Here is a 230,686-nt window from a genome sequence, read left to right as displayed (position 1 = left end):
TGGGCACCACATAGAAGCCTGGTTCCTGCGGCTCTACGGAGTTGGCTACTGGCGGAGTTGGCTGGCCCGACGGGGAGAAGGCCGATTGGCGCGGTGTTGCCGAGGGGCCGTATACCGTTGAAGGGGCTGGTTGAACCGCTCGGCTGGCTGAGGGCGTTGCAGCTTTTTTGTTCCCATAGATGGCGGTCAGTATCGAAGGGATCAATTGGGCGTTGCAGGGGCAATCGCTGCGGCTGTCCAGCGTGCCCGCCATACGCCTGCCTTGGCTGACTATATGCGAAATGCCACCGACGATCCGGTAGGTTCCACCGTCCTTGCCACAAGAGACCCGATCCCCTTCGCGGGCATGAAGCACGCCAAACAGAGTGATTGTTTTATCACCATCGAGCACTTCCCCACCGCAGGTGGTTTTGTCACCTTGGCCAATGAAATAACCATCACCCATTGATACTGCTCCGTTTCACCCAGTCGAGTCCGGCAAGCGGTTGCTCGGTGAAGGGGGATTTGTCCAGTGCGCGGAGAAACTCAGGGGAGACGTCGTTGGCGTACAACGGAGGTGATGCTGCATTCATTTTTATTGTCCAGATCCATGGTTTTTTTGCTGCGCTCCTCTTGTCACGCCAGTCAGCAAGACCGATCGAAAGATGACCAAGCGTGAGAGGATGTGACGAACACGCAGCAGCCTGAAGATCTGAGTGGCGAACGTAAATAGGACCCTTCCCCCATTCACGTAGGAAAACGGGTCAATTTAGTCATCCTCATGCGATTGCGACTAATCGATGTAATACCCGCGCTCGTAGGGCTTTGCCCGTCGCCGCCCCGCGCTGGCGGCTGGTCAGAGGCGGTCCTGGCGCAGCCACTCGATGAACAGCGCAAACAGTTCGGACTGGGAGTTGATCGCCAACTTCAGGTACAGGTTCTTGCGGTGCATGCGCACGGTTTCTGCGGCGATTCGCAGTTCGTTGGCCGTCGACTTGACCGAGTGGCCGCGCAGCACCATGTGGGCCACTTCACGCTCACGTTCGGTCAGCACCTCACACCCAAAATGCTCGAAGGCGTGTTGGATACTGGGTTTGAGATCGACCGGCGCGGGCGCTCGCACCGCATCCTGCTGTGCTATCTGTGGGTTGCACTGGGCGAACTGGCGGATGAACTGGCGAACCATGGGTTCGACCGCGCGGAGCAGGTCCAGTTGTCCGGCACTCAAGGCCTGGCCACCAAAGCCCTGGAACAGACTCAGGGACACCTTGCTCCGGTTGCCGACATCGACAATGAAATAGCTGTCTTCCGAACAGCCGCCCTTGAGGTAGTAGGTCTTGTAGTAGTCGCTGTCAAAAAAGTCGTCAGGGGCGATTTCTTCCAGGTGGTAGAAGCCTTCCGCCAGGCCCTGCTCCACCGCCAGGCAAAACGGATCGAGCAGGTAGCCGCCGGAAAAGTAGCGCTCGATCACCGACTCCCGGTACTGCTCGGGAATGCCTTGCAGGTACAGGGATTGGGGCGGCTGGTCCTGGCGTTCCAGGCTGATCATCACCGATTCCACCGCCACCAGTTGCCCCAGTGCCTGCGCCAGGCAGCGCAACGCATCCGCCGTGTCGATCCGGGCAAAGGCGTGCGCAAGCGCGGCGTGCCATTGATGCAGGGCACGCCAGGGTAAGGCGATCAGTGTGTGGTCCTGGGCTTTGCTCATGCCGCGCAGTCTAGCCGGTGAGCCAGGACTGCGCATAGGCAGGCGGCTGCTCATCGCCCGGTGTACAGGTCCAGGGCCTGGAGTTCGGCGGCAACCTCCAGGATGCACACGCGCAGGGTCTCGACGATTTCATCGACCTGGGCGTGGCTGATGATCAGCGGCGGCGACATCACGTTCAGGTGCATGATCGGGCGCACCAGCAACCCCTTGGCCTGGGCCCGCAGATGAATCCGCTCGCCAATGTTGACCTCGTCGGCAAACAGCGCCTTGCTGGCCTTGTCGGCCACGAACTCGACACAGGCCATGAGTTTCTCGCAGCGCACATCCCCCACCAGCGGTAAATCCCGCAGGGTGCCCAGGCGTTGTTCCAGGTAGCTGCCCACGTCCTGCACGTGGGCCAGCAGGTTCTCGCGCTCGATGATCTCGATGTTCTTCAGCGCCGCGGTGCAGCACACCGGGTGGCCGCTGTAGGTGAAGCCGTGAGTGAAGCAGCGGCCCTGGCCGGGCTCGGCGATCACGTCCCAGATCCGCGTCGAGAAAATGCACGCCCCCAGCGGCAGGTAGGCCGAGGTCAGGCCCTTGGCGGTGGTGATGATGTCCGGCTGCACGCCGAACAGGTCGCTGGAGGCGAACCACTTGCCCAGGCGGCCGAACGAGGTCACCACTTCATCGGCGACAAACAGGATGTCGTGGGCCTGGCACACCTGCCACATGCGCTGCAGATAACCTTCGGGGGGAATGATCACCCCGCCGGACCCCATGATCGGCTCGGCGAAAAACGCCGCGACCCGGTCGGCACCGATGCTGTGGATCTTGTCTTCGAACTCCTGGATCAGGAACTCGAGGAACTGCGCCTCGTCCATGCCATCGGGGGCGCGGTACGGGTTGGGGTTGGAGACGTGGTGAATCAGCTCGTGGGCGTAATCGAACTCTGGCACCCGGTCGGCGGCCTTGTTGCCGATCGACATCGTCAGGCAGGTCGAGCCGTGATAGGCGTTGTAGCGGGCAATGATGTGTTTTTTCTGCGGTTTGCCACGGCAGTTCTGGTAGTACTGGATCAGTCGGTAGGCGGTGTCGACCGCGGTCGAGCCACCGGTGGTGAGGAACACGTGGTCGAGGTCGCCGGGCGCCAGGCTGGCGAGTTTTTCGCAGAGCTGGATCGACACCGCGTTGGCCATGTCGCAGAACGGATTGGCGTAGGCCAGTTGCCGTACCTGATCGGCAATCGCCAGGGCCATTTCCTCGCGACCCAGGCCGATGTTGGTGCACCACATGCCGCCCACTGCATCGAGAAAGCGCTGGCCTTCGCTGTCGTAAATATAGGCGCCGTCACCGGCGACGATGTTCAGCGCACCGTTTTGCCGGTGCTCATCGAACACGTGGTAACCGTGCATGTGGTGGGCCTTGTCGGCCTTGACCAGTTGGGCGTTATCGAACTGGTTGAAGAACTCGGCGTTGGGCGTGGTCATGGCAAAGGTCTCGAAGGTAATGATCAATCAGCTGGGATAAGTTGGCGCGGACTCAGAGCCCGGTCTTGACCGTGCTCCAGACCCGGGTGATGGCCCGCATGTCCTTGGGCTCGTGGGTTTTCTGCGCAAACAGCCGCTCACGGGTGGCGGCGTCGGGGTAGATCGCCTGGTTGTCACGCACCTCGGGCTTCAGCAACGCGGTGGCGGCCTGGTTGCTGTTGGCGTAGTGGATGTAGTTGCTGACGTCGGCCATCACCTGGGGTTGCAACAGGTACTGGAGGAACCTGTGGGCGTTGGCCACGTGGGGCGCGTCACCGGGGATGTACATGTTGTCGAACCAGATCAGCGAGCCTTCCTTGGGCACGAAGTACGCCAGGTTGATCTTCAGCCTGGCCTCCTCTGCGCGGGCCTGGGCGGTGGCGTAGTCGCCGGACCAGGTCATGGCCATACAGACATCGCCATTGGGCAGGCTGGTGAGGTAGTTCACCGAGTCGAATTTCTTGATGTAGGGCCGCACCGACAGCAGCAGGTCCTGGGCGGCCTTGAGGTCGGCCGGCGCAGCGCTGTGGGGGTCGCGACCCAGGTAGGTCAAGGCCAGGGGAATGACTTCGGTGGGGGCATCGATCAGGGTCACGCCGCAGTCAGCGAAACGCGAAACGATCTTGGGATCGAAGATCATCGCCAGCGAACCGATGGGGGCATCGGGCATGCGGGCCTTGATCATGTCGACGTTGTAGGTCACGCCATTGCTGCCCCAGGTGTAGGGCGCCGAATAGACGACGCCGGCGTCGTAGCCCTGCAAGTCGTGCAGCACCTTGGAGTCCAGGTTGTTCCAGCCCGGCAGTTGCTGCTTGTCCAGGGGTTGGAACACCTTGGCCTTGATCAGCGGCGGCACCAGGGAGGCATTGAGCACCACCAGGTCATACCCGGAGTGGCCGGTGAGCAACTTGGCCTGCACGGTCTCGTAGGCATCGAAGGTGTCGTAGATCACCTTGATCCCCGTGGCCTGCTCAAAGTCGGCCAGGGTCTTTTCACCGATGTAGTCCGCCCAGTTGTACAACCGCAGCGTGTGGGCGTCGTTCACCTCGGCGGCATGCACCGCCCAGGACAAGGGAGCAAGCAACAGACTGGAAAACACCTGTAGTGCCTTGCGCATTGCACATTCCACCTTATAAGCAGGCTCGGCTCTGGATGAGCGGGCGTGCCTACTATTGGCAGATTGACGCAACGGCACCATACCCCGAATGGGGGTACCCGAACGCAAGCCCGTAGCAGCTGTCGAGCCCGCGAGGCTGCGTTAACGGCCGCAGGACCTTCATCCAACTTGGCAATACCACCGCCGGGGGGCGCTGCGCAACCCAACGCAGCCTTCGGCAGCGGCTACAGGGTTACGGGGACATCCATCAGACCGCCAGCACGCTGCAGGAAGCCTGGTACAGCAGGTGCTCGGTGGTGCTGCCGATGAGTTTTTCCAGGCCCCGCGACTGGTTGCGGCCCAGCACCAGCACATCCACCTGGTGCTGATGGGCGAATTCGGCCAGCACCTGGACCGGGTCACCCTTGATGAAGTGGCGGCGCTCCGGCGCTACGCCAAAATGCTCGGCGGTATTGAGGAAGGCGTTTTCCAGGTCCTGGCGCAATTGCCGGGTCAAGTCGCTCAACGCCAGCCCGGCGCCATCCAGGTCACCCAGAAAATCGGCGGTTATGTCGCAGGCTGTGATCAGGTGCAGTTCGGCGTCGCATTGCAACGCCAGGCGTTCGGCCTGCTTGAGGATCCGCTCGTTGAGCTTCTGGTTCTGTGGCTGGTCATTGGCGCTGTCGATGGCCGCAACGATCTTGCGCGGCAAGCCCCGGGCCTGGTCGCCCACCAGGTAGGTCGGTACCGGGCAGTAGCGCAGCAGGTGCCAGTCCATCGGAGTGAAGAAAGTGCGCTTGAGCAGCGGTTCCTGCTGCACTTGCTTGATCAGCAGGTCCGGTTGCAGCTCGCTGACGTGCTCCAGGATGTCGCTCTTGACGTCTTCGGACCACGTGGTATAGGCCGTGACCTCAACCCCGCTGGCTCGCAGTTGATCGGCCTGCGCCTGGAGCCAGACGTCCTGTTCCTGCAGATAGCTGGCCCGCGCGCTGGCCCAGTCATCGCCCTCCAGCAGGGTCAGGATGCCCAGGGACTTGATCAGCCCGACGATGTGCAGGCTCGCGCCACTGGCCCCCGCCAGGGCTCCAGCCTGGTGAATGGCCGGCGACTGGCGCAGGGCCGGGTTGATGATCAGCAGCAGGCGTTGGTACTGGCTCATGGTCGGGTACTCGGGTGAAGTTATGTTCAGTATTGACCCAAGACTGCACCCGCGGGGGTTTAGCGTATTGATTCCAATCAAGACTGGCTGCTGGCCTTTGGTTTGGCGCGCTATCGCGGGCAGTTCAGCCAATACCTTCAGGCATCGGCCGCAGCCGGCTGGCGCAGCGGATACAACTGCTCGTCAAACTGCTCCAGGCGCGGGAACGCCAGGGGCTGTTCATCGGCCAGGTGCTGCAAGCGCTGGTCGTACTGCACCAGGAAGGCCTGACGCGCTTCATCGCTGATGTACGGCACGTGCCAGGCGACGAAGGGTTCCAGGACCTCAAAACCGACGTAGGCCAGGGTCCCGCGCAGGATCGGCCGCAGCATGTCCTGCAGCGGGCCGTGGATCGCGTCTTCGCCAAACATGTGCTCACGCCCGCCCAGGGTCACGCTGACCAGAGCCTTCTTGCCACTCAGCCCACCCTGGTCGTAGAAGCGCTTGCCGCCGTAACAGATGCCGGACACCAGCACCCGGTCGATCCAGCCCTTGAGCATGGCCGGGGCGGAGAACCAGAAAATCGGGAAGTTGAGGATCAGCAAGTCGGCCCACAGCAGCTTGTCCAGCTCGCCCTGGATGTCCGCGGCCAACGATTGGCGCTTGACCCCCAGGCGTTGCTCAAGGGCGTAGACCAGGTAGTCGGGGTTTTCCCGCGAGGAAAAGTCCTGGCTGCTGGCCACCGGGTTCCAGTTCATCGCGTACAGGTCGCTGACCTGCACCTCGTGGCCCTGGGCCTTGAGGGTGGTGACGGCCTGGTCACGCAGGGCGGCGGTGAAGGCGTTCGGCTCGGGGTGAGCGTGGACGATCAATACGTTCATGAGGCTTCCTTAGACGTCTGCAAGCGTCGGTGTTGAAGGGTGTGCGGCGCGCGTGGCCAGTAACCGGTCGAGCCAGTCGGGGTCCATTTGCGGTTCGGAGGAAAATAGCAGCCCGGTGTAGTCCTGGTGCGGCGGGGTGAAGATGGCATCGCGTGAACCGTGGTCCACCACCCTGCCCCTTTGCATCACCAATACCTCGTCGGCAATCGCCCGCACCGTGGCCACGTCGTGGGTGATGAACAGGTAGGACACGTCCAGTTGCTGTTGAATGCGGTTGAGCAGTTTCAGTACGCCTTCGGCCACCAACTGGTCGAGGGCCGAGGTCACTTCGTCGCAAATGATCAGTTGGGGATCGGCCGCCAGGGCCCGGGCGATGCAGATCCGTTGCTTCTGGCCGCCGGACAGCTCCCGGGGCTGGCGCTCCATGAAGGTCGTCGGATCGAGTTCGATCATCTCCAGCAACTCGGCGACCCGGGCCCGCAGCGCCTTGCCCTTGAGGCCCAGGTAGAAGGTCAGCGGCCGGCCGATGATGTCGACGATGCGCTGGCGCGGGTTGAGTGCGGTGTCGGGGATCTGGTAGATCATCTGGATCCTGCGCAACTGTTCCTTGCTGCGTTGACGAAAATCCGCCGGCAGCGGCTGGCCGTCGTACAGCACCTGGCCGGCTGTCGGTGGCAGCAGCCCGGTGATCAAGCGCGCGGTGGAGCTTTTGCCACTGCCGGACTCGCCGATCACCGCCAGGGTCTGGCCGCGATACAGGCTCAGGGATACGTCGTGCAGTACCGGCTGCTGACCATAGCTGGCGCAGCTGTTGCGCAATTCCAGCAAGGGCTGTTCCTGCTGCGGCAACGGCTTGGGTTCGGTGCGGAAACTGCGCACCGCCCACAATGACTTGGTGTAGTCCTGCTGCGGGGCGTCGAGCATCTGCCGGGTCTGGGCCTCTTCCACCAGCTTGCCGTGGCGCAGCACCATGATCCGATCGGCCATCTGCGCCACCACCGCCAGGTCGTGGCTGATGTAGATCGCCGCACTGCCGTACGTTGCCACGGCATCGCGGATCGCCGCCAGCACCTCGATCTGGGTGGTGACGTCCAGGGCCGTGGTCGGTTCATCAAAGATGATCAGGTCCGGGTGGCAAGCCATGGCCATGGCGGTCATGACCCGCTGCAGCTGGCCGCCGGAGACCTGGTGTGGGTAACGCTGGCCGATCTGCTCGGGGTTGGGCAGGCGCAGCACCCGATACAGCTCGACGGCTTCGGCCATGGCTTGCGCCCGGCTGATGCCGGCGTTCTGCACGGCGGTTTCCACGTGCTGGTCAATCAAGCGATGGGCCGGGTTGAACGACGCCGCGGCGCTCTGCGCGACATAGGCGATGCGCAGCCCCCGCAGCTTGCGCAGGGTCTCGGGCTTGGCCGTCAGCAGGTCGATGCCATCGAACTGCAGCGATCCACCGGTGATTCGGCAGCCATCGCGGGTGTAGCCCATGGCGGCCAGGCCGAGCGTCGACTTGCCGGCCCCCGACTCGCCGATCAGGCCCAGCACCTCACCCCGTTGCAGGGTCAGGTCGATGCCCTTGATCAACGGATGCCAGGCGTCCTCGTAGTGACCTTCGATGTGCAGGTTGCGGATTTCCAGCAGCGGTTTGGCAGTCTTCATCTTCAGCATTCCTTGAGACCGCTGGATCTGTGCAGCATCCAGTCGACGACGAAGTTGACGCTGACCGTGATCAACGCCACGGCCAGGGCGGGCAGCAACGGGCTGATGTCACCGAAGGTGATCAGCACCGCGTTGTCGCGCACCATGCTGCCCCAGTCGGCCGTGGGCGGTTGAATGCCCAGGCCGAGGAACGACAGCGCGCTGATGAACAGGAACACAAAGCAGAACCTCAGGCCGAACTCGGCAATCAGCGGTGCCGCGGCATTGGGCAGTACCTCGCGGGTCACCAGCCACCACAGGCCTTCGCCCCGCAACCGCGCGGCCTCGACGAAGTCCTGGACCACCACGTTCATCGCCACCGCCCGGGACAGGCGGAACACCCGGGTCGCGTCCAGCAGCGCGATCACCAGCACCAGCGAGGTGGCCGTGGTGCCCACTACGCTGAGGATCAGCAAGGCGAAGATCAGTTGCGGGATGGCCATCAGGATGTCCACCACCCGCGACAGGCCCTGGTCGACCCAGCCGCCCTTGATCGCCGCCACCAACCCGCTCAAGCCGCCGAGCAGAAACGCCAGCAGCGTGGTCAGGAAGGCAATCCCCAGGGTATTGCGGGCGCCGTAGACCAGGCGGCTGAACATGTCGCGGCCCAGGTTATCGGTGCCCAGCAGGAACTCACCGCCCCAGGGCGCGAACCCCTCACCCACCACCTGGGTTTCGCCGAACGGCGCCAACAGCGGAGCGAACAGCGCCACCTGGATGTACAGCACGATCACCAGCAGGCCGAACTGGGCGCTCAGCGGCGCACGGAGCAAGTGTTTAAGCAGGCTCATGGTCTACCCCTTCGGATGCATCAGGCGTGGGTTACTGGCAATCGACAGCACGTCGGCGCTGGTATTGAGCAGGATGTAGGTGGCCGCGAAGATCAGGCTGCAGGCCTGCACCACCGGGATGTCGCGCTTGGCCACCGAGTCCACCAGCAACTGGCCAAGCCCCGGATAGACAAACACCACCTCGACCACGACCACCCCCACCACTAGGTAGGCCAGGTTCAGCGCCACCACGTTGACGATCGGCGCCAGGGCGTTGGGCAAAGCGTGGCGAAAGATGATCCGCGACGGGCTGATGCCCTTGAGCCGGGCCATTTCGATGTAGGGGCTGGCCAGCAGGTTGATCAGCGAGGCGCGGGTCATGCGCATCATCTGCGCGATCACCACCAGGCTCAGGGTCGCCACCGGCAGCACCGAGCGCTCGAGGATGGTGCCCAGCGAGGCGTCCGGGGCCAGGTTGGAAATGCTCGGGAACCAGTTGAGTTTGACCGCGAACAGCAGGATCAGCAGGTAGGCCACGAAGAACTCGGGGAACGACACCGCACTCAAGGCCGAGGTGTTGAGCAAACGGTCGAACCAGCTGTTGCGATACAACGCCGCGAGCATGCCCAGGAGCAAGGCCAGCGGCACCGAGACCAGCGCCGCCAGCAGCGCCAGGCTGAAAGTGTTGCCCAGGCGGCTGCCAACCAGGTCGGCGATTGGTCGCTGGTTGGCCAGCGACACCCCCAGGTCCCCCTGCAGCAACTGCCAGATCCAGTGGCCAAAACGGCTCAACGGCGGCATGTCCAGGCCCAGTTGGGCACGAAATGCGGCGACGGTTTCCGGGGTCGCCGACTGGCCGAGCATGGCCTGGGCAATGTCACCCGGGAGCATGCCGACGGCGAGGAAAATAATCACCGAGACGGCAAACAATGACAGCAGACCTAACGCCAGGCGCTGCCCTAACAAGCGAAAAATACTTCTCATCGTGCGGTTCCTTTTTCTACTGTGGGAGCGAGCTTGCTCGCGATGGCGGCAGTGCATTCAAAATCAATGCTGCCTGAGCAATTGCTATCGCGAGCAAGCTCGCGCCCACAGGGATGTTCATCGCTTCGACAATTTCTTACGCCTGCCACCAGCGTTCGATCACCCGCAGCCCGTCCAGCTCGCCATACGGCGCGGTCTGGCCGCCGTGGTTGACACGCTTGGAACGGGCCGCCACGGAGCTGGCGAACAACGGCACGATCGCCCCGCCGTCGTCACGGCACAGCGCCTGCATTTCGTTGTACATCTCGCGGCGCAGCGGCTCGTTCATCTCGCCCCGGGCGGCGTTGAGCAACTGGTTGAAGCGCGGGTTGTCCCAGTGGGTTTCGTTCCAGGCCGCGCCCTTGGCGTAACCGATGCTGAACATGCGGTCGGCGGTCAGGCTGCTGTACCAGAACGAGGTGGTGAAGGGTTGCTTCATCCAGACGTTGGAGAAAAAACCGTCGGCGGGCTCGCGCACCACGTCGATGTCGATCCCGGCGGCACGGGCCTGCTCCTTGAACAGCACCGAAGCGTCCACGGCCCCGGTGTAGGCCGCGTCGGACGCTTGCAGGCGCACCTTGAGCGAATCCATGCCGGCCTTTTTCAGGTGGAACCGCGCCTTGTCCGGATCGTAGGTGCGTTGTTCCAGCGCGCTGTTGATGAACCGACTGCCGGGCTGGATCGGGTGGTCGTTGCCCACCAGGCCATAGCCGTAGAGCACCGAGGCCAGTAGGGTTTCACGGTTGATCGCGTGCTTCATCGCCAGGCGCACGTCGTTGTTCTGGAACACCGGGCTGTCGGTGAGCATGGGGAAGGTGTAGTGCTGGGCGCCCTTGGTTTCCTCGATCACCAGGTTGGGGTTGCGCTTGAGCAGTGCCACGGTTTTCAGGTCGACCTTGTTGATCACATCCACCTGGCCCGTCACCAGGGCATTGACCCGCGCGGCGCCATCGGCAATGCCAATCAGCTCGGCACTGGCGAAGTGCGCCCGGCCGGGTTTCCAGTAGTCGGGGCTGCGCTCCAGGGTCATGCGCACGCCCGGCTCGAAGTCCTTGAGCCGATAGCCGCCGGTGCCGACCGCGGACTGCCAGTCCGGCACCCCATCCTTGCTGGGCATGATCACCAGGTGGTAATCGGCAACCACATAGGCGAAGTCGGCGTTGCCCGAGTGCAGTTCGAACACCACGCTGTCCGGGCCCTGGGCACTGACCTTGGCGACATCGCCGAGCACGGTCTTGGCCGCCGACGTCGACTTCTCGCCCAGGTGGTGCTGGATCGAGGCCACCACATCGTCGCTGCTCAGGCGCTTGCCATTGTGGAAGGTCACGCCCTGGCGCAGCTTGAAGGTCCAGACCCGCGCGTCCGGGCTTGACTCCCAGCTCTGCGCCAGTTCCGGAATGGCGGTGCCGTCGACCGCGATTTCACTTAGGGTGTTGTACACCGCCGAGAACCCGACGAAGGTGAAGGTGTCGCTCCAGGAGCCGGGGTCGCGCGAGTCGGTGGTGCTGCCACCGGCCAGGCCCAGGCGCAGCACGCCGCCGGGCTTGGGGGTCGGGTCCTCGGCAAATGCGCCAAACGGCAAGCCCATGGAGAAAGCACCGGCCACGGCGGCCGCCGTCGCGCTGTATTTGAGGAAGTCCCGACGCGGGAAACTGTGCGCAGGGTTCGCTTGAGTAATCTTGTTGTTGTTATCGCTCATTGCAGGGCCTCTGATCAAAAAGCTGCGTTGTTAATCGATTACCGCTCCCACTCCACGCAAGACACCGGGCCATGGCCCGGTGCAAACACCCTGTGTGGCGTCAACTGTCACACCTGGATCGCCTTCACTTCGACGAATTCATGGAGCCCCTCTTCCCCCCACTCCCGGCCATTGCCGGATTGTTTGTAGCCGCCGAACGGCGCCTGATAGTTGAAGGCCGCGCCATTGATAAAACACTGGCCGGCGCGCACTTGCCGGCCCAGGTGCAATGCCCGCTCGGCGCTGCCGGCCCAGACGGCGCTGGACAGGCCGAACGGCGAGTCGTTGGCGAGCTGCAACGCGTGCGCTTCATCGGTGTAGGGGATCAGGCACAGCACCGGGCCGAAGATCTCTTCCTGGGCGATGCGCATGCGGTTGTCGACATCGGCGAACAGGGTCGGCGTGACGTAGTAGCCGCGTTCGAACGCCGGCACGCGGTCACCGCCGCACACCAACCGCGCCCCCTCCTGCTGGCCGACGCGGATGTAGTCCTGCACGGTGCGCCGTTGCGCCGCCGAGCACATCGGCCCGAGAAAACTCTGTGGATCCAGTGGATCCCCCATGGCCAGGCCAAGGGTGTGCTCGCGTGCCAGTTCCACCGCCTCGGCGTAACGACGGGCGGGCAAGAGCATGCGCGTCAGGGCGGTGCAGGTTTGGCCGGAGTTGATCATCACGTCCTCTACGCCGTATTGCACGGCAGCGGCCAGATCGGCGTCCTCGGCAATCAGCAGCGGCGACTTGCCGCCCAGTTCCAGGCACACCCGCTTGACCGACGGTGCAGCGGCCTGGGCCACACGCACCCCGGCGCCGGTGGAACCGGTGAACGACACCATGTCGACGTCCGGGTGTTTGGCCAGGGCTTCGCCGACTTTCGAACCTGGCCCGCTGACCAGGTTGAACACCCCCGCCGGCAAGCCAATGGCGTCGATCATCTGCGCCAGCAGGAACGCGTGCAGTGGGGTTTCCTGGCTCGGCTTGACCACCACGGTGCACCCGGCGGCCAGGGCCGGCGCCAGTTTGCCCAGCAGTTGATGCAGCGGGTAATTCCACGGATTGATAAAGGCGCAGACACCCACCGCTTCACGGATCACCAGGGAATTGCCGACCTCGCGGACCTGGTCCATCAGGCCCGCCAGCTCCGCATACTGTTCCAGGCCAATGATCGGCCCGTCCACTTGCACCGAGCGGCACCATTGCACCGGCATCCCCAACTCGCGGGTGATCACCGCCGCCATCTCGTCCGCCCGCAGCCGCAGTTGCTCGGCCAGCGCGCGGATGTAGCCGGCACGCACACTGGAGGCGGTACGCGACCAGGGGCCAAACGCCCGCCGCGCCGCAGCCACGGCCCGCTCGACGTCACGTTCATCGCCCAGTGGCACGCGGCCGGCGACGTCCTCGGTGGCTGGGTTGATCACCTCGGCCACGCCCTGCCCCGACGGGGTCAGCCAGCGGCCATCGATGTACAGCGAACGGTGATCAAGCATGGGCCTGGACCTCCATCAGTTCATGGGCACAACGGGCGATACGCTGGCAGGCCTCGCGCAGTGGTTCGGTGTCGACCACCAGGCCCAGGCGGATATGCCCGGCCGCACTGGGACCAAAAGCTTCGCCGGCCAGGACCGAGACGCCGTGACGTTCCAGCAGGCGGTCGGCAAACGCCTGGGCGCTGAGCCCGGTGGCGCGGATGTCGAGCATCACGAACATCCCGCCATCGGGTTTCAAGGCCCGCACCCCGGGGCAATCGGCCAACGCTGCGCAGACCAGGTCGCGGCGCTGACGATAGGCCTCGCGCATCGCCGCCAGTTCCGGCATGTGGGTGTCGAGGGCGACCACGGCGGCGTCCTGGACGAAATCCGGCAGGCCGTAGAGCATGCACAGCGCAAGGTTTTCCAGGTGCGCAGCCAGCGCCGGTGGTGCTACCACCCAGCCGATGCGCCAGCCGGTCATGGCGTGGGATTTCGACAGGCTGTTGAGGGTCGCGGTGCGCTCTGCCATGCCCGGCAAACTGGCCGGGCTCAGGTGTTCGCCGTCAAACAGCAGCTCGCTGTAGACCTCGTCGGAGATCAGCCACAGGTCGTGGCCGATGCACAGTTCGGCCAGGGCTTGCCAGGTGCTTCTCGGCAGGCTGGCCCCCGACGGGTTGTGCGGGCTGTTGAGCGCCAGGGCCCGGGTGCGTGGGGTGATGCGCGCGGCGACGTCTTCGGGCATCACCCGAAAGCCGTTCTCGGAACGCACCGGCACCGGGATCACCACGGCGCCGCAGGCACCGAATACCGCTTCATAGGTGACGTACATGGGTTCGGCGACCAGCACTTCGTCGCCCGGGTTGAGCACGCACTGGGCCACGCTGAACAGCGCACATTGGGCGCCGGCCAGGACGATCACCTGTTCGCTGGTGACCGCCTGGCCGCTGCGCGCCTGGTGCCGCCGGGCGATGGCCTCACGCAGGGTGCGTTTGCCGCGCACGTCGGCGTAGTGGGTGTTGCCCGCCAGCAGGCTGTCGATGGCGGCCTGGACGATGGGCGCCGGGGTGTCGAAATCCGGGTCGCCCACCGACAGCAGCAGAATGTCTGCGCCCTGCTCGCGCAAGGCCAGAGCACGGTAGTGAATATCCCAGGCGGCGGCGCCGTCACCGGCGATACGTTGGGTCAGATCGGAAAAACGCATGGTCCTGCCTCCGTCAAACAAATCATTAAATCAATGAGCGCAGGCATGCTTGAGCTCGATCAGGGTGACGCCGTTGCGTTTGAAGCCGTGGCGCAAATCGGTCTGCAGCTCGGCCAGGCTCTGCGGTTGGCTGACAGTGCAGCCGAACGCGCGACCGAGGGCGGCAAAGTCCGGATTGCGCGGCAGCACACCGATCGGCTCGATGTCCAGGCTCAACATGTCGTCGCGGATCTGGCCCAGGGCGTCGTTGTTCCACAACAGCACCACCAGCGGGCTGTCCAGTTCCTCGACGGCGGTCGCCAGTTCCTGGGCGGTGTAGAGGAACCCACCGTCGCCCACCAGTACCAGGCCCGGGCGCTGCGGTGCGCCGAACTTGGCGCCGATCCCGGCGGGCAAGCCATACCCCAGGGTGCCGTAGCCCGTGGGGTGCAACCAACTGCGCGGGGCCAGGCTGTCGAATGCGTAGTTGCCGGTGTAGGCCAGTTGGGTCATGTCGGTGCTGATAAAGGCGTTGTCCGGCAGTTCAGCGCCAATGCGCTGCAAAATGGCCTGGTGGATCGACTGCAACGGGCCGTGACCGGCCTGCACCGCTTCGCGCAAGGCGGCGACGGCGGCAATCGCCGCGCTGGCGTCGCGGGGGCTGGTCGGCAGGCGTTCGAGCAAGCCGTCCAGGGTTTGCCGGGCATCGCCGTGCAGGGCCACGGCACAGGGGTAGAAGTCGTTGAACTTGCGCGGGTCAATGTCGACTCGCAGCAGCTCGGCATTCAGGGGCAAGCGCTCGCGCCAGAAGTCGGTGTCGGCCATTTCCGTGCCCACCGCCAGCACCACGTCGGCCTCGGCAATCAGGTGCCAGCCCGGCTCCACGCACAACGACGAACCGGCATTGAGTGCGGCCTGCGGCGGCAACAGGCCCTTGCCGGCGACGCTGGTGAACAGGGGCGCGGCCAGACGGGTGCTGAGTTGCTGCAGTTGCGCGCTCGCCTCCAGGGCGCCGCCCCCGGCGATGATCATCGGCCGTTTGGCGCCGTTCAATTTGCGCACTGCCTGGTCCAGGGCGCAGGCAGCCGCGGCGCCACGTCCCGGGCGCAGCACCACGTCCTGGCTCCAGTCACGGGATACCGGCGCCGACAATACGTCCAGCGGCACCGAAATATGCACCGGGCGCGGACGTTCGCTGTCGAACACCGCGTAGGCCCGGGCGATCAATTGCGGCAGGTCGTCAGTGCTCAAGGCCACCGCCGAGAACGCAGTGATCGGCGCGGTCATGGCGCGCTGATCCTGGGTTTCGTGCAGGCAGCCCCAGCCCTTGCCGAGGCTGGCGGTGTGGTTGACGCTGGAGATCACCAGCATCGGGATCGAGTCGGCATAGGCCTGGCCGATACCGGTGGCGGCATTGGTCACCCCGGGGCCGGTGATGATGAAGCAGACTCCCGGCTTGCCGCTGACCCGTGCGTAGCCGTCGGCCATGAAGCTGGCGCCTTGTTCATGCCGGGTCAAGACGTGGCGGATGCCGCTGCCGGGCAAGCCGCGGTACAGCTCCAGGGTGTGTACCCCGGGAATGCCGAACACAGTGTCGACGCCGTAGTTGGCCAGCAGGCGAACCAGGGCCTGGCCGCCGGTCAAGGGTGTGGTGTGCATGTGTTTATCCTCACGCATGGCCGAGGCGAATCAACGCATCGACCGCGGTCGTGCCGTGGGCACCGACCAACAATGGGTTTACATCGAGTTCCAGCAACTGCCCGGCGTTTTCGCAGGCGTAGTCGGCCACTGCGCGGATCGCCGCCACCAGTGCCTCGAGGTCCGCCGGCGGCCGGCCACGAAAACCCTGGAGCAAGGCGGCACTGCGCAAACTCAACAAGGCATTGCGAATCGCCCCTTCAGTGGTCGGCAGCAGCAGGCTCCGACTGTCCTTGAGCAACTCCACCAGGATCCCGCCGGCACCGATCACCAGCGCCAGGCCAAAGTCGTTTTCGCGCTTGATGCCGACAATCAGCTCCGCCAACGGCGTGCTGGCCATGGGTTCCAACAGCACCTGGTCGAAGGCCACGCCAGGGGCGTAGGCACCAATGCGGGTCGCCATGTTGCTCAGGGCGGCAGTCAAGGCGGCGGCGTCCTTGAGGTTGAGCGCCACGGCCCCGGCTTCGGTCTTGTGGGGTAACTCGGCGCTGAGCGCCTTGAGCACCAAGGGGTAACCCAGGCGTTGGGCATCCTCCAGTGCCTGCGATACGGTGCTGCGCACGCCATTCGGTACCGGCAAGCCAAAGGCCCGCAGCGCCTGCTTGGCATCCCATTCATTGAGCAGCCGCCCCGCCCCCGCCAGCGACTGCGGACACAGCGGCACCAACGCCGACTCACCCAGGGCCAGCAATGCCTGGCGATTCGCCTGATAACCGGCGATCCGGCCCCAGGCGGCCAGGCCGTCTTCCACCCCCTGCAAGGCAGCGACGCCCTGGGCATGCAAGCGCTCGCGGGCATGGGCCGGCAGCAGCTCCGGGAAGGCCGAGGTGACGAAGCCGGTCTTGCCGTGGTGCACCAGCGCCTGGCAGTACAGCTCCAGCAACAGGTCGCACTCCTTGCGCTCGCCAGTGAACTGGGCGGGGTAATCGAGCACCAGCATGGCCGCGTCGGCTTCGGTGCGCAGGGCACTGTCGAGCATCCGGTTGAGGGCCTCGCCATCGCCCCAGATGGCGGTGGTGAAGTCCAGCGGATTGACCAGGTTGGCGTAGCTGGGCAAGACCTGCGCCAGCTCGGTGGTTTGCCCCGCGTCGAGTGCGGGCAAGCGCAGCTCGTTACGTTCGGCGTAGTCGGCAATCAGCCCGGCATCGCCACCGGAACAGGCCAGCGCAATCAGGCGGTTGCCGCTGGGCAACCGGCCGCAGGCTGCCGCTTTCAGGGTCTCGACGAAGCTCACCGGGCCACTGACCCGAATCACCCCAAGGCGCGCAAACAGCGCGTCGTACAAGGCATCGGAGCCGGACAGCGAACTGGTGTGACTGAGCGCCAGCTCGGCGCCGATCTGTGACACCCCGGTTTTCAGGACGACCACCGGGATGCCCTGCTCCAGCGCCTTGTGCGCGGCGCGGGCAAAGGCCGGGACGTTGTTCAGGCCTTCCAGGTGCAGGCCGATGGCGGTCACGCGCGGTTCGTCGAGCAACACGTCCATCAATTCCGCCACGCCCAGTTGCGCCTGGTTGCCCACCGACGCCATGTAGGCCACCGGCAGCGAGCGGTCGCTCATCGACAGGTTGTAGGCGAAGTTGCCACTTTGGGTCAGCACGGCCACGCCCCGCTCCACCGCCTTGCCGCCATGGGCCACCGGCCACAACGCACAGCTGTGCAGGTAGTCGAGCAAGCCGTAGCAGTTGGGGCCGAGCAAGGCCATGTCGCCGGCGGCCTCGAGCAGTTGCTGTTGCAGGGCCTGGCCTTCGGCGCCGGTCTCGGCGAACCCGGAGGCGTAGCAGATCGCCCCGCCCGCGCCCTTGGCGGCCAGATCGCGAACGCAGGTCAGGGTCAGCTCACGGTTGGTGGCGATGAACACCGCGTCCGGACCACAGGGCAGATCGCTGACCTGGCGGACGCACGGCACGCCTTCCAGTTCGTCGTGTTGCGGGTTGACCAGCCACATCGGGCCGGCATAACCACCTTCGGCGCAGCGCTTGAGGGCGCGGGCCATGCTGCGCCCGCCGACAAACGCGACGTGGCGTGGGGCGAGCAGGCGCTTGAGGTTGTCTCGAATTGTCAGGGACATGGGGGTTCTCCGGGACCGATCAGCGCAGCAGCGGCCGCAGCAGCTCGCGGGAAATGATGTGCCGCTGGATTTCCGAGGTGCCTTCCCAGACCCGCTCGATCCGCGCGTTGCGCCAGATGCGCTCGACCACACATTCATCCATCAGGCCCATGCCACCGAAGATCTGTACCGCTTCGTCGGCGACCTTGCCCAGGGTTTCGCTGGCGAACAGCTTGGCCATGCCGGCTTCGCCATCGGTCATGCTGCCCTGGTCCATCTTCCAGGCGGTGTGCAGGGTCAACAACTCGGCCGCGCGGATCTGCGTGGCCATGTCCGCCAACTTGAACGAGATGCCTTGGTAGGTGCCGATCGGCTGGCCAAACTGCTTGCGGTCCGCGGCCCATTGCAGGGAGACGTCCAGCGCCCGTTGCGCCTGGCCGACACAGTTGGCGGCCACCATCACCCGCCCGGCGGTCAGCCAGGCGTTGGCCACGTCCCAGCCCTTGCCGACTTCACCCAGTACCTTGGAGGCCGGCACACGGCAGTCGTCGAAGAACATTTCGAAGGTGTGATAGCCGCGGTTGCTGACGCATTTCGGGCCGCGGCGGATGGTCATGCCCGGGGTATTGCGGTCCACCAGGAACGAGGTCACGGCGTTACGCGTACGACCGTTGTGTTCGTAGGTGTCGGTCACGGCAAAGACAATGGCGAAGTCGGCGTGCCCGGCGTGGCTGATGAAGTGCTTGCTGCCGTTGAGCACAAAGTCGTCGCCGTCCCGTACCGCGCGGGTCTTGATCGAGTTGGCATCGGAGCCGGCACCCGGTTCGGTGAGGGCGAAGCAGTCGATTTTTTCGCCCTGGATGCACGGCAACAGGTAGTCGTTGATCTGCTGGCCGGTGCACGCCATGAGGATCTTCGAAGGCCGTGCGACGAACACGTGCAGCGCCCAGGAGACCTTGGACAGTTCGCGCTCGATCAGCGCCTGGGACAGGTAGTCCAGGCCGCCACCGCCCACCTCCTCCGGCATGTTGAACGCATAAAAGCCGGCAGCGATCGCCTTGCCGCGGATCTGCGCCGCCAGCTCGGGCGAGACTTCGTCGGCGCGGTCCACCGCCTCTTCATAGGGCAGCAGCTCCTTGGTGACAAAGCTGCGTACGGCGTCCACCAACATTTCTTGTTCTTGGGTCAGTTGGAAATTCATGCGGCTACCTGTTGTTCGTGTGCTGATTGAGGTGGGGCGTTAGCGGCCGATAAAACGCGCCGGGCGTTTTTCGGCGACGGCGCGCAGGGCTTCGCTGGCGTCTTCGCTGCGCCCGCACAGCAGGCCAGCGGCCAGCTCGGCCTGGAGTTGTTGCGCCAGGCTACGGTCGGCGCCTTCGCGCATGAGCCGCTTGGCCTGAGCGAAGGCAAAGGTCGGTCCATTGGCCAGGCGCGTCGCCAGTTGCGCCGTGACGCTGTGCAGTTGCTCGTCGGCGCAGACTTCGCCCACCAGCCCGGCGGCTAGGGCCCGTTCGCTGCCCCACAGCTCGTCGAGGAACAACAGGCGCTTGGCCTGCTCACTGCCAATCAGGCGCGGCAAGTGCCAGCTGGCACCGGCATCGGGCGAGTACGCCATGCTGGTGTAGCCGGCCTTGAAGCGCGCCGATTGCCCGGCGATGCGCAGGTCGCAGCACAGGGTCAGGTCCATCCCGGCACCCACGGCGGTGCCGTTGATCGCAGCAATGGTGGGTTTTTCCAGGCTGTACAGGCGGTTCATCAGGGCGTGGGCGGTTTCGGTCCAGCCGTAGCTTTCCAGCGCGCCGCGGGCCTCGGCGGCGGCCCACTCATCGAGGTCGGCGCCGGCGCAGAAACTGCGGCCACTGCCGGTCAACACCACCACCCGCACCTGCGGGTCGGCGTTGTAGCCATCGAGCAAGGCATGCAGGTATTTCAAGGTCGGGATGTCCAGCGCATTGCGCTGGGCGGTGCGATTGAGGGTGATCCAGGCAACGCCGGCTGCAACCTGGCTGAGCACGGCAGAATCAGTAGTCATGGGAATCCTCGAATTATTGTGGTTGGCCTGAGGTACTGCGACTTGAGGCCATACTAAACGAGTGTTCAGTAAGGCGGCAATCGCTGGGAAAATCCGCTGTAACAGAGGAGAACACAGTTATCTAGTTGTATTTGAAGGGTTTATTTGTGAGTGACGCTTAGCGGCAGAGCGCGCCGTTACAACTTTGCACAACTGATGACAGCATCTGTGGGAGCGAGCCAGTTCGCGACGACCTCAAGTGCGACGCGTACATCCAGGCAGTGCGCGTCATCGTTGGCGACCATCGCGAGCAAGCTCGCTCCTACAGGGGGTGTAGGTCGCAACCGAGATTGTTAGTGGTGATCCGGACCTGTGGGAGCTGGCCTGCCAGCGATGGTCGCAAGGACGGCGCGGTGCATCAGGCTGTGCGCGTCATCATTGGCGACCATCACGAGCAGGCGCCCAGGAGGGGTGGGTTATGTGGTGGGCAGTTGTGGGGTCAGTACGCCCTGGCGTTTGCGGTGGATCAGGAAGTAGGCGCCATAGCACAGGGTAATGAAGCCGAAGCCCCAGTACAGCGATGGGCGTTGGGTTGGGTCCAGGGCCAGGAATACGAACAACGAGCAGCACAGGGCGATGCACACCAGCGGCAACACCGGGAACCACGGGGCGCGGTATTTCAGGTCTTCGAGTTTGCCGCCATCACGCAGGTAGGCCTTGCGGAATTTGTATTGGGCCAGGGCGATGACGATCCAGGTCACGGTGCCGGACATCCCGCTCACGGCCATCAGCACCATGAACAGCGTATCGGCGGCGACGAAGCTGGTCATCAGGGACACCAGGGCAAAACACAGGGTGATGCTCAGGGCGCGCAATGGCACGCCGCGCTTGCTCAGGGGCGACAGGCTTTTCGGCGCCATGCCGGTCTTGGACATGGCCCAGAGGATCCGGGTCGAGGCGTAGAGGCCGGAGTTGCCCACCGAGAGGATCGCGGTGAGGATCACGAAGTTCATCAGGTCCGCGGCATAGGGAATGCCGACCATGTCGAACACCTGCACGAACGGGCTTTCCATCAGGCCGGCCTGCTGCCACGGGACGATCGCGGACAGCACAATGATCGCCAGCACGTAGAAGATCAGCACGCGGAACACCACGTTGCGCACGGCCCGTGGAATGCTCTTTTCCGGCTGGTCGGTTTCACCCGCCGCCACCCCCATGATTTCGCAGCCCTGGAAGGCGTAGACCACGGTCATCATCACCGCAAACACCGCTGACAGGCCGTTGGGAAACACGGCGTCGCCGATCAGGTTGCTCATCCCCGGCGCCGGAGCACCGCTGCTCAGCGGGATCGCGCCGAAGATCACCAGCACGCCGACCACGATAAACCCCAGGATCGCCGCCACCTTGATCCCCGAGAACCAGTACTCGGCTTCGCCGAAGGCGCGGGTGGCCAGGGCGTTGAGGCCGAACAGCACCACCACGAACAGCGCCGACCAGTACCAGATCGGGACGTCCGGGAACCAGCGCACCATCAGCATACCGGCGGCGGTGAACTCCAGGCCCACGGTGGTGGCCCAGCTCATCCAGTACACCCAGCCGATCATGAAGCCGGTGGCCGGGCCGATGAACTGAGTGGCGTGGGTCTGGAACGAGCCGGACACCGGCATCTGCACCGACAACTCACCCAGGCAGACCATCACCAGGTACATCAGGAAACCGGCCACCAGGTACGCCAGAATCGCGCCCACCGGACCGCCCTGGTTAATGGTCACGCCGGAGCCCATGAACAGCCCGGTGCCGATCACCCCGCCCAAAGACAGCATGAAGATGTGCCGGCTTTTCAGGGCGCGGGTCAGGTGGATGCCTGTACGTTCAGTGGTTTGCGTCATGTCAGCACCCCAGGCGAGTGAGGTGGACGGGATCAGCTTTACGGCCATTCATTATTATTATCTCCAATAAGCTTCGAAGACCGCGCGGTGGCGGTTGCCTCGATTATTGGAAGACCATGTAAGTTCGCGTTGACGGTAAAGATCGAAGTTGTAGAAAGTCGTAACAGATTTGTACGTCAGCTCTGCAACAGGCCTTTGAGGGTGTGCAGGGCCTCGTGGAACTGGGCGTCGACCTGGGGCGCGAGGTCACACAGGGCCGATTCGGCGTTGCCCAGCGCCGCGTCTTCCAGTGCCCGCAACGCCTGGGCCAGGGCGCGGAACCCCAGGGAGTCACTGCTGCCGGCCAGGCGATGGGCCAGGTGCGCGACCTCGGTGCAGTCGCAGGCGTCGATGGCCTCCGCCAGGGCCCCACGGTGCTGGATGATCGAGGTGCGCAGCACACTCAGCAGGCCCAGGACTTTCTGTTCGCCGAGCAGCGTGCGATGGGTATGCAACAGCGGCCAGTCCATGGCCCCGTCCTGCGCCGCGGGTTCGGCCAGCGGCATCTGCCCCGCCAGGGCTGCACGCAGCTCGGCCAGTTTCAGAGGCTTGGCGAGGATGCCGTCCATCCCGGCATCCAGATAGCCGCGCACGAGCGCCGGTTGCACGCTGGCGGTCAGGGCAAAAATTCGCGTGGCGCGGTTCGGCCCGGCACCGCTACGAATCTGCCTGCACAGCTCGACGCCGCTGATCCCCGGCAAATGCACGTCCAGCAGGATCAGGTCAAACCCCTGGCCGGCGCACTGGGCCAAACCCTGCGGGCCCTCCTCGGCGAGCCACACCTGATGCCCGTCCCGTTGCAGCAGGCCGCTGACCACCTCACGGTTGAGCGCCACGTCTTCGACCACCAGGATCTTCAGGGGCGGACCGCTGGCCTGCTCGATGGGACCCTCGAGCAGTTCGCCCGCCGGCGCCAGCGTCAGCTCGAACCAGAAGCAACTGCCCCGCCCCGGCTGGCTGTCGACGCCGATACTGCCGCCCATTTTCTGCACCAGGTGTTTGCAGATGGCCAGGCCCAGTCCGGTCCCGCCAAAACGTTGCGCCACCTCCTCACTGGCCTGGGTGAAGCGCTCGAAGATTTTTTCCTGCATGGCCGGGGCAATCCCGATGCCGTTGTCAGTGACGCTGACCCGCACTCGTTGCCCGTCGTACCCAGGCAGCGGCGCCAGCAGTAACACCTGCACACTGACCTCGCCGCCCTCGGTGAACTTGATGGCGTTGGCCAGCAGGTTGCTCAGCACCTGGCGCAGGAACTGTTCGGCCCCCAACTGGCGTGGCGCGAGCTGCGGGTCGACCAGGCACTGCAGGCGCGTGCGATTGCCCAGCGCTCGTGGCTCCAGCAGGGTCAGCACCTCATCCAGCAGTTGACGCAGGGAAAAATTGACCGGCTCCGGGTGGGTTTCGCCCTCTTCCAGGCGCGCGAAGTACAGCACCTCGTTGAGAATGGTCAGCAACCCTTCTCCGGCCTTGTGCAGGGCATCCAGGCGTTTGCCATCGAGTTCGTCCAGACGCGGGCTGCGCAGCAGTTGCGCCATGCCGAGGATGCCATTGAGCGGTGTGCGCAACTCGTGACTCATGGTGGCCAGGAACCGCGACTTGGCGAGGTTGGCCGCCTCGGCTTCGTCCTTGGCACGCATCAGGCTGGCGGTGCGCCGCTCGACCATGCGCAGCAGGTCATCGCGATTGTCCTGCAGGGCCAGGCGGTCGGATTCGCGGCGGTCGATGTCACTGAGAATCGCCCGGCGCATGTCGTCCAGGGCGTGGGCCACGGTGTCGATTTCATCCGGCACGCCACTGCGGCTCTTGTCCAGGTGCAAGGGTTCCTGCCATTCGCCGGCGGCGATGCGTCGGGCGAAGCCAGCCATCACTTGCAGGTGGCGGGTCACCAGACGGTAGAACAGTCCGGACAGCGCCACTGCCAGGCCGCAGAGAAACACACTCATCCACAGCAGGCTGGTCAAACCGGTGGCGTACAGCCGCTGGTACACGGCCCCCAGGTCAGTGCTGACCTCCAGTTGCCCCAGGTGGCGTTTTTCCCCGGAAGGCGGCTGGTAATCCAGTTCGAAGCGCTCGATGCGCAACGGCCCGACCGGCTGCGGATTGCCCTGCAGCAACTCGAAGTCCGGGCTGCTCAGGCGTACCCGGGCCACGTCGGAGAAATCCACCAGGCCCCGCAGTTGCACGTTCAACTGTTCCTGGTTGAGGTCCCACAGGCTGCGTTCCAGACTGGCCAGATATCCGGCCCGAATCAGCTCCATGCGCGAGTCGATGTCACGCATCTCGCGGCGGTATTCGAAGTACAGCTGCACGGTGCTGGCGAGCACGGTAAAACACAGGCTGAACAACAGGATGAACAGCAGCAGGCGCCGCAACAATCCACCGGGTCGGGCGCGGATCATCGGGCGTCCGCCGGCAGGCTGATCATGTCGCGGTAGGTGACGGTGCTTTCGTTGAGCCAGCGTTGGATGTCGCCGGCCTCGACCATGCGCTGCAACTGGGCATCGATCTGCGGCATCTGGCTGGCCAGTGTCGAGCGCCGCGACACCGCGATCCGCAGGTAGTCGACGCTCAAGGGCTTGGGCAAGGCGACGATGTCCTCGGCGCCTTTCAGGTGTTCGACGTACAGCTCGCCGGTGCGCCGCTCCTGGGTGATGAAGTCGATGCGCCCGCGAATCAGTTTGCCGAAGTTCTGCCCGCTGTCGGAGACCCATTCGATATTGTTGCTGCGGGCCACCAAACGGTCGAAATCCACCCCATAGCTTTCCCCGAACAGCAGGCCGCCGCGGTACCGGGCCAGGTCTTCGAGGCGTTCGAAGCGCACCGGGTGCTGGCGGTTGATGAACACCGCCACGTCCTCGCGCAGCACCGGCACACCGGAGAACAACAGGCTTTGCTCGCGTTGCGCGGTGCTGTAGGCCAGCACCACGTCGACCCGGCCTTCGGCGGCGTCCAGCAGGCAGCGTTTCCAATTGCCCAGCACCACGGTCTCGACCTCGTAGCCCAGCGCGCCGAACAGGTGCCTGACCACGCTCGGGGCCAGGCCACGCACCTGCTTGCCGTCACTCCAGGAGATCGGCGGGTACACCGGGTAATCGCAGTAGCGGACTTTCTCGGCGGCCATCGCCGTGCCGCCCAGAAGCAGCAGTACCAGCCCGAGGGCGCGCACCATCGCCTCAGGCCGCGACGCTGGCGGTAAACAGGTAGCCGGCGCCGTGAATGGTGATGATCAACTGCGGCTCGGCCGGGTCATCGTGCAACTTGCGCCGCAAGCGCCCCACCAGCACGTCGATCGAGCGGTCGTTGGGCACCCACTCGCGGTTGCGGATCTGGTCCATCAACTGGTCGCGGCTCAGGGTGTGGCCGCTGTTGCGCAGGAACACGCTGAGCAACTGGTATTCGCCGTGGGTCAGCAGGGTTTCGTTGCCGGCGTCATCGATCAGGCGCCGGCGATCGGTGTCCAGGGCCCAGGCGGCGAATTGCTTGACCGGTTTGGCCGCGGCGAGTGGTTGGGGGGCTTGGGCATGGCGCACCCGACGGATCAGGTTTTTCGCCCGGGACACCAGTTCCCGTGGATTCAGCGGCTTGATCACATAGTCATCGGCGCCGCACTCCAGGCCGACGATCCGGTCGATCTCATCGTTGCGCCCGGTGATCAAGATGATCCCCACCTCCGAGCGCACCCGCAGTTCACGGGTCAGGGTCAGGCCATCCTTGCCCGGCAGGCGGATGTCGAGCATCACCAGGTCGACCGCCTGGCCGGCGAGGAAGGTGTCCGCGGCCTCCGCCGTTTCGGCGCAGTGGACCTCGTACCCTTCCCTGGACAGGTAGGCATGCAGCAGTTCGCGAATCAGCGGATCGTCATCGACGATCAGTACCCGAGGAGTCATCGCTTAAAGTCCTGCGTGCGCCCGAAGGCGTATTTCTTATTAGAGTGGTTGTGCGTCTTGGCGGCTGATCCTAGCTGCTGCTGAACGATCGATCAACAGCTCCCGGTCGGCAGGCAGAAACGTTGGCGACCGCCGGCCTGGAGCCCATCGACCCAGGCTTCACAAATCTGCATGCCCTGCTCCGGGCTGAAGGTCCCGGGGTTGAGTCCGGATTCCAGCCACAGGCCATCGAGCAAGGCGCTCAGGCCAATGGCCGCGAGGTCGGCGTCGAAGTGTTCCCAGCCCTCCTCCTCGGCCAGTTCGGCCAGCACCTTGCGCAAGATACCGCGGTACTCGCCATAGGAGTGTTCGTGGGCCAGGTTGATCGCCTCGGCGGTTTTCACCGCGCCCCAGAACGCCAGCCAGGCATCGATCAGTTGCGGGTCCAGCAGTTCGGCGGAAAACGAGCCACGAAAGAACGCCGACAAGCGCTCCCGCGCAGACGGTGCGGCCTGCTCCATGGCCTCGCGCAGCAGGCTCATGACCCGCCCGGTGATCGCCATGTAGGCCTCGGCCACCAGTTCGTCCTTGCCCGAATAGTGATGGCTGATCAGCCCCACCGAGACTCCCGCCTCAGCGCAGATCTTGCGAATCGACGCGCCCTGGAAGCCATGGCGCTTGAGGCACACCAGGGTCGCTTCGATCAGATTGGCCTTGCGCAGCTCCGGCTCCATGCGAGAAAAACGGGCTTCCTGACTCATCGGCGACTCTCTCCTTGGATCGATCATGGGGGCCTCTGCACCGGCCCAGCGTTGAACGACTGTACAGCAAGAGTGCGGCCCGTCTCCAGCCTCAACCGCGTTCAGTCGCGATAGCCCGGGGCAATGCGCTCGAGCAGGCGCACCATCGCCGCCCAGGCCAGTTGCATGGCATCCGGGTCGCTCAACTGACCGTCTTCAAGCGGCCGGGCGGGGTCATTGAACTGGCGCTCGGTGTGTGCGCAGACCTCGTGGGGCGGCAGCACCAATTCGCCACAGGCCTGGGCCGCCAATTGAATCTCGCAGGCCTTTTCCAGGTAGTACATGCGCAAGAACGCCTGGGCCACGGTTTTGCCCACGGTCAACAGGCCATGGTTGCGCAACATCAACACCGGCTTGTCCGCCAGGTCGTGCACCAGCCGCTGCTGCTCGCTCAGGTCCAGCGCCACGCCTTCGTAGTCGTGGTAGGCGACCCGGCCGTAGAACTCCATGGATATCTGATTGACCGGCAACAGCCCGCACTGCAAGGCGGCCACCGCACAACCGGCGCGGGTGTGGGTGTGCAGCACGCACTGGGCGTCGTCGCGGGCACCGTGGATGGCGCTGTGGATGACAAAGCCCGCCGGGTTGACCGGGTACGGCGACGGCTCCACGGCCTGCCCGTGGAGGTCGATTTTCACCAGGTTGGAGGCGCTGATTTCATCGAACATCAGCCCGTAGGGGTTGATCAGGAAGTGGTGCTCGGGCCCGGGCAGGCGCACCGAGATATGGGTGAAGATCAGGTCGGTCATGCGAAAGTGCGCGATCAATCGATAGCAGGCCGCCAACTCTTCACGCAGGCGCTGCTCGGTGGCGCTGCGCGCGGCAGTCGCACCCGGTGGGCTGACAAATGGCTTCATGGGCGAGGTTCTCCAGGCAGATGGCTGGGCAGACAGTAAGGCTGGACGGGGCAAGCGTCCAGCCAGTGGGCTTACTTGCTGGCCCAGGCGTTGAAACGCTCTTCCAGTTCCTCGCCGTGGTCGACCCAGAAGCCGACGTCCATCGACAGCGCCCCCTTGAGGTTCTGCGGCGCGGTCGGCACCCAGCGTGCGAGCGAAGCATCCAGGCGTGCGGCGGCCTCGGTATTGGTCGGGCCATAGGGAATCTGCTGCACGTACTTGACCTGGGCATCGGGCTGATTGGCGAAGGCGATAAAACGCTTGGCCTGATCGACATGCCGGGAGCCCTTGATGATCGCCCAGTAGTCCATGCCGTACAGGCTGCCCGGCCACACCAGGCCCAGGTGACTGCCACCCTGGGCCGCGGCGGCAATCCGGCCGCTGTAGGTGGAGGTCATGACCACGTCGCCGGCGGCCAGCCATTGCGCCGGTTGTGCGCCGGCCTCCCACCACTGGATATGGGGCTTGAGTTCGGTGAGCTTGGCGAAGGCGCGGTTGACTCCCGCAGGTGTGCCCAGGACCTGGTAGACATCCTCGACCTTGACCCCGTCGGCCAACAAGGCGAACTCCAGGTTGTACACCGCCCGCTTGCGCAGGCCGCGCTTGCCGGGGATTTTCTGCACGTCCCAGAAATCCGCCCATGAGGCCGGGGCCTGGGCCAGCTTGTCGGTGTCATAGGCAATCGCCACGCTCCACACCAGCGCGGCGGACCCGCACGCCTGCGCGGCCTCGGGAATCAACTGCGCAGCGTGCCCCAGTTGCGTCCAGTCCAGGCGCTCGTACATGCCCTCTTCGCAGCCGCGCATCAGGTCCGGGCCTTCGATCTGCACCACGTCCCAATCGACGTTGCCGGTGTCGACCATCACCTTGATCCGGGCCATTTCGCCGTTGTATTCACTCTGGATCAGTTGGCTCCGGTCCTGCGCACTGAAGGGTTGGAAAAACGCCACGTCCTGGGCTTTCTGTCCGGCGCCGCCGTAGCCGACCACCACCATGTCCGGTGCCGCCTGAGCGCTGCCCAGGCCCATGGCCAGGGACAACAGCAAGGGATAACGAGGGAGCGTGAGTCTATTGGATTTCATCTAGGAGTCCTCGTGCAGGTGCCACCCGGACCAAGGCCGGCGTGACCCATTTTTATTGTTGTGAGGTTCGCCCCAGGAGCGGGCGCCAAACGAAAGTACTGCAAGCCTTAGTAAAAAAACAAGTTGATTTTTTACTGCCGGTAAATTTCTATAGGGCAATAATAACAACGCCGAAGCACGGCCTTTCGGCTTCAGCCTGCCTGGAGTAAGCGCACCATGCCGACCTCGTCCCCCGCCTTTGCCCACCTGTTCGAGCCTTTGCCGATCCGTGGCAAGCGCCTGAAAAACCGCATCATGTCCAGCGGCCACGACACCTCGATGCCGACCGACAACCTGGTCAACGCGCAACTGATCGCCTATCACCGGGCACGGGCCGAAGGTGGGGTCGGGCTGATCGTGCTGCAGGTGGCCGGGGTCCACGACAGTGCGCGGTACACCTCCCATGTGCTGATGGCCACGGACGATGCCTGCATCGAGGGCTACCGCGCACTGGCGCAGACCTGCCACGAGCATGGGACCCTGGTGCTGTCGCAGATTTTCCACCCGGGGCGGGAAATCATGGAGTCCAGCGACGGCCTGCTGGCCGTGGCCTACAGCGCCTCGGCGGTGCCCAACGAGCGCTTTCGGGTGATGCCACGGGCCCTGGACCAGGCCATGATCGATGAGATCGTCGCCGGTTATGCGGCGGCCGCGCGCCGCCTGCATCAGGCCGGGATCGACGGCGTCGAGGTGGTCGCCAGCCATGGTTACCTGCCCGCGCAGTTCATCAACCCCCGGGTCAACCGGCGCACCGATCACTACAACGGCGACCTCGAACAGCGCCTGCGCTTCCTGCGGGAAGTGATCGCCGCGGTGCGCGCCAGCACCGATGAACAGTTCATCATCGGCCTGCGCATTTCGGCGGACGAGCGTGATCCCGAAGGCTTGAGCGAAGACGAATCCCTGGCCAGCGTGCAAGCGCTGCAAGGGCAGCTGGACTACGTACACATCGTCGCCGGCACCTCGGCCTCCCTGGGTGGCGCGGTACACATTGTGCCGCCGATGGCCATCGAAGCGGCCTACCTGGCCAAGGAAGCCGGGACCTTCAAGGCGGGCCTGAAGATTCCACTGTTCGTCACCGGCCGGATCAACCAGCCCCAGGAGGCCGAGCTGATCCTGGCCCGGGGTCAGGCCGATGTCTGCGGCATGACCCGTGCGCTGATCTGCGACCCGCAAATGCCCAACAAGACCGACACCGGGCGCGCCGAAGACGTGCGTGCGTGCATCGCCTGCAATCAGGCGTGCATCGGCCACTTCCACAAGGGCTTGCCGATTTCCTGCATCCAGCACCCGGAAACCGGCCGCGAACTGATCTACAGCCAACACCCGCCCGCGACCCGGCGCAAGCGCATCATGATTGCCGGCGGTGGTCCGGCCGGGATGAAGGCCGCAGCGGTGGCCGCCCAACGCGGGCATGAGGTGACGCTGTATGAAGCCAGCGCGCAACTCGGCGGCCAGGTGCTATTGGCCCAACTGCTGCCGCGCCGCGCCGAGTTCGGCGGAGCCAGCACCAACCTGCAGCGCGAGATGCAGCTGGCCGGGGTCCGCGTGGTGCGCAACACCCGGGTCGACCGGGCACTGGTGGAGCAGGAACAGCCCGACCTGGTGATCATCGCCACCGGCGCCGAACCCTATTGGCCGACCTTCGAACGTGGCGGTGATCTGCCGGTGGTCGACGCCTGGCAAGTGCTCAAGGATGAGGTGGCAATCGGGCGTTCGGTGGTGGTGGTCGACTGGCGCTGCGACTGGATCGGCCCGGGCATCGCCGAGCGCCTGGTACGGGCCGGGCATCAGGTCCAACTGGCGGTCAACGGCACCCATTGCGGGGAAAACCTGCCGCTGTATGTGCGTGACCAACTGGCCGGCGAACTGCACAAGCTTGGCATCCCGATCACCCCGTATGCCCGGCTCTATGGCTGCGACGACAACACGGTGTACCTGCAACACACCGCCAGTGGCGAGCCCATGCTGCTGGAGAATATCGACACCCTGGTGTTGTGCCAGGGCCACCAACCCGTGGACACCCTCGGGGCCGAACTGCAAGGGCTAGTGGAGTTTCGCCGGATCGGTGACTGCCTGGCACCGCGCACCGCCGAAGAAGCGATCTACGAAGGCCTGAAAGTCGCCTGGGAGCTTTAAGCCTGTTTATACTCCGGGACTTTAGGTTTTGGCTTGAACGCAAATCCGCGATTTTAACTGTAGGAGCGAGCTTGCTCGCGATGACGGTAGCAGGATCAACATTGGCGTTGATTGAGCTGCCGCCATCGCGAGCAGGCTCGCTTCTACAGCGACCGCGCTCAAGCCCCTCCCGGTCTGGAATTCACCATGAGCAACAGCAACACGCCTGCGCCCGACATCGCCAGCGCTGCGCCGCATTTCCTCGGCACGCGGATTCGCGGCCTGCGCAAACGCCGGGGCATGACCCTGGCGCAGTTGGCACAGTTGAGTGAATTGACCGCCGGCTACATCAGCCAACTGGAACGCAACCTCGCCTACCCGTCGATCCCGGCGCTGTTCAACATCGCCCGCAGCCTGGGCGTGACCATCCAGTGGTTCTTCGCCAGCGAAGTCCCCACCGCCCCCGAAGACCAGGGCGTGGTGGTACGCAAGAACAGCCGCCTGAGCGTGCACTACGAAGACGGCATCGTCGACCACCTGCTCACCCCCCAGCCCAACCGCCAACTGGAAATGCTCCACTCGCGTTTCCCACCCGGCACCTACAGCCAGCAAAGTTACAGCCACGACGGCGAAGAAGCCGGCTACCTGCTGTGCGGCAGCTTCGAGTTATGGGTCGGCGATCGGCATTTCCTGCTCAGCGAAGGCGACAGCTTCAGCTTCTCCAGCCAAGAGCCGCACCGCTACGGCAACCCCGGCGAGGTGGATGCGGTGGTGATCTGGGTGATTACGCCGCCGACGTTTTAACGCCGCCCTCGCCCACTCGTTGCTGTCGCCCCGGCGCGTTTGAGGGTGTCGCTCGGCAGTTCCTTGAACAACGCCCGGTAGCTGCTGGAAAAACGCCCCAGGTGCCAGAATGACCAGTGCATCGCCACTTCGGCCACGGTGGTTTGGCCGGGGTGGCTGCCGAGCAGTTCGCGGCGGGCGCTGTTGAGGCGGCGCAGGCGCAACCATTGGGTCGGGGCCATGCCGGTGTAGGTCTTGAAGGCGTGTTGCAGCTGGCGCAGGGACACCCCGGCGACCTGGGACAGTTCCAGCAGGTTGAGCTGTTCTTCCGGGGTATCGGCCGCCCACTCGCCCACCCGCGTCATGATCACCCGCTCCCCTGCCCGACGCTGCAATGCGCCCTGGTCGAGGCAGACGCAGGCGTGGTCGAGAATGAACAGGCAGTCGTCCAGCAGTTGCTGGGTCAGGGCATCCCGGCTCGGTGGGTCGATGGCCTGGGACAGCCGGGTCAGGGTGCCGCTGAGCCAGCGGCTGAACAGCGCGTTCTGCTGCGAATTCAGTGGCGCCATGAACAGGCCTTCCAAGCGTTCGATGCCAACGCCTTGGCGCTGCAGGAACTGCGGGCCAAAGACCACCGCCACTTCCTGGTAGTTCTCCGGGGTGATCCAGATGTTGCGGCTTTCGCCGTTGAGCACATAAAGCGCGTTGTCGCTGCGGTCGAAACAGAACGCCAAGGCCCCCGGTGGCGCGCTGAAGTTCTGCTCGACCCGGGTGTTCATGCACTCTTCGTAAATCTCGACCCCCTGCAAGTCCAGATAGCGCACCAGGCCGGCGAAGTGACCAGGCGACATCTGCTGGTAGTGCTGCACCCACCCAGGGGTCGCGCGTATCTGGTCGGCGACGTCTGCGGTGTTGAAAGCCTGCACATGCAAGGGACTTGGCGCTGTCATGGGGAGATCCGCGCGCACTCTTTTGGTGCGCTTTAGGGCTGGTGAAAGTGGATAGATGGAACCGTAACGCTGGCCCAAGATAGTCGCCAACGCGCTACAGGGGAAGTCTCTGTGTACAGCAAGCCTGACTCTGGCGCGGATAAAACCAATAACGAGGTCTTTATGAACGCCCCTTTCGATCAGCTCTCCACCTGGCTGAAAGATCACAAGATTACCGAAGTCGAATGCGTGGTCACTGACCTGACCGGTATCGCTCGCGGCAAGATAGCGCCCACCAACAAGTTCCTGCATGAGCGAGGCATGCGCCTGCCGGAAAGTGTGCTGTTGCAAACGGTAACCGGGGACTTTGTCGACGACGACATCTACTACGACCTGCTGGACCCGGCCGACATCGACATGGTGTGCAAGCCGGTGTCCGACGCGGTCTACGTGATTCCATGGGCGATCGAACCCACTGCGATCGTGATCCACGACACCTTTGACAAGTTCGGCAACCCGATCGAGCTGTCGCCGCGCAACGTGCTCAAGAAAGTCCTGCAGCTGTACACCGACCAAGGCTGGAAGCCGATCGTGGCCCCGGAAATGGAGTTCTACCTGACCCAGCGCTGCGAAGACCCGGACTTGCCACTCAAGGCACCGCTGGGCCGCTCGGGCCGTGCCGAAAGCGGTCGCCAGTCGTTCTCCATCGATGCCGCCAACGAATTTGATCCGCTGTTCGAAGACGTCTACGACTGGTGCGAAGCCCAGGGCCTGGACCTCGACACGCTGATCCACGAAGACGGCCCGGCGCAGATGGAAATCAACTTCCGGCATGGCGACGCGCTGGACCTGGCCGACCAGATCACCGTGTTCAAGCGCACCCTGCGCGAAGCGGCGCTCAAGCACAACGTCACCGCCACCTTCATGGCCAAGCCGATCGGCGATGAGCCCGGCAGCGCCATGCACCTGCACCAGAGCGTGGTCGAGATCGCCACCGGCAAGCCGATCTTTGCCAACGAAGACGGCGGTATGAGCGAACTGTTCCTGCACCATATCGGTGGCCTGCAGAAGTACATTCCCAAGCTGCTGCCGATGTTCGCCCCCAACGTCAACTCGTTCCGCCGCTTCCTGCCGGACACCTCGGCGCCGGTCAACGTCGAATGGGGCGTGGAAAACCGCACCGTCGGCCTGCGGGTGCCGACCTCCAGCCCAGAGGCGATGCGCGTGGAAAACCGCCTGCCCGGCGCCGACGCCAACCCCTACCTGGCGATCGCGGCCAGCCTGTTGTGCGGCTACCTGGGCATGGTCGAACGCGTCGAGCCGAGCGCCGCCGTCGAGGGGCGGGCCTACGAACGACGCAACCTGCGCCTGCCGATCACCATCGAAGACGCCCTGGCACACATGGAGAACTGCCCGACCATTGAACGCTACCTGGGCAGCAAGTTCGTGCGCGGCTACGTCGCGGTGAAACGCGCCGAACATGAAAACTTCAAGCGCGTGATCAGCTCCTGGGAGCGCGAGTTCCTGCTGCTGAGCGTCTGATACCGAAGGTGGGGCGAGCCTGCTCGCTCCTACAAAAGGTCCTACACATCGAAAACAATGATTCTAAGAGGTGTCGAATGCGTCTATTGAAATCCGTGGTTCCCGCTGCCCTGGCGCTGTTGTGCAGTGCCGTTGCCCACGCACAGCCCAGTGTCAGCGTGTACAACTGGACCGACTACATCGGCGAAACCACCCTCGCCGACTTCACCGCCACGACCGGGGTCAAGGTTATCTATGACGTGTTCGACTCCAATGAAACCCTGGAAGGCAAACTGCTCGCCGGTCGTACCGGCTACGACGTCGTGGTGCCGTCCAACCACTTCCTGGCGCGCCAGGTCAAGGCCGGGGCCTTCCTCAAGCTCGACCGCGAGCAGTTGCCCAACTGGAAGAACCTGGACCCGAAACTCTTGACCCTGCTGGAACAGAACGACCCCGGCAACGCGCACTCGGTGCCCGACCTGTGGGGCACCAACGGCATCGGCTACAACGTCGACAAGATCAAGCAGGTGCTGGGGGTTGACCATATCGACTCATGGGCGGTGATGTTCGAACCCGAGAACCTGAAAAAACTCAGTCAGTGCGGCGTGTCGATGATGGATTCGGCCGATGAGGTGTACCCGGCCATCCTCAACTACATGGGCCTGGACCCGCGCAGCGAAAAAGTCGAAGACTACAAAAAGGCCGAAGCCAAGCTGCTGACCCTTCGGCCCTACATCACCTACTTCCACTCCTCCAAGTACGTCTCGGACCTGGCCAACGGTGATATCTGCATCGCCTTCGGTTACTCCGGCGATGTGTTCCAGGCCGCCAACCGGGCCAAGGAAGCGAACAACGGCGTGAACATCGCCTACACCATTCCCAAGGAAGGCAGCAACCTGTGGTTCGACCTGCTGGCGGTACCGGCCGACGCCGGCAACCCCGAGCAAGCCTACGCGTTCATCAACTACCTGCTGGACCCCGAGGTCATTGCCAAGGTCAGCGCCACCGTCGGCTACGCCAACCCGAACCCGCCCGCCAAGCCATTCATGGACGCCGAACTGGTGAACAACCCTGAGGTCTACCCGCCCCAGGCGGTGCTCGACAAACTGTACATTTCCACCACCCCGACGCCAGAAATCATGCGCCTGATGACTCGCTCGTGGAGCAAAGTGAAGTCCAACAAATGAACCAGGCCACTCAATTCAACCCGGACACCGAGCACGCCCGCTCCTACTACGCCGCCAGCGCCAAGGGCATGCGCCAGCGCCCGGCGCTGGCCGCGGACCTGGAGGCGGACGTCTGTGTGATCGGCGGCGGTTTTACCGGGGTCAACACCGCCATCGAACTGGCCCAGCGCGGGCTCTCGGTGGTCCTGCTGGAAGCTCGGCGGATCGGCTGGGGCGCCAGCGGGCGCAACGGCGGGCAACTGATCCGCGGCGTCGGCCATGACGTCTCGGGATTTACCCGCTACGTCGGCGAGGACGGCGTGCGTTACCTGGAGCGCGCGGGGATCGAATCGGTGCAGGTGGTGGCCGAGCGCATCCGCCAGCACGGCATCGACTGCGATCTGCGGTGGGGCTTTTGCGAGCTGGCCAACACCGCCGCGCAGTTTGCCGCGTTCAAGGCCGAGCAACAGAGCCTCCAGGACCAGGCTTATGCCCACGAGACCCGGCTCGTGGCGCCGCAGGACATCGACCAGGTGGTCAATTCCAAGGTCTACGCCGGGGGGCTGGTGGACATGGGCTCGGGGCATCTGCACCCGCTGAACCTGGTGCTCGGCGAGGCACAAGTGGCCGAGTCCCTGGGGGTGCGGATCTTCGAGCACAGCCCGGTGCTGGAGATCCTTCACGGCAGCACGGTCAAGGTGCGCTGTGCCAGCGGCTCGGTGCGTGCCGGCACGCTGGTGCTGGCCTGCAACGCCCACCTGGAGGAGCTGGAGCCCAAGCTCAGCGGCAAAGTGCTGCCCGCCGGCAGTTACATCATCGCCACCGAACCGCTGTCGCAGCAGGCGGCGGATCGGTTGATCCCGCAAAACCTGGCGCTGTGTGACCAGAAAGTCGGCCTGGACTACTACCGGATGTCGGCGGACCGGCGCTTGCTGTTTGGCGGTGCCTGCCATTACTCCGGGCGGGACCCGGCGGACATCAGTGCCTACATGCGCCCACAGATGCTCAAGGTGTTCCCGCAGTTGGCCGATCTGCGCATCGACTTTCAATGGGGCGGACGCATCGGGATATCCGCCAACCGTTTCCCGCAGATCGGCCGCCTGCCGGCGCACCCGAACGTGTATTACGCCCAGGGCTATTCCGGCCACGGCCTGAACGTCACCCATTGGTGCGCACGCCTGCTGGGTGAAGCGATCCATGCCGGACACAGCCAGGGCTTCGACGTGTTCAGCGCGGTGCCACACCTGACCTTCCCCGGTGGCCGCGTATTGCGCACCCCGCTGCTGGCACTGGGCATGGCCTGGTATCGGATGAAAGAGATGCTCGGCTGATGGGCTGGGCAATGAACCTTTTGTCCTGCCAGCAAAACTTGTAGGAGCGAGCGCCCGCTTGCGGCTTGCTCGCGAAAAACCCGAGAGCACCGCGTTGAATCAGGAGAAACGCGTCATCATTGACGTCCATCGCGAGCAAGGCTCGCTCCTACAGTGTGGTTTGTTTGAGGACCCTGCCCCATGCCCGGCATCGAACTGTTGCGCGCTCAGCGCGATGAACTGGACTGCATCGAGAACCTGATGCAGTTCTACCTCTATGACTTCAGTGAGTGGCTGCCGCTTGCGTTTGCCGAGCGCGGCCTGTTCAACGTGCAACTGCCGCCCGACTATTGGCGCAAGCCTGCCACCCAGCCATTCCTGATCCGGGTGGACGGGGCATTGGCCGGTTTTGTCACGGTGGACGATACGGCGCACCTGGCGGGCGTGCAGTTCAACATCAGCTATTTGTTCGTCAGCCGTCGCTATCGCGGCCAGGGCGTTGGCCGCCACGTGGTGGGTGCCCTGTTGCGCCAGCTTCCCGGCTGCTGGCAGGTTTTCCACCTGGACGCCAACCTGGTGGCCAAGGCGTTCTGGGCCAGGGTCATCCCGGCGCTGGGCGCAAGCGAATTGAGCCAACACCGGTTGCCGGTGGACGGTTACCCCTGCACCTTGTTCACGTTCCGGGTCCACTGACGGCTTGGGCTTCAGGCACGACCGCTGACCGACCACCAGCGTGGTAGCAACTGCTGGACCTTGGGTTCGGCGAATCGATCATCGATCAACATCACCAGCCCTTGATCCTGCTGGGTGCGAATCACCCGGCCGGCGGCCTGCACGACTTTCTGCACGCCGGGAAACAGGTAGGTGTAGTCATAGCCGTCGCCGAAAATCGCCGCCATGCGTTGCTTCAACTGCTCGTTGACCGGGTTCAGCTGTGCCAGGCCCAGGGTGGCGATGAAAGCACCTATCAGCCGCGCCCCGGGCAAGTCGATGCCTTCGCCAAACGCCCCGCCCAGTACGGCAAAACCGATGCCCTGGCTATCCGCGGTGAACTGCTCGAGAAATCCCTGGCGACTGCGTTCGTCCATGCCCCGGGACTGCGACCATTGCTGGATGTGCGGGTGATTGTGGGCAAACAGTTGGGCCACCTGTTGCAGGTAATCGAAGCTGCTGAAAAACGCCAGGTAGTTGCCGGGGCGCTCACTGAACTGGCGCGCCATCAATTCGACGATGGGGGCCAGGGAAGCCTGGCGATGGACAAACCGCGTGGAGATCTGGCTAACGATCTGCACCTTGAGCTGGTCGGCATGAAACGGCGACTCGACGTCGATCCACACCGTCTCCGGCATCAGCCCCAGCAGGTCGCGGTAATAGCGCTGCGGGCTGAGGGTCGCGGAAAACATCACCACGCTGCGCGCCGCAGTCAATCTGGGCCGGATAAAGCCGGCCGGCACCACGTTGCGCAGGCACAACTGCGCCAGGCTGCGCTGGCCACTGGACTGGCGCTTGCTGATGTCGAACACGAACTGCTGATCGAACAGCTCCGCCACCCGGCAGAACTGCAGCGCATCGAAATAGAAACGCTGCACCTCGGCGTCCAGCCCTTGCGGGTGGTCGTTAAGGTAGTCGCCGATGGCCGCGGAGCACAGCGCCAGCGCCTGCAACAGTTTGTCCGGCGCCTTGGCATACGCCTGGTAGGGGCTGGTCTGCTCCTTGTGCAGCGCATTCCATTCTCGGTTGACCCGCTGCAGGCTTTTCTTCAGGACCTCGGGGGCGATTTTGCGCATAGCGTTGAAGCTGAACTGATCCAGGCTGGCGCTGTACATCTGCCGCCCGCGCTCCACCAGGTTGTGGGCCTCGTCCACCAGCACCGCCAGTTGCCACTGGTTGGCCTGGGCCAGGCCGAACAGCAGCGCGCTGAGATCAAAGTAGTAGTTGTAGTCGGCGACCACCAGGTCGGCCCAGCGCGCCATCTCCTGGCTCAGGTAGTAGGGGCATACCTGATGTTGCAGCGCGACCTGGCGCAAGGCTGCCTGATCGAGCAGGGTCACCTGGCTGGCCGCCTGGCGCGCCGCCGGCAAGCGGTCATAAAATCCCTGGGCCAACGGGCAGGACTCACCGTGGCAGGCTTTGTCCAGGTGCTCGCAGGCCTTGTCCCGGGCGACCATTTCCAGCACCCGCAAGGGCAGTCCCGGGGCGCTGTCGACCAGCACCTGCGCGGCATCCAGCGCCAGTTTGCGCCCTGGGGTCTTGGCCGTGAGAAACAGCACCTTGTCCAGTTGCTGGGGTGCCAGGGCCTTGAGCATCGGGAACAAGGTGCCGAGGGTCTTGCCGATCCCGGTGGTGGCCTGGGCCATCAGGCAGCGCCCGGTGCTGACCGCCTTGAACACCGATTCCGCCAGGTGACGCTGGCCTGGGCGAAAGTCCGGGTGGGGAAAACGCAGGGCCTGTGCGGCCTGGTTGCGTGCCTCGCGATGGGCCAATTCCTGCTCGGCCCAGGCCAGGAACAACCCGCACTGCTGGTTGAAGAAGATCTCCAGCTCCAGCGCGCTGCAGGCGTGCACCAGGCTGGTCTCCTGCTCGCTGACAATGTCGAAATACACCAACGCCAGATTGATCTCGGCCAGGTGCAACTGCTGGCACAGCAACCAGCCGTAGATTTTCGCCTGGGCCCAATGCAGTTGCCGGTGGTTGGCCGGCATACGCGCCAGGTCACCGCGGTAGGTCTTGATTTCTTCCAGGCGGTTCTGCGCCGGGTCATAACCGTCTGCCCTGCCCCGGACGCTCAACTGTCGGTACTGGCCTTGCACGGCCACTTCGCTCTGGTAGCCCGGACTGCGCCGCGCAGCCACGGTGCGATGCCCGACGATGCCCTCCAGGGCTGTGGGGGATGGGGTAAAGCGCAGGTCGAGGTCGCCGCTCTTGGCGGTGAACTCACACAGGGCACGCACCGCGATGCTGTAGCTCACTCGGCAGGTAACGCCCACTGCACGTAGCACACGGCGATGGGCATCTGATGGGCGTGGCAGAATTCGAGCCAGCGCAACTGGTTATCCTGCAGGCGATCGCCAGGGCCCTTGACCTCGATCATCCGGTAGGTCTTTTGCTCTGGCCAGAACTGGATCAGGTCGGGCATGCCGGCGCGGTTGGCTTTTATGTCCTGCAACAGGCGATTGAACCAGTGCCTGAGGTGTTCCGGTGGCAGGCAGAGCAATGCCTGCTCCAGTAGCGCCTCGGTCACCGTCCCCCAGAACACGAAGGGCGATTGCACACCCGCCTTGGCGTGGTAGCGCTGGCGAATGGTCGCGGCATAACGGCCATCGTCCAGTTCGGCCAGGCAGGCCTGGAACAGTTCGGCGCGGCGGGCATGGAAATCCTCGCTCAGCAGGTCCACCGGCCCGCGCTGGAACGGGTGGAAGAACGCCCCGGGCAGCGGTGCAAAGATGGCCGGCCAGCAGAGCAAGCCGAACAATGAGTTGATCAGGCTGTTTTCAACGTAATGCACCGGTGCCGCCGGGTCATCCAGGTGGGCCTGGACATGAAACTCCACCGACAACGCCGGGTCGACGCGCAGCAGGTTGAGGTCCAGGCGTTCGACTTCACGCGGCTTGAGCCGGGGCGCCGGCGGCCCGCCGAGTTTGCGCCGCAAGCGCGGCAGCATTCGCAGCACCTGCTGCTGCTCGCCGGCACTTTGCGGTGCGAGCTCGGCCTGGGTCGCCAATTCCAGGGCCAGGGCATACTCGGCGCAGCGCTCCAGTACCCGGATCAGGCGCACCCTGGCGCCGGGGTAGTGGCATTGGCGATAGATGCCCAGCGCTGCCGGCCAGTCCGCCAGGCGCTCGCAGTGTTGCCCGAGCAGGAACAGCAGTTTGTCGCGGCGTCTGTGCAGCCAGGGGTTGGGACTGTCCAGGGCGTGAATCCGGGCCACCACCTGGCGCACATCTTCACCGCCTTCGAAGGCTTGCTGGCAGCCATGCAGGTAGAGAAATGCCTCGACGTCCTCACGGCAGCGCAAGCCCCGGGACTCGGCGCAGAACTCGACCTTCTCGTAGGTGTAGATGCCCAGGTCCGCGAGCACGAACTCCGACCAGTCCTGGTACAGGTTGCCGAAGAACATCAGGCGCAGGCGATCGCACAGCGCCATGATGGTCAGGCTCAGGAGCCGATCGTCCAGGGCCGGGTACCACTGCCGGAGGGGCTTGGGGTCGGGAAATGACTCACGCAAGGCGTCGAGCCAGGCGGATTTTTTCGCTTTGGGTTGGTCGATGGCCGCGCCGAAACAGGCGAGGATCTCCCCCTTGAGCAGCACCTCGAACAACTGGTCCAGGGTCAATGGCGCCTGATCGTCGATCCAGCCCAGCGCCAGCAACGGCTGCACCGCCAGCGCCGTCGCGCCGATTTCCGGGTACTGCAACTTGCCCAGGCGAAAGTGTTCGCCCTTGCGCATCACCATGCGCACCAGCAGCGCCTGGGAAGCCCGCGGCAATTGGCCGAAACGCTCGATGAACGCCTGCTCCCGGGGGCTCAGCACATCGGCATAACGCTGCTGCAGCCAGGCGAGTACCTGCTGAAAGTTATTCAGGTAGTAGAACGGATCTTCGAGCGGATTGACGGTCACAGATAGAAAGGGCCATGGTGAACGGATACTGGTTATGCATACAGATAGCAGTTCAGCCGCGCCGCTGGCAAATGGAAAAGGATAAATGGCCGGGTTTTGTCCGTCCCTTCTCCCTTGAAATGGCGTTTTTTCCAGCTTTTTCAGGGCCTAAGCGAACTTTCCCGAGATAAACGGGACCAAGGGCCGAGTGATATCGTGCCGATGATCGTCCATCAGGCCGATCGAGTGATTCTGGAATGAGAGGTTTTAGTATGAACATCCGTACGCTGTGCACGCCCCTGGCCATGGTCGCCCTGCTGGCGCTGGCAGGCTGCTCGACACAAACGGTGGTGACCCTGCAGAACGGCACCCAATACCTGACCGAAGACATGCCGGACACCACCCGTGACGACGGCTTTGTCGAGTTCAAGGATATTTCCGGCGCGACGGTCAAGGTCAAGGCGGATGATGTCGCCACCATCCGCAAGGAAAAGTAACGACCTACAAGCGTGCGCCGGACCAGCCCGAGGCACGCAATGCCGGCAACAGCAGCTCGGGCTTGAGCCCATCCACTCGGCGGCCATCGTCGCTCTCCATGTCCTCGCCTGCCAGCAACGCATTGATGATCGCCTCCTCCACCGCTTCGGCTGCGGCGCTGAACAGGGCCGAGAGGTAGTCGTTGTTGAGCATGGCCAGTGGCGTGCTCAAGGGCAGGTCCTTGCGCCCGTAGTCCGCGGGCGGCAGATCCTGGTTGCCGGTGGCAAAGGCCAGGAAAATGTCACCGCTGGAATCTTCGGTGCCGCCGCCGGTGCGGGCGATACCGATCGAGGCGCGCTGGGCCAGGCGCTGGCACTGGTGCGGCAGCAGGGGCGCATCGGTTGCGAGGATCACCACGATCGAGCCCATGCCGGGCGTGCCCTGGTGTTCGAAGGGCGATGGGCTTGGCGCTAACTGCCGACCGACCGGGTAGCCGTCGATCCGCAGTTCACGGCGTTTGCCATGGTTGGCCTGGACCAGTGCGCCGACGGTATAGCCACCCTGCCCGGCCGATACTTGCCGCGACGCGGTACCGATACCGCCCTTGAACTCATGGCAGATCATCCCGGTGCCCCCGCCGACCGCGCCCTCCGCCACCGGGCCGGCGCTGGCATTGGCGGCCGCTTCTGCCAGGTGATGGGCCCGCACATGCTGGCCCCAGATGTCGTTGAGCACACCATCGTACGTCTCCATCACCACCGGCATGCACCAGTAGGCCGCGGGGTCCGCCAGGTTGTCACGCTCCAGCGCCACCAGGGCATCGCGCACCACTCCGACGCTGTGGGTGTTAGTGATGGCAATCGGGGTTGCCAGCAGCCCGGCTTCACGAATCCACTCCAGCCCCGTGGCATCGCCATTGCCGTTGAGCACATGGCAACCGGCGAAACACGGCTGCTGCCGCGCATGGCCGGCCCGCGGCTGGATCAGCGTGACACCGGTCCTGACCTGCTTACCATTGACCTGCTCGCGCAGCGTACTGTGCCCGACCCGAACCCCAGGGACATCGGTAATGGCATTCAACGGCCCCGGCACACCCAAGCCCAGGGTGATGCCCAATTCACGTGCACGCATGTCCTCTCCTCAGCAATATTGATGCACCGATTCGCACCGGCGAAGGACCGCTACTCTAGAGAACCCCGGCCCGCGCGCCCATTACCCGGTTGGGGTATAGCCTGTAATACCGCAGGGGTCGCTGCGCAACCCAACGCAGGCTTCGCCAGCGGCTACAGGAACCGGGTCGCCTGTAGCCGCTGCCGAGCCCGCGAGGCTGCGTTAACGGCCGCAGGACGTTCATTCGATGGGGTAATACCGCGGCTACAGCCAGCAGGCTGTCCCATAACGGGTAATCGTGAACTCTGTGCACCAGCCCCGCGCGGATCGGGTTTTGAACCACGTACCGCGCCATGTGTTTTACATCTTCATCCTTGCGCACTGCGCGGTCGTAGTAGCCCTTTTGCCACAACCGGCCTTTAAGCCCCAGGGTGCGATTGATCACCAGGCTGAGGCGCAATGCCCTACCGGATGTTGCCGGTCAACTGCCGGTACGGATCTTGTTCCACAACCGGGTACGGATCCGGTCGATGTTCAGGGGCATGGCTTGCAGGGCGAACAATTTGCCCATCATCTCCTCGCTTGGGTAGACCTTGGTGTCGTTCTTGATGGCTGGGTCGATCAGGCCGTCGGCCTGCTGGTTGCCGTTGGCGTAATGCACATGGTTGCTGATGCTGGCCATGACGTCGGGGCGCAGCAGGTAGTTCATGAAGGCGTAGCCTTGTTTTTCGTCGGGGGCGTCGACGGGCATGGCCACCATGTCGAACCAGATCGCTGCGCCTTCCTTGGGAATGGCGTAGCCGATGTCCACGCCGTTATTGGCTTCCCTGGCCCGGCTTTCGGCCTGCAGGATGTCACCGGAGAACCCCACCGCGACGCAGATGTCGCCGTTGGCCAGGTCACTGGTGTACTTGGATGAATGGAAATAGCTGACGTAGGGCCGTACTTTCATCAGCAGGGCTTCGGCCTGCTTGTAGTCCGCCGGGTCCTTGCTGTGGTGGGGCAAGCCCAGGTAATTCAAGGCCGCCGGCAGCAGTTCAGGGCCGTTGTCGAGGATCGCCACACCGCACTTCTGCAGCTTTTCCATGTATTCGGGCTTGAAGATCAGGTCCCAGGAGTCCACGGGGGCATTGTCCCCCAGCACCGCCTTGACCTTGGCGATGTTGTAGCCGATCCCGGTACTGCCCCATAGGTAGGGAAAGCCGTGCTCGTTGCCCGGGTCGTTGTCTTGCAGGGCCTTGAGCAACACCGGATTGAGGTTCTGCCAGTTCGGCAACTGGCTCTTGTCGAGTTTCTTCAGCGCCCCGCCGGCGATCTGGCGCGCCATGAAGTGGTTGGAGGGGAATACCACGTCATACCCCGATTTGCCGGTCATCAGCTTACCGTCGAGGGTTTCGTTGCTGTCGTAGACGTCGTAGCTGAAACCGATACCGGTTTCTTTCTGAAAGTTTTTCGTGGTGTCCGGCGCGATGTAGTCCGACCAGTTGTAGATCTTCACGGTCTCGGCCGCCTGGCTGAGGGACGCAGCCAGCATCAGTGGGGCCAGCATCATGGGGGCACGGGGTAAGCGGATCATGATTCGATTCCTGTTTGGCGTTTTTATTGGCAGGTCTTCGGTTGATCAGAGGATCAAAAAATCAATACGTAGGTCTTGCGCACCGTTTCCTCGATGTCCCAGATTCCGGTGCTGTTGGCGGGCAGCATCAGGGCATCGCCGGCTTCTATCTGCAGGGGCTCGCCGTTATCCGGCGTAAAGGTGCAGCGGCCCCGGACGAAGTGGCAGAACTCTTGCGCGACGATCTGCCGCCGCCAGCGACCCGGGGTGCACTCCCAGATTCCGGTTTCGACGCCGTCGCTGCGCTCCACGCTGGTGGTCGAGGTGACGGCCACTGGAGTGCCGAGCGGTACGGCGACCGAGGCGGATGCCTGCAGCGGCACCTGATGGGTGTTCTTGAACTGGGTAATGCTCATGTCGATACCTGTGGGTGAGTGAAGCGCGTCTAGTGCATCAAGCCTTCCATGAACCCCGCCACCTGCGTGGCGAGCTTGCGGCGCCAGGGCGCGCTGTGCAGGTCGGCCAGGGTGCGGTCTTCATGGATAAAGCTGCGGATGATCGCGTTGTAGCCCAACCAGCGCAGCGGCTCCGGCTCCCAGGCGCGCAGCGTGTCGAGTCCGCCCTGGGGGATGACCCAGGGCTGGCGCACCAACTCGCTGTCGCGTTGCAGGATCAGGTCGGCCAGGGTTCGGCCACCAAGGTTGCTGGCGCCGACCCCTTCGCCGCCATAACCGCCCGACAGGGCAATGCCGCTGCGTACGTCGCACAGCATGTGCGGCTTGAAGTTGCGGGACATGCCCAGGTTGCCGCCCCAGGAATGGGTGATCTGCACGTTCTTGAGCTGCGGGAACAACTCACCGAACAGGTAGCGCCGTAGCTCCACCTCACTGCGGGTCAAGTCGAAGTTGTGCCGCAGCTGCCCGGCGAACTGGTAACCGCCGCGGGCACCGAACACCAGGCGATTATCAGCGGTACGCTGGCCATAGGTGACCTGGCGGCTGCTTTCGCTGAAGGCCTGGCCCCGGGTCAGGCCGATTTCGTCCCAGGTCGCTGCGGACAACGGCTCGGTGGCGACCAGCAGGCTCTGCACCGGCAATTGATAACGGCCCAGCGGGGCCAGTGTCACGGCATACCCCTCCACCGCTGGCACCACCCAGCGCGCACGCACGCTGGCCTTGGCGGTCCGCACGCTGCCCGACTGCCAGGCCGTCACCGGGCTGTTTTCGTAGAGCTTGACCCCCATGCGCTCCACGGTTCGCGCCAGGCCACGCACCAGCTTGGCTGGGTGGATCGTCGCGCAGTGCGGCGCAAAGATGCCGCCATAGGGCCTGGCGACCCGGATCTGCTGGTTGAGCTGTTCAGGGCTCAACCAACGATAGTCGGACTCATTCAGGCCCTGGGCATAGAGCCCGTCCAGGAACTGACGCAGGCTGTGCGCCTGTTCGGGATAACGAGCGGCGCAATACAGCACCCCGCCCTTGCGGTAATCACAGTCGATGCCCTCCCGTTCGATGACGATCTCCACCTCATCGGGAATACTGTGCAGCAAGTCGAAGGAGGCCCGCCGCTGTTCGGCGGACAAGCCGGCCAGCAAGCGGTCTTCGCCCAGCAGGTTACCCATCAGCCAGCCGCCATTGCGGCCCGAAGCGCCAAAGCCGGCGGTTTGCGCCTCGACGATGGCGATGTTCAGCTCCGGAGCCTGGCGCTTGAGGTAATAGGCGGTCCAGAGGCCGGTGTACCCGGCGCCGACGATGACCACGTCGACATCCAGGTCGTGCTCAAGGGCAGGCCGCGGCAGCAGCGGCTCCTCGAGTTGGTCCATCCACAAACTGATCGTGCGCCACGCTGGCATGCAAGTCTCCGCCCTTCAAGTTTCGATGGCGTCGATCCTAGTGGGTTGGCTCAGGGCTTGTCTTGCGTGCGTGCACGCAAAGAAATCTGTTTGACGTAGGCCTTGGGCGACAGTCCGGTGTGCTGGCGAAAACAACTGTAGAACGCCGACAACGAATTGAACCCGGCGGCGAAAGCCAGTTCGTCGATGCGCACCGCAGGCGTGGCCTTGTCCAGCGCTGCCAGCAGATGGCGCAACCGCGCCTGGTTGACGTAGCGGTAGAAGCTTTGCCCCAGGACCTGGTTAAGCAGGTAGGAAATCTGGTTGCGGCTGTACCCGCACTCTTCGGCGACCCGCTGCAGGTCCAGTTGCGGGTCGAGGTAGGCTTGCTGGCGCTCGAAGTACTGCTGCAGGTCCTGGGCCATGAAACTCAACTGACGGGGTGACAGCCCCAGCCGACTGGCCGCCGGGCGCGGCCCTCCAGGCGTTTCGCTGCTGCGCTGTTCGTGGACCAGGGAGGCGTACTCGTTGACGCGCCAGATCAGCCCGTCACGCACGGTAATTGCCTCGCTGGAGCGAAACGACACCAGCCCTTCACTGCCGCGCAAGGTCATGCGGTACTGGATGAACGCGGTGTCGCCATCCAGGCGGATGCGGTCCGAATGCTCCAGCGCCTCCTCTGGATCCCGAGGCATGCTGCTGCGCACGTACTCGCGCAGCTCACTCAAGCCCAGCACCCGGTTCTGGAAAAAGTCGTGGTACTGGATGTCCGGGTGGTACAGCGCCATGACGCCGTCCAGGTCGCGGTGTTTCCAGCACAGGTGATAACGCAACACCGTCTCGCCGGTAGCCTGGGTCAACAACGGGCCATCTTCTGGGTCAGGCATAAGGCACTCAACGGCATAAAGTGAGGAGCTTGTCGAACTTGCCCGCGAGCTTCAATGGGCGCAGGGCAAGGGCAGAACGTGATCCACCGCAAAAAAATCGCATTCAATCGCCAAATGGCCTGAAAAGCCGCGCAACTTCGGGTTGAGCGAGTGCTATTTTTATTCACTCAACCGATGGAGCCACAGAAGGCTCTCTCTCCTGCCATGAGCTAATGGAAGCGCTCGATCACCCAGGTGGGCAACAGATGAACAAAGCTGCGCTCAGCAAAGTCACATTTCCCAACGCCTGCCAGTTGATGCGCTGGCATTTTCATCCGGTGGGCTTCGAGGCCAACATGGATGCCCCCGGCAGCATGATCGCCCGGCTGTTCGACCGCGTCAGCGGCGAGACACTGCTGGCCATTGCCGGTATTCCCTGCGCCACCGTGATGAGCGCTGCCGATGTGGAGCGCATCATCGAAGCCGTGGAGGACGAACTCGAAGCCTTCATCCCCTCCCAGGCGCTCAAGCGTTACGCCTGAGCCCCCAACCCTGACGACGTTGAAACCCGTGGGCGAACCTGCTCGCGATGACCCTGAGATCGCCCCAGGGTGTCAGGTCGATCGCATTATCGCTGACGACTTTCGCGAGCAGACGGAGCGCCGCCCGACTCGCTCCCACCAATACCACCAGCAGTGCGTTGATCGGCGAAGAACGGCTTGGTGGCGGCGATCCGGTCGGAGGCCCGCGGCATGTTCACCAGCGGTCCTTCCTGGGCATCGACGTACCAATGGCAATGACTGACCGCACGGGTAATCCCGACATACGCCAGGCGCAGGATTTCGTCTTTTTGCGCGCTGTCGTAGGGTTCGACATCACCGTCCTTGCCCAGTCCCGCCATCCGATAGACCTGGTTCTTGTAGGGCGAACTGGTCAGGTGCTGACAGTCCCCCAACAAAAACACCGCGTCCGCCTGGAGCCCCTTGGCACTGTGATAGGTCAACTGCTTGAGACGTCGGGCCTCGTACGGCAAGCTAGAATCCACATTAACTACAGATGAAATATGGCGCTCTATCAATAGTTTATCGCTGCTTTTTCGATACAGCATCAAGATTGAGTCACCCTTCTGGTAGTGCTCTGTCAAGCGCTTGCCCAGCGCGGCCTCATCCCGATCATGGATCTGCACCGGCAGCAAGGCTGCCGCCGGCCCGCACGCCTTGGCCTTCTTGCCCGGGATCGCCGGGGCCGCGCGCACGATATGCTCGGCCGCATCAATGATGTACTGGTGGCTTCGGTAGTTGTCGCTGAGCATCACCCGGGTGGTGGTGGGTGACGGAAACTGCTGGTTGAACTCCATGAAATACTTGGGTGAACTGCCACGCCAGCCGTAGATCGATTGCCAGTCATCGCCCACGCACAACAGTGAAGAGCGCTGGGCCCCACGGCCGACATGCATGGCCGGCCCGCGGCGGCGGATTTCGCTGAGGGTCGCCCGCAGCCAGGAGACGATCTGCGGCGAAACGTCCTGGAATTCGTCGATCATCAGGTGTGACATCGGTCGCAGCAGTTCGTCGCTGAGCAGCCTGAGGTTTTCCGGCGAGTGTTCGCTGAACAAGGCGAACATGCGGTTGTAGGTCATCACGGGCGGCTTCTGGTCCAACAGATGGTCCTCGAAGGTGCGCCAGAACAGGCTCAGTGCCTCGAAGAAAAACCGGTCCGGATCATCCTTGGCAAAGGACATCTGGCCCACCGCGGCGGGCACGTCCAGGCCGAGGTTCTCGATAAAGCTGGCGGCGCCGACAAAACAGTCGAGCAACGGCGCACTGGCCAACTCGCCCTTGACCTTGTAGTCGAACCCGGGACCGGCACTGGCATCCCCCGCCAACGTGGCCAAAACCCGCTTTGACGAGTCATAACTATCTAACCAAATCAAAGGCTTGTGGCAGAAAGCTTGAAACAGGGTGCGTTTTACCGCCCATTCTGCGCGCACCGTGAGCTTGGCATTGGGGCGGCTCACCTGGGGGTTTTCCCGGGGGTCGAAGCCCAGCACCACCCAGGCGTCCAGGCTCGGGATATAGCCGTGGCAGTGGAAGGTCGCGCCATTGATCTCGAACGTCTGCCGGCTGGGCTCGATACCCTTGATCGGCCAGGCGCCGGCCCGCAACCACAGGTCCTCGACGACATCGCACAGTTCTTCGTCGCGCTTGGCTGCCAGTTCTGTCACGGCCATGCGCTTTTGCACGTCCGGGTGGTCGCGTTCCAGCGCCTTGAGCTGCAAAGCGTGCCGCGACAGCGGGGTGATCAGCTCGCGAAAGCGCAGGTTGTCGGTAAACAACCGGTGAAAACAGGCGTTGAGTTGCTGGCGCTGAGTGTCATTGATCCGCAGGTCAAAGGGGTTGCTGTCGACCTGCGAGTCATCCAGCAGTGTCCGCTCGCTGAGGTTTTCAAAGGCTTGCAGGCGCTCGAAGCCCGGCAGGCTGCGGACCATCGGCAATATCCGTGAATGGAAGGTGCGCACCAGGTCGCGCGCCTCTTTCTGGGCCAGCGTCCGGCCCCACAGGGCATACAGGGCGATCAGCTTGTTGATGAAGTCCTTGCGCGACTCCCGGGTAAAGGTCACCACGGTCAGGGAATCCAGCTCGAAGCCCAGGTACTGGGTCAGCAACACGATGCGCAGCGCCAGGGTCGTCGACTTGCCAGCACCCGCCCCGGCAATCACCGAGGTGGATGGCGTATCGCTGAAAATCATCTTCCACTGCGCGGCGCTGGGTTGTGCATCGGCTGGCAGCAGGCGCGCGACATCGGCCTTCACGCGCTTCTTGAGCTCGGCACTCAAGGGCAGCCGCCAGTCGTCGAACAAGTGCTCGTCGACCTTGGGTGCCGGGTGCTCAGTGCTGCGGCTGTCGCGAATCAGCAGGACCTGGCGCCCTTCTTCCAACCCCTCAGCCCGACCTTCCTGGTAGCCGTAATCGACCCCGGCGGTGTGTCCGCTACGAAAGCCGTCGGCCTGGCCGTGCAACCAGGACGCCCGATGCTGGGCCCGCAGGCGGGTCAGGCCATGACCAAAAAAGCGTGCGGCCAGGCGCTTGAACAAGGGCATATCGGCCAGGGGCAAAAGCTCGGGGGGAAGATCGGGGGTGTGTTGCGGCACGCTGACTCCAGGGTGTGAGGCTGTTGCGGGCTATGGTGTCTGCATTTGCCGATGAGTTCTAGTCAAATGCTTATCCATCATTGGTTTAAGTGATGAAGTGAAGGTGCTGCGCAAGCAAGCGGCCCTCATAAATATCGAACTGATAGATAGGTTTGAAGGAGTTTTTACGCTTTTTATCGATTTATACCTGGTGGAAGATGCCCGCCATCAACCACCGGTTCTCGTTGTATGACGAACCTTTCAGGAGACGATCATGCTTGAACTCAGACCCTTCACCTCCCTGGGCGGCGCAAACCACGGCTGGCTCGACGCCCACCATCACTTCTCGTTTGCCGAGTACTACGATCCCACGCGTATGAACTGGGGCAACCTGCGTGTGTGGAACGACGATGTGATCGCGCCGGGCACCGGCTTCCCCAGACACCCGCACCGGGACATGGAAATCATTACCTACGTTCGCGAAGGCGCCATCAGCCACGAAGACAACCTGGGCAACAAGGGCCGTACCGAAGCCGGCGACATCCAGGTGATGAGTGCCGGGACCGGGATCACCCACAGCGAGTACAACCTGGAGTCGACGGCGACCCGGATCTTCCAGATCTGGATCATCCCCAACGAGGCCGGTTCGGCTCCGTCCTGGGGCGCCAAGCCTTTTCCCAAGGGCCAGCGCGAAGGCTTCGTGACCCTGGCCAGCGGCAAGGCCGGCGATGACCAGAGCCTGCGTATCCGCGCCGATGCACGCTTGGTGGCGGCCAACCTGAAAGCCGGGGAAAGCGCCGAATACGTGCTGGATAGCGGCCGCCGGGCGTACCTGGTACCGGCCACGGGGGTCATTGAAGTCAATGGCTTGCGCGCCCAGGCGCGGGACGGTGTGGCGGTTGCCGATGAGCGGGTGCTCCGGGTCACTGCAATCGAGGACAGCGAGATTGTCGTAGTGGACCTGGCCTGATAGGTCCGGTGGCGGCAAACGAAAAAGGGCTGACCGTTGTGGTCCGCCCTTTTTTTTCGACGCTCGATACCCTTGTAGCAGCTGGCGTAGCCTGCGTTCGAGCGCGCAGCGCTCGCCAATCCGAGCACCTCGGGGTCCGCGTTTGCGACGGCTGCTACAGAGGTATTACGCCACCTGCTCCGCCCTAAGGATGTCGAGCATGAAGCGTTCCGCCGGCAACGGATGGCCGAGCAGGTAGCCTTGCAGCGAATCACACCCCAACTGGGTCAGGAAGTCCTGCTGCATGTCGGTTTCCACGCCCTCGGCAACGATCCGCAGCCCCAATGCCTGGCCCAGGGCGACGATGGCCGAGACGATGGCGGCGTCATCGCTGTCACGCTCCAGGTCACGCACGAAGCCGCGATCGATTTTCAGCTCGTTGGCGGGCAGGCGCTTGAGGTACATCAGGCTTGAATACCCGGTGCCAAAATCATCGATGGACAGGTCGACGCCCATTTGCGAAAGCTGCTGGAGCACCGTCATGCTCGCGTCGGCGTCGCTCATGGCCGTGGTCTCGGTGATTTCCAGGGTCAGGCTGTTGGCAGGCAGGCCATGGGTGGCCAGGGCCTTGGCGACGCTGTGGACCAACTCGGTGTGACAGAACTGCAACGCCGAGAGGTTCACCGCAATGCGCCAGTGGGTGTAGCCCTGCAGGTGCCACAGGCGCATCTGCCGGCAGGCTTCATTGAGTACCCAATCGCCAATCGGGATGATCAAGCCGGTTTTCTCCGCCAGTTCGATGAACTTGTCCGGCAGCAGCATGCCCTGGGTCGGGTGTTCCCAGCGTAGCAGTGCCTCGGCACCCACCGGCTGGCCGTTGCTGGCGTCGAATTTGGGCTGGTAATGCAGGCGGAACTGATTCTGTTCGAGCGCACTGCGCAGGTCCTGCAGCAACTGCAACTGGCGCCGCGCATTGTTGTTCATCGACACGTCGAAGAAGCGGTAGCCGTTCTTGCCGGTGCCCTTGGCGTGGTACATCGCCGCGTCGGCGTTCATCAACAGCTCTTGGGCAGTGTGGCCGTTGCCGGGGTAGACCGCGATGCCGACGCTGGCCGAGATCTGCAGGTCGTGCTCGCCGACCCGGAATACCTGGGACACCAGGCCCACCTGGCGTGCTGCCAGGCGCAACGCATCGTCCGGCTCCTGCAACTGCACCAGCAACACAAACTCATCACCGCCGATCCGCGCCAGGGTGTCCTGGCTGCGCAAGTCCTCACGCAGGCGCAGGCTGACCTCGCGCAGCAACTGATCCCCCATGTGGTGCCCAAAGGCATCGTTGACCGGTTTAAAACCGTCCAGGTCGATGAACATCAGGGCAAAGCAGCCGCCCTGCTCCTGCACCACGAGCATGGCCTGGTCGATGCGGTCGGCCAGCAACACCCGGTTGGGCAGCCCGGTCAGGGTGTCATGCAGCGCCAGTTGGGTCAGTTCGCGGTTGGCCAGGGTCAAGGAATTGGCCAGCGCCGAGGTGCGCGCTTCAAGGCGGGCATCGAGAATCGAGGTCAGCAAGGCAATGCTCAGTACCGCCAAGGTGGTCACCAGCACCAGGCTGTCCAGGCCCTTGCCGCTCAAGCCATCAACGGCCGCACCGCAGAAACTGCCGTCGACAAAGCCTGCCGCGGCCATCCCGGTGTAATGCATGCCGACAATCGCCAGGCCCATGATCACCGCCGCCCCGCCCCGGGCGAGGCGCACATAGGGGGTGTTCTGGCGCAGGCGGAAGGCGATCCACAGCGCCGCGGCCGAGGCCCCCACCGCGATCATCAGGGAGGCGCCGAACAGGCTCGGGTCATAGTCGATACCTGGGGTCATGCGCATGGCTGCCATGCCGGTGTAATGCATGGCGCTGATGCCCGCCCCCATGATCAGGGCACCAAATCCCAACTGCCAGGCCGGCAACTGAGGCTGGCTGACCAGCCACAGGGCAAAACCGCAGGAGAGAATGGCGATCAGCAGCGACAAGGCGGTGATGCCGAAGTCATAGCCCAGGTCGATGGGCAAACTGAAGGCGAGCATGCCGATAAAGTGCATGGACCAGACCCCGACGCCCATGGCCAGGGCGCCGCCGACAGTCCACAGGTGGGCTGCCCGGCCCTTCGCCGTGGCGATACGCCCGGTCATGTCCAAGGCGGTGTAGGACGCCAAGATGGCTACACAGAGCGAAATCAGGACCAGCGCAGGGGAATAGTTACCGATGAGCATCAGACTTCTCGACTATGCCCTGGCTCAAGCGTCTGTACACCCTGGGCGAAAGTTGCCGATTGTACTGATTCCCAGGGCGAAAGCACCTGCAAAGTAATCAAAAGGCCACTAGCGCGACAGAAAGACTGTAACCAGCACGATAAAGCCCTTACAGGGCCAAGGTCATTGGCGTTCGGCGGGCATCAACTGCCCGTCCCAACCACCGCCCAACGCTGCGATCAACTGCACGCTGGCGATCAGACGGCTCTGCTGCAAGGTCAGCACGCTGCGCTCATTGCTCAAGGCCGTGGCCTGCACCACCACCACATCGAGGTAGGCGATCAAACCGGCCTTGTACTGGTTCTGGATCAGGCGCAACGACTCACGGGCCGCATCCAGCGCCTGCTGGCGCACCACGGCTTCGTCGCCCAGGACCCTGAGCTGGACCAGGTAGTTTTCCACCTCGCGAAACCCGTCGAGCACGGTCTGCCGGTACTTGGCCACCGTCTGGTCATACACTGCCTCGTTGCGATCGACTTCTGCCGAACGCTGGCCGCCGTCGAACAGGGGCAGGTTGAGCTGCGGCCCCACCGACCAGAAACGGTTGGGTACGCTGATCAGGTCGGTCGAGGTGCTGCTGCTGTAACCACCGGACAGGCTCAGGGTCAGGTCCGGGTAGTAGGCGGCCTTGGCCACGCCGATATTGGCGTTGGCGGCAATCACCGAGCGCTCGGCCGAGGCGATATCCGGACGGCGCTCGAGCAATTGCGAAGGCAGGCTCAGCGGCACCTCGGGCAAGGCCGGGATGTCCTGGGTTTCGGCCAGGGTGAATTCGGCGGGCGCCTGGCCCATCAGCACCGCGATGGCGTTCTCGAACTGCGCGCGCTGCCAGATCAGGTCGATCATGTCGGCCTGGGTGCTTCTGAGCTGGGTCTGGGCCTGGGCCACCGCGTCCTTGCCGGACACCCCGGCGCGGTACTGGTTTTCGGTCATCTTCAGCGAGCGCTGGTAGTTGTCCACCGTGGCCTGCAGCAGACGCCGCTGCTGGTCGATGACCCGCAGTTGCAGGTAGTTCTGCACCAGTTCCGACTGCTGGCTCAGGCGCATGGCCGCCAGGTCCGCAAAGCTCGCCTCGGCGCTGGCCTCGTTGGCCTCCAGGCTGCGGCGCAGCTTGCCCCAGATGTCGGCTTCCCAGCTCACCCCCAACTGGGTGTTGTAGGTGTCGCGGATACCGCTGCTGGAACTGCTCAAGGATGAACTGCTACTGCCGGTGCCCTGGCTGGAGCGGGTTTTTCCGGCACTCAGGTCAACCGTGGGGTAGAACGCGCCACGCGCGCTGGCGACCAGGGCCCGGGCCTGACGGTACTGGGCCTCGGCCTGGGCGACGGTCTGGTTGGAAAGGTTGAGTTTTTCCAGCAGGCCATTGAGCTGTCGATCGCCATACAACTCCCACCAGGCGCCACGGGCCAGGGAGTCGCTCGGATTGGCCTGGCGCCAGCCCTGGGCCTGCTTGTACTGCGGCGGCTGCGCGACGCTGGGGCGCTGATAGTCCGGGCCGACGGCGCAGGCACTGAGCAACAGGACGCTGAGGGATAGGCTCAGCAACCGCGAGCCACGGGCCGTCACCAGGCGCTGGGGCGACAGGCAGTCGCGGTTGAGTGGGTAACGGTCAGTCATAGCGCAGTTTCCAGAGCAGCATCGGTACGAACCCCACGCCAGCGGTTGACCCGGTGGCGCAAACGGTCGAGATAGAGGTAGACCACCGGGGTGGTGTAGAGCGTCAGCACCTGGCTGAAGATCAGCCCGCCAATGATGGTCAGGCCCAGCGGCTGGCGCATTTCCGCGCCTTCGGCACTGCCGAGCAGCAAGGGCAAGGCGCCGAGGATGGCCGCCAGGGTGGTCATCAGGATCGGCCGTAAGCGCAACAGGCAGGCGCTGCGGATCGACTCCAGCGGCGCCAGGCCCTGGTGGCGTTCGAGTTGCAGCGCCAGGTCGATCATCAGGATGGCGTTTTTCTTCACCACGCCAATCAGCAAAAACAGCCCCAACAGCGAAATCAGGCTGAATTCGCCCCCCAGCACATAGATCGACAGCAAGGCGCCGACTCCGGCGGACGGTAGCGTGGAGAGAATGGTCAGCGGGTGCACGTAACTTTCATACAGCACCCCAAGCACCAGGTAGACCGCCAGCAAGGCGCCGAGGATCATCCACGGCTGGCTCTTCTGGGTCGCGGCAAAGGCGTCGGCGGTACCGGCCATCTTGGCGATCACTTCCTCCGGCAGGCCGAGTCTGGCGATGGCCCGCTCGATGGCGGCCCCCCCCTGCTCCACCGTCACCCCTTCGGCCATGTCAAAGGCAATGCTTTCGGAAGCAAACTGCCCTTCGTGGCTGACGCGGTCGTTTTCCAGGCTGTTTTCGTAGTGGGCAATGGCCGACAGCGGAATCCGCGCGCCGGTCGAGGTGATCACCTGCACCTGGTTGAGGGTGATCGGGTCCTGGGCATATTTGGGATTGACCTCCATCACCACCTGGTACTGGTTGAGGCTGTCGTAGATGGTGGAAATCTGTCGCTGGCTGTAGGCGTTGTTGAGCACTGAGGTGACCATGGCCATGTCGATGCCCAGGCGCTTGGCCTGGTCCCGGTCGACCACCAGCGTCACTTGCGCCGCACCACTGCCCTCGCGGGCGTCGATGGCCGTGAGTTCCGGCAGGGCCTTGAGCGCCGTCACCACTTTCGGGTACCACTCACGCAGCGCCGACAGGTCACCGCTTTGCAGGATGTAGCTGTATTGCGACGACTGCTGCTCGCGGCCACCGCCAAACTGCAGGTCCTGGTCGGCCATCAGCATCAGTTGCGCGCCGGGCACCTTGGGCATTTCCTTGCGCAGGCGCTCGATGACTTTCTGCGCCGAGAGATTACGCTCCTTGATCGGCTTGAGGCGCACCAGCATGAAGGCGTTGTTGGTCCCGTTGTTGCCACCGATGAACCCGGCGACGCTTTCCACCGCCGGGTCCTTGAGCACCGCACGGCGGAAGATCTCCATTTTCGGCTGCATCACGCTGAACGACAGACCGTCGTCACCGCGCACAAAACCGATCAACTGGCCAGTGTCCTGCTGCGGCAGGAAGGTCTTGGGCACCACCACGTACAGCGCCACGTTGACGCCGATGGTGATGAACAGGCTGAACAGGGTCAGGCGCGGATGGCGCAGCACCCAGTCCAGGCTGCTGGCGTAGTGCTTGACCATCCAGTCGTTGGCCTTGCGGCTGCCGCGCTGCAGGCGGTTTTCCTGGCCTGGGGTGTGGGGTTTCAACCAGCGGGCGCAGAGCATCGGGGTCAGGGTCAGGGACACCACCAGCGAGACCACGATCGAGGCCGCCAGGGTGATGGAGAACTCGCGGAACAGGCTCTCGATGATCCCGCCCATGAACAGGATCGAGAGGAACACCGCCACCAGCGAGACGTTCATCGACAACAGGGTGAAGCCGACTTCCTTGGCCCCCAGGTACGCCGCCTTCATCGGGGCGATGCCATCGTCGATGTGCCGGGAAATGTTCTCCAGCACCACGATGGCGTCGTCCACCACCAGGCCCGTGGCCAGGATCAGCGCCATCAGCGACAGGTTGTTCAGGGAGAAACCATAGAGGTACATCACCGCAAAGGTGCCCACCAGCGACACCGGGACCGCCAGGGTCGGGATCAACGAGGCGCGGAAGTTGCCCAGGAACAGGAACACCACCAGGACCACCAGGGCCACGGCAATCAGCAGGGTCATCTCTGCTTCGTGCAAGGTGGCCTTGATCACCGGCGAACGGTCCATCGCCAGGTTCAGCTTGACGCTGGCCGGCAGCACCGCCTGCAAGGCCGGCAACTGCGCCTTGATCTCGTTGACCGTCTCGATGATGTTGGCGCCGGCCTGGCGGTTGATCACCAGCAGCACCGCCGAGTCGTCGTTGAAGAAGCCGCTGTTGTAGCGGTCCTCGACGCCGTCGCTGACCTTGGCCACGTCACTGAGGCGCAACGCCGAGCCGTTCTGGTAGCGGATGATCAGCGGTTCGTAGTCCTTGGCCTTCTCCAACTGGTCGTTGGCCTGCACCTGCCACATGCGCTGATCGTCCTCGATCGAGCCTTTGGGCCGGCGCACGTTGGCGTTGGCAATGGTGTTGCGCACGTCATCCAGGGCCACGCCGTACTGGTTGAGCAACTGCGGCTCGAGCTCGATGCGCACCGCCGGCAAGGAACTGCCACCGATCTGCACTTCGCCCACGCCCGGCACCTGGGACAGGCTTTGCGAAAGGATGGTCGAGGCCAGGTCATACAGCTGGCCTTTTTCCAGCACGTCCGAGGTCAGCGACAGCACCATGATCGGCGCCTGGGACGGGTTGACCTTCTTGTAGGTGGGCATGCTGCGCATGCCGCTGGGCAGCAGGTTGCGCGAGGCGTTGATCGCCGCCTGCACTTCCCGCGCCGCGCCATTGATGTCGCGGTCCAGGTCAAATTGCAGGATCACCCGGGTCGAGCCCTGGCTGGAGCGGCTGCTCATGGTGTTGACCCCGGCGATGGCGCCGAAGGAGCGCTCCAGCGGGGTGGCCACGGTGGAGGCCATGACCTCGGGGCTGGCACCCGGCAGGCTCGCCTGGACCACGATCACCGGAAAATCCATTTGCGGAAGCGGCGACACGGGCAACAGGCCGAAGCTGACGCCACCCAGGAGCATGATCGCCAGGCTCAAGAGCATGGTGGCGACCGGGCGCTTGATGAAAGGTCCGGACAGGTTCATGGCTGTTCTACCGGCTCCAGGCGCTCAGGCGCGGGCCGCCAGCGCCGCCCAAGGCGGTCGAAGTACAGGTAGATCACCGGCGTGGTGAACAGCGTCAGGACCTGGCTGACCAACAGTCCGCCGACCATCACCAGGCCCAGGGGCTGGCGCAGTTCCGCGCCGGAACCGGTGGCCAGCATCAGCGGCACCGCACCAAACAGCGCGGCCAGGGTGGTCATCAGGATGGGCCGGAAACGCAGCAACGCCGCCTGATAGATCGCCGTCGCCGGGTCCATGCCCTGGTTGCGCTCGGCCTCCAGAGCGAAGTCGATCATCATGATCGCGTTTTTCTTGACGATGCCGATCAGCAGGATGATGCCGATGATCGCGATCATCCCCAGGTCATTGCCACTCAAGAGCAACGCCAGCAACGCCCCGACCGCCGCCGAGGGCAAGGTCGACAGGATGGTGATCGGGTGGATGTAACTCTCGTAGAGCACGCCGAGCACGATGTACATAGTCACCACCGCCGCCAGGATCAGCAGCAAAGTGCTCGACAGCGAGGCCTGGAACGCCTGGGCCGCGCCCTGGAACTGGCTCTGCACGCCCAGTGGCATGCCGATGTCCTTCTGCACCTGTTCGATCAGTTCCACCGCTTGCCCCAGCGCCACGCCGGGCGCCAGGTTGAACGACATCATCACCGCCGGGAACTGGCCGATATGGGCGATCGACAGTTGCGCCTGGCGCTCCTCGATGCGCGCCAGGCTGGACAGCCGGACTTGGCCGCCGTCAGTGGTCTTGACGTGGATCTGCTCCAGCGCCTGCGGACCGATCTTCTCGCCGTCCTTGGCCTGCAGCACCACGCGGTACTGGCTGGCCTGGGTGTAGATGGTCGAGATCTGCCGTTGGCCGAAGGCGTCGTACAGGGCATCGGTGATGTTGGCCACCGACACGCCGATGCGCGACGCCGCGTCGCGGTCGATCACCAGGTAGACCTGCAGGCCCTTGTCCTGCAGGTCGCTGGCGACGTCGGTCAGCTCCGGGTGTTGGCCCAGGGCCTCCACCAGGCGCCCGCTCCACAGGCTGAGCAACTCGGCATCCGGTGACGACATGCTGAACTGGTATTGGGTGCGACTGACCCGGTCTTCGATGGTCAGGTCCTGCACCGGCTGCATGAACAGGCGAATACCCACCAACTTGTCCAGTTCTGGCTGCAAGCGGGTGATCACCTGGGCGGCGCTGAGGTCACGCTCCTTGTGGGGCTTGAGGTTGATCAGCAGGCGGCCGCTGTTGAGGGTGGCGTTGTCGCCGTCCACACCGATGTAGGACGACAGGCTTTGCACCGCCGGGTCTTGCAGGATGATCTTGGCCAGTTCCTGTTGGCGCTGGCTCATGGCCGCAAAGGAAATCGACTGCGGCGCCTCGGAAATCCCCTGGATCACCCCAGTGTCCTGCACCGGGAAGAAGCCCTTGGGCACGATCATGTAGAGGAACACGGTGAGGGCCAGGGTGCCGATGGCCACCATCAGGGTCAGCGGTTGGTGCTTGAGCACCCACTGCAATTTGCGCCCGTAGGCGGCAATCATCCAGTCGATCCACGCGCCGCTGGCACGATAGAAACGGCTCTGCGCTTCAGGCTTTGGCTCAGGCTTGAGCAAGCGAGCGCACATCATCGGCGTCAAGGTCAGGGACACCACCAGGGAAATCAGGATCGCCACCGCCAGGGTGATGGCGAACTCGCGGAACAGTCGCCCGACCACATCGGCCATGAACAGCAGCGGAATCAGTACCGCAATCAGCGACAAGGTCAGGGAGATCAGGGTGAAGCCGATCTGTTTTGCGCCCTTGAGCGCCGCCTGCAGCGGGCTGTCGCCCTCCTCGATGTAGCGTGAGATGTTTTCCAGCATGACGATGGCATCGTCCACCACAAAACCGGTGGCGATGGTCAAGGCCATCAGGGTCAGGTTGTTGACCGAGAAACCCGCCAGGTACATCACCCCGAAGGTGCCGATCAACGACAGGGGCACGGCAATCGACGGGATGAGGGTGGCGCTGACGCGGCGCAGGAACAGGAAGGTCACCATCACCACCAGCGCGATGGCGATCAGCAATTCGTGCTGCACGTCGGTGACCGAGGCGCGGATGGTCTGGGTGCGGTCGGTCAGCACCGTGACATCCAGCCCGGCTGGCAGGTTGTCGGTGATGCTTGGCAGCAGCGCCTTGATCCGGTCAACCACCTCGATCACGTTGGCCCCCGGCTGACGCTGGATGTTCAGCAGCACCGCCTGGTTTTCGTTGGCCCAGGCCGCGAGGCGTTCGTTCTCGGCGCCGTCGACGATCTGTGCGACATCCTTGAGCCGCAACGGCGCACCGTTGTTGTAGGCGAGGATCAGCTCGGCGTAGTCCTTGGGCGAAGTCAACTGATCGTTGGCGTCGAGCATCGACACCCGGGTCGGGCCGTCGAAGTTGCCCTTGGGCTGGTTGACGTTGGAGGCGGCAATCAGAGTGCGCACATCCGACAGGTTCAGGCCGCTGGCCGCCAGGGCCTCGGGGTTGACCTTGATCCGCACCGCCTGGCGTTGCCCGCCGGCGATGCTGACCATGCCGACCCCGCTGATCTGGGCGATTTTCTGCGCCATGCGCGTATCGACCAGGTCATTGAGCTTGGGCAGCAGCATGGTTTTGGAGGTGATCGCCAGGGTCAGCACCGGGGTGTCCGCGGGGTTGACCTTGTTGTACACCGGCGGCGCCGGCAGGTCGCTGGGCAGCAGGTTGCTGGCGGCGTTGATCGCGGCCTGCACCTGTTGCTCGGCGACGTCCATGTTGATATCGAGGTTGAAACGCAGGGTCAGCACCGAGGCGCCGCCGGAACTGGTCGAGGCCATCTGGGTCAGGCCGGGCATCTGCCCGAACTGCCGCTCCAGGGGCGCGGTGACCGCACTGGTCATCACGTCCGGGCTGGCGCCCGGGTACAGGGTCATGACCCGGATGGTCGGATAATCCACTTGCGGCAGGGCCGAGACCGGCAGCAGGCGATAGGCGATCAGGCCGGCCAGGACGATGGCCAGCATGCTCAGGGTGGTCGCGACCGGACGCAGGATGAACAGGCGGGAGATGTTCATGCGCCGCCCTTATGCGCCTTGCCATTGGCCTGGGGTGCGGGCGCGGTATCGCTCGCCTGGCTATGGAGGTTGTCGGCCGGCGTGGCCGGGACCTGGTTGCTGTCGTTGACCACTTCCACCTCACTGCCCTCTTTCAGGCGATCGGTGCCTTCGAGCACCACCCGGTCACCCGGCTTGAGGCCTTCCTTGATCACGGTGTTGTCACCGTCGGTGGCGCCGATTGTCAGTGGGCGAATGGTGACTTTTTTGTCGCCATCCAGGGCGTAGACAAAGGTGCCATTGGTGCCGAACTGAATGGCCACCGAAGGTGCCAGGATCACCCCCTTGAGGGTGTCGGCGAGCAAGCGCACGTTGACGAACTGATTGGGGAACAGCACCTGGTCGCGGTTGTCGTAGCGCGCCTTGAACTTCAAGGTGCCGGTGGTGGTGTCGATCTGGTTGTCCAGGCTCTGCAGCACCCCGGTGGCTTGCAGTTGGGTGTCGCCACGGTCCCAGGCTTCGACCGGCAGCTTGGCCCCGGAGCGATAGCGAGCCAGCACGACGTCGAGGCTGCTCTCCGGCAAGGTGAAGGCCACGCTGATCGGTTGGGTCTGGGTGATGATCGCCAGGGCCGTGGTGTCGTTGGCCGCCACCAGGTTGCCGACATCCAGCTGGCGCAGGCCGACACGCCCGGTGATTGGCGCGCGGATCCGGGTGAATTCAAGGTTGAGCTTGGCGTCGTTGACCGCCGCCTGATTGGTCTTGACCGTACCCTGGTACTGGCCCACCAGCGCCGCGGCGGTGTCGAGGGTCTGCTTGGCAATGCTGTCCTCGGCGTACAGGCCGCGGTAGCGCTCCAGGTCCACCAGGGCGTTTTTCAATTGGGCCTGGTTCTGCAGCAAGGTCCCTTCGGCCTGGAGCAAGGCGTTCTGGTACGGACGCGGGTCGATTTCAGCGAGCAGGTCGCCGGCCTTGACCATCTGTCCTTCTTCGAAGGCGATCTTCACCAGTTCACCGCCAACCCGGCTGCGCACATTGATGGTGTTGAGCGCGGTAACGGTGCCCAGGGCCTTGTAGTACAACGGGAAATCGCCCAGTACTGCCGGCGCCACCCGCACCGGAACTGCCCCCGCTGCGCCGCCGAAACCCGGGCGCATGCCACCTGCCTTGCCGGTATGGCCGGCCGCCGCCTTGGACGCCGGGGCATCCTTGCTGGCAGAACTGGTGGGCCAGAACGTCCAGCACAGGCCGCCAACGAGCAACAGGACCAGCAGGCCGAACAACCAGCGACGAGATTTACGGGAAGCAGAGGATTGCATGGAGTGATCAACCATTGGGCGCGTGGGCATCTTTACGGGAGGCTGAAAGATAAGCACTAGAGGCCTTTTAGCAAAGCGCCTTTACCGGCAATTTACCTTCAGCTGACTTTTGCGAGTGTTTGCTAAATTACTGAAGCACAAATGAAAACGGCCTGGACAGGGCCAGACCGTGACTAATTGTAAAGCCTGTTACTTGAGAACGGCCAACGCTGCTGTGTAGTCAGGCTCTTCGGCGATTTCTTTCACCAGTTCGCTGTGCAGCACGTTGTCGTTTTCGTCCAGCACTACCACGGCGCGAGCAGTCAGGCCCTTGAGTGGACCGTCGGCAATCGCTACGCCGTAGTTTTCGATGAACTCGGCACCCCGCAGGGTGGACAGGTTCTGTACGTTTTCCAGGCCTTCGGCGCCGCAGAAACGGGCCTGGGCGAACGGCAGGTCAGCCGAGATGCACAGCACCACGGTGTTGGCCACGTCATTGGCCTGGGCGTTGAAGGTGCGCACGGAGGTCGCGCAGGTCGGGGTGTCGACGCTTGGGAAGATGTTCAGCACTTTACGTTTGCCGGCGAAGTCCGCCAGGGTCACGTCCGACAGATTGCCGGCAACCAGGGAAAAGGCTGGCGCCTTGGAACCGGCTTGTGGCAGCTGACCGTTGACCTGGACCGGGTTGCCTTTAAGAGTGACTTGAGCCATGAACAGTATCCTTATCAATGCAATGGTTATGAACAATCGTCTGGTATTGCGAGGAGCCAGAGTTAACCACGAATGCCGCAATCAGCCTATCCCGGCGTAGTGATGGAAGGCCCCCGCCGACTCGCCCCCCTCCCGGCCCTTACTTGGCCTTGAGCTTGATATACGACTGGCCCAGGTCGTGGGCCCAGCCATCGACGACGTTTTTCACGTCGTTGGCAATCATCACTTGCGAGTCGTTTTCCAGCGGTCTGCCGGTGCCCTTGCGGACCACCTGGGCGATGACCTTGTTGTTGCCACCATCTAGGCTTTCAGGCCTTCGGTCTGGCTGCTGACGGCGGTGATCGCCGCACGCACCACCACGACACCCGGGCCTGGGGCGTTGGCCAAAGGCAGGTTTTTACCCAGCTCACGCTTGAGCGCCTGGTCGTAATAATGGGTAATGCCGGACAGCGTGCTTTGCGGGATTTTCATCGTCGGCTTGGGCTGCGGATAGAACTGGGTAGGTTCGACATAGACACTGGAGTACTGGTTGATATCAAGCGTGGGATCGACCCAGCGCAGCACGTCGACGCCCGACGGCGACTTGGCCTCCTTGAGTTGGCTGTAGTCCTTGAGAAACCCGGAATAGTCTTCGGGCTTGGTGATCGTGCTGGAACAACCCATTACCCCAAGGGAGGCCATGCACAGCGTACTCATCATGAGGGCAAGCTTCATTCGGTAACTCCTGTCAAAAGGGCGACAACGGTACTGTCAAACGGATTAACAGGTATAGCCAAAAGTTAAGACGATTGCTGTGACAGGCTCTGAAAATTCACAAGCATCGGTAGGATGCGAGTCGGGCGGCGTTCCGTCTGCTCGCGATAGGCTCAGGCATCCCCCGCCTGGCGTCGACGAAACAAAGGCCTTGGCTCGATCGCCGAGCGGCCATACGTCACGCTCATGCCCGCCAGCCCCTTGAGGGCGTCTTCGGCGCATTTGTCTTGACGCTGTGTCGCCGCTCCGTAGCAGTTGCAGTTGCAGTTGGGTGGGGTTCTTGTGTGAAGAGGACTATGGGACAACAGCTCAGTGCGTTACAGATCCAGCTAAAAACTAAAAAACCATATCAGCTTGCGGCAGATCACCGCAGGCACGGGAAAAATCTGCTCCGCATTAATGCAGTTTTTCTGAGCCTGTTTTGTTTCTTCACGGTTTCCTACAGTTCGCCCCATGCCAGACCGGGTGGCCTGGCAAGACTTTGCAACCGTGGAAGCATTGACCATGAGCACAGCTACAATCGGACAGGCCTACAACTACAAGGTCGTCCGCCAATTCGTCGTGGCAACAGTGGTATGGGGCGTTATCGGGATGGCGATGGGCGTGTGGATCGCCTCGCAACTGGTGTGGCCGGAGGCGAACCTCGATTTGCCCTGGACCACCTTCGGGCGCTTGCGGCCGTTGCACACCAGCCTGGTGATTTTCGGCTTTGCCGGCAGCGCGCAGTTCGCCGCCAGCTATTACGCGGTGCAACGCACCTGCCAGGTGCGGCTGTACAGCGACAAGCTCGCCGCCTTCACCTTCTGGGGCTGGCAATCGGTGATCGTCAGCATGCTGGTGAGCCTGCCGCTGGGCTACACCACCACCAAGGAATACGCCGAGATCGAGTTCACCGGCGCGGTGTGGATGACCGTGGTCTGGGTGGCCTACGCCATCGTGTTCTTCACCACCGTGGTGCAGCGCAAGACCAAGCACATCTACGTCGACAACTGGTTTTTCGGTGCCTTTATCGTGGTAATCGCCATGCTGCACGTGGTCAACCACCTGTCGATTCCGGTGGACTGGTTCAAGTCCTACCCGGTGTACTCCGGCGCGACCGATGCCATGGTCCAGTGGTGGTATGGGCACAACGCCGTGGGCTTCTTCCTGACCACCGGTTTCCTGGGGATGATGTATTACTTCGTGCCGAAACAGGTCGGCCGTCCGGTGTACTCCTATCGCCTATCGATTGTGCACTTCTGGGCCTTGATCACCCTGTACATCTGGGCCGGCCCCCACCACTTGCACTACACCGCGCTGCCGGACTGGGCGCAGTCGCTGGGCATGGCGATGTCGCTGATCCTGCTGGCGCCAAGCTGGGGCGGCATGATCAACGGCATGATGACCCTCTCTGGCGCCTGGCATAAGTTGCGCACCGACCCGATCCTGCGCTTCCTGGTGTTGTCGCTGGCGCTCTACGGCATGTCGACCTTCGAAGGGCCGATGATGGCGATCAAAACCGTCAACGCCCTGTCCCACTACACCGACTGGACCATCGGCCACGTCCACGCCGGGGCCTTGGGTTGGGTAGCGATGATCACCTTCGGCGCCACCTATCACATGATCCCGAAAATCTTCGGACGTTTACAGATGCACAGCATCGGCCTGATCAACGCGCACTTCTGGCTGGCGACCATCGGTACCGTGCTGTACATCGCCTCGATGTGGGTCAACGGCATCACCCAGGGCCTGATGTGGCGCGCCATCAACGACGACGGCACCCTCACCTACTCCTTCGTCGAGGCGCTGCAGGCCAGTCACCCGGGCTTCATCGTGCGGTTTATCGGTGGGGTGTTTTTCTTGAGCGGCATGCTGCTGATGGCCTACAACACCTGGCGCACCGTGCGGGTGGCCGATGTGCGGATGGCCGAACGTGAAGCGCAGATTGCCTGAGGCAAGGAGTCTGTGATGTTCGAGACAGTCATGAACGGGCTGGGCGTGGCGTTCCTGTGGTTCGCCATCGAGTATTGCCTGCGCCACCAGACCGCCAAGAGCCTGGATGACGCCAGCCTGATCCCCTTTGCCGATGACCCGGAGGTGGCGCGCCGGGTGGAGCTGGCCACCGGCAAGACCGTCAACGCGGTCGCACCGCCGCAGGCGCAACCGGGTTGGGGCAATCTGGACGTTTGATCGCCGGGGGATCAACCGCGATCGCGGGGGATCAGGCTCTGCAACTGCTGGGCCAGGAAGTTCGCGTCAAAGGCGAAGGTATCGGGGTCTTTCAGGCCGTTGGTCTTGCGCCACTGCCAGCCGCTCGCGGGCGGCTGGCACACCAGCGACACGCTGCCGTAGCGGGCCGCGGTCAAGCCCATCACTGCCAGGGAGATCAGTCCTGTCGCGCCCATCACCTCGGGCACGAACTCCACCGGTTTGCCGGCAATCAGGATGCTCAGTTTCTCGGTGTTGAAGGTCGAGCTTTCCACTGGCACGCTCGCGCCAAACGCCACATAGGCCTCACGGCTGACCTCCAGCAGGTTCGGCGCCTTGACTGGCGCCAGCCACTGCTCGATCTGGTCGAACAACTCAGCGATGCGCGTGGCCCACACGGCCGACTGGTTTTCAAACAGCTGCTTCTTGTGCGCTTCGCTTTCTGCATAGTGGCGAAGCATCTCACCCAGTTGCTGTACGTCGTCCATTGCGCTGTTCCTTGGATAAACCGGTGTTACGGACATTGAGCATGGCAGATGTGCGCCCCTCACGTACGACTAACCGCCGGACGAGCGATTGCAGCGCCGGCCAATCGCGGGCACTGTAGGCCCGCACATCAGCCATCAACGGGAGCATCGCATGCGCACCATCGGCCTTATCGGCGGCATGAGCTGGGAGTCCAGCGCTGAATATTATCGTCTGATCAACCAGCAGGTGCGTGACCGCCTGGGGCCACTGCGCTCGGCGCGCCTGCTGATGTACAGCGTCGATTTCGGGCCGGTCGAACAGGCCCAGCATGCCGGGCGCTGGGACGATGCGGCGCAGATCCTGGTGGACGCCGCCCGCCGCCTGCAAGCCGGCGGTGCCGAGTGCGTGGTGCTATGTACCAACACCATGCACAAGGTGGCCGGGCAGATCCAGGACGCAATCACCGTGCCCTTCCTGCACATTGCCGACCCGGCCGGGCAAGCGGCAGAGGCTGCCGGCCACCTGACCGTCGGCCTGCTGGGTACCGCCTTCACCATGGAGCAGGACTTTCTCAAGGACCGGCTCACAGCCCGCGGGTTGCAGGTGCTGGTACCGGAGGCGACGGAGCGCCAGGCAGTGCACCGAATCATCTACGACGAACTGTGCGTGGGGGTGATTGCCGAGGAGTCGCGCGCCACCTACCAGCGGGTGATCCAGGCCCTGGCCGAGCGTGGGGCCCAGGCGATCATCCTTGGCTGCACGGAAATCAGCCTGTTGATCAAACCCGAGCACAGCGCCCTGCCCTTGCTCGATACCACTGAGTTGCACGCCCGCGCGGCGGTGGCCTTCGCCCTCGGCGACTGACTCAGGCCGCCGTGGGGCCGTGGCGCAAGCGTGCCATGGCCAGGGCATCCACCAGCGCGCCATCGCGCACCGCATACTGGCGCAGCAGCCCTTCGGTCTCGAAGCCGAATTTGCGGTACAAGGCGATCGCTGCCGGGTTATCGGCATACACCGACAGTTCCACGCGCTGCACATTCATCCAGTTGTCCGCCAGATCCAGCACCGTCGCCAGCAAGCGGCTGCCCAGGCCCTGGCCTTGCCAGGCGAGCGCCACGCCCATGCCGATGTGGGCGCAGTGGCTGCGGCGAATCCGCGAAATCTGTTCCAGGCCGATGTTGCCGATCACCTGCCCCTGGTGCAGGGCCACCAGTTGCACCACCCGTTCATTGTCGGGGGCCAGGCGTTTGCGCCAGACGTCAGTCGATTGAAACGGCATCTGCAGAACCTGGCGGGCCACCGCCGGGTCGTTGTACAGCGCGGTAATGCCCTCGATGTGGGCTTCGCTGAAACGCTCGATGGCAATGATGGAGTCGATGCTCGACATAGTGATTCTTCCTTGAGAACGATGGGCCACCGAGTGTAAACCGCTCACCCCCCATGACGATACCATTGCCCCTGATACCCCTGTGGGAGCCTGGCAGCCCGTCGCCTGGGGTCTATGGGCAGGGGTTTTTTACTGCCAATTGGCTGTTGGCCCCACCCTTTTACCGGCCTATCCTGCACCAACGTTACCCCTCCCTGAACAGGGTCTGTGGGGCTTGATAGAGGAGCGTGTGCGATGCCCATCGAAAGGATCAAGACCTTCCAGCTGAAGGCCGACGGCGGCTCGGATGCGCTGGGCCAGCATTTACAGCAGATCGTCGATACCTTGCGCCAGCTTCCGGGATGCGACAGCTATATGCTCGACCGCTGCCCGGAAGATGACAATCGCAGCACCGTCAGCACCCACTGGCAATCGGAAGCCGCCCTGCAGGCACATTTCTGCTGCCCAGAAATGCAAGGTTGCATCAACGTGCTCGACAGCCAACTGGCCAGCAGCGTCGACTGCAACAACGTGCCGATAGTTGAAACCTAAACATCGCCCCTATAAAGCGGATTAATCCTTAGTATCAACGCACCACCTCCCACAACCCACCCGATTAAAGTCACGATAGTCTTGGAGGTACCAGCAGGCGAAACAACAAAACAAAGGACAGACCCATGAGCAAGAACAAGGAACGTTCCTTCATTGCACGGATTGATTGCAATGGCATCGCCATGACCTTCTTCGAAAAGGTCTTGAGTGAAAACTTTCTTCAGTTGAACCATGACTACGAAACACTACGGGGCAACACGGTTACCACCCTTGAATCCTATGACCCTATCAGCGAGCAGATACTTCCGATCGCTGTGGCAGCAGGAGAAGTTCCGACGGCTCTTCTGGTGCACTTCAGGTGTTATGACGACTATTACAACCTGCAAATCGTCAGCGCGCCCTACGCCTATAGATACATCAGTAAAAACAGTGATGGCGCTCTGGGAGCCTTTCCAGCCGCCGGTGGCGACACAACGTCGTTCAACTTGCTGGATGGAGGCCTCAACATTATTACCCTCGACGACCTGAAAACCGACAATCCCACGATTTATCTACGTGCCCGAGGAGCCGGAATTATCAGGAAGTTTCGGTGGAAATCACCGGTCGACCGTTTTTGCTTTCACGACAGCTTGGGCGATAGCACCACATTCAATCTGAATATCATCGAACGCAACCCCGCTTAGGGTGATAGGTCCACACAGCGGGTAAACAACCACTGTCGAGTCAAGTTCAAGCGCAGGAATCACGTCACGCGCCAATCAACACCTAGGTATCGCACCCAACAAAAAAAAGCCCCGTATCTCGCGATACGGGGCTTTTTCATTCAACGCTCAATCAGGCAGTCGCAGGTACTACCGCTTGACCGCTCAACGCCAGGTCCAGCAGTTCGCGGTTGGCCACCGCGTACATAGCGTAGTCCGTACCGCTGGCGGCACGGATTTCCACCAGCATGGCACGCCAGCGTTCAATCATGCCTTCGTGTTGCTCCATCCACAGGGTCAGGCGTGTTTCCACGTCCAGGCTGCCGTCGCCCTGTTGCAGGACGGAGATGGTGATCGCCCGCTGTTGCCAGTCGACGTCATCACGGAAGGCTTCACGGGCCAGTGCTTGCCAGTTGTTTTCCACCGGCAGTGCGCTGATCTGTTGCAGGTACCAGGTGATGTCCAGCGCGCTGCCCACGGCGAAGTAGGCCTTGGCCACGTCCGCTGCGTTCTGCCCGGTGACGTCCGAGGCTTCGATGATCGGCAGCAAGGTGTACAGGTGGGTAGTGCCTGCAACCATGCGCGCCAGCAACTCCGGCACGCCAGCATCGACGTACGCGGTGTAGCGGGTCTGCCAGCCTTCGCGGGTCGGGCCTTCCAGCAACTCGTCGAGTTTGAGGCCCAGGGCTGCCAGGTGCGGACCGAAATGCGCCACGTCACGCGCCGCGTTCTGCTCGTTGCGACGGGTACGCAGGAACCAGCGAGTGGCACGACGGCCCAGACGCATCAGTTCGTCCATCAGCTCCAGTTGCACGTCGGCGCTGACCTGGTAGTCCAGGGCTTCAATCTGGCGGAACCAGTGCGGGAGGTGGAAAATGTCGCGCACGATCACATAGGCGCCGGCCACGTTCGCCGGGCTCATGCCAGTCGACTCTTTGAGTCGCTGCACGAAGGTGATGCCCATGTGGTTGACCAAGTCGTTGGCGATCTGGGTGCTGACAATTTCACGCTTCAGACGGTGACGACGCATGGCATCGGAGAACTTGCTCACCAGGGTCGGCGGGAAAGCGGTTTCCATGTCGCGGGTCAGATAGTCGTCATCCGGCACCAGGGAGCCCAGCAGCTGCTCCTTGAGGTCGATCTTGCTGTAGGAGATCAGCACCGACAGCTCGGCACGGGTCAGGCCATGGCCTGCCGCAACGCGCTCGTTGATGGCCTCTTCCGACGGCAGGAACTCGATGGCGCGATCCAGCTTGCCACGGCCTTCCAGGTCGTTCATCAGGCGCTTGTACTCGGCAATCCGCGGCAAGGCGCGACGGGCTGCCAGGGACAGGGCCTGGGTTTGCTTGTAGTTGTTGCCCAACACCAGGCCACCGACTTCGTCGGTCATGCTCGCCAGCAACTGGTTGCGTTGCTTGTCGGTCATGTCGCCTGCCTGCACCACTTCGTTGAGCAGGATCTTGATGTTCACTTCGTGGTCGGAGCAGTCCACGCCACCGGCGTTGTCGATGAAGTCGGTGTTGGAGCCACCGCCATTGAGGCCGAACTCGACGCGACCCAGTTGGGTCATGCCCAGGTTGCCGCCCTCGCCCACGACCTTGCAGCGCAGTTCGTTACCGTTGACCCGCAGTGCATCGTTGGCCTTGTCGCCGACATCGGCGTGGCTTTCGCTGCTGGCCTTGACGTAAGTCCCGATACCACCGTTCCACAGCAGGTCCACCGGTGCCTTGAGCAAGGCATTGAGCAGTTCGGTGGGGGTCAGCTTGTCGGCTTGAATGTCGAAGCGCTCTTTCATCTGCGGGGAAATCGCGATGCTTTTTGCGCTACGGGAGAAGATCCCGCCGCCTTCGGACATGATGCTGGTGTCGTAGTCCGACCAGGCCGAACGCGGCAGGTCGAACAGGCGCTGACGTTCAGCGAAGCTGTTGGCAGGCTCTGGATTCGGGTCGATGAAGATGTGCAGGTGGTTGAATGCAGCCACCAGTTGCAGGGTCTCGGACATCAACAGGCCGTTACCGAACACGTCACCGGCCATGTCGCCGACACCGACCACGGTGATGCTGTCTTTCTGCACATTGATGCCGCGTTCGCGGAAGTGACGTTGTACGCCAACCCACGCGCCCTTGGCGGTAATGCCCATTTTCTTGTGGTCGTAACCGGCAGAACCGCCGGAAGCGAACGCGTCACCCAGCCAGAAGCCGTAGTCGATGGCGATACCGTTGGCGATGTCGGAGAAGGTTGCAGTGCCCTTGTCCGCCGCCACCACCAGGTACGGGTCATCGTCGTCATGGCGCACGACGTTGGCCGGCGGCACCAGGGCGCCGTCTTTCAGGTTGTCGGTGATGTCCAGCAAGCCCGAAATGAAGATGCGGTAGCAGGCGATGCCCTCGGCCGCAATCTCGTCACGGCTGCCACCCAGTGGCAGGCGACGCGGCAGGAAGCCGCCCTTGGCGCCCACCGGCACGATGACCGAGTTCTTCACTTGTTGGGCTTTTACCAGGCCCAGGACTTCGGTGCGGAAGTCTTCTTCACGGTCCGACCAGCGCAGACCACCACGCGCCACAGTACCGAAGCGCAGGTGCACGCCTTCGACGCGCGGCGAGTAAACGAAGATTTCGAACTTCGGTACCGGCTTGGGCAGTTCTGGAATCTGGTGCGGGTTGAACTTGAAGCTGAAGTACGACTTGTTATGGCCGTGGGCGTCAGTCTGGTAGAAGTTGGTGCGCAGGGTGGCCTTGATCAGGTCCAGGTAGCGACGCAGGATGCGGTCTTCGTTGAGCACCTGGACGTCGTCCAGGGCGCTGAGGATCGCGTGTTCCAGGCGTTGCTGCTTGTCTTCCAGATCGTCGCCGGTCAGCTTGCGCGCCAGGTAGAAACGGGTCTTGAACAACCGGGTCAGCTCGCGAGCGATGTCGGTGTGGTTGTTCAGGGTGCTGGCGATGTAACCCAGGTCGAAGCCCAGGCGGATCTGCTTCATGTAGCGGGCGTAGGCACGCAGCAGCGCCACGTCGCGCCATGGCAGGCCGGCAGTCAGCACCAGGCGGTTGAATGCGTCGTTCTCGGCATCGCCACGCACGATGTGGACAAAGGCGTCCTGCAGCGTGTCGTTGAGCTGCTGGATGTCCAGCTCCAGGCCTTCGGCGGCCGTGAACGCGAAATCGTGAATCCAGAACTCGCGGCCACTGTTGTGGCGCAGGCGGTACGGGAACTCACCCAGCACGCGCAGGCCGAGGTTTTCCAGGATCGGCAGGACGTCGGACAACGCCAGCGGGGTATCGGCGTGGTACAGCTTGCAGTGCAGCATGCGCTGGCCGGAAACCTGGCCCAGCGGCTGGTAGAAGCTCATCACCAGCGGATTTTTTTCGTTCAGGCTCAGCAGGTGCTGCATGTCGACCACTGCCGAGTGAGCGGCAAAACGCTCGCGGTAACCGGCCGGGAAGCCTTTCGGGAAGTCGGCCAGCACGTTGGTGCCGTGGGCTTCGCCGAAGCTTTCAACGGTCAGGGCGGCGTAGTCGTCCTGCCAGCTGCGGCAGGCCTGCACCACTTCTTTTTCCAGCAGCAACGGGTCGATGTCCAGGCGGTTCTTCGGGTCGACCCGCAGAATCAGTTGCACACGAGCCAGCACGGACTCGGAGAAGAAGGTCCAGAACTCGCAATCGGAGGCCTTGAGGCGATCCATCAGCACTTGCTGGATCTTCTGCCGCACTTCCGTGGAGTAGATGTCGCGTGGCACGTAGGCCAGGCAGTAGCAGAAGCGGCCGTAGGGGTCTTTGCGCAGGAACACGCGGATCTTGTTGCGTTCCTGGATTTGCACGATCGACATCACGGTGCTGAACAGCTCGTCCACCGGGGTCTGGAACAGGTCGTCGCGAGGCAGTACTTCCAGCACCTGGGCCAGTTCCTTGCCCAGGTGGGCCTTGGCCTGGAAGCCGGAGCGCTGCTCGATGATCTCCACCTTGCGGCGGATGTAAGGAATCACCCGCACGCTTTCGCCATACACCGAGGAGGTGTACAGGCCCATGAAGCGGCATTCCTTGATGACGTTGCCATCGGCGTCGATCTGGCGGATCGACACGTAGTCAGGGTATGCAGGACGGTGCACCCGGCTTGGGTGGGCCGCCTTGGCGAACGACAGCGGGGTCGCTTCGCGCAGGTAGTTCACGGCGTAGTCTTCGATGCGCAGGTCTTCGGCGGTGAGGCCGGCGCGCAGCAGTTTGGTCAGGCCGAGGAAGGAGTCCTGGTCATATTCGATGTGACCGCCTTCCTGGTCTTCGCGAACCACGAACTCTTCGTAGCCCAGGAAGGTGAAGTGGTTGCCCACCAGCCATTCGAGGAAGCTCTTGATCTCGCCCTTCTCGTCAGCGGCGATGATGAACTGGCTGGTGTCGACGCCGTCGATCAGCTCCTGGACCTTGTCTTTCATCGGCTCGAAATCGGCGACCGCTACGCGGACCTCACCGAGCACCTGCTCCAGTTCCTTGCTCAGCACATTGAGTTCGGCCGCGTTGGCGCAACGGTCGATCTCCAGGTACATCAGCGATTCTTGCTCGATGCCTTCGCCCTGGGTGCCTTTGGGCAGGATTTCCAGCAACTCGCCCTTGGCCCCGCGACGCACGCTCAGCACGGTGGTCTGCAGGGTATGGATGCTGTAGCCGCGACGGTTCAGTTCGGTACGCACCGAGTCCACCAGGAACGGCAGGTCGTGGTGCAGCACTTCGACCGCGGTGTGGGTCGACTGCCAGCCATGGCGTTCGTAGTCGGGGTTGTAGACGCGCACTTGCGGCTGCGCGTGATCAAAGCGCTCAAGCAGGCGCCAGGCGGAAAGTGTGCAGCCGGTGAGGTCGGACAACCGGCGCTGGGTCAGTTCATCAAGAGAAATAATGCCGAAGAATTGTTCAGCGAACAGCGCCACTTGTGGCAGTGCCTGTTCACTGATGTGCTGCGCCAGTGCCGCTTGCAGTTGGTGCTGGAAGTCGGCTTTGCTGGCTGCGGTGAAGAACGCCATCTGTGGTACTCCGCTTGGGCTTGTTATTGATGGAAGCGTCGCGTGCAAAACCCCTGTTCGGGGCAACCCGTCACCCGGCTCCTGATTCTCGGGCAGAGGAAACAGGGCGACAGGTGGGTGAAGCTGGACGAGACACTCAGGTCACATTCACCTTCCAAGAATGGGCATCTGCAAAAACGACTGCCGGGCATCCCGGCAATGTCTTTACAGGTGTCCATCCGTTGCGCAGCTTAACGAGTGCGGCAAGGCCCGTGCTTGCGATGCTGCGACATATTCGGTCATCGGTACGCAGCCCCGCGGCGGGGCCTCGAACAACACTAGCAGGCGTGGGAGAAAATGGCGGTTTTATCCCTGGATTCCCGGGGCTTGCGTATTGGAAATGACTGAATCCGGGGATTTGTTCACGACATATTTCCTGACATTTGAGTCAGGGAGCCCATCAGTCCTCCACCTCATATACCGCCTGAAACCGGCTGACCGTCGCGCAGTCATAGCAGGTGGTTTCCAGGATCACCTTGTTCATCCAGACATCGATGTTGCCGGAGTCGCACTCGCGGCAGAAAAGCTGTGCAGACGAATGCCCTGATTCGTAGCCGGTCTGGCTCGCGAAAAATCGTGGCAGCACTTGTTCACGCCAGTACACGCCGGGGGACTTGGCAAACCCTGCACCGCTGTCCTTGAAGACCACGTCATACAGCAGGCGATGCAGTGCTGACTTGGCAATGCGTGAGTCGCGGTAGGAAGGCCGCCGCCAGCCTCCGGCCAGGGCATGTTGTGCAGTGCTGAGCATGTAGCCGGGAATGGTATTGGAGGCGTGGGTGCGGCCCTTGGAGTTGCCGGTGGCAAAAAAATGCGCCGCGTTTTTGACCGCCAGTTTGGCGAAGTAGTAAATCTCGCTCACGGAAAAGTCCTGCAGGAGTTGACCGACTACCGCTTCACCACGATTGGCAGCGGAAAATACCAGGTCAACTTCCTCCGCCAGGACCCGGACATAACTTAACGACTCTTCCCGGGCCAGACTGAACATCAGGGCGTACAACTCACTTTTCCATGCAGCCGGTATAAAACCGGACAGCTCCTGGTACAGCGCTCCATACAGTTCGTCGCAGGGGCAACGCACGCCCGCTTCAAGGGCCACATTGGGTAACCAGCGCACCGCGCAGAACCGCCGGATCCGGTAGCCGGCGCCAGGATCGAATGCCTGGATATCCGAGTCGGCATCTACCCGCAGGACGCCTGCCTGGTAGAGGTTTTTCAACAACTCTTCAGCGGCCGCTGCGCTGGGTGCCACGCTCTCATTGCGGTTCGCCCCCTCCAGCGGCGCGATGCTGTCGTTGCCCGGCTTGAGCCCTTCGAGTAACGCCAGCAGGGTCAGCTTCTGCACGAAGCCCAGGCTGGCATAGGCCACCGGCGGCCCGCCCAGCGCATAACGACTGCATAACTCCTCGCGATCACGCTCGGCCTGGGCGGCGATCTCCTGCTGCCGGACCTTGTAGCACGCTGTACAGGTGCAATGGCTGTGACGCCGGTACTGGCCGACCGGCACAAAACGGTGGTCACAACTGACACACTTGAAGGCTGGCCTGAGGGCCGCCGGAGTGCCCTTGGCGTACCTCTTCGCCCACATCGGCAGGTCGCAGTAGGGGCACTTCAATGCTTTGTCGAGTAGCGGTGGCAATACCGTCAGCAAACTTCTGACCGTCACCGGAATTTTGTACTCGGCAATCAGGTCGCTGGTTTTTTCTCCCGCCAGATAACGCTGATAAAGCTGCTCTATGTCCTCTTCGGACAGATGCTTTACTTCACCCAGCAACTCGAAATACGGTTTCATTCAAGCCCTTCCCTCTTCAACCAACTTACCCTGCACTCCCTTGCACCCAGGGCCGAAAAGTACGGGACAAAGAGCGCTACTAACAAGTAATAATTCGCTAACTTGGCGTTATTCCTACGCCCTCTCCTGGCCCTACAACAGCAGCGGAAAGTTCGTGAGTGCAAGTGCTGGTTAACTTAAGGAAAATACCTACATCTATCAGGGGGGGCGAGCCCATAAACGCTCCACCCCCATCGTTCCCGGCGCAAAACAACCGAAGCAAAAAACCGCCGGGGCTGGCAAAATCCCCCTTTGCCTGCCAACACCGCGCCCTGCGCCAGGACTGCTCCCATGCAACTGACCACCGCCCACCTGATCGCCAACCCGTGCGACGACGAAGAAGACAACCTGGCCATGCTGTGCTGCCACAGCAGTCAGGGCGACATGTTCCTGATGACCCGCTACCCAGACGAGGACGAGCTGGAAATCACTCTCGATGGCGAGCCCTCGACCCTCGACGGCGTGAAAGTCACCCTCAGCCCTACCCGCCTGTTGATCGAGATCGCCGCCAGCGACGCCGACGCGCTCAATGGCGACGACTACCTGGAGATCCTCCACAGCACCGCCCATGCAGACTTGGCCGAGGTAGAACAAACCCTACTGAATATCCTCAAGGGCACCGGCACTTACGTCAGTGAGCTTGCCTGATCGATTGTCGTTGCGCCCTGGCCGTCATACGCAAACGCGCTAGGACTCGCCTGTTTTCACGCCAGCAAAACAGTCCCGATCAACGAGCCGCACACTCGCGGTTCATTGATCGGAACGGACTCAAGGTATCCCGCCCAGCCGAACACTCTTTCAGCCAACAAAGCGCACCAGAAAACCACCGAAATCGAAGGGCGGTTCCTGTGGCATCAATAAATTTGAGGTGATAATTCGATTATCTGACAGGTAGGTAGCACTGTTGAGACGATTAATCCCACCTGGACTCAGGAATTCGGTCCAACCTTTTCCAGCACCAAAACTGTTATCCAGCTTGCCGTTTGCCAGATAGCGTCCAATCCACTGCCTGTTCGTCTCATCAATCCTGCCCGAGCCGTTAGTACCCACAACCACTATCTTCCCATCCGCCTGGAAAGTGCAGCGTCCAAACTCAAGTTGAAATGGACTCATGTCGACAACCAGTGGTTTACCGTCATTAAAGATAAGATTGTATGAGCCGCTCGCATTGAGATTGATCATCAGCCCTTCAGACCTATTCGTCAGCTCCCCTCCTCTGGCCCCCACAGCTAATATCGTGCCATCTGCTTTAAGGCTCAGACGGGTGAGCACAAACGATCCGTTGGAATCACCGAGTGTCACGACACCATCGCCCCGACTGCCAAAGCGCGTATCAACCGTACCGTTCTCTTGGTAGCGAATGACATAGGCTTGCTCGTGGTCCTGGTCGGCACTCATAAAATAGCCGCAGACGACTACCTTATTGTCCGACTGCACCACCACGCCACGGCCATAGTTGAAGCGTTCAGTCACATCGGGAATGTCCACTAGCAGAAAACCGTTTCGATTAAAGGTCTTATCGATATTCCCTTGGTCATCGAGACGCAGCACAACCCCCTTCAAGTCATCAAGACCGAACAGGATGGTAGCGCTAATCAACGTTTTCTCCTTGCGCCCGGCTTGCGGTTGAACGGCAGAAAACACATTCAAGGACAGCTGCCCTGGCAAGTGCTTATCTGGTTCATCTTGATCGTCGTCGCGTACCAAGTGCGCCTTTTTACCTTCAGAATCCTCAACAAGGTCTGCGATCCTGATGATCACTTTGCCGCCATCACCAAATGCCGTGTCGAACGAACCATCTTCGTTTTGCCGTACGACGGCCAAACTCTCCGGAACGAAGAAATCCTCATCGCTGTGCCTGCCAGTAATGAGCCACCCCTTACTGTCTAACAAGTGAATAGCGCTCGGAAAAAAATAGTCCGTTGTACCGAGCGATAGTTCGACCACACCCTGCTGTCCAAACGACTGATCAAGGGCCCCCGACTCGTGTAGCCGCGCAATGTAAATCGGCGCCGTTTCTGCCCCCCCGAACACCAGCAGCGACTTGCCTTCCGGTAATGCCTGAACAAGTAAAGGCCTGGCTCCTTGCAGGCCGGGAATAGGCAAGGTCAGCACCCCCTGATCACCAAAAGAAGGATCAAGCGCCTCGGACTGAACATTGATCGACTGTGTACTCATGGCAGAGCTCCGTTCCTAGAGTGAAGGACTCCCTTGCAAGAGGGGCAGCACCAGTTGAGCACAGAGGCACGGTGCTTTTGACCTGTTAGAAATAACAGTTCTACTGTCTTTGAAGACCCGATTACTCTCTGGCGAGGCCAAACCGGGTCTGGCCTCGAGCACGCGTCAGTGCTGGCGAGTTCGACGGACATGCGCGGTACTCGCACCGCCGGGCACCTTGACATCACCGCAGCGCACAGGCATTGTCTGACAACCTGACCTACGAGCCACACTCCTCATGCTTCAGCTACAGCGCCCCGACTCTCTGGTTGAACGAGTGGTCAATGCCATCCGCGAAGAAATCGAATCCGGCCGGCTGACCGCCGAATCGCGCCTGCCCACCGAACAGCAATTGACCGAACAGTTGAATGTCAGCCGCTCGGTGGTACGTGAGGCCGTGGCCCAGCTCAAGGCCGATGGCATCCTGATCAGCCGCCGGGGCTTGGGCTCGTACATTTCCCAGAACCCCAACGGCACGGTGTTCCGCTTCCCCAGCCAGAAAGGCCGCAAGCCAGACCTGGTGCAACTGTTCGAAATGCGCCTGTGGACCGAAACCCAGGCCGCGTCCATCGCCGCCCAGCGCCGCGACGAAGCAGACCTGCTGCGCATGCGCAGTGCCTTGCAGGAAATGCACGACAAGCGCAGCGAATTTGCCGCAGCGGCCCTGGCCGACGTCGAGTTCCACCGGGCGATTGCCGATGCCAGCAAGAATGACTATTTCGTGGCTTTCCACGATTTCCTGCGCGGCCAACTGGCCGAAGCCCGGCGCAGGGCGTGGGAAAACTCCGCCGCGCACTCGGTGGGCGGCTCGGCGGACGCCGGACGTGAGCACCAGGCGCTGTACGAAGCCATCGCCGCTGGCGACCGTTACCAGGCGGCCGCCTGTGCCGAAGCCCACCTGCGCGCAGCTGCCAAACGCCTGAAGATCGACCTGCCCAGCATCGACTGATTACCGACAACAGCGAGGACGCCACGACCAGGCGTCTTTTTTACCGATTACTTTGTCTGACAACCTGATAAGCAGACCATCTGCCAGCACTCCAAGGTGACACCTGCATGATTTATGACTATTGCATCATCGGCGGCGGCATCGTCGGCCTCGCCACTGCCATGGCGCTGCTCGAACGCCAGCCCGGCGCTACCTTGCTGATCCTGGAAAAGGAAGCGGTGCTGGCGCAACACCAGACCGGGCACAACAGTGGCGTGATCCACGCCGGCATCTACTACGCCCCCGGCAGCCTCAAGGCTGACCTGTGCAAGCGTGGCGCCGAAGCGACCAAGGCGTTCTGCACCGAGCACCGGATCAAGTTCGACGTCTGCGGCAAGTTGCTGGTGGCCTCGACGCCACTGGAAGTCAGCCGCATGCATGCGCTGTATGAGCGTTCGAAACAGAACGGTCTGAAAGTCGAGCAACTGGATGCCGCCGAACTGCGCCGCCGCGAGCCCAACATCGTTGGCCTGGGCGGGCTGTTTCTCGATGCCACCGGGATTGTCGACTACCGCCAGGTGTGCCAGGCCATGGCCCGGGTGATCGAGGCCGCGGGCGGCGAGATCCGCCTGCAGACCAGCGTCACCGCGATTAGCGAAAGCGCCGACAGCGTCACCGTCAGCAGCCTCGACCAGGTCTGGCAGGCCTGCCAACTGGTGGCGTGCGCCGGCTTGCAATCCGACCGCCTGGCGAAGCTGGCCGGGGTCAAGATCGACCATCAGATCATTCCGTTCCGTGGCGAGTACTACCGCCTGCCGGCATCCCGGAACGAGATCGTCAATCACCTGATCTACCCGATTCCCGACCCGGAGCTGCCGTTCCTGGGCGTTCACCTGACACGGATGATCGATGGCAGCGTCACGGTCGGTCCCAACGCCGTACTGGGCCTGGGCCGGGAGAACTACCGCAAGTTCTCGATCAACTGGCGCGACGTCGCCGAGTACGCGGGCTTTCCCGGCTTCTGGAAAACCATCTGGAACAACCTCGGCTCCGGCACCACGGAGATGAAGAACTCGCTGTTCAAGCGTGGCTACCTGGAACAGTGCCGCAAGTACTGCCCGTCGCTGGAAGTCGACGACCTGCTGCCCTATGAAGCCGGGATCCGCGCCCAGGCGGTCATGCGCGACGGCACCCTGGTGCACGACTTCCTGTTCGCCGAGACGCCACGCATGGTGCACGTGTGCAACGCCCCATCGCCGGCCGCGACCTCGGCCATTCCCATCGGCCAGATGATCGCCGAGAAAATCCTCAAGAACCGCTGAACCCCGCTGCACGGGTGCCCTCACCCACTAAAAAATAACTACAAAGACCAAAGGAAATCACCGATGTCGGTACATCAAGCGGCCCCGACCGCCCCGGAAACCCCGCTCCAAAAGCAAAAACGCCTGCGCAAGGTGGCTGCCGCGACGATCTTCGGCTCGATGCTGGAGTGGTACGACTTCTACCTGTACGCCACCATGGCGGCGATCGTCTTCTCGAAAATTTTCTTTGACCCGAGCAACCCCGCGGTCGCCTCGCTGCTGGCCTTCTCGACTTTTGCCATTGGTTTCATCGCCCGCCCGTTTGGCGGCATTCTGTTCGGCTACCTGGGCGACCGTTTCGGCCGCAAGCAAGTGCTGGTTATCACCTTCTGCATGATGGGCGTGTGCACCACCCTGATCGGGCTGATCCCCAGCTATGCCTCGATTGGCATCTGGGCACCGATCATCCTGGTGCTGGTGCGGATCATCCAGGGCCTGGGCGCGGGTGCCGAACTGTCTGGCGCCGCCGTCACGTCCTACGAACACGCCAGCGAAGGCAAGCGCGGCAGCCAGGGCGCCTGGCCGGCCCTGGGCCTGAATTTGGGCTTGCTGCTGTCGTCGCTGACCGTCTACGTGCTGACCATGAATGGCAACGAGTTCCTGCTGTCCGGCGGCTGGCGTATCCCGTTTATCTGCAGCATCGTCCTGGTGGGTGTTGGCCTGTGGGTACGTCGCAGCATTCCGGAAACCCCGCAGTTCAAGGAACTCGACGCAACTGTTGCCAAAGAACAGGTTTCGCCGCTCAAGCTGCTGTTCAAGAATGACCTGAAGGGCCTGGTGGTGGTGCTGTTCGTGGCGATTGGCTACAACGCCCTGAGCTACATTTTCAAAACCTTTTCCCTGGCCTACCTGACCCAATTCAAGGGGGTGGAAGCCCACGTCACCTCGTTGTCGGTGACCATTGCCAGCTTGGTGGCGATCGTTGCCGTGCCGTGCTTCGGCTGGCTCTGCGACACGTGGAGCAGCAAAAAAGTGCTGATGCTCGGCGGTGTGCTCTCGGCGCTGTTCGCCTATCCGTTCCTGACCCTGCTCAACACGGGCGAGCCGCTGATGATCTACCTGGCCATCGCCATCGGCACCGGGATCCTCGCCCCCATGATGTTCGCCCCCCAGGGCTCGTTCCTCAGCCGTCAGTTCCCGACCCAGACGCGCTCTTCGGGGTTTGGTACCGGTCGTGAAATCGGCACGGCGATCGCCGGTGGCCTGGCGCCTTTGGGCGGACTGGCGTTGGTGGCGAACTCGGCGACCCACTCCACTGACGGCGTGGCGGTGATTTTGCTGATTTCCGGAGTGCTGGTGGTGGTGTTTGCGCTGTTTGACCAGGGGCGTAAGCATTCCAGCTTCAAGAACTGAAGACGGGGTGGGGGCATATGCATGAGGGGCGTATCCGTATAAGCCCCCAAAACCACTGTAGGAGCGAGCTTGCTCGCGATGGTCGCGCCCATCTTGATTCAGTGCAGCGTCCTTGCGTTCTTCGCGAGCACGCTCGCTCCCACAGGGTTATGGAACATTGAGTCATCGCACCTGCGGGGCAAGAGCCCTTGGTGACTCATACCCACCCACTTATTTGCAGATTTTTCCCCGGTGCCGTTAGTCGCCAGGGGCCCGGATAGATTAAAGTAGCAGCCCCCGCCCGGGCGCTTCTGATGCTGTGTACCCCGGGCCTCTTCCAGGAACACTCGATGATGGAACACCGTGAAGCGCTGCTGGCGCTGCGAACCTTTCTTTCCACGCAGATTCTCGGCCAGGAAAAGCTCATCGAGCGTTTGCTCATCGCCCTGCTCGCTGACGGCCATATGCTGGTCGAGGGCGCACCAGGCCTGGCCAAGACCAAGGCCATCAAAGAGCTTGCCGAAGGGATCGAGGCTCAGTTCCATCGTATCCAGTTCACCCCCGACCTGTTGCCCGCCGACATCACCGGCACCGAGATCTACCGCCCGGAAACCGGCAGCTTCGTGTTCCAGCAAGGGCCGATCTTCCACAACCTGGTACTGGCCGACGAAATCAACCGGGCCCCAGCCAAAGTGCAGTCGGCACTGCTGGAAGCCATGGCCGAACGCCAGGTCAGTGTCGGACGCAGCACTTACGAGCTGTCACCGCTGTTCCTGGTGATGGCCACGCAGAACCCGATCGAGCAGGAAGGCACCTACCCGCTGCCCGAAGCCCAGCTCGACCGCTTCCTGATGCACGTCAAAATCGGCTTCCCGGACGCCGCCGTCGAACGGCGAATCCTGCAACAGGCACGGGGTGAAGCGCTCAATGGCGAAACCAAGCCCGAACGCCGGGTCAGCCAGCAGGCGATTTTTGCCGCGCGCAAGGAAATCCTTGGGTTGTACATGGCCGACGCCGTGGAGGAGTACCTGGTGCAACTGGTCATGGCCACCCGCACACCGGGCAAATTCGACCCGGAAATGGCCGAATGGATCGCCTACGGCGCCAGCCCGCGGGGCTCGATCGCCCTCGACCGCTGCGCCCGGGCGCACGCCTGGCTGGCCGGTCGCGACTTCGTCAGCCCCGAGGACATCCAGGCGGTGCTGTTCGACGTATTGCGCCACCGCATCATTCTGTCCTTCGAAGCCGAGGCCGCCGGTATCGACCAGGACCGCGTGGTCCAGCGGATTCTCGACGTTGTAGCCGTCGCTTGACCCCGATGAGCCCCCCCGCAGCGCCCGAGCCGGGCATTCGTGTCAGCCTCTCGGAACTGATCGAAATGCGCCATCGCGTGCGCGAAGTCCAGCTGTTTTCCACGCCGAGCCAGCGCAGCCCGCTGATCGGCCTGCACCACTCCAAGCTGCGCGGGCGTGGCGTGGACTTCGACCAGGTGCGGGTCTACCAGGCCGGCGACGACGTGCGCACCATCGACTGGCGCGTCACCGCGCGCACCCAGGAACCCCACACCAAGCTGTTTCACGAAGAGCGCGAGCGGCCGATCTTCATCATGGTCGAGCAAAGCCGGCGCTTGTTTTTCGGTTCCGGCCTGATGTTCAAGTCGGTCCTCGCCGCCCAGGCCGCGAGCCTGATCGGCTGGGCCGCGCTCGGCCACAACGACCGGGTGGGCGGGCTGGTGTACGGTGACAACGAGCACTACGAGATCAAACCCCGGCGCAGCAAACAGAGCCTGCTGCAGTTACTCAACCGCCTGGTGCGGGTCAACCAGAGCCTGAGCACTGAAGGTGAGCCGGCCAGCGACGACCTCGGCATGGCCCTGCGCCGCGCCCGGGAAGTGCTGCGCCCCGGCAGCCTGGTGATCGTGATCTGTGACGAACGCGCCCTGACCGAGGGCGCCGAACAACAACTGAGCCTGCTCTCCCGCCATTGCGATCTGTTGCTGCTGCCGCTGTCCGATCCCCTGGACCACGCCCTGCCCGCCGCCGGCCTGTTGCGTTTTGCCGAGCACGGCGCGCAACTGGAGCTCGACACCCTGAACCTCGACCTGCGCCAGAGCTATCGCGCCCAGGCCGAAGCGCGTATCGCCCGTTGGGAGTTGCTGGCGCAAAAACTGCGGGTGCTGCTGATGCCCCTGAGCACCCAGAGCGAAATGGTCGAGCAATTGCGCGAATACCTGAACCCGCAACGCCCGGGAAAAAGCCAATGAGCAGTCTCGAGCAGTTGCAGCCATTGATGACCCCACCGCCGATCCCGTTCTGGCCGCCGGCCCCGGGCTGGTGGCTATTGCTCCTGCTGTTGCCGGCACTCGGATTTGGCCTGTGGCAGTTGCGCCGGTTCCTGCCGGTCAAGCGCAACCTGGTGCGCGCCGAACAGCCTCTGGACCCTCTGCGGATCGCGGCGCTGGCCGAGTTGGCCCAGATGCCCAAGCCCTACGACGGCGCACCGGCGGGGGCCTGGCTGCAACAACTCAACGGCTTGCTCAAGCGCCTGTGCCGCAACGACTACCCCTACAGCCAGAGCCACACCCTCAACGGCCGCAAATGGCTGGCGTTCCTCGATAACCGTTGCCCGGCGGCCGGCCTCACCCGCTGGATGATCCTGGTCGAAGGCGCCTACAAGCCGGAATGCAAACTCGATGACAAGGCCATCGCCGGCCTGACGCAGGCCATCGACACCTGGATCCGCAAACATGTTTGAGTTCGCCTGGCCGTGGATGTTCGCCTTGCTGCCGCTGCCGTGGCTGATGCGCGTCCTGCTGCCAGTGGCTGACAGCGGCGAACCGGTGCTCAAAGTCAGCTTCCTCAGCGACCTCGAAGGCCTGGCGCGCCGCCGCGCCCGCGCCAACCTGCCGGCCTGGCGCCAGCAGGCTCCGTTCATTGTCCTGTGGTTACTGCTGCTGGTGGCCGCTGCTCGCCCACAATGGCTGGGTGAGCCCTTGCCGATCGCCGCCAGCGGCCGCGACCTGCTGGTGGCTGTCGACGTGTCCGGCTCGATGGACTTTCCCGATATGCAGTGGCAAGGCGAAGACGTCAGCCGCCTGGCGCTGGTCCAGCACCTGCTGGGGGACTTTCTTGAACAGCGCGACGGTGATCGGGTCGGCCTGATCCTGTTCGGCAGTCAGGCCTACCTGCAGGCCCCGCTGACGTTCGACCGACGCACCGTGCGGGTCTGGCTCGACGAGGCGCGGATCGGTATCGCCGGCAAGAACACCGCCATTGGCGATGCCATCGGCCTGGCCCTCAAGCGCCTGCGCCAGCGTCCGGCGCAAAGCCGGGTGCTGATCCTGGTCACCGACGGCGCCAACAATGGTGGGGAAATCGATCCCCTGACGGCGGCCCGCCTGGCAGCCGAGGAAGGCGTGAAGATCTACCCCATCGGTATCGGTGCCGACCCGGAACAAACCGGGACCCTGGGCCTGCTCGGCCTCAACCCGAGCCTGGACCTTGACGAGCCGGCGCTCCAGGCGATTGCCAAGGCCACCGGCGGGCGCTATTTCCGCGCCCGCGACGGTGCCGAGCTGGAAGCAATCAAACAAACCCTCGATGAACTCGAACCGGTGATCCAGCAACCCACCCAGGCCCGCCCCGCCCAGGCGTTGTACAGCTGGCCATTGGCGGCGGCATTGCTGATGAGCATGCTGCTGGCGATTCGCGAGCGCTGGCCGCACAACCCGCTGCAACGCCTGTTCAGCTCGTCGCACTTTCTGCAACAACACCCGGACTGGCGCCAACGGCTCAAACGCCTGCGTCTGCGGAGGCGTCGATGATCGACCTCTGGCCCCATTGGTTCCGCCCCTGGTGGTGGTTGCTCCTGCCGCTGCTGGGCTGGTTGCTGTGGCAACTCTGGCACCGGCAAAAACGCGCCGGGCGCTGGCAGATGATCCTGCCGCCGGCCTTTCACGCCGCACTGCTCAAGGGCGGCAATGGTCGTGAAAGCAAGACGCCGTGGATCGTCCTCGGCCTGGGGTGGCTGCTGGCCGTGCTGGCGCTGCTCGGTCCGAGCTGGGACCGGGTCGAACAGTCTGCGCAAAAACCCGCCGACCCGCTGGTGGTCCTGCTCGAACTGACCCCGCAAATGCTCGCCACCGACGTGACGCCGACGCGCCTGGAACAAGCGCGGCGCAAACTGCTCGACCTGCTGCAGAGCCGCAGCGATGCGCAAACGGCGATCGTCGTGTATTCCGGCAGCGCCCACACCCTGGTGCCGCTGTCGGACGACCTGACCACCAGCCGCAACCTGCTCGAAGCCCTCAAGCCCTCGATCATGCCGCAAGTCGGCCAGCGCGCCGACCTCGCCGTGACCAAGGCCTTGACCTTGCTGGAGCGCGGCGCCCTGGGCCAGGGTCGCATCCTGCTGATCGGCTCCTCCCTCAGCGAACAGGAGCGCCAGGGTATTGCCCAGGCCCTGCGCGGGCAGGCACCGCAGTGGTTGATGCTCGGCATCGGCACGCCCCAGGGGGCGCCCGTCACCGCCGAAGATGGCAGCTTCCTCAAGGACGCCCAGGGCGCGATCCTGGTGCCGCGCCTGGACAGCCCCAGCCTGAAAGCCTTTGCCAATGAACTGGGCGGCCGGTACCGCCAGGCGCGGGTGGATGACAATGACCTGCGCGGCCTGGGCCTGTTTGACGCCCCCCATCGTTTGCGCGACGACGGCCAGACCTTGCGCCTCGACACCTGGGCCGACCAGGGCTACTGGCTGTTGCTGCCGCTGTTGCTGCTGGCCGCTTGTGCCGGGCGCAGGGGCTGGCTACTGTGCCTGCCCCTGCTGTTCATGCTGCCGCAGCCGAGCCAGGCCTTCGAGTTCAACGACCTGTGGTTGCGCCCTGATCAACAGGGCCTGCACCTGCTTCGGCAGAAGCAACCGCTGGCCGCCGCCGAACATTTCCAGGACCCGCAATGGCAAGGGGTGGCGCTGTACGAGGCCGGCCAGTACGCCGCGGCCGCCGAACGATTCGCCCAGGGCAGCGATGCCCGTGCCCACTACAATCGCGGCAATGCCCTGGCCAAGGGCGGTGAGCTGGAGGCTGCGCTGGATGCCTACGAGCAAGCCCTGGAGCTGCAACCGGAACTGCGCCCGGCACAAACCAACAAGGCCCTGGTGGAGGCCCTGCTCAAGCAGAACGCCACGCCGCCCGCCACCGAGCCCGAACCGCCCACCGAGCAAACCCCGCCATCCAGCGCGCACACTTCACCACCGGGTGCGTCGACACCGCCGTCCAACAGCGAAGAGCAGCCCGCCGAGACGCCAAACGAGCCAGGCGAGCCCGTGGTGGAGAATCCCCCCGTGCCGCCCCTCCCCCCCGAGCACCCGCCCCAACCAGGCAATAATGAAGTGCCGGGCAGTGAGTTGGGGGACGAACGAACCACCACCCCGCCGCTGAGCAGCGCCGACACCGACTTCAATGGCGAGCACCGCGAAGCACTGGAGCAATGGCTGCGTAAAATCCCCGATGAGCCGGGAGAACTGCTAAGACGCAAGTTCTGGTACGAACAGCAACAACATCAAGATCAGGGAACAACTCGATGACTCGCTGCACCGCACTCTTACTCGGCCTGCTGTTCTGCACCCTGCAAACCCAGGCGGCGGGCCTGGTCGCCAGTGTCGACCGCAACCAGTTGAGCTCCGGGGAAACGGTGGAGCTGACCCTGGAGTCCAGCGACGTCACACTCTTCGGCAAACCCGACCTCAGTGCCCTGCAAGCGCAGTTCGAAGTGCGCGGCACCCGCCAGGTCAACCAGTTGACCAGCCTCAACGGCGAAAACCACGCCACCACCCGCTGGATCATCACCCTGCTGCCCAAAACCAACGGCACCGTGGTGATTGCGCCGCTGCAACTGGGGGAGTTCACCAGTGAGCCGATTGAACTGAATGTGGTGCAAAGCCAGACCCAGGACACCCCGAGTAAGCTGGCACCGGTGTTCGTGGAGGCCAGCCTGGATCAGGACAGCGTCTACGTGCAGGCCCAGGCCATCCTGACCCTGCGCATCTACCACTCGGTGTCGCTGTACGACGACAGCAACATCACGCCACTGCAAATTCCCGATGCGCGCGTCGAACCACTGGGCGAGTCGCGCACCTACGAAAAAGTCATCAATGACCTGCGCCATGGTGTGATCGAGCAACGTTATGGGATCTACCCCCAGCACAGCGGTGTCTTGAGCATCCCGCCGCAGATCTTCAGCGCTACCCTGGTGGACGCCCAGCCGAGCCAGGACCCAGCCGCCCAGGGGCCGAAATCCGGCAAGCTGCTGCGCGTCAGCTCCGCCCAGACCTCCCTCACCGTCAAGGCCAAGCCTGCCGAGTATCCGGCGGACACCCCGTGGCTACCGGCCCGCAGCCTGAGCCTGGGGGAAAGCTGGAGCCCGGAACCGGACCGCAGCCAGGTCGGCGACTCGCTGACCCGCAGCCTGACCCTCAAGGCTGAAGGCCTGGCCAGCTCCCAACTGCCACCCTTGCCGGCAACCGACGTCAGCGGCTTGCGGCGTTACCCCGACCAACCCCAGTTGAGCACTCAGCACAACGAGCGGGGGCTGATCGGCAGCCGCGAGGACCGCGAAGCCCTGGTCCCGACGCGCAGCGGCACCATCGAATTGCCGGCCGTGGAGGTGGTGTGGTGGAACACCGACGAAGATCGCCTGGAACGCAGCAGCCTGCCGGCCCGTACCCTGCAGATCCTGAACAATCCGAGCCTGATGGTCGACACCCCGGCCGGCAACGCGCCGGCCCAGCCCACACTCGACAGCGAAGCGCTGTGGTACTGGAAGCTCGCTACGCTGATCCTGTCCTGCACCACGTTGCTGGGCTTCGGCCTGTGGTGGCGCGCGCGTTGGCAACCGGCGATCCTGCGGGCCGCCCAGACCGGGCCGAGCCCGCGCACCCTGCTTGACGACCTCAAGCGCGCCAGCCAGGCCAACGACCCCCAAGCCACCCGCCAGGCGTTGGACGCCTGGGCGCGCCAGCAACCGGAAACCCTGGCCGACATGGCGGCGCGTTTCGTGCCGCTGTCCGACGCCCTCGACGGCCTCAACGGCGCGCTCTACAGCGAAACCGGGCAACACTGGCAAGGCGAAGACCTGTGGCGCGCGATCCGCGCCATCCCCACCGCCGAACGGGTCCAGGACCCCGTGGGCGACAGTGGCTTGCCGCCGCTTTACCCCAAATAAAATCGTCCCCTGTGGCGAGGAAAAAACGTCCTCGCCATCAGTTCTTTTGTCCATACGCAACATTTAAGCGACACGTCCTACAGCAGATAAAGATCTGACTGACTGCGCTCCCTGGGTGACACCCCGCAGAGTCCTGTGCTTTTAAAAACGCACAAGGATCTGTGGATGTTCGACGCTGCCAACCAAGTGGTTTTCCGTCTCGACATTGAAGGGTTTTCCTACACTCTCGACGTGCTGGAGTTTCACGCCAAAGAAGCGCTGAACCGGCCTTACACGGTCGAGCTTAAACTGGTCAGCGAATACGCGAGACTCGATCTCGAGTCGTTGCTGCACCGCCCAGCCTTTCTGACCTTCGGCCCCGACGAGACTGGCATTCACGGCCTGATCTATCGCATCGCCCAAGGCGACTCTGGCAACCATCTGAACCACTATCAGATAACCCTTGCGCCGCGCCTGGCCTACCTCGCCCACCGTTATAACTAACGTATTTTTCAGCACCTTAGCGTGCCGCAGATCATCGCCAAGGTGCTGACTGAACAGGGGATGCAGTCCGACGTCTGGCGCTTTCAATTGAGCGCGGACTACCCGCCACGCCTCTATTGCGTGCAATACCAGGAAACCGACCTGACGTTCATCCAGCGCCTGTGCGAAGAGGAAGGGTTGCACTTCCACTTCCAGCACAAGGCCACCGCTCATGTGCTGGTAGTGGGCGATGATCAGACCGTGTTCCCGAAACCGTCCCGACCGACGGCCTATGTACAAGACAGCGGCCTGGTTGCAGAACAACCGATCATCGACCGTTTCAACCTGCGCCTGGAAACCCGCACGACCCACGTCAGCCGTCGGGATTACGACTTCGAAAAGCCACGCCTGCAACTCGACAGCGCGATCAGGCACGCAGCACTACCGCACCTTGAGGACTACGCCTTCCCAGGGCGATTCACCCAACGCAAGCACGGCAATTACCTGGCCAACCGCGCTCTGGAGCGCCACCGCGCCGACTACCGACAAGCCCGCGGACGCAGCGATCAAAACGCCCTGCGCAGCGGGCATTTCCTCGACATGGTCGAGCATCCACAGCAAGACTGGAATGGCCTGTGGCTACTGACCGAGGTCGAGCATGTTGGCAAACAACCCCAGGTGCTGCGCGAGTTGATCACGGACCTTAGCCAGGAGGATGGTTTCAGTCAGGGCTATCGCAACCACTTCGTCGCCACGCCATGGGACGTGTTCTTTCGCCCGCCCCTTGAGCACCCCAAGCCACGGATGACAGGCCATCAGCATGCGGTGATCACCGGCCCGCCCGGCGAAGAGATCTACTGCGACGAGTACGGCCGGGTGACAGTTCAACTGGCGTGGGACCGTGATGGCCAACACAACGAACACTCCAGTTGCTGGCTACGGGTCGCCAGCGGCTGGGCCCATGACCGTTATGGCAGTGTGCTGATCCCGCGGGTCGGCATGGAAGTGCTGGTGGGGTTTACCGATGGCGACCCTGACAAACCCTTCGTCCTTGGCTGCCTGCCTAACGCAGAGACCCCCGTGCCACTGAACCTGCCTGCCGAGTACACCGCCAGCATATTTCGCAGCCAGAGCAGCCCCGGTGGTGATGGCTACAACGAGTTGCGCATCGAGGACAGAAAAGGCGCCGAGGAAATCGCCGTGCGTGCCCAGCGCGACTTCGTACAACTGGTACTCAACGACGAACGCATTCAAGTCGACAACCAGCGCACCGTGGTGGTCGGCGGCACTGCCAGCCACGAGCTGCGCGGTGAAGAACATCACTTCACCCATGGCAACCGCCTGACCGAGCTCAAACAGGGCGATCACCTGCTGGTCCACGGAGACCAACACATTCGCCTCACCAGTCAGCAACTCAGTGCCACGCAGCACATCCATCTCAGCGCCGGGCAACACGTCGTCATCGATGGCGGAGCCAACCTGACACTCCAGGCTGGCGGTCACTGGCTGACGCTCGGACCGGAAGGCATTTTCAGCAGCGTACCGATTCTGCAGGGCGGCGCCCTGGCCGTAGGCCTGCCGGCAGAGCCGTTGATACCCGGCGCGCAGCCCTTGCTGAAAGTGACATTCGACGCAGCACAACAACGCCATGCGCTGGTTTCAACACGCAGCTCACGTTGCCTGATTTGCGAGGTAGCCCAAACATGATGCTCTCGACGTTGCTGCCTGAAGACCTGCCATGGGCCGATCACCGGTCATTCCTGTTACTGGATGGCGCGACACGGCCCGATCTACCGGCACTTGTCGCGAGACTGGCCCCCGCAGCCAGCAAGCTCGCGCTGTACGACTACCCGCCTTTTTATGCGCTGCGCGATGTTTCCCCGCTGCTGGTGACAGTCCAACAACCTGACGAACCGATTTTTCAGTTTTATCTGGAGCACGCGCACGAAGAATGGGGCGTGCTGTTGTTCAGCCAGGAGCCGGCACATTCCGTCGCACAGCACTTGCGCAAACTGCTGATCGTGGAACCTGCCGAGGAGCACAAGACCCTGCTGCGCCTGGCAGATGCCGGGGTTGCACACGCCCTGTTCGGCAGCGGCGACCAGCGCTTGTTCGGCCCCCTTTCTTGCGTGGTGACGGCCGATCACCTCGGTGCGAACTGGCATCGTCATGCACCTCGACTGCCCCAACCAGCGGAGCTCCCCACCCCCTTTCGCCTGAGCCCCGAACAGAATGCCGCGCTGAATCAGGTCGATCGACGTCGCGCGCTGCTCGAACTCGACACACACTTGCTCCGTTTTTTCCCCCGCTATCTGGTCGGTGAAACCGTGGCCGAGCGCTGGCCAAGGCTTGAACAGCTGGCGGCCGAGGCCAGCACCTTGGGGTTGAGCAGCCAATCCGAGCGTTACTATTACGCCAACGTCATGGCCTGGCTGAACGGGTCGACGCTGGACCAGCATCCGCACATCGCCCAATTGCTCCATGCGCCCTCGCTGCAATCGCCCGGCGAGCGCGTTGCGCTGGCCGCTCACCTGGCCCACCGCTGGGCCACTGAAAGGGAACGCTCATGACCGCACCTGCCAACCTCGCTGCCGCAGTAGCGTCCAAAAGCGCCATCGGCTCCTTCGGAACCTGCCCCTTGCGGCAAACCCACGTGCAACTGCTGCCCTTGCGCTACGGCCTGGTCGAAAAGCTGCTCGACCCCAGCGCCGAACTGAAACTGCCCTACACCCTCCAAACCCGTCCGCTGGGCATCCGCAGCCTGCGCGATGGCTGGCTGTACGTGATCGACAGCGTCACCCGTCACCTGCATGAATACCAGATACTCGACGGACAGGTCAGTGCCTTGCTGCACAAGGGTGCCAAGGTCGACTGCGATCAGCGCACGCCCATCGAGGAGTGTCCCGCGCTGATTTTTTCACGGCACAGCACCCTGCATGTGGCATTCGCCGAGGTGCAGTGGACCGCAGTCAAATGCCATCAGGTGCTCGATAGCCGCGAGGAGCGCGACCACTTCATGCAGGTCGTCGACCTCGGCCCGGTGAATTGTGAAAACGGTGGCACCCACCTGCTCACCGTCGAGCAAGGCAAACGCTGGTTGGCGGAAATCGCTACGGTGCCGGCCCAGCAGGCCCAAGCCGCCAAGGACCGCACCGAGCTGGAAGCCGAACTCGCCGCCAACCCACTGCCGCCGGGCGTTCTATTACCGGCAGTGCAGGTCAGCGACGCCCCCGAACACGAACGTGAACCCTATCTGTGGGAACAGCCTCGGCGCTTTCGCGAGGCACATATCGGCGACTTTCTGGGACGGGTTCGCGGGCCTTATCAGGACGACACGCTGTTCCTGCTGGTGCAGGACGACCTCGGCGTGCTGCGCGACCTGGCCGAGTATCAGGACACGGTGGTCGGCTGGGTCGACGACTGGAGCAATACCGACCACAACGCACGCGATTACTTGCTGGCCTGCTACATCGAATCCCTGAGCCTGCTCAGCCCGACGGATATCGATAACCTGGCCGATGCCAGCGACGACCCGAAGGTCAAGGCCCTGCTTGGCGATCTGCAACAGGTGCCCGAGCCGACTCGGGCACACACCCGCAAAGCCTTGCTGGACTACCTGAACAAGGGCGGCAAGGTCGAGCCGGTAGACGTGTCGGCTCCCCCGGAGCTGGTGCAGTTGCGCAAGGAGGCTCATGCCGAAGCTTTCGAGATGGCCAGGTACCAAGGCGCCACCCCCGACTTCACGGCCCATGGTCGCGCCAGTGACGATGCCGACCGTCGTTACTACACTCGCGAACATTTCAAGCTCGCCCCCGCCGACTTCGTCGAACGCCACCTCAAAACCCTGATCAAGCTCGGCAAGGAGCAAAACAAACGCATCACGGACGTGGTCGAGGGCTCCGACTTCACCGGCAAGCGCGGGATCAACGATCTCATCGACCGCACCACCATGGACAGCGCGCTGTTTCGGCTGCGTGCCGACCTCGGTCGCTGGAACCGCTTGCTCGATCGCATCACCGCCGACCGCACACAACTGGTGTGTGCCGGCCACTACCATCGCTCGGCCTGGTACTACGACGCGCAGAATCTGCAGCAACTGGGCGAGGTCCTCGCGGCCGAATACGCCTGCCTCAAAGACATCTGCCGCAGCGACCAGACCAGCAAAACCCTGCTCGGCTACCTGGAACAACACCCGGAGCTGACGCGACCGCTGTTCTATACCTTGCCGCTGCGCATTCGGCCTGAACTGCTGGTGCAATACAGCGTGTTGTCCAACGCCGGCATCGGCCTGTTTAACAACCTGCCCTACTGGCTGCAAGCCCTGCAGAAAATCGAACAACCCCACCTGCCCGCCCTCGACGACTTACCCGACCACACCCGTGCCGTCGCGGATGCGGTGCAACACAGCTACAGCCCCGCGTTGAACCTGGGACTGAGTCGGGCGCTGGAAGGTTTCGATCTGGCTGGAGGAAAAATCCCCGACCTCGACGAACTCTTTCGCCACCTGCCCAAGGCACTGCCGGCGCGGATCCTCGATGCGGCGAAAACCACCGGGGTGACCTTCACCCTTGCCACCGCGCAAGAACACGCGGCGCTGCAAACCAACATCAAGGACGTACTCAGCGAGCGCGAGTACCTCAAGAGCCTGACCGACGAACGCAAACGGTTCATCCACAACAAAAACTGGGCCGGCCACAAGACGCCGCGGGCGGTCGAGTTGCAGAACGAGATCGTTCGGGTGCGTGCGGTGTTGACTCAGTTCGAAGGCAGACTGGCGGATGCACTGAGCCCGATTGCCGAACTGCCGGATCAGTCGGTACGCACCTACGGCGCCACACCGGCTCGAGCGGGAGTGACCGTGGTGTTTCCGCCGGCGCAGCAGCAAGAGGTGCGGCGTTTGCTGGGGAATATTCGGTTGGGGGTTCAGGAGGTGCCGAATGCCAACCTGATCAAGAGCGAAGGGGTCGGGTTGTTGGTGTTTTTGGTGCAGGCGGTGAATTTGGTTTCGATCTTCAAAGAGACGATCAAACAGTCAGGAAACAAACGAACTATTGGGCCATTGTTGTGTGCGGCGGTGGCCACCGGATCTACCGGCTTCGCAGCGGCGCAGAGTCTCTCGGACACAGCCCTTAAAGCACGTAGCGCCGATCTCGTCGCCGCTTTTCAGCATCACGCCTTGCAGAATGTGCATGTGCAGATGGGAAAGTTACATGTGGGACTGGGCTTCTTTACCTACGGCTTTGGTCTAGCATCTTCATTGTCCAGCCTCAATACCCAACATCAGAATTGGCAGCAGGCCACGCGCAGCGGAAACCGAGCGGCCCAGAGCAGTGCGGCCCTTGCGACAGTCGGTGCCAGCGGCATGGTTGCTGTAGGCACTCATGGCCTTAGTCATACTGTACACGCAACTTTTAAAGTACTGATCGCACGAGGGGGCGCGGCTCGAACAGCCGCCTGGACCGCTGCCGGCACACGCCTATCAACAGTGTTTTTCCGGCTCAACCTGGCCGGCGCCTTATTTACCGTGATGGAGTTCGGCGGTGCCTGGCTTTTTAACCGCTACAACATCAGCGCCCACGACAAGTGGCTGAGAACCACGCCCTGGAGCCTGGACAGCGATGAGCGCTGCGACCATACCCTGGATGATTACCAGCACTATCTAGCCCGTTTGCTGCACGCCCCTTATGCGCAACTCGGTCCGAACGAGCATGACTCGTGGCTGAAAAACCTGTTGCGCAAGGCCCAGCCCAAAGACATTCACCTGGTGCTGCCAAGGCTCAATCTCAATGACTTCCAGCCCCCCTTAAGCGGTAAGCCGGTTCACCGCCTGGGAATCGGTGCCCACCGTATTTCCGTTCCCCTTCACCGTCGTGGTGCCCCGCAAGAGCGCAAGACTGTCATCAGCGATGAGGTCGTGAACAGCCTGCGCATCGCGCAAGCAGAGCCCGACCGGTTGGTGCTGTGCCTTGAGTATCCGCTGGACCTTGACGCCGAATTTACCCCGGCGTCTGAAACGCTGGAACTGGTGGTCTGCATACAGACCTTGAGCGCCACAGGGGAATGGACTTCCCGCACCCGCGTCATTCACCTGAACCCCCGTGCTGAGGGGCATTTCCCGGCGCTGGCCCCTCAAACCGTCACCGAGTATCCACCGATGTTGCTGGTGGAAACCCATCTGCTGGAGTTGGCCGACCATGCCCAACAACCTTGATGGCCCCATGCCTGCACCGAGCCTGGAGCAATCCCGCAAAGCCGGGGATGTAGAACCCTTTCCAAGCGGGAAGATCACCTATCTCGCACCGCTGCCATTGCCGACACCGCTGCCCCCCCATGGCCCACATATCGGGGAGTTGAATGGGGTGTACATGGACATCGGGCTGGGATCGCCGCAGGTGTTCTCATGGCAAGTCATATTAGGAGGCCCTTTAACGATGGCCTGTATGTTTACTTTTCTATTCCCATTGTTCAGCTTTCTTTTCGGTCTCGTTCTAGGGTACGAGTGGCTTTATTCATGGGAGTTCGCAGTGGATGTTTTTTTTGCTGCTTCCGAACTCGGACTGTTAACTACTTTTCTCACCCTACTCATCGGCCTCTGCGTCTGGCGCCACAACCACAACAAACGCGCCGAAATCATCCCCACCCGCTTCAACCGTCAGCGTCGCGAAGTCTGCTTCATGCCCGAGGACGCCAGCGAACCGGTCTTCGTCCCCTGGGAATCCCTGTCCGCCTGGGTCATCGAAGCCCAGGGCGCCACCCAGTACGGGATCCGTCGCCAATACGGCATGGGCATCGGTTTCCAGCACGGCGAAACCCTGACCAGCGTCGAATTCCCCTGCGCCGGCCTGCCCTTGGCCATCAGCCACTGGGAAGCGATCCGTGGCTACATGGAGTACGAAGTCAACGACCTCAACGCGATCCAGGACCTGCAAGACCTGCAAGGCCCCGACGACCCACCCCACGAAGGCCTGCACACCTTCCACAACGCGCGGGCGCGCATGCACCAGCAAATCCGCGACGGCGAACGCAGTCGGGTATCCGGGTTCTTCTGGTACCTGTACCACGTCATGACCCTCTGGACCCTGCCCAACCACCTCACCGAATGGGAAATCCGCCGCATCAAAACCATCGGTCAACACGCCTTGCCCGAGGTGATGCGCCAATGGTCGGAGCCGCTGCCGAAGGAGCAATGGACCAAACCCAGTGAAGAGCTGTTGCACTTGAGCCGACAGGTGCGCGAGTTGCACAAACGCCAGCCGCGCCGGCCGATCACCGAGATATTTGCCGAAGTGCATCGGAGTCATAGCAAGGGCAAACAGCGCACATGACCTACTCCGCCTGAACCAGCAGCACGGTTCACACCGTCATCATCGCGGGCAGCCGTGCTCCTGCGGATCGGTGCAGACCTCGAGGCAAACACAGAGGGCGATTGAAGAAGGCACGCTTGGTTTTTTGCCAGTAAACTCTTTTCCCTTTCGTCGCCACCCTTTTTCCTGCGACCACTACCTTCTTTTCCGCGGAGTTTACCTTGCGTCTGTTTCACACCTCCGACTGGCACCTTGGGCAAAACCTGCACGGCCAGGAACGCGACTACGAACACGGTTGTTTCCTCGACTGGCTGCTGCGTCAACTGGGGCAGGAAAAGCCCGACGTGCTGCTGATCGCCGGCGATATCTTCGACACGGTCAACCCGCCGGTCAAAGCCCAGGAGCGCCTGTACGACTTCATCGTCAGTGCCCACGAACAACAGCCTGCGCTGAGTATCGTGATGATCGCCGGCAACCACGATTCCGGTTCGCGGATCGAACTGCCCGCGCCGCTGATGCGCCGCCTGCGCACTCACGCCCTCGGCCGGGTGCTGTGGCTCGATGACGGGCAACTGGACGCCGAACGTTTGCTGATCCCCCTGCCCGACGCCTCGGGCGAGATCGCCGGCTGGTGCCTGGCGCTGCCATTCCTGCGGCCGGCCGAAGTCACCGGCGCCCACCTGGGCGACGACTACCTGCGCGGCATCGGCCAGGTGCATGAGTGGCTGATCGAAGCTGCCAACGCCAAGCGCCAGCCGGGCCAGGCGCTGATCGCCATCAGCCATGCACACATGGCCGGCGGCTCGGTGTCCGAGGACTCCGAGCGCAGCCTGATCATCGGCAATGCCGAAGCCCTGCCCGCCAGCCTGTTTGGCCCCAGCATCAGCTACGTCGCCCTCGGCCACCTGCACAAACCGCAGAAGGTCAACGGCGAGGAGCGCATTCGCTACTGCGGCTCGCCCATCCCCTTGTCGTTCTCCGAGATTGGCTATAAACATCAGATCCTCGACGTGCGCCTCGACGGCTCGACTCTGGTCAGCGTCGAGCCGCGCCTGATCCCGCGGGCGGTCAACCTGCAACGCATGGGCCCCGCACCGCTGGCCGAAATCCTCGGCCAACTGGCAGCACTGCCCGACATCGACCTGCTGGCCGACGTCCAGCGCCAGCCCTGGCTGGAGGTACGGGTACGCCTCGACGAACCGCAACCGGACCTGCGCCAACAGGTGGAGACCGCTTTGCAAGGCAAAGCCGTGCGCCTGGTGCGGATCGCCGCCGAATACGCCGGCAGTGGTGCCCGGGGTGGCAGCGATGAGGGCGATGCCTTGATCGAACTGGACCAACTCACTCCCCAGGAGCTGTTCAGCCGCGCCTGGCTGGATAACTACGGCAGCGCCGTCGACGAACAGACCCTCAGCGATTTTGCGCAACTGCTGCAAGACGTCCAGCAGGAGAGCGAACAGCCATGAAGATCCTCGCCATCCGCCTGAAGAACCTGGCCTCGCTGGCCGGTCCGTTCGAGATCGACTTCAGCGCCGAACCGCTGGCCAGCGCCGGCCTGTTTGCAATCACCGGGCCCACCGGGGCCGGCAAAAGCACCTTGCTCGATGCCCTGTGCCTGGCCCTGTTTGGCGCGGTACCGCGCCTGAGCAACACCGGGCGTGACGCCAAGGTGCCGGACGCTGACGGCGAAATCGCCACCGGCGATCCACGCACCCTGCTGCGCCGAGGCACCGGCGAGGGCTACGCCGAGGTCGATTTCCTCGGCATTGATGGCCGGCGCTACCGCGCGCGCTGGGAAGCCAACCGCGCCCGGGAAAAAGCCAACGGCAAGCTGCAGGCCAGCCGCCAGAGCCTGCGCGACCTGGACACCGACCAACTGCTGGCCAGCCAGAAAGGCGAGTACAAGACCCAGCTCGAAGCCGTGCTGGGCCTGAACTTCGAACAGTTCACCCGGGCAGTGATGCTTGCCCAGAGCGAATTCAGTGCCTTCCTCAAGGCCGACGACAACGATCGCAGCGAACTGCTGGAAAAGCTCACTGACACCGCGCTCTACACGCGCCTGGGCAAGCGCGCCTTCGACAAGAGCAAGGAAACCCGCGAGCTGCACAAGCAGCTGCAGGACCAGGCCAGCGGCGTCACCCCGCTGGAACCCGAGGCGCGCGCCGAACTCGACCAGCGTTTCAATCAGGCCCAGCAGCAGCTCAAGACCCAGCAAGCCCAGCTCAAGCAGTTGGAGCTGCAGCACACCTGGCTCAAGGAACTGCAGCAGATCCAGGAGCAGCAACAGGCAGGCGCCGAGCAACTGCAACAGGCCCAGCACGCCTGGGATGCCCAGGCGGATGCACGCCTGAACCTCAAGCGCCTGGAGCACCTGGCACCGCAACGCCACCAGTTTGCCCGCCAGGCCGAACTCGATGCCCAGTTGAGTCCCCTGGCCGCATCGATCCAGCAGCACAGCGCCCAACAGGCCGAACAACAAACCCGTCAGGCACACCTGGAACTGAGCCTGGAATCGGCCAAGGCGGCACTGACCCAGGCCCAACACCAACACACCAGCAATGCCCCGCTGCTGCGCCAGGCGTTCGAAGAACAGGGCAACCTGGCGCGACTGACCCAGGCCATCAGCGCATCGGCAGAGCTCAAGCAGACTGCCGAACAGGCGAGCCTGCAAGGCCAGCAAGCCATCACCCAGATGCTGGAGCAACAACAGCGCGTGGCCGAACGCCTGGTCAACATCGCCAGCCAGTTGGAGCAGAGCCTGCAATGGGCGCCGGTCAGCGACGCCTGGAACCTGCACCGCGAGCGCTTGCAACAGCTGATGCTGGTGGGCAATCGCCTGAAACAAGGTGAGGCGGAACTGCAGGGGCTGCAACAACTGGCCAGTACCCACGCCACTCACCTGGACGAGCAGCGCCAACAATTGCAGGTGCTGTACAGCGAAGCCGACGTGGAACCCCAAGCGGTCGCCGAACAGATCCAGATTCTGGGCAGCCTGCTGCAAGACAACCGCAAGCAACTGCGGGCGGTGGAAGAGCTGACGCGGCTGTGGGCCAGCCAGCAGGAGCTGGACAACCGCGGGCAGGCCCTGCAACAACGCCTGCACAGCGCCCAGGGCGAGCGTGAACGCCTGACCCGCGAAGGGGTGCAGGCCAAGGCCGAACTGACGGTGGCCGAGCAGACACTGAAGGTCACCCAAGCGCTGCTGGAGCGCCAACGCCTGGCCCGCAGTGCCAGTGTCGAGGAATTGCGCGGGCAGTTGCAGGACGATCAGCCCTGCCCGGTCTGCGGCAGTGTCGAGCACCCGTATCACCAGCCCGAGGCGTTGCTGCAAAGCCTGGGTCGACACGATGAAAGCGAACAGGCCAGTGCCCAGAGCGCTGTCGACCTGCTCAAGGAAACCCTCACCGAACTGCGCGCCGACGTCGGCGGCGTGATCGCCCAGCAAAAAGAACTGCTGCAACAGCAGGAACAACTGTTCGCCCAGCAGCAGAGCCTGGCCCCAATCCTTGCGGCCCATCCGCTGGCAGCCCCGTTGTTGGCACAGGACCCTGGCCGCCGCGAAGCCTGGCTAACCCAGCAAACTACTCAGTTGAACCAGAACCTCAGCCAGGACGAACAGCGCCAGAGCGCCCTGCTCACCCTGCAACAGGAAGCGGCGCGCCTGACGCAGCAACTGCAGGCCGCCGAACAGGCCAGCCAGCAGGCAGCGCAGCAGCTGACCCTGCAGCAGCGCGAACTGGGCAACGACCGCCAACGCCTGGACGAAGAGCTCGCCGCGTTCGCTACCCTGCTCCCGGCGTCCATCCTGGAAGGCCTGCGCCATGAACCCGCGGCGACCTTCCTCCAGCTCGACCAACAGGTGGCCCAGCGCCTCGAGCACCTGGCGCAGCAGCGTGAAGAGCTGGACGAACAGCAGCAACGCCAGCAACGCCTGGAAATGGAGCAGGACCGCCAACTGACCCGGGTGCAACAGACCGAGGCCGCGCAACAGCAGCACGCCCTGCTCAGCGCACAGCTGCACGGCGTTCAACAGCAACTCAGCGCATTGCTGGGTGAACACCCCAGTGCCGAAGCCTGGCAAACACAATTGGAGCAGGCGCTCGAGCTGTCGCGCCAGGCACACGCCACGGCCAGCGAGCACCTGCAGGACGTGCATAGCCAGCTCATCCAGCTGGCGGCCGAACTCAAGGCGCAGCAACAGCGCCAACAGGCGCTGGACAGTGAGCGGCACGCATTGCAAAGCAAGATCGCCGACTGGCGTGCCCTGCACCCCGAGCTGGACGACGCTGGACTTGCGCAGTTGCTGGGCTACAGCGACGAACAGGTCAGCCAACTGCGCCAACAGTTGCAGCGCAGCGAAACCGCGATCGAGCAAGCCAAGGTCCTGTTGCAGGAGCGCGAACAGCGCCTGCACGAGCATCAGGCCCAGCACAAGGCTGACCTGGACGGCGAACAACTGGCCGCGGCCCTGGGCGATCTGCAGGCGCAAGCTGCCATCAGCGAACAACAGTGTGCCGAACTGCGTGCACAACAGGCCGAGGATCAACGGCGCCAGGACGCCAACCAGGCGCTGGCACAACGCATCAACCAGGCGTACCTGGAGTGGCAGCGCTGGGCCCGGCTCAATGCCTTGATCGGCTCGGCCACCGGCGACACCTTCCGCAAGATCGCCCAGGCCTACAACCTCGACCTGCTGGTGCATCACGCCAACGTGCAATTGCGCCAACTGGTGCGGCGCTATCGCCTCAAGCGCGGCGGCAGCATGCTCGGCCTGCTGGTGATGGACACCGAGATGGGCGACGAACTGCGCTCAGTGCATTCATTGTCCGGCGGGGAAACCTTCCTGGTGTCGCTGGCGTTGGCCCTGGGCCTGGCCTCGATGGCGTCGAGCACCTTGAAAATCGAATCGCTGTTCATCGACGAAGGTTTCGGCAGTCTCGACCCGGAGTCGCTGCAACTGGCGATGGACGCGCTCGACGGCCTGCAGGCCCAGGGACGCAAGGTGGGGGTGATTTCCCATGTACAGGAAATGCACGAGCGGATTCCAGTGCAGATTCAGGTGCGTCGCCAAGGCAATGGGCTGAGTACCCTGGAGGTGAAATGAACACGCTGTATTCCTTCCGCCGCTGCCCCTACGCCATACGGGCACGCATGGCGCTGCGCTATAGCGCGGTGCCATTGACCCTCGTGGAAGTCAGCCTCAAGGCCAAGCCGGCGCAGATGCTTGCGCTCTCAAGCAAAGGCACGGTGCCGGTGCTGAGTGTCGATGGCCGGGTGATCGACGAAAGCCTGGAGATCATGGCCTGGGCGTTGGCGCAGAACGATCCCGAGGACTGGTTACTCAAGGACAACCCCGCCGCTCAATCACTGACCGCGGCGCTGATCGAAGAAAACGACCAGGTGTTCAAGGTCAGCCTCAATCGCTACAAGTACGCCGAGCGCTACCCGGAGCATTCCCGGGAGCACTACCGCGCCGAGGGCGAAGTGTTTCTGCGTAAACTCGATGGCTTGCTGCAACAGCAGCGCTACTTAGTGGCCGATCACCCTAGCCTGGCCGACATCGCCCTGATGCCCTTCATCCGCCAATTCGCCCACGTCGACCGCGACGGGTTCGCGCAACTGCCCTATCGGCCGTTGCAGGCGTGGCTTGCGGGGATGATCGAGTCGGCGTTGTTCACGGCGATCATGGCCAAGCCGTAACAGTTCGTCTGCTCGCGATGGCGGTGGGTCAGGCACCGGCGATGTTGGCGGTACTGGCCTCATCGCGGGCAAGCCCGCTCCCACAGGGGAAATCCGTACAGTCGTAAAAACAGGCCGGCCGCTAGGCCGCCTCGCCAGCCCTTACCACTCAACAGGCCGAGCGTTAGCTCGCCTGCAGCTCTTGATCTTGATCCACCCGCCCCATCGGCAGGAGGTGCAGCGCAGCAAACCGGAGGGCGATGCCCCCGGATGGATACCGTAGCGAAGGAACCCCGAGCCTTGGCGAGGGGCCGAACGTCAGGGCGGAACCCTAAGCCGCCGTTACCGCAGCAACGGATATGCCCACAAAACCAAGATCAAAAGATCGCAGCCTTCGGAGGCTCACACAGGGTGTCTGACAGATCAATGCTGGACTTTGTGATCCAGCGCCGCATAGAAGTTGGCGCTCTGTTGCAGGTATTTCTGGGTGTAGGTCTGGGTGCCGGTTCTTTTGCCGTTGATCTCGATGTTTGCATGGGCTGGCAGCACCACGCTGGCGGAGATGGCGGAAGCGGCGATGACGGAGAAGAGATTGAAGTTCATGGCGGTAACCCTCGTGTGCAGTTGGCTTGCTTGCCTGTGTAGGCCGTGAAGCAAACTTACGCCCGAGGGTTGGCGGGCTTGAAATCTTTTGTATCAGTAGCCGATATCACTGCGATTAATACAAAGGTGCAGGCCCCGCCAGGCGGGGCCTCAGACTTACGGACGGGTCAGGAACTTGATATCGCTGGGGGCATCGAACGCCAGCGCCTGCACGGTTTTACCCAGCAGGCCGCTCTGCGCATCGCGCTCGATGACGACGATCTGGTTACTTTTCTGGTTGGCCACCAACACAAACCGGCCACTTGGGTCGAGGCTGAACTCGCGGGGATGATCACCCTCCACCGAACGCCGTTGCAGTTCCTTAAGCTCGCCCGTGCTCGGATCGATGGCAAACACCAGCAGTTCGTTGGCTGTACCGCGGTTGCTGACATAGAGGAACTTGCCATCGGCAGAGGCATGCAAGGCCGCCGCGGCTTTTTTCGCCGCCGGCTGCCCTGCCGCCAGGTCCACCCGTTGGCGTTGGGTCAGCGTGCCGTCCTGGTGGTCGAACACCGCGACTTGCGCACTCATCTCCATGCTCAGGTAGGCATGCTTGCCATCGGCGGCGAACAGCAGGTGCCGTGGCCCGCTGCCTGGCGGCAACTGCACCGAGGCGGGCGTGGCGGCCGTCAGCGGCTGCTCCGGGTTGGCCTTGGGGTCGTAGCGGTAGACAAACACCTGGTCGGCCCCCAGGTCATTGGAGAACACGAATCGGCCATCCGGTGAAGACACCGTCGAATGCACGTGGGCCGACCGTTGGCGCTCAGGGTTGACCCGGCTCGCCGGATGGCTGCTCAGTTGCACCGGTGGCGACAACTGGCCCTGGCGACTGACCGGCAACACCGCCAGGCTGCCGCCCGGGTCGGCCGCCACCGAGTAGTTGCTGACGAACAGGTACTGGCCATCGGCGCTGAGGCTCGAATGAGTCGGCTCGTTGCCCAGGCTTTGCACCTGGTTGATCAGGCTCAGTTGCCGGGTGCTGGGCTCGATGGCCAGGCTGCTGACCCGCCCGACGACGTCGGCTTGTCCCGGGCCATTTTCGTTGACCACGAACAGTTGCCGCTGATCGCCGGACAAGGTCAGCCAGGAAGGGTTGGCGCTCTGGAACACTTGCAGCGGCGTGGCGTCGAGCTGACCGCTGCGGCTGTCGAACCGCAGGCGGTAGATACCCTGGCTCTGGCCCTGGGTGTAGGTGCCGACCAACAGCTCATGAGGCTCGGCGGGCGCGGCTTGCACCCCCATCGCGGCGAAGCTGCCGGCCATCAGGATCGGCCAGAGGTTACGCATCACCATGGTCTTCGCCTTCATCGTTGCTGCCACTGAATGCGCTCATGCACACCAGGCGGTGCTCGCCGGTGTCGCCGCGCAGGGTCCAGCTCTGCAGGTCGGCATCGAACACGGCCGCCTGCACCTGGGCCAGGCTGAACACCCAACGCTTGGCCGCGCGGCCATCCATGCACTCGATGTGCAACTGATCCTCCTCGTCCAGCGAGAAGTCGAAGGCGTGCAGGCCATCGATTTCCAGCATGTCGCAGGTTTCGAGAACGGTGAGCAAGGTATCGGTTGCAGCAGTCATGGCGATCAATCATCAAGTTGAAAGGCGCAATGATAGCGGCCATGAGCCCTGCAGCGCAGCGAACAGGCAAAAAAAACCGCAACCCTGGGGCTGCGGCTTTTTCACTTCAGGTCCAGATCAGTGGGCAAACAGCGAATTGCCCTTCTGCCCGGCCAGTTTTTCCGGCTTGATCAGGAACCGCGCCAGGGCTGGCAACAGCCACAGGGCACCGAACATGTTCCACAACAGCATGAAGGTCAGCATCAGGCCCATGTCGGCCTGGAACTTGATCGCCGAGAAGATCCAGGTGCACACGCCGATGGCCAGGCACAGGCCGGTGAACAGCACCGCCTTGCCGGTGGATTTCAGCGTCTGGTAGTAGGCCTCTTGCAACGGCAGGCCGGCACGCAGGAAGGTTTCCAGGCGGCTGTAGATGTAGATGCCGTAGTCCACGCCAATCCCCACCCCGAGCGCCACCACCGGCAAGGTCGCGACCTTCACACCGATGCCCATGAAGGCCATCAGGGCGTTACCCAGCACCGAGGTCAGCACCAGTGGCAGGACGATGCACAGGGTCGCCGCCCAGGACCGGAAGGTGATCATGCACATGGTGGCCACGCAGATGTACACCAGGATCAGGATGGTCAGCTCCGACTCCTTGATCACCTCGTTGGTGGCCGCCTCGATCCCGGCGTTACCGGCGGCGAGGATGAACTCCAGGCCGTCCTTGTTGTTTTCCTTGGCAAACTCCTGCACCGCATGCACCGCACGGTCGAGGGTTTCGGCCTTGTGGTCGTTGAGGAACACCAGGACCGGGGCCAGGGAGCAGCTGTTGTTGTACAGGCCGTCGGCACGGGCGATGGAGTTGTTCAGCACGTCCGGGTTGCGCGACAGGGTTTCCCATTTCAGGTTGCCCTCGTTCATGCCCTTGATCATCTGCTTGGACACGGTCACCAGGGAAATCGCCGACTGCACGCCCTCGGTGTTCTGCATCTTCCACATCAGCTCATCGATCGGCGCCATGGCCTCGTAGCGCGAGCAGCCTTCGGACTGGGTCTTGACCATCACCACCAGCACGTCGGAGCTGGTGGAATAGTTGTTGATGATGAAGTTGTTGTCCTTGTTGTAGCGCGAGTCCGGACGCAGCTCCGGCGCACCCTGGTCGAGGTCGCCGATTTTCAGGTTCTTGCTGTACCACAGGCCGCCACCGAAGGCGACCAGGGCGATCAGGATCGACACCGGCGCGACTTTGGAACTGGCGAAGTTCGACAGCAGGCGCCAGAACGGGTGTTCGCGGGTCGCGTCTTTCTTGCTTTTGGCGATGGCACGCTTGCTGATGCCGACATAGGAAATGGCCACTGGCAACAGGATCAGGTTGGTGAACACGATCACCGCCACGCCGATGGAGGCGCCGATGGCCAGCTCGCGAATCACCCCGATGTCGATGATCAACAAGGTAATGAAGCCCACCGCGTCCGCGAGGATCGCGATCATGCCTGGCAGGAACAGTTGGCGGAAGGTGCGCCGGGCTGCCGTCAGTGCGTTGTCGGCCTCGCTGGACTGCAGGGCGATACCGTTGATTTTCTGCACGCCGTGGGAAATACCGATGGCGAAGATCAGGAACGGCACCAGCATAGAGTACGGATCCAGGCCGAACCCGAACGCATGCATCAGGCCCAGTTGCCAGATGACCGCCACCAGGGTGGTAATCAGCACGGCGATGGTGCTGCGCACGCAGTTGGTGAACCACAACAGCAGGACCAGGGTAATGACGAAGGCCACGCCGAAGAACAGCACCACCATGATCAGGCCATCGATCAGGTCGCCGACTTTCTTGGCAAAACCGACGATGTGGATCTTGATGTTGGGGTTCTGTTGCTCGAACTTGTTGCGGATCTTGTCTTCAAGCTCGTGGGAGAACTTCTGGTAGTCCAGGGCCAGCAGCTTGCCCTGGTCTTGCGGGTCCGGGTAGGACTCCAGCAGCGGAATGTCGACGATGCTCGACTTGAAGTCGTTGGACACCAGGCGCCCGACCTGCCCGGACTTGAGCACGTTGTTGCGCAGCAGTTCGAGGCTGTCCGCCGAGCCATTGTAGCTCTGCGGGATCACTTCGCCGCCGGCGAAGCCCTCTTCAGTCACTTCGGTCCAGCGGACGCTGGGACTCCACAGCGACTTCAGGCCCGAGCGGTCAACGCCGGAGATGTAGAACACCTCGTCGTTGATCTGGCGCAGGGTCTCCATGTACTCCTTGGAGAAGATGTCGCCGTTGGTGGCCTCCACCGAAATCCGCACGGTGTTGCCCAGGTTCGCCAGGTCGTTGCGATGCTCCATCATTTTTTCAATGAACGGATGCTGCAGCGGGATCATCTTTTCGAAGCTGGTGGAAGGCCGGATCAGCGTCGCCTGCCAGAACAGGAAAAGGCTCACCAGCAGGCAGATCACGATGACTGCCGGGCGGTTGTTGAAAATCAGGCGTTCGAGAAACGTCGCCTTGTCTTGGTGATGGCTGCTCATGGATGTCATTTCTCCGCCTTCTTATTATTTGCCCGGCTCATTTATTCAGTTCTGCGCCGGTTGGCGAAGTGGCGCGAACGCCGCCCTGACCGACCAAAATCAAATTGCCGTTGCCTGCCGCCGTCACACCCGCCACCGAAATCCGGTCCGGGCGATTGAACACACTGAAGGTCTGCCCGTCGTCATTGCTGCGTACCACGCTGCCGCCATTGCCGACGATCACGATCGAGCCGTCTTCGAGCAAGGTGGCGCCAGACAGGCCGAATTCCAGGGCACCGCGCGCGGCCTGGAGCTCGACCGGCTCCCAGGTGCCGCCAAAATCGCTGGAGCGGAACAGGTTGCCGCGCAAGCCGTAGGCCAGCAGTGTCGATGGCTGGGCAGTGCCGATGACCCCGAACAGCGAACCTTCGTATGGGCCTTCGACCCGTTCCCAGGTCTGGCCCCAGTCGGCGGAGCGGAACATGCTGCCCTGCTCTCCGACGATGAACAGCCCGGCATCCTTGACCGCGGCGATGGCGTTGAGGTGGTACTGGTCTTCGTTGTCGAGGCGGTCACTGACGTCGTCCCAGGTTTTCCCGGCGTCGGTGGTTTCCAGCAGCGCGCCATAGGCACCCACGGCAAAGCCGTTGCTGGCGTCCTTGAACCAGACGTCGAGCAACGGCGCTTCGCGTTTGAGGTCTTCGAACTGCTTGGTCCAGGTCACACCGCCGTCGGCGCTGGCGAGGATCTGCGCATCGTGACCGACGGCCCAGCCGTGCTGGTCATCGACGAAGAACACCGAGGTCAGCAACTGGCGCGAAGGCACCTTGGCCTGGGTCCAGGTGCTGCCCTGGTCGTCGGAATAGAGAATGTGCCCGCGGTCACCGACCGCGATCAGCCGTTTGCCGGCATGCACGACATCGAGCATCAAGCCCTTGGCGGACTTGGCCGATTCAATCGAATAAACAGTGTCGACGGCTGGCGTGGCATTCGCCAGGGCCGGTGCCGACAGGACCGCGGTGCCCAACAGCGAGAGCGCTGTAGCCAGCAACGCGAATCTGCGTAGTGCCGGCGGGCGGCCAATACCCACACCCATGACAGGCTCACTCATAGACCTTTCCCCCATTATTATTGTTAGGTCGTTCAACCTTTCAGGGCGCCGTGCGGGGCGTGCTACCGGATGACCGGATTCAGCGCTGAGCTGAAACCTGCAATCTAGAGCCCCTACTCGGAAGCTGGCCTATCCTATCCAGCTTTGGAATCGCCTGACAATCGACGCCACGTTATGTTTTGTTAACCTGGGGAATAAGGGTAGGCGATGAATGGCACGGCATTCGTGCGCAGGATGAAAAAAGGCCACGAAGGTTAATGCCGGTGAGTTCACAGTGTAGGAGCGAGCTTGCTCGCGAAGAACTCAAAGGCGCCGCGTTTATATTGAATACACGCGTTATCGTTGACGTTTTTCGCGAGCAAGCCGCAAGCAGGCGCCGCAAGCGGGCACCTACTCCGACCTAAGCCAGGCTTTTGCTGACCACCTCGAATACGTCGCTGGACAGCTCGCCCGAGGCACGGATGCGTTCCAGTTCGGCTTTCATCAGCGCCTGGCGGGCGCTGTCGTATTTGCGCCAGCGGGTCAACGGCGCCAGTTGGCGCGAAGCGATCTGCGGGTTGAAGCCGTTGAGCTCGATCACCAGGTCGGCGAGGAAGCGGTAGCCCGAACCGTCGGCGGCGTGGAAGTTGATCAGGTTCTGCCCGGCGAACGCCCCGACCAAGGCCCGTACCTTGTTCGGGTTCTTGAGGTTGAACGCCGGATGCTCCATCAATTGCCGCACGCGCTGCAAGCCACCCGGCAGGCCGCTGCCGGCCTGGACGCTGAACCATTGGTCCATGACCAGCGGGTTGTCCTTGAAGTGCTCGGCGAAGCTCGCCAGGGCCTTGGCCCTCTCCGCTTCGAACGGCGAATTGACCAGCACCGCCAGCGCGGTCAGGCGCTCGGTCATGTTGTCGCAAGCCTCGAACTGTTCGAGGGTCGCAGCCAGGACTTCAGGCTTGGCGCTGAGCATCAGGTAGGACAAGGCGATGTTCTGCAGGCTGCGCCGGGCAAAGTGCTCGGCCTCGGCGATGTACGGCGTCTGCCGGGACAGCTCGCGATTGGCCTGGTAACGCAGCCACAGGCCTTCGAACAGTTGGTCAGCCAGTTGTTTACGGGCAAATTCGCGGGCGGCATGAATCGCCTCGACGTCCGCCACTTCGCTGATTTCAGTCAGGTAGGCTTCGCTGGGCAACGAGAGCATTTCGGCGACCATGGCCTGGTCCAGGCTCGGGTCGGCGAGCACGCTGCGCAATGCTTCGATCAAACGCTGGTCGAGGACCAGCGCCTGCCCCGCCTGGTGCTGGCCGATCAGTTCCTGCAGCACTTGCACCGACAGTTGCTGGCCGGCTTCCCAACGGTTGAAGCCGTCGCTGTCGTGCTGCATCAGAAACATCAATTGGTCGCGGTTGTACGGGAAGCTCAGTTTCACCGGCGCCGAGAAGCCACGCAGCAAGGACGGCAGCGGATGTTCGGCGATGTCGAGGAAGGTGAAGGTCTGTTCGGCCTCGGTTACCGACAGCACACGGGAGGTGCCACTGGCCGCCGCTTCGCCACTCAGGCGCAGGGCAATCGCCGCACCCTGGCGGTCCAGCAGGCCCAGCTCCAGGGGAATCACGAACGGCAGTTTCTGCACTTTGTCCGGGGTCTGCGGGCAGCTCTGGCGCACGGTCAGGCTGTAGGTCTTGGCCGCGGCGTCGTACGACTCGCCGACCGCCAGGCGCGGCGTGCCGGCCTGGCTGTACCAGCGTTTGAACTGGGTCAGGTCGACCCCGTTGGCGTCTTCCATGGCCTTGATGAAGTCATCGCAGGTCACGGCCTGGCCGTCATGGCGCTCGAAGTACAGGTCGCTGCCTTTGCGGAACCCTTCGTTGCCGAGCAAGGTGCGGATCATGCGCACCACTTCCGAACCCTTCTCGTAGACCGTCAGGGTGTAGAAGTTGGAAATCTCGATGAAGCTGTCCGGGCGCACGGCATGGGCCATGGGGCCGGCATCTTCGGCGAACTGGTGGGTGCGCAGGTAGGCGACGTCCTCGATCCGCTTGACGGTGCGCGAATGCATGTCGGCGGAGAACTCGGCATCGCGGAACACCGTGAAACCTTCCTTGAGCGACAACTGGAACCAGTCGCGGCAGGTCACGCGGTTGCCCGACCAGTTGTGGAAGTATTCATGGGCGACCACCGCTTCGACCCGCTGGTGGGCCGCATCGGTGGCAGTTTCGGCACGGGCCAGCACGCAGCTGGAGTTGAAGATGTTGAGGCCCTTGTTCTCCATCGCGCCCATGTTGAAGTCGTTGACCGCGACGATCATGAAGATGTCCAGGTCGTACTCGCGACCGTAGACTTCTTCGTCCCAGCGCATGGACTTCTTCAGGCTGTTCATGGCGTGCTGGCATTTGTCGATGTTTTCCGGCTCGACATAGACGCGCAGGGCCACGCTGCGTTGGGTCATGGTGGTAAAGGTGTCTTCGACGCACCACAGGTCACCGGCCACCAGGGCGAACAGGTAGGCCGGCTTCATGAACGGGTCTTCCCAGGTCGCCCAGTGCCGGCCGTCTTCGCCCGGCCCCGAGGCAATCGGGTTGCCGTTGGACAGCAGCACCGGGTAGCTGTGCTGCTCGGCGCTGACCGTGGTGGTGAACTTGCTCATCACGTCCGGGCGGTCGAGGTAATAGGTGATCTTGCGAAAGCCCTCGGCCTCGCACTGGGTACAGAACATACCGCTGGACTTGTACAGGCCTTCCAGGGCGGTGTTGGTTTCCGGGTGGATGCGCACGCTGGTATCGACGGTGAAGCTGGCGCTGGTGGGGTGCAGCGTCAGGTGGCTATCGCTCAACTGATAGTCGGCCGGCGTCAGCGTGTTGTCGCCCAGGGCCACCGACAGCAGCTCAAGCTGCTGGCCGTCGAGTACCAGCGGCGGCAGGCCGGCGCCTCGGGCGGGGTTGCGGCGCATCACCAGTTGCGCATGGACCAGGCTGTGGTCCTCGAACAACTCGAAGGTCAGGTGCGTCTCGTCGATCAGGTACTCAGGCGCCTGATAGTCCTTCAGGTAAATCATCTTCGGTTGTTCGGTGCGCATGGCTCGAATCCTTCTACTGATGCACGGCGAGCTGGTAGGCCGTGTATTTACGAATATTGATCACGCCGGTGTCGAAGATCAGGTACTGGCCCTTGATCCCCATCAGCGTGCCTTCGGCAATCGGGTTCTTGTCCAGGTTAAAACTGACAATCTTCGCCGGGTATTGTTGCACCGGGTAATGGATCTCCAGCGTCTCGACATCGGTCACCGGTTGGATCGCCTGCAAGCCAAAGCGTTCCTGCAAGCGTTGCAGGCCTTCGGCACAGCTGGCAAACAGTTGATCACGAACCTCGGCCAGGTCGACCGAAGGCGCTTCGCCCTTGAGCAAGGCGCGCCAGTTGGTCTTGTCGGCGACCTGGCTGCGGAACAGGTCTTCGACAAACCCCGATTGCTGACGGGTCGACACCCGCATGATGGGCAGTGCCTGGCGGGCGCCCTGGTCAATCCAGCGGGTCGGCAACTGGGTGGCACGGGTGATCCCGACCTTGACCCCGGAAGAATTGGACAGATACACAATGTGATCGGTCATGCAGAACTGCTCGCCCCAGCCCGGGTCGCGGCAGGTGCCGGCGTCGTAGTGGCAGCGTTCCGGGCTCATGATGCAGACGTCGCACTGCGCCAGCTTGGTCATGCAGGGGTAGCAGTAACCCTGGCTGAAGCTGGTCTTGGTCTTGCGTCCACAATGGCAGCAGTGGATCGCCCCCAGGAACTCCAGGCGCAGCGTGCTGCCGATCAGCGGGTTGACCGGCACCTCGGTATCACCCAGGCGAAAAGCGTATTGCACCGCCGACGCGTCGAGGCGCGCCGACATTTTGTTGATTGCACCGCGGCCAATCTCGATCAATGGATGGCATCCGACTTGAACAGGATATTCGGCACTTCGATGGACTTGGAGCTGCATTCCTGCGGCCCCATGTAGCCGGTGCGCTGGTCTTCGGGCAGGTTCTGCACTTCCCAGGCAATCATGGCCTGCAACGACAGCTCACGTTGCTCGGCAGTCAGTTTGCCGCCGTCGGACCACTTGCCGATCTCCACTGCCAGTTTCAGGCTCTGGTAGATCTCGGGGGTGATGTTGTTGATCATTTCGTTGAAAGAGGACATCAAGGTCTCCGTGCTCTTCATTCACTAAACAGATTAGAGGGTTGTTTTACGGCGACTGTACAAGCCGCCCAACAAACCGGTGGCGCAGCCGACGAGTAACCCGCCGACGTGGGCCGCATTGGCGATTTCGCCGAAGCCGATCAGCGAGATCAGCCCCGACAGACAGAGCACCAGCCACACCAGCATCATCACCAGCACGCCACGGGGCAGGCGATAAGCCGGGTTCGGCGCCAGCCATTGGTAGATCCAGCAATGTCCAAGCAGGCCGTACAGCACCCCGGACAGGCCACCGAACAGCCCCGGACCGCCGTAAAAATACTGGGCGTAGTTCGACACCAGGCTGAACAGCAGTGTCAGGCCCAACAGGTTGATGCCGCCCTGGCGCGCTTCGATGCGCCGCCCCAGTTCCCAGTACCACATGCCGTTCATGGCCACGTGGAGGAAACCGAAGTGGATCAGCATCGGCGTCACCAGGCGCCACCACTGCCCCGCCGCCAGACTGTCGGCCAGGGGGGCGAAATGGATGTACTCGCCGACTACGCGAAACTGCAAGAAGGTGAACCAGCGCATCGTGTCGAGGTTGGTCCCCAGCAAGGTGATGGCGCCGACGATCAGGGTCAGCAGCAGCACCAAGGCGGTCATGGGGCTGGCGCGCAGTTGCGCAACAAACCCCAGGCGCTGGGGTGTCGCCGAGAGTGGCAGGTCCAGTTGCTGCTCGGGATCACCCGCCGGAAACCGTTCGTACAGTGCGCGCACGTCTTCGCTGACGGCGTGCGGGACCCAGAGCACCTGCTGGCCCGCTTCCTCGCTGACCCGATGGGGCACCTGCATGCGTTGCAGCAGTTTGACAAAACCACTGAGGTCCACAGTCAGGGGCAGACGTAATACAGCAACAGTACTCATTGCGGGGCCTCCGGCCGTTCGACATCGACCCAGACGAATTTGCGCGGGTCGAGACGGGTTTCCTGGTCAAGTCGATAGGCAACCAGCTTGCCGTACAGCACTGCGCTGTAGTCCAGGCACGCCAGGTTCTGGCGGATGGGCGCCGGTTTGCCGCTGCGCCAGTAATGGCCGACGAACAGCAACGGCTCGTCGATGCCGTAACGCAGCAGGGTGTTCTTTTCCACCGGGGTCAATGGCGTCTTGGCCACAGGTTCGGGCAAGGCGTCCGGCTGGAACACGATGTCACCGTAGGTCTGCGGGTCGTCTTCCCAGAACTTGGTACGGAAGAACGAACGCGTCAGGCCATCGCCGCTGGTCATGGTCAGGCCGTGGGGCAGGCGCATGTCGGTGCCGCGCAACAAGCGGTCGAAGGCCATGCAGGCAAAACTGCCGTTCACCGCCGCCGCCTGGACGAAGTGTTCATCGACGCAGCCGTCGGGGTGCTGGCGGCGCAGCAGGTCGATCAAGCCGCCGTCCCAGCAGGCATGCACCACCCGGAAACGCCCGGCGTCGACAAACAGCGGCATCTCGTAGAACCATTCGAGGAAGTCGTGCCAGTCGCCGGGGTGGTGGGCAAACTGGCTCAGGGTTTCATCGATCAGCCGGGCGTGGCGTGGGGTGTGCTCGCGCACGTACTGCTTGCCGCTGCCCGGTGGGGCCGGTGTGCTCCAGCCCAGCGCGTTGAACTCGTGGTTGCCCATGATGCACAGCGCCTGGCCCGCCTCGACCATGTCGTGCACCAGGTGCAGCGCCTCGCGGATGCGCGGGCCACGGTCGATGACATCGCCCAGGAACACCGCCATGCGTGACGGATGACACCACACGCCACCCAGCTTGTGGTACCCCAGTCGGTCCAGCAGATGCTCAAGGGTATGAGCGCAACCGTGCACGTCACCGATCAGGTCGTAGCTACGCGCGGGATCGAGCATCAGTCGCCTCCACCACCCAAACGGCTGCCCCAGCCAAGCTTGGTCCGGCAGACTTCGTAGTAGTTGTGGTCCAGGGGGTGGATCAGCCGCAACTTCTGCGCCTTCTTGCTGATGGTGATGGTGTCGCCGGGCGCGCAGGTAAAGTGATTCTGCCCGTCACAGGACACCTGCGGGTAAATCTGCATATCCTTGGACACGACGATTTTCAGCTCACTGTTGCCATCGACCACGATCGGCCGTCCGGACAAGGTATGGGGGTACATCGGCACAATCACAATGGCATCGAGCTTGGGATGCATGATCGGGCCGCCGGCCGACAGCGCGTAGGCCGTGGAGCCGGTGGGTGTGGCGACGATCAGGCCGTCGGCTTTCTGGCTGCAGACGAACTGGCCGTCGATGTACAGCTCGAACTCGATCATGCGCGTCGATTTACCGGGGTGCAGCACCACGTCATTGAGGGCATCGCCCTGGCCGATGGCTTCGGCATGGCGGCGCACTTCGGCCTGCAGCAGGAAGCGGTTTTCCACCAGGTAGTGGCCGTCCAGCACTTCGGCGACCTTGGTTTCCAGCTCGTCGGGACGAATGTCGGTGAGAAAACCCAGGTTGCCGCGGTTGATCCCCAGTACCGGGATGTTGTGCCGTGCCAGCGCCCGTGCGGCGCCCAGCAGGCTGCCGTCACCGCCGACCACAATCACCATGTCGCAGACTTCGCCGAGCATCTTGCGCGACGAGGTCTGCAGGCCGTGGCCGGGCAGGACTTCGGCGATGGTGTCTTCGAGAATCACGTGCAAGTGCCGGTCTAGCAGGAATCTTTTCAGTCGGCGAACGGTATCCAGCACCTGGGAACTGCCCAGGCGACCGATAATGCCGATATTGCGAAATTGCTCCATGGGGCTCCTGCGGGGGTCTGCGACGGCGAAAACCACGATTATGGGCGAAAGCGTTGCGTAGACAAAATCCTTTCAGCCGGGACTTTAGAAGCTATGCTCGCAAAATGATCCTGTTCCCCGATTTGCTCGCCCTGCCCCACCAGTTGCACCACCCCCAAGTGCGCGACCTGGCGTGGGTGATTCTCGCCCCGCCCATGCTCAGTGCCACGCCCTGGCCGCAACGCCATCCGCTGGCCGGCAGCGACTGGGTGCGCGATCCGTCGCGCCTGGAGCACTGGCTGCGCCAGCTCGACCGCGACAGCTACGCGCTGCTGCACTGGCTGTCCCAGGCCCGCACCCGGCGCCTGGGTCTGTATTACGAGCGTCTGTGGCAGTTCGCGGTGGAACATGCGCCAGGCATCGAACTGATTGCCGCCAACCTGCCGATCCGCCGCGAAGGCCATACCCTGGGGGAGTTGGACATGTTACTGCGCGACCGCGACGGCGTGCATCACCTGGAGTTGGCGATCAAGCTCTACCTCGGCCCGCAACAAGGCAACGGCCAGGACCCGGCGCAGTGGCTGGGCCCCGGCTGCCATGACCGGCTGGACCTGAAGCTGGCGCACCTGAGCCAGCACCAGTTGCCGATCTCCGCGCGCCCAGAGAGCCGCGCGGCCCTGGCGGCGCTGGATATCGGGGCTTTCAGCGCCAGACTGTGGCTCGGCGGCTATCTGCTGTACCCCTGGCCGGGGCACGCCGAACCGCCGACCGGTGCCCACCCGCAACACCTGCGTGGCAGTTGGCTGCACCAGAAGGACTGGCCGGCCTTTGTCGCCCAGCGCCCGCCCGGGCGCTGGGTAAACCTGCCCCGCCACGCCTGGCTGGCGCCGGCGCACTACAGCGCCGACCAGACCTGGCGCCAGGAGCAACTGGACACCTGGCTGGCTGAGCTGCACCCCATGGCGCCGGCACAGTTGATGGTGCGCCTGAGCGAAAACCCTCAGGGCGACTGGGAGGAAGCCGAGCGGTTGTTTCTGGTTTCTGATTGGTGGCCGAACGTTCCGGGGTCGAGCTGAGATGAGCGGTGGCTGGACTGGCCTCATCGCGGTCCTAAACCGACAACCGCACCGCCAAGGCCGCCAGCGTCACCAGCAGCACCGGCAAGGTCAGCACAATCCCGACCTTGAAGTAGTAGCCCCAGCCAATGTGGATGTTCTTGCGTTGCAGCACATGCAGCCAAAGCAAGGTGGCGAGGCTGCCGATGGGGGTGATTTTCGGCCCCAGGTCGCTGCCAATCACGTTGGCGTAGATCATCGCCTCCTTGACCACCCCGGTGGCCTGGCTGGCATCGATCGACAAGGCGCCGATCAACACCGTCGGCAGGTTGTTCATCAGCGACGACAGCAGCGCCGTCAGCAGCCCGGTGCCCATGGCCGCGCCCCACACGCCGTACTGGGCGAACAGGTCCAGCCAGCCGGCCAGGTAGGCAGTCAGCCCGGCATTACGCAGGCCATAGACCACCAGGTACATGCCCAGGGAAAACACCACGATGTGCCACGGTGCTTCCTTCAACACCTTGCGCGTAGATATCTTGTGCCCACGGGCGGCAATGGCCAGCAGCAGGGCCGCGCACACCGCGGAAATCGCACTGATGGGGATTCCCAGCGGCTCCAGGGCGAAACACCCCAGCAGCAGAATCCCCAGCACCGCCCAACCGGCAAAAAACGTCGCCCGGTCGTGAATCGCGGTCTTTGGCTCGGCCAATTGCTCAGGGTCGTAACGCAGGGGAATGTCGCGACGGAAGTACCACAACAGCACCGCCAGAGTCGCGGCCACGGCCACCAGGTTGACCGGCACCATCACCGCGGCATAGCGGTTGAAGCCAATGTGGAAGAAGTCGGCCGAGACAATATTCACCAGGTTCGACACCACCAGCGGCAGGCTGGCGGTGTCGGCGATAAATCCGGCGCCCATCACGAAGGCCAGGGTCGCCGTGGGCGAGAACCGCAGGGCCAGCAGCATGGAGATCACGATCGGGGTGAGGATCAGTGCCGCGCCGTCGTTGGCAAACAGCGCCGAAACCAGGGCCCCGAGCAAGACCATATAGGCAAACAGCTTGCGCCCGCGGCCGTGCCCCCAGCGCGCCACATGCAGGGCCGCCCAGGCAAAAAACCCGGCCTCATCCAGCAGCAGGCTGATGATGATCAGGGCGACAAAGGTCCCGGTGGCATTCCAGATAATTTCCCAGACCAAGGGGATGTCGCTCAGGTGCACCCCCCCACTGAGCAAGGCCAGCACGGCGCCGAGCATGGCGCTCCAGCCGACACCCAGGCCTTTGGGTTGCCAGATCACCAGGGTGATGGTCAGCAGGAAAATCAATGAGGCGATCAGCATGCACAGCAGCCTTCAATCAAGCAGTTTAGGGGAGAGAAAACCATCAGCAGCAGCGCTGTGGACGGCCGGGCATGGCCAACAACCGCGCGATATCCGCCGCCAGCCAGGTCTCGTTGGCGGCCAGGGCGTCCTGCAACAACCTGCCAACCCAGGGCGCAAGTTGCGGGTGAACCCGGTAATACACCCACTGCCCTTGCCGACGGTCGGCGAGCAGACCACTGCTGCGCAATTGCGCCAGGTGCCGGGAAATTTTCGGTTGGCTCAGGTCCAGGGCTGCGGTCAGCTCACAGACACAGAGCTCGCCTTCATGGGTGATGAGCAAGGCGATACGGGTACGGGTGTCATCGGCCAGCGCCTTGAACACCCCGACGGGATTGCAGGATGGGGACATGGAGGGCTCGCGCCTGGACAAACGAAGCGCAAATATATGGAATCTCGCATATTTGGTAAAGCACAGACTGGCGGGCTGCGTCCGATGTCTGTGCGGCAACTGCGGGAATCGGGTTCACCCGTATAGCCGCTGTCGAGCTCGCGAGGCTGCGTCAACGGCCGCAGGACGCTCATTCGATTTGGCAACACCGCACGGGGTCGCTGCGCAACCCAACGCAGCCTACGGCAGCTGCTACACAGTCCGCTCAGGATTTTTTGTGTTGTTCGACCCACTTGGCGTAGGCGTCGATAAAGCCTTGCAAGAACGGCTGGACCTTTTCCGAGAGTTTGCCCGCCTCATCGAAGGCCGCACCGGCGCCCCCCAGGTACGCTTCCGGCTGCTGCATGCACGGCACGTCGAGGAACACCAGGGACTGGCGCAGGTGGTGGTTGGCGCCAAAACCGCCGACCGCCCCCGGCGAAACACTGATCACCGCGCCCGGTTTGCCGCTCCAGGCGCTCTTGCCGTAGGGCCGTGAACCGACGTCGATGGCGTTCTTCAAGGGGGCCGGCACCGAGCGGTTGTATTCCGGGGTCACGAACAGCACCGCGTCGGATGAGCTCACCTGATCGCGGAAAGTGCTGTAGGCTGCCGGCGGGGTGACGTCGATGTCTTCGTTGTAAAGCGCCAGATCACCAATCTCGATGATGTTCAAGCGCAGGTTGGCCGGAGCCAGCTCGGCCAGCGCCAACGCGACTTTGCGGTTGATCGACTGTTTTCTCAAGCTGCCCACCAGGACAGCGACCGTATAGACCTTGCTCATTGGAGATTCCCGACTATCTGGCTAAAGGAGCCTGTAGTTATAGATGATCCAGTGCCATTCCAGGGGCGCGTTGCCCTGTTATTGCGGCAAAACACTATTTTTTTCCTGTAGGAAAACTTACCAAGCTTATCGACGGTCTACAGAACCGCAAATTGAGTGACTTATCTCCAGAGGTTCTAAGCAGATGGCAGCAGTACTCGTCGGACAATTCCATGCAAGAGACGCGCAAGGCCGTGTCTATTCGGTGCATGAGTTCCAGGATTCCACCCCGTCGGCAGACGGTTTCAGCAGCGCCGTACCTGTTACCACCTACAAGCTGGCCATCGGTGATCGAGTCAACAAACTCGACGGCAACGAATTTGTACTGGTGCAATCGGGCGTCACCATCATTCGTGAACCGGACGCCAACGTCGCCTCTTGAGCCCACCGTCATGAGCTGAAGTCAACGTCACGGACTTGGGTTAGGATTCAGCCACTACCCCTCACCTGCTGAACATGGACTTCACGCATGCGTCTACGCCATATCGAAGTGATCCAGGCACTCCTGCAAACCAGTCATCTGGGCACCGCTGCCGAGATGCTGCAATTGCCGGTGGCTGCGATCGAGGGGTTGTTGCGCGAGGCCGAGGATCATCTCGGCTTCATGCTGTTTGCCAGCGTGCGTGGGCGCCTGCAGGCGACCCGTGAAGCCCGGCAGTTGCAGGTGCAGATCGCCCGCGTGTATGAAGCCTTCGAGCCCGTGCAACGCCTGGCCGACAGCCTGCGACAGTACCAGGCCCCGCCCTTGCGGGTCATCTGCACCCCGCCCCTGGCCCAGCAACTGGTGCCCCAGGGACTGGCCAGCCTGCGCCGGCGGTTTCCCGATGCGCCCTGCTCGCTGCACAGCCAACCCACCCGCGATATCGTCAAGAGCCTGCTGCTGCGCGAAAGCGACCTCGGCTTGAGCCTGCATAACCCCGAGCACGCCGACATACAGTGCCAGCTCCTGGCCCAGGGCAAGCTGCAGCTCCTGGCCCCCCACGGCTGGCTGCAACCGCGGCAGAAGTACATCAGCGTGCAGGACCTGGCGGGCCAGTCGCTGGTGGGGCTGGAAGGCCACGACCCACTGAGCCCACTGTTCGACAGCAAACTGCAGGCCCTGCGCCCCGCCCCGGTGATTCACACCCGGGTGCAGACCCACCAGATGATGCGCAGCATGGTGGAGGCCGGCGAAGGCCTGGCCATTGTCGACCCGTTTACCGCCCTGGGCGCCAAGGCTGGCGGCCTGGACGTCTGCCCCCTGTCACCGGCGGTGCCGATCAACCTGTATGCCTTGACCCTCAACAATGGGGACGCTACGCCGGCATTGACCGCGCTGCTGGAGATCATCAAGGCACAAGCCGAGGCGATGCTGGCAGGCTGACCGAGTGCTCCAGCGGGTCGGCAAACAGCCGGTACCAGAACAACGCCACTTCCGCTGTCTGCGGGTCGATACCGCGATAGCGCAGGTGATCGATGCCACCGAGCACATACCCGCACCGTTCATACAGCCGACAGGCGCCCAGGTTGTTGTTCTGGGTTTCCAGCATGATTCCCGGCAACTTCTTCTTGCGACTCCAGAATTGCGCCACATCGAGCAACGCCTTGGCCACGCCATGGCGCCGCGCGGGTGCGTGCACGGCCAGTTCATCGATATGGGCAAAGCCGTTCCAGTTGGTGCTGACCACTACGTGCCCCACCGGCTGGTCATCGAGGAAGGCCATGAAAATCGCACTGTCGGCGGCGTTGTGGAAACTGGCGAACTCTTCGGGGTCGATGCCGTAGCATTTGCGATAGGGCGTGATGGCTTGCAGCGGCCACGCCGCCACCGGGGTATCGAGATGGGCGCTGACGTAGGCCCTGACTTCAAAACTGAAGTCGCTGCCCCAGATGTACGCGGCAAAGCCCTGGTCAGCGACACGCACTGCCAGGCCCGGGTATTTGGGATTGATGACCGGTTGCATACTGGGAAACGTCCTCAAATCTTGATGCAATCGACGGTGTAGCACCGCCCATTGCCCTCGTCTTCATGTTGCAGGCCGTGCACATCGGCGACGAACCCTGGGAAACTGCGGTCAAAGGTGCGGGCAAACGCCAGGTAATCGATGATCGAGCGAGTGGCCTCGGTGAAGCGCTCGCCGGGCATGATCAGTGGAATACCCGGTGGGTACGGTACCAGCATCACGGCGGCGATGCGCCCCGGCAATTGATCGATGGGCACCGCCTCGACTTCGCCACGCACCAGTTGATCATAGGCATCGGCCGGTTTCATCGCGACTTCCGGCAGCACCGTGTACATGCGCTTGAGGTGCTTGGCCGTGGCGTTGCTGCGATAGCAGGCGTGCAGTTGGTCGCACAGGTCGCGCAACCCCATGCCTTGATACCGGGCCCCGTCCTGTTGCGCTACGCAGGGCAGGCAGGCGGCGAGGCTGACGTTGGCATCGTAGCTGCGCTTGAACTCCAGCAACTCGGTGAGCAAGGTGCTCCATTTGCCCTTGGTGATACCCATCGAGAACAGCACCAGGAACGAATACAGGCCGGTCTTCTCCACCACCAGGCCGCGTTCCCAGAGGAACTTGCTGACCACCGCCGCCGGGATCCCGCGCTCGCTCAATGCACCGCCGGCCGTCAGGCCGGGCATCACCAGGGTCACCTTGACCGGATCGAGCAGCACGTAGTCCTCGGCGATATCACCAAAACCGTGCCACTCGTCTTCGGGCAGCAACAGCCAGTCCGCGGTCGCGACCCGGTCGATGCCCGTCACCAGTGGCGGCTGCCAGATCGAGAACCACCAGTCATCGGCAGCAATGTGCTGGCGCAGGTTGGCCAGCGCCCGGCGAAAGCTCAGGGCCTCATCGAACATTTCCTGCAACAGCGAGCGTCCCGCCGGCCCCTCCATCATCGCCGACGCCACGTCCAGCGAGGCGATGATGCTGTACTGCGGCGACGTCGAGATGTGCATCATGAACGCTTCATTGAAGCGGTCGCGGTCCAGTTGCCGGGCACCACCATCCTGCACGTGAATCATCGAGGCTTGGCTGAAGGCCGCCAGCAGCTTGTGGGTCGAGTGGGTGGTGAACACCAGCGGGCTGTCGGCCGAGCGCGACGTGCCCATGCCGTAGCGCCCGGCGAAGAACTCGTGAAACGCCGCATAGGCGTACCAGGCCTCGTCGAAGTGCAGGACTTCGACGCTGTTGCCCAGGGTTTGCTTGATCAGCTCGGCGTTGTAGCAGAGGCCGTCGTAGGTCGAGTTGGTGACCACCGCCAGCTTGACTTTGGCGGCGCGGCCACGGGTCAGCGGGCTGGCGTCGATCTTGGCCTGGATCGATTCGTGGCTGAACTCGCTCAAGGGGATCGGGCCGATGATCCCCAGCTCGTTGCGCTCCGGGCACAGGTACAGCGGGATGGCGCCGGTCATGATGATCGAATGCAGCACCGACTTGTGGCAGTTGCGGTCCACCAGCACCAGGTCATCGCGGGCCACCATGGCCTGCCAGACGATCTTGTTGGCGGTGGACGTGCCATTGATCACAAAAAAGGTGTGATCGGCACCGAAGTTGCGCGCGGCCCGGGCTTCGGCCTCGGCCAGGGGGCCGGTGTGGTCGAGCAGCGAGCCGAGTTCGGGCACCGAGACCGAGAGGTCAGAACGCAGGGTGTTTTCCCCGAAAAACTGGTGGAAGGCCTGCCCGACCGGGCTCTTGTGATAGGCCACGCCCCCACCGTGCCCCGGGGTGTGCCAGGAATAGTTGGAGTCGGCGGTGTGCTGCACCAGGGCCTTGAAGAACGGCGGCAGCAAGCCATCCAGGTAGCTGCGGGCCGCCCGCGCCACCTGGCGTGCGAGAAAGGGCACGGTGTCTTCGAACAGATAAAGAATGCCACGCAACTGGTTGAGTTCGCTCATGGCGTCGGCGGGGGCGTTTTCCAGGGTGACCTGTTCGCCCAGGGCGAAAATCGGCAGGTTCGGTGCCCGGGCGCGGGCCACCCGGATCAACTCGGCCAGGTTCTGCAGCAGGTGGGTGTTTTCCCCCGCCCCCTCGGCGGCAATCAGCATGCACGCCAGGCCGTGGTGGGTCGAGGCAACCAGCCGCCCTTCCGCGTAATCCACCGCCGACACCACGCTGAAACCTTCCTGCTCCAGCTCCCTGGCAATACCCCGGACGCGGTCACCGGCCACCGTGTCGGCCTTGATGTCGCGGTGAACGATGAGGACCGGGAACTTCAAGTCTTTGTACATGGGGCTTGGCGTCCTGAGACGGCAGACCATGGTCTGCCAATACACTCAGGGTAGAGGGTTGCAGCCCATGTCGCGAGCGATGGGCCAGGTACATTCAATGATGGTGCCTGACATACCGCCATCGCTGGCAAGCCAGCTCCCACGGGGGAGCGCTAGATGCTTAGCCCTGGGCTTTGGCTTCGGCCAGTTGGGTCCACAGCGCGGGGGCGCCGGCGGACTTGGCGATGATTTCCAGGCGTGCGGCATGCTCGGCCAGTTCGGCTTCGCTGGCCCGAATGATCCGCGCCGGGGTGCGGTCCGCCGGCAGGCGGCGGATTTCACTGGCCTGGCTGCCTGTGCCATCGCCCGAACCATTGCCGTCAGAGGCATTGCCGGCCAGCGACAGACTGGTCTGGCCGCCGGTCATGGTCAGGTAAACGTCGGCCAGGATCTCGGAGTCGAGCAAGGCGCCGTGCAGTTCACGGCCGGAGTTGTCGACGCCGTAGCGTTTGCACAGGGCATCGAGGTTGTTGCGCTGGCCGGGGTGACGCTCCCGGGCCATCATCAGGGTGTCGAGGATCGAGCAGTGCTGGGTGATGTCCGCCCGGTCGTGCTGGCCCATCAGGGCAAATTCGTTGTTGATGAAACCAACGTCGAACGCCGCGTTATGGATGATCAGTTGGGCGCCCTTGATGAATTCAAAGAACTCATCGGCCACTTCAGCGAACCGCGGCTTGCCCACCAGGAATTCGTTGGTGATGCCGTGGACGCCAATCGCACCCTCGTCACTTTCCCGGTCGGGCTGCAAATAGACGTGGAAATGCCGGCCCGTCAGACGTCGACCGAGCAACTCGACGCAACCGATCTCGATGATCCGGTGCCCGTCGGTTACCGGCATGCCGGTGGTTTCGGTGTCGAGCACCACCATCCTCTGAGCCATCTATATACACCCCTTCTGCGTAGCATTTTGCGTAGGGCGGCGATCTTAACACAGAGCTGCAACCCACAGCCCGGTGGCAGACTGGCCGGCCTCAGCCCTGGTCGCCACCGCCCACCGGCATCACCAGCCCGGTGATGTAGGCCGCGGCGTCGGAGGCCAGGAACAGGATCGGCTCGACCTGTTCATCAATGGTGCCGTAGCGCTTCATCAGGGTGCTGTCCACCGTCTGGTCGACGATCTGCTGGTACCAGACCTTTTCCTGCGGGCTCTGCTCGACGCTGTTGCGCGGGATTCGCCGCGGTGGCGCTTCGGTGCCGCCGGGGGCCGTGGCATTGACCCGGATCCCGCGCCCGGCGGTCTCGAAGGCCAGGCACGCGGTCAGGGCATTGACCCCGCCCTTGGCTGCGCCGTAGGGCACCCGATTGACGCTGCGGGTGGCGATGGACGAGACGTTGACGATCGCCCCGCTGCCCTGCTCCAGCATGTACGGCAGTGCGGCATGACAGCACCACAGGGTCGGAAACAACGAGCGGCGGACTTCGGCCTCGATCTGCTGCGCCTCGTAATGCTCGAACGGCTTGGCCCAGATGGTGCCGCCGACATTGTTGATCAGGATGTCCAGGCGCCCGAAACGCTCGACCGCAGCCTGCATCAGCCGGTCGCACTCGGTGTAGTGTTCAAGGTCGGCCGTGAGGCTCAGGACTTCGCTGTGCGTGCCCAGTTGCTCCTGCAACTCGAAGACCAGCTCGGAGCGGTCGACCAGCACCAGGCGCGCGCCTTCAGCCGCCATGCGCTCGGCCACGCGACGCCCGATACCCTGGGCTGCGCCGGTGACCAGCGCGACTTTTTCGTGGAATCTGTGCATTTCAAATCCTCAGGACGGTGTGACGGGTCCCACAGGGGATGGGGTGGCTACCTGAGTCTGTCAGGCAGCACTCGCGGCAAATTTCTCGTAGTAGAAATTTGTCGGCGCTATGCCCTGCTCATGAATGTATTGGCTCACCGCCTCGACCATCGGCGGCGGACCACAGAGGTAGACGTCGACGTCGCCATCGTTCAAATGCTGGGGTTCGATGTGCTGGGTCACGTAGCCCTTGAGCGGATGGGTGCTGTGCGGGTTGGCCACGCAGGCGCTGAAGCTGAAATTGGGGATGCGTGCGGCAAAGGCTTGCAGGCGATCGAGCGCCACCAGGTCAAGATCGTTGGTCACCCCGTAGATCAGGTGCAACGGATGGGCGCTGCCCTGGTCGGCGATTTTTTCCAGCATCGCGGTGAAAGGCGCGAGCCCCGTGCCGCCCGCCAGCAGCAGCAACGGCCGCTGGATATCACGCAGGTAGAAACTGCCCAGGGGGCCTGCCAGGCTGATGCTGTCGCCGGCCTTGGCGATGCCGGTGAGGAAACTGCTCATCAAACCGCCCGGTACGTTGCGGATCAGGAAGCTGACCTCGCCGTCACGCTGCAACGAGCTGAACGAATAGGCACGGGTCTGCTCGCTGCCGGGAATGCCCAGGTTGACGTATTGCCCCGGCAGGAATGCCAGCTTGCTCAATGCCTCACCCTTGATCGACAGGGCGATGGTGCTGTCCGACAACTGTCGCACCTGGCTGATGGCGGCGCTGTAGCTGGCCTGCTGGGTGCGGCAGACATCGGACGAGGCCGGCACCCGCACCACGCAGTCGCTCTGGGCACGCATCTGGCAGGTCAGGACAAACCCCTGCTCCGCTTCCTCGGCCGTCAGCGCGTCTTCGATGTATTCCTCACCCAGGTCATAGCGCCCGGCCTCGGCAAAACACTTGCAGGTCCCGCAGGCGCCGTCGCGGCAGTCCAGCGGGATGTTGATGCCCTGGCGGTAGGCGGCATCGGCCACGGTTTCACCCGGGTGGGCGTCAACAAAGCGGGTGACGCCGTCTTCAAAATTCAAAGCAATGGAATGGGACATGAGCGCGGCCTCACAAATGGTAGACATCGATGACCTGGCGAACGTAATCGTTCTTCAGGATCACTTTCTTGGCCTTGATCAGCGGGCTGTCGCCGCGCACGTCGAGGGTGTAGAAGCTGCTGCCGAAATAGCTGTCGACGGTCTTGTAGCGAAAACTCAGGGTGTGCCAGTTGAAGCGCACCTTGCACAGACCGTCGTGCTGTTCGAGCAGCTCGATGTTGCTGATGTTGTGGGAGGTCCGGGTGTCCGGCACGCTGGCGCTGGAACGTTCGGTCTTGATCCGGAAGATGCGGTCTTCAAGGCCGGTGCGGTTGCCGTACCAGATCAGGGAAATTTCCCGCTGCGGGTCTTCGGTCAGTTCGTCGTTGTCGTCCCAGGACGGCATCCAGAAGCTGGCGTCGGCAGCGTACAGCTCCAGCCAGTTGTCCCAGTCCTTGTCGTCGAGGTAGCGCGCTTCGCGGTAGAGAAAATCGCGCACGCTGTCGTAGGTCACGCTCATGCCAGTTCCTCCACCTTGATCAACGCCGATTGCTCGGCATCCAACGCCTTGAGCATGGTCTGCTGCCAATACTTGTGCTGCAGCACGAACAGCCCTTCGTCTTCGGTGCGAACGCCACTGAGCAACGGGTGCAGGTCTATTTCCTTGGCTGCCTCGTCGGCGCCTTCGACCCAGTGTTCGGCGCCACGGGACATGTCGTTCCAGGCGCTGGTGCTGCCCTGGTAGCCCATCTGGCAGGAGCGGAACTCTTCCAGGTCGTCCGGGGTGGCCATGCCGCTGACGTTGAAGAAATCCTCGTACTGGCGGATCCGGCTCGAGCGCGCGGTGTCGCTCTCCCCTTTGGGGGCGATGCAGTAGATGGTGATTTCGGTGCGGTTGACCGAGATCGGCCGGGCAATGCGGATCTGCGAGCTGAACTGGTCCATCAGGTACACGTTGGGGTACAGGCACAGGTTGCGCGAGTTCTCGATCATCCAGTCGGCCCGCGCCTTGCCGAAGTCCCTGGCCAGTTCGTCACGGCGCTCGTACAGCGGACGGTCCTCGGGGTTGGACCAGCGGGTCCAGAGCAGCATGTGGCCCTTGTCGAAGGAGTAAAAGCCGCCGCCCTGCTTGGCCCAGGTGCCGGCGCTCATGGTCGGGTTCTCGTCACCGCATTCGCGCTGCTTGCGCTGGTTCTGGGTGGCCGCGTAGTTCCAGTGCACGGAGCTGACGTGGTAGCCGTCGGCGCCATTTTCCGCAGTGAGTTTCCAGTTGCCCTCGTAGAGGTAGCTGCTGGAGCCGCGCAGCACTTCCAGGCCGTCGGCGGACTGATCGACGATCATGTCGATGATCTTCGCCGATTCCCCCAGGTGCTCGACCAGCGGCACCACATCGGCCTTGAGGCTGCCGAACAGGAAGCCGCGGTAGGACTCGAAGCGCGCGACTTTGGTCAGGTCGTGGGAGCCTTCGCAATTGAAGCTGGCCGGGTAACCTGCCGCCGCGGGGTCCTTGACCTTGAGCAACTTGCCGGAGTTGTTGAAGGTCCAGCCGTGGAACGGACAGGTGTAGGACGACTTGTTGCCGGTCTTGTGGCGGCAGAGCATCGCCCCACGGTGGCTGCAGGCGTTGAGGAAGGCATTGAGCTCACCGTCCTTGTTGCGCGCGATGAAGATCGACTGGCGGCCCATGGTGGTGGTGTAGAAATCGTTTTTGTTGGGGATCTGGCTCTCGTGGGCCAGATACAGCCAGTTGCCCTCGAAAATGTGCTGCATTTCGAGATCGAACAGGCGCGGGTCGGTAAACATCTCGCGCTTGCAACGGAAAATACCCTGTTCTTTGTCGTCTTCGAGCAGGGAGTGAAGGTATTCGGGTCGCAGGGACATCGCCGCCGCCTCCATTGTTTTTATTCAGGCAAGGCTCATGCTAGAGCCGGTGCTGGAGGGGCAATAGCCATTGGCTGCAGATCACTATCCGTTTTGTGCAATTGCACCCATGGCGGTCAATGGCGGCGCTTGAGGGTATCGGAGGGTAACTCGCCGAACTGCTTGCGATAGCTCTCGGAAAACCGCCCCAGGTGCAGGAAGCCGTAGTCCATGGCCAGTTCGGTGACGTTGCGCACCGTGCAGGTGGGGTCGCTGAGGCAGGCGTTGACCCGCTCCAGCTTCTTCTGGCGGATGTAGTTTTTCGGCGTGGTGGCGGCATGGCGCTCGAACAGGCCATACAGCGAGCGCAGGCTGATGCGGGCCTGGCGCGCCAGCTCCTCGCTGCAGATGTCCTGCTTGAGATTGTGCTCGATGTAGTCGGCGATCAGCTCGAAACTCGAGGTCTGGGAACCGAGACCGGCGCGGCTGACGTTGGTTTTCATCAGGCTGAGCATCTTGCTGACGACGATCTGCGCGTAGTGTTCCTGGACCCGCGGCAGGCTCTCGGTGGCCTCGGCTTCCTGGCAGACCATGCCGAGCAAATTGACAAACCCTTCGAGTTCGGCCAGTTGGTAGCGGTTTTCGAGGAAGCGTACGCCCTGCCCCGGGTGCAGCCAGCGTTGCTCCTGGCAGACCGATTCCAGCAGGCTGGCGGGCATTTTCAGGATGAATTTTTCGCAGTCGTCGGAATACGTCAGGTCCACCGGATCGTCCGGGTTGATCAGCAGCAGCTCACCGGGGGCGAAGTAGTGTTCCTGGCGATGACCGCGCCACAGGCAGTTGCCCTTGAGCAGCACCTGCAGGTGAAAAATGGTCTCCAGCGCCGGTGAGGTCACCCGCACGCTGCCACCGTAACTGATCCGGCACAGGTCCAGGCTGGCGAATTTGCTGTGATTGAGACTGGCCTGCGGGCTGCCGCTCTTGGGCAGTCGGATGCAGTGGTTGCCCACGTGCTGATTGACGTAACCCGACACCGCGTAAGGGTCGGCCTGCGCAAAGACACTGCTGCGCTCACTCAAGAGATGCGCTTGCATAACCGGTCACTCTCATTGTTTTTATAGGCAATGGCGGGTCGCTGGCGCCCGCCTCAGGCAAATCAGGCCTGGCCATTCTATGCCAGTGACCACAATGCGAAAGACCACGAGATAAACGGTGGGTTATCTCGTGGTCGGGTGCCCGCGCGGATCAGTCCTCGAGTGCGCGAACCCGCTCATGACGCTGCTGCTCCTGGGGTTGGGCCGAGGGCTGCAGGGTGAAATCGAACTCGATTTCGGCAAACCGGCCACTCACACCATAGGCCGCGGCACGCTGCTGATCGTCGCTGAAGGTGATCTTGGCGATCAGTTCGTCGCGGGTGGCGTAGGCGAAGTCATCGTGCAGGTACTTGTCGCCATCCAGGTTGATCTGGGTGGTCAGGTGGCGATGGTCATCGGCCGAGATGAAGAAGTGGATGTGCGCCGGACGCTGGCCATGCCGGCCCAGTTGATCGAGCAGTTGCTGGGTCGGACCATCCGGTGGGCAGCCGTAGCCCGACGGCACGATGCTACGGAACCGATAGCGGCCGTCGGCATCGGTGACGATGCGCCGACGCAGGTTGAACTCCGACTGGCTGGCATCGAAGTACGAATAGGTGCCACCGGTGTTGGCGTGCCAGACGTCAACCACGGCCCCGGCCAATGGTGTGCCGTCGGTGTTCTTGACCTGGCCCTGCATGAACAGCACCACGCCCGGGTCGACGCCGTCATCCAGGCGTGCCTCAGCCTCGGACAGCGGTGCGCCGGCCACGTACAGCGGGCCTTCGATGGTCCGCGGAGTGCCGCCAGCCTTGCCGGCCTGCTCGTCTGCGGCGTCCATCAGCAGGTCCAGGTAGTGTTCCAGGCCCAGGCCGGCCACCAGCAAGCCAGCTTCCTGGCGGCTGCCCAGCACGTTGAGGTAGTTGACCGCTTTCCAGAACTCCTCCGGGGTCACGTTGAGGTCTTCGATGATGTTCACCGAGTCGCGCAGGATGCGGTAGACCAGGGCCTTGGCACGCGGGTTACCGTCATCGTTGAGCAGGCCGCTGGCTTCTTCGAGAAACTTCTGGGCCGTGGCAGTGTGGGAAATTCTGACGTTCATGATTGATCCTCATCTTGTATTTATTAGAGTACAGAACAGGCAACAGCGGCTCAGCGATCGTCCTCATGAATTGAGGAAGGATGCCTGCACATCGCGGTCACTTCGATAGCCATGTAGGGATACAGCGGCAATTGCATCAACAGATCGTGCAGTTCCTGCACGCTGTCGACGTCGAACACGCTGTAATTGGCGTACAACCCGGCGATGCGCCACAGGTGCCGCCACTTGCCCTGCTGCTGCAGGCGCTGGGCCAGGGCCTTCTCATCGGCCTTGAGTTGAGCGGCTTGCTCAGCGTGCATGTCGACCGGCAGGTTCACGGTCATTTTTACGTGGAACAGCATGCGCAACTCCTCAGGCTAAATGGTGGGCAGTGGAGCTCTTGTCGCGGCGGAAAAACGCCAGGCGCTCTTCGTCCAGGCTCAGGCCCAGGCCTGGCGCCGATGAAACGTGTAACTGGAAATCACGGTACACCAGCGGCTCGCTGAGGATGTCTTCGGTCAACAGCAGCGGGCCAAACAACTCGGTATCCCAACTCAGTTTGTTCAGGGTCAGGAACGCATGGGCCGAGGCCAGGGTACCGATCCCGCCTTCGAGCATGGTGCCACCGTACAGGCCGATGCCCGCGGCTTCGGCAATCGCCGCCGTGCGCAGCACCGCGCGGGGACCGCCATTCTTGGCGATCTTCAGGGCGAACACCGAGGCCGCGCCTTCGCGGGCCAGGTTGAACGCGTCCTCGACGCACTCAATCGATTCGTCCGCCATGATCGGCGCCGGGCTCATGGCGTTCAGGCGCACCATGCCGGAACGGTTGTTGCGCGAAATCGGCTGTTCGATCAGGTCGATGCCATTGCCGCCCAGAATCCGGCAGGCACGCAAGGCCACGGCTTCGTCCCAGGCCTGATTGACGTCGACCCGCACACTGGCGCGCTCGCCCAGGGCTTTTTTGATCGCGATGACGTGGGCCAGGTCACGGTCGACGTCACCGGCGCCGATCTTCAACTTGAAGATCCGGTGCCGACGCAGGTCGAGCATCTGCTCGGCCTCGGCGATGTCCCGGGCGGTATCGCCGCTGGCCAGGGTCCAGGCCACCGGCAGCGCGTCGCGCACCCGGCCACCGAGCAGTTCGCTGACCGCCAGGCCCAGGCGCTTGCCCTGGGCGTCGAGCAAGGCGGTTTCGATACCTGACTTGGCAAAGGTGTTGCCGCGAATGCTGCGCTCCAGGCGCAACATCGCCGCGTTGATATTGCGGCCATCCTGGCCCAGCAGCAGCGGAGTGAAATGCTGGTCGATGTTGGTCTTGATGCTGTCCGGGCTTTCATTGCCGTAGGCCAGGCCACCGATGGTGGTCGCCTCGCCTATCCCTTCGATACCGTCCTCGCAACGTACCCGGATGATCACCAGGGTCTGGTTCTGCAGGGTGTGCATCGCCAGCTTGTGCGGGCGAATGGTCGGCAGATCGACGATGATCGTCTCGATCGATTTAATGGCAGCAGCAAGCATGTCGATACCCGTCAGGTTCTTGAAGTTCTGGGATCGATTCTCGTACGGCTTTTTTTCGGGTTCCAATATAGAATTGGTCTTGATCGATACCTTAAAGGTATTAACCCCTGTAGACGGCGGAGGGCTCATGGAGCTGCGTCATTTGCGTTACTTCCAGGTGCTGGGGCAAACCCTGAATTTCACCCGCGCCGCCGAGCGCCTGCACATCGCCCAGCCGCCCCTGAGCCGGCAGATCCAGCAACTGGAAGATGAACTGGGGGTGGTGCTGCTCGAACGCGGACGGCCATTGCGCCTGACCGAGGCCGGACGATTTTTCCTCGAACACTCCACGGCGCTGCTCGAACAACTGCACAAGGTCTGCGACAACACCCGGCGCATCGGCCTGGGCGAGAAGACCTGGCTGGGCATCGGCTTTGCGCCTTCGACCTTGTATGGCGTGCTGCCGGAGCTGATTCGCCGCCTGCGCAGCAACGAAATCCTGGAACTGGAACTGGGGCTGTCAGAAATGACCACCCTGCAGCAGGTGCAGGCGCTCAAGGCCGGACGGATCGATGTCGGGTTCGGGCGGATTCGCATCGATGACCCGGCAATCCTCCAGACTGTGCTCAACGAAGACCGCCTGGTCGCTGCCCTCCCCGCCGGCCATCCGCTGCTGGCGCGGCCCATCAGCCTCACCGAGCTGGCCAACGAACCCTTTGTGCTGTACCCGGGCAATCCCCGGCCGAGCTACGCCGACCACGTGATCGCGCTGTTCGAATCCTACGGGGTCAGCATCAAGGTGGCGCAGTGGACCAACGAACTGCAAACGGCGATCGGCCTGGTGGGCGCAGGAATCGGCGTGACCCTGGTACCGGCGTCGGTGCAGTTGCTGCACCGCGACGACATCGGCTTCACCCCACTGCTGGAAAGCAACGCGACCTCCCCGATCATCCTCAGCCAGCGCATTGGCGATGTGTCGCCGGGGCTGAACCATTGCCTGCGGCTGATCGAGCAGTTGCGCAGCCCTTAATCGCTCGAGGCAAACCCGGTGGGAGCGAGTCGGACAGCGCTCCGTCTGCCCGCGATGGCAGTGTGTCAGGCGCCATAGATGTTGGCTGTACCGGCCTCATCGCGGGCAAGCCCACTCCCACAGGGATTTCGTGCGTTCGCGGATCTCGCATACACCCACAGGGGAAATCCATACACCCGTAAAAACAGGCCGGCCGGCAGGTCGCCGTGCTCTGGCTTTTGATCGCCCCATCGCAAGGAGGTGCAGCGCAGCAAACCGGAGGGCGATGCCCCCGAATGGATACCGTAGCGAGGGGCCGAACGTCAGGGCGGAACCCTAAGTCGCCATCACCGCAGCAACGGATATGCCCACAAAGCCAGGATCAAAAGATCGCAGCCTTCGGCAGCGCCTACAGCCCGCGTACTTCGTCGACGCCGCGGTTGGCCAATTGGTCGGCACGTTCGTTGCCCGGGTGGCCGATGTGCCCACGAACCCATTTCCAGGTCACGTTGTGGCGGTTGACCTGTTCGTCCAGCAGTCGCCACAGGTCAGCGTTTTTCACCGGCTCCTTGGCCGCGGTTTTCCAGCCGCGCTTTTTCCAGTTGACCATCCACTCGTTGATGCCCTTCATCACATACTGCGAGTCAGTCACCAGCAGCACGTCGCAGGAACGCTTGAGCTCCTCCAGGCCGCGAATCGCCCCCATCAGCTCCATGCGGTTGTTGGTGGTGTTGGCTTCGCCGCCCCAGAGTTCCTTTTCCACGCCCTTGCATATCAGCAGTGCGCCCCAGCCGCCGGGGCCAGGGTTGCCCTTGCAGGCGCCGTCGGTGAAGAGTTCTACGCTATCGCTCATGCCAATCTATCCAGAAAATGTCGGTGGCTTGCCGATCAACGACCGACAACGCCTGAGGCCGGGCAAGCCCGGCCGGGAAAATAATGAGGGTATTACGAATCGCTGTGGCGGCGGTTGACCTTGGCCATCGGCAGCGGGATCAGCTTGCCCATCGGTTCGCGGCGAACCTGGCGCACCGGGCGCAGGCCGACGACAATCTTGCGCGCCACTAATAAATAGAAGCCACCACCGGACACCTGCCAGTCTCCGGCCTTGCGCTCCCAACCGGCCAGGCGTGTTTGCCAGGCGGGGGATGCGAGCGGCGGACGATAGCACCCGAAGCGGCGTTTCTCCAGCGCGAAGCCCAGCAGGTTGAGCCAGTCGGCGACCCGTGACGACGATATGCAGCGTGCCTTGCGCAGCCCATCGTGGGCAAACACATGGCGCAGACCCCAGGTGCTCCAGGGATTGATGCCGATGATCAGCAAATGCCCGCCAGGCCGCACGGCACTGGCCGCTTCGCGCAGCAGGCCATGGGGCGACAGGCAAAAGTCCAGCCCGTGCTGCATCACCACCACGTCAGCGGCGTGCTCGCTCAGGGGCCAGGCCTGTTCTTCGCAGACGATTTCCACCCCCGGCAACGGTGCGCCCAGGCGCACATTGCGCTGCACCTGGGGCGCATTGGGTGGGGATTCGGCCGACGGGCCGTAGTGCACCAGGTAGCCACCAAAAAAGCGCCCCAACTCGTCTTCGAGCATGTGGCGCTCTTCATTCAGCAGCAATTGCCCCAAGGGACCGGACAACCACTCGCGGGCCGCGCTGATCAATGCCAGCCAGTCCGGATCAGCCTGAGCGAACGCTTTATCGGTCATTGCATTCTCCAATGCGCCAGGAAGCTCTAAGATGCACCAATGTTTTCCGCTTGGCGAATCCCGCGATGATACAGATCAGTGCTCTTCCCGCGTTCACCGACAACTACATCTGGTTGTTGCAGGATCATCGCAGCCAGTGCTGCGCGGTGGTCGATCCGGGCGATGCCGCGCCGGTCCAGGCCTGGCTGAGCAAACACCCGGGGTGGCGGTTGAGCGACATTCTGATTACCCACCATCACCATGATCACGTCGGCGGCGTCGAGCCCCTGAAGAAGGCCACGGGGGCGACAGTCTACGGCCCGGCCAGCGAAAACATTCCCGGGCGCGACGTGGCCCTGAATGACAACGATCAGGTCAACGTACTCGGTTGGGCGTTCGAGGTGTATGCGGTGCCTGGCCACACCCTGGGCCATATAGCCTATTACCACCATGGCCTGCTGTTCTGTGGCGACACCCTGTTCGCCGCCGGCTGCGGGCGCCTGTTCGAGGGCACGCCGCAGCAGATGCATGACTCTCTCAGCCACCTCGCCGCCCTGCCCGAGGACACCCTGGTGTATTGCACCCATGAGTACACCCTGAGCAACCTGCGTTTCGCCGTCGCGGTCGAGCCCGACAACCGGCACATAACCGAGCGATTCGAGAAAGTCTCCCAGTTACGCGAAGCTGGACGCATGTCGTTGCCTTCGACCCTGGCGCTGGAAAAGCTGACAAACCCGTTTCTGCGTACTGGCGTAACATCTGTTAAAGAAAAAATAGACGAACGGAACGGCCCCGATAACCGGGCGCCCAGTGAGGTTTTTGCGGCCCTGCGCGCATGGAAAGATAAGTTCTAAGCAGTGCCACCATAGGCCGAAAAATTCTGAATGGTTGACCGCACCCGGTGCGCTTTCTAGAATCGCCCGACATTTTTGCCCGGAACTTACTTCCAGCCAATGTCGTCATCTATTCGTAAATCCATCCATTCAGACGCATTGACCCGCTTGGCTCAAGCCATCGCGGTGGCTGTGTCCGCCACCTTGGCGGGCTGTAGCAGCACCAGTCAGTTGCCGCAAACCGACGCGGCCCATACCTTATCCGTACGCACCAAGCAAAAACCAATCTGGCTCAGCGAGAAGCCCACTCCGGAAATCCCCCAGGATGTCTGGGAGCGCATGCGCCAGGGCTTCCAGCTCCAAGATGGCCTGGGCGTCAACCCACGCATCGAGCAACAGCGCCTGTGGTTCGCCAGTAACCCGTCCTACCTGGAAAGCGCTGGCGAACGCGGCAGCCTGTACATTCATTACATCGTCGAGCGCCTCGAAGAGCGCAACATGCCGCTGGAACTGGCCCTGCTGCCAGTGATTGAAAGCTCCTACAACCCGATGGCCTATTCGCGTTCCCACGCCGTCGGCCTGTGGCAGTTCATTCCGTCCACCGGGCGCTACTTCAACCTGCGCCAGACCCGCTTCTACGATGGTCGTCGCGACATCACGGCCTCGACCACGGCGGCGTTGGACTATCTGACCAAACTGCACGACATGTTCAACGGCGACTGGCTGCTCGCCCTCGCGGCCTACAATTCCGGCGAAGGCACGGTCAGCCGGGCCATCGAGCGCAACGAAAAGCTCGGTCTGCCCACTGACTACTGGAACCTGCCGCTGCCGTCGGAAACCCAGGCCTACGTGCCCAAGCTGCTGGCCCTCTCGCAAGTGGTGCTGGCACCTGAAGCCTATGGCGTGAACCTCAACCCGATCGCCAACGAACCCTACTTCGAAGTCGTCGAGATCAACCAGCGCATGGACCTGTCCAAGGTTGCCGCGGTGGCCAACATCGACGAAGACGAGCTGTTCCAGCTCAACCCGGCCTTCAAGCAACGCACCACCATCGACGGCCCCCAGCACCTGCTGGTGCCGACGTCCAAGGCGCAACTGCTGACGGCCAGCCTGTCGACCATGAAACCCGAAGAGCTGATCAGCAAGCGTTCGCTCAAGCCGGTGTTCGAAGGGGCCGACAGCCCGGCGCTCGCCACCGCCAAGCGTAACTACCGGGTCAAACGTGGCGACAACCTGACGTCCATCGCCAAGGCCAACCGGGTCAACGTCAAGGACCTGCAACGCTGGAACAACCTGACCGGCAAGAGCCTCAAGGCTGGCCAGACCCTGGTCATGCAGGACACCCGCAAGCGCAGCAACGGCCGCACCACCACGGTGCTGGCTGCCAACACCAAGAAGCAGACCCAGTACAAGGTCAAGCAAGGCGACTCGTTGTACATGGTGGCCAAGCGCTTCAACGTCGAGATGCAACACCTCAAGCGCTGGAACCCGCGCGTTGGCCAGGCACTCAAGCCCGGGCAGATGCTGACGGTCTCCTCCCCACGCTGATCCTGCCTTGCCGGCGATGGTCGCCAACGATGACGCGTACATCCTGAATCACCGCGTTGTTCTTCAGTGCATCGCTGGCAAGCCAGCTCCCACAGTTTCTGCCGCAAACCTTGTGGGAGCCGGCTTGCCGGCGATGGTGGCCCGTGTTGCGTGGGAGAACCTTGAACCCTACCTTTTTCCTGCCCATACAAGCTGTTACTGTACGAACCATGTAGCCCAAGCCGCCTGGATCGGATCTCTGACTTGAAGCGTCCCCTGCCCCTGTTCCTGATCAGTCTGGCCTTGAGCTTCCCCGCATGCGCAACGATCAGCGAAAGCCATGGTTATGCGCAGTTCGGCACACTCAAGTACCCGACACGTTTCACCCACTTCGACTGGGTAAACCCGCAAGCGCCCAAGGGCGGTACCTTGCGGCTCATGGCCTTTGGCACGTTCGATACCCTCAACCCCTACACCTTCAAGGGCACCAGCCCGGTCGCCACGGCCAACTTCCTGCAGTACGGCATCAACGAGCTGAACGAGCCGTTGATGGTCGGCACCGGCCAGTACGCGCCATCAGGGGATGAGCCGGCTTCCAGCTACGGCTTGATCGCCCAGTCCGTCGAATACAGCGAGGACCGCAGCTGGGTGGTGTTCAATCTGCGGCCCGAAGCGCGTTTTCACGATGGCCAACCGATTACCGCCCGGGATGTGGCCTTTTCTTACCGACTGCTGCTCAAGGAAGGCCATCCGCGCTACCGCACCAGCCTCCAGGAAGTGCAGCGGGTGGATATCCTCAACCCGCTGCGCATCCGCTTCGTGTTCAAGCGCGCGGGCAACCCGTTGCTGATCCTGCGCCTGGGCGAGCTGCCGGTCTTGCCCCAGCATTACTGGAAAGGTCGCGATTTCAAGGCCACCACCTTCCAGGCGCCACTGGGCAGCGGGCCGTACCGCATCACCCGGGTGTCGCCAGGCCGGCAGCTGCTGTTCGAGCGAGTGAAGGATTACTGGGGCAAGGACTTGCCGGTCAATCGCGGCAAATACAACTACGATCGCGTGGAAGTCGAGTTCTATCGCGACAGCACCGTGGCGTTCGAAGCCTTCAAGGCCGGTGAGTTCGACATCTACATCGAGCACCAGGCGAAAAACTGGGCCAATGCCTACACCTTTCCCGCCGTACGCCGCGGCGACGTGATCAAGGCCCAGATCGAGCACCAGATACCGACCCAGACCCAGGGCCTGTTCATGAACACCCGGCGTGCCACGTTCGCCGACGCCAAGGTGCGCCAAGCCCTGGGCCTGATGTTCGACTTCGAGTGGACCAATCGCACCCTGTTCAGCGGCGCCTACAAACGGGCCATGAGTTTCTACCCCAACAGTGAGTTCGCCGCCACCGGCCTGCCGTTAGGCCACGAGTGGCTGATGCTCTCGCCCTACCGCGAGCAGTTGCCCGCCAAGCTGTTCACCGTGCCCTTCAGCCTGCCCCAGACCGATGGCCGCGGGATTCCCCGCGACACCCTGCGCCAGGCCCTGGGCCTGCTCGCCGAGGCCGGCTGGACGCTCAACGGCCAGCGCCTGCTGAACGCCGCCGGCCAACCGCTGCGCCTGGAGATCCTGCTGGTCAATCCGAACCTGGAACGCATTCTCCAGCCCTACACCGAAAACCTCGCCAGCATCGGCATCGACGCCAGCCTGCGCACCGTCGACCGGGCCCAGTACAAGCAGCGCCTGGACCAGTTCGATTTCGACATGATCCTGATGACCCTCGACCAGACCCTGAGCCCGGGCCTGGAGCAGTGGCAGTACTTCCACTCCAGCCAGGCCAAGGTCAAGGGCAGCAAGAATTACGCCGGCGTGGCCAACCCGGTGGTCGACCACCTGCTGGAGCAACTGCTGGCCGCCCAATCCCGTGACGCGCAAGTGGCCGCCGGCAAGGCCCTGGACCGGGTACTGCTGTGGCAGCACTACATCATTCCCAACTGGTACATCAATTTTCATCGCCTGGCGTACCGCAACCGGTTCGCCTTCGTCACCACGCCGCCCTACACGCTGGGGCTCAACGCCGGGTGGCTGAAGACTTCGGAGAAAGCCCAATGATGCCTTTGCGTACCCTGCTGGGCCTGGTCTTCGCAGGACTGGCCTGCGTCGCCCAAGCGGCCCCGCAACATGCCTTGACCCTGTACAACGAGCCGCCCAAGTACCCCGCTGACTTCAAGCACTTTGCCTACGTCAATCCCGACGCGCCCAAGGGCGGGATCTTCCGCCAGGCCGGATTCGGCGGCTTCGACAGCCTCAACCCCTTCATCAGCAAGGGCGTACCGGCCGACAATATCGACCTGATCTACGACACCCTGGCCCGCCAGAGCCTGGATGAACCCTTCACCGAGTACGGCCTGCTGGCCGGCAAGATCGAAAAAGCCCCGGACAACAGCTGGGTGCGTTACTACCTGCGCCCCGAGGCCCGCTTCCATGACGGCCATCCCGTGCGCGCCGAGGACGTGGTGTTCAGCTTCCAGACCCTGATCAAGGACGGCGCACCCTTGTACCGCGGCTACTACGGCGACGTGGCCGAGGTGATCGCCGAAGACCCGCTGCGGGTGCTGTTCAAGTTCAAGCACAACAATAACCGCGAGTTGCCACTGATCCTCGGCCAACTGCCGGTGCTGCCCAAGCACTGGTGGCAAAACCGCGATTTCAGCAAGGGCAACCTGGAAGCGCCGCTGGGCAGCGGCCCGTACCAGGTCGGCGAGGTCAAGGCCGGGCGCTCGATCCGTTATCAGCGGGTCAAGGACTACTGGGGCAAAGACCTGCCGATCAACCGCGGCTTCTACAATTTCGACACCCTGAGCACCGACTACTACCGTGACAACACGGTGGCGCTGGAGGCACTCAAGGCTGGCCAGTTCGATTACTGGCTGGAGATGACCGCCAAGAACTGGGCCAACGCCTACAACATTCCCGCCGTCACCGAGGGTCGCCTGATCAAAGAGCAGATCCCCAACGGCAACCCCACCGGCATGCAAGGTTTCGTCTACAACCTGCGCCGCCCGCTGTTCCAGGACGTGCGGGTGCGCCAGGCCCTGAGCCTGCTGCTGGACTTCGAATGGACCAATAAACAGCTGTTCAACGGTGCCTACGTGCGCACCCGCAGTTACTTCGAAAACTCGGAAATGGCTGCCAGCGGCCTGCCAGATGCCGAGCAACTGGCGATCCTCGAACCCTTGCGCGGCAAGATCCCCGACCCTGTGTTTAGCCAGGCCTTCGAAAACTCGGTGTGTGACGGCAGCGGCATGATCCGCGCCCAGCAGCGTCAGGCCTACCAACTGTTGCAGGAAGCCGGCTGGCGCATCGTCGACGACAAAATGGTCGACACCACCGGCAAGCCGGTGAGCATCGAGTTCCTGTTGGCCCAGACTGAGTTCGAGCGGGTCCTGCTGCCGTTCAAGCGCAACCTCAGCGACCTGGGGATCGAGCTGGTGATCCGCCGGGTCGACGTCTCCCAGTACATCACCCGGGTGCGTTCGCGGGACTTCGACATGGTGGTTGGCAGCTTCCCGCAGTCCAACTCACCGGGCAACGAACAGCGCGAATTCTGGAAATCGGAAAGTGCCGACAGGCCGGGCAGCCGCAACACCATCGGCCTGAAGGACCCGGCCATCGACCAACTGGTGGAGGAACTGATCAACGCCGACTCGCGCCAAAGCCTGGTGGCCCACGCCAGGGCGCTCGACAGAGTGCTGCAATGGGGCTATTACGTGATCCCCAACTGGCACATCAAGACTTGGCGCGTGGCCTACTGGAACCACATCGGCCACCCCGAGGTTTCGCCGGCCTACGACATAGGCATCAACACCTGGTGGATCAAGCCCGATGCCAAGCCCGCAATCGAGGTGCTGACCAACGAGCAAGCCGACCCTGCAGGCGTGGAGCAATAAGATGCTGGCGTACATATTACGGCGACTGTTGCTGATCATCCCGACCCTGTTCGGCATCCTGTTGATCAACTTCGTGATCATCCAGGCGGCCCCCGGCGGCCCGGTGGAACAAATGATCGCCAAGCTCGAAGGCTTCGAAGGCGCCACCAGCCGTATTGCCGGTGGCGGCGCGGAAGTCTCGGTGGCCGGTTCCAGCTACCGCGGTGCCCAGGGCCTGGACCCGGCGCTGATCAAGGAAATCGAGCACATGTACGGCTTCGACAAGTCGGCGCCGGAACGCTTGTGGATCATGATCAAGAACTACGCCCGCCTGGATTTCGGCGAAAGCTTCTTTCGCGACGCCAAGGTCATCGACCTGATCAAGGAAAAGATGCCGGTGTCGATCTCCCTCGGGCTGTGGAGCACCCTGATCATGTACCTGGTGTCGATCCCGCTGGGGATCGCCAAGGCCACCCGCCACGGCAGCCACTTCGATGTCTGGACCAGCTCGGCGATCATCGTCGGTTACGCGATCCCGGCGTTCCTGTTTGCCATTCTGCTGATCGTGGTGTTCGCCGGGGGCAGTTACCTGGACTGGTTCCCCTTGCGTGGGCTGACCTCGAACAACTTCGACGAATTGAGCTGGAGTGGCAAGATCCTCGACTACTTCTGGCACCTGGCGCTGCCCGTCACGGCGCTGGTGATCGGTAACTTCGCGACCATGACCCTGCTGACCAAAAACAGTTTTCTCGACGAAATCAACAAACAGTATGTGGTCACGGCCCGGGCCAAGGGCCTGACCCGTCATCGGGTGCTCTACGGCCACGTGTTCCGCAACGCCATGCTGCTGGTGATCGCCGGATTCCCCTCGGCCTTTATCGGCATCTTCTTCACCGGCTCCCTGCTGGTGGAGGTGATCTTCTCCCTCGATGGTCTCGGCTTGATGAGTTTCGAGGCGGCGATCAACCGCGACTACCCAGTGGTCTTCGGCACGCTGTTCATCTTCACCTTGCTCGGCCTGGTGGTGAAACTGATCGGCGACCTCACCTACACCCTGGTCGATCCGCGCATCGACTTCGAAACCCGGGAGCATTGAGATGAACCTGTCCCCTCTCAACCGCCGCCGTTTCGAACTGTTCAAGGCCAACAAGCGTGGCTGGTGGTCGCTGTGGCTGTTCCTGATCCTGTTTGGCCTGAGCCTGGGCGCCGAACTGATTGCCAACGACAAGCCGCTGGCGGTTCGCTACGACGGCGAATGGTACTTCCCGGCACTCAAGCGCTACCCGGAGACCACCTTCGGCGGCGAATTCCCGCTGGAAGCCAACTACAAGAGCCCCTACATCCGCGAACTGCTCAAGGCCAAGGACGCCTGGACCCTGTGGGCACCGATCCCCTTCGGCTACCAGAGCATCAACTACGACCTGAAAGTCCCAGCCCCGGCCCCGCCCTCGGCGGATAACCTGCTGGGCACCGACGATCAGGGCCGGGACGTGCTCGCGCGGGTGATCTATGGCTTTCGGGTGTCGGTGCTGTTCGCCCTGACCCTGACCGTGCTCAGTTCAATCATCGGCGTCATCGCCGGGGCCCTGCAGGGTTTTTATGGCGGCTGGGTCGACCTGGCGGGCCAGCGCTTCCTGGAAATCTGGTCGGGCCTGCCAGTGCTGTACCTGCTGATCATTCTCGCCAGCTTCGTGCAGCCCAATTTCTGGTGGCTGCTGGGGATCATGCTGCTGTTTTCCTGGATGAGCCTGGTGGACGTGGTGCGCGCCGAGTTCCTGCGCGGGCGCAACCTGGAATACGTGCGCGCCGCCCGGGCGCTGGGCATGCAGGACGGGGCGATCATGTTTCGCCATATCCTGCCCAACGCCATGGTCTCGACCATGACCTTCATGCCCTTCATTCTCACGGGCGCCATCGGCACCCTCACCGCCCTGGACTTCCTCGGCTTTGGCCTGCCGCCCGGCGCCCCATCCCTGGGTGAACTGGTGGCCCAGGGCAAATCCAACCTGCAGGCACCCTGGCTGGGCATCAGTGCCTTTGCCGTGCTGGCGGTGATGCTCAGCCTGCTGGTGTTTATCGGCGAGTCCGCTCGCGATGCCTTCGACCCGAGGAAGTGATATGAATCAGGACAATCTGATCGAAGTGCGCGACCTGAGTGTCGAGTTCGTGGTGGGCGAGCATCAGCAGCGGGTGGTGCAAGGCGTCAGCTTCGACATCAAGCGTGGGGAAACCCTGGCCCTGGTGGGCGAAAGCGGTTCGGGCAAGTCGGTCACGGCGCACTCGATCCTGCGCCTGCTGCCCTACCCCCTGGCCCGTCACCCCACGGGGACCATCCAGTACGCCGGGCATGACCTGCTGAGCCTGAAAGAGAAAACCATCCGCCACATCCGCGGCAACCGGATCGCGATGATCTTCCAGGAGCCCATGACCTCGCTGAACCCGCTGCACAGCATCGAGAAGCAGATCAACGAAGTGCTGGGGATCCACAAGGGCCTGACCGGCAAGGTCGCGACCCGGCGCACCCTGGAACTGCTGGAGCTGGTGGGCATCCCCGAGCCACACAAGCGCCTCAAGGCCCTGCCCCACGAATTGTCCGGCGGCCAGCGCCAGCGGGTGATGATCGCCATGGCCCTGGCCAACGAGCCGGAACTGCTGATCGCCGACGAACCGACCACCGCGCTGGATGTCACCGTGCAGCTGAAAATCCTCGAGTTGCTCAAGGAGTTGCAGGCGCGCCTGGGCATGGCGCTGCTGCTGATCAGCCACGATTTGAACCTGGTGCAAAGAATTGCGCATCGGGTATGTGTCATGCAGCGCGGTTGCATCGTCGAACAGGCATCCTGCGCAGAATTGTTTCGCGCGCCCCAGCATCCGTACACCCGTGAGCTGTTGGCCGCGGAGCCCAGCGGGCGGCCTGCAACCAATGAAATCGGGCCACCGCTGCTGCAAGTCGAGGACCTGAAAGTCTGGTTCCCGATCAAGAAAGGCTTCTTGCGCAAGACGGTCGATTACGTAAAAGCGGTGGACGGCATCAACTTCAGCCTGCCCCAGGGCCAGACCCTGGGTATCGTCGGCGAGAGTGGTTCGGGGAAATCGACCCTGGGTCTGGCAATTTTGCGTCTGATCGCCAGCAAAGGTGCGATCCGCTTTGAAGGCAAACAGCTGGACGGCTTGACGCAGCAACAGGTCAGGCCGCTGCGGCGGGAGATGCAGGTGGTCTTCCAGGACCCCTTCGGCAGCCTGAGCCCACGCATGTGCGTGAGCCAGATCGTCGGCGAAGGCTTGCAGATCCACAAGATCGGTACGCAAGCCGAACAGGAGCTGGCTATCATTGCAGCCCTTGAGGAGGTAGGACTGGATCCGGCAACCCGGCACCGCTACCCCCACGAATTTTCCGGCGGGCAACGGCAAAGAATCGCTATTGCCCGAGCTTTAGTGCTAAAACCGGCGTTGATTTTGCTGGACGAGCCGACTTCGGCTCTGGACCGCACCGTGCAACGCCAAGTGGTTGAACTGCTGCGCAGACTGCAGAGCAAGTACAACCTGACGTATCTGTTTATCAGCCATGACCTGGCTGTGGTGAAAGCGCTGAGCCACCAGTTGATGGTGGTCAAGCATGGCCAAGTGGTCGAACAGGGAGACGCGCAAGGTATCTTTGCCGCCCCCCAACATCCGTATACACAGCAGTTGCTGGAAGCCGCTTTCCTGGCACCAGCCACTGCGCAATAACCTGAAAGAGGAGCAACACATGGGTTTTCTCGCCGGTAAGCGCGTACTGATCGTCGGTGTCGCCAGCAAGCTGTCCATCGCATCCGGCATCGCTGCCGCCATGCATCGCGAGGGCGCTGAGCTTGCCTTCACTTATCAGAACGACAAACTCAAGGGTCGCGTCGAAGAGTTCGCACAAGGCTGGGGCTCGAGCCCTGAGCTGTGCTTCCCGTGCGACGTGGCCAGCGACGAAGAAATCGCCAAGGTCTTCGAAGCACTGAGCAAGAAGTGGGACGGCCTGGACTGCATCGTGCACTCCGTCGGCTTCGCCCCGGGCGACCAACTGGACGGCGACTTCACCGAAGCCACCACCCGTGACGGTTTCCGCATTGCCCACGACATCAGCGCCTACAGCTTCGTGGCCCTGGCCAAGGCCGGTCGCGAAATGATGAAAGGCCGCAACGGCAGCCTGCTGACCCTGTCCTACCTGGGCGCCGAGCGCACCATGCCGAACTACAACGTGATGGGCATGGCCAAGGCTTCCCTGGAAGCAGGCGTACGTTACCTGGCCGGCTCCCTGGGCCCGGACGGCACCCGCGTCAACTGCGTATCGGCTGGCCCGATCCGCACCCTGGCCGCTTCCGGCATCAAGAACTTCCGCAAGATGCTGGCCGCCAACGAAGCGCAAACCCCGCTGCGTCGTAACGTCACCATCGACGAAGTCGGCAACGCCGGCGCGTTCCTGTGCTCGGACCTGGCGTCCGGCATCAGCGGCGAAATCATGTACGTGGACGGCGGCTTCAACACCACCGCCATGGGCAACATCGAAGAGTAATCTTCGCGTTGCAACAAAAAACCCGCCGATTTCGGCGGGTTTTTTTATACCCTGGACGGCGCCCCTACCGCTTGGCAATCGCCGCCGAGGCCGCCAGCATCGCCCGCAACAACACTGCACACCCAGCCGCCAGGTCCTCTGGCGTGGCATTTTCGATTTCGTTGTGACTGATGCCGCCCTCGCACGGCACGAAGATCATCCCGGCCGGGCCCAGTTCGGCGAGGAAGATCGCGTCATGCCCCGCGCCACTGACGATGTCCATATGGGACAGGCCCAAGCCCTGGGCCGCGCCACGCACCGCCTCGACACAACCCTGGTCGAAGTACAACGGTGGGAAATCGGCGGTCGGCGTCAGCTCATAGGTCAGGCCGTGCTCCTGGCAGGTGCTGTCGATCACCTGGCGCACCTCGGCGATCATCGAGTCCAGGCGCGCCGGCTGCAGATGCCGGAAGTCCAGGGTCATGCGCACTTCGCCGGGAATCACGTTGCGCGACCCCGGGTAGGCTTGCAGGCAACCGACGGTGCCACAGGCGTGGGGCTGATGCCCCAGGGCCGCGCGGTTGACCGCCCCGACTATCACGGCGGCGCCCACCAGGGCGTCCTTGCGCAGGTGCATCGGCGTCGGCCCGGCGTGGGCCTCGACACCGCGCAGCTTGAGGTCGAACCACTTCTGCCCCAGCGCCCCCATCACCACGCCGATGGTCTTGCGCTCATCCTCCAGGATCGGCCCTTGCTCGATGTGCGCTTCAAAGTAGGCCCCCACCGCATGCCCGCTGACCTGGCGCGGCCCGGCATACCCGATGGCATTGAGGGCTTCACCGACGGTCACCCCCTCGGCATCGACCTTGGCCAGGGTTTCTTCCAGGGTGAACTTGTTGGCAAACACCCCGGACCCCATCATGCACGGGGCAAAACGCGAGCCCTCTTCGTTGGTCCAGACCACCACCTCCAGTGGCGCCTCGGTCTCCACCCCCAGGTCGTTGAGCGTACGCAGCACTTCGACCCCAGCCAGCACGCCAAAGCAGCCGTCGAACTTACCGCCGGTGGGTTGAGTGTCGATGTGGCTGCCGGTCATCACCGGTGGCAAGTCCGGGTTACGCCCCGGGCGCCGGGCAAAAATGTTGCCGACGGCATCGATGCTCACGCTGCACCCGGCTTCTTCGCACCAGCGCACAAAAATGTCCCGGGCCTGGCGGTCAAGGTCGGTCAGGGCCAGGCGACAGACGCCGCCCTTGACCGTGGCACCGAGCCGGGCCAGTTCCATGAGCGACTGCCACAGGCGGTCGCGATTGATGTGTTGATGGCTCGATTGCAGAATGTCTACGGCCGCGTTCATGGGGATCTCCTCAGGCTGTTATTGTTTTACCAGGCGCCAGATAGACATCGCGGGCAAGCCCGTGATGGGGCCTGCCGTCATACCGCCGATTTCGCAGTGGAAGCGTCGGGCCGCATCGAACACAACCCATAGTAAATCAGGCCACCCAGGGCCGAACCGGTGAACCAGCCGTAGCTGTAGAACCAACTGAACGCATCGCTGCCCAAGGACAGCAGGGTCAGCGCCACCGGTACGCCGAACGCGATGAAGCCGAACCAGTTCCACGCCGGGTACACGTCATCGCGGTACAGCCCCGCCAGGTCCAGTTGCTGTTTCTTGATCAGGAAATAGTCCACCACCATGATCCCGGCGATCGGGCCGAGCAGGCTTGAATAACCCAGCAGCCAGTTGGAATACACCGACTCCAGGCTGATTTCGGAGGCAATCCAGCCCAGTTTTTTCAGCAGTTCATGCCCCATCAGGGCCAGGCCCACCAGCCCGGTGAGCATCACCGCCATGGTCCGGTTGATCAGCTTGGGGGCCAGGTTCTGAAAGTCGTTGGTCGGCGACACAATGTTCGCCGCGGTGTTGGTGGACAAGGTGGCAATGATGATCAAGGCCATGGCCAGCGCAACCCAGAGCGGGCTCTGGATGTGACCGATGAGGGTCACTGGGTCGGACACCGTCACCCCGACCAGTTTTTCCGAGGCGGCGGTCATCACCACGCCCAGGGCGGCAAACAGGAACATGGTCAACGGCAGGCCGATGATCTGCCCGACGATCTGGTCCTTCTGGCTTTTTGCGTAGCGGCTGAAATCCGGAATGTTCAACGACAGGGTGGCCCAGAAGCCGACCATCGCGGTCAAGCCGGCAAAAAAGTAACTCCAGACGCTGACGCCTTCCGGACGCTTGGGCGGCTGCGCCAGCAACTCGGTCATGGAAACGTTCGGCATGGCCCATACCAGCAGTCCCAGCCCGACCAGCACCAACAGCGGCGCCGACAGGGTCTCCAGCCATTTGATCGACTCGGCACCGCGCAGCACCACCCACAGGTTCAGGGCCCAGAACACCATGAAGCCAATGACCTCGCCGGTGCCACCGAGGGATTTCCAACCCTCGAAGATCGAGCCCAGAAACAGGTGGATCGCCAGCCCACCGAACAGGGTCTGGATGCCGAACCAGCCACAGGCCACCAGGGCGCGGATCAGACAGGGCACGTTGGAGCCGATGACCCCGAAGGAAGACCGCAGCAACACCGGGAACGGGATGCCGTACTTGGTCCCGGCAAAGGCATTGAGGGTCAGCGGAATCAGGACGATGACGTTGGCCAGCAGGATCGCCATCAGCGCTTCGCCGACACTCAGGCCGAAATACGCCGTCAGCACCCCGCCCAGGGTGTAGGTCGGCACGCAGATCGACATGCCGACCCACAGGGCGGTGATATGCCATTTGTTCCAGGTGCGTTCGTGCACCTTCGTCGGGGCAATGTCGTGGTTGTACCTGGGGCTGTCGAGGACGTCACTGCCGGCCTCCAGTTCATACAACCCGTCGCGCTCGGTGACCTGGGATCTGTTCTGTTGCATGGCCGCTCCACTGTTCTTTTGATTATTTTGCTCATCGGGCTGGCCAACGGAGTGTCCGCGGGCCTGACGATGGCCGGAGATCTGACGACTTTTACCGACCGACCAAGGTGTCAGCGGCGGCAATCAATAAGCGTGCCGCCGACGCTGCCGGGCCTGGGTGCGGATCAGTAAAATCCATGTAAACAACTGATATCAATTCGTTTTTATTTCCAGAACTATCCTGTCTGCGACAACCTGCCTGCACATTCAGGCTAAAGGCCAGGCAAGTTGTCCAACCCGTCAGGAGTCATTCTGGTGCACTACATTTATAGATGAATTTTTCATTCGCCACAGGCAGACCTCAAATGGCTGATTTCACATGACAAATCTCGACCATATTGGGTTCCTGTCAAGTGCGTCAAAATGGTGAGCGGGCGCACCAATATGCGGATCTCTACTTTTATTCCTTTATATTCAATACGTTAACGTTGATATAAGCATATAAAAAATATTCTTGCTCAATCCTGTAACTCCAGCTAGCGTTTAATCCTGACAGTGCTGACAGGAATATAACTTCCTTAGCCTGCTACATATAAAACACTTAGAACCGGCACAAGCCGGTCTTGCCTGCGAGGAACTCGGAATGTCTCTGTTGATCCGTGGCGCCACTGTTATTACCCATGATGAAAGTTACCGCGCCGATGTCCTCTGCGCCGACGGTGTAATCAAAGCCATCGGTAACAACCTGGAGGTTCCCGCAGGCTGCGAAGTGCTCGACGGCAGCGGCCAGTACCTGATGCCCGGCGGGATCGATCCCCATACCCACATGCAACTGCCCTTCATGGGCACCGTGGCCAGCGAAGACTTCTACAGCGGCACCGCCGCGGGCCTTGCCGGGGGCACCACCTCGATCATCGACTTCGTGATTCCCAACCCCCAGCAGTCCCTGCTCGACGCTTTTGACCAATGGCGCGGTTGGGCCGAGAAGTCCGCCGCAGACTACGGCTTCCATGTCGCCATCACCTGGTGGAGCGAACAGGTCCGCGAGGAAATGGCCGAGCTGGTCAGCCAGCACGGGGTCAACAGCTTCAAGCACTTCATGGCCTACAAGAACGCCATCATGGCCGCCGACGACACCCTGGTCGCCAGCTTCGAACGCTGCCTGGAACTCGGTGCCGTGCCGACCGTGCATGCGGAAAACGGCGAGTTGGTCTATCACCTGCAACGCAAGTTGATGGCCCAGGGCATGACCGGCCCAGAAGCACACCCGCTGTCGCGGCCGTCACAAGTCGAGGGCGAGGCGGCGAGCCGGGCAATCCGCATCGCCGAAACCCTCGGCACGCCGCTGTACCTGGTCCACGTCTCGACCAAGGAAGCCCTGGACGAAATCACCTACGCCCGCAGCAAGGGACAACCGGTCTACGGTGAAGTCCTGGCCGGGCACCTGCTGCTGGACGACAGCGTCTACCAGCACCCGGACTGGCACACCGCTGCCGGCTATGTGATGAGCCCGCCCTTCCGTCCCCGCGGCCACCAAGAGGCGCTCTGGCACGGCCTGCAATCGGGCAACCTGCACACCACCGCCACTGACCACTGCTGTTTCTGCGCCGATCAGAAAGCCGCCGGCCGCGACGACTTCAGCAAGATCCCCAATGGCACGGCCGGCATCGAAGACCGCATGGCGGTGCTCTGGGATGAAGGCGTCAACAGCGGGCGCCTGTCGATGCAGGAGTTCGTGGCGCTGACTTCCACCAACACCGCGAAGATCTTCAACCTCTACCCCCGCAAAGGCGCGATCCGCGTCGGCGCCGACGCCGACCTGGTGCTGTGGGACCCACAAGGCACTCGCACCATCTCGGCCAAGACCCATCACCAGCAAGTCGACTTCAACATCTTCGAAGGCAAGACCGTACGCGGCATTCCCAGCCATACCGTCAGCCAGGGTCGACTGGTCTGGGCCGACGGCGACCTGCGTGCCGAACGGGGTGCCGGGCGCTACATCGAGCGTCCAGCCTATCCGGCGGTGTTCGACCTGCTGAGCAAGCGCGCCGAATTGCACAAGCCGGTGGCGGTGAAACGCTGAGATCGAGGCCTTCGCGAGCAGGCCCGCACAAGTCATACAAAAACCAATGCCCGTCAGAGGCAAACCCTCAAATAACCATGAGGCCAAGACCGTGATCAATTCCCTGAACCACTTGCCCCATCCCCATGAGGATGGCGCCACCCTCGCCGGCCACTTCAGCGACCTGGCCCCGCCCCTCACCGCGCGCCAGGCCGAAGTCGAAGCCTCGCGTTGCCTGTATTGCTACGACGCCCCCTGCGTCAACGCCTGCCCCAGCGAGATCGACATCCCTTCCTTCATCCGCAACATCCACCAGGACAACGTCCAGGGCGCCGCGCAGAAAATCCTTTCGGCGAACATTCTCGGCGGCAGTTGCGCCCGGGTCTGCCCCACGGAAATCCTCTGCCAGCGCGCCTGTGTGCGGAACAACGCCGAAGAATGCGCGCCGGTATTGATCGGCCTGCTGCAACGCTACGCCATCGACAACGCGCACTTTCGCGAGCATCCATTCCAGCGCGCCGCCGCCACCGGCAAGCGCATTGCCGTGGTCGGTGCCGGTCCCGCCGGGCTGTCCTGCGCGCACCGCAGTGCCATGCACGGCCATGAAGTGGTGATCTTCGAAGCCCGGGAAAAAGCCGGTGGGCTCAATGAATACGGGATCGCCAAGTACAAACTGGTGGATGACTTCGCCCAGCACGAACTGGAGTTCCTCCTGCAAATCGGCGGCATCGAAATCCGCCACGGGTACAAGCTCGGCGACAACCTGAGCCTCAGCGACCTGCACCAACAGTTCGACGCAGTGTTCCTCGGCCTCGGCCTGGCCGCCAGCAAACAATTGGGCCTGCCCCATGAGGACGCCCCGGGCCTGCTGGCCGCCACCGACTACATCCGCGAACTGCGCCAGACCGATGACCTCAGCCAACTGCCCCTGGCCGAGCATTGCATCGTCCTCGGCGCCGGTAACACCGCCATCGACATGGCGGTGCAAATGGCCCGCCTGGGCGCCCATGACGTCAACCTGATCTACCGCCGGGGGGTGCAGGACATGGGCGCCACCGGCCATGAGCAGGACATCGCCAAGGCCAACCAGGTGCGCCTGCTGACCTGGGCCCAACCCGAGCAAGCGCTGCTCGATGACCAGGGCCAGGTCCGCGGCATGCGCTTCGCCCGCACCCGCATGGATGAGGGCCGGTTGGTCACCACCGGCGAGACCTTCGAACTGGCCGCCGATGCCATCTTCAAGGCCATCGGCCAGAGCTTTGACGAGCACGCCCTGAGCGATCCGCTGGCCTGCCAACTGCAGCGCCAGGGTGGGCGCATCCAGGTGGACGAACAGATGCGCACCAGCATTCCCGGGGTCTATGCCGGGGGTGACTGCACCAGCCTCGACCAGGACCTTACCGTGCAAGCGGTGCAGCACGGCAAACTCGCCGCGCAAGCCATGCATGCCCAACTCATGCTCAACGTGGAGGCTGCGTAATGGCCGATCTCTCGATTGTCTTCGCCGGCATCAAGGCCCCCAACCCCTTCTGGCTGGCCTCGGCGCCACCCACCGACAAGGCCTACAACGTGGTTCGGGCCTTCGAGGCCGGCTGGGGTGGCGTGGTCTGGAAAACCCTGGGCGAAGACCCGGCGGCGGTCAACGTCTCGTCCCGCTACTCCGCGCACTTTGGTGCCAACCGTGAAGTCATGGGCATCAACAACATCGAGCTGATCACCGACCGCTCGCTGGAGATCAACCTGCGGGAAATCACCCAGGTCAAGAAAGACTGGCCGGATCGCGCGCTGATCGTTTCGCTGATGGTGCCCTGCGTCGAAGAGTCGTGGAAACACATCCTGCCGCTGGTGGAGGCCACCGGCGCCGACGGCATCGAGCTGAACTTCGGCTGCCCCCACGGCATGCCCGAGCGCGGCATGGGTGCAGCGGTGGGCCAGGTGCCGGAATACGTCGAGCAGGTCACCCGCTGGTGCAAGACCTATTGCTCACTGCCGGTGATCGTCAAGCTTACGCCGAACATCACCGACATCCGCGTCGCCGCCCGTGCGGCCCATCGTGGCGGCGCCGACGCGGTGTCGCTGATCAACACCATCAACTCGATCACCAGCGTCGACCTCGACCGCATGGTCGCCCTGCCCATGGTTGGCACCCAGAGTACCCACGGCGGCTACTGCGGCTCGGCGGTCAAGCCGATTGCCTTGAACATGGTCGCCGAAATCGCCCGTGACCCGCAGACCCAGGGCCTGCCGATCTGCGGCATCGGCGGCATCGGCAGTTGGCGCGATGCCGCCGAATTCATGGCCCTGGGCAGCGGCGCGGTGCAGGTTTGCACGGCGGCGATGCTGCATGGCTTTCGCATCGTCGAGGACATGAAGGACGGCCTGTCGCGCTGGATGGACAGCCAAGGTTACGCCAGCGTGCAGGACTTCTCCGCACGCGCGGTGGGCAACACCACCGACTGGAAGTACCTGGACATCAACTACCAGGTGATCGCCAAAATCGACCAGCAGGCCTGCATCGGCTGCGGACGCTGCCACATCGCCTGCGAAGACACCTCGCACCAGGCCGTGGCCAGCCTCAAGCAAGCCGACGGCAGCCACAAGTACCAGGTGATCGACGACGAATGCGTGGGCTGCAACCTGTGCCAGATCACCTGCCCGGTGCAGGACTGCATCGAGATGGTGCCGGTCGATAACGGCAAACCCTTCCTTGACTGGAACCATGATCCGCGCAACCCCTACCACGTGACCGTCTGATAGGACGCCATCGCGAGCAAGCGCAGCGCCGCCCGGCGGCTCCCACAGGATCACTACGACCTGTAGGCGCAAGGCTTGCTCGCGATGAGTTCAGTCTCAAGGCTCCAGCCCAATCCCCCGCAAGATCACACTGGTCACCGTCTGCACCGCCCGTTCGAACTGCATGTCCGACAGCGGCTGGTGGTCGTTGAGAATGTTCACCTGGTGATCGAAGTCCGCGTAGTGCTGGGTCGAGGCCCAGATCATGTACAGCAGGCTGGAAGGCTCGACCGCGAGGATGCGCTGGTCGTCGACCCATTGGCGGATTTTCGCTTCTTTCATCTTGGCCCAGTCGTACAGGCTGGCGTCCAGCGCCTGGCCCAGGGTCGGTGCGCCATGGATGATTTCATTGGCCCAGACTTTCGAGCCATAGGGCCGGCTGCGCGAATGGTTCATCTTGGCGCGGATGTAGCTGCTCAAGACCACCCGCGGATCGTCGAACATCTCGAAGCACAGTGCGTCCTGTTTCCACACCTCCAGCAAGTCGAAAAGCACGGCGCTGTAGAGTTCGGTCTTGGTGCTGAAGTAGTAATGGAGGTTGGAGCGTGGCAGTTGCACTTCCCTGGCGATGTCTGCCATCGCGGTGCTGCCAAAGCCTTTTTCGGCGAAGACTTTTTCCGCGGCCAGGAGGATTTTCTCGACGTTGCTGCGACGAATCTCGATCTTGTGATTGCCCATGGGGGCTCCCTGGCAGCGGCATGCCCCAAGACTAGCACTGGCGACACGCGAAACGAAACGTCGTACACCCAAGGCGACCCATGAACGCCGGTCAGCCCAGCAACTGGCTCAACACCGCGCGCAACTTGCCGGGTTTCACCGGTTTGTTCAGCAGCGGCGCATCGAGTTTCTGCAAGGATTGCCGGCATTGGTCAGTGCGGTCGGCGGTGATGATCACCGCCGGGATCACCTGCTGGAAATGCTCGCGCAAATGCCGCACCACCTCACAGCCTACCACCCCGTGGTCCAGGTGATAGTCCGCCAGAATCAGCTCCGGGGCCCGCCCCATCAAGTTGCTCAGGGCCGAGCTTTCATCGGTGGCCGTGACCACCTCGCAGCCCCACTGCCCCAGCAGCGCGCTCATGCTCTGCAGGATGCTCACTTCGTTGTCCAGCACCAGCAACCGCCGGCCCGGCAGCGGATTGCCGGTGCCCGCCTGGGGCACCGCGAGGCTGATGGGCAAAGGAATGTCATCGCAGATCGGCACATCGATGCTGAACATCGAACCGCGTCCCGGCAAGGAATGCACCTGTACCCGGTAATCGAGGATCTTGGCGATCCGCTCGACGATCGCCAGGCCCAGGCCGACGCCCTTGCGGTCGGCCGCGCGGCCGACATCCAACTGATTGAATTCGAGGAAGATCGAGTCCAGGCGATCCGCCGCAATGCCGCGCCCGGTGTCCCAGACCTCCAGGCGCAAGACCGCGCCTCGCCGGCGGGCGGCCAGCAGAATGCTGCCCTGCTCGGTGTAGCGGCAGGCGTTGCTGAGGAAGTTACGGAGGATGCGGGTCATCAGCCGCAGGTCGGTACGGATCCCGAAGTCCCCCATGCGCACCCGCAGGTTCAGCCCGGCGGCTTCAGCCACCGACTGGAACTCCGAGACCAGCGGACCGAGTAACTCGTCAAGGCGGTACAGGGCGACATCCGGCTTTACCGCGGCCTGATCCAGGCGCGAGATGTCCAGCAAATCGGTGAGCAGATCCTCGGCCCCTTCCAGGGCCTGATGGGTGCGCTCCACCAACACCTGCTCGACCTCTGGCAGATGGCGCTCGCGCAGGGTCGAGACCAGCAACCGCGCAGCGTTGAGTGGTTGCAACAGGTCGTGGCTGGCCGCCGCCAGGTACTTGTCCTTGCTGTGGTTGGCGGCCTGGGCGGCGTCCCGGGCTTCACGCAGGGCATGCTCGATCTGCTCGCGCTCGGCGATCTGCTGTTGCAGGTTGCGGTTGGCCTCGAGCAATTCGTCGGTGCGCGCGGTGACCCGCTGCTCCAGTTGATCATTGAGCTGTTGCAGGCGCTCCTGGGCCAGTTTGCGTTCGGTGATGTCGGCGACAAACCCTTCCACCAACCCTTCCTGATCGGGCTTGAGCAACAGGTTCATCAGCACGTCCAGCGCGCTGCCGTCCTTGCGCCGCAACTGGGTTTCGTAGCCCAGCAGGCTGCGCTCACGCTGCAGGATCTCGCGGATCTGTTCCAGCTCGCGGGCACCGCCGACAAACAGCGTGTCGGCCAGGTCCGTCAGGGAGAACAGCACATCCTGGGGATCTGCATAACCGAGCATCCGCGCCAGCGCCGGATTGGCCGCACGCATGCCCTCCAGCAGGCTGGCCTGGAACACCCCGTGCACAGCGTTTTCAAACAGCCACTTGTAGCGATTGCGCTCGGCTTCCAGCTCTTGCAGGCGCGCCGCCAGCTCCGGGTAGTGACTCTTGCGGGCCGAGTGGTTGCCCAGTCCCAGCAGCCCGGCCAGCGCCTGTTGCTGCTGCTCAGAGGGCTTCGCCATAGACGACCTCGACATCCCGCTGACTGGACTCGCGCGGATTGGTGAGAATGCAAGGATCATCCATCGCGTGCTGGGAGAGGAACGGGATGTCCGCCGTACTGACCCCATGCAGCCCCAGGGTTTCGTGGAACCCGATGGCATGCTTGAGGGCGATCAGGTGCTCCACCAGGCGCCCGCAGATCTGCCGGTGATTGAGGCCACGGCAGTCGATGCCAAAGGTCTCGGCGATCACCTTGAAGCGCTCCGGCGCCGAGCTGTAGTTGAACGCCACCACGTGCTCCACCAGCACGGCGTTGCACAGCCCGTGCGGCAGGTCGAGAAAGCCGCCGAGGCTGTGGGACATGGCATGCACCGCGCCCAGGATCGCGTTGGAGAACGCCAGTCCGGCCTGCATACTGCCGAGCATGATTTTTTCCCGCAGGGCGATGTCCGCCGGATTGGCGATCATCTGCACCAGGTTGCCATTGATCAACCGCATCGCCTCCAAGGCGTGGGGGTCGGTCAACGGCCCGTGCCCGGTGGACACAAAGGCTTCGATGGCATGCACCAGCGCATCAATGCCGGTACAGGCCGACAGGAACGGGTCCATGCTCAGGGTGGTTTCCGGGTCAATCAGCGACACGTCGGGCACCACTGCCTTGCTGACGATGGAAAACTTCATGCGCTCCTGCTGGTTGGAGATGATCACGAACTGGGACACATCCGCCGAAGTGCCGGCAGTGGTCGGGATCAGGATCAGCGGCGGGCTGGGCACGCGAATGGTGTCCACGCCTTCGAACTCGAGGATGCTGCGCCCGTGGGCGACCACAATGCCAATGCCTTTGCCGCAGTCCATCGGGCTGCCGCCACCGACCGCGACAATCACGTCGCAGTGATTCTCCCGGTACAGCTCGGCGCCGAGCATGACTTCTTCGACCCGCGGGTTGGGCGACACATCGCTGTAGAGGAAATAATCGATGCCCTGGGCCTGCAGGCTGGCCTCGACATCGGCCACCCAGCCCGCGGCAATCACCCCCGGGTCGCTGACCACCAGTACCTTGCGGGCACCGAAGGTCTTGGCATAGTTGCCGACGTTGTGCCGGCAGCCGGCACCAAAGATGATTTCTGGGGAAACGAACTTACGCAGTTGGCTGAGACTCTGGCTCATTGGAAAGCCTGTTTTTATTGTTTTGGAAGGTAACAGCCACACTAAAGCATCCGCCGACGAATGCAATCAGACCATTGGGTACCCCTGTGGGCGCGGAGCCAGGCCACTTATCCGCGATAAATCAGCCTTGACGCCTTTTCATTGCGCAACGTCAGTGCCTCCATGCCCGCCCCCGGCGCCTCGGCTTCTTCCCGGGCCTTGAGGATCACCCCGTGGTGCGCCGACTTGCTGCACACCGGGTCGGCGTTGGCGGCATCCCCCGTGAGCATGAACGCCTGGCAGCGACAGCCCCCCAGGTCCTTGTGCTTTTCATCGCAGGAGCGGCACGGCTCCTTCATCCAGGCGTCACCGCGAAAGCGGTTGAAGCCGAACGAGTCATTCCAGATGTGCTCGATGCTGTGCTCGCGCACGTTGGGAAACGCCACGGGCAATTGCCGGGCGCTGTGGCACGGCAACGCGGTGCCGTCCGGGGTGATGTCGAGAAACAGGTTGGCCCAGCCGTTCATGCAGGTCTTGGGACGCTCCTCGTAGTAGTCCGGGGTGACGAAAATCAGTTTGCACGGATGGCCCTGGGCCTCGAGCCGCTGACGGTACGCCTGGGTGACCGCCTCGGCGCGCTGCAACTGGTCGCGGGTCGGCAGCAGGCCTGTGCGGTTGAGTTCGGCCCAGCCATAGAACTGACAGGTGGCCAACTCGACAAAGTCGGCCTCCAGTTCCAGGCACAGCTCGATGATCTGCTCGATGCGGTCGATGTTGTGCCGGTGGGTGACAAAATTCAGCACCATCGGGTAACCCTGGGCCTTGACCGCCCGGGCCATGGCCAGTTTCTGGGCGAAGGCCTTGCGCGAGCCGGCGAGCATGTTGTTCACCGCTTCGTCGGCCGCCTGGAAGCTGATCTGGATATGGTCCAGCCCCGCCACCTTGAAATCCCGCACTTTCTGTTCGGTCAGGCCAATGCCCGAGGTGATCAGGTTGGTGTAGTAGCCCATGTCCCGGGCGGCCTTGATCAGTTCGGCGAGGTCCTGGCGCACCAGCGGCTCGCCCCCGGAAAAGCCCAGCTGTGCGGCGCCCATGTCGCGGGCCTGGCGGAACACCCGGATCCACTCGGCGGTACTCAGTTCCTCGCCGTGCCGGGCAAAATCCAGCGGATTGGAGCAATAGGGGCATTGCAGCGGGCAGCGATAGGTCAGCTCCGCCAGTAACCACAGCGGTGGTCCGGGAGGCGTTTCACTCGATCCAGAATTGCGCATGGGCCACCTCCAGGAACGCCAGGACATCCTCGTCGATCCCCGGCACCCCGGGGAAACTGGCGGTCAGTTGGGCAATGATCGCCGCCACACTGCGCTGGCCGTCCACCAGGTTGAGGATCTGCCCGGCACTGCCGTTGAGCTTGATCATGCCTTCGGGGTACAGCAGCACGTGACAGTCCTGGCGCGGTTCCCATTGCAGGCGAAAACCACGGCGCAGCACCGGCGCCTGTTCGCGGTTGATCAGGTTCACAGGGCGATCCCCCGGTGCCAGACGTTGGCGTCGGTGACCGTGTGGTACGGCGCACGTTCCAGTTCGTAGGCCAGGCTCATGGCATCGAGCATGCTCCACAGCACATCGAGCTTGAACTGCAGGATGTCGAGCATCCGTTGCTGGCCAGCGGCAGTGACGTAATGCGCCAAGGTAATCTGCAGCCCATGCTCGACGTCGCGACGGGCCTGACCCAGGCGTGTGCGGAAATACTGGTAGCCGGCCGGGTCGATCCAGGGGTAATGCTGGGGCCAGGCGTCCAGGCGCGACTGGTGGATCTGCGGGGCGAACAGCTCGGTCAGCGAACTGCTGGCCGCTTCCTGCCAGCAGGCGCGCCGGGCGAAATTGACATAGGCATCCACGGCAAACCGCACCCCCGGCAGCACCATCTCCTGGGACAGCACTTGCTCACGGGTAAGTCCCACCGCTTCCCCCAGGCGCAACCAGGCTTCAATTCCGCCTTCGCTGCCGCACGCGCCGTCGTGATCGAGCAGGCGTTGCAGCCACTGCCGACGCACCTCGCGGTCTGGGCAATTGGCCAGAATCGCCGCGTCCTTGAGCGGGATATTCAACTGGTAGTAGAACCGGTTGGCGACCCAGCCCTGGATCTGCCGGCGAGTGGCGCGCCCGGCGTACAGGGTTTGGTGGAACGGGTGATGGATGTGGTAATAGGCGCCCTTGGCGCGCAGGGCGGCTTCGAATTCGCTGGGGGTCATTGCCGGGTCATTCATTGTGCTTCTCCTGGCGGCTCGGCGGGGTCTGGGCTGGCGTCATCGCGCGCAGGCTCACTGCCACAGTGTCCATCTCTCTGTGGCAGCGGGCATGCCCGCGATGGGGGCATCCGTTACAGGTCGATGTGCAGGCCGTCATAGGCCACTTCAATCCCGCGCCGCGCAAGCTCCGCCCGCTCGGCCGAGTCCGGGTCGAGGATCGGGTTGGTGTTGTTGATGTGGATCAGCACCTTGCGCTGGCGTGGAAAGCCCTCCAGCACCTCCAGCATGCCGCCGGGGCCGCTTTGTGCCAGGTGCCCCATGTCGCGGCCCAGGCTCTGGCCGACTTCGCACAGGCGCATCTCGTCATCGCGCCACAGCGTGCCATCGAGCAGCAGGCAGTCGGCGCGCTGCATCCAGCCCAGCAACTCGTCGTCGACCTGGCCCAGGCCCGGGGCATAGAACAACGACGCACCGCTGCGCCGGTCTTCGATGAACAGGCCGATGGTGTCGCCGGGCTGGGGATTGCCACGGTTGGGCGAATACGGCGGTGCGTTGCTGACCAACGGAATGGCGCGCAACTCAAGGTGTTCGCAGGCAGCGATGCTGAACGGGGTGCGGTCCAGGCCGATGGGCTGCCACTGCAGGCCGCCGTTCCAGTGGACCAGCATGTCGAACAGGGGAAAACCGCTGCTCAGGTCCTGGTGAACCCGTTCGGTGCACCACACCGCGTGCGGACAGCCTTCGCGCAGGCTCAACAGGCCGGTGCAGTGGTCGATCTGGCTGTCCATCAGGATGATCCCGGCAATTGCCGTATCCCGCAGCTGGCGTGCCGGTTGCAGCGCGGGGAAGCTTTCCAGCTGCGCGCGGATGTCCGGCGAAGCATTGCACAGCACCCAGTCCACACCGTTGTCGCTCAGGGCAATCGAGGACTGCGTGCGCCGTTGCGCCCGCAAGCTGCCCGCGCGCACGCCGGCGCACTGGCGGCAATTGCAGTTCCACTGCGGAAAACCGCCACCGGCGGCAGAACCGAGGACACGGATGTGCATGGGCGTTGCTCCAGAAGGCAGGCCCGGCCAACTCAGCGGCTGGCCGGGTGGTCAATCAACGGTTGGCGAAATACATCGTCACTTCGAAGCCAATGCGCAGATCGGTAAACGCGGGTTTAGTCCACATGGGTCATTCCTCTTCTTGTGCCGGGCGATTCCGGTACACGCATTAATGCACGGGGCTTGAGGTGACCGAATGCTACTTTCGAAGGAGCTGGCGGGGTGATTTGGTAGGGGGTGTGCGATCGTCATGCACACACAAATACTGTAGGAGCGAGCTTGCTCCTACAGAGTGCTTGTCATCAGTGCGAAATCAGAAGAACCCCAGCGGATTGATGTCGTAGCTCACCAGCAGGTTCTTGGTCTGCTGGTAGTGGTCGAGCATCATCTTGTGGTTCTCCCGGCCAACCCCGGACTTCTTGTAGCCACCAAACGCGGCGTGGGCCGGGTACAGGTGGTAGCAGTTGGTCCACACGCGCCCGGCCTTGATCGCCCGGCCCATGCGGTAGGCGCGGTTGATGTCGCGGGTCCACAGGCCGGCACCGAGGCCGAACTCGCTGTCGTTGGCGATCGCCAGGGCTTCGGCTTCGTCCTTGAAGGTGGTGACACCCACCACCGGACCGAAGATTTCCTCCTGGAACACACGCATTTTATTGTGCCCCTTGAGCAGGGTCGGCTGGATGTAATAGCCGCTGGACAGGTCGCCCTCCAGGCGCTCGGCCGCCCCGCCGGCGAGCAGTTCAGCCCCCTCCTCCTGGGCAATCTGCAGGTACGAGAGGATCTTGTCGTATTGCTGCTCGGAAGCCTGGGCACCGACCATGGTCTCGGTATCCAGCGGGTTGCCGCGCTTGATCTTGACGATCTTCTTCATCACCTCGGCCATGAACGGCTCGTAGATCGACTCCTGCACCAGCGCCCGGGACGGGCACGTGCAGACTTCGCCCTGGTTGAAGAACGCCAGCACCAGGCCTTCGGCGGCCTTCTCGATGAACGCCGGCTCGGCATTCATGATGTCTTCGAAGAAGATATTCGGCGACTTGCCGCCCAACTCCACGGTGCTCGGAATGATGTTCTCGGCGGCACAATGCATGATGTGCGCGCCCACCGGGGTCGAACCGGTGAAGGCGATCTTGGCAATGCGCTTGCTGGTGGCCAGGGCTTCACCGGCTTCGCGACCAAAACCCTGGACGATGTTCAGCACGCCGGCGGGCAGCAGGTCGGCGATCAACTCGGCGAAGACCATGATCGACAGCGGCGTCTGCTCGGCCGGCTTGAGTACGATGCAGTTGCCGGCCGCCAGCGCCGGGGCGAGTTTCCAGGCGGCCATCAGCAGCGGGAAGTTCCACGGGATGATCTGCCCGACCACGCCCAGGGGTTCGTGGAAGTGGTAGGCGGTGGTCAGTTCGTTGATTTCGGCAGCGCCGCCTTCCTGGGCACGGATGCAGCCGGCGAAGTAGCGAAAGTGGTCGGCGGCCAGCGGTACGTCGGCGTTGAGGGTCTCGCGCACGGCCTTGCCGTTGTCCCAGGTTTCGCTGACCGCGAGGATTTCCAGGTTCTGCTCGATGCGGTCAGCGATTTTCAGCAGCACCAGGGAGCGATCCTGGGCCGAGGTCTTGCCCCAGGCATCGGCCGCCGCGTGGGCGGCGTCCAGGGCGCGGTCGATGTCGGCGGCGCAGGAGCGAGGAAACTCGGCGATCACCTCGCCCGTGACCGGTGAGGTGTTGGTGAAGTACTGGCCATTGATCGGGGCGACAAATTCGCCGCCGATGAAATTGCCGTAGCGCGGCTTGAAGGAAACAACAGCGCCTGGGGTACCGGGTTGTGCGTAGATCATGCTGGGCCTCTGTTTTTGTCGATGCCTGTCGGGCAAACAGGCGATGCACCGATAGTAGAGAGCCCCACGTGCCAGACGTATGCGCCGTTGGCAGGGGGGCTCTCATTATTTGGTCGTAGATTTCACCCAGATCACTGTAGGAGCGAGCGCCCGCTTGCGGCTTGCTCGCGATGAACCCGAGAACGCCGTGGGGTGTCAGGCTTCCAGCGTTATCGTTAACGACCATCGCGAGCGAGCTCGCTCCTACAAGGGGGTATGCGGTGGGTTCGGGGGTTAGTGTTTGGCGACGAGTTCCTTGGGCAACTTGAAGGTCCAGAGCATGCCACCCTGGTTGAAGTCCTTGACCCGCTTGGCCACTTCGCCGCCCCACAGCGGTACGGCACCGCCCCAGCCCGAGAGCACCGAAACGTACTGCTCGCCGTCCATCTCCCAGGTCACGGGAGAACCCAGGACCCCGGAGCCGGTCTGGAACTCCCAGACTTTCTCCCCGGTCTTGGCGTTGAATGCCTGCAGGAAACCTTCCGGCGTGCCGGTGAACACCAGGTTGCCCTTGGTGGTCAGCACCCCGCCCCACAGCGGCGCGAAGTTCTTGTGGCGCCACACTTCCTTGCCGGTTTTCGGGTCAATGGCCCGCAGCACGCCTATGTAGTCTTCGTTCAGCGGCTTGATGGTGAAGCCGGCACCGAGGAAGGCCGCGCCTTTTTTGTAGGCGATGCCTTCGTTCCAGATGTCCATGCCCCACTCGTTGGATGGCACATAGAACAGCCCGGTGTCCTTGTTGTAGGCCATCGGCATCCAGTTCTTGGCCCCCAGGAATGCCGGCGCGACAAACACCGAGCTGCCCTTGGCCTCGCTGCCGGGAGCGCCCGGACGGCTGGCTTCGTTGTAGATCGGGCGGCCGTCTTTATCCAGACCGGTGGCCCAGGTGATCTTGTCGACAAACGGGAAGCCGCGGATGAACTTGCCGTTGGTGCGGTCCAGCACGTAGAAGAAGCCGTTGCGATCAGCGGTGGCGGCGGCCTTGATCTCCTTGCCGCCTTCGTTGTAGTTGAAGGACACCAGTTCGTTCACCCCGTCATAGTCCCAACCGTCGTGGGGCGTGCTCTGGAAGTGCCACTTGATGGTGCCGTCGTCCGGGTTGAGGGCCAGGCGCGACGAGGAGTAGAGGTTGTCGCCAGGGCGCAGGTGCGAGTTCCACGGGGCCGGGTTGCCGGTGCCGAACAGCAGCAGGTTGGTTTCCGGGTCGTAGTAGCCGCCCAACCATGGGGCCGCACCGCCGGTCTTCCACAGATCGCCGGGCCAGGTCTTGCCCGCTTCACCGCCGGAAATGCCATTTTCCACCGCCTTGCCGTCCTTGTAGACGTAGCCCATGTGGCCTTCGACCGTTGGCCGGCTCCACAGCAGGCTGCCGTTTTTCGGGTCGTAGGCTTCGATCTTGCCCACCACGCCGAACTCGCCACCGGCAACCCCGGTGATCAGCTTGCCATTGATCACCAGCGGCGCGGCGCTGATGGAATAGCCTTCCTTGTGATCGGCGACTTTTTTGCTCCAGACCACTTTGCCGGTGTCCTTGTTCAAGGCCACCAGCTTGGCGTCGAGGGTGCCGAAGAACACCAGGTCGCCGTACAGCGCCACGCCCCGGTTGATCACGTCGCAGCAGGGGCGGATGTCATCGGGCAGGCGTGCATCGTATTGCCAGAGTTTCTTGCCGGTGCGCGCGTCCACCGCAAACACCCGCGAGTAGGAGCCGGTCATGTACATCACGCCGTCCTTGATCATCGGCTGAGCTTGCTGGCCACGCTGTTTTTCGCCACCGAAGGAGAAGGCCCAGACGGGGCGCAGGTCCTTGACGTTATTCACGTTGAGGGTGTCCAGCGGGCTGTAGCGCTGACCCTGGACGCCCAGACCGTTGGTGACGATCTGCTCCGGATTTTTCGGGTCCTGGAGAATGTCCTGGTCGCTGACGGCGGCCAGGGCCGTGCCGGACAGCAGCATGGCGCTGAGCAGTGCACACAGGACGAAGGGTTGGCGACGTACGGGTTGGGTCATGGCGGCTACCTCTGCGGTTTTTGTTATGCCCGGGAAATTTTCCCGGTCTGGTGCAGATTCTTCAGCGCCACCGCCCTGGCAACAATTGCCCGCAGTGTGGAGATTGTTAGTTCCTTGGTAGGGGGTCGAGCCCGTAGCCGATGCGACAGGGCTACGGGGCGGCGTCAATCCGCTGCATCTGCTCACGCTCGTAGCGCGGGTACAAATGACTGACGCTGCGGATCAGTTCGTAGCGGCTCAGGCTGATGGCGGCGAAGCGCTCGGGAATGGGGCTGCGGATCATCTCGCCCATGTCGCTGCCATGGGCGGCACCGTCGCGCAGCAGTTGGTCGAGCCAGGCCAGGTAGTCGCGCATCTGCTCGAAGGCGCGCGCATCGCTGGCCACCGGGCCGTGACCGGGCACCACCTGCTTCCATGGCAAGCCCTGCAGGGTGGCGATGTCGGCCAGCCACACCGACAATCCCGGGCTGTTGGGGGTGGTCAGGGCCCGTTGATAAAACACCAGGTCGCCGGCAAACAGCACGCCGGTTCGCTGGTCGAGAATAGCCAGATCTGCGCCGGTATGCCCACCCAGGCTCAGCAGTTGCAAATCGTGATTCCCAAAACTTTTCACCCCCGGTGTCAGGGCCTGGGTCGGTAACACCACTTCGGTGCCACGCATCCAGTCGCCGACCATCCGGTACATGTTCTCGGCCATGGCGTCGCCCTGCTGTTGCAGGAGCACCGTGGTGCCGGGCAAGGCGCCAATGGGCACGTCGCTGAACGCCTGGTTGCCCAGCACGTGGTCAGGATGGTGGTGGGTCAGCAACAGCTGGATCACCGGCTTGTCGGTGACCGTTGCAATCGCCTTGCGCAGGGCTTCGCCGTAGCGTTTGGAGGGCCCGCTGTCGATCACCACCACCCCTTGGGCGGTGACAATGAACGCTGTGTTGACGATGTTGCCGCCATTGGCCTTGGCAAAATTGTCGGTGCTGCCCTCCAGCAGCCAGGTGTCTTCGGCGATCTGCCGTGGGCTGAGCACATAGTCGAGATCCGCCAGGGCCGGCAGGCTCAGCGACAGGCACAACAACAGCATCCAGCGCATCAGGTACTCCTTGGGCTCAGGGCAGGGTCGCGGCAAATTGGTTGCCGCTGTTGTCACGCAGCAGCAGGCGCGTCTGCCCTGCCCCTTCGATATCGAATGCCAGGTTGGGGTTTTCACTGACCGCCGGGAACAGCTCCAGGCGGGCCATGAGCCGGTCGTCCTGGTCGCGCAGTTCAGCGTGATTGAGGAAGAACTCCGGGATCCCGCCGACCATGCCGTTGTCCATCGGGTGGGCCACTTGCAGGCGCAAGCGGCTGAAGTGGTCCCGCGGATAACGGCCGCCGAGCACTTCGCCGATGTGCTCTTCCCAGCCTGGCTGGGTGCGCACCACACTCGGCGCCGTGCAGCCGCCACCCGCGGCGTCGATCAGGGTCGAGCCCACGTGCCACAGCCCGTCCCGGGTCTGCACCGCCGCGCGTAGCGGCGTGGCCTGCTCGATGCGGATGCGGATCGCCAGCCACGGCAGCACCCCGTCCAGGGGTTCGAAATCAACGATCTTGGGCAAGGGATTCAACTCGGCCCAGGCGAGGATTCTCACCACCTCGCCCTTGAATGCGCGGGCGTCGATTTCCAGCGGCACCTGGCGCGCATCCTCGGCGAACGGAGGCGCCAGCAGCTTGACCCGCTCATCGAACACGAACGGCGCATCACCGAGCATCTGCTTGTGATAGAAGGCCCACATCACCGACGGTACCGGGTCCTTCCCTGGGTCGACCGGCGCGGCCGCCGCCAGTAGCGGCAGCCAGCAGGCCAACAGACAACTCGCTCGCCAGTTCATCGCAGCTCCTATTGATACATCTCGGGCACGTCATAGCGCAGGCCGTAATGGCTATACAGGGCTTGCACCGCGCCCTCGCGGATCAAGCCTTCCAGCGCCTCTTCGACGGCGTAGGCCAACTGGCGGTTGCTCTCGTGCACCGCCATGCCGATGTCCCAGCGTTGCTTGCCCATGTTCGGGTAGGCGTTCTCTGCCAGCGCCAGTTGCGAGTCGGCGGCTTGATGCACCTGCCAGTCGATCTCGCCACGCATGGCCATGACCGCATCCACTTCGCCAGCCTGCAGGGCGGCAAAGGCCTGGGGCACGCCGGAGTAATGCCGGGTGTTTTTCGCCAGCATGCCGTTGAACACCGAGGTCAGGTAGAACGAGGGCACGCTGTCGACCTCGACGGCGATCGGGTGGTATTCGAACACCGCGACACTGGCCACCTTGTCCAGCCGGCGGCGGTCAAAAGCCACCTGCCACTGCTCGCTCTGGTACGGACCGAACATCACCACATGGCCGTTTTCCAGCTCGCCCAGCTCGTTGCGTTTCTGGGCGAAGTCGCGATCGTAAGGCACGCGCATCATCAGGTCGGCCAGTTGCTGGTCGTGCAAGGGACTGGCACGCCAGATGTAGTCGCGCAGGTCGTCGTCGAGCTTTTCCCCAGCCGGTGCCCAGATCAGTTGCAGCCGCACGCCCAAGGCCTTGGCCAACGCCTGGGCCAGTTCCACATCGACCCCACGGGGCTGCCCGGCGTCCTCGAAGCTGTAGGGGGCAAAGTCCTTGTACACCGCCACCTTCAATTCCCCGGCGGCGATCATCTCGTCATACGTACGGACCTGGGCCTGCGCCACCGGGCAACACAGCAGCAGCGCACTGATCAACACCGCAAGCAGGCGCATGGACTTACTCCTCGACGTGCACGCTGTCCAGGTAAGTACGCACCGCCCACAGGGCTTCCTGGCTCAGGTAGTCGGCCATCTTCGGCATGTAGACCCGGCCGTCACGTACGGCGCCGTGGCGCACGCGCTCGACGAACCACTCATCCCCGGCATCGCCGGCATCGAGCATGCGCAGGTCAGGGGCAATCCCCCCGGACTTGGCTTCCAGGCCATGGCAGGCGGCGCAGTTCTGGTTGTAGGCAGAGGAACCGATGGCCACCGCCTTGTCGTGCTCCGGCGAAGAGCGATACGGGTTCACGGCGGCCCAGCCATCGCCATCCAGCGTCACGCCGGCGTCCTTGATCGGGGTCAGGCCCTGGGTCTCGACGGCTTGTGGCACCACGTTGCCATGGGCCCAGGCCGAACCTGCACTGATAAAGCCGGCCAGCAGTCCGGCCAGGAGCAAGGCGTTGCGTTTTGTTGTCATTGTTATGCCCTCAGGATTGCACGCAAAACCTCTTGGCAGAGGCTATGGCACCCATCTTAGAAAGCCCTTGGCGCACGCCCCATGCTGCTTTGGTGGCCGCGCTCTACTCCCTTGGTAGTAGGGCTTGTGACGCACACCCAATTCATCACCCGGCCGGGAAGTCTTCCCGGCCACAGCGGGACTTTTTCCGTAGGCGCCACCGATGCGGCGCAGCAACCTGTGCAGGCCAAAACCTCCACTGGGAACTGCAACCATGACAATAAGATCGCTACCCGCCCTTTCCCCCTTGACCCTCGCCGTGCAGGCTTTCCTGCTGGTGGGCAGCCTGTCCCTGAGCACCACCGGGTACGCGGCCACCGCCCCGACCAGCGCCAAGGTGAGCTGGGAAGACATTGCCAACGACCACCTGACCACCAAGGACGTGCTGCAATACGGCATGGGCACCAACGCCCAGCGCTGGAGCCCGCTGGCCCAGGTCAACGACCAGAACGTGTTCAAACTGACCCCGGCCTGGTCCTACTCCTTCGGCGATGAAAAACAGCGCGGCCAGGAATCCCAGGCCATCGTCCGCGACGGCGTGGTGTACGTCACCGGCTCCTACTCCCGGGTCTTTGCCCTCGACGCCAAGACCGGCAAACGCCTGTGGACCTATAACCATCGCCTGCCGGACAACATTCGTCCGTGCTGCGACGTGGTCAACCGGGGCGCGGCGATTTTCGGCGACAAGATCTACTTCGGCACCCTCGACGCGCGGCTGATCGCCCTCGACAAGAACACCGGCAAGGTGCTCTGGAACAAGAAATTCGGCGACCACGCCGCCGGCTACACCATGACCGGCGCACCCGTGCTGATCAAGGACAAGACCAGCGGCAAGGTGCTGCTGATCCACGGCAGCTCCGGCGATGAGTTCGGCGTGGTCGGCCAATTGTTTGCCCGCGACCCGGACACCGGCGAAGAAGTCTGGATGCGGCCTTTTGTCGAAGGCCACATGGGCCGCCTGAACGGCAAGGACAGCACCCCGACCGGTGACGTCAAGGCACCGTCCTGGCCCAATGACCCAACCACCGAGACCGGCAAGGTCGAGGCCTGGAGCCATGGCGGCGGCGCCCCTTGGCAGAGCGCCAGTTTCGACCCGGAAAGTAACACCATCATCGTCGGCGCCGGCAACCCCGGCCCCTGGAACACCTGGGCGCGCACCTCCAAGGACGGCAACCCCCACGATTACGACAGCCTCTACACCTCAGGCCAGGTCGGGGTCGACCCGAGCACCGGCGAGGTCAAGTGGTTCTACCAGCACACCCCGAACGACGCCTGGGACTTCTCCGGCAACAATGAGCTGGTGCTGTTCGACTACAAGGACAAGGACGGCAAACTGGTCAAGGCCACCGGCCACGCTGACCGCAACGGCTTCTTCTACGTGGTCGACCGCAACAACGGCAAATTGCAGAACGCCTTCCCCTTCGTCGACAACATCACCTGGGCCAGCCACATCGACCTCAAGACCGGGCGGCCGGTGGAGAACGAAGGCCAACGCCCGGCCAAGCCCCTGCCAGGGGAAACCAAGGGCAAGCCGGTGGAAGTCTCGCCGCCGTTCCTCGGCGGCAAGAACTGGAACCCCATGGCCTACAGCCAGGACACCGGGCTGTTCTACATCCCGGGCAACCAGTGGAAAGAGGAATACTGGACCGAAGAGGTCAACTACAAGAAGGGCTCCGCCTACCTGGGCATGGGCTTTCGCATCAAGCGCATGTACGACGATCACGTCGGCACCCTGCGCGCCATGAACCCCACCACCGGCAAAGTGGTCTGGGAGCACAAGGAAGCCTTGCCGCTGTGGGCCGGCGTGCTGGCGACCAAGGGCAACCTGGTGTTCACCGGCACCGGCGACGGGTTCTTCAAGGCCTTCGATGCGAAAACCGGCAAGGAGCTGTGGAAGTTCCAAACCGGCAGCGGCATCGTCTCGCCGCCGATCACCTGGGAACAGGATGGCGAGCAGTACATCGGCGTGACCGTCGGTTACGGCGGTGCGGTGCCGTTGTGGGGCGGCGACATGGCCGAACTGACCAAACCCGTGGCCCAGGGTGGCTCGTTCTGGGTCTTCAAGATCCCGAGCTGGGATAACCCGACCGCCAAACGCTGACCCTGTGGGAGCGAGCCTGCTCCGGGCGGCGTTCCGACGATGGACCTCAACGATGACGCGTTCTCCCTGGATGAACGCGTCGCGCTTGCGGCCTTCGCGAGCACGCCGCAAGCGGGCCCCGCGCAGGCAACCAATCCCCACAGCCACCCAAGGACCTACTCGCCATGAAATTCCTGCCCCTGCTACTGCTGCTGAGCATCGCCCAGGCACACGCCGCCGACGACGGCGACCACTCAGCGCTGATCATCAACGGCTGCACCATCGCCGACCACAGCCAATGCCCCGGCGCCAATCTGCGTGGCGCCAACCTGAGCAACCAGGACTTGCGCAACATGAACCTCAGCGGCGCCGACCTGCGCGATGCCGATCTGCGCCACGCCCGCCTGGACCTGGCCAACCTGGAAAAAGCCCAACTGCAAGGCGCCAACCTGACCCGCGCCAGCCTGCAACAAAGCAACCTGCGCCTGGCCGACTTCACCGGCGCCACGCTGCTGGCGATCCAGGGTTGGGGCCTGTTTGCCCAAGGTGCGCAATTCCAGGACGCCAACCTCAGTGGCGCCTACCTGCAATTCGCCCGCCTGTCCGGCGCCAAGCTGCACAACGCCAACCTGCGCGCCGCCGACCTGGAGATGACCTGGCTGAGCAAGGCCGACCTGCAAGGCGCCAACCTCAGCGACGCCAACCTGCAGGAAGCCAAGTTCGGCGAAAGCAACCTGGCCCAGGCCAACCTCAGCGGCTCGCGCCAGCATTATGGGAATTTTCAGGATGCGAACATGCAGGGGTGTATCGGTTGTCCAACCACCTGGGACAAATGACTGGCTTTACACAGGATCGACGAACACCTGGCTTGTGCCCACAGTGGGACTGTGGGATACGCCCAGAATTTGCATATCCCCACAAGACCTGTGGGAGCGCCGCCCGGCCCGCTCCCACCATGACATCCCACAGTCATACTCCAGCCAAAAAAACAAGCCGACCGGCAGGTCGCCTCGCCCGCCCTTACCACTCAGGCCGACCGGAAGGTCGCCGTGCTCTGGCTTTTGATCTTGATCCACCTGCCCCACCGTAGCGAAGGAAACACCAGGCTTGTGCCCACAGTGGGACTGTGGGAGCGGGCTCGCCCGCGATGGCAGTGTGTCAGGCAGCATCGATGTTGAATGGGCCAGCCTCATCGCGAGCAAGCGGAGCGCCGCCCGGCTCGCTCCCACCATGACATCCCACAGTCATACTCCAGCCAAAAAAAGCAGGCCGACCGGCAGGTCGCCTCGCCCGCCCTTACCACTCAGGCCGACCGGAAGGTCGCCGTGCTCTGGCTCTTGATCTTGATCCACCCGCCCCATCGGCAGGCTGAGCGAAGGTGAACATCTGGGGGGGAGGCGCGTAGCGCCGTGCGGCGAAGCCGCATACATCGAGAGGAGGTGCAGCGAAGCAAACCGGAGGCGATGCCCCCTGATGGGCACCGTAGCGAAGGAACCCCGAGCCTTGGCGAGGGGCCGAACGTCAGGGGCAAAGACCTTTGGTTACTTTGGGGCTTTTCCAAAGTGACCCGCCGTAAGGGCGGAACCCTAAGCCGCCATCACCGCAGCAACGGATATACCCCCCCAAAAAAAGCCAAGAGTAAAAGATCAGCTCGCCACCCGCACCACCCCCATATCAATCCCCAAATGCACCAGTTCGGCATGGGAACTGACCTGCAGCTTGCTCTTGAGCAACGTCAGGTGGTTGGAAACGGTCTTGCTGCTGATGCTCAACTGCTCGGCTATCACCCGCGCCGGGGTGCCTTTGGCGAGCATCACGAAGATCTCCAGTTCACGCTGGGTCATGCTCTGCAGGCGCGGATCGCTGGCGTCCTGTTGCGGGTGGCACGCCAACTGGGTGGCCAGGGGCTGTTCGATATAGGCGTGGCCGGCGAGAATCCGTCGCACCGCCTCGATCAACACCTCAGGCGCCGAGCTTTTGGTCAGGTAGCCCGAGGCTCCGGCGTCCAGAGCCTGACGCACCAGTGGCAATTCATCGTGCATGCTGAAAAACAGCACCCGCAGTTGCGGCAAGCGCTGGCGCAGGCGACGGGTGGTTTCCAGGCCGCTGATGCCCGGCAGGCCAAAATCCATGATCACCAGGTTCGGCAGCACCTCCTGGACCCGACTCAACGCCTCCTCGCCGGTGGCCGCTTCGCGCACTTCGATCGCCGGCAACAACACCCGCAGCAGGCTGGCGTAGCCCTGGCGGACCACCGCATGGTCATCGACCAGCAGAATATTCATGACACCTCCAAAGGCATGCTCAAGGCCAGCGCCCAACCGGCGCCGGGATGGCTGATGATGCGCAGTTCGCCGCCCAGGCAGCGGGCCCGTTCGAACATCGAATACAGGCCCACCCCCGGCCGCTGCGGTTGCTGGGCACCCCGACCGTTATCGCGCACCAGCACCCGCATTCGCCCGCCGCAATGGTGCAAGCGCACCCGCACCTGACTGGCGCCCGCGTGCCGGGCAATGTTGGTCAGGGCTTCCTGCAGCAGGCGATAAAGATGGGTCTGGTGGGGGCCGGACAGTGCCGGCAGATCGGCGCTGACCCGCAACCGGCATTCGATGCCCTGCCGGGCCTGCCACTGCTGCACCAGCAAGCCCACGGCCTCGCTCAGTGGCAGGTGCTGCAGGACGACCGGATAGAGATCGTGGACCAGGGCGCGAAACCCCTGTTGCAGGTGTTCACAGTTGTGCTCCAGCTCGCGCACAGTGCGTTCGATGGTCTGTGGCTGGTTCGCCACCAGGCGCAGCAGGCAAGCCTGGGCGCGAATCCCCGCCAGGTACTGGCCAAGATCGTCGTGCAGGGTCTGGGCCAAATGAGTGCGCTCCTGCTCCTGCACGGCCAACAGAGTGCGGGTCAACTGGGCATTGTCGGCGTGGGCCTGCTCCAGTGCCTCGGTCATGCGGTTGAACTGCTGGGCCAGTTGGCGCGCTTCCGGCAAGCCTTCGCCGCGCAGGCGGACCTTGAGCTGCCCGGCGCACACCTGCTGCATGGCCCGCAGCAGTTCATCAAGCAGGCCCATGCCACAGCGCACCGCCCAACGAATACTCAACAGGCTGACGAACAATGCCAGGGCGCACAGGCCGAGCAGTTGCTGCACCGAGTCCCAGACTTCGTCGAGTTCGTCCCGCGGATCCAGGGCTATTTGCACCCGCTGGCCGTCCCGCAGGTCCAGGAGCCGGGGGCTGTGCAGGCGTTCGGCAAACAGCAGGCGCGCAAGCCAGGCATCCATTCCCGCCTGCACCGGGGCCTGTGCCGCTTCCCCCGGCTGCAACCAGCGCACCCGCACATGACGCAGGCCCTCGGTCAGCCGGGGCTGCAGGCTGACCGGGTCGCGCGCCGCGCTTTCGCTCAAGTATTCGACCACCGCCTCTGCCGACTGCAGTTCCCGCTCGACATCCGCCAGCGCCTGATGCAACAGCAGCCCCATGCACCCCAGGGTCACCAGGGCAAAAAAACCGCAGACCCACAGGTTGATCCGCCACAGGGCCGACATGCCTAGCGCCCCGGTAGGGCGGGCATGACCCGCGCTGCGACCGGTTGCGGACCGTGCAGGCGGTCGACGCCGATCATGCTCAGGATCAGCAGCAACGGCAGGAGCAGCGCCTTGAGAATTCGCATGGTCAATCGCCTCCACTGAAATGACCGTGATTGCCCATGCTAAAACCACGCCGCCCTGGTGCAGTTACTACCTTGGTACTGGCTCCCTGGTACTTTCTGCATATTTCCCCCTGCTCGTGGGCTTCCTATGCTGGCGCTACCTGGAACGGAGTGCCCTATGCGCCAGCTTGCCCCCTACGCCCTGATCTACCTGCTGGCGATTGCTTGCGCCGCCGGCGTGGCGACCCAAAGCCAGGCGGCGGACCCAGCGTTGCCGGTGCAGATCGGCTACCTGGGCTATCGCCCCGACCCGGGCCCGCTGTTGTCCAACGTGATTGCCGAACCGACGGACGCCGGCCTGCGCGGAGCCGAACTGGCAATCGCCGACAGCAACAGCACCGGGCGCTTCCTCAACCACAGCTACCACTTGCAAAGCGCCAGCGTGGACACCCCGCAAGCCCTGCTGGACGCCGCCAAGGCCCAGCATGAGCAAGGGTTGCGGCTGTTCGTGGTCAACGCCCCGGCGTCCAGCCTGCGCCAACTGAGCGCGGCGCTGCCCGACAGCCTGCTGTTCAATGCCGGGAGCCCGGATGACAGCCTGCGCAGCACCGAATGCCTGCCCAACGTGCTGCACAGCCTGCCAAGCCGGGCGATGCTCGCCGATGCCCTGGGGCAGTTCCTGGTGCAGCGCAAATGGCAACGGGCCTTGCTGATCGTCGGCCCGACCGCCGACGACCAGGCCTATGCCGCCGCCCTGCGGCGCGCCGCCAAGCGCTTTGGCCTGCAACTGGTGGCAGAAAAAGCCTGGCGTTTCGACAACGACCAGCGCCGCAGCGCCCAGGCCGAGATGCCGCTGTTCACCCAGACCGCCGAGTATGACGTGGTGCTGGTGGCCGACGAGCGCGGCGATTTCGGCGAGTACGTGCCCTACCAGACCTGGTACCCACGCCCGGTCGCCGGCACCCAGGGCCTGACCCCGGTGGGCTGGCACAAGACCGTGGAAACCTACGGCGCCGCACAGTTGCAAAAACGCTTCGAGGCCCTGGCCCGGCGCTGGATGAACGACCGCGATTTCGCCGCCTGGATGGCCGTGCGCAGCATCGCCAGTGCGGTGAGCAAATTGCGCAACGCCGACCCCATGGCCATCCGCGGATTGGAACTCAGCGACCAACTGCCGCTGGACGGTTTCAAGGGCCGCAAGCTCAGCTATCGCCCCTGGAACGGCCAGTTGCGCCAGCCCATCCCCATCGTGCAACCCCGGGCGCTGGTCAGCACCTCGCCCCAGGATGGCTTCCTGCACCCCTTCAACGAAATGGACAGCCTGGGTTACGACAAGCCTGAAGTCAGTTGCCGCTTTCCCTGAAATTGCCCACCCCACAACAACAAGAAGGTATCCGCCATGCGCCGCACCCTGCTCTCATGCGCCCTGTTGCTCGCCGCCGGGCACGCCGCGGCCAGCACCGCCTGGGTCTCCAACGAGAAGGACAACAGCCTGAGCCTGATCGACCTGCAGACCCTGCAAGTCACCGACACCCTGCCCGTCGGCCAGCGCCCCCGTGGCCTGCTGCTGTCCCACGACAACACGCTGCTGTACATCTGCGCCAGTGATTCGGACCGGGTCCAGGTGATGGACGTGGCGACCCGCACGATCATCAAGGAACTGCCCTCCGGCAAGGACCCCGAGCAGTTCGCCCTGCATCCCAACAACCGCTGGCTGTACGTGTCCAATGAGGACGATGCGCTGGTAACGGTGATCGACACCGAGACCGCCAAGGTGCTCGGGCAGATCAGCGTCGGTGTCGAACCCGAAGGCATGGCCGTCAGCCCCGACGGCAAGTGGGCGGTGAACACCAGCGAAACCACCAACATGCTGCACTGGATCGACACCAGCACCCAGACCCTGGCCGACAGCACCCTGGTGGACCAGCGCCCGCGGGTTGTCGAGTTTTCCCCAGACGGCCAGCAGCTCTGGGCCTCGGCGGAAATCGGCGGCACCGTGACCATTCTCGAGGTGGCCAGCCGCAAGGTACTCAAGACCCTGAACTTCCAGATCAAGGGCGTGCACCCGGACAAGGTCCAGCCGGTGGGGGTCAAGCTCAGCGCCGACGGCAAGTACGGGTTTGTCGCCCTGGGCCCGGCCAACCATGTGGCGGTGATCGACGCCAAGACCTTTGAAATCCTCGACTACCTGCTGGTGGGACGGCGCGTCTGGCAGATGGCGTTCACCCCGGATCAAAAGCAGTTGCTGGCCACCAACGGCGTCAGCGGCGATGTCTCGGTGATCGATGTCGACCGCCTCAAGGTGATCAAGTCGGTGAAGGTCGGGCGGTACCCCTGGGGCGTGGTGGTCACGCCATGAACGCCCTGGACGTCAGCGACCTGAGCTTTGCCTACGGTGCCCGTCAGGCGCTGAACCAGGTCGGTTTCAGCCTGGCCCCGGGGCGTTTTGCCGCGTTGCTGGGGCCCAACGGCGCGGGCAAATCGACCCTGATCGCCCTGCTCACCCGGCTCTATGACCTGCAGCGCGGCGAGATCCGGGTCGGCGGTCATTCATTGCGCACCCACCCGCGCCCGGCGCTCAAGCAATTGGGCGTGGTGTTTCAGCAAAGCACCCTGGACCTGGACCTCAGCGTCGAACAGAACCTGCGTTACCACGCCGCCCTGCATGGCCTGTCACGGCGTGAGAGCGAGCAGCGGGTGGACACCGAACTGGCGCGCCAGAGCCTGACCGAGCGCCGCGGCGAACGGGTGCGCGAACTCAACGGTGGGCACCGCCGCCGGGTAGAGATCGCCCGGGCCTTACTGCACGAGCCGCACCTGTTGCTGCTCGACGAAGCCAGCGTCGGCCTTGACCCGGCCAGCCGCCTGGCCCTCAACCAGCACCTGCGCAGCCTGTGCCGCGAGCAGCAGTTGAGCGTGCTGTGGACCACCCACCTGCTGGACGAGGTAGCGCCCAGCGACGACCTGCTGATTCTCCATCAGGGCCGCCTGGTGGCCAGCGGGCAGGCCGCGGACTTGAGCCTGGAACATGGCGGCGACCTCGGCACCGCCTTCAACCGCCTGACCACCGTGGGAGCCACCCGATGAACGCCTACTGGCAATGCTTGCGCGGCATCGTGCTGCGCGAATGGCTGCGGTTTGTGTTGCAGCGCACGCGTTTTCTCAGTGCCCTGGTGCGGCCGCTGCTGTGGCTGCTGGTGTTCGCCGCCGGCTTCCGGGCGGCGCTGGGCATCGCGATCATCGAGCCCTACGACACCTACATCCCCTACGAGGTCTACATCATCCCCGGCCTGGCCTGCATGATCCTGCTGTTCAACGGCATGCAGGGTTCGCTGTCGATGGTCTACGACCGGGAAATGGGCAGCATGCGCGTGCTGCTCACCAGCCCCCTGCCGCGGACCTTTCTGCTGTGCAGTAAGTTGCTGGCGACCGCCCTGGTTTCCCTGTTGCAGGTGTATGCCTTCCTGGCGATTGCCTGGCTGTACGGGGTGCGCCCTCCCGTGGCGGGCCTGGTGCTGGCCCTGCCGGCGCTGTTGCTGGTGGCCGTGATGCTCAGCGCCCTGGGGTTGCTGCTGTCCAATGGCATTCGCCAGCTGGAGAACTTCGCCGGGGTGATGAACTTCGTGATTTTCCCGCTGTTTTTCCTGTCATCGGCGCTGTATCCGCTGTGGAAAATGCGCGACTCCAGCGAGTGGCTGTACTGGTTGTGTGCGGTCAATCCGTTCAGCCATGCGGTGGAGCTGGTGCGGTTTGCCCTGTATGAGCGGTTCAACCCCCTGGCATTGGCGGTGTGCGCCGGGCTGACGCTGGTGTTCGGCCTGCTGGCGGTGTTGACGTTCAATCCGCAGCATGCGGCGTTGCGCAAGGCGGGTTAGCCGGTATTGCCCGGTAAAGGCACAAAACTACTACTTTGGTACTGGTTTTCCTGTCTATCGTCGCATTCCCAAGGCACCACGACTGGCATGTAATAGGTTCATAACGATAAGGACTGAACCGCTATGCTGCGTGCCTGCCGTCGCCTGTTGCGCCCTCCTCTCACCGCTCTGTCGCTGTGCCTGCTGCTGAGCGTGGCCCATGCCGACAGTCCGCTGTTTTCTGCCGAGGGCTACCGCATCAGCCTGTACCGCAGCCCGACGCCCGATCAGGCGCCGGGCGCGAGAATCGTCGATACCGCCAGCCTGCAAACCCTGCTCGACCAGACACCGCGCCCGCTGTTGATCGACGTCTACCGCCGGCAATGGCTGCATGAGCGCTTCATTGAAGACCAACCCCACGAGAACCTGCCCGGTAGCCACTGGCTGGCCAATACCGGTGACGGTGATCTGACGCCTGCCTGGCAGGCCTACTTTGCGCGTAACCTGCACACACTGACTGCCGGCGATACCCGGCGTGCGCTGGTGTTTTACTGCCGCTCCGATTGCTGGCTGAGCTGGAACGCAGTAAAACGCGCCACGGCCCTGGGCTATCAGTCGGTGTACTGGTACCGCGACGGCCTGGATGCCTGGCTGGCGGCGAACCTGCCCGTGACCCTGGCCCAACCGGAGCCCTTTCCCTGACGTTGCACCCTTGCGTGTTGTTGCCACACCATAATCAAAATAACGAGGTGAAAGGCTATGTACAAAATTCTGATTGCCGACGATCACCCACTGTTCCGCGAAGCCATTCATAACGTCATCAGCGATGGTTTTCCCGGCAGCGAGGTGATGGAAACCGCCGACCTGGACAGCGCCCTGGCCCTGACCCAGGCCCACGACGACCTGGACCTGATCCTGCTGGACCTGAACATGCCTGGCATGCACGGTCTCAACGGCCTGATCAACCTGCGCAACGAAGCGCCGACCATCCCGGTGGTGATCGTCTCTGCCGAACAGGACAAGCAGATCGTCCTGCAAGCCATCACCTATGGCGCGGTGGGTTTCATCACCAAGTCCTCGCCCAGGGCACAGATGACCGAAGCCATTGAGCAGATTCTCAACGGCAACGTGTACCTGCCGCCCGATATCATCCGCACGCAAAAAAGCAGCAGCCCGCGGCGCATGAACGACACCCCCAGCTTCCCGCCGGAACTGCTCCAGGCCCTGACCCGCAAACAGCTGCTGGTGCTTGAGCGGATGACCAAGGGCGAGTCGAACAAGCAGATTGCCTACACCCTGGAAATCGCCGAGACCACGGTCAAGGCCCACGTCTCGGCCATCCTGCGCAAGCTCAACGTGCATAACCGGGTGCAGGCGATCCTGAGTGCCGGGGACATCGATTTCGGCTCGTACCTGCGCCGCTGAGGCCCGTTGCAGGCTTCGCGGTTGGGCCCTATGGGGGCTGCCGAAGGTTGCGATCTTTTGATTCTGGTTTTGTGGGTATATCCGTTGCTGCGGTGAAGGCGGCTAATGGTTCCGCCCTTACGGCGGGTCACTTTGGTAAAGCGCCAAAGTAACCAAAGCGCTCTACCCCTGACGTACGGCCCCTCGCTAGGGCTCGGGGTACCTTCGCTCAGCCTGCCGATGGGGCGGGTGGATCAAGAGCAAGAGCACGGCGACCTGCCGGTCGGCCTGAGTGGTAAGGGCGGGCGAGGCGGCCGACCGGCCGGCCTGCTTTTTTACTGATGGATGAATTTCCCCTGTGGGAGCGGGCTTGCCCGCGATGGGTCCAGTCCATTCAACATCGATAGTGCCTGACACACCGCCATCCCAGGCAAGCGGAACGCCGCCCGGCCCGCTCCCACAGGTTCGGTGGCCGTACGCAAGATTTGCGGGCAGCCAGATTCACCGTGGGAGCAGGGGTTCAGACGCTGATCGCGCCATCCACCAGGGTCTGGGCCTCTTGCACCAGTTGCTTGAGGTGATCGTCGCCAATGAAGCTCTCGGCATAGATCTTGTAGATGTCTTCGGTGCCCGAAGGACGGGCGGCGAACCAGCCGTTTTCGGTCATGACTTTCAAGCCGCCGATGGCCTGGTCGTTGCCCGGCGCCTTGCTGAGGATGGACTGGATCGCTTCACCCGCCAGTTGGGTCGACTTGACCTGCTCCGGCGCCAGTTTGCCCAGCAGGGCTTTCTGCTCGGGGCTGGCCTTGGCGTCGACGCGTACGGCAAAGGGCTCGCCCAGTTCATCGGTCAGGGCCCGGTAGGCCTGGCTCGGATCGCGGCCCGTGCGGGCCGTCATCTCCGCAGCCAGCAGCGCCGGGATCAGGCCGTCCTTGTCGGTGCTCCAGACACCGCCATCCTTGCGCAGGAACGAAGCCCCCGCGCTCTCTTCGCCACCAAAGCCCAGGGAGCCATCGAACAGCCCGTCCGCGAACCATTTGAAGCCCACTGGCACTTCGTACAGGCGCCGGCCCAGGCGCTTGGCCACGCGGTCGATCAGGCCGCTGCTGACCACGGTTTTACCCACCCCCGCATCGGCACGCCACAACGGACGGTTCTGGAACACGTAGTCGATGGCCACTGCCAGGTAGTTGTTCGGCGCCAGCAAACCACCGGAGGGGGTGACGGTTCCGTGGCGATCATGGTCCGGGTCGCAGGCAAACGCCACGTCGAACCGCTCCTTGAGGCCAATCAGGCCCTGCATGGCGTGGCTGGAAGACGGGTCCATGCGAATCTGCCCATCCCAGTCCACCGACATGAAGCGGAACGTCGGGTCGACCTCGGTGTTCACCACCTCAAGGTTCAAGCGGTAGTGATCGGCGATGGCCGACCAGTAGCGCACGCCGGCGCCGCCCAGTGGATCGACACCCAGGCGCAGGTTGGCGCCACGGATCACGTCGAAGTCGATCACATTGACCAGGTCGGCGACATAGGTATTGAGGTAGTCATGGCGATGGGTGGTGCTGGCCTTGAGCGCCTGCTCGTAGCTGATGCGCTTGACCCCGGCCAACTGGTTGGCCAGCAGTTCGTTGGCCTTGGCTTCGATCCACTTGGTGATGTGGGTATCGGCCGGGCCACCGTTGGTGGGGTTGTACTTGTAGCCACCGCTTTGCGGCGGGTTGTGGGACGGCGTGATGACGATGCCGTCCGCCAGGCCCGAGGTACGGCCGCGGTTGTAGCACAGGATGGCGTGGGAAATGGCCGGGGTCGGGGTGTATTCGTCACCGGCGGCGATCATCACGGTCACACCGTTGGCCGCCAGCACTTCCAGGGCACTGGCACCGGCCGGCGTCGACAGCGCGTGGGTGTCGATACCGACGAACAACGGGCCGTCGATGCCCTGGGCCTGGCGATACAGGCAGATCGCCTGGCTGATCGCCAGGACGTGCCATTCGTTGAAACTCAGCTCGAACGAGCTGCCACGGTGCCCGGAGGTACCGAACGCAACGCGCTGGGTGGCCACCGAGGCATCGGGCCGCCCGGTGTAATAGGCGGTTACCAGTCGCGGGATATCGACCAGAAGCTGTGCTGGTGCCGGCTTGCCCGCAAAAGGACTGAGTGTCATGCAAAACCTCTGAAAAAGAGTGGTTCAGGAATAGGGAGGCAGTTTACTGGCAGTTTGACCATAGAGCGACGACATCTATCCGCGGTCGGCCAGGATAATTTGCCCCTTGATCACTCTATCAACTCCAGCCTCAGGGCATCGCCGAGCATCGCCATGGTCGAGTCCAGATCGTGCTGGCCATTGAACGCATGACTGAGCCGCACGTGCTGCGAGTGCAGGCCGTGCAGGCTGAACAGTTCACCCGGGGCAATCACCACGCTCTGTTTGAGCATGCGCTGGAACACCCGGCGCATGTCCACCGGGCGCAGCAAGCGGGCCCAGAGGGTCGCGCCACCCGCCGGCTGGACAAAGTCCAGCGCATCGCCCAGACGCTCCTCGAGCACGTGCACCATGCGGGCCTTGCGCTCCGTGAGCAGGCGGCGCAATACCTGCAGGTGCTGGTCGATGCGACCGCTGCTGTACAGCCGGGCAATGGCTTTCTGGCGGATCGGCGACAGCCGGAAGGAGCGCAGTAAAAAGGTCCGCTGCAGCTCAGTGCTGAGCGGGCGCGACAGCAGGTAGCCATAAGGCGCCTCGGGCCCCATGAGTTTTTCGAAGGTCGAAAACACAATCAAGCGATCGGGGTCGAGCAGGTCGCGAAAGCGCAGCTCGTTCGGCTCGTGCCCGAGCTCGCCGTAGACATCATTCTCCAGGACCCAGCAGCCGTGTTCCTGCAACAGGTGGGCGATACCCTGACGGTTATCCGCCGGCATCAGGCTGCCCCTGGGCATGCTGACGCCCGAGGACAGCAGCACCAGGCGCACCGTTTCGGTCGCCAGCAGGTGTGCCAGCCATTGCGGGTCAAGCGAACCATCCTCGCCGATAGGCAGCTCGATCACCCGGACCCCGGCCGCCTGCAACAGGCGCAGAATCACCCAGTCACAGGGCGACTCCACCAGTACGGTGGCGCCCTTGAGTGCCAGCACCGCGATCAGGATCTCCAGCACGCCGCGCAAATCGGCACCAATGTAGACATCATCGGCGTGCCAGCAACGGATAGGCGACGTGGTGTAGCGCGCCGCCAGCGCGGTGCGCAGCTCCAGTTCGCCGCAGGGTTGGGAGTGCGGTTGCTGTTGGCGCGGGTACTGGCGCACCAGTTCGCGCTCCAGCAGCAGCAACGGACTGTCCAGCGATTGCAGCAGGGCCGGTTCATCGGTGCTCATCACCAGCATGCCCGGACGCCTGGCACTCACATAGAGGGTTTCCAGCAGGTCATTGCCGCCGCAGAACGCCGCGTTCAGCGACACCGGCAACGCGTAGTAACCGGACTTGGCCACCGAGTACACCCGCCCTTCCTTCTCCAGCAGCGAATAGGCGTACTGGATGGTCGAGATCGACACGCTCAGGCGCTCGGCCAGTTGCCGCAGGGATGGCAGCTTGATCGGCGCCTCGGTCTCCATGTCATTGATCAGGCAGGTCAGGTAGCGGTACACGGCCTGGTAGGCAAAGTCGTTCTCTCTCTGCTCTTTCATGGACGCAGGCCAATCGCAGCAAGGGGCCGCGCCCGCGGCAAACACGCCTGGCCGCCATTGCCGCGGCCCATGTTGTTCAAATCAGTCAAACCGGGCTCCTTCAAGGTCGCGCTGACAGTGCATTGAGCGCGTGCACCAAGGCCCCGCTATTGGAGGCCGGAGCACCAGCCTCCCGCACAGGACTGCGGCGGTACAGTGCCCGCATCAGGTTGATCGGCAGGCCGCTGACATCCACCATCCAGTGCATGACCTGCTCCGGTGCGGCTTCGCCCTGCAGGGCTTTGTGCAGGTCGCCCATCGCCACCAGCATCCCGGGATGGCAGCGCCGCAGAAATCTCTCCAGTCCCGCGCCCTGGCCGACAAAAGGCGCAAACAACAGGCACACCACTTGGGTTTCGCACAAGCCCAGACTCTGCTGGAGTTCGGCATTGGCCGCGGTGCGCTGTTCGGCCAATGCCAGGGGATTGTCGTAGAGCGCCGAGACCTCCTGGCAAACAGGCTCCGGTACGCCTCTTTTGCGCATGAGCAACAACCCGCGCTGCACGTACTGGGCAACGCCGCGTTCATAGGGCTGGCCCTCCAGGTAGCTCGCCTGCAAACCACGGCAATGGGCCGACAGCAGCGCGCTGGCGTAGTCGTTTTCCCGCAGGGAAACCTCTGCCTCCTCCGCCTGCAGGCCGAAGAACTCGTTGAGCAGCAACCAGCGCTCTGGCGCGTTGCCCGTCACCAGGTCCTGGATATCGATAAAGGTGGTCCCGCGCCGCGCGTCAAAACCCGCCTGGGGTCGCCAGGCCACGGTTTTTTGCTCGGCGTACAGCTCGCGGTAGCAATCGTTGTCCAGGTGCTCGAGGCTGCTCAGTAGTCCATCCATGCTCAGTGCCGGCTCCGCCAACGCTGGCAATCGGGCACGCTGGGCTGCCCGCGCCAGCCCGGCCAGGAACTGCCGCTGCTGGCGCGCCGTCGCCCCGCCCACCAGGGCATCGACACCGCCCTGCCAGCGGCTCATCTGCCCATAGAACTCGCCGGTGGCCAGGTAGCCGTCATCACAGGCTTCATAGGGGCTTGCGGGGTCACGCAAATGGCCGAGCAATAACAGGCTGTAGCGATTCCACTCCCGGCCGGCGTCGGACAACGCCGATAAATGACTGAAGGGCAATACCTCACGGTTATCGACCATCAACACCTCGACGCGCGGGTCGTCGTAGACAAACAGCGCTGCATAGCTGCGGTGAATGCTGTCCATGATCGCCGGTGTCGTCGTGCCCATGCGCAGGGTTGCCACCCGTAGGTGGAAGGTCGCTGGCGACCGGGCGGCGATGCTCAACTGCGCGGCACGCAGCAACGCCAGCGAGTAACAGCTGTCCTGGGTGCCGGAGTGGGCCAACAGCACCTTGAAATGCTCCATTCTTTCTGGGCCACCGGCCGCTACCAGTAAACGCTGGATGAGAAGTTGCAGTGCTGTGCGCTCTGCCCGGGAGAAGAAACTCAGCAGACGCGTCAATACTTGGTGATAGACATTGTTCATCGCTGAATCATGCATGGCGCTCATCGTTATTTACCTGATATTCAATAAGTCGGTATCAAAAGAACATGGCTCAACCGCTGTGGCGGCGATCGATGTTGGTTGATTAATGCGTGTCGTAATTATCGGTGTTCAGATGCTAGCATTTTGACTCCAGCAACCATTTGACACTATTGCCTGAACAGCATTGGCACGACGGAAAGTTCGCCTGCAGACGCCTGAAACCAGGGCTTTCAGGCCCGCAAGGAAAGGCCTAGGACAATTCCGACAACTTCCCACAGATAATGAGCACGCAAAACCAAGAAGCCATAACTCGGCAAAAATTCGGCAACTAGTCTTTAACTGCATTACTTGCCCAATACCCACACCCGGCGTGGATGAGCAACACGCGCTCCACCCGGTACCGTTAATAGCCCCCACTAAAACAAAAGGCTCAGCCATGACTCATTCCTTGAGATGAAAGTGATCATTCAATTATCAGGGCTTGGTTATTGATTAGAAGATACAGATCACAGACAAAAACCAGTTCAGTTGCTGAACAGCTTGTTTATCAGGGGGGCGGCCGCGGTGTTTACCAGGGCCCATAACGCAACAGCCCGCTTTCGCGGGCTGTTTGTGTGGTGCTGACCTCGGGTGGACCTCAGGTGGGCTCGACCAGAATCGCCACCCGCTCGCGACACGGACACTCGTCCATGTAGCGGTGCGCCTCGACGAACTGGGCAAACGGGAAGACCCGGGTCTTGAGCGGCAGCAACACGCGGTCGGCGGTCAATTGGTTGATCTCGCGCAGGGCCCGTTGCAGCGCGGCCTGGTCCTGGATGATCCCCAGCTCCGGCTTACCGGTGAAGTTGCCGATGCAGTGCACGAAAAACTGAATGTTCTTCTGGAACGCCGCACAAGCCGGGAATGGCGTCTGGTTGCCGCCTTGCAGGCCATACAGCACCAGGCTGCCCCGGGGCGCCAGCACGTCGCCAAGCAGCGACATCTGTGGGCCACCCAGGCCGTCGAACACCACGTCCACGCCGCGGTTGTCGGTGAGCTTGTTGATCTGCATGAGCAGGTCCTGCTCTTCCGTGACAATCACCTTCTCGGCACCCAGCGACAGCAGGTACTCACGTTCTTCGGCCGTCTTGGTCGCGGCAATCACCCGCACACCCAGGGCCTTGCCCAGTTGCACAAAGGACGGGCCGGCGCAGTGGCTGGCGTCGGTCACCAGGGCAAACTGCCCGGGTTTGACCCGAGCCAGATCGGCGTAGGCAAAATAGGCGATCAGCAGGGGCGTGTAATGCACCGCCGCCTCGATCGGACTCAGGACGTCGGGATAACGGGTCAGCGCCGAACGCGGCAGCACGATCTGCTCGCCGTACACCGGGTAGTCATTGGGGCTTTCAGCTGGGAAGCTGGCTACCTTGTCGCCCACCGCCAGATCATCCACGCCTTCACCCAGGGCCGTGACCACGCCCGCCATCTCATGCCCCAGCCCGGAGGGCAGTCGTGCATGGGAGGACGCCAGGTTCTGCCGCCAGAGGATGTCATACCAACTGACGCCTATCGCCTCGACACGCACCTGTACTTCACCGGGTGCAGGCAGGGCCGCCGCATGCTCTTCGCATTTGAGCACCTCGGCTGGACCAAATTTGTGAAAACGGATCGTGCGGGACATCGCAAACCTCGTCAAAGAAACCTCTAATGCCATGAACTTTATCCGGGCTTTGTAGCCAAGACCATCAGTGGCTATTAATAGTCGACATGCCTGTCATTGATTCCGCAGCGGCGGCAATCCGTCAATCCATCTAGAAAATCGAACCAGCATTGTGGGAAAAATGAATTACTCGGTGCAGAGTAACAGCCTTTCCCCGTAAGATTCATGCCGGTCATTGTTCTCAAATGACCGCTCTCGTCAAGTTTGCTGACTCTGCCAGGACTCCAGATGAATCGTAATGACCTGCGTCGTGTCGACCTGAACCTGTTGATCGTGTTTGAAACCCTGATGCACGAACGCAGCGTAACCCGTGCCGCCGAGAAGCTGTTCCTTGGCCAGCCGGCCATCAGCGCGGCCCTCTCGCGCCTGCGGGGGTTGTTCGACGACCCGCTGTTCGTGCGCACCGGACGCAGCATGGAACCCTCCGCGCGCGCGGTGGAAATCTTCGCCCTGCTCTCCCCGGCCCTGGACTCGATCTCGACAGCTGTCAGCCGCGCCGCCGAATTCGACCCCGCCACCAGCACCACGGTGTTTCGCATCGGCCTGTCGGATGACGTCGAGTTTGCCCTGCTGCCCATGCTGCTCAAGCGCCTGCGCGCCGAGGCACCGGGCATTGTGCTGGTGGTACGCCGGGTCAACTACCTGTTGATGCCCAACCTGCTGGCCTCGGGGGAGATCTCCATTGGCGTCAGCTACACCACCGACCTGCCGGCCAATGCCAAGCGCAAAGTGCTGCGCCGCAGCCAGCCCAAGCTGCTACGCGCCGACACCGTGCCCGGCCCCCTGAGCCTGGACGACTTCTGCGCCCGCCCCCATGCGCTGGTGTCGTTTGCCGGCGACCTGAGCGGCTTCGTCGATGAAGAGTTGGAGAAACAAGGTCGCAAACGCCACGTAGTACTCGCCGTGCCGCAGTTCAATGGCCTCGGCACCCTGCTGGCCGGCACCGACATCCTCGCCACCGTACCGGACTACACCGCCGAAGCCCTGACCGCCGGCGGCGGCCTGCGCGCCGAAAACCCACCGCTGCCGACCCGCACCTTCGAGCTGCACATGGCCTGGCGTGGGTCCCAGGACAATGATCCGGGGGAGCGTTGGTTGCGGTCGCGGATTCAGATGTTTTTTGGGGACCCCGATAGCCTGTAATGGAGTTCCAGTAAATTCCATAAAACTGTTTTATAACAAGAGGTTATTGGTAATTTAAGTCCATTGCCGTCTGTCTAAATCCAATCGATTCCAGGACTCATGGGGGCATAATTGGGGGCAAATTTCGGTTCCTTAAAAAGGATGCCCCCACCGATGCCCCCAGATAATGCGGTCGTTTTCAAACGAAAACTCAGCGATGCCTTGATCCGCTCGCTGACCGAACCCGGCAAGCACGCCGACGGCGAAGTCCCTGGTCTCTACTTGGAGGTGAGGGCGTCGAGCAAGGTCGGCAAATCCCCTTCCAAGGTTTGGCGATTGAAGTATCGGCTGCATGGCAAGGAAAACCGCTTCTCCATCGGCGCTTACCCCGACATTGGTCTCAAGGAGGCGCGCGACATTGCCCGTGGCGCACGCCGCGACGTGGCTAACCACACTGCACCGCTCAAGGCCAAGACCGCCAAGATCGAAGCACACCTGCTCAACGAGGTGCGCACCTTCGAATACGTAGCCAAGCAATGGTTGGCATTCAAGTCTGCCGAACTGGTGACCAAATCCATCTCGGGGTTTAACGGAGCGCTGAACAACCACATCTTGCCCGCGATTGGTAAAAAACCGGTCAGCGAGATCAAGCTGGAGCACATCACCACAATCATTACCGAGTTGCGCCGCCAGCGCACCATGGCCATGGCCCGGCGCGTGCGTACCATCATCCGTGCCGTCCTGGGCTTTGCCGAGGGGCGCGGGTGGGTGGAACGCAATGTGGCGCTCAGCAACATTGAGGAGTTGAAGATCCGCCATGTCGTGACCAGCAACCCAGCGATCGAAAGGCCGGCCGACCTAGGCAGGTTTCTCCTGCGTCTGGATGACTGCAACGACGGCAGCGTTGCCGCCGCAATGCGCCTGCTGGTTATGTTGCCGGTCCGCCCAGGCGAACTGGTGCAGATGCGCTGGGAAGATGTCGACTTGGTGGGCGCCGATTGGCGTTATGTGGTGAGCAAGACCAAGCATCTGGACAAGAGCAAACACATCGTGCCGTTGCCTGAGCAAGCCTTGGTTCTGTTACGCGAGCTACATAAAACCCGCGTGGTGGATGAAGAAGGCAAAGGCTGGGTGTTCGTCTCGCCGGTCTATCCGGGACGTCCCATAAACCCGACCTCCATGCTCAAGTCCTTTCAGCGCATCTGGCCGGAGTACGACATCACATCCCACGGCTTTCGCGCCACCTACCGGACCATTGCCCACGAGCATTTGGGTATAGATCCTATCGTGCTTGAACTGTCGTTATCCCACCGAATGCCAGGTGCGCTCGGGGCAGTGTATGCACGGGCTCAATTGCTGGCGCAACGCCGAGAGGCCACCCAACAATGGGCTAACTACCTAGATCAGTTGCGGCAAAACGCTACGCGAGTAACGACAGATTGATGATACGACGGCAGAATCAGAAGTCCACAGCCAATCGGACGGCAAGCGTCTGTACTCTTATAACGAGGCGCTAATGCATCAGCCCCACAGTGCCAGAAGTGGAACATCCGTCGACTTCATTGCATGGACACAGGATGGGGGGTTGAAAACCAAACCTCCTGATTCCGAACTCCACCAGCCCACGTCCTGCCGATACCAGTCGCCTGGCGAAAGAACCAGATAGAACTCGGCGGGGGGATGTTGGTGATAGGGGTAGCAGGTCGCAGGCATCATGATTGCCAGTCCCAAGGTCAAGCTGGAGCATTCGAATAACCCTCCGGGGCCGGCGATCATCCCGTGGCGATGGCGTTCCACGAAAGCGCTGTCCTGGTCGGCCCAAGCTTGGCGGTTTATCCAGGTGACGTGGGGCAAGAGCTTGCCTAACGCGTCCCGTATCGATACCAGGTCATCATCGGTCCTGGGCGCTGCGTCAAGTGCCTCGGATAAATGCCCTTCGAGGAAGCCCGGCAGCGCACCTGAAATCTCCGCAGTTTTCCTGATTGTCCATTGGGCGGTATCCAGACCCGCGGCGTGTGCTTGCGCCTGATCGCAACCACTGCCCGACAGGACGTTCTGAAGCGAACGCCTGAGCACGTCGCCGCTGCTGATAATGTCCTGAGCCCACGCTTGAACTCCAGTGTTGTTCATCATCGTTTCGACCCCATTTCCGAAGCCGGAATCGAACCTTTCCCTTTGTTATTGAAAATAAAGGGAAATTTTTAGTTCGTAAATTTTTCTATCTCTATGTGTACCCTCAGTCTCGAGCAGCCTCATTAGACCACTACAATTAGGGCTGTGCCTCTAGCTCACGGGGACAACCCTTGTGCAATTCGGCCACTACCACGTGTTCCTATCTGCGTTTGCAACCCACTATTTCAGCAAACTTCGTCAGCTCACAGGACTCTCTCAATGGTGTTTCCCCCCAAAGCATCATAATTGGCATGCCGATCTCAAGGTCGTCAGCAAACAGGTTGGGGACCCCAATCACGTTTCAAAAATCGCAAGCCGCTAGCACGTCGCCGACATGATGACACCCTGGTACTGCCTGGTGGTTTGAATGGGGAATGAACACCTCATGACTTGAGACGAGCCGGTGCAACCATGATGCAAGCCTCGGGGGTAAGCCTTGATGTGATAGACCGGTGCCAGAACCACGAGCTGGCAGGCGGGTCCGCCGTCACTACTTACACCATGATTATGCCGCAGAAAGAAAAGAAGCTTGGAACCTGTTGAGCGACAAGCTCATTGATATCTTGATAGGCCAGGATGGAGGGACTTGAGACACAATAAGAGATGTCATCGCCTCCGCCATCTTTATACGACAAAGCCCTGATTTTTCAGGGCTTTGTCGTTTCTGGTTTTTGGAAAAACCTGCCAGCCCACACTTCAGCCCACACCCTGGCTGAAGTATTGCTTTTCGACCAGCGGCTAACTTTTCGAATGGTCTCTTGCCTACACCTACAGACCTGAAGAACGGGTTTAGAGGCAGCTTCCGCAGGAAGCGCCGGAACGGAAACAGAGGTTGTGATTGTTGGTGCCGACGCCGAATTGACCCAGTTACCGAGATGTCACTGACCCAGTCTGATTCCTCGCGAACCAATACCTGTCCTGGATTTGTGCCGATTTGAAGATGGGTCAGTCTTGCGTCGGCACGTGGGGCAATTCGGCATCGGCGTCAACAGTCGTGGATGGTCAATCGCGAAACAGAATGAAGCAAATTCAGCGTGTACCGAGCGCATTCAGCTTCTGCATCAGCGAGGCGAGACCACGCGGCGGCAAGAACGTCGGGGTGCTTGCGCTCAAGATATCTTTCATCCGCCGCTCTATGTAGGGATGATAATCCTCCCCGTGGGTCATGATGTAAAAGTGCTCGTCGCGAATCGCAGCGAGCACTTGCTTGCCAACCATACGCGGGGTCAGGCCCTGCTTCAGTTGCTCTGCGTACCAATCGTGCACGACCCGCGCAGCAGGGTCGGTGGTCGTCGGCGAATCGCTCGCCAGATCGACCGGACGATTGCGCTGTGACGCGAGAATGTTGGTGTCCACGCAACCTGGACACAACAACGATATCTTCGGTTTGTAACGACCATGCCGAAGCTCCCAATATACCCCTTCAGACAACGCCACCACTGCAGACTTCGACACGCCATACAACGTGTTGTCATCAGATATCAGCCCTGCGGTCGAAGCTGTATTGACGATGTGCGCCTCAGCGCCCTGCTCGATCATGATCGGTAAGAACGAGCGGAGCCCATGGACGCCCCCCATCAGATTCACACCCAGGATCCAGTTCCAGTCGTTAAGGCTATTGACCCAGCTGGGACCGGCGCGGACGCCGACACCAGCGTTATTGCACAGCACATGCACCGCCCCATATTTGCGCAGCGTCTGCCGCGCCAGCTCTTCAACTTGATCCGCTTTCGAAACATCGCACAGTACAGAATGCACATCGGCACCGGCGGCGCGAAGTAAACGCGTCGTTGCCTCGAGCGCAGACTGCTCAACATCGCTCAATACGACCTTCATGCCCGCCGCTGCGGGAATAACTTTAATTCATCTTTCACCATCCCGATGCTGCCTTCCATACCCTTGAGGATTGACTCTTTCGAGAGTATGGAAAGCCGCGTTTATCAAACGTAATCAGGGATGGTGTCAGCCGATGCGCTCTGGCGGTTGGCCATGAGCGCGCCAATCACAGCAGCAGCCAAAACCAGCAGCGGCAAGATCGGGGTGATGGCGCTGCTGCCACCGGTGAGCATGTCGAAGTGGTACACTGCCAGCCCGGCGATACCGCCCAAGCCTGCCAACGCCACCAGCGAACACAAGGTGGTAAACAGGCCTGGCTTGAGCTCTGGGTGACGCTTGAAGAAGAACAGCGTAGCCAGAGCTGTCATGGCCATCAGCACGATGATGCCCAGGGTCGCTACAGCGGAATTGAGGGTGAACATGACCAGTACCGGATCAACTCCACCGATGGTGAAAATGGCAAGCAGCACAGCAGCCACAACGGTTTGGGTCACTGAGCCACGGTGTGGACTAGCGAAATGCTCGTGGGCAACGCCCAGCCCCTTGGGCAGCAAACCTTCACGCCCCATTGCGAAAAAGTAGCGGGACACTGCGTTGTGGAAGGCCAGCAGACTGGCGAAGGTACTGGTCACAAATAGAACTTGCATTGGCAGAACCATGCCCGCACCAATGTAGTGAGCGGCCTGATCGAACAGCACGGTAGTCGGGTCGCCGCTGGTGAGCAGAGGCATGACCTTATCGATACCGATACCGTTTACCAGTGCCCAGGTTGATACGGTATAGAACAGGCCCATCAACAGTACTGACAGGTAAGTTGCCCGCGGAATAGTTTTGCCCGGGTCGCGGGCCTCTTCGCTGTAAATAGTGGTGGCTTCAAAACCGATAAAAGCGGCAAAGCACAGCAACAGGCCGGTAATGGGTGCGCCGCTGCTGGCAACCTCATACGAGAACGGACGCATCGTCATGCCAGCGTCGCCACCCGAAGCCATGATCCCGCAGTCCAGCAACATGACCACCAGATACTCACCAGCCACCAGCAAACCGAGAATCTTCGCCGACAGGTCGACCTGGCGATAGCCCGCCCAAGCGATCACGGCCATGGCTACCACCGAGTAGAACCACCAAGGCAAGGTTACCGCAATCATCGGCTCGACCAAGCCTTTGGCGGCAGTGCCGAACAAGCCGTAAAGGCCAATCTGCATAGCGTTGTAGGACAACAGGGCAATCATGCCCGCCGCACCCGCTGCGGTTTTGCCCAGGCCGCGACCGGAGAAAGCATAAAAGGCGCCCGCATTTCGTACGTGCTTGGCCATTGCGGTATAGCCGACGGAGAAGGTCAGCAGAATCAAAGTGGCGATGAGGAAGAGTGTCGGAATGCCACTACCGTTGCCAAACAGCATGGTCACCGGCACACCGCCTGCCATGGCCACTAGAGGACCGGCCGCAGACACCACGAAGAAGGTAATGGCCAAAGAGCCTAGCGCACCTTGTCTTAGGCCGCCCTTAGTTGCGGCACTCGAGGTAGGGATATTTGCGTTCATCATCGCCTCTTTGCGATAAAAGGAATGGAGATTTATGGTTCTGGGTTTGTTTTTGTAATATTCACTCGTCCGGTTGCAGCTGCGATATATCCCGGGCAGGTTCAGATCATTAATGTCTTCATTCAGAAACTGCGAACAATCGTGGTCAGCTGCAGCTGAACCACCGTTGATTTTTCGAAGTCTCAAAGGGTCTCACTTGCCCCCCTTACAGGTACAGTACGCCGCCCCGCTTCACCCGGCATCCCCTTGAAGGGGGACAAGCAGTGTCCCGTGTGGAGCTAGTGTGACAGAGGCCATGCCTAGGCTATTCAGGGGCTTTTGCGCACAAACTCCGACGGAATTAGCGCAGGTGCGGTGGGGATACGCCTATCTGTTTTCGCTTGGCGGCAGCCTGGCGGAAGAGTAAAAAAGATGGCATGTGAACGCTTGCAGTGCTATCGGTTTGAAACTGACTCCAACAACAAAGCAGGGTTGCCTGAACCGGCAAGGCCTCGAAGCAGGAAGTGCTCCATGAATTGCAATGCGAACGAGATCGCGGAGCTGGTCGGCAGTATTGGCAACAGCCGCTTCACCAGGACGTTCTACGACCTGTGCTGTGACTGGTTGAACATCGACCGCTGTTCGGTTTTCCGGATTAACGCGTTGGGTCTTCCGGAATGCATGATTGCCGAAGGCAGCCAACCGGAATCACACATCATTATCCGACGCTTGGCTCAAGAATACAGTGAAGGCGGCTTTCGCCAGGATTCAAACTGGCCTACAACCCGCTTAAAAAATGGCCACCAGACCGTCTACTCCATCGCCCCTGTACGCATTCTGGACAAAGCTTACCGCCGCCGCTTTTACGATGAAGCCTCGGTTCGCCATGAAGTGGCGGTGATTTCCTGCATCGACGACCAGATGCTTTACTGCAGTTTTTTTCGCAATGCCGACCAACAGGATTTCGATAGCAAAGACATCCAGCATGTGGAACAGTTGAGCAGCCTGCTGATGAGCGCATTAGGCAAGCACGCTGAAATCACCCAGATGCGCGAATACAGTGCGCCAGCCCGCACCAAAGCTAGCAAGCTGTGCCCTGAGCGCCGCGAACGTATGCGCATCGAACTGCGTGAACTGCTTCTGCTCGATCCCGGTAAATTGACGAAGCGTGAAGCCGATATCTGTGCCTCGATTGCATTAGGTTATACCGCATCGGGCATCAGCCTGCAGTTGGGTATCTCGATCCATACTGTGACTACCCACCGCAAACGCGCCTATGCCAAACTGCGTATTTCTTGCCAGAACGAGTTGTTCACGCGCTATTTCGACAGCGTACAGCAAGGTGTTTTGCTGAATCAGGGGGGGATGTAGCAATGCCCGGAAAGCAAGACCAGCGCAGCCTCTATCCGTAGACCTTGATCAACATGCTCTTGGTTTCCAGATAACCCGACAGGCTTTCACACCTCATATCACGATCGATCCCGGATTGTTTGGTACCACCCTCCGGCAGTACCGGGTGCGGGAAGCCTTCGGTATTGACTGCCTACTTGCTGTTTTTCAGGCGCGGAATGACTTGGTGCACGCGGCTGATGTTTTCACTCTAGACATTGACCACCAGACCATAGACGGTGTCATTCGCCAGCACCACCGCTTGGCTCAAATCATCGCATTGATCAGCGGCCCGATCTGATTTGTGGGGTCCAGCCCGGCACCCGCCATCTGATAGAACACACTGCGCTGTACAAGCAGCTACTTTTTTCAGTTGGATTAGCTTCGATGCTTTGAATGGCGATTGGCTGCCCATCATCAGTAATTATCAATTGAGTGAGTTCCCCTCGACGCTCTCCGCAAAACTCAAGCGCAACTCGGAGCGATGCCGAAAACACGAAAAACGTTATGATTTTTGTGCTTTAAGTAAATGATTTTTCCTTATTTTTTTACAACCTGAAATTGCCGCGCTAACAGGCTCATGTGTGACCGAGCGCGCCAGCGATCACATTTAGAATGAAGACCTATCGCTTCCTCCGTAACAGCGAACTGATCAGGTTATCTTCAAACAGTTCAGCCTCCTCGATATAACCGTACACGATGCTGTCATCCCGCCAGCCGCTCTGGCGCTTGATCTCGAGAAAATCCGTGCCGGCCCGATATGTGCTGACGGCCAAGCCGCGGCGCAGGCTGTGGTTACCCATTTCGACGTCGACAACTCATAGCCATTCCGTTAACCGTCAAAGCGGATTCAGTTGTCCCGTTAAGGGGACATCCGTTGGATGTCATCTCGCGTAAAGTTATTTACACATCCAAGGGTCTTGGGCTCAAACAAAAATAAACTGGAAGCGCATTGCCATGCATCGTCCCCATAACGAGCCACGACGCTCGATCTATTACAACTATCAAGTCTTCCCCGCTTACACGGACAGCGTTGGATCCCCGCACATCCAGCGAAAGCCAGTGGTGGTGGTGGGCGCAGGACCGATTGGCCTGACGACTGCACTGGATCTGGCCCGCTATGGCATCCCCTGCGTGGTACTGGAGTCAGAACTGCAAGTCAGCGAAGGAAGCCGAGCGATTGTTTTCACTCGCCGCTCGATGGAAATTCTCCAACAGGTGGGTGTGGCCAAGCGTGTCAGTGAAATGGGACTGCCATGGAGTTGCGGTAATTCGTTCTACCGCAACCAATTGGTGTTTCGTATGGAAACACCGCAGGATCCGGATGATCGCTACGCGCCAATGACCAACCTTCAACAGCCGTACCTAGAGCAATTCCTCGCTGAGGCCGCAGAGGCCAACCCATTGGTGGAAATCCGCTGGGGCAACCGCGTCACAGCGCTGGAACAGCAAGCTGATTTCGCCCGACTGGAGATTGATACCCCGACCGGCAGCTACCACCTGGACGCTGACTGGGTAGTGGCTGCCGACGGCGCACGCTCAGCGATTCGCTCGCTACTCGATCTGAAACTTGAGGGTGCGTCCTATGAGGGGCGTTTTGTAATTGCCGATATTAAGATCGATCTAGGCCTACCCACCGAACGCCTGGCCTATTTCGACCCGGTCTGGAACCCCGGTAATACCGTGTTGATGCACCGCGAGCCCGGCAATATCTGGCGCATCGACTACCAACTACCAGAAAATGAAACCCCCGAGCAAGCGCTACAACCTGAATCGTTGCGCGAGCGCATCAACGCTCAGCTGGAGATGCTGGGCGTCAAAGATCCAAAATGGGAAATGGACTGGAGCTCGGTGTACTCGGCCCGCGCCCTTACCCTGCCGGAATACATCCACCAGCGAGTCATATTTACGGGGGACGCCGCGCACCTGCTCCCGATTTTTGGTGTGCGCGGAGCCAACACCGGTTTCCAGGACTGCCACGATCTGGTGTGGAAACTGGCCTTAACCATCAAAGGGCTGGCAGGGCCGAAGCTACTCGACTCTTACACTGAAGAACGGGTCAGCGCAGTGCGGGAAATCATCAGCGAGGCCGGCAAGAGCACGCGTTTTATGGCTCCGCCGACGCCCGGCCACCGCCTAGTGCGTGATGCCGTTCTGTCGTTATCACTGACTCAGGAGTTCGTCCGTCCGCTTTACCACTGGCGCACCTCGCGGCCGCACGACTACGCAGAATCAGTGCTCAACAGCCAGACTGACGACAACGACCGTTTCAAGGCCGGGCCACGCAATGGCGCACCGTTGTTCAATATCAAACTGGCCGAAAACGACTACCTGTTCGACCATCTCGGCGCTTGCTTCTATCTACTCTACTTCACCGACAGCACTTTCATTCCGGGCGATCTACAGGCAGAGGCACAGGCCATTCGCAGCAGCGGCGTGCCATTCCAAATCATCGCAGTTGCGCGAAACGCACAGACTAGCGTCAGTGGTGCAGACCAAGTGATCGAAGACACCTCCGGCCATATTGGCAGCAAATACGGTATCACCCAAAACGGAGCCTACCTGGTTCGTCCCGACCAACACATTTGTGCCCGGTGGCAACATTTGTCGGCCGAACAACTGCACACCGCCATCGAAATCGCCTTGGGTAAGAACTGAGAGGAACAGCAATGAATGCACTGACCGTACAAGATTTAGAACTGATTTACGACGTGCTGGCTGATACTTTGGATCAGGTCACTCCGGCCAAGGCTGAGCTTTTCCTAGTCAAGCTTGCGCTCCTAAGTGCCCAGACAATCGGTAATGCGCATACATTTACCGAGCTGACCCAGTCGGCACTACAAGACCTGTAACGGCAACCTGAGCAGACCGCGCAATGCGGCCTGCCAACAACGCTCATGCCGCTGTACCAGCATAGATGGCCAGCGCTGGCGCAGCGACTGGTAAGGCTCTACCTAATAATAATCAGGAGCTGAAATGCATCAGAGTTCTGCACATATTACAACGACCGAAACCGCCAGCGCCCAGCAAAAGGTTATGCGCAAGGTATTCAGACGCCTGATTTGGTTCCTGTTCCTGTGCTTTGTTCTGTCCTTTCTCGATCGCATCAATATCGGCTTTGCCGGCCTGACCATGATGGGCGATCTAGGGCTTACTAGCACACAGTTCGGCATAGCCACAACGGTGTTCTACATCGCATATATCGCCTGCGGCATTCCCAGCAATATTGTCCTGGCAAGGGTGGGCGCGCGCAAATGGATCGGAAGCTTAATGATCGCCTGGGGTCTGGCCTCGACAGCCACTCTGTTCGCTACAGATGCCAACAGCTTGTACCTGCTCCGGGCTCTGGTCGGCATTACCGAAGCTGGCTTCCTACCCGGCATTCTGCTGTATCTGACCTTCTGGTTCCCAACCGCCTACCGCGCACGAGCCAATGCCATGTTCATGGTTGCCATGCCCTTTACGGCTGGATTCGGTTCGGCCATCTCGGGGCAGATACTGAGTCTGAATGGTACATGGGGCATGCACGGATGGCAGTGGCTGTTTCTGCTCGAAGGCATGCCCTCGGTGATCATGGGCTTTGCGGTGTTCTACTACCTGAACGACAAGCCTTATCAGGCGCGTTGGCTGGACACCGAAGAAAAATATCACCTGCAGCAAGCACTGGCTGCAGACATCTCTTCACCAGGCAACGCTGCACAGGAAAAAACCGTAAGTCTGATGCGCGAAATGCTCTCGCCCACCGTACTGCTGTTCAGTCTGGTGTATTTCTGCCTGGTCAACACCTTGGCCATGATCGCCGTCTGGACCCCGCTGATTATCAAGAGTATCAGTGCCGCCGACAGCAGTAATAGCACCATCGGCTTTCTGGCTACCATTCCGCAGATATGCACCATCATCGGCATGATTATCTGGGGACTGCACTCGGATCGTACCCAGGAACGCAAATGGCATCTAGTACTGCCCATGCTGCTGGCCGCCGCCGGCTGGATATTCGCAGCCTATGCCGGTGACTCTCTGGGACAGCTGTTGGGCGTGTGCATGGCCGCCACTGGCTCCTACACCGCCATGTCGATCTTCTGGACCACGCCGGACCATGCCTTGAGCTTCAAGGCGCGCGCCATTGGCATTGCCATAATCAACGCCGTGGGCAACATCGGCTCAGCACTGAACCCGCTGGTGGTGGGTTGGCTCAGGGACCTGACTCAAAGCTTCACCGCCGGTATTGGGTACGCCGCCGCTCTGTTGGTGGTCGGATCGCTGCTGGTCTTCCTGCTGCCCATCCCCGCACCGGCCAAGAACACTGCCTTTAAATCACGTTGACAGCCACTTGAACGCGAGCCTGGTCGACAACCGGGTGTCAGTCGAGCCACTGTGGCTTCTTGCCTGTGACAAAAGAGGCTACAGTGCCTGCTCAGGTCTATCCTTCTCACCGACAAATACCAGAAAGCGCCCATTCAAGGGCTTCGGGAGTGCACCATGGAATATTGGCCCTTGCGAGTGTCTAATAGCGATTTCCGCCTGAGCGTCGACGAGACGGTGAGCTTGCTATCCCGCGTGGGTGAGCGGCAAGGCAAGATGCTGGCAGGGGATATGCTCAAGCTGGTCAGTACTCAAGTGCCATTGGCTCAGTGCACGATTTTTGCTTATACCCCCAATCGCAGCCCACAAATCATTTCTTTTGCCGACCGCGCCCGTATGCCGCAACTATCGAAAATCTCCAACAATTACGCCGAACGCTTCTACAGTTTGGATGGCAACCAGCAAGCCATGGCAACACGCATGACAGCATCGACTTCCGAGCGCGTCCTGGTGCAACGCCAGTCGGTTGAAGATATCGTCCACCGGGATTATCGGCGTATATGCTACGAGCTACCGCAGATCTCCGAGCGGGTCGCCCTGCTCACCCACTGTGACGGTGGCCGCTGGCTGTCGGTCAACTTATATCGTGGCCGCGAACATGGCCACTTTTCTGTCAACGAGATTGACTTCATTGAACACGCGGCGCCGCTGGTGATACAAATAGTCCGGCTTCATTACCGTGCCTATCTCGAAGCCAATGAGATGCCGGCACTTCTCAGCGAACGGGTGATAAAAATGTGCCCGGAACTGACCCGACGCGATCAGGAGTTGCTGCAGTTGATGCTAGCGGGTTACGACGTTGAGACTATAAGCTCGAGTATGGGTATTCAAGGCTCCAGTGCCGCCACCTATATTAAGCGCCTGTACCGCAAGCTAGGCATTTCCGGCCAACGCGAGTTGCTTGCGCTGGCCATCCAGCCCAAGTGGCCGGTCATGCTTCACTGAATCCGAAGAGGGGCCGGTGTACTTCCTGGCACCCTCTTCCAGATCAGCGTCAACCGCGAGTGAATCCATAATCTGAACCATTCCTATGGATGGCATGACTGGTGCGCGCCTGGTTGGAAACGCACTGCTCGAAGGTAAGCGTCGCGGAGTGAAGTTTGTAGTCGTATCGATGTGTATCGGAGGCGGCATGGGCGCAGCTGAGTCATTCGAAGTCGTCTAGGTCATTTTAGCAATACCCTAGTTTCAAGAATTTGGGACGATCCAGAATCAGATCGGCGGTGGGCACACCGCCCCACGGCATATACTCAGCCGGGCTGAAAATGCCCAGTGGCAGGTTGCTCAGCGAGAAGTCGGCATGCCCATGCTGCCTGCGGATGAACTCGGTCAACCGCTGCTGCGGTGTATGAATGACCTCGGGTTTGGCCAGGATGACTTCACCCCTCTGCGCCCCGCGCCGCTGAACAAGGTGCTACAGCGTAAACGCGGGCAGCCCCTGGCCATGGGGTTGATTGCCATGGAGCTGGCACGACGCCTGAACATCCCCATGGTGGGCGTGAACTTCCCCGGGCACTTCCTGCTGCGGGTGCGCGGTGCCGATCACCTGCTGGACCCGTGCGGCGGCCGACGCCTGTACCCCCGACGATTGCCGCGAACTGCTGCAACGCCAGTACGGGCCCGACCTCAAGTTGCAGGCCGATCACCTGCACACCGCCGATCCGCGTTCGATCCTGCAACGGCTGTCGCGCAACCTGCGCCAACTGCATCTCTCCAACGACAACCCGTTGGCCGCCCTGGTGGACGCCGAGCGTGTACTGGAACTGGGCAGCACCAATGACGCCGATTACCTCGCGCGGGCCAGCCTGTACCAACGCCTGGACTGCCGCAACGCCGAACGCGTTGACTTGGAACAAGTCCTGATGCTCAGCGAAGACCCGATCCAGTGCCTGCGCCTGACCGAGCGGCTTGCCCGCACCCCCATTTGGAATCAGGGTGTGTCAGGTTGATTGGCGGGATGGGCCTGAATAAACGCCGGATGCTGCGCCGCCAACCCCGCCACCCGACCAATGCGCGGATACGCCGCCAACGGCACCTTGAAGCGCTCCGCCGCGAACAGCTGGGGAATCAGGAACGCATCCGCCATCCCCGGCCGCTCGCCAAAGCAAAACCCCGCATTGCCAATCAACTGCTCCACTGCGCCCAGCCCCTGGCTGATCCAATGGCCGATCCACTCCAGCAATTGCGCCTCATCGTGCCCCCATTGGCGCAACAGGTTCTGCGTGCTGGAGTTGTGCAGCGGGTGGATATCACAACCGACGATCGACGCCACCGCACGTTCATGGGCGCGGGCTGCCAGATCCTTGGAGAGCAGCGGCACCTGTGGATAACGCTCCTCCAGGTACTCGATGATCGCCAGCGACTGAATCAACAGTGCCCCCTCGTCCGTGCGCAACGCCGGCACACGGCCCTGCGGGTTGATCGCCAGGTACTCGGGTTGGTGATTCGCACCGCCCGCCGGCAACAGCAGGTTGACCGGCACGGCCGTAAAATCCAGGCCCTTGAGCGCCAGGGCAATGCGCACCCGGTACGACGCGGTGGAACGGTAGTATGTATAGAGTTCCATGCCCTGCCCTCTTAACGCGCCGCGACCACGGTGCCGCGGCATTCGCCGAAGCCGATGGAGGCAAAACCCTCGCGACGGCACCGGGCGCGCAGGATGATTTCGTCGCCATCCTCGAGGAACTTGCGCACTTCGCCGGACGGCAATTCCACTACTTTCTTACCGCCTTCGGTCATCTCCAGCAGGCTGCCGAACTGCCCGGCCTCAGGGCCGGACAAGGTGCCGGAACCGAACAGGTCACCGGCCTGCAACTGGCAGCCGTTGACGCTGTGGTGTGCCACCAACTGCGCGACGGTCCAGTACATATGCAGGCTGTTGCTCAGGGCTAGGCGATGAGCCGGTAGGTCCTGTTCGCGCATGGCAGCGGTGGTCAGCAGCACTTCCAGTTCGATGTCCAGCGCGCCGGCGGCCTGATCACGTTTATCCAGCAAGTACGGCAGCGGTTGCGGATCGCCCTCGGGACGGGCCGGTTGCGCCTTGCGGAACGGCTCCAGTGCTTCGGCCGTGACGACCCAAGGCGAAATGGTGGTGATGAAACTTTTCGACAGAAACGGCCCCAGCGGCTGGTATTCCCAGGCCTGGATGTCCCGTGCCGACCAGTCGTTGAGCAGGCACAAACCGGCGATGTGCTCGGCGGCGTCAACGATGGCAATCGAGTCGCCCATCTCATTGCCCTGGCCGATCCAGATGCCGAGTTCCAGCTCATAGTCGAGACGCGAACAGGGACCAAACGTTGGTTCGGTCTGACCGGCTGGCAGGGTCTGGCCTTTTGGGCGACGTACATCAGTACCGGACGGGCGAATGGTCGACGCTCGACCGTGGTAGCCGATCGGCACGTACTTGTAGTTCGGCAGCAGCGGATTGTCCGGGCGAAACAGTTTGCCGACGTTTTGCGCGTGCTCGATACCGACGTAGAAGTCGGTGTAGTCGTTGACCTTCGCTGGCAGGTGCATCTGGCAATCGGCGGCCAATGGCAGCAGTTTTGCGCTTTGCAGTTCGATTTTGCTCTGTAGGGTGCAGCCCTCAGCGAACAGTTCCAACAGACGCTCACGCAACGCAACGCGGGCACTACGTCCCAGATCGAAGAACGCGTTCAGGTGACCGCAACATGTTGCTTCGACTGCCGTGCGTGCGGCACCGTCAAACAAGCCGGCGTCGAGCGCCGCTTGCAGATCAAAGATATGCTCGCCAATAGCCACGCCGCTGCGCGGTGCCGAACCATTGAGGCTGAATATGCCCAGCGGTAGGTTTTGCAGCGGGAAATCAGCATGGCCGTTGGCGGAGGCAACCCAGCTGCGAGTGATTGAAGTCTGCGTCATGGGTTATCTCCGGGTCGGGTCGAAAGTGGCGGGCAGCGAGGCCCAGCAAGCATCGTAGGTGTTTTGCAATTGCGGGCAGTCGAGGGCGAAGCGGCTTGGGCGCAACACCTGACTGGTCTCGAACATGAAGGCCATGGCGTTGTCGATTTTGCTCGGTACAAGCGCGGCACTGATCGCCTTGATGCAGGTTTCGCCGTCCGGCCCGTGAGCGCTCATGCAACTGTGCAACGACGCACCGCCCGGCAGGAAGCCTTCGGCCTTGGCATCGTAGCTGCCCTGGATCAGCCCCATGAACTCGTTCATCAGGTTTCGGTGGAACCATGGTGGACGGAAGGTGTTCTCGGCGACCATCCAGCGCGGCGGGAAGATCACGAAATCAAGATTGGCCAGACCGTGGACACTGGTCGGCGACGTGAGGACGGTAAAGATTGACGGGTCCGGATGATCGAAGCTGACCGTGCCAATGGTGTTGAAACGGCGAAGGTCATACTTGTACGGCACGTTATTGCCGTGCCAGGCCACCACGTTCAGCGGCGAATGGTCGAGCTCGCAGGCCCAGAGTTCGCCGAGGAATTTCTGTACCAGGGTCGTTGGCTGTTTGAGATCTTCGTAATGGGCGACTGGTGTCAGGAAGTCTCGCGGATTGGCCAGGCCGTTACTGCCAATCGGCCCGAGGTCTGGCAGACGCAGCTGCGCACCATGGTTCTCGGCCAGGTAGCCGCGGGCTTGCGGGTCGAGCAGTTCGATGCGGAACTTCAGCCCACGCGGCAGCACGGCGATCTCCAGCGGCTCCAGCTCGAGCACGCCGAGTTCGGTGGCGATACGCAGCCGACCCAGCTCCGGCACCAGCAACCACTCGCCATCGGCGTTGAAGAACACGCGCTCCATAGAGCGATTGGCGCAGTAGTGATAAATGCTGATCCCCGCCGGTTTTTCCGCACCGGAGTTGGCCGCCATGCTTACCAGACCGTTGATGAAATCGGTCGGCTCGGTCGGAATATCCAACGGGTTCCAGCGCAAGCGGTTGGGCGTCACGTCGCCCATCGGACCGCCGGCCAATTGCCGCTCCAGTTTGACAAATGCCGGGTGATTGGCCGACGGCTGAATGCGGTACATCCAGGTGCGCCGCGCTTCGCTGCGCACCGTGGTGAACGCCGTACCGGAGAACAGTTCGGTGTAGAGACCGTAAGGGGCATTTTGCGGGGAATTCTGGCCGACGGGCAGTGCGCCGGGTAACGCTTCGCTACTGAATTCGTTGCCGAAGCCTGATTGGTAAACCAGCGCTGGCGCTGTTGAATCGAGGTTCATGGAGCCTCCCGAGCAGGAAATAGGTCGCGGCCCATCACTCCTTTCGAAGTCTCGGCACGCCTGAGTTATTAATGTCGTAATTAGATTACGCATAACGTAATTTTATTGATGTTGACCGTCAAGCTATAAAAACGCCAATTCGCCGCAGGATCACACTGGCTCATCGGACCCATTGATAGACACAGCGTCCCGGCAGGAGGGGAACTTGTCATCCAGCTGTTGCGCTGTATCCTCCAACTGAGACTTGAGGGAAGCGACAAATTCTTTGGCGATGCTTGGCAGGCCAACCTTCTCGTAGTAGGCCGGCAGCCTTATCAAGCATCCCCCCAGAGAAGTAGCTGCTCGCGGTAGTCGGCGAAGGATTCAGCCCCCAGGACACACAGGTCACCCGATCGCAACTCGCTATACAGATACGAGAAAACACAGACTTCAAGATAGCGCCGGCTGGTCGGTGGCCCTTCACTGGTAGCGCGGCGCACGACCTTCGCCCAGCGCTCCGTAGCTGATAACTGGCCAACATGGCCAGAGATCCACTCACAGTGCAAATTCTCATTATCCCGAACGAGTTACAGCGCATGGATGAGCTAGCGATCCTGGAACGTGGGTTCGGGCTGGAGGATTCGACTGAGCCGGAACAGGAGCGAACGGTGTGACTTAAAGTACTTCCAAATCAGCGGTAAGCAGTTGTTGCCACAGGTCCTCCATTGTCCTGGAACTCACTAGAGTTGATGCCACTGGCATAAAATCTAGTGAGTCCAATGTGAACGCATAGTAGATGAATCCTGCACGGGGCAAACAGCAAGGCCTGTGCTCCCGATTTCACTCCGGAGCCAGTCCTTCATGATGCGTCCCGGCGCTAAAGTCGAAAAATTCTACCTCTACCCCAAACCAGTGAACTTCCGAAAATCCATTGACGGCCTAGCCGCTCAGGTCGAGCTGGATATTTCTGGTACCGTGAGGCGACTAACCCAGGCCAGCGTCAACTGACCTGATCATCACCGCATAGTTAAAATTTCCGGATACCCCGCCTTAGCTTATTAGAGAGCAACAAAAGTTTAGTCACATTCAGAAACTGCAACGCGCACCTTATCTTTGCTGACAAAAAATTTGTGGACAATATACAGAAAAACCAGCCAGGCGGGCGCCAGTAATACCGACACTCTGACTGCCGGAATCATGAACATTACGAGAAAAATAAAAGCAACAAATATAAGAACAAGAATGTTTGACAGGGGGTGGGCGATCGAAGGAAAAGTAGATCTTCTACCTTTATTTAGCAAGCACCTCTTAAACTTTAAATGTATTATAGAAATTAATGCCCAATTCAACACCAGGGCACTTACGACTAACGCCATCAAGAGTTCCAGTGCCTCCGAGGGTAAAAAATAGTTAAGAGCTACGCTGGCCAAGGTTGCCGCAGCAGTCCAGAAAACACAACTGACTGGTACACTGTTTTTACTCAGTCTCTTCAACGCACTTGGCGCATTCCCCTGCTCTGCCATGCCCAACAACTGCCTACTGCTGCAGTATACGGTGCTGTTATAAACAGAAACAGCTGCAGTGAGGACGACAAAATTCAATAAATTGGCAGCTACGTCACTTCCAAGAATAGAAAAAACCATTACAAATGGACTGCTACCGTAGGGGTCAGCACTCTTCAACAATACATCGACCAATGTAGACCAAGGCGTCAATGCGAGTAAAACACTGAGCGCGCCCACATAAAACAAGAGCACCCTATTTAATACTTGGTTTATTGCTTTCGGGATTGTCACAGAGGGATTTTTAGCTTCTGCCGCTGTAAAGCCAAGCATCTCCAACCCACCAAAAGAGAACATAATAAAAGGCATCGCCATGACCAACCCATATGTCCCATTTGGGAAAAATCCGCCATAACGCCAGAGGTTTGAAATTTTTGAGACACTGTCGAGCGGTGCAGTCGCCAATAAATAACCGCCTAACAAAATCATTCCAACTATGGCTGAAACTTTAACTATAGCAAACCAAAACTCAGCTTCACCAAACGCTTTGACGTTGAGCAAATTTATCAAATTAACAAGCGCAAAAAATAACATCGCAGTCAACCACGTGGGTATTTCAGGCCACCAAAACTGAACGTATTTCCCTACGGCGGTCAGTTCAGCCATGCCCACCAGGATATACATGATCGAACAGTTCCAACCTGACAAAAAACCCGCATACTCACCACAGTATTTTTTTGCAAAATAGCTAAATGAACCTGCAACCGGTTCCTCTACGATCATCTCGCCCAGTTGTCGCATCATTAAAAATGCAACTAACCCAGCGATTAGATACCCTAGAATCATAGAGGGGCCGGCCGACTTCAATACACCAGCAGACCCTAAAAACAATCCAGTACCAATTGCCCCACCGAGTGCGATCAATTGGATATGACGATTGGTGAGATTTCGTTTAAGATCGACTATATTCGCGTTATTATTCATCTCTGGCCTATTATTAATTGTATGATTGGCAGATTTTATATGCTGTCATATTGACCGCGAGTCTAAAAAATATTATTTATAATCGTTGCGAAAAGCCGCTCCGGGCACCCTTAGGCACCCAGGCGATATATGAAATCAAGAGATGACAGCTTCCTGCAGTGCCTGCCACAGACTAGCAATATGCTCTTGCTCCGTCGGTATTGCACCAATAGAAACTCGGATCATCCAACGATCATCCAGCGTTGCTGGTGTGACATACGCAAGCCCTGACCGATTTAATTTATCAGCCCAAGCAAGCGTAAACGCATCTAGATCTGCAGAGTGCAAACCTGCGGGCTCGTATCTAATGCAAAGGGTTTGCAAGTTAACAGGTGCAAGCAATTTCCAATTTGGCGCAGCCTTGATCTTCGTAGCTAACCACTGAGCATTATCAAGATCGCGCCTCAGTCTTTTCTGAAGTGTTTCTACACCTTCGCTCCTCAATAGAAACCACAATTTAAGAGCTCTGAATCTACGACCCAATGGAATACCCCAATCCCTCAGGTTTTTGACCTCCGAATCGACGCTAGTTTGCAAATACGTAGGGTTAGTACTCATGACCCGAATCAGATGCTGCGCATCCTTAACATAATACAACGAACAATCGAACGCGACACCGAGCCACTTATGTGCATTAACCACTAGGGAGTCTGCCTGCTCAACACCCTCCCACATCCAACGACACTCAGGCAAAATCATCGCAGAACCCGCCATAGCACAATCAACGTGTAACCAAAGACCAAATTTTTGTGTAATTTGACTAATTGGTTTAATTGGGTCTATCGCTGTAGAAGTAGTAGTACCTACCGTTGCGACCACCGCACAAGGAGTAAAACCGCTCGCTTGGTCGGCGATGATCGCAGCCTCCAGAGCGAGCGGATCTAAACTGTAGTTCTCGTCAGTTGGTATATAGCGAATATTATTCTTACCAAAACCCGCCAGAAGGGCTGCTTTATCGACACTGCTGTGAGCGTGAGCCGACGTATACACGATAAGAGGTACAGCCTCAGCTTGAAGCCCGCCAGCCGCCAAGGAATAATTAGATGCTTTTTCACGCGCACTAATGAGCGATATCAACGTACTCGTAGACGCAGTATCCTGGATGACGCCGCTCCAGCTGGCAGAAAGCCCCAAGAGCTCTCTCATCCAGTCAACCGTTTTTTCTTCCAGCTCTGTCAGCGCAGGGCTGGACTGCCAAGACAACCCCAAAACACCCAACCCGGTACTGAGAAAATCCCCCAATATCGAAGAAAGAGTAGCGTTGGCGGGAAAATATCCATAAAAATTGGGATGTTGCCAATGCGACAAACCGGGCAAGATCAAGGAGTTAACATCGCCCATGATCCTCTCAAACGACTCTCCGCTAACTGGAGCATGAGCTGGAAGTTGCTTTAGTACTTCTCCCGGCCTGACTTGAGACATTACAGGCAGATCAGCAACTCCGGCGTGATAGTCGGCAATAGTATCAATAAGCTGATGAGCACACACTCGAAACTCTTCTACGTTCATTCCACATCTCCTGCAAAATCAATGTCAGATCAAAAAAAACATCTATTCATCAACGATACTGGAAACGTTAGAACCTGTACATGCACCAGCTATCATACCTTCCATGACAAAAATGAATACCCCGACCTTACTTATTGTCCGGCTTATATTTTGTTATCCCAAACAGAGAGCCGGTCCATATCCCAAGCACTACATCTCGAAACCATTTATGCTCGGGCGCCATATGTGTTCTCTCATGCCAAACCATCCAATAACGGTGGAACTTAGTGATAAATCCAATCGAACACCACGTCACATTGTACTTTTCTGCCATCTTGATCGCGATATGTTTTGGAATGGTCACCAGTAAATCACTGTTCGAAACCACCTCCATCGCCGCACTATAAAAAGGGACTGTGAGCGCGACCTGCCTAGATAAGCCGCACGATTTCAAATCGCTATCAATAAAACTATCTTTATCTCCCCCACCTGAAATTTTTACATGCTGCCAAGATGCATAATCATTAGCCTTCAGAACATGACCCACTAGTACATGGCTCGTAGACATCACGCAAACAGGAACATCCTCACCTAACATTCTCCCTCGCAGCCCAGAGGGTTCTTGCTCTAACATAGTCGTTGCCAAGTCCAACTCGGAATTAGCTAAAAGCTGGTAATCATTGGGCTTCCACGTAAGATACTCCACAGAGACGCTTGGTGCGGCTGTTCGCAAATAATCAACTAGCTGCGGAAGCATATGCTCAGCAACATAATCAGAAGATGCAAGCCTAAAACAAACACTACACAAAAGCGGATCAAACTGCGGCTTCTGTGATAACTCATTCAATTCATTTATTAATTTACCCAGTGGAAAAATTATCTCTTGACCTCTCGGGCTAAGAAAGTACTCCCTCCCCTGCCTAACTAGTAAATTATCATCGAATGCCTCACGAAGTTGCGCTAACTGCCGGCTAACCTGCGGCTGACTACTGCCAAGCTTTTCGGCAGCATGACTGAGATTGCGAGTAGTCAGTACAGCATGCAAAACCTGCAACATATTAATGCTGAGAGCTGAAAACTGAGTCCGCATACGTTAAGTCACCTTAAAATATTTCACCAATACAGAAAAAATGCGTCCCATCATTCCAGCCGAACCAGAGACTCACCGCCCTGTCAGCCGCACATCAATAAACGCCAGGTGAAGATCATGATTTCGTGGCTTTCAGCATCACCACAGACACGTTGGCCCCTGCAAAGGCATTGTCGATAACATTGAACCATTCATGATCGAAACCGGGTAGCAGACCCTTGCCTTTCGCAGACGCCGGTGGGATTGCGGTCAGGTTTCCGTTATCTGCGACGAGCCGGCCTGTAGCTTTACAGTGAGCGTCACGGTTTGTCGACACGTCGAAGCGGACAAGCTAATGCCTCGCGCGTATGAACAGACTAGCGAATGACGTGATTGGATGGTTTTTGCTTAGACAAGCGTGTTGACCGGATCTTTAGAAATTTGAGCGTTGATCACGTAACAAATCGGCCTCAAAATTTCTCCCTCCGAATGGTTGTCGCCAATATGCTGACTGCTATAACAGCATCAACCACGATCGGGCCGGCTACCTCAATGGCCTGCGATGCGTGATCGCGAAATCCAAGGGGCCGCGCTGGTATAGAGTCTTGAACGCGATGCAAACTCGCATCCAACGTTTTGACGATATACACACCTGCATGCCTGAGCAATTTTGGGCTGGCATTAAACCACACGCAATGAGCTACGCTCGTGCGCGTGACCCCAGTGCGAAACGAGGCCGGCAAGGCCACAGCCCCACAACCAGACACATGGGGTGCCGTCGGCCAGATGGCTGACCAACCATCTGGCGAGTGCCCCGGTCGTTATCAGCCCGGCGCGAATTGCAACGTCTGCTCCCGGCCCAGCACCTGCAGGCGAAGCACCCTGCCATAAAGTCCAGTAGCTCCAGCAACTCTCCGAAAAGCACCTCTTGCTGCTGGATTCCCTGCCACGCTGCTTACCCCGATGCATCGCGCTCAGGGGTTAGCACCGCTACTGGGGCACAGCCTTGCGCACGAACTTCAGCTGCTGGGCGGTGAACTCGAGCAGGCCTTCCAGGCCGAATTCCACGCCAAAGCCCGACAGCTTGCTGCCGCCAAAGGGGGTGTTGGGTTGGAGCACCGCGTGGCAGTTGACCCATGCCACGCCACTTTCCAGATCGCCAGCAACCGCCCGTGCCTGCTCAAGGTCAGTTCCCCACACCGAACCACCCAGACCCATGTCGCTGGCGTTTGCGCGGCACAGTGCATCCTTCACATCGCTATAAGCAATCACTGGCAGCACAGGACCGAACTGCTCTTCATCCACCAGTCGCTGACCATCGGTAACGCCGGTCACGATAGTCGGTGGGTAGAAAAAACCGGGGCGATCTAGGCGCTCACCGCCGGTCAGCACCCGAGCGCCCTGAGCCCGCGCATCCTCGACCAGCGCGGCGACCTGCTCGAGCTGATCGAGGTTTTGTACCGGACCAAAATCAGTGCCCGCCTCAAGGCCATCACCCACTACCTGGCGTCGGGCAATGGCGGCCAGGGCCTCGGCGAACGCGTCGTACTGGGACTCGTGCACGTACAGGCGCTTGAGCGCGGCGCAGGTTTGCCCCATGTTCAGGAAGGCGGCCTTGAAGATGTCTTCCACCACCGCTTCCACCGGTGTGCCTGGCAGCACGATAGCGGCATCGTTGCCACCCAGTTCCAAGGTCAGGCGCTTGAGATTGCCGGCGGCTGCGCGCATCACGCTTTGCCCAGTGGGGGTGGAGCCAGTGAAGACTATTTTATTGATGTTCGGGTGAGTGGCAATGGCGCCGCCGAGGCCGCGCTCGCCAGTGACGATGTTGATCACCCCCTTGGGCACATGGCGGGCAATAATCTCGACCAGCCGCAAGGTGCTCAATGGCGTCAGGCTAGACGGTTTGCTGACCACGCAGTTGCCGGCACGCAACGCCGGCATGATGTGCCACACCGCAATCATGAATGGCCAGTTCCACGGTGTGATCGAGGCCACCACGCCCAAGGGTTTGCGATGCAGTTCGATACGCTGATTGGCATTATCTTCCACCAGTTCCACCGGTATTTCCTGCTCGGCGCTGTAGCGTGTCCACGCCACGCCGCCCATCACTTCCGACATGGCTAGCGCCAACGGCTTGCCCTGTTCCTGAACAATCAGCCGAGCCAATTCAGCCGCTTCGCGCTCAAGGTCGTCGGCAATGGCGTGCAAACGCTTGCAACGGTCTTCATGAGCGCTGTGCTTCCATTGCTTGAATGCGTTGCCGGCGGCGTCGACCGCCTGGTTCAATTGCGCCAGCGAGCCTGCCGGACATTGGGCAAAAGCTGCCCCTGTAGCTGGGTTGATAACGTCAAAGCTACCGCTTTCACCCGTCACTTGGGCGCCGTCGATGAGCATTCGAAAATCGTTCATGTCAATCTTCCTATTATTTTTGCGGTTTATCCGGTGTGGGTTAAGGCCTTACCAAACATCATGCTGGGCTCCGTCCTCGGTTTCATTGGCCCGGGAGCTCAAGGCTTTTGAGAAAGCCTGCGACCAGCGCGTTGAACACCTCGCCTTGATCATCGTGTACATAGTGACTGGCGCCTGCGACCGCCACCGTCCGCACGTACGGGTTGCTGGCGCTCATCGCCTGCAGCGTCGAGGGCGGTAGAAAGTCCGAGCGGCCGCCGCGAATGAACAGGGTCGGGCAATCCAGTGCGCGCACCGCCGGCCACAGGTCTGTCGGCTCGATACTCAGGCGCGCCTCGGCAATACCCTGTTGATCATGGCGCCAGGTGATCACGCCCTCGCTCTCTTTCATCGAATGAACGAGCCTTGACGCTAGGCCCTGTTCCGACAAGCCCGGGCGCGAAGCCTGCCAGAATGCGCGGGCCGCCTCCCAGCTATCGAACTGCAAGGGCGTCTGGCTCATTTCGCGGCGAATGCGCGCGGCACCATCGCCCTGGCTTGAAGAGCCGGGACCGATGTCTTCAATCATCAAGCCAATCAACCGACGCGGATTTTGCCGCGCATATTCAAGGGCGTTGGCGCCCCCTAATGAGTGCCCCAGCAATACAAAATGCGGCAAGCCAACATGGGCGACAAAGTCCTCGAGGTCCTCGACATACGACTGCGTGTGGTAACTGCCGGGCGCGGCCCAGTCGCTCAGCCCGCGACCGCGTTGATCCAGGCCATAGATGCAGTAGCCCGCACCCAGGGATTGCACCAGCGATTCCCAGGTTTGTGCATAGGCCCGCAAGCCATGCAACAGCACAAGGGGAACGCCGGTCGATTCACCCCAGCGCAAAAAGTGCAGGCGCAAGCCAGAACGGTTGGTAAAGAAACAGCTGTCAGGAGACATCGGTTGGTTCCTTTATGCGTGGCTTCGACCGACCTAGAAACGATCGAACCGATAAGGGCTTGGATCAATGATCGGCGCATGGCCGCTGACGAGATCCGCCGCCAGGTGGCCTGCCGCCGGCGAGGTGCCGAAACCGTGCCCCGAAAAGCCGGTGGCCACGGTTAACCCCGGAATCTGCGCAACCGGCCCTATGACCGGATTCGAATCCGGCGTGACGTCGATAGTGCCTGCCCAGGCTTGGGCGATCCGCGCCTGTTCAAACACCGGCCAGGCCGCGATGAGGTTGCTCATCGCGTCGTTATTGAGCCGCGGATTGGCGGCCGGGTCCTGAACCCTGACGCGCTCGAACGGGCTGACGCTGTCGGATTTCCAACGCCGGGCAAGCGCCAGGTCATTGAAAAAAGGTTTGCCCAACGACACGTTCAGAACGCTACGTTGCGCACGGAACTGCGGCATATATTGCTTGGCCAGCAACAAGTGATCGAGTGTCAGGAAGGCATCAAGTTTGCCGCGCTGGGTAATGATGAAGCCGCCATCCCTGTGCTTGCGAAACGAAAAGTCCGGTGCACCTACAGCAATTTCCGTCGGCCCCTCCATTGGGTGGGTACGCAGTACCGAGCAGGTCAAGGGCAAGGTCGGCAACGACACACCGAGGTTGCCCAGAAAGCGCCGCGACCACATCCCCCCTGCGAGCAGCACATGATCACAGCGAATCTCACCTTTCTCAGTGACCACGCCACTGACCACACCGGCGGACATTTGCAGCGTACGCACCGCGCACTGCTCGATAATCACCACACCCATGGCCATGGCAGCCTTGGCGATAGCGCTGCTTGCCAGCGTCGGTTCAGCACGCGCATCGGATGGCGTAAAGATGCCGCCGGCCCATTCACCCACGCCGCCTGGCACCAGCGCGCCAATTTCGCGCTTGCTGAGCAGCCGTGAATCCAGCGACAGATGCTCCACCGACTTGAGCCATCCCTCATGCATCGCCATCTGCGATGGGTTGCGGCCCAGGAACATGATGCCCTCCTGGCGATACCCGACATCCGCCCCTACCCGCTCAGGCATCTTCGCCCACAAGCGGTCCGCGGCGAGTGCCAGGGGGATATCGGCCGCGTGGCGGCTGGTCTTGCGCACCCAGCCCAGGTTGCGTGACGACTGCTCACCGGCGATATGGCCTTTTTCCAGCACCACCACCGCGATATTGCGTTCGGCCAATGTCAACGCAGCGGTCAGGCCGATAATCCCGCCGCCAATGATGACGACGGAGGTTGCGGAGGGAAACACGGTAGACGTTTTCACGGGCGCTATAGTCGGTGCCATGATCAAGACTCGGTAAGCGAATGAGGTAAGCCGCGCATGCGCACGGCCGCGTGACGGTCACTGCGACAGGCGAATGACTTCAACTTGCGCCTTCGATGCGTTGCGATACGCCGTCACTTCCAGCTCTACCTTGTAGACCGTCGATCCCAACGGCGGACAGGTGACGGTGCTGGCCGGATCAATACCGCGAAACTTTTCGCCGATCAAGGCCATCACGGCCGGTACGTCCTTGGGGTCCTGGATGAACACCCGCGAACACACCACATCAGCCAGGCTCGCATCGACCGCCTTCAGGGCCGACTCGATGTTGGCAAACACCTGGTGCGTCTGTTCGAGGATATCTTCCGGAATCAGCTTGGTCTGCGGGTTGCGGCCCGCGGTGTTGGATACGTAGATCCAGTTGTCCACGACCACCAGGCGCGAATAGCTGGCCTGATCTTCAAACGGGGAACCGGTCTTGAGCTTGATGATTTTTGTCATGTGGAATGCTCTTCAAAATATGTGATGGATGGCTTAACGCAGAACCGGGGTTTCCCACAGGTTCAAGGTCACGCCGATGCCTTTTTCGATGGCGTTGCGGTACACCACGGTGCCCCACGCCACGTCTTCCACGGGCATGCCGCCCACCGACATGATGATAATTTCTTCATCGTTCTTACGGCCTGGCGCGGCGCCGGCAATGATCTTGCCGATGTCCTCAACTTCATCGAGTTGCATCTTGCCTTCGGCAATCATGTCCATGAAGCGCACGCCAATTACCGGCACGCAGTGATGCGCAGGCTTGGGCAGTTCTTCAAACCAGGCTTGGTAGAGACCGGTGTTGTCCAGCACCTTGCGTACGTCGCGCTGTTCCATCCCGTCGTCAAGGGAGCAGGATGCAGGCATCGCCAGGAAGGCACCTGGCTTGACCCATTCGCGCTTCACAATTGGGTAGGTCGTGGGATCGCCCACCTCACCGGAGCTACAATAAGTAACAAGGTCGGAGTCGCGAACCACCGCTTCAAGGGTGTCGACCACTTCGATCGTGGTTACCTGCGGATAGGTTTCCTTGACCCAGGCGATAAAGTTATCGAGGCTCTTCTGGCCACGGCCTTTGATCTTCAGTGTGTCGATATGCGGGCATACCGCGATGAATGCCGCCAGCGTGGTCTTGCCCATTACCCCTGGGCCGAGCAGGCCGACGACTTTCGAGTCCTTGCGTGCCAAGTGGCGCGCGCCCACGCCGGGAATCGCACCGGTGCGATACGCGGACAGCAGGTTGGCCGACATATGGGCCAGCGGTGCGCCGGTGTCGGGGTCGTTCAGGGTAAACATCAGAATGGAGCGCGGCAGACCTTTTTCGCGGTTGGCGATATTGGAGCCGTACCATTTCACGCCTGCGGTACAAAAGCTGCCGCCCAGGTAGGCAGGCATGGCCATCATGCGCCGGTCAGCCGTGGGCTTGGGCATGTTCGGGAAGGGTGAATCCTGCGGGAAGATCACCATCGCGCCATGGGAGTCATTGTTCGGACCGGCCATGCGATAGTCACCGGCATAGAGCAGGCCGAACATCTCTTCCATGGTGTTCACGCACGCCAGCATGTCAGTCACGCCCGCGCGGATCATGTCCTGCTCGGAGAGGTAGATGAAGTCGATTTTTGTATTTGTTGACATAATTGTTCTCGGCTGAAGGTGATGTCGCTGCGGTAGGCGCAGCTCCACGCTGTCGACGTCGAGTATCAGGGCGCGTTTTTCGGCGGTATTGTAAATTTCGGACATGCTTGGTTGGCCGGCGCGCAATAGTTGGCGCGATTAATGCTTGGAAATTCCCGCATCAATGCCTATCGAAGGTTCAATCATGATCAAACGGTGCGCACCGACTCCCCGGCATCACACTGCGAACGAACAGCCCTGGTTCGTGCTCAACTCTTCACGGTATTCGGTCATGCCCTCCGAACACCCGGCGATCTCGCATTTCTATGCCTTCGATGTGGCTCAATCGGCCAACCTGCTGGCCGTGCCGGACGGTTGCGTGGATATTGTTTTCGACTGTGATGCAACACGCCCTACCGCCCGGATCTGTGGCACGCCGCTGGCTGCCCAAGCGGTCGAGTTACACCAGAACCATCACTACTTCGGCGTGCGCTTTTCACCGGGCGTCATTCCCGGATTTATCAATGTGCTGGCTGAAGAATTGACTGAGCGGGAACTCGATCTGCTGGAGGTCTCGGAGTTCGCCCAGCGCATCTTCGAAAATATCGTTCAAGCACCGCTGCTGGGCGATCAGATGCGGCTGTTCAACGATTACCTCGCCCCCCGCCTGATGGCTAAAACGTCAACACTCACGGCCATGGTCATTCAGCAGGCGCTACGCCACCGCGGTGATATTCGTATTCAGCAACTGGAAGACCTCAGCGGGTACACAAGTCGCACGCTGCACCGACAGTTCAGTCAGGACACCGGCATGTCTCCCAAGACTTTTTGCCGAATCATCCGCTGCCAGGCGGCTCTGGAAACCCTCAATACCCAACAGGATGTATCGTTTTCGGACTTGGCCCTCGACCTGGGCTTTTCCGATCAATCGCACTTCCTGCGCGATTTCAAGAAACTGGTCAGTACAACGCCTTGCGACTATCAACGAAAAATGGCCCAGAACGCCTATACCGACCGGATCAACTACGCCTGACCCTCCCTTTCAAAAGTAAACGCGCTCCTTCATCACCCCTCGGTAATTCCCTGTATTTCGAATACGGCAAGGCAAATTCAGCGAGCCGAGTTGCCAGCTTCGCGTAGCGAAACCGACAATTCATGAGCGCTTGAATATCAGCCTGGAAAAGGAAATCGGGTGGGAGGAAAGCGTCAGCCGCACATGAGGTCTTTAACGCATTGCCCTGAGCGTTTCGGACGGTGACTCGCCAAACAATTGTCGGTAATGCGTGGCAAAGTGGCTCAGATGAAAAAAGCCCATCGCCATCGCGATCTCACTGATGTTGTGAGTGCAGGCAGAGGTGGTGATCAAGCGCCGTCGCACCGCGTTGAGGCGCAGATTGCGCAGGTATTCGACCGGACGCATTCCGGTCACTGCCTGAAAACTGTTCTGCAGGGTCCGGCGACTCACCCGTAGGTGTTCGCACAGGTCGAGAATGCTTAGTGGTGTATCCCCACTGGCATCGATCAGCTCTTGGCAACGCTTCACCAGGTAAGCACTCACGGCGAAATTACCGCGACGACAACGTACCTCATCGGTGGCGTGGCTGAACAAATCGAGGAACGCGCCGAGCAGTTCTTCCTCCAGCATTTTCTCGGCGGTTGAGTTGATAGCGTCCGTCTGTTCCAAAAGGTGGCGAAACAGAGGCTGAATACGCTGACGTATTCGCAACAGTAACGCGTCATCCGCGCTGAGTTGGGACGTGGTCTTCAGGCGCTTGAGCTGATCGCCAGACAATTCGAAGGCCGCCAGTTTGGCGAAGCGTACCGTGTCGACGTTGAGCGCGAAGAAGTGCATACCTTCAGGGGCATGCAACACAAACTCCTCGCCGTCGCGCAATAGCACCACGCTGTGAGTGCCCACCTGTTGCCCCTGCACCACCGGCGCGCAGCCTAACGACATGGCCGCGCACAGCCGACCTTTCGGCGCATAGCCGCGCTGCACCACACGTTTGTCCAGCACTTCCTGGAAGATTTGAAAGCGGTCAGAGGACAACTGCCGCAGCTCACTGGTCAGGCAGCCACGGCCGAGTTGGTCATACACTTGCCGCCAGCCCTGGATGGAGCCAGCGTGTTGTTGAGGGTCATTGAAGGTTCGAACTTCAGCGAGCATGGTCGTCGTTCCTCGGTGGCCCCGTTTGTTTATCGGCCTGAAAGGGACTCAGTCATCCGTGACGGCAGCTATCGTTCACACAGGGGCGGCGTCCGCCATGAAAACCAAAGCCAGTTCCATGCCAAGCATGTGCAGGCAGTACATAGCGGGTTGGATATTCATCGGCGGCAACATCGCTCCGGACAGCACGACCTGCCCAGCCTCCAGACGTTGACCGTCGGCCAACAGACGCCGAATCAGCCAGCACAGATTGGCCAGCGGGCTGTCCTCCCGATCGCGCGTATCACCATTACCGCAGAGCACGCCGTCGCACTCCAGGCGATACGTTACGCTGACGTGTTGTACAGGATCGAAAGGGATGCGCGGTCCGAGACAATAAAGCCCCGCCGCCGCGTTGTCGGCAAGAAAGCCGCCCACTCCGAAAACCCAGCCCTGCCAACGGCAGTCGGCGATCTCGAACGCGGGTGCTACGTCACCGATGGCTGCCAGAATATCCTCGTCACAGTAGTCCCCCGGCGCCAGGTCACGCCCCAGGACAAACGCCAATTCGATCTCCAGCTTGGGCTGGATCAACCGCGAGAACGCCACCGCCGTACCCGGCTCGACGATCATGGTCTCCGTCAGGGCGCCATACACCGGCTCGTCAAGACCAAAGCGTTTTTGCGCGGCGCTGCCGGCGAAGGCGACCTTCCACCCGCTCAGTTGCTCGCCTGCGGCCTGGCGTAAGTCCAGCGCCTGGCGCTGCAGCGCATACCCCGCAAGCCGATCTATCGCCTCGGGGGCCAGTGGTGCAATGGCTTGCACCGTGCGCGTTGCCTGATGTAGTCGGTTAAGTACCGCGTTGCCGCTGTTCATGACAGTTGCTCCGCCAGTTTGCGCAGCACACCTTCAAGCCTCTCAGGTGTGGTAAACGGTGTTGAATTGGAAGTTTTTGAAGCCGGAAAAGAAAACTTTGGAAACCCGATCGTACTTTGTCACGGTTGGCCGGCGCATGCCTTTTGCTGGCGGTATCAATTGCCAGCGCTTGCGACCGCTGGCTATCACGTCATCGTGCCGAACCAGCGTGGGTATGGCAATTCTGCACGGCCGACTGACGTGACCGCATATGACCTCGCGCATTTGACTGGCGACCTTGTCGCGCTGCTTGATCACTTCGGATACGACGATGCCGTCTTTGTCGGCCATGATTGGGGCGCTAATGTTGTCTGGGGTACGGCGCTACTGCATCCAAACCGAGTGAGCAAGCTCATCGCGCTCGCACTTCCCTATCAGGAACGGGGTGACATCCCGTGGGTGGAGTTGATCGAAAGCGTCATGGGGCCTGATAACTACATGGTGCATTTCAATCGGCACCCCGGAGTGGCGGATGCGATCCTGGATCAAAACAGGCAACAGTTCCTTCGAAATCTGTATCGCAAGAGCGAACAAACACAAGCACCCGAACTAGGAATGGCAATGATCAACTTAGCTGAGGCTGAGGCTGGTACCGGAGAGCCGCTCATGACAGATGCCGATCTATCTGTCCTCGATGCCGCGTTTGAGGTCTCTGGCTTCACGAGCAGTATCAACTGGTATCGAAATCTGGACCGCAACTGGCATCTCTTGGCGAACATTGACCCAATTGTTCCTCACCCCGCCCTAATGATCTACGGGGACCGCGATACGATACCAAAGTCCCCAAATCTGAGTGACTTTGTGCCAAACCTCGAGGTTGTCAGTCTGGACACAGGCCACTGGATTCAGGAAGAAAAGCCAAAAGAGACAACCAAGACAATTCTGGACTGGTTAAAGCAGACGTCTGCAAGCTGACCCTCAAAAGAGCAATAACTCATTTGCGCCCTCTGTCATGACTGGAGGGCGCATACGAACGCTGAAGGAAAGACGATGGAAGAGCCTACCTTTTTCGTCACTCCGTCGCCTCGAAGCTCATCGCCTCCACCCACCGATATTTCATCGCAGTTTACAACAGCGATGACTAGCCTCTCACTGCTCAGCCTTTAATCAGCATCAGTGATCGGCAACTTCCGGCTGATTCTGTTGAAAAATTCGGTTTTTTCAGAACACTGTAGGATGGGGCGGTGAAAGCGCCTCTTCAGCACGTTTCTATGTGAAATTTTAGTCTGAGAGGCTCTGCGGACATTCAAGATTTCGATCTCTGACGCGTACTTTGATGCCTCAAAAACTGCCGCCGACTTTTTCAACAGAATCGGCCGAAAGCTGCCCGTCACCTGAGTTTATATTGGCCATCATTAGGGTTGCCTGCGGCGACGAGAAACTCCGGCCTTGCTAACCCCCACAGTTCTCCCCGAACGTTTTCTGATTCAAACTCTGCTTCCGGTGCAGCGCCCCACAGCTGATACGCCAGGTAGAGAAGGTACGCAGCGCCCACTACTTTAATCCCCTAGAAGACTAGCTCTGAAATTTTCAACACGACGGCCAAGCCCGCCGGAGCGAGTGCGATCATGATCGCGAATGCTAACAGCCGACCTACGCCAGCCATACAGGATGCGCGATATCCGTAGCGCGTTGCATTGCTGATAGACAGCAGATTGTTGGGCCCTGGCGCCATATTCAGCGCAAAGCACGCGGGCAGGAATAACGCTAGCGTCGCAAAATCCATATGCATCTCCAGAACCATTTTGCATCAATCCTACATTGCGGCTTCGCATTTGATTGAATCGGGAGTGGCAGAGAATGTAATCATGAAAAATTTAGAGGTCAACTCATGATCAAGCGGCTATCCTTATTAGCGTTCTTGTTTTCCGGTATTAGCATGGCGAGCCTTCCCGCTGATTTTTGGCGGTTGCGGTATGATGAACGCGGGCTACCGTTAATTGATGTTCGGATCGATAACCGTCTTCATACCTTAATGCTGGATACCGGCAGTGGGGAGGGGATGCATCTTTATAAATATAATCTTGACAATTTAGTGGCTAATCCGATCCTGCAGGCGACTGAACAACCCCCTCGACGGTTGATGGATGTATCTGGTGGTGAAAATAAAGTTTCCGCATGGAAGATTAGCCGATTATTTATTTCCAATATCCCTTTTGATAATGTTGAAGTGGTGAGTTTTAAACCATGGGGATTAAGCATGGGCGGCGATGTCCCAGTGAATGAAGTTATGGGGCTTGGGATTTTTCGCGAGCGTCGGGTTCTGATGGATTTTAAAAACGATCGGCTGCAGATACTGGCGAACTTGCCTTTTGACATAAAAAAATGGTCATCCTACTCCATTGAGCAAACCGCATCTGGATTGCGTGTTACCGCATCCGTAGGCGATGCGCCTTTACATTTGATTGTCGATACTGCCGCCAGCCATTCTCTCCTGTTTTCCGACCGCTTGCCGTCAGGCCTCCTTTTCTCTGGGTGCCGCGACATCGAGCCTGAAGCGTCGAACCTGGATTGCCAGGTGACAAAAATCGCTTTAACGGATCGCGAAGGTAAGACTCGTGATGACTTGGCTGTTGTCACCCATGGCGCAACGCCTCAGAAACTGGACTTTGACGGCTTGTTGGGGATGAGGTTTATGCGAGGACATCGGGTGATCATTGACATGCCTGAACGCCTGCTTTATATCAGCCGTTAGTGCGATGGACAAAGTGAACTCTCTTTTCCGTCCGGAGGCGTTGCAGCATAAAAAAACGCCTGGCTGGGCGATTTTACAGTGTCGGCGCCATCGGTGTTGCCAATCGCGTTATGGAGCGCCGTTGGTGTTTTGCTGGTGGCTATCCATCTGTTATTTACCACCTATGCAAAAAGAGTCCCTGTGACCGGGCGAGTGATCTATTCGCCCTCCGCTGCTGAGGCGGTGTTTAATAATGATGGAATAGTCGGTCGCATCGAAGTACGCCAAGGGGAAAGGGTAAAAAGGGCGACGTCATCGCGACATTTTCACGCGATGTAACCTACTCCGGGGGAGGAATGAATCAGGCGTTGCAAGATGCGGCGCAGCGTCAACTCACTGAGTTGCAAAAGCGTGGGGAAGAACGGCGTAAAGAGGGAGAAGAGAAGCGCCAGCGCTTGCGCGAGAAAGTCAGTGCCAAGGAACTGGAAATGACGGAGATCCGAGCGGCGGCTACCGCAGAAGCAGAACGCTGCGTCGGTTTGAAAAAACGTATGGAGTTTTATCAACAGTTGTTCCAGAAAGGCGTCACGACCGCACAAGAGAAAATTGAGCGGGAGAATGAACATCATAACTCCATTGCACATGAAGCCCCGCAGATATCACCACCTACGAGACAGTGAACGGATCTGTTTAGCACACTGGTTTATCCATCCAAAGGTGTGCCCCCCGGACGCTTACAAACAAATCAATTTCCGGCTGTCCTCTTGCCAACTTACGATTGGTCGTTCGATGACGAAGATTTGATCCAGTCACTAATAAAGTCCAAGGTGCCGGGAGCATATGATCGACGCCCGAGAGCCACGAACAAAAATTCCTTCCATATCGGCCATTGCGATATCAACTGATAATTAAACAGCCCTGCTCTCAACAGGCCGTGGGTGGCATCGGGGATAACGATAACTTGCCGGTTCCTGGCGCCAGAAAATAACGCCTTGTAGACGTTCGAATCTTCGGTTGCATTGACATTCAAATCCATAGCCCCCCAAATCGCCAGAACCGGCCCCTTCATGGTTTTCAATGATGGCGTCACGTCTTCGTTGTAATTTTTCAGAACGAAGTTGAAATGGGGGCGATCCATATCTGGAAAATTATCAGAGGTGTATGTTTCATTTGGATTGCCGAAAACCTTGTCATTCTTTTCGTACTCCTTCCGTACGATTACGTTAATTTCATCTTGAGTACGCCCCTCGGCCGCCAATCGCAATCCGGTGTAGTACATGCCCTGCCGCCGCCAGCTTACCGCCCCACCGATAATCACCGAAAAATCGGGATCCCCTTCACTCGCAGCCCGCGGTATGACCCATCCACCTTGGGAGAAGCCAAGAAAGCCTACCTTATTTGTTGCAACGCCACTTTCCTTGCGCACTCGAGCAAGTGCGGCCACGGTTTCGGTGGCACGATCTGCCATCGACTGGTTAAGCCAATCCCCACTGCTTTCCCCGACACCCTGTTTATCCCAGGTAAAGACACCTATCCCAGCATCAAGAAGGCTGTTAATGAGCGGGAAGTATCCATCGGATGCAAAGCGATCCACAGGACCATCACCATGAATGATCAAAACCACGGGCGCTGATTGAACCTTCATGGGCAGTGCCAGTGTGCCGACCAACTCCGCTCCACCTGCCCGAAACTTCAACGTAGAGACCCGAGCATCGTTGAGTTCTATGTCAGATAAATTTTGGAGCACGAATACAGCCAATCCGAGAAGTACCGCAACGACACTAACGACTCCCAGAACCCTATATTTTTTTGACATCCTGACCTCGAATCCGCACCGAAAATTACAGCCCACGCATTAATCGCTTGTGTCGTCGTACATCAATGAATCAAGCGAAAACCGAGGCAACCAACGTCATACCTGAAAACTTCCTGCATCTTCACGTCAGCCCGTCAACTCCCCAGAGTCGCAAGCAGGCTGAAGGCTGCCGTTGCTTAGGACAGGTGTTGCGGTCGCTGCCAGTCGCACGGCTTTACTCCCCTACAATTAATAGACTAAGCGACACCGCCTCTCGACCATTCGCCACGTAAATCAAATCGTCGTTCTGCAACGTGGCTGCGTCGTTGAAAAGGGAACAGATACCGAATTGACGAAGCTCAACGGCGTTTACGGTGCGCTTGTAAATTCGGGACATTGAGCCCCTCCTTCAAGCGCTCCCTCGCGACCTTGTTTTCGTACGTTTCTCGCTTCACAAAGACACGCCTACGAAAGAGAACTCGTAGCAAGGAGCGTTACTGTGACGCGCCCATTATCTATTGACGCAACACCGAACTTGTCGAACATCTCGTTCATGTACTCGGTGTCACCCTATTCAATACGGCGCACGCCTACAGTGCAGGCCAGGTATTTCGACCTCTAAAGTTCTGGCTTCCCACTACGCATAACCGAGCCGTTACAAACGGACTGAGCCAGCCAAAAACCAACGTCATCAATGCGGTAGGTGGGGTGGCTCTTCCGGCGGCAAGAGGCTCGGCATCCATGAGCTGGATCGCACCAGCCTCCGCCGCGAAACACCCGATATGGGCCATAGACTGCCGGGTCGTAGATATCCCAGCACCACTCCCACGCATTCCCAATAGTGTCATGTAGGCCCCATGCATTCGCCGCCTTGCTTCCAATTGGATGAATGCTCCCTTCTGAATTTTCACGGTACCAAGCGACGTCTTCGAGTGGCCCGTATCGCACCTCCGAGCTGCCGGCTCTGCATGCAAATTCCCATTCTGCTTCCGAGGGAAGCCGGTAGCCGTCCACACCCCAGTCGCATTCTATTTCCCCGTCAACAGTCGTGCGATAGCTCGGCGTAAGCCCCTGTTGCAGGGAGATTTGGTTGCAAAAACTGATCGCGTCCAGCCACGACACCTCAACTTTTGGGGTGTCGGCTTGCCCATCAGGGACCGCGAGATCGTTGACGAGTTGCTGGTATTGCCATGCCGTTATCGGATAACGCCCGATACGATACGGTGGAAGATCCACTGTCCATCGAATCCCTGACGCTTCGTCTTTAACACTTGCTTGTCCGCCTGGGATATTGATCATTGCTGGCGGCCATGAACGGCGATCCTGAAACACTTTATCCATTAAGTTGTTCTCTCCACGATAGCTTTGCGAATTGAGACATACGAACGCTAACTAAAATTGGCTCCCTGACTCGCTCGAGTTGCAAGCCCGAACCGCTGGCCTGATTTCGCTGCTAACGCACAACCGTTGAAGCGCACCTATCTTTCCGATGTGCTAGCGCGTGCACTGCTGCAGATAAGCCGCTTTGGTATTGGCGAGCCCGTCCTTGCGTACCTTGATCCATACCGAGACACTCGTCGCACCTGCTTCGCATTCAGCTGTGGGGAGCGAGTTTCCTCTAGTGGCATGCTGCCGATCATTGTGGAAATAGCCTGACATCACACCCGGGAATCGCTTTCCTTGCGATCCATCTCGGTGACCGAGGTCAATCGCATTAACCTTTGGGCGAGATACCTTCGCAAGTCGTCCATATAGGTGAATACCACCGGCACGAACACCAGACTCAGGACGGTCGACGTGATCAATCCCCCGATTACAGCGATCGCCATGGGCGCCCGAAAGCCGCTGTCGGCACCACTGCTGAGGACCGCGGGCACCATGCCGGCGGCCATGGCGATGGTGGTCATGATGATCGGTCGGGCGCGCTCTGCTCCCGACCGCAGCAGTGCGTCCCGGCGCGAACCCCCTTCCCGGCGCTTTTCATTGGCGAACTCGACCAGAAGAATAGAGTTCTTCGTGACGATGCCCATAAGCATCAAGATGCCGATCATTGCGGGAAGGTCGAGCGCTGCGCCATAGAGCAGCAGACCCACAATGGCGCCGCCGATGGACAGAGGGAGCGCGACCAGGATCGTGATGGGCTGCAGAAAATCTTTGAACAGCAGCACGAGGACGGCATACACCATCAGGATGCCAAACCCCATCGCCACACCGAACTTGTCGAACATCTCGTTCATGTACTCGGCGTCACCATATTCAACGCGACGCACGCCTTCAGGCAACGCCTGCAGCACAGGCAAGGCATTGATGCTGTCGAGGGTATCGCCCAGGGTGGAGCCAGAACTCAGGTCCGCGTCCACCGACACCCGCCGAAGACGGTCGAAGCGTTCGATGCGCGCGGGCCCATCTGCGAAGCCGAGAGTGGCGACCGCATGAAGCGGAACGCTATTGCCATCATCGGTTGGAATGCTCAGATTTCGAAGAGTCTCCAGGTCACTGCGTGAGCGCTCATCCAGCACGACGCGAATAGGTATCTGTCGATCCGTCAGGTCGAATCGAGCAGAACTCGCATCGACTTCGCCGAGTGTGGCGATACGCATGACGTTGCCGATGCTCGACACAGAGACTCCCGCCCGTGCTGCTTCGTGGAGACGCGGCTGGATCAACAATTCCGGGCGAGCAAGCGGCTCGTTGACCTGAACGTTGGCAATGCCTGCAACTCCACGCATTTGTCGCTGAAGTTCGTTCGCCGTCTCTGACAGTTTTGCGGGGTTCGCGCTGAGCAGGATGATGGAAACATCACGCGCATCGCTTCCCCCCTGGAATGTGAATCGTATGTCGTCTAGTTGACTCAGATCCTGCTGCAACAATTGCTCGACCCCTTTTTGATCCAGCTCCCGTTCGCTCGGGGGCTTGAGGCGGACCAGAAGCATGCCTTTGGTGACATCGTTCGCGCCCGCTGCATCCTGTCCTCCGGCCAGCGTGAATACAGCATTCACTTCCTTGCGCTGGGCGATCTGGTTGCCGGCCTCTCGTAGCTTCTTGTCGGCCTGAGCCAGTGGTGTGCCCGGGGTCAGCTCGACGTTGACTTGCGCAAGACTCAGATCGCTAACGGGCAGGAAACCCGTGGGGAGCAAAGGAATCAAAAGAAGCGAGCTGATAAGGAACGCCACCCCACTCCCTAGTGCTATGCGGCGATGCCGAAGTGACCAGTCCAACAATCTGAGATAGAGCGCCATCAACTTGCCTGGCTGGGCGTGCGGGCCATGACCTACTGAACCCACACCTGCCTTCGGCTGCATCAGATAGGCGGAGAGAAGCGGTGTTGCTAGCCTTGCGACCAACATAGAGGCCAGCACGGCCACGGAAACCGTGATGCCGAACTGCGTGAAGTAACGTCCAATGTAGCCACCAATAAAACTGACCGGAAGAAACACGGCCACAATGGTCGCGGTGATGGCAACGACTGCGAAGCCGATCGCTCCGGAGGCATCGATCGCGGCACGGAACGGGCGCTTGCCCATTTCCAGATGACGTTCAATGTTTTCGATTTCGACAATCGCATCATCGACCAGGATGCCGATAACCAAGGTCAAGGCCAGTAAGGTGATGCTGTTCAGGGTGTAGCCCAGCAATGCCATGGCGGCGAATGTCGGCAGGATCGACAATGGGAGCGCGATGGCCGCGACCAGGGTGGCGCGCCAGTTGCGCAAGAAAAAGAACACCACGATGACGGTCAGGCCCGCGCCTTCCAACAACGTCATCATAGACATTTTGTAGCTGGCGCGGGTGTAGTCCACCGTGGAGGCGAACTGTTGGATCTTGAGATCGCCATAGCTTCGTTGGAGGCCGGCAATGGTGTCTTCAACGCCCTGAGCAACCACGGTGTCACTGGAGCCTTTGGCGCGATAAACGGCAAAACCAACAACTTCCCGATCATTCAACCGGGCAAGCTCCCGACTCTCGCTACTGTCGTCGTGCACGGTCGCGAGGTCGGCCAGAGTGGCCCACCGCGCCCCAGGCAGGGAGATCGGACGGGCCGTTAGCGCCTCCATGCTTGCGGCGCTCCCTAGCGTGCGGATGGCTTGTTCGCGGCCGTAGAGAATGATACGTCCGCCAGGCACATCCACATTGCCCTGCACCAATTGTGTGTTGACCTGTTCGGCACTGATGCCTAGAGCGGCAAGCCGTTCCGGTTTGAGTTCAATCCGGATCTCACGGTCCGCGCCCCCCATGCGCTGCACACGCTGAACACCGGGTGTCGCGAGCAAGGCTCGGCTGACGGTATCGTCCACAAACCACGAAAGCTCCACGGTACTGCGTTCAGCGGAGTCGACTGCGTAATAGAGGATCGCGCCCCCTTCGACATCTACCCGCGAAATGCGCGGTTCCAGCACGGCTGGCGGAAACTCGGTGCGCACCACGGTGACGGCCTCGCGCACGTCATTCGTTGCACGGTCGGGATCGACGCCGAGTTGAAATTCAACCGTGGTCAGAGAAGTGCCGTCGCTCAGTGTTGAACTCATGTGCCGGATACCGGCAAGCCCGGCAATGGCGTTTTCCACGCGGCGGGTGACGGCATTTTCCAACTCGCTCGACGCGGCTCCCGGCAGGGTGACAGCAACGGTGACGACGGGAAAGTCCACACGTGGGTTCGCGTTGATGGGCAGGCGCACGAACGCGCTGATGCCGACAACAGCCAACAGGAAGAACAGAACCAGCGTGGGAATGGGCCGCCGAATTGCCCAGGATGATACCTGGAAGCTCATGGCGCCTCCTCAATCAGCGGCGCAGGAGCGGCGGAGGCGATCACCACGTCGCCTTCGCGCACAAAAGCAGATGCATTCGCGACTACACGCTCGCCGGTCTGCAAGCCCGAGGTAATCTCCAGTAAGTCGCCACTGCGCCGACCGGTTGCTACTGTTTGACGAGCGATGATCCCCTGATCATTGATACGCATCACCCAGGCCCGATGCACATCGATGATAGAAAACGCCCGAGCTGGCAGCGTCACGTCGAGCTTACGCGGCGCAAGGACCAACGTCGCCTGGGCATAGGTGCCAACGCGAAGCAGAGGCGAATAGCCCAACTCAATGCGTACACGACCGAGTCGGGATCGCGCATCAACCTTGGGGAGCACCCGTCGAATCGTGCCCTTCATGGGAGAAGAGATCCCGGCAATCTGGACACGAAGCGTTTGCCCAGGTGTGATGTCTACTAGGTCGGTTTCCGCCACCTCCCCTTCAAATTCGATGGCCCCCTCTCGAATCAGCCGGAACATGGGGTCACCACCACTCAACGCGCCGGTACGTGCCACACGCTCCACGATGACACCTGCAAAAGGTGCCCGGATATCAGCTTTGCTGCGCTGGTGGCGAGCGTCGGCAAGTTGCGCAAGCGCCTGCTCAACTTCTGCACGCGCAGCTCGCAGGCTGGCCGCTGCTGAGTCCGCCTGGGCGCGACGCTCATCGACCTGCTGCTCACTGACCGCCCCACTTCCCCCCAGCAACTCGATGCGCTTGAAGGTGGCTTTTGCTTCAACAGTGACAGCTTCCTGTTGGCCGACTGCAGAACGCGCACGTGCCCATACCGCTTGCGCCTGGCGAACTTGCGCGTCCAGCCCTTGGGTTTCCAGGCTAGCCAGCAACTGTTCCGCCTGGACACTGTCGCCCTCCTCCACTTTCACCTTTGCCACACGCTGTTCCGACAAGGATGAACTGATGGCGATTTCCTCGCGGGCAACCAGTGCTCCATTCACCTGTACAGAACGATTGAGCATCGCTGGACCTGCCGTGACTGTGCTGACGCGCAGCGGGGGTACAACGGAGGCTGCGGGCTCGTTGGAAGGCCAAAGCAGCAATGCTCCCAAGCTGACCAGCAGCAGGCATACACCAGCCCAAAGCCACAGGCGGTGAGATCGTGGTGCACCAGCAAAGGCGAGATCAGGGCTCATCGGAGTTTTCATTGAGGTAGTCCGAAAAAACGTGTCGGAACGAAGGCTTGGCGCACACCGGTGCAGCTCCAGTTTTCACAGGAGAAGGAACGACGTACAGACAATGAACTTAGTGAAACGCGCTACTCAAGAAATCGTCGAATCATGCGCATCAACGTTGGCGTATAGGTTTTGAGTTTGAAATCCCGATCCAGAACAGAGCGGGAGACTGCACCGTCAATAAGAGCGATGAGCCAGGTAGCAGCGATCTTCGGATCCAAGGTTGCATCGATCTGACCCTGTGTGATTCCGCGCTTTAGAAGCGCGACCAGATCCCCCTTGATCGAAGCCTCGCTGGCAGCAAATAAGGCTGCCATTTCAGGGTTGCGCATGGACTCAGCAACAACCTCAACGCCGATCTTGGCGTAGATAGGATAGGCACACTGCTTCAAGAGGTCCTTCGCCAATCGCTCAACCGCCACAATGGCATCGGGCTCATCGACAAGCCGGGCGAAGCGTTCACTCATTTCGCGTCGGTCCTCCTCCGCAATGGCCTCAATCACTGCCTGCTTATTGGGGAAATAGTGAAACAGGTTGCCAGGGCTCATGCCCGCAGCAGCACAGATTTCGTTGGTCGAAGTACCGCGAAAGCCTTTTTCGGCAAAGCACATGATCGCTGCTTCGAGGATCTGGTGCAGCTTGGCCTGGTGCTTCTCAGGATCAACTTTTCTCATTTCTTCTCCATAGAGGCAGGTGTTGATGTTCGCCCCCTTTAATTAGATCGACTACTTAGTCTAGTATTTAGAAAACCCCAGGCACAGTCAAGCGACGATACGAAAGGATCTTTCCGTGAGCCGACCGGCAAACCCCTATAACGCAAAGGCCGCTTCTATCCGCGGTCATGGTTTTAGCCGCCACGCTTGCAGGATGCGCAAAGCTTGGCCCGCAGCCCGAAAACGTGCAGCCCGTTGCAACCGATTGGGCGAACCGTGGCGCCGTGCCTCGCACACCGATCGTCGACCCAGCTCAGTGGTGGAAGGCGTTTGATGAGCCGGTGCTTGATGCGTTGGTTGCACAGACGCTTGAACAAAACCTGACGCTGTTGCAGGCCAGCAGCCGCTTGCAAGCCGCCCGGGCACTGGTGCGAACAGCCGAGGCTCAGCGTTTGCCACAGGTGGGCGCAACCACTGAAGGCCGCCGCCAGAAGCGCTTGCCCGGCCCCGCAGAAAGTGACTTCGAGCGAGCCTCGGAAGATAACCTACAGTCTCCTACCGGATCGCGAACCAGCAGCTACTTTCAGGCGGGTTTCGATGCATCCTGGGAGCTAGATCTGTTCGGGCATTTCGCAGCGACCGAACAGACCTCCCGCGCGACAGCGGGTAGTGCGCTGGCCGAGTCTCGAATGGCGCGCGTCTCCGTGGTCGCCGAAATGGCGCGTAGCTACATCGAGTTACGCGCCGCACAGCGCCGCCTGGCGCTCCAGAGAGAAAACCTCAAAGATCAAAACCGTCTCGTCGCGCTGACGCGTGACCGACGCGCCGCAGGCATTGTGGGCGATCTCGACCTCGATCGCAGTCTGACGGCAGCCTCAGAGACAGCGGCGCAACTGCCGTTGCTCGAACAATCCATACAGCAATCCGCCCAGCGCATCGCCGTATTGACCGGTAAAGCCACCCTCGACTCGGACTTACTGAAGCCAATGCCACAACCCGTTGCCGAACGCTTGGCGCTGCGTGTTCTACCTGCCGATCTTGTGCGCGTACGCCCGCAAATCCAACGTGCAGAACGCCTGATTGCACAAGCCAATGCGGAGTTGGGTATCGCTGTCGCCGATCTCTACCCGCGCATGACGCTAGTAGGAGACATCAAAGCCAGTGGCAGCCTGCTCGGCACACCTTTAGCCGAACGCGCGACGAACGCGTCCGCTGGGCTATCAATCCACATCCCATTGCTGGACTGGGGCGCACGCCGCGCGACCGTGAGTGCGCGCGAAGCGGGTTTGACGGAAGCGATCTTTGCGTACCGCCTGGCAGTGCTTGAAGGTATCGAAGATACCGAAAATGCACTCACTGCCATTGATACCGGGCGCCGCAAAGCCATGGAGGAAGAGATTCGTCTGGCCGCTGCCCAGCGCACAGCCAGCCATGCCGATACGCTTTACCAACGCGGCATCACGGACATGCTCAATCGTCTCGATACCGCGAAGGCTTTGCGCGAGGCTCAACTGAGCAGCGCGGACGTTGTCGAGCAGCGGGCACTGGCTGTGGTCGTGCTGTACAAGGCTGTCGGCGGAGCGAGTCTGGAGCCGGCTCTTTAGCGTTGGTGACAACGTATTTGCGCGCGTGTCGACAGAGCCGTCACCTCTGACAACGCCAACAGGCACCAACGCCGTAACAGGTCGCCGTGCCGACCTGAGGTGTCCGGTGCCGAATCGCCCGACCTCGGATCAACTCATGTCCAGTTCGAGCAACTGACTGGCCATGTGCAGGAAGTTGGCGAGGGTCGGTGCCATATCGTCGCGGCGGTAAACCAGGCCTGTTTCCAGATGTGGCGCATTATCCTCCAAAGCGAGATAGCGCACCCCCGAGCGCGCCAGGTGACGCAATGATGCAGGCACCAGCGCAATGCCCATGCCTGCCGATACCAAGCTAATGATCGTCTGCATCTGAATAGCGTGCTGGGCAATATGCAGGCTACCGCCGCACGCTGCGTAGTAGCCGGTGACCAGATCATAGAACGCCGGTGCCGCACGCCTGGGAAATACCACCAAAGGGCAAGAAATCATCGTGTCTGAAGATAACCGTCCATCCACATCGACCAAGCGCCCGTCTAGCATCCACGTCTCCGGCACAGCGGCAATCAGTGGCTCGACTACCAAAGATCGGTAGGCCAATTGATCGGGAATAGAGGCCCAAGGGTTGGCGATCACAATGCCTGCGTGCCCCTGCCCCTCGACCAGCGCCGCTATCTGAAGGTCACTAGTGGCCTCCATCAGCGAAAGCTCCACCGCCGGGTACAGGCTGCGGAAGCGTTGGACCAGTACGGGAAGAATGCTGTAGTCGGCGGTGCTGACAAAAGACAGTTCCAGCGTGCCGGCATCGCCCCGAAGAATAGCTTGCGCCGTATTACCAAGCGCATCGATGGCACCGAGCGCGGCCCGCACCTGAGGTAGCCATTGCTCGGCGAACGGGGTCAGCGCCACGCTGCGCTTGGTGCGTACGAACAGCGACGCACCGACTTCGCGCTCCAGCGCCATGATCGACTGGCTCAACGGTGGTTGGGTCATGCACAGGCGTTGCGCTGCCAGGCTGAAATGCAAGGTCTGGGCGACAGCGACAAAATGCCTGAGCTGGCGAACATCCATTTCTTATACCTCCAACAACTTAATAAGCACTAAATAATATATTTCACAGCCACAAAACCAGTCTTTAGCCTGAGTCCATACCGTCAGCCCAGGAGGACTCTATGCCCGTTTATCGTTCGAGAACCACTACCCATGGCCGCAACATGGCCGGCGCCCGTAGCCTGTGGCGAGCCACAGGCATGACCGATGACGACTTCGGCAAACCCATCATTGCCATCGCCAACAGCTTTACGCAGTTTGTCCCAGGTCACGTACACCTCAAGGATCTCGGCCAACTGGTCGCCGGCGAAGTGGCGCAGGCCGGCGGCGTGGCGAAGGAGTTCAATACCATCGCCGTCGACGATGGCATCGCCATGGGCCACGACGGCATGCTCTATTCATTACCCTCGCGGGAACTGATCGCCGATGCCGTTGAATACATGGTCA

The 230,686-nt window shown here is 61.7% G+C and carries 183 protein-coding genes and 9 pseudogenes (2 of these 192 only partly in view); 71 read left to right on the top strand and 121 right to left on the bottom strand.

Going from position 1 to position 230,686, the window contains the following annotated elements; translation table 11 throughout:
- The 23 genes from AACY45_RS04815 to AACY45_RS04705 form a co-directional block, all read right to left on the bottom strand.
- A protein-coding gene (locus AACY45_RS04815; RefSeq protein WP_339544400.1) for a PAAR domain-containing protein crosses the window boundary here: on the bottom strand, window positions 1-445 show its beginning. 968 nt of this gene lie to the left of the window's left edge; 445 of the gene's 1,413 nt are visible here — the first part of the coding sequence; its start codon is at window positions 443-445; its stop codon lies off the left edge, out of view.
- A gap of 390 nt (window positions 446-835) precedes the next feature.
- A complete protein-coding gene (locus AACY45_RS04810) occupies window positions 836-1,687 on the bottom strand; it encodes a helix-turn-helix transcriptional regulator (protein ID WP_339544399.1) in 852 nt (283 codons plus the stop codon).
- A gap of 50 nt (window positions 1,688-1,737) precedes the next feature.
- Window positions 1,738-3,156, bottom strand: a complete 1,419-nt coding sequence (locus AACY45_RS04805; protein WP_339544398.1) for an aminotransferase — start codon at window positions 3,154-3,156, stop codon at window positions 1,738-1,740.
- A gap of 52 nt (window positions 3,157-3,208) precedes the next feature.
- Entirely contained in the window at window positions 3,209-4,312 is a 1,104-nt protein-coding gene (locus AACY45_RS04800) for a polyamine ABC transporter substrate-binding protein (RefSeq protein WP_339544397.1), read from the bottom strand.
- Between the two features lie 247 nt (window positions 4,313-4,559).
- Window positions 4,560-5,450, bottom strand: a complete 891-nt coding sequence (locus AACY45_RS04795) for a universal stress protein (protein WP_339544396.1) — start codon at window positions 5,448-5,450, stop codon at window positions 4,560-4,562.
- A gap of 137 nt (window positions 5,451-5,587) precedes the next feature.
- A complete protein-coding gene (locus AACY45_RS04790; protein ID WP_339544395.1) occupies window positions 5,588-6,310 on the bottom strand; it encodes an NAD(P)H-dependent oxidoreductase in 723 nt (240 codons plus the stop codon).
- A 9-nt stretch (window positions 6,311-6,319) separates the two neighbouring features.
- Window positions 6,320-7,966, bottom strand: coding sequence for an ABC transporter ATP-binding protein (locus AACY45_RS04785; RefSeq protein ID WP_339544394.1), 1,647 nt, complete (start codon window positions 7,964-7,966; stop codon window positions 6,320-6,322).
- A gap of 2 nt (window positions 7,967-7,968) precedes the next feature.
- On the bottom strand, window positions 7,969-8,796 hold the full coding sequence (locus tag AACY45_RS04780; RefSeq protein WP_339544393.1) for an ABC transporter permease: 828 nt from the start codon (window positions 8,794-8,796) through the stop codon (window positions 7,969-7,971).
- Window positions 8,797-8,799: 3 nt separating this feature from the next.
- A complete protein-coding gene (locus tag AACY45_RS04775) occupies window positions 8,800-9,759 on the bottom strand; it encodes an ABC transporter permease (protein ID WP_339544392.1) in 960 nt (319 codons plus the stop codon).
- A 136-nt stretch (window positions 9,760-9,895) separates the two neighbouring features.
- A complete protein-coding gene (locus AACY45_RS04770; protein ID WP_339544391.1) occupies window positions 9,896-11,497 on the bottom strand; it encodes an ABC transporter substrate-binding protein in 1,602 nt (533 codons plus the stop codon).
- 107 nt (window positions 11,498-11,604) lie between these two features.
- A complete protein-coding gene (locus AACY45_RS04765) occupies window positions 11,605-13,020 on the bottom strand; it encodes an aldehyde dehydrogenase family protein (RefSeq protein ID WP_339544390.1) in 1,416 nt (471 codons plus the stop codon).
- Window positions 13,013-14,203: a pyridoxal phosphate-dependent aminotransferase gene (locus AACY45_RS04760; RefSeq protein ID WP_339544389.1), complete on the bottom strand. Its 1,191-nt coding sequence runs from the start codon at window positions 14,201-14,203 to the stop codon at window positions 13,013-13,015. Before AACY45_RS04760 ends, AACY45_RS04765 begins: the two co-directional genes overlap by 8 nt.
- 30 nt (window positions 14,204-14,233) lie before the next feature.
- The gene (locus AACY45_RS04755; RefSeq protein WP_339544388.1) at window positions 14,234-15,841 is read right to left on the bottom strand and encodes a 5-guanidino-2-oxopentanoate decarboxylase; all 1,608 of its coding nucleotides are present in this window, start codon (window positions 15,839-15,841) and stop codon (window positions 14,234-14,236) included.
- Between the two features lie 10 nt (window positions 15,842-15,851).
- Window positions 15,852-17,951: an acetate--CoA ligase family protein gene (locus tag AACY45_RS04750; protein ID WP_339544387.1), complete on the bottom strand. Its 2,100-nt coding sequence runs from the start codon at window positions 17,949-17,951 to the stop codon at window positions 15,852-15,854.
- A gap of 19 nt (window positions 17,952-17,970) precedes the next feature.
- Window positions 17,971-19,131 (bottom strand): acyl-CoA dehydrogenase family protein, encoded by a 1,161-nt coding sequence (locus AACY45_RS04745; protein ID WP_339544386.1) that lies wholly within the window; start codon window positions 19,129-19,131, stop codon window positions 17,971-17,973.
- Between the two features lie 39 nt (window positions 19,132-19,170).
- Entirely contained in the window at window positions 19,171-19,962 is a 792-nt protein-coding gene (locus AACY45_RS04740) for an enoyl-CoA hydratase/isomerase family protein (RefSeq protein WP_339544385.1), read from the bottom strand.
- 455 nt (window positions 19,963-20,417) lie between these two features.
- Window positions 20,418-21,830, bottom strand: coding sequence for an amino acid permease (locus AACY45_RS04735; protein ID WP_339544384.1), 1,413 nt, complete (start codon window positions 21,828-21,830; stop codon window positions 20,418-20,420).
- 176 nt (window positions 21,831-22,006) lie between these two features.
- Window positions 22,007-24,268, bottom strand: a complete 2,262-nt coding sequence (locus AACY45_RS04730) for an ATP-binding protein (protein WP_339544383.1) — start codon at window positions 24,266-24,268, stop codon at window positions 22,007-22,009.
- Window positions 24,265-25,038 (bottom strand): substrate-binding periplasmic protein, encoded by a 774-nt coding sequence (locus AACY45_RS04725; RefSeq protein WP_339544382.1) that lies wholly within the window; start codon window positions 25,036-25,038, stop codon window positions 24,265-24,267. The genes AACY45_RS04730 and AACY45_RS04725 overlap by 4 nt, the downstream gene beginning before the upstream one ends.
- 4 nt (window positions 25,039-25,042) lie before the next feature.
- Window positions 25,043-25,756, bottom strand: coding sequence for a response regulator (locus AACY45_RS04720; protein WP_339544381.1), 714 nt, complete (start codon window positions 25,754-25,756; stop codon window positions 25,043-25,045).
- A 92-nt stretch (window positions 25,757-25,848) separates the two neighbouring features.
- A complete protein-coding gene (locus AACY45_RS04715) occupies window positions 25,849-26,496 on the bottom strand; it encodes a TetR family transcriptional regulator C-terminal domain-containing protein (RefSeq protein WP_166592620.1) in 648 nt (215 codons plus the stop codon).
- Window positions 26,497-26,597: 101 nt separating this feature from the next.
- Complete coding sequence (locus AACY45_RS04710; protein ID WP_339544380.1) at window positions 26,598-27,392, bottom strand: class II aldolase/adducin family protein; 795 nt, start codon at window positions 27,390-27,392, stop codon at window positions 26,598-26,600.
- 71 nt (window positions 27,393-27,463) lie between these two features.
- On the bottom strand, window positions 27,464-28,513 hold the full coding sequence (locus AACY45_RS04705; protein WP_339544379.1) for an ABC transporter substrate-binding protein: 1,050 nt from the start codon (window positions 28,511-28,513) through the stop codon (window positions 27,464-27,466).
- A 216-nt stretch (window positions 28,514-28,729) separates the two neighbouring features.
- Between AACY45_RS04705 and AACY45_RS04700 the strand changes: the two genes are divergently transcribed.
- Together AACY45_RS04700 and AACY45_RS04695 are read left to right on the top strand one after the other, a co-directional pair.
- The gene (locus tag AACY45_RS04700) at window positions 28,730-30,691 is read left to right on the top strand and encodes an oxidoreductase (protein WP_339544378.1); all 1,962 of its coding nucleotides are present in this window, start codon (window positions 28,730-28,732) and stop codon (window positions 30,689-30,691) included.
- A gap of 186 nt (window positions 30,692-30,877) precedes the next feature.
- Window positions 30,878-31,474, top strand: coding sequence for a cupin domain-containing protein (locus AACY45_RS04695; protein ID WP_339544377.1), 597 nt, complete (start codon window positions 30,878-30,880; stop codon window positions 31,472-31,474).
- Here AACY45_RS04695 and AACY45_RS04690 read toward each other — a convergent pair.
- The gene (locus AACY45_RS04690) at window positions 31,471-32,403 is read right to left on the bottom strand and encodes a helix-turn-helix domain-containing protein (protein ID WP_339544376.1); all 933 of its coding nucleotides are present in this window, start codon (window positions 32,401-32,403) and stop codon (window positions 31,471-31,473) included. The two genes, AACY45_RS04695 and AACY45_RS04690, sit on opposite strands and share 4 nt — an antisense overlap.
- Window positions 32,404-32,565: 162 nt before the next feature.
- Between AACY45_RS04690 and AACY45_RS04685 the strand changes: the two genes are divergently transcribed.
- The 4 genes from AACY45_RS04685 (at window position 32,566) to AACY45_RS04670 (ending at window position 37,072) form a co-directional block, all read left to right on the top strand.
- Window positions 32,566-33,924 (top strand): glutamine synthetase family protein, encoded by a 1,359-nt coding sequence (locus AACY45_RS04685; protein WP_339544375.1) that lies wholly within the window; start codon window positions 32,566-32,568, stop codon window positions 33,922-33,924.
- A gap of 77 nt (window positions 33,925-34,001) precedes the next feature.
- Window positions 34,002-35,090: a polyamine ABC transporter substrate-binding protein gene (locus AACY45_RS04680; RefSeq protein ID WP_339544374.1), complete on the top strand. Its 1,089-nt coding sequence runs from the start codon at window positions 34,002-34,004 to the stop codon at window positions 35,088-35,090.
- Window positions 35,087-36,400, top strand: a complete 1,314-nt coding sequence (locus tag AACY45_RS04675; RefSeq protein ID WP_339544373.1) for an NAD(P)/FAD-dependent oxidoreductase — start codon at window positions 35,087-35,089, stop codon at window positions 36,398-36,400. Before AACY45_RS04680 ends, AACY45_RS04675 begins: the two co-directional genes overlap by 4 nt.
- A gap of 180 nt (window positions 36,401-36,580) precedes the next feature.
- Window positions 36,581-37,072, top strand: coding sequence for a GNAT family N-acetyltransferase (locus AACY45_RS04670; protein WP_339544372.1), 492 nt, complete (start codon window positions 36,581-36,583; stop codon window positions 37,070-37,072).
- A gap of 11 nt (window positions 37,073-37,083) precedes the next feature.
- Here the strand turns inward: AACY45_RS04670 and AACY45_RS04665 are convergent, their stop codons facing one another.
- Entirely contained in the window at window positions 37,084-39,348 is a 2,265-nt protein-coding gene (locus tag AACY45_RS04665) for an ATP-dependent DNA helicase (protein ID WP_339544371.1), read from the bottom strand.
- Window positions 39,345-40,997 carry a VRR-NUC domain-containing protein gene (locus tag AACY45_RS04660; RefSeq protein ID WP_339544370.1) on the bottom strand — a complete coding sequence of 551 codons (1,653 nt, stop codon included), beginning with the start codon at window positions 40,995-40,997 and terminating at the stop codon, window positions 39,345-39,347. The genes AACY45_RS04665 and AACY45_RS04660 overlap by 4 nt, the downstream gene beginning before the upstream one ends.
- A 251-nt stretch (window positions 40,998-41,248) precedes the next feature.
- Between AACY45_RS04660 and AACY45_RS04655 the strand changes: the two genes are divergently transcribed.
- Window positions 41,249-41,473, top strand: a complete 225-nt coding sequence (locus AACY45_RS04655; RefSeq protein WP_339544369.1) for a YgdI/YgdR family lipoprotein — start codon at window positions 41,249-41,251, stop codon at window positions 41,471-41,473.
- 4 nt (window positions 41,474-41,477) lie between these two features.
- Here the strand turns inward: AACY45_RS04655 and AACY45_RS04650 are convergent, their stop codons facing one another.
- The 6 genes and pseudogenes from AACY45_RS04650 to AACY45_RS04630 form a co-directional block, all read right to left on the bottom strand.
- Window positions 41,478-42,584, bottom strand: a complete 1,107-nt coding sequence (locus AACY45_RS04650) for a DmpA family aminopeptidase (protein ID WP_339544368.1) — start codon at window positions 42,582-42,584, stop codon at window positions 41,478-41,480.
- A gap of 253 nt (window positions 42,585-42,837) precedes the next feature.
- Window positions 42,838-42,984, bottom strand: a pseudogene (locus tag AACY45_RS29235) (REP-associated tyrosine transposase); the annotation flags it as partial.
- 60 nt (window positions 42,985-43,044) lie between these two features.
- A complete protein-coding gene (locus AACY45_RS04645; protein ID WP_445261161.1) occupies window positions 43,045-44,115 on the bottom strand; it encodes a polyamine ABC transporter substrate-binding protein in 1,071 nt (356 codons plus the stop codon).
- Between the two features lie 77 nt (window positions 44,116-44,192).
- Window positions 44,193-44,534 (bottom strand): cupin domain-containing protein, encoded by a 342-nt coding sequence (locus AACY45_RS04640; RefSeq protein ID WP_339544366.1) that lies wholly within the window; start codon window positions 44,532-44,534, stop codon window positions 44,193-44,195.
- Window positions 44,535-44,563: 29 nt separating this feature from the next.
- Entirely contained in the window at window positions 44,564-45,970 is a 1,407-nt protein-coding gene (locus AACY45_RS04635) for an NAD(P)/FAD-dependent oxidoreductase (RefSeq protein WP_339544365.1), read from the bottom strand.
- 50 nt (window positions 45,971-46,020) lie between these two features.
- Window positions 46,021-46,836, bottom strand: coding sequence for a helix-turn-helix domain-containing protein (locus tag AACY45_RS04630; RefSeq protein ID WP_339544364.1), 816 nt, complete (start codon window positions 46,834-46,836; stop codon window positions 46,021-46,023).
- Between the two features lie 245 nt (window positions 46,837-47,081).
- On the opposite strand from AACY45_RS04630, the gene AACY45_RS04625 reads away from it, so the two are divergent.
- Window positions 47,082-47,357 carry a DUF1652 domain-containing protein gene (locus AACY45_RS04625; protein ID WP_339544363.1) on the top strand — a complete coding sequence of 92 codons (276 nt, stop codon included), beginning with the start codon at window positions 47,082-47,084 and terminating at the stop codon, window positions 47,355-47,357.
- 86 nt (window positions 47,358-47,443) lie between these two features.
- On the opposite strand, the gene AACY45_RS04620 is transcribed toward AACY45_RS04625, so the two are convergent.
- Window positions 47,444-49,966, bottom strand: a complete 2,523-nt coding sequence (locus tag AACY45_RS04620) for a UvrD-helicase domain-containing protein (protein ID WP_339544362.1) — start codon at window positions 49,964-49,966, stop codon at window positions 47,444-47,446.
- 253 nt (window positions 49,967-50,219) lie between these two features.
- On the opposite strand from AACY45_RS04620, the gene AACY45_RS04615 reads away from it, so the two are divergent.
- Window positions 50,220-50,915, top strand: a complete 696-nt coding sequence (locus AACY45_RS04615) for a pirin family protein (RefSeq protein ID WP_339544361.1) — start codon at window positions 50,220-50,222, stop codon at window positions 50,913-50,915.
- A gap of 165 nt (window positions 50,916-51,080) precedes the next feature.
- On the opposite strand, the gene AACY45_RS04610 is transcribed toward AACY45_RS04615, so the two are convergent.
- The 8 genes and pseudogenes from AACY45_RS04610 to AACY45_RS04575 all read right to left on the bottom strand — a co-directional run.
- Window positions 51,081-53,156 (bottom strand): putative bifunctional diguanylate cyclase/phosphodiesterase, encoded by a 2,076-nt coding sequence (locus tag AACY45_RS04610; protein ID WP_339544360.1) that lies wholly within the window; start codon window positions 53,154-53,156, stop codon window positions 51,081-51,083.
- 162 nt (window positions 53,157-53,318) lie between these two features.
- Window positions 53,319-54,812, bottom strand: a complete 1,494-nt coding sequence (locus AACY45_RS04605) for an efflux transporter outer membrane subunit (protein WP_339544359.1) — start codon at window positions 54,810-54,812, stop codon at window positions 53,319-53,321.
- On the bottom strand, window positions 54,809-57,916 hold the full coding sequence (locus AACY45_RS04600) for an efflux RND transporter permease subunit (RefSeq protein ID WP_339544358.1): 3,108 nt from the start codon (window positions 57,914-57,916) through the stop codon (window positions 54,809-54,811). Before AACY45_RS04600 ends, AACY45_RS04605 begins: the two co-directional genes overlap by 4 nt.
- Window positions 57,913-61,017: an MdtB/MuxB family multidrug efflux RND transporter permease subunit gene (locus AACY45_RS04595; protein WP_339544357.1), complete on the bottom strand. Its 3,105-nt coding sequence runs from the start codon at window positions 61,015-61,017 to the stop codon at window positions 57,913-57,915. The genes AACY45_RS04600 and AACY45_RS04595 overlap by 4 nt, the downstream gene beginning before the upstream one ends.
- Window positions 61,014-62,330, bottom strand: coding sequence for an MdtA/MuxA family multidrug efflux RND transporter periplasmic adaptor subunit (locus AACY45_RS04590; RefSeq protein WP_339544356.1), 1,317 nt, complete (start codon window positions 62,328-62,330; stop codon window positions 61,014-61,016). The genes AACY45_RS04595 and AACY45_RS04590 overlap by 4 nt, the downstream gene beginning before the upstream one ends.
- A 174-nt stretch (window positions 62,331-62,504) precedes the next feature.
- Window positions 62,505-63,005, bottom strand: a complete 501-nt coding sequence (gene tpx, locus AACY45_RS04585) for a thiol peroxidase (protein WP_339544355.1) — start codon at window positions 63,003-63,005, stop codon at window positions 62,505-62,507.
- 139 nt (window positions 63,006-63,144) lie between these two features.
- Window positions 63,145-63,719 (bottom strand): annotated as a pseudogene (locus AACY45_RS04580) (DUF3313 domain-containing protein).
- 152 nt (window positions 63,720-63,871) lie between these two features.
- Window positions 63,872-63,994 (bottom strand): annotated as a pseudogene (locus tag AACY45_RS04575) (hypothetical protein); the annotation flags it as partial.
- Between the two features lie 268 nt (window positions 63,995-64,262).
- On the opposite strand from AACY45_RS04575, the gene ccoN reads away from it, so the two are divergent.
- Together ccoN and AACY45_RS04565 are read left to right on the top strand one after the other, a co-directional pair.
- A complete protein-coding gene (ccoN, locus tag AACY45_RS04570; RefSeq protein ID WP_339544354.1) occupies window positions 64,263-65,690 on the top strand; it encodes a cytochrome-c oxidase, cbb3-type subunit I in 1,428 nt (475 codons plus the stop codon).
- 15 nt (window positions 65,691-65,705) lie between these two features.
- A complete protein-coding gene (locus AACY45_RS04565) occupies window positions 65,706-65,927 on the top strand; it encodes a cbb3-type cytochrome c oxidase subunit 3 (RefSeq protein ID WP_339544353.1) in 222 nt (73 codons plus the stop codon).
- An 11-nt stretch (window positions 65,928-65,938) separates the two neighbouring features.
- Here AACY45_RS04565 and AACY45_RS04560 read toward each other — a convergent pair whose 3' ends face one another.
- Window positions 65,939-66,433, bottom strand: coding sequence for a hypothetical protein (locus AACY45_RS04560; RefSeq protein WP_339544352.1), 495 nt, complete (start codon window positions 66,431-66,433; stop codon window positions 65,939-65,941).
- A gap of 151 nt (window positions 66,434-66,584) precedes the next feature.
- Between AACY45_RS04560 and AACY45_RS04555 the strand changes: the two genes are divergently transcribed.
- Complete coding sequence (locus AACY45_RS04555; RefSeq protein ID WP_339544351.1) at window positions 66,585-67,277, top strand: aspartate/glutamate racemase family protein; 693 nt, start codon at window positions 66,585-66,587, stop codon at window positions 67,275-67,277.
- A gap of 1 nt (window position 67,278) precedes the next feature.
- On the opposite strand, the gene AACY45_RS04550 is transcribed toward AACY45_RS04555, so the two are convergent.
- The gene (locus AACY45_RS04550) at window positions 67,279-67,800 is read right to left on the bottom strand and encodes a GNAT family N-acetyltransferase (RefSeq protein WP_339544350.1); all 522 of its coding nucleotides are present in this window, start codon (window positions 67,798-67,800) and stop codon (window positions 67,279-67,281) included.
- Between the two features lie 234 nt (window positions 67,801-68,034).
- On the opposite strand from AACY45_RS04550, the gene AACY45_RS04545 reads away from it, so the two are divergent.
- Both AACY45_RS04545 and AACY45_RS04540 read left to right on the top strand, forming a co-directional pair.
- Complete coding sequence (locus AACY45_RS04545) at window positions 68,035-68,331, top strand: antibiotic biosynthesis monooxygenase family protein (protein ID WP_339544349.1); 297 nt, start codon at window positions 68,035-68,037, stop codon at window positions 68,329-68,331.
- 125 nt (window positions 68,332-68,456) lie between these two features.
- A complete protein-coding gene (locus AACY45_RS04540; protein WP_339544348.1) occupies window positions 68,457-69,014 on the top strand; it encodes a hypothetical protein in 558 nt (185 codons plus the stop codon).
- A 151-nt stretch (window positions 69,015-69,165) separates the two neighbouring features.
- Here the strand turns inward: AACY45_RS04540 and AACY45_RS04535 are convergent, their stop codons facing one another.
- A complete protein-coding gene (locus AACY45_RS04535) occupies window positions 69,166-74,037 on the bottom strand; it encodes an NAD-glutamate dehydrogenase (RefSeq protein ID WP_339544347.1) in 4,872 nt (1,623 codons plus the stop codon).
- A 439-nt stretch (window positions 74,038-74,476) separates the two neighbouring features.
- On the bottom strand, window positions 74,477-75,868 hold the full coding sequence (locus AACY45_RS04530; RefSeq protein ID WP_339544346.1) for a hypothetical protein: 1,392 nt from the start codon (window positions 75,866-75,868) through the stop codon (window positions 74,477-74,479).
- Window positions 75,869-76,198: 330 nt separating this feature from the next.
- On the opposite strand from AACY45_RS04530, the gene AACY45_RS04525 reads away from it, so the two are divergent.
- Window positions 76,199-76,555, top strand: coding sequence for a hypothetical protein (locus AACY45_RS04525; protein WP_339544345.1), 357 nt, complete (start codon window positions 76,199-76,201; stop codon window positions 76,553-76,555).
- 150 nt (window positions 76,556-76,705) lie between these two features.
- Here the strand turns inward: AACY45_RS04525 and AACY45_RS04520 are convergent, their stop codons facing one another.
- Complete coding sequence (locus AACY45_RS04520; protein WP_339544344.1) at window positions 76,706-78,085, bottom strand: hypothetical protein; 1,380 nt, start codon at window positions 78,083-78,085, stop codon at window positions 76,706-76,708.
- A gap of 277 nt (window positions 78,086-78,362) precedes the next feature.
- On the opposite strand from AACY45_RS04520, the gene AACY45_RS04515 reads away from it, so the two are divergent.
- The 16 genes and pseudogenes from AACY45_RS04515 to AACY45_RS04440 all read left to right on the top strand — a co-directional run bounded on the left by AACY45_RS04515 (window position 78,363) and on the right by AACY45_RS04440 (window position 102,431).
- A complete protein-coding gene (locus tag AACY45_RS04515; protein ID WP_339544343.1) occupies window positions 78,363-79,073 on the top strand; it encodes a FadR/GntR family transcriptional regulator in 711 nt (236 codons plus the stop codon).
- A gap of 107 nt (window positions 79,074-79,180) precedes the next feature.
- Complete coding sequence (gene lhgO, locus AACY45_RS04510) at window positions 79,181-80,374, top strand: L-2-hydroxyglutarate oxidase (RefSeq protein WP_339544342.1); 1,194 nt, start codon at window positions 79,181-79,183, stop codon at window positions 80,372-80,374.
- Between the two features lie 63 nt (window positions 80,375-80,437).
- A complete protein-coding gene (locus AACY45_RS04505; RefSeq protein ID WP_339544341.1) occupies window positions 80,438-81,766 on the top strand; it encodes an MFS transporter in 1,329 nt (442 codons plus the stop codon).
- Window positions 81,767-82,098: 332 nt separating this feature from the next.
- Window positions 82,099-83,058: an AAA family ATPase gene (locus AACY45_RS04500; protein WP_020800601.1), complete on the top strand. Its 960-nt coding sequence runs from the start codon at window positions 82,099-82,101 to the stop codon at window positions 83,056-83,058.
- A gap of 5 nt (window positions 83,059-83,063) precedes the next feature.
- The gene (locus AACY45_RS04495) at window positions 83,064-84,008 is read left to right on the top strand and encodes a DUF58 domain-containing protein (RefSeq protein WP_339544340.1); all 945 of its coding nucleotides are present in this window, start codon (window positions 83,064-83,066) and stop codon (window positions 84,006-84,008) included.
- Entirely contained in the window at window positions 84,005-84,499 is a 495-nt protein-coding gene (locus AACY45_RS04490) for a DUF4381 domain-containing protein (protein WP_339544339.1), read from the top strand. Before AACY45_RS04495 ends, AACY45_RS04490 begins: the two co-directional genes overlap by 4 nt.
- The gene (locus tag AACY45_RS04485; protein WP_339544338.1) at window positions 84,492-85,568 is read left to right on the top strand and encodes a vWA domain-containing protein; all 1,077 of its coding nucleotides are present in this window, start codon (window positions 84,492-84,494) and stop codon (window positions 85,566-85,568) included. The genes AACY45_RS04490 and AACY45_RS04485 overlap by 8 nt, the downstream gene beginning before the upstream one ends.
- Window positions 85,565-87,328, top strand: a complete 1,764-nt coding sequence (locus AACY45_RS04480) for a vWA domain-containing protein (protein WP_339544337.1) — start codon at window positions 85,565-85,567, stop codon at window positions 87,326-87,328. Before AACY45_RS04485 ends, AACY45_RS04480 begins: the two co-directional genes overlap by 4 nt.
- Window positions 87,325-88,965, top strand: coding sequence for a BatD family protein (locus tag AACY45_RS04475; protein ID WP_339544336.1), 1,641 nt, complete (start codon window positions 87,325-87,327; stop codon window positions 88,963-88,965). Before AACY45_RS04480 ends, AACY45_RS04475 begins: the two co-directional genes overlap by 4 nt.
- A gap of 165 nt (window positions 88,966-89,130) precedes the next feature.
- Window positions 89,131-91,134, top strand: a pseudogene (tssI, locus tag AACY45_RS04470) (type VI secretion system tip protein TssI/VgrG).
- Complete coding sequence (locus tag AACY45_RS04465; RefSeq protein ID WP_339544335.1) at window positions 91,134-91,997, top strand: DUF4123 domain-containing protein; 864 nt, start codon at window positions 91,134-91,136, stop codon at window positions 91,995-91,997. The pseudogene tssI and the gene AACY45_RS04465 overlap by 1 nt, the downstream one beginning before the upstream one ends.
- A complete protein-coding gene (locus AACY45_RS04460) occupies window positions 91,994-95,638 on the top strand; it encodes a toxin VasX (RefSeq protein ID WP_339544334.1) in 3,645 nt (1,214 codons plus the stop codon). The genes AACY45_RS04465 and AACY45_RS04460 overlap by 4 nt, the downstream gene beginning before the upstream one ends.
- A 313-nt stretch (window positions 95,639-95,951) precedes the next feature.
- On the top strand, window positions 95,952-96,752 hold the full coding sequence (locus AACY45_RS04455) for a hypothetical protein (RefSeq protein ID WP_339544333.1): 801 nt from the start codon (window positions 95,952-95,954) through the stop codon (window positions 96,750-96,752).
- A gap of 200 nt (window positions 96,753-96,952) precedes the next feature.
- Complete coding sequence (locus AACY45_RS04450) at window positions 96,953-98,197, top strand: exonuclease SbcCD subunit D C-terminal domain-containing protein (RefSeq protein WP_339544332.1); 1,245 nt, start codon at window positions 96,953-96,955, stop codon at window positions 98,195-98,197.
- The gene (locus AACY45_RS04445; protein WP_339544331.1) at window positions 98,194-101,835 is read left to right on the top strand and encodes an AAA family ATPase; all 3,642 of its coding nucleotides are present in this window, start codon (window positions 98,194-98,196) and stop codon (window positions 101,833-101,835) included. The genes AACY45_RS04450 and AACY45_RS04445 overlap by 4 nt, the downstream gene beginning before the upstream one ends.
- The gene (locus tag AACY45_RS04440) at window positions 101,832-102,431 is read left to right on the top strand and encodes a glutathione S-transferase (protein WP_339544330.1); all 600 of its coding nucleotides are present in this window, start codon (window positions 101,832-101,834) and stop codon (window positions 102,429-102,431) included. The genes AACY45_RS04445 and AACY45_RS04440 overlap by 4 nt, the downstream gene beginning before the upstream one ends.
- Window positions 102,432-102,833: 402 nt before the next feature.
- On the opposite strand, the gene AACY45_RS04435 is transcribed toward AACY45_RS04440, so the two are convergent.
- From AACY45_RS04435 to AACY45_RS04385, 11 genes are all read right to left on the bottom strand, one after another.
- Window positions 102,834-103,013 (bottom strand): hypothetical protein, encoded by a 180-nt coding sequence (locus AACY45_RS04435; RefSeq protein WP_339544329.1) that lies wholly within the window; start codon window positions 103,011-103,013, stop codon window positions 102,834-102,836.
- Between the two features lie 156 nt (window positions 103,014-103,169).
- On the bottom strand, window positions 103,170-104,339 hold the full coding sequence (locus tag AACY45_RS04430) for a lactonase family protein (RefSeq protein ID WP_339544429.1): 1,170 nt from the start codon (window positions 104,337-104,339) through the stop codon (window positions 103,170-103,172).
- Window positions 104,332-104,628 (bottom strand): DUF5629 family protein, encoded by a 297-nt coding sequence (locus AACY45_RS04425; RefSeq protein WP_339544328.1) that lies wholly within the window; start codon window positions 104,626-104,628, stop codon window positions 104,332-104,334. Before AACY45_RS04425 ends, AACY45_RS04430 begins: the two co-directional genes overlap by 8 nt.
- Window positions 104,629-104,745: 117 nt before the next feature.
- Window positions 104,746-107,121, bottom strand: coding sequence for an efflux RND transporter permease subunit (locus AACY45_RS04420; RefSeq protein WP_445261158.1), 2,376 nt, complete (start codon window positions 107,119-107,121; stop codon window positions 104,746-104,748).
- Window positions 107,122-107,158: 37 nt separating this feature from the next.
- On the bottom strand, window positions 107,159-108,211 hold the full coding sequence (locus AACY45_RS04415) for a YCF48-related protein (protein ID WP_339544326.1): 1,053 nt from the start codon (window positions 108,209-108,211) through the stop codon (window positions 107,159-107,161).
- Window positions 108,212-108,611: 400 nt separating this feature from the next.
- Complete coding sequence (gene pepN, locus AACY45_RS04410; RefSeq protein WP_339544325.1) at window positions 108,612-111,269, bottom strand: aminopeptidase N; 2,658 nt, start codon at window positions 111,267-111,269, stop codon at window positions 108,612-108,614.
- A gap of 13 nt (window positions 111,270-111,282) precedes the next feature.
- Window positions 111,283-112,113: a DUF2797 domain-containing protein gene (locus AACY45_RS04405; protein ID WP_339544324.1), complete on the bottom strand. Its 831-nt coding sequence runs from the start codon at window positions 112,111-112,113 to the stop codon at window positions 111,283-111,285.
- Window positions 112,110-112,370 carry a YeaC family protein gene (locus AACY45_RS04400; RefSeq protein WP_166591151.1) on the bottom strand — a complete coding sequence of 87 codons (261 nt, stop codon included), beginning with the start codon at window positions 112,368-112,370 and terminating at the stop codon, window positions 112,110-112,112. Before AACY45_RS04400 ends, AACY45_RS04405 begins: the two co-directional genes overlap by 4 nt.
- Before the next feature lie 33 nt (window positions 112,371-112,403).
- A complete protein-coding gene (locus tag AACY45_RS04395; RefSeq protein ID WP_339544323.1) occupies window positions 112,404-113,273 on the bottom strand; it encodes a rhomboid family intramembrane serine protease in 870 nt (289 codons plus the stop codon).
- A complete protein-coding gene (locus AACY45_RS04390) occupies window positions 113,270-114,241 on the bottom strand; it encodes a metallophosphoesterase (RefSeq protein WP_339544322.1) in 972 nt (323 codons plus the stop codon). Before AACY45_RS04390 ends, AACY45_RS04395 begins: the two co-directional genes overlap by 4 nt.
- On the bottom strand, window positions 114,241-115,131 hold the full coding sequence (locus AACY45_RS04385) for an NAD(+) kinase (RefSeq protein ID WP_339544321.1): 891 nt from the start codon (window positions 115,129-115,131) through the stop codon (window positions 114,241-114,243). Before AACY45_RS04385 ends, AACY45_RS04390 begins: the two co-directional genes overlap by 1 nt.
- A 104-nt stretch (window positions 115,132-115,235) precedes the next feature.
- Between AACY45_RS04385 and AACY45_RS04380 the strand changes: the two genes are divergently transcribed.
- Window positions 115,236-116,186 carry a DUF1853 family protein gene (locus tag AACY45_RS04380; protein WP_339544320.1) on the top strand — a complete coding sequence of 317 codons (951 nt, stop codon included), beginning with the start codon at window positions 115,236-115,238 and terminating at the stop codon, window positions 116,184-116,186.
- 34 nt (window positions 116,187-116,220) lie between these two features.
- Here the strand turns inward: AACY45_RS04380 and AACY45_RS04375 are convergent, their stop codons facing one another.
- From AACY45_RS04375 to AACY45_RS04365, 3 genes are all read right to left on the bottom strand, one after another.
- The gene (locus AACY45_RS04375; protein ID WP_339544319.1) at window positions 116,221-117,504 is read right to left on the bottom strand and encodes an arsenic transporter; all 1,284 of its coding nucleotides are present in this window, start codon (window positions 117,502-117,504) and stop codon (window positions 116,221-116,223) included.
- Window positions 117,505-117,547: 43 nt separating this feature from the next.
- Entirely contained in the window at window positions 117,548-117,895 is a 348-nt protein-coding gene (locus tag AACY45_RS04370) for a metalloregulator ArsR/SmtB family transcription factor (RefSeq protein WP_339544318.1), read from the bottom strand.
- Window positions 117,896-118,139: 244 nt separating this feature from the next.
- Window positions 118,140-118,697 (bottom strand): NADPH-dependent FMN reductase, encoded by a 558-nt coding sequence (locus AACY45_RS04365; protein WP_339544317.1) that lies wholly within the window; start codon window positions 118,695-118,697, stop codon window positions 118,140-118,142.
- A gap of 184 nt (window positions 118,698-118,881) precedes the next feature.
- On the opposite strand from AACY45_RS04365, the gene AACY45_RS04360 reads away from it, so the two are divergent.
- Both AACY45_RS04360 and AACY45_RS04355 read left to right on the top strand, forming a co-directional pair.
- A complete protein-coding gene (locus tag AACY45_RS04360; protein WP_339544316.1) occupies window positions 118,882-119,118 on the top strand; it encodes a hypothetical protein in 237 nt (78 codons plus the stop codon).
- 87 nt (window positions 119,119-119,205) lie between these two features.
- Window positions 119,206-120,099: a LysR substrate-binding domain-containing protein gene (locus tag AACY45_RS04355; RefSeq protein WP_339544315.1), complete on the top strand. Its 894-nt coding sequence runs from the start codon at window positions 119,206-119,208 to the stop codon at window positions 120,097-120,099.
- Here the strand turns inward: AACY45_RS04355 and AACY45_RS04350 are convergent.
- From AACY45_RS04350 to AACY45_RS04300, 11 genes are all read right to left on the bottom strand, one after another.
- A complete protein-coding gene (locus AACY45_RS04350) occupies window positions 120,065-120,679 on the bottom strand; it encodes a GNAT family N-acetyltransferase (RefSeq protein WP_339544314.1) in 615 nt (204 codons plus the stop codon). The genes AACY45_RS04355 and AACY45_RS04350 overlap by 35 nt on opposite strands.
- Before the next feature lie 14 nt (window positions 120,680-120,693).
- Window positions 120,694-122,949: an Orn/Lys/Arg decarboxylase N-terminal domain-containing protein gene (locus AACY45_RS04345; RefSeq protein ID WP_339544313.1), complete on the bottom strand. Its 2,256-nt coding sequence runs from the start codon at window positions 122,947-122,949 to the stop codon at window positions 120,694-120,696.
- Between the two features lie 160 nt (window positions 122,950-123,109).
- Entirely contained in the window at window positions 123,110-123,868 is a 759-nt protein-coding gene (gene dnaQ / locus AACY45_RS04340) for a DNA polymerase III subunit epsilon (RefSeq protein ID WP_339544312.1), read from the bottom strand.
- 91 nt (window positions 123,869-123,959) lie between these two features.
- On the bottom strand, window positions 123,960-124,733 hold the full coding sequence (locus AACY45_RS04335; RefSeq protein WP_339544311.1) for a 1,6-dihydroxycyclohexa-2,4-diene-1-carboxylate dehydrogenase: 774 nt from the start codon (window positions 124,731-124,733) through the stop codon (window positions 123,960-123,962).
- A 60-nt stretch (window positions 124,734-124,793) separates the two neighbouring features.
- On the bottom strand, window positions 124,794-125,807 hold the full coding sequence (gene benC / locus AACY45_RS04330) for a benzoate 1,2-dioxygenase electron transfer component BenC (protein ID WP_339544310.1): 1,014 nt from the start codon (window positions 125,805-125,807) through the stop codon (window positions 124,794-124,796).
- Between the two features lie 10 nt (window positions 125,808-125,817).
- Complete coding sequence (gene benB / locus AACY45_RS04325) at window positions 125,818-126,306, bottom strand: benzoate 1,2-dioxygenase small subunit (RefSeq protein WP_339544309.1); 489 nt, start codon at window positions 126,304-126,306, stop codon at window positions 125,818-125,820.
- Window positions 126,303-127,667: a benzoate 1,2-dioxygenase large subunit gene (gene benA / locus AACY45_RS04320; protein WP_339544308.1), complete on the bottom strand. Its 1,365-nt coding sequence runs from the start codon at window positions 127,665-127,667 to the stop codon at window positions 126,303-126,305. Before benA ends, benB begins: the two co-directional genes overlap by 4 nt.
- A gap of 116 nt (window positions 127,668-127,783) precedes the next feature.
- Window positions 127,784-128,740 carry an AraC family transcriptional regulator gene (locus AACY45_RS04315; protein ID WP_339544307.1) on the bottom strand — a complete coding sequence of 319 codons (957 nt, stop codon included), beginning with the start codon at window positions 128,738-128,740 and terminating at the stop codon, window positions 127,784-127,786.
- Between the two features lie 151 nt (window positions 128,741-128,891).
- Entirely contained in the window at window positions 128,892-129,821 is a 930-nt protein-coding gene (gene catA / locus AACY45_RS04310; protein WP_339544306.1) for a catechol 1,2-dioxygenase, read from the bottom strand.
- A 50-nt stretch (window positions 129,822-129,871) separates the two neighbouring features.
- Window positions 129,872-130,162 (bottom strand): muconolactone Delta-isomerase, encoded by a 291-nt coding sequence (gene catC, locus AACY45_RS04305; RefSeq protein ID WP_339544305.1) that lies wholly within the window; start codon window positions 130,160-130,162, stop codon window positions 129,872-129,874.
- Between the two features lie 10 nt (window positions 130,163-130,172).
- Window positions 130,173-131,321: a muconate cycloisomerase family protein gene (locus AACY45_RS04300; RefSeq protein WP_339544428.1), complete on the bottom strand. Its 1,149-nt coding sequence runs from the start codon at window positions 131,319-131,321 to the stop codon at window positions 130,173-130,175.
- 127 nt (window positions 131,322-131,448) lie between these two features.
- On the opposite strand from AACY45_RS04300, the gene AACY45_RS04295 reads away from it, so the two are divergent.
- Entirely contained in the window at window positions 131,449-132,330 is an 882-nt protein-coding gene (locus AACY45_RS04295; protein WP_339544304.1) for a LysR family transcriptional regulator, read from the top strand.
- Between the two features lie 388 nt (window positions 132,331-132,718).
- Here the strand turns inward: AACY45_RS04295 and rnhA are convergent, their stop codons facing one another.
- Complete coding sequence (gene rnhA, locus AACY45_RS04290) at window positions 132,719-133,162, bottom strand: ribonuclease HI (RefSeq protein ID WP_095168836.1); 444 nt, start codon at window positions 133,160-133,162, stop codon at window positions 132,719-132,721.
- A 92-nt stretch (window positions 133,163-133,254) separates the two neighbouring features.
- Complete coding sequence (locus AACY45_RS04285; protein ID WP_339544303.1) at window positions 133,255-134,013, bottom strand: class I SAM-dependent methyltransferase; 759 nt, start codon at window positions 134,011-134,013, stop codon at window positions 133,255-133,257.
- 65 nt (window positions 134,014-134,078) lie between these two features.
- Here AACY45_RS04285 and gloB point away from each other — a divergent pair, with 65 nt between their 5' ends.
- The 8 genes from gloB to fabI all read left to right on the top strand — a co-directional run bounded on the left by gloB (window position 134,079) and on the right by fabI (window position 144,809).
- Window positions 134,079-134,846: a hydroxyacylglutathione hydrolase gene (gene gloB / locus AACY45_RS04280; RefSeq protein WP_339544302.1), complete on the top strand. Its 768-nt coding sequence runs from the start codon at window positions 134,079-134,081 to the stop codon at window positions 134,844-134,846.
- Between the two features lie 99 nt (window positions 134,847-134,945).
- Entirely contained in the window at window positions 134,946-136,373 is a 1,428-nt protein-coding gene (locus tag AACY45_RS04275; RefSeq protein ID WP_339544301.1) for a transglycosylase SLT domain-containing protein, read from the top strand.
- Window positions 136,374-136,616: 243 nt separating this feature from the next.
- Complete coding sequence (locus tag AACY45_RS04270) at window positions 136,617-138,449, top strand: extracellular solute-binding protein (RefSeq protein WP_339544300.1); 1,833 nt, start codon at window positions 136,617-136,619, stop codon at window positions 138,447-138,449.
- The gene (locus AACY45_RS04265; protein ID WP_339544299.1) at window positions 138,446-140,287 is read left to right on the top strand and encodes an extracellular solute-binding protein; all 1,842 of its coding nucleotides are present in this window, start codon (window positions 138,446-138,448) and stop codon (window positions 140,285-140,287) included. Before AACY45_RS04270 ends, AACY45_RS04265 begins: the two co-directional genes overlap by 4 nt.
- 1 nt (window position 140,288) lies before the next feature.
- Window positions 140,289-141,362, top strand: a complete 1,074-nt coding sequence (locus AACY45_RS04260; protein WP_302098202.1) for a microcin C ABC transporter permease YejB — start codon at window positions 140,289-140,291, stop codon at window positions 141,360-141,362.
- Window position 141,363: 1 nt separating this feature from the next.
- Complete coding sequence (locus AACY45_RS04255; protein WP_339544298.1) at window positions 141,364-142,383, top strand: ABC transporter permease; 1,020 nt, start codon at window positions 141,364-141,366, stop codon at window positions 142,381-142,383.
- 1 nt (window position 142,384) lies between these two features.
- The gene (locus AACY45_RS04250; protein ID WP_339544297.1) at window positions 142,385-143,995 is read left to right on the top strand and encodes an ABC transporter ATP-binding protein; all 1,611 of its coding nucleotides are present in this window, start codon (window positions 142,385-142,387) and stop codon (window positions 143,993-143,995) included.
- A 19-nt stretch (window positions 143,996-144,014) separates the two neighbouring features.
- Window positions 144,015-144,809 (top strand): enoyl-ACP reductase FabI, encoded by a 795-nt coding sequence (gene fabI, locus AACY45_RS04245; protein WP_007910591.1) that lies wholly within the window; start codon window positions 144,015-144,017, stop codon window positions 144,807-144,809.
- 64 nt (window positions 144,810-144,873) lie between these two features.
- Here the strand turns inward: fabI and AACY45_RS04240 are convergent, their stop codons facing one another.
- Together AACY45_RS04240 and AACY45_RS04235 are read right to left on the bottom strand one after the other, a co-directional pair.
- The gene (locus tag AACY45_RS04240) at window positions 144,874-146,145 is read right to left on the bottom strand and encodes a Zn-dependent hydrolase (protein WP_339544296.1); all 1,272 of its coding nucleotides are present in this window, start codon (window positions 146,143-146,145) and stop codon (window positions 144,874-144,876) included.
- A gap of 77 nt (window positions 146,146-146,222) precedes the next feature.
- Window positions 146,223-147,707 (bottom strand): NCS1 family nucleobase:cation symporter-1, encoded by a 1,485-nt coding sequence (locus AACY45_RS04235; protein WP_339544295.1) that lies wholly within the window; start codon window positions 147,705-147,707, stop codon window positions 146,223-146,225.
- A gap of 622 nt (window positions 147,708-148,329) precedes the next feature.
- On the opposite strand from AACY45_RS04235, the gene hydA reads away from it, so the two are divergent.
- From hydA to preA, 3 genes are all read left to right on the top strand, one after another.
- Window positions 148,330-149,769 carry a dihydropyrimidinase gene (gene hydA, locus AACY45_RS04230; RefSeq protein ID WP_339544294.1) on the top strand — a complete coding sequence of 480 codons (1,440 nt, stop codon included), beginning with the start codon at window positions 148,330-148,332 and terminating at the stop codon, window positions 149,767-149,769.
- A gap of 91 nt (window positions 149,770-149,860) precedes the next feature.
- Window positions 149,861-151,228 carry an NAD(P)-dependent oxidoreductase gene (locus tag AACY45_RS04225; RefSeq protein WP_339544293.1) on the top strand — a complete coding sequence of 456 codons (1,368 nt, stop codon included), beginning with the start codon at window positions 149,861-149,863 and terminating at the stop codon, window positions 151,226-151,228.
- Window positions 151,228-152,502, top strand: coding sequence for an NAD-dependent dihydropyrimidine dehydrogenase subunit PreA (gene preA, locus AACY45_RS04220; protein WP_339544292.1), 1,275 nt, complete (start codon window positions 151,228-151,230; stop codon window positions 152,500-152,502). The genes AACY45_RS04225 and preA overlap by 1 nt, the downstream gene beginning before the upstream one ends.
- 96 nt (window positions 152,503-152,598) lie before the next feature.
- Here preA and AACY45_RS04215 read toward each other — a convergent pair whose 3' ends face one another.
- The 14 genes from AACY45_RS04215 to pedF form a co-directional block, all read right to left on the bottom strand.
- Entirely contained in the window at window positions 152,599-153,219 is a 621-nt protein-coding gene (locus AACY45_RS04215) for a TetR/AcrR family transcriptional regulator (RefSeq protein ID WP_339544291.1), read from the bottom strand.
- A 91-nt stretch (window positions 153,220-153,310) separates the two neighbouring features.
- The gene (locus AACY45_RS04210; protein ID WP_339544290.1) at window positions 153,311-155,038 is read right to left on the bottom strand and encodes a PAS domain-containing hybrid sensor histidine kinase/response regulator; all 1,728 of its coding nucleotides are present in this window, start codon (window positions 155,036-155,038) and stop codon (window positions 153,311-153,313) included.
- Window positions 155,022-156,185 carry an alcohol dehydrogenase-like regulatory protein ErcA gene (gene ercA, locus AACY45_RS04205; RefSeq protein ID WP_095168854.1) on the bottom strand — a complete coding sequence of 388 codons (1,164 nt, stop codon included), beginning with the start codon at window positions 156,183-156,185 and terminating at the stop codon, window positions 155,022-155,024. Before ercA ends, AACY45_RS04210 begins: the two co-directional genes overlap by 17 nt.
- A gap of 107 nt (window positions 156,186-156,292) precedes the next feature.
- Window positions 156,293-157,435, bottom strand: a complete 1,143-nt coding sequence (gene pqqE / locus AACY45_RS04200; RefSeq protein ID WP_339544289.1) for a pyrroloquinoline quinone biosynthesis protein PqqE — start codon at window positions 157,433-157,435, stop codon at window positions 156,293-156,295.
- Window positions 157,413-157,685: a pyrroloquinoline quinone biosynthesis peptide chaperone PqqD gene (gene pqqD / locus AACY45_RS04195; RefSeq protein ID WP_339544288.1), complete on the bottom strand. Its 273-nt coding sequence runs from the start codon at window positions 157,683-157,685 to the stop codon at window positions 157,413-157,415. The genes pqqE and pqqD overlap by 23 nt, the downstream gene beginning before the upstream one ends.
- Window positions 157,682-158,434 (bottom strand): pyrroloquinoline-quinone synthase PqqC, encoded by a 753-nt coding sequence (gene pqqC / locus AACY45_RS04190; RefSeq protein WP_339544287.1) that lies wholly within the window; start codon window positions 158,432-158,434, stop codon window positions 157,682-157,684. The genes pqqD and pqqC overlap by 4 nt, the downstream gene beginning before the upstream one ends.
- Window positions 158,435-158,547: 113 nt before the next feature.
- On the bottom strand, window positions 158,548-159,462 hold the full coding sequence (pqqB, locus tag AACY45_RS04185) for a pyrroloquinoline quinone biosynthesis protein PqqB (RefSeq protein ID WP_339544286.1): 915 nt from the start codon (window positions 159,460-159,462) through the stop codon (window positions 158,548-158,550).
- A gap of 55 nt (window positions 159,463-159,517) precedes the next feature.
- Window positions 159,518-159,589 carry a pyrroloquinoline quinone precursor peptide PqqA gene (gene pqqA / locus AACY45_RS04180; RefSeq protein WP_003253598.1) on the bottom strand — a complete coding sequence of 24 codons (72 nt, stop codon included), beginning with the start codon at window positions 159,587-159,589 and terminating at the stop codon, window positions 159,518-159,520.
- A gap of 186 nt (window positions 159,590-159,775) precedes the next feature.
- Complete coding sequence (gene exaC / locus AACY45_RS04175; RefSeq protein WP_339544285.1) at window positions 159,776-161,296, bottom strand: acetaldehyde dehydrogenase ExaC; 1,521 nt, start codon at window positions 161,294-161,296, stop codon at window positions 159,776-159,778.
- Window positions 161,297-161,569: 273 nt separating this feature from the next.
- Complete coding sequence (locus AACY45_RS04170; RefSeq protein ID WP_339544284.1) at window positions 161,570-163,345, bottom strand: PQQ-dependent methanol/ethanol family dehydrogenase; 1,776 nt, start codon at window positions 163,343-163,345, stop codon at window positions 161,570-161,572.
- Window positions 163,346-163,496: 151 nt separating this feature from the next.
- Window positions 163,497-164,429 (bottom strand): quinoprotein relay system zinc metallohydrolase 1, encoded by a 933-nt coding sequence (locus tag AACY45_RS04165; RefSeq protein WP_339544283.1) that lies wholly within the window; start codon window positions 164,427-164,429, stop codon window positions 163,497-163,499.
- A 16-nt stretch (window positions 164,430-164,445) separates the two neighbouring features.
- On the bottom strand, window positions 164,446-165,207 hold the full coding sequence (locus AACY45_RS04160; protein ID WP_339544282.1) for a quinoprotein dehydrogenase-associated SoxYZ-like carrier: 762 nt from the start codon (window positions 165,205-165,207) through the stop codon (window positions 164,446-164,448).
- Window positions 165,208-165,215: 8 nt separating this feature from the next.
- Window positions 165,216-166,091 carry a substrate-binding periplasmic protein gene (locus AACY45_RS04155; RefSeq protein ID WP_339544281.1) on the bottom strand — a complete coding sequence of 292 codons (876 nt, stop codon included), beginning with the start codon at window positions 166,089-166,091 and terminating at the stop codon, window positions 165,216-165,218.
- 4 nt (window positions 166,092-166,095) lie between these two features.
- A complete protein-coding gene (pedF, locus tag AACY45_RS04150) occupies window positions 166,096-166,557 on the bottom strand; it encodes a cytochrome c-550 PedF (protein WP_339544280.1) in 462 nt (153 codons plus the stop codon).
- A 253-nt stretch (window positions 166,558-166,810) separates the two neighbouring features.
- On the opposite strand from pedF, the gene exaA reads away from it, so the two are divergent.
- Entirely contained in the window at window positions 166,811-168,697 is a 1,887-nt protein-coding gene (gene exaA / locus AACY45_RS04145) for a quinoprotein ethanol dehydrogenase (protein WP_339544279.1), read from the top strand.
- Window positions 168,698-168,861: 164 nt separating this feature from the next.
- Window positions 168,862-169,512, top strand: coding sequence for a pentapeptide repeat-containing protein (locus AACY45_RS04140; protein ID WP_339544278.1), 651 nt, complete (start codon window positions 168,862-168,864; stop codon window positions 169,510-169,512).
- A gap of 810 nt (window positions 169,513-170,322) precedes the next feature.
- On the opposite strand, the gene AACY45_RS04135 is transcribed toward AACY45_RS04140, so the two are convergent.
- Genes AACY45_RS04135 through AACY45_RS04125 form a run of 3 tightly spaced genes read right to left on the bottom strand, consistent with a single transcriptional unit; the run spans window position 170,323 to window position 172,345 of the window.
- On the bottom strand, window positions 170,323-170,961 hold the full coding sequence (locus AACY45_RS04135; protein ID WP_339544277.1) for a response regulator transcription factor: 639 nt from the start codon (window positions 170,959-170,961) through the stop codon (window positions 170,323-170,325).
- On the bottom strand, window positions 170,958-172,220 hold the full coding sequence (locus tag AACY45_RS04130; RefSeq protein ID WP_339544276.1) for a sensor histidine kinase: 1,263 nt from the start codon (window positions 172,218-172,220) through the stop codon (window positions 170,958-170,960). The genes AACY45_RS04135 and AACY45_RS04130 overlap by 4 nt, the downstream gene beginning before the upstream one ends.
- Window positions 172,221-172,222: 2 nt before the next feature.
- On the bottom strand, window positions 172,223-172,345 hold the full coding sequence (locus tag AACY45_RS04125) for a hypothetical protein (protein ID WP_256585469.1): 123 nt from the start codon (window positions 172,343-172,345) through the stop codon (window positions 172,223-172,225).
- Window positions 172,346-172,502: 157 nt separating this feature from the next.
- Between AACY45_RS04125 and AACY45_RS04120 the strand changes: the two genes are divergently transcribed.
- From AACY45_RS04120 to AACY45_RS04095, 6 genes are all read left to right on the top strand, one after another.
- A complete protein-coding gene (locus tag AACY45_RS04120) occupies window positions 172,503-173,687 on the top strand; it encodes an ABC transporter substrate-binding protein (protein ID WP_339544275.1) in 1,185 nt (394 codons plus the stop codon).
- A gap of 36 nt (window positions 173,688-173,723) precedes the next feature.
- Entirely contained in the window at window positions 173,724-174,683 is a 960-nt protein-coding gene (locus AACY45_RS04115; RefSeq protein WP_339544274.1) for a YVTN family beta-propeller repeat protein, read from the top strand.
- A complete protein-coding gene (locus AACY45_RS04110) occupies window positions 174,680-175,411 on the top strand; it encodes an ABC transporter ATP-binding protein (protein WP_339544273.1) in 732 nt (243 codons plus the stop codon). Before AACY45_RS04115 ends, AACY45_RS04110 begins: the two co-directional genes overlap by 4 nt.
- The gene (locus AACY45_RS04105) at window positions 175,408-176,199 is read left to right on the top strand and encodes an ABC transporter permease (RefSeq protein WP_339544272.1); all 792 of its coding nucleotides are present in this window, start codon (window positions 175,408-175,410) and stop codon (window positions 176,197-176,199) included. The genes AACY45_RS04110 and AACY45_RS04105 overlap by 4 nt, the downstream gene beginning before the upstream one ends.
- Before the next feature lie 123 nt (window positions 176,200-176,322).
- On the top strand, window positions 176,323-176,880 hold the full coding sequence (locus AACY45_RS04100; protein WP_339544271.1) for a PQQ-dependent catabolism-associated CXXCW motif protein: 558 nt from the start codon (window positions 176,323-176,325) through the stop codon (window positions 176,878-176,880).
- A gap of 57 nt (window positions 176,881-176,937) precedes the next feature.
- Window positions 176,938-177,603: a response regulator transcription factor gene (locus AACY45_RS04095; RefSeq protein ID WP_339544270.1), complete on the top strand. Its 666-nt coding sequence runs from the start codon at window positions 176,938-176,940 to the stop codon at window positions 177,601-177,603.
- 499 nt (window positions 177,604-178,102) lie between these two features.
- Here the strand turns inward: AACY45_RS04095 and pgm are convergent, their stop codons facing one another.
- The 4 genes from pgm to AACY45_RS04075 all read right to left on the bottom strand — a co-directional run bounded on the left by pgm (window position 178,103) and on the right by AACY45_RS04075 (window position 184,442).
- Window positions 178,103-179,746, bottom strand: coding sequence for a phosphoglucomutase (alpha-D-glucose-1,6-bisphosphate-dependent) (pgm, locus tag AACY45_RS04090; RefSeq protein ID WP_339544269.1), 1,644 nt, complete (start codon window positions 179,744-179,746; stop codon window positions 178,103-178,105).
- A 110-nt stretch (window positions 179,747-179,856) separates the two neighbouring features.
- Window positions 179,857-181,257 (bottom strand): aminotransferase-like domain-containing protein, encoded by a 1,401-nt coding sequence (locus AACY45_RS04085; RefSeq protein ID WP_339544268.1) that lies wholly within the window; start codon window positions 181,255-181,257, stop codon window positions 179,857-179,859.
- Between the two features lie 100 nt (window positions 181,258-181,357).
- Window positions 181,358-182,797 (bottom strand): hypothetical protein, encoded by a 1,440-nt coding sequence (locus AACY45_RS04080; protein ID WP_339544267.1) that lies wholly within the window; start codon window positions 182,795-182,797, stop codon window positions 181,358-181,360.
- A 622-nt stretch (window positions 182,798-183,419) separates the two neighbouring features.
- A complete protein-coding gene (locus AACY45_RS04075; protein ID WP_339544266.1) occupies window positions 183,420-184,442 on the bottom strand; it encodes a zinc-dependent alcohol dehydrogenase family protein in 1,023 nt (340 codons plus the stop codon).
- A 267-nt stretch (window positions 184,443-184,709) separates the two neighbouring features.
- Between AACY45_RS04075 and AACY45_RS04070 the strand changes: the two genes are divergently transcribed.
- Window positions 184,710-185,624 carry a LysR substrate-binding domain-containing protein gene (locus AACY45_RS04070; protein ID WP_339544265.1) on the top strand — a complete coding sequence of 305 codons (915 nt, stop codon included), beginning with the start codon at window positions 184,710-184,712 and terminating at the stop codon, window positions 185,622-185,624.
- Between the two features lie 153 nt (window positions 185,625-185,777).
- Complete coding sequence (locus AACY45_RS04065; RefSeq protein ID WP_339544427.1) at window positions 185,778-187,046, top strand: tyrosine-type recombinase/integrase; 1,269 nt, start codon at window positions 185,778-185,780, stop codon at window positions 187,044-187,046.
- A gap of 78 nt (window positions 187,047-187,124) precedes the next feature.
- Here AACY45_RS04065 and AACY45_RS04060 read toward each other — a convergent pair whose 3' ends face one another.
- Entirely contained in the window at window positions 187,125-187,736 is a 612-nt protein-coding gene (locus tag AACY45_RS04060) for a dimethylsulfonioproprionate lyase family protein (RefSeq protein ID WP_339544264.1), read from the bottom strand.
- A gap of 187 nt (window positions 187,737-187,923) precedes the next feature.
- On the opposite strand from AACY45_RS04060, the pseudogene AACY45_RS04055 reads away from it, so the two are divergent.
- Window positions 187,924-188,365, top strand: a pseudogene (locus AACY45_RS04055) (tyrosine-type recombinase/integrase); the annotation flags it as partial.
- Between the two features lie 439 nt (window positions 188,366-188,804).
- Here AACY45_RS04055 and AACY45_RS04050 read toward each other — a convergent pair.
- Together AACY45_RS04050 and AACY45_RS04045 are read right to left on the bottom strand one after the other, a co-directional pair.
- Window positions 188,805-189,611, bottom strand: coding sequence for an SDR family NAD(P)-dependent oxidoreductase (locus AACY45_RS04050; protein ID WP_339544263.1), 807 nt, complete (start codon window positions 189,609-189,611; stop codon window positions 188,805-188,807).
- A gap of 104 nt (window positions 189,612-189,715) precedes the next feature.
- Entirely contained in the window at window positions 189,716-191,338 is a 1,623-nt protein-coding gene (locus AACY45_RS04045; RefSeq protein WP_339544262.1) for an APC family permease, read from the bottom strand.
- A gap of 324 nt (window positions 191,339-191,662) precedes the next feature.
- Here AACY45_RS04045 and AACY45_RS04040 point away from each other — a divergent pair, with 324 nt between their 5' ends.
- Window positions 191,663-192,502 (top strand): helix-turn-helix transcriptional regulator, encoded by an 840-nt coding sequence (locus AACY45_RS04040; RefSeq protein WP_339544261.1) that lies wholly within the window; start codon window positions 191,663-191,665, stop codon window positions 192,500-192,502.
- Window positions 192,503-192,617: 115 nt separating this feature from the next.
- Window positions 192,618-192,821 carry a hypothetical protein gene (locus AACY45_RS04035; RefSeq protein WP_339544260.1) on the top strand — a complete coding sequence of 68 codons (204 nt, stop codon included), beginning with the start codon at window positions 192,618-192,620 and terminating at the stop codon, window positions 192,819-192,821.
- 322 nt (window positions 192,822-193,143) lie between these two features.
- Here the strand turns inward: AACY45_RS04035 and AACY45_RS04030 are convergent, their stop codons facing one another.
- Window positions 193,144-193,323 (bottom strand): hypothetical protein, encoded by a 180-nt coding sequence (locus AACY45_RS04030; protein WP_339544259.1) that lies wholly within the window; start codon window positions 193,321-193,323, stop codon window positions 193,144-193,146.
- Window positions 193,324-193,477: 154 nt separating this feature from the next.
- On the opposite strand from AACY45_RS04030, the gene AACY45_RS04025 reads away from it, so the two are divergent.
- The 6 genes and pseudogenes from AACY45_RS04025 to AACY45_RS04000 all read left to right on the top strand — a co-directional run.
- Complete coding sequence (locus AACY45_RS04025; protein ID WP_339544258.1) at window positions 193,478-195,178, top strand: FAD-dependent monooxygenase; 1,701 nt, start codon at window positions 193,478-193,480, stop codon at window positions 195,176-195,178.
- A gap of 11 nt (window positions 195,179-195,189) precedes the next feature.
- Entirely contained in the window at window positions 195,190-195,372 is a 183-nt protein-coding gene (locus AACY45_RS04020) for a DUF2783 domain-containing protein (RefSeq protein ID WP_339544257.1), read from the top strand.
- A gap of 124 nt (window positions 195,373-195,496) precedes the next feature.
- Window positions 195,497-196,843, top strand: coding sequence for an MFS transporter (locus AACY45_RS04015; protein WP_339544256.1), 1,347 nt, complete (start codon window positions 195,497-195,499; stop codon window positions 196,841-196,843).
- A 156-nt stretch (window positions 196,844-196,999) separates the two neighbouring features.
- A complete protein-coding gene (locus AACY45_RS04010; RefSeq protein ID WP_339544255.1) occupies window positions 197,000-197,827 on the top strand; it encodes a helix-turn-helix transcriptional regulator in 828 nt (275 codons plus the stop codon).
- A gap of 91 nt (window positions 197,828-197,918) precedes the next feature.
- Window positions 197,919-198,047, top strand: a pseudogene (locus AACY45_RS04005) (acetyl-CoA C-acyltransferase); the annotation flags it as partial.
- 132 nt (window positions 198,048-198,179) lie between these two features.
- Window positions 198,180-198,831: pseudogene (locus tag AACY45_RS04000) on the top strand (SirB1 family protein); the annotation flags it as partial.
- Here AACY45_RS04000 and maiA read toward each other — a convergent pair.
- From maiA to AACY45_RS03940, 12 genes and pseudogenes are all read right to left on the bottom strand, one after another.
- Window positions 198,813-199,448 (bottom strand): maleylacetoacetate isomerase, encoded by a 636-nt coding sequence (gene maiA, locus AACY45_RS03995; protein ID WP_339544254.1) that lies wholly within the window; start codon window positions 199,446-199,448, stop codon window positions 198,813-198,815. The pseudogene AACY45_RS04000 and the gene maiA overlap by 19 nt on opposite strands.
- An 11-nt stretch (window positions 199,449-199,459) precedes the next feature.
- Window positions 199,460-200,764: a fumarylacetoacetase gene (fahA, locus tag AACY45_RS03990; protein WP_339544253.1), complete on the bottom strand. Its 1,305-nt coding sequence runs from the start codon at window positions 200,762-200,764 to the stop codon at window positions 199,460-199,462.
- A 3-nt stretch (window positions 200,765-200,767) separates the two neighbouring features.
- Window positions 200,768-202,072: a homogentisate 1,2-dioxygenase gene (hmgA, locus tag AACY45_RS03985; protein ID WP_339544252.1), complete on the bottom strand. Its 1,305-nt coding sequence runs from the start codon at window positions 202,070-202,072 to the stop codon at window positions 200,768-200,770.
- Window positions 202,073-202,225: 153 nt separating this feature from the next.
- Window positions 202,226-202,770, bottom strand: a pseudogene (locus AACY45_RS03980) (Tn3 family transposase); the annotation flags it as partial.
- A gap of 357 nt (window positions 202,771-203,127) precedes the next feature.
- Window positions 203,128-204,537, bottom strand: coding sequence for an amino acid permease (locus tag AACY45_RS03975; RefSeq protein WP_339544251.1), 1,410 nt, complete (start codon window positions 204,535-204,537; stop codon window positions 203,128-203,130).
- A 135-nt stretch (window positions 204,538-204,672) separates the two neighbouring features.
- Window positions 204,673-206,085 carry a pyridoxal phosphate-dependent decarboxylase family protein gene (locus AACY45_RS03970; protein WP_339544250.1) on the bottom strand — a complete coding sequence of 471 codons (1,413 nt, stop codon included), beginning with the start codon at window positions 206,083-206,085 and terminating at the stop codon, window positions 204,673-204,675.
- 127 nt (window positions 206,086-206,212) lie between these two features.
- Window positions 206,213-207,154, bottom strand: coding sequence for a LysR family transcriptional regulator (locus AACY45_RS03965; protein ID WP_339544249.1), 942 nt, complete (start codon window positions 207,152-207,154; stop codon window positions 206,213-206,215).
- A gap of 969 nt (window positions 207,155-208,123) precedes the next feature.
- Complete coding sequence (locus AACY45_RS03960) at window positions 208,124-209,545, bottom strand: aldehyde dehydrogenase family protein (RefSeq protein ID WP_339544248.1); 1,422 nt, start codon at window positions 209,543-209,545, stop codon at window positions 208,124-208,126.
- Between the two features lie 82 nt (window positions 209,546-209,627).
- Entirely contained in the window at window positions 209,628-210,476 is an 849-nt protein-coding gene (locus tag AACY45_RS03955) for an alpha/beta fold hydrolase (RefSeq protein WP_339544247.1), read from the bottom strand.
- Between the two features lie 33 nt (window positions 210,477-210,509).
- Window positions 210,510-211,802 carry an NAD(P)/FAD-dependent oxidoreductase gene (locus AACY45_RS03950; RefSeq protein ID WP_339544246.1) on the bottom strand — a complete coding sequence of 431 codons (1,293 nt, stop codon included), beginning with the start codon at window positions 211,800-211,802 and terminating at the stop codon, window positions 210,510-210,512.
- Between the two features lie 57 nt (window positions 211,803-211,859).
- Window positions 211,860-212,282, bottom strand: a complete 423-nt coding sequence (locus AACY45_RS03945) for a RidA family protein (RefSeq protein ID WP_339544245.1) — start codon at window positions 212,280-212,282, stop codon at window positions 211,860-211,862.
- A gap of 33 nt (window positions 212,283-212,315) precedes the next feature.
- Window positions 212,316-213,455 carry a tyramine oxidase subunit B gene (locus tag AACY45_RS03940; protein ID WP_339544244.1) on the bottom strand — a complete coding sequence of 380 codons (1,140 nt, stop codon included), beginning with the start codon at window positions 213,453-213,455 and terminating at the stop codon, window positions 212,316-212,318.
- Between the two features lie 184 nt (window positions 213,456-213,639).
- Here AACY45_RS03940 and AACY45_RS03935 point away from each other — a divergent pair, with 184 nt between their 5' ends.
- Window positions 213,640-214,467, top strand: a complete 828-nt coding sequence (locus tag AACY45_RS03935) for an AraC family transcriptional regulator (protein ID WP_339544243.1) — start codon at window positions 213,640-213,642, stop codon at window positions 214,465-214,467.
- Window positions 214,468-214,659: 192 nt separating this feature from the next.
- Here the strand turns inward: AACY45_RS03935 and AACY45_RS03930 are convergent, their stop codons facing one another.
- Window positions 214,660-215,601, bottom strand: coding sequence for a helix-turn-helix domain-containing protein (locus AACY45_RS03930; protein WP_339544242.1), 942 nt, complete (start codon window positions 215,599-215,601; stop codon window positions 214,660-214,662).
- A 75-nt stretch (window positions 215,602-215,676) separates the two neighbouring features.
- On the bottom strand, window positions 215,677-216,456 hold the full coding sequence (locus AACY45_RS03925; RefSeq protein ID WP_339544241.1) for a 2-keto-4-pentenoate hydratase: 780 nt from the start codon (window positions 216,454-216,456) through the stop codon (window positions 215,677-215,679).
- A gap of 66 nt (window positions 216,457-216,522) precedes the next feature.
- On the opposite strand from AACY45_RS03925, the gene AACY45_RS03920 reads away from it, so the two are divergent.
- Window positions 216,523-217,410 carry an alpha/beta fold hydrolase gene (locus AACY45_RS03920; protein ID WP_339544240.1) on the top strand — a complete coding sequence of 296 codons (888 nt, stop codon included), beginning with the start codon at window positions 216,523-216,525 and terminating at the stop codon, window positions 217,408-217,410.
- 442 nt (window positions 217,411-217,852) lie between these two features.
- Here AACY45_RS03920 and AACY45_RS03915 read toward each other — a convergent pair.
- Window positions 217,853-218,221: pseudogene (locus AACY45_RS03915) on the bottom strand (LysE family translocator); the annotation flags it as partial.
- Window positions 218,222-218,326: 105 nt separating this feature from the next.
- On the opposite strand from AACY45_RS03915, the gene AACY45_RS03910 reads away from it, so the two are divergent.
- Both AACY45_RS03910 and AACY45_RS03905 read left to right on the top strand, forming a co-directional pair.
- The gene (locus AACY45_RS03910; RefSeq protein WP_339544239.1) at window positions 218,327-219,190 is read left to right on the top strand and encodes a hypothetical protein; all 864 of its coding nucleotides are present in this window, start codon (window positions 218,327-218,329) and stop codon (window positions 219,188-219,190) included.
- Between the two features lie 335 nt (window positions 219,191-219,525).
- Window positions 219,526-219,849 carry a hypothetical protein gene (locus tag AACY45_RS03905; protein ID WP_339544238.1) on the top strand — a complete coding sequence of 108 codons (324 nt, stop codon included), beginning with the start codon at window positions 219,526-219,528 and terminating at the stop codon, window positions 219,847-219,849.
- A 92-nt stretch (window positions 219,850-219,941) separates the two neighbouring features.
- Here the strand turns inward: AACY45_RS03905 and AACY45_RS03900 are convergent, their stop codons facing one another.
- The 5 genes from AACY45_RS03900 to AACY45_RS03880 form a co-directional block, all read right to left on the bottom strand.
- Window positions 219,942-220,985, bottom strand: a complete 1,044-nt coding sequence (locus AACY45_RS03900) for an alpha/beta hydrolase family protein (protein WP_339544237.1) — start codon at window positions 220,983-220,985, stop codon at window positions 219,942-219,944.
- 597 nt (window positions 220,986-221,582) lie between these two features.
- Entirely contained in the window at window positions 221,583-222,305 is a 723-nt protein-coding gene (locus tag AACY45_RS03895; RefSeq protein WP_339544236.1) for a formylglycine-generating enzyme family protein, read from the bottom strand.
- Between the two features lie 317 nt (window positions 222,306-222,622).
- A complete protein-coding gene (locus AACY45_RS03890) occupies window positions 222,623-225,733 on the bottom strand; it encodes an efflux RND transporter permease subunit (protein WP_339544235.1) in 3,111 nt (1,036 codons plus the stop codon).
- The gene (locus AACY45_RS03885) at window positions 225,730-226,917 is read right to left on the bottom strand and encodes an efflux RND transporter periplasmic adaptor subunit (protein WP_339544234.1); all 1,188 of its coding nucleotides are present in this window, start codon (window positions 226,915-226,917) and stop codon (window positions 225,730-225,732) included. Before AACY45_RS03885 ends, AACY45_RS03890 begins: the two co-directional genes overlap by 4 nt.
- A gap of 122 nt (window positions 226,918-227,039) precedes the next feature.
- Window positions 227,040-227,630: a TetR/AcrR family transcriptional regulator gene (locus AACY45_RS03880; RefSeq protein WP_339544233.1), complete on the bottom strand. Its 591-nt coding sequence runs from the start codon at window positions 227,628-227,630 to the stop codon at window positions 227,040-227,042.
- A gap of 167 nt (window positions 227,631-227,797) precedes the next feature.
- On the opposite strand from AACY45_RS03880, the gene AACY45_RS03875 reads away from it, so the two are divergent.
- Window positions 227,798-229,213, top strand: a complete 1,416-nt coding sequence (locus AACY45_RS03875; protein ID WP_339544232.1) for an efflux transporter outer membrane subunit — start codon at window positions 227,798-227,800, stop codon at window positions 229,211-229,213.
- Between the two features lie 129 nt (window positions 229,214-229,342).
- On the opposite strand, the gene AACY45_RS03870 is transcribed toward AACY45_RS03875, so the two are convergent.
- Window positions 229,343-230,260 carry a LysR family transcriptional regulator gene (locus tag AACY45_RS03870; protein WP_339544231.1) on the bottom strand — a complete coding sequence of 306 codons (918 nt, stop codon included), beginning with the start codon at window positions 230,258-230,260 and terminating at the stop codon, window positions 229,343-229,345.
- A 101-nt stretch (window positions 230,261-230,361) separates the two neighbouring features.
- On the opposite strand from AACY45_RS03870, the gene ilvD reads away from it, so the two are divergent.
- Window positions 230,362-230,686, top strand: partial view of a dihydroxy-acid dehydratase gene (ilvD, locus tag AACY45_RS03865; RefSeq protein ID WP_339544230.1) — the 5' end (the start) only. The gene runs 1,607 nt beyond the window's last position; 325 of the gene's 1,932 nt are visible here — the first part of the coding sequence; its start codon is at window positions 230,362-230,364; the stop codon falls past the right edge of the window.

The sequence above is a fragment of the Pseudomonas sp. RA_35y_Pfl2_P32 genome (assembly GCF_963970735.1).
In the GTDB taxonomy this organism is placed as follows: domain Bacteria; phylum Pseudomonadota; class Gammaproteobacteria; order Pseudomonadales; family Pseudomonadaceae; genus Aquipseudomonas.
This window is presented reverse-complemented; position numbering and strand designations above follow the sequence as displayed.

Coding starts and splice junctions, on each gene's coding strand:
- hmgA (WP_339544252.1), bottom strand. CDS start 202,072: ATGAACCTCGATTCAACAGCGCCAGCGCTGGTTTACCAATCAGGCTTC.
- AACY45_RS03885 (WP_339544234.1), bottom strand. CDS start 226,917: ATGAGCCCTGATCTCGCCTTTGCTGGTGCACCACGATCTCACCGCCTG.
- AACY45_RS03955 (WP_339544247.1), bottom strand. CDS start 210,476: ATGTCTCCTGACAGCTGTTTCTTTACCAACCGTTCTGGCTTGCGCCTG.
- AACY45_RS04040 (WP_339544261.1), top strand. CDS start 191,663: ATGAATTGCAATGCGAACGAGATCGCGGAGCTGGTCGGCAGTATTGGC.
- AACY45_RS04680 (WP_339544374.1), top strand. CDS start 34,002: ATGCGTCTATTGAAATCCGTGGTTCCCGCTGCCCTGGCGCTGTTGTGC.
- AACY45_RS04300 (WP_339544428.1), bottom strand. CDS start 131,321: ATGCTTGCTGCTGCCATTAAATCGATCGAGACGATCATCGTCGATCTG.
- AACY45_RS04070 (WP_339544265.1), top strand. CDS start 184,710: ATGAATCGTAATGACCTGCGTCGTGTCGACCTGAACCTGTTGATCGTG.
- AACY45_RS04110 (WP_339544273.1), top strand. CDS start 174,680: ATGAACGCCCTGGACGTCAGCGACCTGAGCTTTGCCTACGGTGCCCGT.
- AACY45_RS04490 (WP_339544339.1), top strand. CDS start 84,005: ATGAGCAGTCTCGAGCAGTTGCAGCCATTGATGACCCCACCGCCGATC.
- gloB (WP_339544302.1), top strand. CDS start 134,079: ATGATACAGATCAGTGCTCTTCCCGCGTTCACCGACAACTACATCTGG.
- AACY45_RS04555 (WP_339544351.1), top strand. CDS start 66,585: ATGCGCACCATCGGCCTTATCGGCGGCATGAGCTGGGAGTCCAGCGCT.
- AACY45_RS04275 (WP_339544301.1), top strand. CDS start 134,946: ATGTCGTCATCTATTCGTAAATCCATCCATTCAGACGCATTGACCCGC.
- AACY45_RS04170 (WP_339544284.1), bottom strand. CDS start 163,345: ATGACCCAACCCGTACGTCGCCAACCCTTCGTCCTGTGTGCACTGCTC.
- AACY45_RS04050 (WP_339544263.1), bottom strand. CDS start 189,611: ATGAAGGTCGTATTGAGCGATGTTGAGCAGTCTGCGCTCGAGGCAACG.
- AACY45_RS04420 (WP_445261158.1), bottom strand. CDS start 107,121: ATGAGCAGCCATCACCAAGACAAGGCGACGTTTCTCGAACGCCTGATT.
- AACY45_RS04235 (WP_339544295.1), bottom strand. CDS start 147,707: ATGCAACAGAACAGATCCCAGGTCACCGAGCGCGACGGGTTGTATGAA.
- AACY45_RS04060 (WP_339544264.1), bottom strand. CDS start 187,736: ATGATGAACAACACTGGAGTTCAAGCGTGGGCTCAGGACATTATCAGC.
- exaC (WP_339544285.1), bottom strand. CDS start 161,296: ATGATCTACGCACAACCCGGTACCCCAGGCGCTGTTGTTTCCTTCAAG.
- AACY45_RS04400 (WP_166591151.1), bottom strand. CDS start 112,370: ATGTCCTCTTTCAACGAAATGATCAACAACATCACCCCCGAGATCTAC.
- AACY45_RS04130 (WP_339544276.1), bottom strand. CDS start 172,220: ATGTCGGCCCTGTGGCGGATCAACCTGTGGGTCTGCGGTTTTTTTGCC.
- pqqE (WP_339544289.1), bottom strand. CDS start 157,435: ATGCGCAATTCTGGATCGAGTGAAACGCCTCCCGGACCACCGCTGTGG.
- AACY45_RS04120 (WP_339544275.1), top strand. CDS start 172,503: ATGCGCCAGCTTGCCCCCTACGCCCTGATCTACCTGCTGGCGATTGCT.
- AACY45_RS04750 (WP_339544387.1), bottom strand. CDS start 17,951: ATGTCCCTGACAATTCGAGACAACCTCAAGCGCCTGCTCGCCCCACGC.
- AACY45_RS04345 (WP_339544313.1), bottom strand. CDS start 122,949: ATGTACAAAGACTTGAAGTTCCCGGTCCTCATCGTTCACCGCGACATC.
- AACY45_RS04350 (WP_339544314.1), bottom strand. CDS start 120,679: ATGCAACCGGTCATCAATCCCAAATACCCGGGCCTGGCAGTGCGTGTC.
- AACY45_RS04700 (WP_339544378.1), top strand. CDS start 28,730: ATGCCGACCTCGTCCCCCGCCTTTGCCCACCTGTTCGAGCCTTTGCCG.
- AACY45_RS04670 (WP_339544372.1), top strand. CDS start 36,581: ATGCCCGGCATCGAACTGTTGCGCGCTCAGCGCGATGAACTGGACTGC.
- AACY45_RS04425 (WP_339544328.1), bottom strand. CDS start 104,628: ATGACTGCTGCAACCGATACCTTGCTCACCGTTCTCGAAACCTGCGAC.
- AACY45_RS04800 (WP_339544397.1), bottom strand. CDS start 4,312: ATGCGCAAGGCACTACAGGTGTTTTCCAGTCTGTTGCTTGCTCCCTTG.
- AACY45_RS04590 (WP_339544356.1), bottom strand. CDS start 62,330: ATGGTTGATCACTCCATGCAATCCTCTGCTTCCCGTAAATCTCGTCGC.
- AACY45_RS04165 (WP_339544283.1), bottom strand. CDS start 164,429: ATGCGCTGGATGCTGTTGTTGTGCCTGTCGCTGAGCCTGCCGGCCCTG.
- AACY45_RS04255 (WP_339544298.1), top strand. CDS start 141,364: ATGAACCTGTCCCCTCTCAACCGCCGCCGTTTCGAACTGTTCAAGGCC.
- ccoN (WP_339544354.1), top strand. CDS start 64,263: ATGAGCACAGCTACAATCGGACAGGCCTACAACTACAAGGTCGTCCGC.
- AACY45_RS03945 (WP_339544245.1), bottom strand. CDS start 212,282: ATGACAAAAATCATCAAGCTCAAGACCGGTTCCCCGTTTGAAGATCAG.
- AACY45_RS04630 (WP_339544364.1), bottom strand. CDS start 46,836: ATGCCTGACCCAGAAGATGGCCCGTTGTTGACCCAGGCTACCGGCGAG.
- AACY45_RS04075 (WP_339544266.1), bottom strand. CDS start 184,442: ATGTCCCGCACGATCCGTTTTCACAAATTTGGTCCAGCCGAGGTGCTC.
- preA (WP_339544292.1), top strand. CDS start 151,228: ATGGCCGATCTCTCGATTGTCTTCGCCGGCATCAAGGCCCCCAACCCC.
- pgm (WP_339544269.1), bottom strand. CDS start 179,746: ATGACACTCAGTCCTTTTGCGGGCAAGCCGGCACCAGCACAGCTTCTG.
- pqqB (WP_339544286.1), bottom strand. CDS start 159,462: ATGCACATCCGTGTCCTCGGTTCTGCCGCCGGTGGCGGTTTTCCGCAG.
- AACY45_RS03975 (WP_339544251.1), bottom strand. CDS start 204,537: ATGAATAATAACGCGAATATAGTCGATCTTAAACGAAATCTCACCAAT.
- AACY45_RS04535 (WP_339544347.1), bottom strand. CDS start 74,037: ATGGCGTTCTTCACCGCAGCCAGCAAAGCCGACTTCCAGCACCAACTG.
- AACY45_RS03880 (WP_339544233.1), bottom strand. CDS start 227,630: ATGAGAAAAGTTGATCCTGAGAAGCACCAGGCCAAGCTGCACCAGATC.
- AACY45_RS04390 (WP_339544322.1), bottom strand. CDS start 114,241: ATGCTCGATCCCGCGCGTAGCTACGACCTGATCGGTGACGTGCACGGT.
- AACY45_RS04605 (WP_339544359.1), bottom strand. CDS start 54,812: ATGACTGACCGTTACCCACTCAACCGCGACTGCCTGTCGCCCCAGCGC.
- ercA (WP_095168854.1), bottom strand. CDS start 156,185: ATGAGCCAGAGTCTCAGCCAACTGCGTAAGTTCGTTTCCCCAGAAATC.
- AACY45_RS04715 (WP_166592620.1), bottom strand. CDS start 26,496: ATGAGTCAGGAAGCCCGTTTTTCTCGCATGGAGCCGGAGCTGCGCAAG.
- AACY45_RS04010 (WP_339544255.1), top strand. CDS start 197,000: ATGGAATATTGGCCCTTGCGAGTGTCTAATAGCGATTTCCGCCTGAGC.
- AACY45_RS04415 (WP_339544326.1), bottom strand. CDS start 108,211: ATGAGTGAGCCTGTCATGGGTGTGGGTATTGGCCGCCCGCCGGCACTA.
- tpx (WP_339544355.1), bottom strand. CDS start 63,005: ATGGCTCAAGTCACTCTTAAAGGCAACCCGGTCCAGGTCAACGGTCAG.
- catA (WP_339544306.1), bottom strand. CDS start 129,821: ATGAACGTCAGAATTTCCCACACTGCCACGGCCCAGAAGTTTCTCGAA.
- AACY45_RS04025 (WP_339544258.1), top strand. CDS start 193,478: ATGCATCGTCCCCATAACGAGCCACGACGCTCGATCTATTACAACTAT.
- AACY45_RS03910 (WP_339544239.1), top strand. CDS start 218,327: ATGATCAAGCGGCTATCCTTATTAGCGTTCTTGTTTTCCGGTATTAGC.
- AACY45_RS04445 (WP_339544331.1), top strand. CDS start 98,194: ATGAAGATCCTCGCCATCCGCCTGAAGAACCTGGCCTCGCTGGCCGGT.
- AACY45_RS03930 (WP_339544242.1), bottom strand. CDS start 215,601: ATGCTCGCTGAAGTTCGAACCTTCAATGACCCTCAACAACACGCTGGC.
- AACY45_RS03925 (WP_339544241.1), bottom strand. CDS start 216,456: ATGAACAGCGGCAACGCGGTACTTAACCGACTACATCAGGCAACGCGC.
- AACY45_RS04360 (WP_339544316.1), top strand. CDS start 118,882: ATGGCAGCAGTACTCGTCGGACAATTCCATGCAAGAGACGCGCAAGGC.
- AACY45_RS03875 (WP_339544232.1), top strand. CDS start 227,798: ATGGTTTTAGCCGCCACGCTTGCAGGATGCGCAAAGCTTGGCCCGCAG.
- AACY45_RS04710 (WP_339544380.1), bottom strand. CDS start 27,392: ATGAAGCCATTTGTCAGCCCACCGGGTGCGACTGCCGCGCGCAGCGCC.
- AACY45_RS04650 (WP_339544368.1), bottom strand. CDS start 42,584: ATGCGTGCACGTGAATTGGGCATCACCCTGGGCTTGGGTGTGCCGGGG.
- pqqC (WP_339544287.1), bottom strand. CDS start 158,434: ATGAATGACCCGGCAATGACCCCCAGCGAATTCGAAGCCGCCCTGCGC.
- AACY45_RS04745 (WP_339544386.1), bottom strand. CDS start 19,131: ATGAATTTCCAACTGACCCAAGAACAAGAAATGTTGGTGGACGCCGTA.
- AACY45_RS04810 (WP_339544399.1), bottom strand. CDS start 1,687: ATGAGCAAAGCCCAGGACCACACACTGATCGCCTTACCCTGGCGTGCC.
- AACY45_RS04160 (WP_339544282.1), bottom strand. CDS start 165,207: ATGAACTGGCGAGCGAGTTGTCTGTTGGCCTGCTGGCTGCCGCTACTG.
- AACY45_RS04505 (WP_339544341.1), top strand. CDS start 80,438: ATGTCGGTACATCAAGCGGCCCCGACCGCCCCGGAAACCCCGCTCCAA.
- AACY45_RS04395 (WP_339544323.1), bottom strand. CDS start 113,273: ATGAGTACTGTTGCTGTATTACGTCTGCCCCTGACTGTGGACCTCAGT.
- AACY45_RS04735 (WP_339544384.1), bottom strand. CDS start 21,830: ATGACGCAAACCACTGAACGTACAGGCATCCACCTGACCCGCGCCCTG.
- AACY45_RS03960 (WP_339544248.1), bottom strand. CDS start 209,545: ATGAACGATTTTCGAATGCTCATCGACGGCGCCCAAGTGACGGGTGAA.
- AACY45_RS04135 (WP_339544277.1), bottom strand. CDS start 170,961: ATGAATATTCTGCTGGTCGATGACCATGCGGTGGTCCGCCAGGGCTAC.
- AACY45_RS04125 (WP_256585469.1), bottom strand. CDS start 172,345: ATGCGAATTCTCAAGGCGCTGCTCCTGCCGTTGCTGCTGATCCTGAGC.
- AACY45_RS04250 (WP_339544297.1), top strand. CDS start 142,385: ATGAATCAGGACAATCTGATCGAAGTGCGCGACCTGAGTGTCGAGTTC.
- AACY45_RS03950 (WP_339544246.1), bottom strand. CDS start 211,802: ATGGCACCGACTATAGCGCCCGTGAAAACGTCTACCGTGTTTCCCTCC.
- AACY45_RS04380 (WP_339544320.1), top strand. CDS start 115,236: ATGATCCTGTTCCCCGATTTGCTCGCCCTGCCCCACCAGTTGCACCAC.
- AACY45_RS04475 (WP_339544336.1), top strand. CDS start 87,325: ATGACTCGCTGCACCGCACTCTTACTCGGCCTGCTGTTCTGCACCCTG.
- dnaQ (WP_339544312.1), bottom strand. CDS start 123,868: ATGGCTCAGAGGATGGTGGTGCTCGACACCGAAACCACCGGCATGCCG.
- AACY45_RS04435 (WP_339544329.1), bottom strand. CDS start 103,013: ATGAACTTCAATCTCTTCTCCGTCATCGCCGCTTCCGCCATCTCCGCC.
- AACY45_RS04520 (WP_339544344.1), bottom strand. CDS start 78,085: ATGAGTACACAGTCGATCAATGTTCAGTCCGAGGCGCTTGATCCTTCT.
- catC (WP_339544305.1), bottom strand. CDS start 130,162: ATGCTGTTCCACGTAAAAATGACCGTGAACCTGCCGGTCGACATGCAC.
- pedF (WP_339544280.1), bottom strand. CDS start 166,557: ATGACAACAAAACGCAACGCCTTGCTCCTGGCCGGACTGCTGGCCGGC.
- AACY45_RS04020 (WP_339544257.1), top strand. CDS start 195,190: ATGAATGCACTGACCGTACAAGATTTAGAACTGATTTACGACGTGCTG.
- AACY45_RS04615 (WP_339544361.1), top strand. CDS start 50,220: ATGCTTGAACTCAGACCCTTCACCTCCCTGGGCGGCGCAAACCACGGC.
- AACY45_RS04240 (WP_339544296.1), bottom strand. CDS start 146,145: ATGAACGCGGCCGTAGACATTCTGCAATCGAGCCATCAACACATCAAT.
- AACY45_RS04485 (WP_339544338.1), top strand. CDS start 84,492: ATGTTTGAGTTCGCCTGGCCGTGGATGTTCGCCTTGCTGCCGCTGCCG.
- AACY45_RS04780 (WP_339544393.1), bottom strand. CDS start 8,796: ATGAGCCTGCTTAAACACTTGCTCCGTGCGCCGCTGAGCGCCCAGTTC.
- maiA (WP_339544254.1), bottom strand. CDS start 199,448: ATGGAACTCTATACATACTACCGTTCCACCGCGTCGTACCGGGTGCGC.
- AACY45_RS04770 (WP_339544391.1), bottom strand. CDS start 11,497: ATGAGCGATAACAACAACAAGATTACTCAAGCGAACCCTGCGCACAGT.
- AACY45_RS03895 (WP_339544236.1), bottom strand. CDS start 222,305: ATGGATAAAGTGTTTCAGGATCGCCGTTCATGGCCGCCAGCAATGATC.
- benA (WP_339544308.1), bottom strand. CDS start 127,667: ATGTCCCTGCGACCCGAATACCTTCACTCCCTGCTCGAAGACGACAAA.
- AACY45_RS04080 (WP_339544267.1), bottom strand. CDS start 182,797: ATGCATGATTCAGCGATGAACAATGTCTATCACCAAGTATTGACGCGT.
- AACY45_RS04315 (WP_339544307.1), bottom strand. CDS start 128,740: ATGCAAGCGCATCTCTTGAGTGAGCGCAGCAGTGTCTTTGCGCAGGCC.
- AACY45_RS04565 (WP_339544353.1), top strand. CDS start 65,706: ATGTTCGAGACAGTCATGAACGGGCTGGGCGTGGCGTTCCTGTGGTTC.
- AACY45_RS03890 (WP_339544235.1), bottom strand. CDS start 225,733: ATGAGCTTCCAGGTATCATCCTGGGCAATTCGGCGGCCCATTCCCACG.
- AACY45_RS03965 (WP_339544249.1), bottom strand. CDS start 207,154: ATGCGGACTCAGTTTTCAGCTCTCAGCATTAATATGTTGCAGGTTTTG.
- AACY45_RS04640 (WP_339544366.1), bottom strand. CDS start 44,534: ATGAGCATTACCCAGTTCAAGAACACCCATCAGGTGCCGCTGCAGGCA.
- AACY45_RS04015 (WP_339544256.1), top strand. CDS start 195,497: ATGCATCAGAGTTCTGCACATATTACAACGACCGAAACCGCCAGCGCC.
- AACY45_RS03940 (WP_339544244.1), bottom strand. CDS start 213,455: ATGTCAACAAATACAAAAATCGACTTCATCTACCTCTCCGAGCAGGAC.
- AACY45_RS04755 (WP_339544388.1), bottom strand. CDS start 15,841: ATGCACACCACACCCTTGACCGGCGGCCAGGCCCTGGTTCGCCTGCTG.
- AACY45_RS04085 (WP_339544268.1), bottom strand. CDS start 181,257: ATGAAAGAGCAGAGAGAGAACGACTTTGCCTACCAGGCCGTGTACCGC.
- AACY45_RS04295 (WP_339544304.1), top strand. CDS start 131,449: ATGGAGCTGCGTCATTTGCGTTACTTCCAGGTGCTGGGGCAAACCCTG.
- AACY45_RS04385 (WP_339544321.1), bottom strand. CDS start 115,131: ATGGAGCAATTTCGCAATATCGGCATTATCGGTCGCCTGGGCAGTTCC.
- AACY45_RS04795 (WP_339544396.1), bottom strand. CDS start 5,450: ATGAGCCAGTACCAACGCCTGCTGCTGATCATCAACCCGGCCCTGCGC.
- AACY45_RS04440 (WP_339544330.1), top strand. CDS start 101,832: ATGAACACGCTGTATTCCTTCCGCCGCTGCCCCTACGCCATACGGGCA.
- AACY45_RS03935 (WP_339544243.1), top strand. CDS start 213,640: ATGATCAAACGGTGCGCACCGACTCCCCGGCATCACACTGCGAACGAA.
- AACY45_RS04515 (WP_339544343.1), top strand. CDS start 78,363: ATGCTTCAGCTACAGCGCCCCGACTCTCTGGTTGAACGAGTGGTCAAT.
- AACY45_RS03900 (WP_339544237.1), bottom strand. CDS start 220,985: ATGTCAAAAAAATATAGGGTTCTGGGAGTCGTTAGTGTCGTTGCGGTA.
- AACY45_RS04785 (WP_339544394.1), bottom strand. CDS start 7,966: ATGAAGACTGCCAAACCGCTGCTGGAAATCCGCAACCTGCACATCGAA.
- AACY45_RS04775 (WP_339544392.1), bottom strand. CDS start 9,759: ATGAGAAGTATTTTTCGCTTGTTAGGGCAGCGCCTGGCGTTAGGTCTG.
- AACY45_RS04625 (WP_339544363.1), top strand. CDS start 47,082: ATGAACAAAGCTGCGCTCAGCAAAGTCACATTTCCCAACGCCTGCCAG.
- AACY45_RS04765 (WP_339544390.1), bottom strand. CDS start 13,020: ATGCTTGATCACCGTTCGCTGTACATCGATGGCCGCTGGCTGACCCCG.
- lhgO (WP_339544342.1), top strand. CDS start 79,181: ATGATTTATGACTATTGCATCATCGGCGGCGGCATCGTCGGCCTCGCC.
- AACY45_RS04655 (WP_339544369.1), top strand. CDS start 41,249: ATGAACATCCGTACGCTGTGCACGCCCCTGGCCATGGTCGCCCTGCTG.
- AACY45_RS04430 (WP_339544429.1), bottom strand. CDS start 104,339: ATGCGTAACCTCTGGCCGATCCTGATGGCCGGCAGCTTCGCCGCGATG.
- AACY45_RS04600 (WP_339544358.1), bottom strand. CDS start 57,916: ATGAACCTGTCCGGACCTTTCATCAAGCGCCCGGTCGCCACCATGCTC.
- AACY45_RS04260 (WP_302098202.1), top strand. CDS start 140,289: ATGCTGGCGTACATATTACGGCGACTGTTGCTGATCATCCCGACCCTG.
- AACY45_RS04465 (WP_339544335.1), top strand. CDS start 91,134: ATGCTCTCGACGTTGCTGCCTGAAGACCTGCCATGGGCCGATCACCGG.
- fabI (WP_007910591.1), top strand. CDS start 144,015: ATGGGTTTTCTCGCCGGTAAGCGCGTACTGATCGTCGGTGTCGCCAGC.
- AACY45_RS04695 (WP_339544377.1), top strand. CDS start 30,878: ATGAGCAACAGCAACACGCCTGCGCCCGACATCGCCAGCGCTGCGCCG.
- AACY45_RS04805 (WP_339544398.1), bottom strand. CDS start 3,156: ATGACCACGCCCAACGCCGAGTTCTTCAACCAGTTCGATAACGCCCAA.
- AACY45_RS04460 (WP_339544334.1), top strand. CDS start 91,994: ATGACCGCACCTGCCAACCTCGCTGCCGCAGTAGCGTCCAAAAGCGCC.
- AACY45_RS04210 (WP_339544290.1), bottom strand. CDS start 155,038: ATGGCGAAGCCCTCTGAGCAGCAGCAACAGGCGCTGGCCGGGCTGCTG.
- AACY45_RS04740 (WP_339544385.1), bottom strand. CDS start 19,962: ATGACTACTGATTCTGCCGTGCTCAGCCAGGTTGCAGCCGGCGTTGCC.
- AACY45_RS04155 (WP_339544281.1), bottom strand. CDS start 166,091: ATGCGCCTGCTTGCGGTGTTGATCAGTGCGCTGCTGCTGTGTTGCCCG.
- exaA (WP_339544279.1), top strand. CDS start 166,811: ATGACAATAAGATCGCTACCCGCCCTTTCCCCCTTGACCCTCGCCGTG.
- AACY45_RS04530 (WP_339544346.1), bottom strand. CDS start 75,868: ATGAAACCGTATTTCGAGTTGCTGGGTGAAGTAAAGCATCTGTCCGAA.
- AACY45_RS04375 (WP_339544319.1), bottom strand. CDS start 117,504: ATGCTGATCGCCTCATTGATTTTCCTGCTGACCATCACCCTGGTGATC.
- AACY45_RS04545 (WP_339544349.1), top strand. CDS start 68,035: ATGCCCATCGAAAGGATCAAGACCTTCCAGCTGAAGGCCGACGGCGGC.
- AACY45_RS04105 (WP_339544272.1), top strand. CDS start 175,408: ATGAACGCCTACTGGCAATGCTTGCGCGGCATCGTGCTGCGCGAATGG.
- AACY45_RS04730 (WP_339544383.1), bottom strand. CDS start 24,268: ATGATCCGCGCCCGACCCGGTGGATTGTTGCGGCGCCTGCTGCTGTTC.
- AACY45_RS04095 (WP_339544270.1), top strand. CDS start 176,938: ATGTACAAAATTCTGATTGCCGACGATCACCCACTGTTCCGCGAAGCC.
- AACY45_RS04140 (WP_339544278.1), top strand. CDS start 168,862: ATGAAATTCCTGCCCCTGCTACTGCTGCTGAGCATCGCCCAGGCACAC.
- AACY45_RS04675 (WP_339544373.1), top strand. CDS start 35,087: ATGAACCAGGCCACTCAATTCAACCCGGACACCGAGCACGCCCGCTCC.
- AACY45_RS04720 (WP_339544381.1), bottom strand. CDS start 25,756: ATGACTCCTCGGGTACTGATCGTCGATGACGATCCGCTGATTCGCGAA.
- AACY45_RS04285 (WP_339544303.1), bottom strand. CDS start 134,013: ATGACCGATAAAGCGTTCGCTCAGGCTGATCCGGACTGGCTGGCATTG.
- AACY45_RS04540 (WP_339544348.1), top strand. CDS start 68,457: ATGAGCAAGAACAAGGAACGTTCCTTCATTGCACGGATTGATTGCAAT.
- benC (WP_339544310.1), bottom strand. CDS start 125,807: ATGTCCCATTCCATTGCTTTGAATTTTGAAGACGGCGTCACCCGCTTT.
- AACY45_RS04265 (WP_339544299.1), top strand. CDS start 138,446: ATGATGCCTTTGCGTACCCTGCTGGGCCTGGTCTTCGCAGGACTGGCC.
- pepN (WP_339544325.1), bottom strand. CDS start 111,269: ATGCGCACCGAACAACCGAAGATGATTTACCTGAAGGACTATCAGGCG.
- AACY45_RS04725 (WP_339544382.1), bottom strand. CDS start 25,038: ATGGTGCGCGCCCTCGGGCTGGTACTGCTGCTTCTGGGCGGCACGGCG.
- AACY45_RS04525 (WP_339544345.1), top strand. CDS start 76,199: ATGCAACTGACCACCGCCCACCTGATCGCCAACCCGTGCGACGACGAA.
- AACY45_RS04595 (WP_339544357.1), bottom strand. CDS start 61,017: ATGAACATCTCCCGCCTGTTCATCCTGCGTCCGGTCGCGACCACCCTG.
- AACY45_RS03870 (WP_339544231.1), bottom strand. CDS start 230,260: ATGGATGTTCGCCAGCTCAGGCATTTTGTCGCTGTCGCCCAGACCTTG.
- hydA (WP_339544294.1), top strand. CDS start 148,330: ATGTCTCTGTTGATCCGTGGCGCCACTGTTATTACCCATGATGAAAGT.
- AACY45_RS03970 (WP_339544250.1), bottom strand. CDS start 206,085: ATGAACGTAGAAGAGTTTCGAGTGTGTGCTCATCAGCTTATTGATACT.
- AACY45_RS04065 (WP_339544427.1), top strand. CDS start 185,778: ATGCCCCCAGATAATGCGGTCGTTTTCAAACGAAAACTCAGCGATGCC.
- AACY45_RS04635 (WP_339544365.1), bottom strand. CDS start 45,970: ATGCCAGCGTGGCGCACGATCAGTTTGTGGATGGACCAACTCGAGGAG.
- AACY45_RS04690 (WP_339544376.1), bottom strand. CDS start 32,403: ATGACAGCGCCAAGTCCCTTGCATGTGCAGGCTTTCAACACCGCAGAC.
- rnhA (WP_095168836.1), bottom strand. CDS start 133,162: ATGAGCGATAGCGTAGAACTCTTCACCGACGGCGCCTGCAAGGGCAAC.
- AACY45_RS04645 (WP_445261161.1), bottom strand. CDS start 44,115: ATGATGCTGGCCCCACTGATGCTGGCTGCGTCCCTCAGCCAGGCGGCC.
- fahA (WP_339544253.1), bottom strand. CDS start 200,764: ATGACGCAGACTTCAATCACTCGCAGCTGGGTTGCCTCCGCCAACGGC.
- AACY45_RS04100 (WP_339544271.1), top strand. CDS start 176,323: ATGCTGCGTGCCTGCCGTCGCCTGTTGCGCCCTCCTCTCACCGCTCTG.
- AACY45_RS03905 (WP_339544238.1), top strand. CDS start 219,526: ATGAATCAGGCGTTGCAAGATGCGGCGCAGCGTCAACTCACTGAGTTG.
- AACY45_RS04215 (WP_339544291.1), bottom strand. CDS start 153,219: ATGGGCAATCACAAGATCGAGATTCGTCGCAGCAACGTCGAGAAAATC.
- benB (WP_339544309.1), bottom strand. CDS start 126,306: ATGAGCGTGACCTACGACAGCGTGCGCGATTTTCTCTACCGCGAAGCG.
- AACY45_RS04480 (WP_339544337.1), top strand. CDS start 85,565: ATGATCGACCTCTGGCCCCATTGGTTCCGCCCCTGGTGGTGGTTGCTC.
- AACY45_RS04500 (WP_020800601.1), top strand. CDS start 82,099: ATGGAACACCGTGAAGCGCTGCTGGCGCTGCGAACCTTTCTTTCCACG.
- AACY45_RS04355 (WP_339544315.1), top strand. CDS start 119,206: ATGCGTCTACGCCATATCGAAGTGATCCAGGCACTCCTGCAAACCAGT.
- AACY45_RS04370 (WP_339544318.1), bottom strand. CDS start 117,895: ATGTCCCCATCCTGCAATCCCGTCGGGGTGTTCAAGGCGCTGGCCGAT.
- AACY45_RS04335 (WP_339544311.1), bottom strand. CDS start 124,733: ATGCACAGATTCCACGAAAAAGTCGCGCTGGTCACCGGCGCAGCCCAG.
- AACY45_RS04760 (WP_339544389.1), bottom strand. CDS start 14,203: ATGCGTTTTTCCGATCTGACCCAACGTATCGCCGGTGACGGCGCCGCC.
- AACY45_RS04790 (WP_339544395.1), bottom strand. CDS start 6,310: ATGAACGTATTGATCGTCCACGCTCACCCCGAGCCGAACGCCTTCACC.
- AACY45_RS04030 (WP_339544259.1), bottom strand. CDS start 193,323: ATGGGTAACCACAGCCTGCGCCGCGGCTTGGCCGTCAGCACATATCGG.
- AACY45_RS04560 (WP_339544352.1), bottom strand. CDS start 66,433: ATGGACGACGTACAGCAACTGGGTGAGATGCTTCGCCACTATGCAGAA.
- AACY45_RS04685 (WP_339544375.1), top strand. CDS start 32,566: ATGAACGCCCCTTTCGATCAGCTCTCCACCTGGCTGAAAGATCACAAG.
- AACY45_RS04365 (WP_339544317.1), bottom strand. CDS start 118,697: ATGAGCAAGGTCTATACGGTCGCTGTCCTGGTGGGCAGCTTGAGAAAA.
- AACY45_RS04610 (WP_339544360.1), bottom strand. CDS start 53,156: ATGCTCATCGGTAACTATTCCCCTGCGCTGGTCCTGATTTCGCTCTGT.
- AACY45_RS04705 (WP_339544379.1), bottom strand. CDS start 28,513: ATGAAATCCAATAGACTCACGCTCCCTCGTTATCCCTTGCTGTTGTCC.
- AACY45_RS04550 (WP_339544350.1), bottom strand. CDS start 67,800: ATGTCGAGCATCGACTCCATCATTGCCATCGAGCGTTTCAGCGAAGCC.
- AACY45_RS04115 (WP_339544274.1), top strand. CDS start 173,724: ATGCGCCGCACCCTGCTCTCATGCGCCCTGTTGCTCGCCGCCGGGCAC.
- AACY45_RS04495 (WP_339544340.1), top strand. CDS start 83,064: ATGAGCCCCCCCGCAGCGCCCGAGCCGGGCATTCGTGTCAGCCTCTCG.